The sequence below is a fragment of the Paenibacillus sp. GCM10027630 genome, from assembly GCF_042676305.1.
GTDB lineage: Bacteria > Bacillota > Bacilli > Paenibacillales > NBRC-103111 > Paenibacillus_S.
The window spans coordinates 1-170,409 of record NZ_JBHTGY010000011.1; the positions used below are offsets into that span (position 1 = coordinate 1).

A 170,409-nucleotide genomic window follows, 5' to 3' on the forward strand; every position below is an offset into this window, starting at 1 on the left:
TCAAGTCCTATTTTTCATCTTCAGGCAAAAAAAGAGCGGGCTATCTTTTCGATAACCAGCTCTTTTTTGATATTTAGCCCTATGCCTTAACTTAATGACATTGCCCTCCCGCCCGGCCATTATGACCGTAGCAAGAAGAGCTGCTCTCCCTTATAAAGCTAACCTTTTTCTTTGCAAATCCATATCTCTTTATGGCCTGCTGCTTCTATTATTTAATCACGATCGTATGAACGACATTATTAGTGCCTCTCAATTCAACTGAACGGTTAGGTGTCAGCTGTGAACGATCGCCTTGAATAGTACCATTGGAAGTCGTATACAGGAATGTCACATTCGAAGTTGTGTTGTAGTATACGTTGTTTTGAACCGAACCATCGCTCAATAATTTGTTAATGGAAATGGAGTTAACTTGATCGCTGGAATTTGTTGTATAAGAGTTATACGTTCCGTTTACTGTAAAATTAGTTTGTTGATCATTCGCAAGCGTTGTTACAGCAACAAATACCACTTTGCCGCCGGAAGTACGAACAAGAATTTCATCGCCTACTCTTAACTCGGATGCCGCTACGGATTGACCATTGCGAATAATCGAAACATTCGAAGCAAGCTCGGCGCTATAGGATTGGCCATCTTTGATCACTGTCAAAATGTTGTTGCTTACTGTAAAGCTCACTGAAGCTGTGAAGTTAGTGTTATCCGGAAGTTGGTTGCCACTGCCATTACCCAGCTTCTTTACTTCTACAAAAATGGCTTTGCCTCCGTACGTGCGTACGATTACTTCGTCACCAGCTCTTAGTTCGCTAGCAGCAACTTTAGCTCCATTGCGGAAGATGAACGCGCCGGAATCCAGCTCTACGCTGTAAGGTTGACCTTGTACAGTCAATGTTAGCAAATTATTGCTTACTGCTGTATTAACCGTTCCGCTGACGGATGCATTATCGGGCAATTGGCTGCCTGTGCGATCTAATAAAGCTGCCAATTCTGCACGAGTTACCGGATTGTTCGGACGGAAAGTGTTGTCTTCGTAGCCATCAATAAGCTTTTTGTCAATCGCAAGAGCAATATAACCTACGGAACCGGCTGGAATCTTGTTAGCATCCTTAAAGGTCAGCTTCGTATTCATCTTGGCCTTTGCTTCATCCTGAAGCTTCAATGCTTTGATCAAAAGTGTAGTTGCCCACAAGCGGTCTGCTTCCTTACCAGGGTTGATCATGTCATCGGATTCCTCGAACAAATCGTTTTGCAGCGCAACGCTTACATAACCCGTTGCCCATGAATAGCTGCTTTTCAACTTGTCCGCGTCCTTAAAGTTCAAGTTCGCCGCTTTGGCTTCAGCAGATTCAGCTTGATCGCGAAGTCCCATCAGCCTTACAGCCGCAGTAATCGCTTCAATGCGAGTAATCGTTTTACGTGGTTGGAAGGTTCCATCCTCATAGCCTTCAAAAACTCGTTTGGAAGCCAAGCTTGCAATGTAGCGAGCTGCCCACTCTACATCGGCGCCTTTTACATCGTCAAAGGACAACTTAATGTTTAAATTTTTAACGTTCATGTTGTTAATATAGATACCATTGTTGTTTTTGTCTTTATCGTTATATTTGGTTTCAATCACATTCTTCAAATCGCGTCCGCGATCTTTATCCTTGTCGTTGCCTTTGCCTTTATCATTGCTTGCAAATGCTGCAGTGGAGCCCCCCATAACCATGGCTAGTGTCAATCCTGTTACGACAACCTTCTTGAATGAATTATTCATCATCATTTCTCCTTTTTGGTTAGGTGAAGAGCCAAATACGGTTCAACCGGATGCCAGCGGCGGATTGAGGGCATGACAAAGATGCCCTTGACCTGCCAATGAATCTTTGGCGATCAGGATGTAGTAGTTTCGCCTTCCCTGCTATGAATTTATCGTGGAACATGATTGAGGACCTTCGCGAAGAGTTCCTTGGATTTACTAAAACTTTCGCCATACGAATAACTTTTGTGGGGGTCATTTTGATCGACTTCTGCAAAATATGATAAACTAACAACGAAAGAAACCTATTTATAGTAAATAGCGTAAAAACAGATAGGTTGCTTTAGTGGAGTTAGAGGAGGAAATGTACGTATGAAATGGAGAAACAAAGGTCTTTCTATAGGGATCGCGGTATTAGCATTAGTTGCCTTGGCTGCCGTGTACACGTCTATCCCTTTCTTTAGTAAAAACAGCACAGGGGACAAGCCTTCACCAGTTGCTACAGCAGATCCGTCCAAAGAGGGCAAAACAGAGGGGAATAAACAGCCCGCAACACCGCCAGAACCCCCTATTCCATCAGAAAAAGTCGATATTGCCGTATTCGGCAGCGAATTAGAAGGTCTTTATTTGGCAAGAGCAGCAGCGGACGAAGGCTTGAAGGTTAAGGTGCTTGATCCGCGAGAAGCATTCGGGGGCCAGGTGCTGCAAGGGGAAATGCTGTTCTTGGATGAAACGCGTGACGATAAGCATCAGCTGTTAGTTCAAGGTCGGGCCAAGGAGCTGTTTGACGGGTTCCGTAACGGAAAAATCCGCAAGCTCCCTGAGTTTACACAATATTTTGACAAGCTGAAAAAAGATATTCCTATTGAGTCAGGCATTAAAATTCAAGACATCAAGCAAATACCGGGCCAATTTGGGCCGCATGCGATAGAATCCGTCACTTATTCGGGCAAAGACGGGGCAAAGAAAAATATTAAAGCTGATTACTGGGTGGACAATACAGACTTCGCCGCACTGCTCAGCAAGCTCCAATCAACCCGTATGCCAGGCCTAGAGCAGTTCTACGGCCAAAATAAGATCGAATACATGAGCACCGGAATGATGTTAAAATTCAAAAATGTCGATTGGGGCAAATTTAATTCCAGCTTCAACAGCTTAACCCCGGAGCAGCGCAGTGCCAAATATGGCGGAGGCTCCGTGAGCGAGAGCTTTGCGATTGGATTAAGCGGCATGACAAATAGATATAAGCCAACCAATGATCGAGTATTCCTGAGGGGCTTAAATGCGGTGAGCCAGCGCGACGGCGAAGTAATAATCAATGCATTTCTGATCTATACCGTAGACCCTTCGGATGATAAATCGGTTGCAGAAGCTATGGAGCTTGGAAAGAAGGAAATTCCGCTTATCCTGAATCATTTCCGCAAAAATATTACCGGCTGGGAAAATGCTGAACTGAATGGTTTCCCTAATTATTTGTACATCCGTGAATACAATCATTACGAGACCGATTACGTGCTTAAACCTTCTGATATGCTGGGCGCCCGAATGTTCTGGGATAATGTCAGCATCGCCGGATACCCGCTTGACCTTCAAGGAACAAGTGAGAATAAATGGGGCATCGAGATGGGCCGTCCTGATAAATATGGAATGCCCCTGCGCAGCTTTTTGCTCAAAAATTATGATAACGTCATTGTAGCAGGGAAAAATGTAGGGTCCTCGGCCATCGCTTACGGAAGTGCCCGCATTCAACCGAACACAAGCCTTGCCGCAGAATCAATCGGTATTCTATTAGGCCAGCTGCAGGGCAAGAAAAAGCTCCGTGAGCTCAAAGAGCCTGATATGCCTGCCCTCAACAACTACCTGGAAAGTAAATACAAAATAAAATTGACCGGAGTCACCGGCAATAATAAGATCGCAGGCTGGACGGCCGATGAAATAGCCAAGCTCGACACCGGGGAAATCGTCTACCCTTCTTATGTGAACAAAAGGAAAAAGTAAGCTCAGGCCCCAAGTATTGAAGTATCGGAAAAACCCCTGTTATGCCTCTTGAGGCGCAGGGGTTTTTGTATAGAGATTTTTATAAGCTTCTGCTGACAAACATCCCTGATTCCTTGGTTATGTGGAGCTTGCCTCCGTGTTCATCCATTTTGGCATTAATAAATGCTCGGAACGATTCCGCTTTTAACGGATCCAGCACAGTCTTGCCTCCCGCTAAGCCATTGCATGATAAAACATAATCGACTAAGGCATCGCTCTCGGTAATAAGCAGCGCATCCTCATACTGGACTATGGAAACGTCAGCAAAAAACGACAGCAATTGTTTTTTCCCATTATCCAGAGAAAAGTTAGCTTCGATTGCTCCTAATACTTGCTCATACTCGGAATTCGGATCAAACTCTTTAACCAATTGTTTCATTTCCAGCATATTGTTGCTTCCGACTGTTGTCGCGTAAAAGATTCCGCTCGGTTTCAAGACTCGCCTTATTTCCAATAAAGCTTTCTCCCGGCTGTCTACATGGTACAGCATATGGTTCGCTATTATAATATCGAAGGTATGATCCGGATAGTTAATGTTTTCTGCGTTCATTACTTCAAATTTTAATTCATTGTTCAGAACGCTTAGATTATTGCGCGCATCATTCAACATCCCTTCGGAATAATCAGAGACGGTGATGTCCCAATGAGAAGGAATTTTACTTGCATTGGCCATCCATAATAAGCCGTTGCCTCCCCCCAGTTCGAGGACCTTGGCAGGCTGCGCTTGTTCAATCTGATCCATTACCCAGAAAGGCCAAGGATATGGATTAGTGCTGAATGCAGCATGCAGGCGGATTCGAGCATTGAACTTGTCGGAGTTTGAGTACTGCTGGTCTTTTAAACCCTCGTTATTCATCATAGCGATTTATCACTCCTTGATTTCCGTTTGGTCGGGTTCGAGACGCCATTCCTTCATCGTATCCGCAAAACGCGACAGCATTGCCGCGAATACACTTACATCCTCTTCATTCCATTGCTTTAGTATCAACTCTAAACCGTCGACACTTCTGTTGAGAAAACGGATCAGCACTTCTTCCCCTTCGGTTGTGAGACTGATCAAACTTGATCGAAGATCTGTCGGTGCAGTAGTAACGGCAATCTGTCCGGCTTGCTGTAACGATTGGATACGCCGGGTGATGGAGGAAGGATTAAAATCGAGCTCCCCGGCGATATCGGACGGACGGATCTGCCCCCGCAATTTGATAAGCATAAGAATTTCAAAAGCGACCCGGTCCAGGTCCTTCCTTCGGTTCTGCGCCAATTTGAATTCTTGAATGAATCGCAATGTTCCGTACGCCAGCTTTTCAAGCTCTTCACGGTTCTTTGTCAAATATACCAGCTCCTTTTGAACTGTCGATATCCTCAATATAAACTATTTGTTTGCACAAAGCAAATATATATGGCTCTGAACTAGTCTCCTATGTCCATTGTCTGCCCGCAAAGATTTATCGGTTATAGTGATTTTCTCCCTGTTGAGCTGATGTGAATTTGTATATACTAACTGTTAACTATGAGGAACGGAGTGATGTTATATGAGCTTAATTGTTAAAGATATCCAGATGGAGATAAAACAGCAAGTGTTGAACCAGCAGAGGGAGGACCAACGCGGAGCATAAGCTTCATAGGACCTTCCCCCTGCTCATTAGAGATAATTATTAGGGAGGATCCATGGAAAACAATCATTCATTAGAAACTTACGGCTTTCAGCCGTTTTTCGCTAATCAGGATAAGGAAGGCTGTGCAATTGGGCGTGTTGCATTAGAACATAAGCATTTGTATCGCATATACGCCGAGGATGGTGAATGGCTGGGCGAGCTGTCCGGGAAAACTCGTTACGAAGCAGTCCGACGTGAAGATTATCCGGCTGTTGGAGATTGGGTAAGGATGACCAAGCTGCACGAGGAGCACAAAGCGATTATTCACGGGATTCTTGAACGCAAAAGCAAGTTTTCGCGTAAAACCGCTGGTTCAACTACGGAGGAGCAGATTGTAGCGACCAATGTGGACCGCGTATTTCTTGTAATGGCCTTGAATCGAGACTTTAATGTACGCCGGCTCGAACGATACCTATTGCTGGCCTATGAAAGTGGAGCTGCTCCCGAGATCGTCCTGACCAAAAAGGATTTGTGCGACGATCTGGAGACCCGGCTGCGCGAGGTGGAGTCCATCGCCTTCGGCGTGCCCGTCTATTCCGTCAACAGCTTGGCCGATGACGGAATTGAAGAGATCGCGGCCTCCCTGCGGCCGGGTGAAACCATCGCGCTGCTCGGCTCCTCCGGCGCGGGCAAATCGACGCTGCTGAACAGCCTATACGGCGGGCAGCGTCAGAAAACCGGCGGCGTCCGCGATGGCGACGACCGCGGCAAGCATACGACGACGCATCGCGAGCTCGTCGTCCTGCCAAGCGGCGCGTTGATCATCGACACGCCAGGAATGCGCGAGCTGCAGCTGTGGGAAGGCAGCGAATCGATGGGCGCAGCCTTCCACGATGTCGAGGAGCTGGCTGCAGGCTGCCGGTACTCGGATTGCCGGCATGAGCAGGAGCCTGGCTGCATGATCCGATCCGCTCTGGCGGACGGAACATTGAGCCAGGAGCGGATCTCCAGTTACTACAAGCTGCAAAAAGAGCTTGCTTATAATGAGCGCAAGATTAATGCTGGAGCTGCCCGGGCCGAGAAGGATCGTTGGAAGAAGATTCACAAGAATATGCGAAGTAATACCAATCATTAATCCGGGCACACACAAAAAAGCACCTGTTCCAAAGGGAATCCCCTTCCGATCAGGTGCTTTTTACTGTGATTGATAACATTCAAACTCATCTTCCCTGCCTCACCGCAGCTTTAGGCCTAAGCTGAGCTTCAAGCTGTGCTCAAGAAAGGTAATGCTCTTAATCCCGGCCAACTTCGGCATGTAGTCATCTAGAGACACTTGAATCGGCTTCAGCTGAAACCATTCAGGAGGAAGATGCATATGTCTGATTTGAGTTCCCGTATGCACAACCATTACATAAGGCTCCTGCCAAGATACAGTGAATTGCAGCATAGCGCCAATTCGCCACTGCTTCTTGTAAAGAAGATTCACATCTGCAATTAGCTCGTTTCCATGCAGTGTAAATTGTGCTCCTGTTATCTCAAACTCATTATTATTGGAATTAGAAGAATTTCGAGCAACAAGTGCTTTCTTCAACAGGTTGTTTACCTCCGGCTCCGTCAACTCGACTTCAAGCTTCCGGGAAGCGAGCATCTCAGCCAGCTTGTTGCGTACCGACAAATCTGTATAAACCAGATCCAATGTTGTCTGCGGCTGGACATACCAATATAGACCTCCAGCCAGCAGTGCTATTAACAGAACCCCTACAATAATTACCCGCAGCAGCTTCCCCATGCTCCTGTTTACGGCTCCTCTCCGAATACCTCCCACAAGAATTAAAGCAAGTACCTTACGTCGTTGGCTTATCCGGCTTGTCCTTCAACCAACGCGGCGCTCCCTTGTTCTTGCGCTCCCGCTTAAGCTCACGCTCCGACTTCCGCTTAACAGCAGGCGCTGCCGGTTTTACAGAAGGCTTGGCAGCTGCCGGCCTGGACGACACATCAGCTGAAGTTGCCACTTGAGGCTTGGCCGCTTGTTCTTTTGGCAGCTTCCAAGCGCCAGCTTGCTTTCTGCCTTCGGCAGCCTTTGGTGCTTGCTCTGAAGCGGAACGCCGTTTGGCTGGATCTCCTTGCGAACGGTGCTGAGATGCAGCTGAACTGCGGCTCTTCCCCGGTTCGTAGATTTTGCCGTAAGCCATCTCTTTTTCTTCAATAGTTACATCGAGCGTTTTGGAAAATTTATTGATAATGAATTGCTCTTTAGGCGTAATGATGGAGATCGCAGTCCCCTTCTTCCCCATACGTCCTGTTCGGCCCACACGGTGCACATAATGATCTGCATCAATAGGAGGGTCCAGATTAATTACATGAGTGACATGAGGGATGTCCAATCCGCGTGCTGCAATATCGGTAGCCAACAGCAGTTGGAACTTGCCGGCGCGGAAATCCTGCATGACCTTGGCTCGCTCCTGCTTACCCGCATCTCCATACAGCGCTTCGATCGATAAATTCGCGAACTTCAGCTTGCCTACAACCTCTGCCACAGCATCTATTTCATTAATAAACACAATTGCAGCCGGCGGGTTGTACAAGCGGACAATTCGGCGGAGCATGTCGATCTTCTCCCGCTCCTGGCATACAAAGTACATGTGTTCCAGTGTTTCCGAAGTTCGCTGCTGCGGATTCACCTGTACATATACAGGCTCCTGCATCCAGCGCCCGATCACTACTTTAATGGGCTCGGGCATTGTCGCCGAGAAAAACAGCATTTGACGTTCACGCTGCATCCCTTTGAAAATAGCTTCTGTCTCGTTCATAGAACCGAGCTCGAAAACTTGATCCACCTCATCGACCACAATAGTCCGCACATAATGCATGCTTATTTTACGAAGCTTCAACAGCTCAAGCACTCGTCCCGGTGTACCGACTATGAGATGCGGACGCAGCTTCAAGCGGTCGATTTGCCTGGTGATGGCAGCACCGCCAATTAAAGATTGCACACGAATACCGCTATCGGCTGTAAGAAGCTCTATCGTTTGTATGATCTGTATGCCCAGCTCTCGTGTTGGAACCAGCACAACCGCTTGCAGATCCTTAGAGCTTTTGTCTATTTTATGCAGTAAAGGCAGCGCGTACGCCAACGTTTTTCCTGATCCGGTCTGCGACTGGGCCACCACATCCTTACCCTGCAAAATAACGGGTATCGATTCCGCCTGAATAGCTGAAGGCGAAGTAATATTTAGATCCTGAAGCTTACGAACGTAAACCTCATCAATATGTAATGCTGCAAAACCGCTGTTCATCGAACTCCCCCTTTGTTATTAGCATCATACCAATGCATGCCCCCAACATCAAGGCTTGGACTTGCTCATCTCCCTGAGCTTCTGTGATATCCATGCAAAAACGGCATCCAATGCTTTCTCATCCGCTGCTTTTGGAAAACGGTGCTCCAATCCCTCGTACAGCTCCATAGCATAATCCTTGCCTGCTCGCTCGAGAGCTTCGGCCAGCTTATGCGCGTGGGACACATTGACTTGGGGATCCGCTGTTCCATGTACAATCATAATAGGAACCTGTACCTGCTCCAGCCAATACACGGGCGAGCGGCTTTCATAAGCCTCCGGCTCCTTGCGCGGGTGGCCTACAACCCGCTTAAGCATTCTCCGCAGATCCACCCGCTGCTCATAGGTGTCGAATAAATCGCTGACACCTCCCCAAACGACAACCGGACCGGCTTGATTGCATTGCTTGGCCGCAAGCATGGCCATCATCGCTCCTCGCGAAAAACCGATCATGGGCACAGGACCCGGCTGAACCTCCGGCAGCGATTGTACCAGCGTAATCGCATGGCACACATCGAAGCGATCCTCTCCGCCGAAATCCTCCTTGCCCTCCCCGCCTTCATTGCCGCGGTAAAACGGTGCAAACACAGCATATCCCCGCTTCGCCATGGATATAATGCGACGCTTGCGGACCATACCTACTTTGCGGATTCCCCCGCGGCAGTAGATCAGCCCGGGGCTTGGCTTCCCGGTGTCCGGCACAGTCAGGTAGCCTTTGACCTGCAGCCCTTCACTAACATAGGTTAGCCTATACAACAAAACACCTTTTACAAGACTGCGTAATGGTACCCGCTCTATCATAGCTCCATTGGCGGAGCCATTTCCTGATTGAGACTGCCTTTCCTGCACGGTTTCCAACTCAATCACTCACTCCATTCTCCGGTGCTGTGCAAGGTAGCGACCTTTTTTTGACAGAATTCTTTTCGTGCGCTAGACTTACTTTGAAACATTGAAGTAGCGGTGTTCTAATAATCTGAAATATGTTCTGAAAGGTGGAGTCTTTTATGAATTCTGAATTCCATACCGAGTTCGATGCACTAGTCGAAAAATTTTCCGAGCTATTAACCGGCAATACTTCTCCAGAATTGGTAGAGAAAATTAAAATCTGGTCGGTTTATAATCATATTCACAAAACGATGCCTGCACTCGCAAGCCACTGGAACCAATCTCATCCTGAAAGCAGAGCGGTCATCCGCAGTTTATATGAAGAGGTGCGCAAGCTTAATCTGGAGTTGAAGGAAAAAAATCAGAAGCCTGAGGAAAAATAAGCCTATCTAATTATCCCCTTTTATTGCAAGTCTATGATAAGCAGCGCAAGGACGAGGTAGCTTGCTTCTCACTTCTTATTCATCATTTTTCCAGCTACCTTATCAAATGCGCGCGGAAACAGCTGAAACAGCTTCACTCCAAAGCCTGCTACGAATGGCATATCGATCTCAGGAATTCGCCTCTCTATGGCTCTAAGTACTTTATCTGCTACCTGGTCAGGCTTCAGCATAAACCATTGTATGTTCTTTACGTAGTTGCCGGACGGATCAGCCTTGTCAAAGAAAGGCGTATCAATCGGACCTGGATTAATAGCCGACAGGTATACACCCGAGCCCGACAGCTCCTGGCGCAGGCAATTCGTAAAACCTAACACCGCATGCTTGGTAGCCGAATATCCGGTTGATTTGGCAGAGCCAATTTTACCGGCCATCGAAGCGATGTTCACGATATGGCCGTTCCTCGCCTCCAGCATATGGGGAAGCACTGCTTTCGTACACCGCACCGTGCCCATGTAATTGACATCCATCATACTTTCTATTTCATCCAATGATGCTTCAGTAAACGTCTCAAACACTCCGTATCCGGCATTATTAATTAAAATATCAATACGCCCGAAGCGATCCATTACTTGCTGCATCGTCAGCATCACCTGGTCGGTGGAGGTGACATCCAGCCTGTAAATCCCATGGGGCCTTCCATTCAGAGATGCCGCCACCTGTGACAGCCTATCCTCCGAGCGTGCCATCAGAACAGGTACCGCACCACGTTCAGACAGCTTTTTAGCCATAATCGCCCCGATCCCGCTGGACGCTCCGGTAATAACAGCAATTTTCCCATTGAACATTGGCTCTTCCTCCACAACTTTCTTTTACAAGCAAAATACGCAGCAACCAAAAAAAAGTGGAAAGCTTCCTTCCATAAGGAAACTCCCACTTTGTATTGTAAATGATTTTGATTATACGATCAAAACTTGAATATCCAACTCACCGATTCCTTCCATAATCAGAGGGATCGTCAACGCCTTCTTAGGTAAAAATCCTGCGGATGTAGCGGAATGCAGCAATTTGGGAGGAGTAATATCCACCCTGACGCCTTGATTAAACAGCATCGTGCTTGCATTGCCGCTGATCATATTGCCGAGCTCGGAAATCGCGCTCTTGCTCATCTCATCCATCTCGGTTATAACATAACCGCCCATCATGGCGGATACCACCTTCAAGGCTACATCCTCATGAAGACCGAATACGATATCGCCCTGCATTTGTCCGGTCATTCCAATCTGGATCCAGATGAACTTCTCTACAAATTTTACGTCTTTTATCCCAAGTTGTCCGGTCGAAGGCCTGATGTTAGCCACTTGCTCTATGACAATTCTAGCTGACTCCAAAAATGGATTAATATATTCTGCCTTCATAAATAAATCGGTCCCCTTTGCGACAAAATCCCGTAGATTTATAGGTCTTATTATTGATACATTATACCTAAATATGTCGAATAAGTATACCATTTTTAGAAAACAAGAGCTGACATCAACCACTTATGGTCTAAAGAGCGCCGCCTGCCAGCTTGGCAATTTCGGCTTTTTCCTCCGGGTATTTCAATATAAATGCTTCGTAAATCGGCATATCCGCTTGCCCCAGCTTCTGCAGCGAAGCCAAATACCATCTGACAATCAGCTTCGATACCTCGGGGTTCCTTTGGTCATTCACATTCATATGCAGAGCCTCAACCGCTTCTTTATAATTATGCCGGGAATAGTTCAATTGCCCGATAATTAACGATATATCCGGTTTAATTTCGAACGGTTCACCCTGCATTTGTCCTTTGGGGAGACTTTTTAACGACTCTTGCTTCGATAAAACCAAGCGATACCAATCCAATGCCTGATTCCAATACTTGACATTCGCCTCTGTCTGATTGCCGGCCAGCGCTCTGCTGCCAAGCTCATAATTCAATGCAATAGCACGTGCATACCAATTGGGTCCTCCCCGGTTAACATTGAGCCCCCAAACCGTTTTCATTAAGCTGCGTTCGGTTATCATCAGCGCTTCGTTGAGTTTGCCTGCTGTTGCATTCTGATTGTATTCAATTTCCATAGCTGGCTTATTATAAGGCTCCTTGCGATCAAGCAAGGCCGCTATTTGCCTAGCTTCCTGCTCATACCGGGCATCCTTGGTTTGACCATAAGCCTGATACAGCAGCTGTAATTTCATTACTAAGTAAGCGGGATGCTCCGGTGAAGAACGGATTGCCGCATCCAATGATTCAAATACTTCCTCCATGCTAACATTTGACGGTGAATCCATCTTTACTAATGCTTCATTGTAATAACGGTTTCCTTGCAGCTCTCTTACAGAGACAATAAGAACAACAATCGAGAGCACAGCAATGGCAGCAGGAAATATGTACCTGAATACGCCTTTATTCACATATTGAATCAAGCCTGCCTTACCTGCTGCCAGCGTTTGCTTGATGCTAGCGGACAGTCCTCCCAAGCAAAGAAATACAACGGCAGCCAAATAACCGTAGCTCATCTCAAAATCTAGAATGCTATGGAGCAGGATGGATACTGAAATCAAATAAAAAACTTGGTAATGTCCTCTTTCTTCGCCCTGCTTGAAAAATTGCCTCGCGTACAGCCCATAAACTGAAATAAGTAATGCGACAAGCGCCAAAAATCCAAGCAGCCCGGTTTCCACCATATATTGCAAGAAGAAATTGTGAACTTGCTCTACGAGATAAGGATTGTTTTGATATTGCTGGTATAAAGTAGTCCAGCCTCCTCCCCCTGCTCCAGTAACAGGGTAATCCTTAACGATTTTCAACGAGTCCTTGTACATCGTCAGCCGTTCCAATACACTGTGCTGCTGAAAATTAATGGAGAGCACACGCTTTTGCAGATCAGAGGGAAGCAACTTGACTATCCCATTATTTTCAGAAATAAGGAGTAAGGCCAGAAGCCCAAAAACAATCATAGCACCGGGTATGAACAGATTGGCGAAGCGGTAATTATTCAGCTTCAGCACCTTTTGCTCCAGCCTCGGTATTACATAGCGTTCGCTGCACAATATGATTAGACCGGTAATAATGGAAACAGAGCCCATAATAAGCCAGCCCTTCAACGATTGCGGGTCCAAAATGCTGACGGTATTAGGGTTCATTGGATTCCCGCCGGTAACTTGCTTGAACAAGTCCGTTGTAATCTTCCTGATTGGCTCAGTAATGAGCAATGCACCCGCGGAGCCGATAGCCAAATAACTGAAAAAGCTGATTTGCCGGATGAATGTATAGAAAGGAAGAATCGCCAGCAATATGATCGGCAGCATCACAAGTCCGCCACGGGAAAGCGTCAGGAAAAAAGACAGCAAAAGCGGCACAACCATACTGCCATGCAGTAAAATTATATACCATCTGCGGGATCGCATCAGAAGCCATAGAGCAGATAGCAGCAGAGCCAACAAATAAGCTGCATATGCGTTTGCATATTGAAAGACGGAGGTTAAACGCAGCCCCTCGCTCCCCAGCATAATCGCATCTTTGTAATAAGCGTTGCCAAACATGTTCATTAAGCAGTAGAAAACCGCCGTATAACCCGCAAATACGATCCCATACTGCATCCATTGCGCTCCTCGCTGCTGTTTGGCGACAACAGAGCCTATTGCAAAGAAAGCCGCATACATGATATTCAGCATGACCATGAACATGGCATAATGGCTGGAAGCTGCCTGAAAGGAAGCTATGAAATAAAAGACAGGGATGCTCCACACCCCTAAGGTTAATAAATCTGCAACACTCTCCAGCTTCCATCGGTAAAAGTAATGAATGCTTAACAAAAACAGCATAATACCGGCAGTGATAACCGCAGAATTCAAAGGCTGCTCATACTGCACGGAATAGCCGTAAAAGAGCGCTGTTTGAAAAAGGAAACCAAATAAAAACAACCCGATAAACGAAAGAAATATCCAGTAAATTACAGACTTGTCCAGTGATGCTTGATACATTAGTTCCTTGTTAGCTTTATAAGAATACTTTGTACTTGCTGTCATCTCCAACCTCTTCCCACACATTTTTTACCACATCTGGTAGACGCGTCAGGGTTGGAAAAAGTTTCATAATTAATTTCGAACGCCCATCATATTGCCGGAGCTATAACGCCGCAGCCCGTAATAAAAGAATGCCGTGCCACCCAGGGACAATAATACAGCCACACCAGCCGCCTTAGCCAAAAATAAAGGTTCGACCGCACGCAGCAAGCCGATTGGCATATAGCTGATGAAGCCTGCGGGAATTACCGTAAACAGAAGCAGCTTCCCCCAACCGGTAAAAATACCTGTCGGATAAGTTGAAAATGCAAGCAGTCCATTAAACATCTGCTGGCTCAACCCTTCCGCGTTCCCCAAAAAGAAGGCTAGCGACTGGAAAATAATAACGAAGAACATAAAAATCAACATAGCAATAAGCAGGGCAAGTGCAAATTTGAGCAGCCCTATGGCCGAGCAATCGCCGAATAATCCATACAAAATGACTGCGAATAATATATCGCCAATGGCTGCAACCGACATACGGCTTATTAGAATATGAAGCAGCACCGGTTTGGGCTGTGACAGGAAAATATCCAGCTGCCCTGCTGCAATAAGCGAAGCAAGCCGGTAGGCGTTGCCGAACAATACAGCAGACAAGCCGAAGCCACCCGCGCTTACAGCCCACATCATCATGACATCCTGCAGCGACCAGCCGTTCACGACTTGAAACCGCTCGAAATAAATTCCCCAGAACAAAATCCAGACCGTATTGTTTACTACCATCATCCCCGCAGTCAGCAGAAAGCTCATGCGGAATTCCATCGCTCCTGCTAAATTCAGCTTCCAACAGCTCCATACAAAGGCAATGAGTCCTATACATTTATTGATCATTCGAAATCCCCCCCCCTTTTGGCTATCCTCCATTTACATTCAGTTTCTTCACACCTCTCAAATACATAAACCCGACTACCGCAGCCAGCACAGCTGCCCAGACCGCTTGGGTCAGCAGCATCGAAAGCAGCTGTACATCAGCCCATCTCACCACCGTTTTGGCTGGGAAATAAAGCACTGTTTGAAAGGGCAACCAGCGGCAAATGGCCTGCAGCTGCTGTGGGAACAGCTCCAGCGGCATCAGCATACCGCCTATCGTGAACAGCATTTTATGATATACGAATTCCAGGCCCCTTGTTTCCTCCACCCAAAATGAACATAAAGCCAAAACCATGTTAAGCAAAAAATTAATCGTCACCGCACCAAAGGATATTAGCAGGAAACCTGCCCAGCCCCAACCGAAGGATGGCCAACCGAACATAATAACTCCAAGCAATCCTCCAATACATACATTGACCAGTAAGCGGATACTCACTTCGCTCACATACCCTACATAGTGATAACCGATATAGCTGAGAGGGCGGGTCAGCTTATAGCCGACATCACCGTTCTTTACTTCTTCCTCGATTTTGGTCGAAAGACTTGGAAATGCAGTCGTAAGCGCTTCTGCGAATAAAATATACCAAATGATCTGCTCATAGCTGTAGCCTTCGATAAGTGCCGTGCCTTCACCTTGGTAAGTGACACGCCATAATTGCATAAATATGTACATGATCATAATGAGAAAGATGGAACGAATAATAAAATCGTATACATAGGCAAAATGATTTCTTAAAGTTACCTTGCCTATAGCGCCATATTTGATCAGCTTTCCAAAAATAGAAGTGGATGGCGCACGCGGCTTGTCAAAACCGGCTTGATTTCTTACCAGAAGTCCGCCGGTTGCTTTGCTTTCGTTCCCTGCATCTGCCCGCATGGCTGCTACCTCTCTTCCTCCCGTTGAATTCCTGATTCCTTGGCGTAAATGTGGGTAATGATCTGCTCCATTGGCGGATCTTCAATGGTCACATCGACAACGCGGTAATGGCCTACGATATGCGCCAGCACCTGCTCGATACTAGCCTCCGTAGTTTCGACGGAAAGCTTCATTATGCTTCCGTCCTGCTGGAGCACTTCTACGCCAGGAAAGCTGAACGCGGCTCCAGGCTGCTGCAGCTGCAGGTGAATGGTCTTAGCGGTAAGCAGATCCCGCTTCATCCGCTCCACATCATCATCCAGGATGACCTGGCCATGATTGATTACTACGGCACGCTTGCACAGCTGCTCGATATCGCCCGCATCATGGGAGGTCAAGAAAACCGTGGTCCCCTCTTCACGGTTCATCTCCAAAATCAGCTCGCGGATTTTGTGCTTGACGATAACATCGAGCCCAATGGTCGGCTCGTCGAGGAATACAATCTTCGGCCGGTGAAGCATGGCGGCCGCTATCTCGCACCGCATCCGTTCTCCAAGCGACAGCTTGCGGACCGGTGTGTGCAAATATGGCTCCAGCTCGAAGCGCTGGACCAAATCATCGAGGCGGCTGAAATAATCCGCCCGCTTCAGTTCATAAATCCGACTCATCAGCTCGAACGAGTCGATTGGCGGCAGATGGTACCACAGCTGCGACTTTTGCCCGAATACAGAGCCGATATGATACGCTAAGCGGCTTCGCTCCGTCCATGGGCACAGGCCTAATACCTGCGCGCTGCCACCGGATGGATGCAAAATACCTGTCAGCATTTTGATCGTTGTCGACTTGCCCGCTCCATTCGGTCCGAGAAACGCAAGAGTTTCTCCCTGCTCAACGCTAAGATCAATGCGGTGAACCGCCGCTTTTTCGGTATAACAGGGTCTAAACAGCGATTGCATGCTGCCTATCAGTCCGCTTGCCTTCTGCTTTACCGCGAATGATTTACTCAATCCTTCTACACGTATGGCATTCATAGTATTTAACCCCTTTCCCATGGTAAAGCAAAAAAGACCCCGAGCAAGTTCGCCTTGAAAGGCGGAACTTGCTCGAGGTCTTTTATCCCTACGGTGTAACGCGACACGACGGTTCGCGTTCGGCTTCGCTTGGTTCGAACCGGCCTAACAGCACCGTCGGATCCCTAGAAGCCCTCCCACTTAATTGTTATATACTATCACGCCATGTTAACTATTACAAGAAAAAAATGGTAATTATTTAAAGGAATTTCACGGGCTATCCAGCGTCACATCGCTATGCCGCAGCTTCCGCAAAATTTCGCATCAGGCTCGTTCGTTGTACGACAAACACGACAAATCGTGTGCACAACCGTTTCTGCTTGCTCAGCCTGTTCTCGCAGCTCTTCGAACTGGTGACCGCAAACCGAGCAAAACTTCACTTCTCGGGCGACAACTTTGCCGCACTGGCATACCTTCTCATGCTTGGCTTCCTTGATCTTCAATTCAATTTGCTGAATATCCTGCCGCAGCACTTGAATTTGCTGACAGTAAGCTGCAACATCCGGCTGTGATTTTTTCCAATCCCCCGCCGCATGAGCATTATAAACGGATTCGCCAATCAGAGTAAAAATTTTCTCCAATTCCTTTTCCTTGGAAGAAATTTGTGTACGCAGCCTTGTAATTTCCATGGTTTGCTGAGCTTTTTTTGCAGCATCGGATGCCCCTTGCTTCATTTTCTCAAAAAATGACATTGGTTTGCCCCCCTTTGAACTGATCTGGATCGTTCCTGTTACTACATAGTTATGAGCTTGGGGGCGTCGACATTCCGTAATGAGACATTAACTGAACAATTTACGCAAAATCGATAGCAGCATGATGCCCGTTACAACTGCACATACAATGACGAGCTTTTTTTCCTGACTGTTCAAACGGCTCATGAGACCAACAACCCCTTAAGCAGAATTGCTTGCCTCTTAAGTATACGTTATTTGACGCTTTTCTACATAATCGTGCCAGTCTTGGCAATTGTCATGTTTGTGAACTTGTCTTAAGCCTGACCTATTCCGGAAAAATACTAGATTGCCGGATTACTCGATGCTGCCAACCGCTCAAGCACAACGGCCACGCCATCCTTGTCATTCGTCTCCGTAATATGTGTGGCTATGCTCTTCAGCTCAGCAATAGCATTCCCCATAGCGACAGGGTGCCCGCAAAGCTTGAAAACTTCCAGATCGTTGTAATCATCTCCAAAAACCATCACCTGCTCCGGGTTAACGCCTCTACGTCTCAATACATGCTCCAATGCAGCGGCTTTGGATACGGCAGCGCTCATAATCTGGATGAGCTTGTTCCCGTCCGTTGAGATAAGCTTCACACGATTGGCAAACCTCCGCTCAAGCTCCGCATAAATGTTATTTTCATTAGTTAACAGCAGCTTGGCAGGATGAAGTTGACCAATTTCCTCCCTGGTTAAAACAATGGGCACAGGGCCACCATCAGGAAATCCCAAAATAACTTTCTGTTCCTCACTTAAGCTGCGGTTGCTGAACATCGAATCCTGTGCTTCAAAGCTTACCATGAGTTCAGGGCTTGTATCCATTATCGCCTCATAAATCTCGGAAACTACAGCTTGATCGATTAACACATGATCCTCTATACGGTGAATCGAGTCAACGGTATGCGCACCATTATAGTAAATGATGCAGCCCAATTCCAGCAGCACGTCAGGCAGCAGCATACGTACGGATCTTGCCGGACGCGCAGTAGCTATAATCACATGAATCCCGCGATCATGACAGTCCAATACAGCGCGAAGGCTCCGATCCGTAATATGACGGCTGCTGTCCAAAAGTGTTCCATCCAAATCCAAAACAATCGCTTGAATAGTGTTCATAGCAGCTCCCATTGGAAAATTTTTACCATAGTATCACAGATGACTTGCTTCTGTAAACGATATGATAATATTTGGCACAACGGAGTTGAACGAACAGTTGTATCTGATGTTCTATATCACATAATCCAATACTTCCTCATAAGTACGGAACGCCTTAGTTGCTGCTAGTCTTGGGGAGTAAACATGAAACGACAGCATGCGACCTTCTCCCGAGTTGCTCATTTGATGAATTTGTCCCTTAGGGGCATACAGAAACTGATGCTGCTTCAAATGGCTTTCCCCGACTTCCTGCGCGTAACCAAAGCCGTCAAGCCGATAAATAATATTGGTCATCTGACCCTCCAAAATAAATGCGCACCCAACAGATGCACCATGATCGTGAATGAGGGTTTGACGCCCTTGGGGCAGATGGACCAGGATCACCTCTACCTCTTCCGATTGAAATAACACTTTTCGGCCGTAAGGTAAATAGGAAGGCTCCTCAATGTAAGGGGCTACCTTTTCAGATGTGAGCTCCAAACCAGTAATGATTGCTTTTAATTCATGCGGTGCTGGACTTTCAACACTGCGAAACGCTTGCTCAATGGATTCAAGTAGTTTCATGGCTCCGATACCTCCGAATTGTTTTTTATATTGACATTAAAAAGTCTGGAAAAGTCGCTTTTCTTGCGACGACCTCTATATAAAATAGGTTTTAGTCCGATGTTATAAGCATTAGACGACTTTTGTATAAGATTATCTTATATGTCATTTCGTTATTTGTATTCAAAATGCAGCCTACTGGTGTCTGTTATTCGAAAAATTGGCTCTACACCCGATATCAGAGCTTGCCGAAGTCATTCGATTTCGTCTCCGTGTCCAGCCTAGCCCTAGACAAAACTTAAAAACGGTAATAACAGCGCACACGACTTTATTCGAATTTATTGGATTCGGAGCCATTGCCTTCCCCCAAAAACCTGCATCTTTACAGTCTTTGGTCCGGTATATCCAAAGTCTTATTGAATTCATGCAAATGTGCATTTATTTTTTCATTCTTAGCTGAACCGGAGCGTTTTTCATGTAAATGGATGTACTTTTGCAGGTTTGTTCTCTCTACAGCAATTCCGATTGGAAAATAACTGCGTGTTTGCAGGATTTTGTGAGGACTAGTGGTCGGAAGAGGGTCAAGTACTGATTTTGAGATTGAGCCGAAAAATTTAGGTAGAAACTAGTGTGGAAAAATAGAATGCAGACGAATTCGCGGACTTCTTGTAAGGAATAGCCGCTGAGGCCACATTTTTGTTACAATGAGTTTTGTGAATGCTTGCCATTAAGAGGGGTTATTAGGGGAGGACAAAAAATGCTCGGATTTTTACTCGATTTGGATGGGACTTTGTACCATGGGGACAAGCCCATTCCGTATGCGGCAGAGTTTATTGGTTGGCTGCGGGAACAAGGCTATCCGTATTTATATGTAACAAACAATTCATCGCGAACACCGGAGCAGGTAGCCGAGCATTTAAGAAAGGTCGATATTGATGCTGAGCCAAGTGAAGTGCTTACTTCTTCTCAGGCAGCGGCCCTGTATATTCAGGAAGAACAAACGGGGAAGCGTGTATATGCAGTAGGAGAGAATGGATTACGACAAGCGCTGCATGATGCGGGATTCACTGTAATCTCCGATGAAGATTTGGAAACGCCTGATTATGTTGTGCAGGGGATCGACCGGGATTTCAGCTACACGAAGCTTGCAACGGCTGTTCGGCATATTCGCAATGGAGCCCTGTCCGTGCTTACTAACCCGGATCATTTGCTGCCGTGGAATAACGAGCTGCAGCCGGGAGCCGGATCAATTGGAGCCGCTATCGAGCGATCGAGCCAGACGAAGCCGGTAGTGATCGGCAAGCCTTCGCCGATCATTATGAAGTATGCGATCGCCAAGCTGGGGCTGCCGCTGGAGCAGATCTGGGTGGTCGGCGATAACCTGCTGACCGATATTCAAGGCGGCCTCGCCGCAGGCTGCCGCACAGCTCTTGTGCTTTCCGGCCTCGTGAGCCGGGACACGCTGCAGGAGCAGCAGCAGCTGACCGGCGTCCGGCCGGAGCTTGTGTGCGGCCAGCTGATGGAGCTGGCCGGGATGCTCTCGAAAGCTTGAGCCGGGCATGAAATCCCGGCTCCACTAAGTTCAAGTACATTCAAAGGAGATGACATCATTGAATACTTTATTTCTGCTCGGAGGCTTGAATATGCTGATCTCCGTCGCATTAGGCGCTTTCGGGGCTCATGCTTTGAAAAATCGGCTGACGCCGGATATGCTCAAGGTGTACCAGACAGGCATCCAATATCACATGGCTCATGCGCTTGGACTTATATTGATTGGCATCGTGTCCGGTCTGCCCTCAGTGAACGGACCTCTAATGATTACCGCCGGTTGGCTGATTGTTGCAGGCATCATCCTGTTCTCGGGCAGCCTCTATGCGCTCAGTCTGTCCGGCATCAAAAAGCTCGGCGCCATCACCCCAATCGGTGGCTTGGCTTTTCTCGCCGGTTGGTTAGTATTTATAATCGCAGAGTTTGGCGGTTAAGGCATCCAGTAAATACTAATTATTCTATATGCAGCAAAGAAGCTGACCTGATGTACTCTCGTAACTTCAGGCCCAGCTTCTTTGTTTTTACTATTGGATAGCATCTATTGGATAGCATCTATAGAAATAGAAATACTCCTTATAAATCCAAAGGAACTCCTCTTTCTTTCAAAAGTCCCGCTTCCGCATCCTTAACAAGCCGTTCCAGCCAACGGAGATGAGTTTCAGCATGCTCATATGCCCCCCACATCATATGCAGTACACCTCGCGGTACGATAGGCACATGCTCCTCATACAAATCCTTCATCTGCTGAACCTTGAGCTTCTGCTCCTCCAGCTTCTTGCGTAAAATCCGGCAAATGTCATCCTGATTCCCATAAAGGGAGAAAATGAGAGCCGGTCCCATTGGATGAAACAGCTGCGTTTGATTTTCAAATTGCTCCAGCAGCAGCTTATGAAAGAGCTGTTCGCCCTTCGATGTAATACGGTATATAGTCCGGTCAGGGCGCGCACTGTCCTTTACCTTTTCAACGGTTTCAATAAACCCGTCTTTCTTCAAAGTATCAATGGCATAGTACAAAGAACCGTCCCGCATTTTTACAAAATGGTGCATTTCCCGTTCTATCATCTTTTGCCGTATGACATAAGGATGGCTTTCGCTTTCCATTAAAAGTCCCAATATGACCAGCTTCATTGACATAGTCGTACTCCTCTAGGCTTTTTGCTTCACATGAGCAGGAATCTCCAACTTGGCCTTGCCCATAAGCAGCACGAATAACAAGCCGAGTATCGCTATAAAAATGGTACATTGAAAAACAAAACCGATTGAATCCGCTAAGCCAAGCGTCAGCTTTTCCAATACTTGCGGCGGCATGCCGGCTCTTACTTGAGGCTGCAGGAGCGCCCTTGCATCGATCGGATTCTCCGCCATCCCTGAGCTCGGCAGCAGTTCGCTCATCCGTGTTTTTAACGCAGCGGCCTGAACGCTTCCGAGCACGGTAACACCAATCGCCGAACCTATCGAGCGAAAAAAGGAAACCAATGAAGTAATAATCCCCCGGTATTGGGCACTTACATTATGAAGCGATGACATTGAAGTCACAGGAAAGGACATCCCGATTCCAAGCCCCAGGAAGATCATATACACAACCACGAACCATCGCGGCGTCAAATCAGGAGCAGCAGCGCCGAACATCGAATACAGCTCTCTCATCCATTCCGGAGAATTGTAAGACAATGTGCCGAGGAGCGATGTCGCTATCAGCAGCAGTGCGCTGGAAATTAATAATATGTTGCGGTAGGAGGTGCTGCCTATTAATTTGCCGCCAAACATACTGCTTACCACAACTCCAAGCATCATCGGTGTCAGCACTTGGCCTGCGCTTGTTGCCGAGCCCTCATACACACCTTGAATAAATAAGGGGATATACGAAGCCGCCGACATCATCAACGCTCCGTAGAACAAGCAAACTCCCATACTCGCCGTAAACAGCTTGTTGCGGAATAGTCCCAACGGTACGACTGGACTGACCGCCTTTGTTTCCACCCATAAGAATAAGGCCAGCAGTACCGCAAAACCAGCGAACAGCGAATAGCTTTCAATCGAGTTCCAGGCAAATTCTTTGCCCCCAAGCTCCAGGGCGAACATTAAGCAAAGAATGGATGCGGCAAAAGTAATGGTTCCCATCCAATCGATCTTTTGATTCGGATTTTTTGCGAGCGAAGGACGATAGAATAAAGTAATTAGAAAAAAGGAAATAACACCTAGAGGAAGATTGATATAAAAAATCCATTTCCAGTTAATATTATCTGTAAAATAAGCTCCGGCCAGCGGCCCTAGGACGCTGGAAATACCAAATACCGCACCGAACAATCCTTGCATTTTTCCACGCTTCTCAGGAGGAAACAAGTCAAATACAATCGTGAACGTAATCGGCATCAAAGCCCCGCCGCCAATCCCTTGAATGACGCGGTAGATAATTAATTGAATCATGTTCTCTGAGGTTCCGCACAAAGCTGAGCCTATCATAAACACTGCCAGCCCGAGCAGGAAAAACAGCTTTCTCCCATACATATCCGACAGCTTGCCGAAGATCGGCATAGAGACTACATTAGCAATAAGATAAGCCGAGAAGACCCAAACAAACTTTTCCAAGCCTCCCAATTCACCTACTATAGTTGGCATGGCAGTGGACACAATAGTCTGGTCCAGAGCCGCCAGCAGCAGACCTAACATCAAGCCAACTATCGTCCAACGAACATTCGATTTTTTCTCTGTCATGTTTTACCTCATTTCGATTTGATATCACTCAAATTATTATACTCAAATTTGAGTATGTTTCAATCCTGTATGGATCATGATAAAATATTTTTTTAATATTAAGCCTCTAGGATTGGGTTTGCACCCTGGCGACAAGTGTCATATAATGGATTCATCTGAGAAAATGTATTTATATTGTTTGTAAAGTTGATAAATAATATCTATTTTGATGCTATTTTGAGCACTCATCCATATGGGGATAGGAGGGTTCTATGAATCTAAACCAATTGGAAACATTGCTGACGATTTCTAAAACTATGAGCTTCCGTAAAGCTGGTGAATTGCTTAATTTAACCCAGCCCGCTGTCTCCGCCCAGATTAAAAGTCTGGAGGATGAATTTAAAACGGTTCTTATTGATCGAAATCAGCCTGTCACGCTAACGGATAGCGGACGTGTATTTTTGGAGCATGCGGAATTGGTACTGCAAACGGTTGAGGATCTGAAGCAGCGGCTAGCGGATTTGAATCAAATTCCACAGGGTCACATTCATCTAGGTACCACTACATCGATTGCGATTCAGATTTTGCCGCGTGTACTGTCTTATTTTCAAAACCAGTTTCCGCTGATCAAAACAACAATCCATTCCATGACCTCCTCGCAAATTATGCAAAGTGTGGAAAACGGAACGATTGATATAGGTATTACCTACCTGTTTGAAAAGCATCCGTCCCTTGAAAGCTCTGTGTTGTATTATGATACATTTGAGCTGGTGGTGGCGCCTGAACACCCATTAAGCCGGTATGCCCATGTACCGATTGAGAAGCTTCATGATATTCCATTGATCATGCTGTCGCCGGAAACGGCCGGACGGCGGTTCGTTGATCAAATCTTCAAACAGTTGTACATCTCGCCGCAGATTGTAATGGAGTTGTCGAGCAGTGAGGAAGTGAAGCGAATGGTAGAGCTGAATCTCGGAGCCGCTATTATTTCCAAGCTGTCCATTTCCAATGAGCTGCGAATGGGTACATTAAAGATGATTAAGGTCAATGAGCTTGAGATCAGTCATCCTGTTGGGGTCGTTTACAAATCAGGCCGCTATTTAAGCTCGGCGCTGAATCAGTTTTTATTGGATTTAAAAGGCATGCAGGAAATACAATTTATTGGATCGGAGTGACTATTGCTATGAAATTCGATTTGCACACCCATCATGAACGCTGCGGTCATGCAGTTGGAACGATACGTGATTATGTTGAAGCAGGAATCCGGCACGGCTTATCTGTGATTGGAATATCCGACCATTCTCCCTATTTCGGAAGTGATGTAGAGCATGAGCAGCCGGGAATCGCTATGGCTAAAAGCGAATTTGCACGTTATGTAGAGGAAGTTCTCAAGCTCAAGAAGGAATACAGCGGTAAAATTGATGTACTGCTTGGCGTGGAATCGGATTTTTTCCCAGAGCATGCAAGTCTGTACCACAGTATTTATGAGAAATATCCTTTCGACTATATTATTGGCTCCGTTCATTTGTCAGGCGGCGTAAGCATCTTTAATAGAAACCGATTCAAAAGCTTATCGGACAAAGAAAAGATTGAGCATAAAGAGCAGTATTACGCTCTGATCGAGCAGTCTGCGCGCAGCGGTATGTTCCAAATTCTCGGACACATCGATGCAATGCGTGCTTATTATTCGCCTTTTAGCGATATTCCGACCGATGCGGTCGACCGTACTTTGCAAATTATTGGCGAGCAGGATGTCGCCATTGAAATTAATACATCAGGCAAAACGAAAGATTGCGGCGGATGGTATCCAGTCGATGCTGTGCTTGAGCGTGCTCTGCATTACGGCGTCAGAGTAACCTTCGGCTCCGATGCGCATAAACCTGAAAGAGTCGGTGACGATTGGGAGCTGGTAGCCAAGAGGCTGAAGGAAATCGGCTTCAAGGAATGGGTTTACTTCAAGCAAAAGCAGCGGCAAGTTGTGGCGCTGTAAGCGAGCGGTTATTCTGCGTTAGCCTTCGAATAGATCCTGGAGTCCCCTCGACTCCCCGAACTCTAACTCTATACAAAAACTAAAAGGAGCTTTGCCACTGACGTACGGTGACAGGCTTCTTTTTCATGGAATAGAGGTTTATTTATTTCCAAACCAAGAAACAAAAGGGATATTAATCGCGTTATATATTAGTGTCCCTTAGGGTTCCAAAGTTTACATTTACACTCAGAAAGGAGTACCTGTCATGCTCAGAACTATCACCACATGGACAATTACTGCAGCGTTCGCAGCAGGACTTGCGTTAATATGGCCACTTCCGGCTTCACAAGCGGCATCTTCTGTGTACCCAATTTCGTACCCGACATTCCCTGTTACTATCAATGAAACGATAATAGACCAGGTGCATAGTGTTTACCCTCTCCTGCTCTACCGCGATATAACCTATTTCCCCATGACATGGGACTATACGTCCGCTCTCGGCTTGACTGCTGCGTGGAATGGGCAGAAGGGGCTTTCGATTGCTATGCAGGATAAAAAAGCAGTTTGCTCTCCACTCAAGCAAACTCTTTCTGCCCAAGCCAACAGCAGCACCGGCTCTGCATCCGCAATTCCCGCTCCTTTCCCTGTAACAGTAAATGGTTCATTAATTGATAATACAAAGGAACCTTATCCTGTTTTGTTTTACAACGATATTACTTATTTTCCGATGACATGGAAATTTACGAAAGAAGCGTTCAATTGGCAGGTTAATTGGGATAATGCACGCGGTTACGAGATTCAATCTTGCGTGAGGCCGACTCAGGAAAAGCTCATCCAAACGGATTCATTCAACCTGGCGAACGGGGGACAGCTTGCGGCGAAGGACGATTGGATCTATATGAACCCATCGCGCAGCTCGGGAGGAGCTCACAGTCTGGTCAAGGCAAAAGAGGATGGCTCTAACCGAATGAAGCTTTCAGATGATAATGCGATGTCTATCAACATAGTGGGTGATTGGCTGTACTACATCAACTTTGAGGCAACAAGTCCGAGCGCTATTTATAAAATCAGAACCGATGGAACGGACAGAACGATGGTATCGCAGACAGCCGCAAGCCGATTGTGGGTACGCGACGGATGGATGTACTACTTTCCTTCGGCTGAGCAGCCTAATGAAATGGGAGGCACTTACCAAACCGCCTCCGGGATCTTCAGGATGAAAACGGACGGCACAAGTGAACAAAAGCTTCTTGAGGATATGAAAGTTTCCAGTTTATACCTATATGGCGAACATATCTACTTCCGGATCACCGAGGGTGAGCATACAAGAGTTTACACAATGAATTTAGATGGATCAGGGCAAAAGATGCTTCGAAGTAAGGTAACCGATTTCATAGTCGCAGATGATTGGATCTATTACGTTCTGGACCGAAAACAGATGTACAAAATGAGCCTGGACGGGTCCGTGGATATTCCTTTATTTGAGCTTGAAAAACCTCAACTTTCGAGTATGACCTATTGGAACGGCTGGATTTACTATACAAAGTTCATCTCTGGCAGTATTGCAGGAGCTAACCCTATCGAGCGCATAAGGATAGATGGGACCGATCAGCAAAAAGTAACGGAGGCGCGCCCGCTCTCTCTTTATATAGCTGGGAATGAAATGTATTTTGCCAATTGGTCGATGGGAGACCAAACATTGGAGCATTTCAAGCTCGATAATTAGTAAGTCTCTATTATTGCTGCCGTTAAAAAGGAGCTTGCCACCGAAGTACAGTGGCAGGCTCCTCCTTTTATATATGACACAGAATCAGAATCGATTTTCAGTTGGAAAAGACGGTTCTATTTGAACAAAGCGTTGAAAATGGCTTGAGCGCTCTCAGCTCTCGTTGCTGCAGAAGTCGGATCGAAGCGATCCCCTTCTTTGCCGCTAAGCAATCCTGCGCTGCGCGCCTTGGACACCGCATCAGCAGCCCAATTGGCAATAATCGCTGAGTCTCTAAATTCGCTGCCTTTACTCGGCTCAATCAAAGCTATCTTCCGCTCCCAAGCCCTTACCAGCAGCACTGCCATCTGCTCACGAGTCACCGGCTCATTCGGTGCGAAACGTCCCGGCTCCACGCCTTGGATAAGCCCACTTGCTGCTGCAGCCCCAACAGCTTCATTGTACCAAGCATCAGACGCTACATCGGAGAACCCGGCCACCCCATTGGAGGAGGGGAGCTCGAATGCTCGAACGAGCAGCGCTGTAAATTCAGCTCGGCTTATGGGCTTGTTTGGTGCAAATATATCTGGCGCGATGCCTTCAACCACATGCTTCGCGGCAAGCACTTGCAGTGCTTCGTGTGCCCAATTGCCGGGAGGAACGTCGGAATACGATTTGCTATATTCCAGCACGACATAAGTGCCGAAACCTGTCAGTTGAGCCGTCAAAATGCCGTCTTTTATTTTGCCGCCGATATAGCCAAGAGACCCGTCCACATTGATGCTGTAGAGCCCTAACAGCCGAGAATCCCGCATGGCCTCCACTTTGATTTTTACTTCGGCAGATGAATCCAACTGCTTTAGTGCTGCTTGAATTCCATCAGGATTCACAACGGATAACCCGAACGAAAGAGCTCCACTGGCCGCTTTATACTCCTTGGATTCCAAAGATGCCGATGTTGGCTTGAGAGTCACGATAATCTGTCCTTCTGAGCCCTCGGTTGGTTTAATTGAAGCTGCTGCCGCTTTTAACGCTTCTGCAGCAACGACCAGACTCGCGTTACCTTGCTCAATTTCAAGCGAACTACCGTTCATCTGCTTCAATAGGCTTTCGGAAATCGCCAGCTCGGTTTTTTCAGCAGCCAGCTTCAGTTTGACAGCTCCATTGCCAGCTTTGATCTCATCTGGCGTTACATGTTGCTGTGCAGGGTTGTTCGTCGGGATTGTCGGGTTAGTCGGCAAGACACCCGAATAACCGCTACCGCTGCCACTGCTCGTACTGTGATTCGATTGAACAGAAGCTACTGCAATGGAAGCCTTGAGCACACTCTCACCGGATGTACCGGTAATTGTTGCTGTCCCTGGTCTTATGCCCCGAATGCGGCCATTAGCCGTTACCTCGACAATCGACGGCTCACTGCTCACCCACGTATAGCTTGAGGTTACGTTCTCAGCAGTGTTTTTCCCGCGATTAGCCAGAATGCTTGCCTGTGCCTCAGCTCCAGTTTTTAATTCCTGCGGAACCCCAGTTAAAGTCCGGGTATCATATAAACGCATCTGATCAAGGTTCAGGTCAAGCAACCGATCCATTGAATAAGCCGACATATACCGCGAATGGTTGGCACCGGATTCAAAGTTTATATACAGATGATCTATGCCATTTACATTGCGGATGAACATGTTCTCAGCACCGGTCGGAATGTTAATGGAACCGGTTTTGTTTACGCCATCCAGCAGCCATACCGGCACTGTTACTCCACCGATCATGGTTTGCGCATTTTTAGTAGTCAAGTCAGACACTTGGGGCATCGCATAGCGCAAAATGGAGTTATAGGACCGCCCTTGATTATAGGTTAGTAAAATCTCTCCCTTGTTGAACACTATACCTTGGATTTTGTCACCGATACTTATCACATATTTAGGAATAAATTTATCCATGCTTTCTTCACGGAAGCTCGGTGTACCGGATGGAAGCTGATCCCTGGAATCCAGCTCGTAGCCAGCGATCCACGATAAGTGGGTCTCCCCGTTCCGGTTTTGCAACTGATGCGATGGATCCGTTGTATAGGCAGGAGGATTACTGTATTCTCCAACCCACAGCATGCCGTTGTCATAGGCCGTAAACGAAGAATTAGTCACAACTCCGAAGGAATCCGCAAATTGTGCGAAGCCTTGGTCTACCGAGTCAATCAAGGTCTGAATCGGCATCCGATACATTTTTTTCCCAGATGACAGCCAAACATTTTCACGACTTACTGCAACACCGCCAGCGTGTCCGGTATATATCGTACCGTCCGGATTTTTCAGATTAACATACTTCACCAGAACGCCCGTTTTGGCATCAACTACCGCAAGCGTACTCGGGTCCCCGGAATAGTGGTATGCAGCCATCAGCAGCCATTCACGCTGGTCATCCTTATAATACGACATCCCTTGAGGTACATGTCCTTGTACAAGTCCAGGTATGATTGGGCCTTTCTCTCCAATATCCCAAGCTGCCTGATACCGGGAATGGGTTAGAGCGTTCGCAGGACTCGGATCTCTTTCTACTTGAGTCATGAGCGTATAGGTTGGCTTAATGGTTGCCGATACACGGGTGGATTCATTACTTGATTGGTCTATTGCACTAAGCTCGAACTTCGTTGCAACTTCACCCAGAAGTGCCAGCATCTTGTACGATACAGCTGCTGCAGGTAACGTCAGCTCAAGCTGATCGTTCATGTACAGCTTGTACCCGGCCAAGTCTGATTCCACATTCGGCAGCCAGTTAATTGTTGCAGATCCAGGGCCCGGTTCTACCTGAAACCCTGCAGGTGCGGCAGGTGCGATCTGGTCAGAGAACGATTCACGTGGAATTTGGGTGGAACCCACAACGCCAGGAGTCCCCGTTTGCTGCAAGCCTGAAATCCGCATTACGTTACCGCCAAACATCGGATAAGCATAGGTAATGCCTTTTTTCTCAAGAAATTGGCCTGCTGTATACGTTGCCGAAACGAGTACGGTTCCATTAGGTTCAACGATATCAATGATACCACCGCCGTTAGCTAAACCACCCGCACCATCGCCATATACGAAAGCGGATTCCGGTACATACTTGGCTTCCTGGAAACCGTAATAGAAGAAATTAAAGCCATCCGCCTTCAGGTAGTTCAGTCCATTCGGACGCACCCAGAATTGCAAAGTTTTTTTGGGCTCTATAAGCGTCGGTTTGTTGAATGTCCACGACCAGCTTTTCAAAGCATCATCAGGCTGTGTGAAACGCACAGTTTTGCCATTGAGATCAAGTGGCTGCGAATGAGGATTGTACAGCTCAACGAACTCGTATGCATCATATACATCTCGCGACTCTAGCGGTTCCGTATTCCACGTGTCGGGAACGACCTCCGTAATTAGCAGAGCTGGCATTGCATCAGCAGTGGGCGTTGCAACGATCGTGGGCGTACGCACCGACTCTCTGCCAGCCGTATCGACCGCGCTCACCTGTAAGGAAACGGCCTTTTCATTCTCCAAGCCCTCAATAATGGCCTCGCTTTGCGGCATCAACAGTTTACTTTTCACCACACCGTCCACATATACAAACACATAAGCAACATCAGGCTCGAGCATGTTGCTCCATGCCACCTTCACTCCACCAACACCTGCTGTGACCTGTACGCTCGAAGGCATTGCAGGGGCAGTTGTATCAGCCGGATCGGCTATTTTCTGTACCGGGTACAGGTAGCCCGGATTGGCCTGCGCAGAAAACCTTTCAGTAGAGACTACTCCATTGCTGCGGTTGGGAATGAAGTTAGCGCTGATGCTTTCCCCGACATCCTCTACGTTGTAGGTTGTGTCAGTAAGCACTTTATTATCGGGGTCCAAGAATTTCACCCCTCTTGCCGCTGTATTCGACATCCCTCCGTTTACGACTACGAACAGCTTATCCTCCGTTATCGAGCTGCCGTAGGCGAGATTAAACTCCGTCAAGCCGACCTGTTGTACGTTTGTGTTTTTGAACCAAATAATAAAAGTCCCTTGCGGTTCAACAATCTTGTCTTCCGTCACCGGATAAGGATCCGTTACCGCACTGTATTTTAATTTAAAGCCTTTAATGTTTATTGGTGTAGAGGTCGTATTATGCAGCTCGATAAATTCAAATGCATCGGTTCCTCCTGTTTTGTAGTCAACGTTCTTTGAATTGGGAGTCATTTCCGTAACCAGGAATGAAGGAGCTGCCTGCGGTTTTTGGGTAACTACAGCTGGTTTGGCGGACATTAACCCCGTCTGATTAACGGTGTAGACAGCGAATGTAACGCTTTGTCCATTCGTTAAGCCTGGCACTGCATAGGAGGAGCCAGTCACCAAATTCGGCAGCGGCACTCCGTTTTTATAAATGCGGTAACCGGCAACATCTCCTCCGGGAGATGCATCCCAGCTCAAACGAATCGCTCCATCGCGAGGGAGTGCTTGCAAGCCGGTTGTATTAGCTGGAATAGCTGGAATGCCTGCTCTTCCGGATACAGGAAGGGAAGCTGGGGAAACATGTCCATCATTATAGACTGACGATAATGTGAACATATAGTCTGTTCCATTCGTCATACCTGTAAATGTGTATGTGGCATTGGTCACCGACGCTGACGGCAGCCCGTCCTGAGAATAAATGCGGTAGCCCTTCACATTGGAATCGTTGTTAGGTGTCCACGACAACGACAAGCTGCGGTCTCCACCAACAGCAATCGCATCGCTCGGAGTTGTCCCCGGCACTTCATCGGAAGCAATACGGCCAGGCGTTGCCGTCTTATTTCCACCATTATGCACCATCGCAATGCCCGATGAGGGCTCTTTAAACGAAATGCCTTTGTTTTCGAACGTATCGTCCTGACCATCTATGAAATAGGTGGCGGAAACAATCTCATTGCCAAGGGGATTAACTAGGCTAATGCTCACATTCTGCTGGGTGGGGCTTCCGTTGTACAAGCCTGATACATTTTGGAGCATATGAATACGGTTATCCGGCAGATCAGACGCAGAAACACCATAATTGCTTCTGAACTGATCACGCTTCAACCCCAGTGGGGTGATCGTCGTGTTCTGTGTCCAGATCAATATCGTTTCACGCGGGGGAATACTCACATTACCGCTAAGCATTCCTTCCCATTGAGAGACGCCCGCTATTTTTCCCCGAAGCTTGTACCCGGACAAGTTAACAGCTTGGTCTGTGGCGTTATAGAGCTCGACATATTCGTAAGCATCATTTGCAGATACGTTTATCGAATCCGGTACCAACTCAGTGATTAGCACTGCGGGGGCCGATGGGGCCGCCGCAGCTGGTGCAACTGGTACAGCCGGTATACCGATCAAGGCTGAAGCCGCAAATAGTGACATTGCAGCCGAAGTTACGACTGCTCGTTTGAACTTATGCTTCATAGTTCTCCTCCTCATTTTCACCAAACCGTTTCCGTCCGAAGAGATCGTCCATGTGAGTACACAAAAATGGAGACACAAAAAAAACCAGGCTTCTATCAGCCGGAGCGGATACCTCGCAAAAATCGCGATCCGCCTTAGCAAATAATAGATACCTGGGTTCTCTCAATGTCTCCACCCATGATCTTCAATTGGGAACAACCTTGCACTGAAACCGTTTGCAACTTCACCCTATTATCAGTTCTAGCTTTAATAAATGCAAGAACTTTTTATGGCAAATTGAAAAATCAGCAGGGAAATTGCGAGCAAAAATTGGGGATGCTTCGGCTGACGGCCAGTGGTTGGCCTCACCTGACATCCCTTTTGCCTAATTGATCGTAATAGCAGAAATGCTTCCATTTGTTTTAAAATCCTGCGTGTAGATAACCGTAGCTGTCGCTGTAATGGTACCGTTTGGCCCTGTAATGGTTACTGTCGGATTAGAAGAATACCCCGATCCTGGATTTGTGATGGTTACACCCGTCACGACACCATTTTCAATTGTTGCGGTTGCAGTAGCTTTTGTATTTCTCCATATTTCACCATTTCTTCCGTTATAACGATAATAATTGGAAACCTCGTCTAAACGTTCGTTTGTAATGCCATAGGGCGCAAGAACTTTAAGAAGAGCTCCTTTGTTTCGTTGAGCCAGTTCGGGACTGGGCTGGCTTTCCAAGCCCGCAGGAGTTACTCCGCTAAATGCTTCTCTAAAAACTTCAGTAGGAACCCCAAGGGCTGCGGCAATAAGCACCACCGGTCTGCCTTTGTCCTGCGGGTCTGTGTTAAATCCATTAGATATAACTACAGAGGTTACGGCCTGCTCTGAATTATTGCCGCTGCCTGCAGAGTCAACGGGTGCAGTCGTGCTTGTGGAGCCAGGTCCAACCGCTTCACCCTTATTTGTTTTTAATTCACCTGCTGGTCCCTCTTGGCGGCAAGCATCTCCTTTTCCATCCACCCCACCTTTTCCCCGTTTCCTGCCATCCTCTCTTTTCGGTGCATCTTTATCCGCTTTGTTCTTTGCCATCCCGTCTGTTGCGTGCGAAGCAGTCGGCTCAGCCAACGCTTTGATATGGCTGCCTAACGAAATTTCTCCACCTACTGCTAGAATGGCTATCAATGTACTGGCGATAATGACCTTCTTTTTTGTATTCATCTTAATCTTCCTTTCATCTCTTTGGATTTGATGTTCCTTGAAACCTATATTATCTTGACTTGGTGAAATTACGGTGAAAGCATGAGGACTTTCGATTATACTATTTTAAAAAGGATAAAACAGGAAATGGGGCAAGCCTATGAAAGTCTTATTGGCGGAAGACGATATCCGACTAGGAGAGCTGACCGTTCATATGCTGAAGAAAAAAGCGGGTTGTACCGTTGATTGGGTGACAACAGGCAATGATGCGTTCGACTATGCGATGGCTTCCAGCTATGATGTTGTCGTGCTCGATTGGATGATGCCGGACGGGAATGGCCGCGATACTTGCGCCAAACTCCGCAAAACCGGATATCTCGGTGCGATTCTGATGCTGACGGCGAAAGATGCATTACAGGATCGCGTTGAAGGTCTCGATGCGGGGGCTGACGACTATCTGGTAAAGCCGTTCGAGATGGACGAGCTTCTGGCACGCTTGCGGGCACTGATGCGCAGAAACTTCGTTCCCCTGCAGGAGGATGTAATCCGTATCCGCGATTTGGAGCTGCAGCGGACGAATCAGATTGTCATTCAAGGTGCTCAAGAAATCCAATTATCCCCACGCGAGTTTCAAATTCTTGACCTGCTGCTGCAAAATAAGGGGCGTACTCTGACCCGTGAGGTCATTTTGGACAAAATATGGGGTCTCGATGCGGAAGTGAACTTGAAGTCGATCGATGCTATCGTGAAATTAATCCGCAAGAAGCTCGACAATTCCGACTCAAGGGAGCTCATTCAGAGCGTGAGAGGTGTAGGTTATAAAATTGAAGCTTAATTGGAGCTCGTTAAAAAAGCGGCTATTCGAAGGCGATTTGTTCGACCGGACACGCAATAAGCTCTCTTTGCAATACAGCGGTGTGCTCATTATGTTTCTCAGTTTGTTCGTCATTATTGTGTATGTCTTATTGTATCTGTTCATCTGGAATGATCAACGGGTTCGTCTGAATGAGCTCGCAAACAACGAAATTCGCACCCTGCAAAAGTGGGCTGACCAAGATAACAATCCTAACAGACGGCCTCCGCGCTCTATAGAGGATACCTTTTCAATCAGCACCGATCAATCGTTCTATTACTTAATTGCTGAGAATGGGAACATTGAGCTCGGGGGAGAAATTCAGCCGGAACTGCGCGCTCAGGTGATGGAGTCTATTAGAAAAGGTGATTTCAAGGGGAAAGGCATACAGAATATTACAATGCAGACCTTCGACACCCCGTCCCCCGATGAGCTAGGACGCCCGAAACAGGGAAATGCTGCGAGATTCCTTGTTACACACCGGGATTTATTATGGAATGGGGCGAGGATCGGCACCTTATACACTGGAAAGGAAGTTACGTTTCAACATGATTTGTTTCGTTGGCTGCTTATTCTGCTAATAGGAATGGCGCTGCTTTTCTTCATTCTGGCCTTATGGCTCAGCCATCTTATGTCGCGCAAAGCGATTATACCCATTGCCAGAGCGTACGCAAGACAACGTGAGTTTGTAGCAGACGCCTCCCATGAGCTGCGTACTCCAATGAGCGTCATGCTGACATCGATTGAGTCGCTTCAGCTCGAAGCAAGCATCACTAGCGACCCCTTCTCGAAAAAAGTGCTGGAAGGTATGAAAGATGAGGTTAACTCAATAACGAAGCTGGTTGGAGAGCTGCTGCATTTGGCCCGCTCCGATTCAGGCGAAATCGTACTGGATCGCTCCTTGTTCAATTTGAGGGAAGCTGCTGTAGGTGTGATCCAAAAGCTCCAGCCACTAGCCCAATCGAAGGATATTGCCATAAGGCTGCATGCTCCTGATGACCTGACGGTGATTTGGGACGCGGAGAAAATGACGCAGCTGCTCGTTCTGCTAATCGAAAATGCGGTTAAATACACGCCGGACAATGGCTCCGTAACTATAGTGCTTGCAGATGAGAGTGAAAAAGGCGTCCACATTCTCACTATCGAAGTTAAAGATAGCGGTATCGGTATTGCCGCCGAAGCGCTTCCTCGCATTTTCGATCGTTTCTATAGGCAGGATAAATCGAGAACTCGCCAAAACGGCGGTCACGGACTTGGTCTCGCTATTGCCAAGAACATCGTGGATGCAGGTCGGGGTACTATTCAAGTGGATAGCACAGTAGGCAAGGGAAGTACGTTCAAGGTGCGTATTCCCTTGTAGCTGCGCTTTGTGGCCATCACTCATTCTAGACTAAGCATATTTTTGTCCGTCATGGACAGGAGTATGCTTTGTTTTATAAACATAATCAAAACAAGATTTCATCAATTCCAATAACATAAATGATGAATTTATCTCCCACAGGCAGCTCAGTCACTTTATTATAGTCCCCTGTAAGCTGGGGCAATTTCGGTAAGTCCTTGGATCGGACCGATACATCGATGCCCGTCCCGGTTCGTTAATTCGTAGGATAGAACGGTATGCGCCGGGCACAGATAGCAGCAGTCAAAACGTTCGTTATATACAAATTCGTACTTTCGAAAGAATCTATCGAAATATCCTGAGTGCTCCTCACAGACATCCGATTTGTCCAGATTGCTTATCGTATTTCTCCATGGCGGAATCGTAAAGCCAAGTGCTACGATACAACCAAGCGATAACATAAGAGAGTGATTAAGGTGAGAAAATTGACGATAGAAGAGAAAAACCATTATGATGAGCTCGGCTATGTGGTCGTTTCGGATTTTTTTTCGGCGGACGAATTATGCGAGATTAACGAAGAACTTGATGGATGCGAAGCGCCAGTCCAAACGTCGGGGGAACACGAAAGATTTACATACCAGCTGGCGATGCTGACCGATAAGACGAAACAATCCGCCCACGACGAACGGATCCTGAACTTGATCGAGGACATCGTAAAGCCGGGCATCTCCATCTTTTCCTCAAAGCTGTTGACCAAGCAGCCGTACAGCGCATCGGTCTGTCACTGGCATCGCCTCTTAGATACGTTTCCTTGGACTTTCAGAACCCGAGCATAAGCTAAAGCTATTAGGCCGGAGGGAACGGATCAAGCAGCAACTCTGCATGAAATTGGCGGGACGGAGATTGTATTTACCAAATTGCAGTAATAAATTATTGCATAAAAAAGAGGCTCAAAACCAAAATCAGCGCTTAACGCAGTCATTCGATTTCGTCCACGTGTCCAGCCTAGCCCTAGACAAAAACTTAAAAACGGTAATGACAACATACACGACTTTATTCGAATTTATTCGACTCGAAGCCATTGCCTGCTACCAAAAAACTGCATTTATACAGCCTTTGGCCAGTATAACCGACGTCTCATTGAATTCGTGTAAATGTGCATTTATTTTATCATTCTTAGTTGAATCGGAGCGTTTTCCATGAAAATTGATGTACTTTTGCAGGTTTGTTCTCTCTACAGCAATTCGGGTAGGAAAATAACTGCGTTTTTGCAGGATTTTGTGGTCGGGAGAGGGTCAAGTACTGATTTTGAGGTTGAGCCAAGAAAGACAGCCGAAATTTTTTCGACTGTCTGAAGTCTGTGTTCATTAGACACAAATTCATCTTTTCTATATCACCGTTAAGCTGCTCTAAAACGACGGCAAAATGCCTCCAACTCATGAAACGGAATCTTGTAGCAATCCAAGCTGTTCACGCGGGATTTGGTCGAACCGGGCAAGGCGCCAAATTTGGCTAATAAGCTCTCCATCTCCTGCAAATCCGGAGAAGTCCAGAACTGAACCAGTTCAACCTCCGGATTGCCCTCTTTTATCATAGCAACCAGTGCTTGCAATCCGCGTACAAACACGGATGTGCGCCGGTAAGCCTTCTGAATAAAAGCAATCTCAATTTGACAAATGTGCTTGTCCTCAAAGCTGTTGGCGCCGGTGCCGTAAACGAAACCCGCCGCGCCGGCAATCTCGTAGGGTTCTTCATTCAAGATCAGCATAGCTTTTCCGAAAATCAGCGGGCTACTAATAAAGCTGAGTTTCACGACAAAAGAATAAGACAAGTTCAGTTCAGAGTGATGCTTAAGTAAAAACTTGATATATGCATCAAAGTCCGTTACCAAGTTGCACGGTCTATATTGATAATACATTACTTCGCCGGTTGTGGTTGCGGTTGCGCCCTTAAAGAGTCATTGAGAATGGCAAACCTTCCGAAGCCGCTGCCCTTTTTTATGTCCTTAATATTAGGCGGTGGTATGAACATGTAAAACTCCTCCTTTATGTAAAAGAAATTTATACCATTAATTATACATGGTTGAATTTTTTAAAGATAGTCATTAGCTTGTTAATTTTGACACAAAAGACCTTTTCTTCACCGGCTATTCCTTCACGGGTATAATTCGTTTCGGTCAATTTCGAATACAACTTGCATATATAGTCATTTTCCGCCAATGCGGCTAATCTTAATTCCCGGACTTCCGGATGGTCTTCGACGATCAGGTTCACCAGATACCGGAACCCTTTCATAAAAAGCAACGTACCCCGATAGGCTCTGTCAAAAATGGCCAAATCCACAAATGCAACTTCTTTATCCTTAAAATCCTGCTCTTCGGTCCCGTGGTAGTAAGCTGATACTCCGATGACCCGATTGTTGTCATCCGTCATTTGAAGCAAATAGGCTTGAGGCCTGCTCAAATACAATTGAAGCACGCTGACGACATCTATCGCTGAAAAAGCAGGATGCAGGTCGCGTTTAAAATCAAGAAAAAATATACTGAAGTTGGCCAAATCCTCATCACTGACACAACGTTTGAAATGCGTCGCCATGGTGTGTTGTCCCTTCCCGACATAAGATGTTAGATTCGTTTTTGAAGCGTGCTTTCCAAGGTCAATAGGATTTTCGGGTATTCTGTCGTCAATTTATGGAACGCTTCGCGTCTTACCGACAGCAGCACCGACAGACCTAGTGCCCTTACCGTAGCGTTTCGGGGAGTGTCCTTGAGTAAGGCGATTTCGCCAAAATGATCCCCGTCCTGCAAGACGGCTACCCGCTTCTCACCCTCTCCGGGGACTTCCTTTATAACCTCAAACTTGCCGCGGACAATGATGTAAAATTTGTTGCCTTCCTCTCCTTCACGAACAATATCTTCGTTTTCTTTGCAAGTTTCGGTTGAAAACAGGGCGGAGATGCCTTGAAGCATTGAAGGCTCAATCCCTTCGAAGAAGGGCAGTTTCGCAAGCCGGTCAACCTCAACCGTTGCATAAAGCCCGTCCTGGGACAGGTGAAACCCGTGTTGTTTTTCCCACAGGCTGGAGTAGAGTCCGTTGTGTTTCAAAAGCTCCTGATGGGAACCGGATTCTACGATGCGGCCCTCCCTGAACACATAAATGATATCGGCATTCACTACAGAAGCCAGCCGATGGGTAACCGATATAATCGTCTTGTGCTCGCGGATTTCTTGAATCAATTGATTGATATCCGCCTCTGTAGCAGGGTCCAGCGCCGATGTAACCTCATCAAGCAGCAACAGCTTCGGATTTCTTAGGAGTGCCCTTGCAATCGATAGGCGCTGGCGTTCGCCGCCTGACAAAGATCCCCCTTCATGGTGAATCCGTGTATCATATCCCTCAGGCCAGCTTGTGATAACATGATGTATCTTCGCCTGCTTCGCCGCTTCCATGATATCCTCATCCGTAGCTTCAACGCCGTCAAGAAGCAGATTGTCACGGATCGTGGCGTTAAATAAAAAGGTATCCTGACTAACTAACGTACACAGCTTTCTTAACGAAGCCTCGCTAACGGTACGCAGGTCATACTCATCTATCACAACAGTGCCCTGCTTGGGATCATAAAACCGGGACAGCAGCTGTAACGCGGTGCTTTTGCCGGAGCCGCTTGGTCCGACGAAGGCCGCATAGCTTCCCGCTGCAATTCGCAAACTGACGTCCCGTATTTGATCGGCTTCGGGGGTATAACCAAAGGTGACCCGGTCCATCCGGATCGAGGTTATAGAAGAAGGAAGCTGTGTAGGGATGGCGGCTTCGGGAACAGTCGGCTGCTGATCGAAGATTTCCTTGACGCGTCTGAAGCTAATGCCCGAATCTATGAGGTTCGGGATCAGAAACGATAGATTCGAGCCTGACTGACCTACGTACATAAACAAAGTAAAAAAAGCCATGAAGCCGCCTACCGTCATCTGGTCATGGAAAATCAAATACCCGCCGAAGCCCATCATAATTCCGTTTAGTATTAATAATGCCGTTAGAGGCAACCGTTCCATCAACGAGTTGATGAAATGCAAGTTCAAGCCAAAGGCAAACAGCTCGTGAATTTGCTTCCGGGCCCGCTCCTGGAACCTGATCTGTTGGTGCAAGCCTTTAATGGTTTTGTGCCCCTTGACCATCTCATCGACCGTATTGGAGAAACGTTCCTGAGCTTCCTTATAGCTTACATTGGCGGTTGCCGCCCGGCCTTGAAGCAATCTGGGCCCGAGAAACATCAGCATAGAGCCGGCAAGCATAGCCAGCGTGAGCTTCCATTCAATTGAAAACAGCATAAAGAGCCCGAGCATAATACTTAAAGTCTCTTTCAGAAAGAAGGGAGCCGAAATGCGAATGACTCTCTCCATGGAACCCATATCCGCAGCGAAGCGAGTGACAAGATCCCCGGTCCTGTATCGTTGATAGAATGGCAGCGATTGCTTCTGAAGGTGGATAAACAGCTCGGTTCTCAGCTTCCGGATCACTTCGCTGCTCAGCCTCCCTAGCGAGTAATCCCCGTACACGCTTGCACAAATGTTGAAAAATCCGCCGCCGATCAGAATGAACATAATGATAATGAACACTTGAAAGTTCCTAGGTGTAAAGGCCTCGTCCACCAAATATTTCAGGCTCAAAGGGGCGGCAACCGTATAAGCAACTTCAACGAAAATGCTGAATAAAAATAGGCCGAACAAGAGTTTGTATTGTGTGAAATGGCGCAGCACGGTCTTTATAAAATCCAATTTATTCGCCGCCTCCCAGTATGTACCTATAGATTACCGCAGTTTCTAATGACTGTAAACGGCTCCGGCAGTGAATGACGAAAAATTGAGGATTTGCAACACCACGGCTCGTCTCCATATGTATGTCGAGAGAGTATCTATTGGATGCTCTCTCTTTCTATAATTTACGGGTGCTTTCATACAGCACATGATGGCTCGAAAAGCTGAGTTCGACTGTACAGAAAAAGGACCCAAACGGGTCCTCTCCATTAAATTGCAGGCTTCCAACAGTTCATATTTGGTGGTGCTTAAGCGACGCCAGCTTGCAGCCTAGTGCTTTTTCCAATGTCCACTAAATGGGGTCTTGACCAAAAACCTAGCCTGCAGGGGCTATGTCAATGTTGTATTAGCCTCGAAAGGCCTAGGCCAGATTGCTAAAGAAGTCGGATACCGGGACGATAAGCATTTTGTTAAAAACGTTTAAACGCGAGGAGGTATGACGCCTTCGGAGTACCGCGGGTGTGAAACCGGGTCATTGTGAAAGCAACTATTTCCACGACTCAAAGGATTTCATTCAACCAACAATATCTTTTATTTTGACAGAATTCATTTTGCTCAAATCAATGAATTCATTCTCAAGTGCAATTAATGGACTTGTCGGGTAGTTAGGATTAATCAGCAGGATCTTGCCTTTTCTTTCGTCAGATAAAATTGACGTCACTGCCAACTTGTGAGGACATGAGTCGATTCAAAAACGTCATGCCGATTACGGGATCAAAACGATTTTGTAAAATATTCGTATAGAGTTCATTTATGACTTGATAGAATACAAAAGATGGTCTATGAGGGCGCTCAGAAATCATGGCCAGATACACATCAGCCAAGGCGATTATCTTACTCAGTCGATCCATTTGGTTTCCTTTTAATTTGGCAGGATATCCGCTTCCGTCATCTCTTTCATGATGCTGCAAAGCAACTAACGCAACACGATGATCCATCCCTGATTCTTTTTAAAAGGTCATATCCTAAAGTAGTGTGTGTTTTTACTATTTCAAATTCGTGAGGTTGGTACCATGTTGTTTGATGCAACAAATAATGCGGAAGCTTAACAGAGCCAATATCATAGAGGCTAGCAGCTGTAGTCAGTAAGTTTAATTCGCTTTCGTCATTGCATCCACTTTCCGAGCAACGTGGCAATAACGGCAACGCCGACACTTTGTTTATAGCGAAAGTCCCCCTTTGATTTGAGTTCCGAAAAGAGTTGATATAAATTCCGCTTTTTGGTGACTTCCATTATAAAAGGGAGCACTTTATCTTCAATATCCGAAACTGGAACCTTGCCGTTTTTATGGACGAAGTCGTGGATCTCCTACATCTGCGTTTCCGTCCGTTTAACTAACTCTTGAGTATCTATAGGTATAAATTCTAAGGTCGGTTTCCTTCGGGTGGTGTTGCAACAGCAGATTGTTGTTGTTCTTCTGCTACCAACTCAACATGGATATCAAAGATGTCGATCTTGAATTTCTCTAGTTTCTCAACATGGCTAGGTAAAAGTATAGTCTCGTTAGGAATCAACATCACGCCTCTTGCGTCTAAAATAGTGTGTGACAAGCGTTTTCCAATCAGATCGTCGTAGTTATCAAATTGCATTTTAAGTTAGTACCTCTCGGATGTTTCGATTCTTTCTATTGAACAACCGACAAAGCCATCGCATGCACGAGAAGATCGTTTCTACTTACTGCTTCGGCAACCCAGCCATCTTAGTTTTTTTTAAACCCTTAGATCTGTAGCTTTGCGTCCTTATGTTTCGATAAGTTTGCCTTTATCGTGGTTAGTCTGATTATATTCATTTTTTTCTTATTAGTCGAGAGAATGCTATAATCGTAATCCAAAAAGCAGCTCAACCAATAGGCTAGCTGCTTAATTGCTTATATTTGCGCTCCACTACCGCCCCAACTGGTAAGCTACCGCACGCTGCCAGCCGGAAACCGCCTGCTTGCGGTAAGCCTCGTCCTTAGCCGGGCTAAAGGAGCGGTCGTATCCCTTCAGCTGCTCCAGCTCTGATAAATCGCTCCATAATCCAACCGCCAGCCCAGCAAGAAACGCAGCTCCGAGCGCTGTCGTCTCTATGACCCTAGGCCGAGTTACGGCAACTCCAAGCAGATCTGCTTGGAACTGCATGAGGAACTCGTTCTTCACAGCTCCGCCGTCTACCCTCAGTTCTCGCAGATGTATACCGGACTCTTCCTCCATCACTTGAAGGACTTCGCTGCTTTGGAAGGCTATAGACTCCAATGCAGCTCTAACAATATGCGCTCTGGTTGAAGCGCGAGTCAAGCCCGTAATCATGCCGCGTGCATCAGGCTCCCAATACGGCGTACCCAAGCCGGTAAAAGCCGGCACGAAATAGACGCCCTCCGTATGCTCTACCGATCTCGCGATAGCTTCTGTCTCAGCGGCGCTTTCGATAATGCCGAGCCCATCGCGAAGCCACTGCACAACGGTGCCCGCATTGAATACACTGCCTTCCAGAGCGTAATAAACTTTGCCGTTCAAGCTCCAGGCAATGGTCGTAATAAGCCCTTTCTCCGACATGACCGGCTTCTCCCCGGTTTGTTTAAGTACAAAGCAGCCCGTACCGTACGTATTTTTGGCCATCCCTTCGGTGAAGCAGGCTTGACCGAACAATGCCGCCTGTTGATCTCCGGCAGCCCCAGCAATTGGAATGCGAACAGCTGCTGCTGCACCCAGAAGCTCTGTATGTCCGTACACCTCGCTGGATGATTTAACCTCCGGCAGCATAGCCTTCGGTATATTTAATTGTTGCAATATGTCATCATCCCACTGCACGGAATGGATATTGAGCAGCATGGTCCTTGAAGCATTGCTTACATCGGTCACATGCTGGCGGCCTTCGGTCAGCTTCCAAATCAGCCATGAATCGATAGTGCCGAACAGAGCCTCTCCCCGCTCTGCTTTAGCCCTGATATCAGGATTGTTATCCAGCAGCCATTTCAGCTTCGTTCCCGAGAAGTAGGCGTCAAGCACCAAGCCCGTTTTGTTCCGGATAATCGGCTCCCAGCCCTGCTGCTTAAGCTCCTCACACATTGCGCTTGTTCTGCGGCATTGCCAAACAATAGCCCTATGCAGCGGTTTGCCGGTCAGCTTATCCCACACCACTGTCGTTTCACGCTGGTTGGTAATACCGATTGCTGCGATTTCCTCCAAGTCAATCGACTTTACCGCTTCGCGAAGTACTTCCAGCTGTACCTGCCAAATTTCCTCCGCATCATGCTCTACCCATCCGGATTTCGGAAAAAACTGCGTAAATTCCTTTTGCGCCGTGCTGACAATAGCCCCTTGTGGATCAAAAACTATGGCCCTACAGCTCGTTGTCCCTTGGTCTATCGCCACAACATAACGTTTTTGTTTCATGGCTTCTCCCCCCCTGCCACAATCCTTTAACCATAAAAAACGTTTACACAGATGCAATCTAACACACTATCATTTTCACTGTCAACCGTATTGATTAATCTTCCTGAGCATGATATGATACGCACTAACAAGTTAATAATCAGGTCAGAGAACCAGAGAGACCGAAACATACCCAATGTATAAGCCATGCAATGGGATCATGTTTGCGGTCTTTTTTGTTTGTAATCATATAGAAAAAAAGGATGGGATTGTTAATGGGAGCACATTTTTCAAGCGAGCAGCGTATAGCGAATTTAAAAGAGCTTGGTCAGCAAACATTGGATTTATTGGTTATTGGCGGAGGGATTACAGGGGCAGGCATTGCCCTGGATGCACAGAGCCGCGGTATGAGTACAGGCTTGATCGAAATGCAGGACTTCGGAGCCGGCACTTCCAGTCGTTCAACCAAACTTATTCACGGCGGACTTCGCTATTTGAAGCAGCTGGAATTTAAGCTGGTCGCCGAGGTCGGTAAAGAGCGCGCAATCGTTTATGAAAATGCACCTCATGTAACAAATCCTGAATGGATGCTGCTGCCTATTATCCAAGGTGGAACGTACGGCAAGCTGGCAACTTCAGTAGGGCTGCTGGTTTATGATCTGCTGGCTGGAGTACGAAGACAAGAACGCAGAATTATGCTGAACAAGGACAAAACATTGACGAAGGAGCCCCTGCTTCGTAAGGATATGCTCAAAGGTGGAGGGTACTATGTCGAGTATCGTACAGATGATGCTCGTTTAACGATAGAAACGATGAAGGAAGCAGTGAAGCGCGGGGTGAAAGCCGTCAATTATGCAAAGGCCGAAGAGCTTATATATGACCAAGGGAAACTGGTCGGCGTCAAGGCTGTTGATCAGATAACTGGATTGAGCGTAGAAGTGCGCGCCAAACGGATCGTCAACGCAGCTGGTCCATGGGTTGACACGATCCGTGAAATCGACGGCTCCAAGCAAGGAAAGCGGCTGCATCTGACGAAGGGCGTTCATCTTGTAATCGACGGCAAAAAGTTCCCGTTGAATCAAGCCATCTACTTCGATACGCCTGATGGACGGATGGTGTTCGCAATTCCGCGCGATGGTAAAACTTATATCGGAACAACGGATACGAACTACGTCGGCGATATCGTTAATCCACGAATGACCGTAGAGGATCGGGATTACATATTGCGCGCGGCTAATTTCATGTTCCCGACATTGAAGCTGGGCCCGAATGATGTGGAGTCCAGCTGGTCGGGGCTGCGTCCGTTAATCCACGAGGACGGCAAATCACCTTCCGAGCTATCGCGTAAGGACGAAATCTTTATCGCACCCTCGGGCTTGATCACTATAGCCGGAGGCAAGCTGACCGGCTACCGGAAAATGGCCGAGCGGATCGTCACCCTGGTCGCCTCGCAGCTGCAGCAAGAAGGGCATGCCCCATTCCCTGGCTGCAAGACGGACAGCATTCGTCTCTCCGGCGGAGAGGTCGGTGGATCGAGTGGTTTTGACGCATTCGTCAAAACCAAGATCAGAGCTTGCGTCAGCGCCGGATTGAGCGAGAGCGAAGCAGCCGTTCTCGTACACCGCTACGGCTCCAACGTAGACCGTGTGCTTGAGCTATACATCGCACATCACGATGAAGCCAAGCAGCATGGACTGCCCGCCGCTTGGTTCGCTGCCCTGCTCTATGGAATCGAAGCGGAGATGGTTGTTACGCCGCTGGACTTTTTCATCCGCAGAACAGGCTCGTTATATTTCAATATAGACGCTGTAAAACGTTTGAAGCAGCCGGTAATGGACTACATGGCTGCACGGTTCGGATGGGAAACTTCGGTTTCAGCTGGGCTGATGCAAACTCTTGACGGCCACATCCATGATGCAACGGAGCCATTGAAGCAAGAAAAAGCTTAAGACATAGTAAGCATGTGCTAATAATGGCTCCAAATATCTTTGCGGGAAGTTGTTACGGCAACAGCTCCAGCCTGAAGTGCCATCTCCACCTCTTCAATCGTGCGTATTAATCCTCCGGCAAGAATCGGTATGTTCAGTTTGCCGCACATTTCAGCAATAATGTGCGGCATCACGCCTGGAAGCACTTCAATAAAATCAGGCTGGTTTTTCTCCGTAATTTTATAAGTCATTTCCAAGGCTGTAGTATCCAGCAGGAAATGCCGCTGAATGGCCAACAATTTATTTTTCTTCGCCGTCACAATGGCTGTACTTTTCGTCGAAATAATGCCTGCCGGCTTTATGGTTTGACAAAGGAATTCAACAGCATATTCATCATTTTTTAGCCCGTGTATAAGATCAGCATGGATGAGCAGCTTCTTCTGATGACTTCTTGCCAGCTGCGATACACTCATTAGCTGGGATATATGGCAGTCCAACAGTACCAAGTACTCAAAGTGACTGTTTAATAACAGCTCCAAATCTCTCATTTTGCGTACAGCGGGAAGCACCTTCTGTCCGTAAAAATCCACCTGCCATTCCCTCCTCAACTATTCAATATCCAAATCTGTCACGGCCCCGATTGAAGCAGAAGATACGAGCCGGGCATATTTGGCCAATACGCCAGACGAGAACTTGGGTGAAGGCTTTTTCCAACTCTTCTTTCTTAGTTCCAATTCCTCGGAAGATACCTGAAAATTCATTTCTTGCGTTTCACTATCAATTGTAATGAGATCCCCTTCTTGCAGCAAGGCAATCGGTCCACCCACTTGTGCCTCAGGTGCAACATGTCCGACTACAAATCCATGCGAGCCTCCGGAAAACCTGCCGTCGGTAATAAGCGCAACCTCTCCGCCGAGTCCTTTTCCTACAATCATTGCGGTCACAGAAAGCATTTCCGGCATGCCTGGACCTCCTTTGGGACCTGCATACCGAATGACTAGCACATCGCCTTTACGAATTTCATCGGCCATAATAGCTTGTGTAGCTTCTTCTTCACTGTTATAGACACGAGCGGGACCAGCAAAACGAAGCTTCTTTAAGCCCGACATTTTGGCTACTGCACCTTCCGGCGCAAGATTTCCTTTCAGTACAACCAAGGGTCCGCTTGGCTTTAACGGATTGTCAAATGGGCGGATGATCACTTGGTTTTCTTTTAAAGGCTCCAACCCTGCCAGATTTTCAGCCAAGGTTTTACCTGTAACCGTCATGCAATCCCCATGCAGCAGTCCTTGCTCCAGCAACAGCTTCATAACTCCTGGCACGCCACCGATATCGTTAAGATCCTGCATTACATATTTTCCACTTGGCTTTAAATCGGCCAGATGAGGCACTTTTCTACGAATCCGTTCAAAATCATCCAATGTTAAATCCACTTGAACCGAATGTGCGATAGCCAGCAGATGAAGAAAGGCATTGGTTGAGCCGCCGAGTGCCATAACTACCGTTATTGCATTCTCAAATGCTTTTTTGGTCATAATATCTCGTGGAAATATCTTTTTTTCTAAAAGCTCCAGCACACTCTTGCCTGCTGCCGCGCACTCTTCTGCTTTGCTGCGTGCAATAGCGGAGGTAGAAGAAGATCCAGGCAAAGTCATCCCCATAGCTTCCGCGGCTGAGGCCATAGTGTTGGCCGTATACATGCCTCCGCACGCTCCGGCTCCAGGACATACATGGCATTCGACCTGATGCAATTGTTCATCGGTGATTTTCCCCTCATGGTACTGGCCCACCGCTTCAAACGCTGAGACAATATCAACATCTTTCCCATCCAGCTTCCCTGGTTGAATGGTTCCCCCGTACACATAAACCGCCGGCAGATTCATTCTGCCAATTGCCATCAAACAGGCAGGAGTATTTTTATCGCATCCCCCAATGGCAACCAATCCATCAAAACGTTCCGCATTCACTACAATTTCAATAGAATCGGCAATAATCTCCCGGCTGGGTAAGGAAAAAAGCATACCTTCATGCCCCATCGAAATCCCGTCGGATACGGTAATCGTATTGAAAATCAATGGAGCTCCGCCCTGTTCCTTGATTCCCTTCTTGGCTTCTACGGCAAGCTGGTCAATATGAATGTTACAGGGAGTGACTTCACTCCAAGTGCTTGCTACTCCGATCATCGGCTTTTTAAAATCCTCATCCTGAAATCCTACTGCGCGCAGCATAGCTCGGTTCGGAACCCGATTCACACCCTCACTAATTACTTTACTGCGTATCCGCAAATCTTCTTTGCCCGACATATGATCATCCCTTCCTTATATGGATTATTAGATCAGCGCATGCAGCTCGCGCATAGGTCTTAATAGATTTTGCTTCATCATAGCTGCCGCTCTCTCTTGGTCACGGTTCTCCAAAGCGCTAATTATAGCTGCATGCTCCAAAACGGATTCATGAGTTGATGTGAAGCGTTGTTTCAGAAACACATATTTGAAACGGCGTATATGAATTTGCAGCGATGAACTAAATGACGAAATATACGAATTATCGGATACATCAACAATGAGATTATGAAATTGCTCGTCCAATTCCATCGCTTGATAAGGCTGCCCGTTCTCGATTGCTTCAGTGAACTGAGCGTTAAGCCCTTTTAACTGCTCAATATGCTCAGGCAAGATGAGCGATGCCGCTAATTCAGCAGCGAGAGAATGCAAGGCAGCAAGAGTCGGATACATTTTCAAAATATCATCTTTTTCAATGTTCTTTACCCTTGTATCTTTTCCCGGATGCATTTCTACAAGCCCTTGAACCTCCAGTAATTGCAAGGCTTCCCTAATCGGGGTTCTGCTGACACCCAATACTTCTGCTAAATCGGCATCAATCAACTTTTCTGCTGGTTGTAGAGTTCCATCTATAATCCATCTTTGTATTTGCGACAACGCGCGTTCTTTGGCTGACATTCTAATCGGCGTTGAATAATTGGTAGGTATCGGCATAAGCATCTCCTTTAATATGCAATATATCGCATACATATATCAAATGCAACTATTAATTTTACACTCCAATTATTTGCGTAAACCTCCATTGTTTATCAAGAATGACAAATAGAGCTGCCTCAGCAGCTCCTGCTATTATTACCAATAAGATCTCTGCTAACAAACTATTTCCAATATTTCTCGGTACCCAATAGGAAATGGTTTCGTTATCATAAGAATGTATTTATATGAAATTAGTAAATTACATCTATAGAGGAGCTGATAGATTTGAAGAAAGCTATTACAACTGGAATTGCCGTAATGACAGCAGGTGTGCTGCTATTTGGAGGATCTGCCCAAGCAGCAGTGTATACGGTAAAGTCCGGAGACAGCCTATGGAAAATTTCACAAACGTACAATACGACTACAAATAAATTATCTCAGGTAAATCAGCTTACATCGAGTGAGATTTATCCTGGTCAAACACTTCAAGTTCCCGGACTTGCTACATATTCCGTTAAGGATGGAGAATCGATGTGGAATATTAGCGTTAAGCAAGGCGTAAGCCTGGAGGCATTAATTGCTGCGAATCCCCAAGTCAGCAATCCCAATAATATTTGGAGTGGTTTAAAGCTGAATATTCCCGATAAGTTTGGAACAACTGCACCCGCAACATCTGCTGCACCTTCCGCACCTTCAACTTCAAACCTGGCTAAGCCTGCTTTATTCGCAGACGGAAAATTTCCATTAGCTAAAGGAACCTATACCCAGCCGTTTGAAAATAATTATGCCGACGAACGGTACTGGTCTGCCAACGGTGATGAGATCCGCAAGCATGAAGGCGTTGATATAATTGCCAAGAAGGGTACACCGGTTTACAGTGTATTAGACGGTGAGATCGTTAACTTTGGTTGGAATGAGCTTGGAGGATGGCGTGTCACCATTCGGGTTAATGATACGACCCAGTTCTATTATGCTCATCTGAATGGTTATGCGAGTGGCATTGGAAAAGGCAGCATCGTTAAGAAAGGTCAACTCATTGGTTATGTCGGCAGCACAGGCTATGGTCCGGAAGGTACTCAGGACCTGTTCGATCCGCATCTGCACTTCGGCATCTACAGCACGACTCCATCCTGGCACTCTGTGGACCCATTCTCTTATCTAAAGTGGTGGGAGCAGAACCAATAATCTTTAGTCACCCTGCCGAATACCCTGCAATACCAGGCTCCTGCTCTGCGGGCGTCCTTTTATTTAATTATGAAACTACTTGAACTCCGGACTCCGTCACCTTCCTTTTCTTAGGAAAGGTCAGCAAGAATGCTGTCTCCGAATCATCGCTTGTAAATGAAATTTCTCCATTATTCTTCGCCATAATTTGCTTGCATATGGCAAGCCCAAGCCCTGTGCCATGCTCTTTATTGGTTACAAAAGGAGTGAAGAGCCTTTGGGCCATCTCCGCGGGTATAGAAGGCCCGTTATTACTCACACGTATATAGATGTAACCGCTGTCTTCGGAACAGGAGATACTCATCTTTTTATTCGATTTAAGTGCAGATAAAGCATCGATTCCGTTGTTCAAAAGATTGGACAATACTTGCTGGATAGCTGATTTTTGAACCCTAAGCTTCACTTGCTCCGGTACAGCAAGCAGCAGGTCTACATTTTCATCAATGAGTCGCGGACTAAGCAGTGATATGTTAGTATCGAGTATTTGTCTCGCAGAAACATATACAAGTCCTTCCTCTATCATCGGGCGCTTGGAGAAGCTCAGAAAGCCTGTTACCTGCTTCAGAATGTTATCACACTCATGCTCTATAATATCGAGGTAACTGTCTACTTTTTCAAAAGTCTGTTGATGTATCCCTAAACGAACTAATTTCAAAAATCCTATTATCGATGTGAGCGGATTGCGGATTTCATGCGCCATGCTGGAAGCCATTTTGCCAATCAGATTGATTCTATCCTCATGCAAACGATCAAACTCACAATCCTTCTCCTTCATCCACAAAACCGTTTTTTCCCAACAGGCATGGCACAGCATAATTTCAAAATGATCGATTCTAGCACTAATCTGCTTGAAAAGTCCTAAAGACAATATATCTCCGCCTACTTCCAGCAATGAATTCCGCCATAGATGCGAAAAGCTAATAATCCACTTCACTGTTCCCTCATCCTTTTCAACAGTCCTGGCCCAATCCACAGCTTTGAGCACAACCGGATGTTTCTCGAAAGGAATATGCAGCTCCGTAATATACTGAAAGTATGCCTGCCCTCTATTAAATAATTCCTCTTTATTCGCGTCCCCTGGGGATTCATTACTTAAAGCATTGATCCAATGTGTAATAAACTGATGCTCCATTTGGCGAACTTTGACTAACAACGATTCGTTATCCATGGTGAGATACCTCTCTGTAATCTTTGTTCTTCATTGGTTACACAGTGCACATTTATCACAAAATTAACTCCAAGCCTTCTATCTAAATTGCTATTTATGATTTCACAAATGACACTGCAATAATAAGATTAATTTAAAAGCTGCTTCTTTCCAAGTAGTTATTTAAATCATTGTTGGGGGTATTCGGCTAAAGGGTCCCCTCTATGTAAGAAACGGTTTCCGGATTAAGGTCAATATTGGCAGCGCCTAAACTGTCTATTAAATGCTCTTTATTTTTACAGCCAACTACGGGAAATACAGGAAACGACTGCTTCAAAAGACAAGCTAAAGCAATTTGATTCGAAGTTGCCCCATGCTCGCTAGCAGCTTGCTCTACTCGCTCCAGACGCGCGAAATTCGTCTCGTTTCCATACTTGCGGAATTTGCCAGCCAAAGCAGGATCTGCCTCCATCCCCTTTTGGTATTTGCCACTAAAAAAACCATTCGCTTGCGAGCAGTATGGGATAAGCGGCATGCCCGTACTTTTATGCCAGGCAAGCAGCTCATGATCTGTAAGAACTGCAGTAGGGTCATTAACAGCCTCCCTGTTAACCTCAGCTAAACTCCAAAGATTGCTTACAGCCACAAACCCGTTATAGCCCTTCTCTTCTGCATACCTGCGGGCCTCCTCCATCCGGGACAATTTCCAATTGGAGCAAGCATAATAGCGTATATTCCCTTTGCGGACATGAGATTCCAATGCTTCAATCATCGATTCGACAGGCAATGCCGGATCATCCCGGTGCAAGTAATACAGATCAATATAGTCAGTTTGGAGCCGCTGTAAACTTCCTTCGAGATCGATGCGGATGTCCTCAGCCGATAATCTGGAAACGGACATTTGATCCAGTAGCGGATGCCCTCCCTTCGTAGCTACTATCATCTCGCTTCTATTCCCATGCTCCTTCATCCAACTGCAAAGAAATCGCTCGCTGCTGTTTGGTTCAATCGGCAGCCAGTTGGCATATACCTCTGCCGTATCAAGAAAGTTTCCGCCATTAGCCGTATAAGCTTCCAAAATGTCTTTGGAATCCTCATTGCTGATCGTACTTCCTATATTAGATGTCCCTAAACAAATAACAGCTGCATCAAGAGTAGTTTTCGATATACGTTTACGTTCCAAGCTTATCATCTCCCTAATCGTTATACCCTATAATTTACCACTAACCCTTGCATCTTCCCATTGGAATAACTGACAAAAATCTGTGTTACGCATTTACAGTTTCGTGCCACAGTGATATGATAATACTGTTTTTTATATGAAAAATTGGGGGAATGAAACATGCATATTCCTGATGGTATATTGGATCCGAAAGTGTGGGCGTCCTCTGCAGTTGTTACGGTGGCTGTGCTGGCCAAAAGCGTGCAGTATTCCAGAAGCAAGCTGCAATATCGCGCCGTACCTGTGATGGGCGTTATGTCCGCTTTTATTTTTGCATCGCAGATGATTAATTTCCCTTTGCTCGGAGCAGCAACCTCGGGTCATCTTATCGGAGGAGCTTTAGCCGCTTTGTTGTTTGGCTTCTGGCCGGCTACACTCATAATGACAACCGTAGTCGCCATCCAGGCAATCGTCTTTCAGGACGGAGGAATTACCGCTCTGGGCACTAATTTGTTGAACATGGCTATTCTGGCTCCCGGTGCCGCTGCGCTTGTATACCGCCTTCTGCGATCCGTTTCCTTTATTCCGCGGTCGGTAAAAATATTTATAACCAGCTGGCTCAGCGTCCAGTCCGTTACATTGGTAGTTGCAGTTGAACTGGCCTTATCCGGAGTCGTACCTTTTGGAACAGGGGTAAAAGCATTGTTATTCTGGCACACCTTCATCGGGATCGGAGAAGGCATCATTACAGCAATCGTTCTTCCGTTCGCGCTTCGATCATCGTTTCAACTTAGACAAGAGGAGTCGTTGACTCAATGAAAAAAAATATTATAAGCTGGTTTATTGTATCGTTGGTTATCGGAGGATTTATTTCATTATTTGCTTCCTCAAGCCCGGATGGCTTTGAAAAAGCAGGTGAAGAAACAGGCTACATAGAGCATGCTGCCGCTAGCATTCTACCATCTCCTTTGCCAGATTATGCGATTCCAGGGATGGATTCATGGTTCTCCTCAAGCTTGGCAGGATTATTGGGAGTTGCGCTTACCTTCGGATTCTTCCTTCTGATTGGCAAACTGCTCACAGGGCGCAACCGATGAGCTTTCTTATTCAATACCCGCCTTATAAAATTATAATCGTACTTATCTTAATTATTATGGGCGTCTCCATCAAGCATTTGGATACGCTTATTTTTCTGCTTGCATACGGACAGCTATTGCTCGCGTTGTGCCGAGTTCCTCTCTCCTATTTATGGCGTCGGCTGCGGTTTGCTCTTCCTTTTATCGTATTCTCGCTGCTGTTCTTCTCCTTGTATGAGGATCGCTTCATAGTTCATGTGGGCTTTCTTGACGTTTCCATGTATGGAGTGGAAAAGGCATCCATTTATGCCACGAGACTGCTCTTCACCTTACAGCTGCTGACATTGCTCTTTTACCGGATGACATTGCCGGAATTTTTCCAGGCTTTGGTTCGGCTGCGGGTGCCGGGAATCTTTATTGAGCTCATATTGTTTACACTGCGCTTTACGGATGTAATCCGTGAGGAGGCAGTCCGGATGTTTCAAGCTCTGCGCAGCCGGGGGATGAAGCAGCGCAGCTTCTTTTCATGGTCGAGCTACGCTGTGCTCTCGCAGCTGCTCGGCAATCTGCTGCTTCGTTCGCTTGCGCGGTCTGAGCGAATATATATGGGGATGATGTCTCGGGGCTATAGAGGCATCCCTCCCCAGCTGGAGCTTGCCCCGGCAGCGGCAGCAGATTGGGCTCTCATGCCGGTGTGGTTGATTCCGGTATTGATTGTTTTTGTGTACGATATTATGGGGCGGTGATTAGGGTGGATAAGGTAGATTCGATGCGCAAGCCGGTTGAAACCGTCTTTGAATTTAACAAGGTTAGCTATCGCTACAAGCAGGATAGAGCGGCAGCTCTTAATGAAATCAGCTTCGCTATACCACTAGGCAAAAAAACAGCCATTGTCGGACCAAACGGTGCCGGTAAATCAACGCTGATTTTTCATATGAATGGCTTGTTCAGCTCAGAATCCGGTGAAATCCTATTTAAAGGAGAACGCTTGAATAAGCAAATACAAGCTGAGCTTGTACGGCGGGTTGGAGTTGTATTCCAGGATCCGGATGATCAGATCATCTCAATGACAGTGAAGGATGATGTAGCGTTTGGACCGACACAACTGGGGCTTTCCTCAGGGGAAGCCAAGCAGCGGGCCATGGAAAGTATGGAGCTGGTAGGGGTAGCTCATCTGGCTGACCTGAATCCAAGCGAGCTGAGCTTCGGACAGAAGAAGCAGGTAGCTGTGGCCGGCGTTATAGCCATGGATACGGATGTGGTTATTTTGGATGAGCCTATGGCTTTTCTTGATCCATCCGGACAAAAGCATATCCAGAAAATAATGGAGCTGCTTATAACGAATGGGAAAACCGTCATTATCGCAACTCACAACATGCAGCTTGTTGCCGAATGGGCCGATCATGTAATCGTCGTGAAGGACGGGGCTTGCTTGGGGAATATGAGCCCGAGAGAGCTGTTCTGCGAGCATCCGCAGCTGCTGGAGGAGGCTAACCTGGACCTTCCTCCAGTGGCTCAGCTGTTCCAAGGTTTATGGGATGATCGCGCCTCTATGCCGATTCAAATAGAGGAGGCGCGACGTTGGATTCAAGCTCAGCGTGGCGTGAAGCAGGAAAGTAAAGATTGAAGGATTCGTCCTTGAGGACTGCGCAGCCGATTATGACCTACATTCTTGAAAGTTAAATGGATTCATCGCTCTGAACTGTTTGGAGGAAAATCATGTACTTCTCACTGAAGTCTATGATTTTCGTTTAGCTGCAGTATTCGACCAAGCTCCATGCAGCATCGTAGCATACGCCCATGATTCGCATGCGTCGAGTAATACATGGAAATTCTCCTGCTAATTCTCCATGGATCTCGTTAAAAATCAATTTAACTGGAAAACCTCACGTAAATTGGTCGCTATTGGACAGAATTGATCGATATAGGTGAAATTAGCAGGAGGATTTCCAGTTATATGGATATAAAACAACCAAGCAGGCCTAATAGCTGGATAAATTCCTGCTAAATCCATTGTCGACCGCAATCTGCACTACCTAGAGAAATGCCCATGTAGCCCGTGGTGCCACATCCCAATCTCCACTCCATCCCCATCTCCATCCCCATCTCCCCTCTTCCCTCTTCTGTTATCAAGCACAAACGTAAATTGTACATACAGGACGCCGCATGGCGTTTTTTATCAACTAAAGTTTTATCCAAAAAATGGATATACGCTATTCCGTCATCCACGCCGTTAGCTTCATTAAGCCTTCTCGATCGCTATGAAAAACACAATTTTTGTGCCAAGCTCAATATCACGAAATTCCACGATACGGCTCGATCGACATGAATCTTTTTCGCAATATTTGCACCAACAACCAGAGTACCTTCTGTAATTCGCGTAATACGTTGTTTCTGTTCTGTTTCTGTTTCTGTTTCATTTTATACTTCCTATGTGCGCCCCTTTTCGTATGTGGGTTTGTTCTTACCGGAACGATTCCCAGTACTCTAGAGGTGCATTTTTCATTCAAAGCTCAAATTGTTTCATTACAGGAATGACTCCTAATGCGCCAAGCAGCGAATGAATATAAGCATAAGCATGGACCTGCAGGCACACCTAAGTCTTACCTTGCTAGTCGAAAAAGGCATAAACCTGCGCGTGCCGCGATAATTATTAGAAGAGCTTCATTCGAACTCCTCTCGATGAGGCTGTACTATTGATTATCAGCTTATGCTCAAGGAAAGCAGGTAGATAATATGATCATAAATCGGGGCAACATGATCTTCTGCTGTACGGCTGTGCTTGCTGTCATTGCGTTTTTGGGATGGCTGATGACCGGAGCCGGTATAGGTGCGGCTTCACCTTCTTACAGGCCGACAACAGAGCTTGTGCAGGAACCTTACACGTTTCAAGTGAGTTTGACCAATTCAACAGAGGCCGTCATGCTGAAGCATAATCCGTTCACAGTCACAATTCATAATGCTGATCAACGACCCGCAAGCGGAGCTACGGTGGACATAACGATCTATATGCCTGATATGTTCTGTGGAACCAGTACAGTCAAAGCTAAGGAAATCAAGCCTGGAGTTTATCAGGGGGACGGAATTCCGTTGATGGCTGGGAAATCAGCAGCTGAAGTGAAAGTGCAATTAGATGGGCGGACGTTTACAGTTGAGCATCCTTTTTTGACGGTACGCCGATAATCGATGGGGAACCCCCTGTGGGGTTCGACCGACAGCTATGCAATCCCGCAACGTGCGCCCGGGATTCGCGCGCGCTGGAAATAAAGTCGCGCTCGTGAATCGCATAATCGACTGTCATCAATTAAAGACAGATTTCCTTAACATCTACAAAGAGTACCCTCGCTTCTTCACCACAACCACGGATGTATGCTGGGAATCCAGCTGTTAGCGGCCATCCCGCGCAGCACAGATAGAACGCCAATCCATATAGCCACAGCTTGACCGGCCCAGAGCAGCTTACCGCGCAGAGATTTCTTGAATACTCCGGCGAACAAACCGGCAAAATACAGCGCAGGCAGTGTTGCTAGCCCAAACACTGCCATAATCAAGGCTCCGCTCCATGCTCCGCTGCTGGATGCTGCATTCATCTGCATCGCGTAGGTCATCCCGCAAGGGATAAACCCAAGCAGCACGCCGCTGCCATAGATGGCACTCATTTCTCTGCGGTTTTTCAGCTTCAGTGATAAGCTTCTGAGAAAAGGAATTCGCAGAGGTCCCCAGCTGCCCAAAGGAATTGCGTATTTTCTAAAAACCCAAAGCAAAATAAGTACTCCGCCTGCAATGCTCGCTATCCCCTGCAGCCCGGCAAGCTTCCCTGCCGTTTCCACGAAGGAGCCCACAGTTCCCATAAGGGCCCCCAGCCCCGTATAGGTCGTTATTCTGCCCAGATTATATGCAGAAACCGCACGAAACGCACTCGCCTCGGCATTAAGAGCAAAGCCGCTGACCGTTCCTCCACACATACCTATACAGTGAGGGGCTCCCAGAATACCGGTCAATGCGGCGAGCATAAGACCATCCATATTTACAATAAAGAACACTCCTTCAAGTCAGACTTACTTTCCCCTTCCTCAATTGCCAGCTTCTTTCATCCATATTCGCAAATTACATAATTTATTAAGAACGACGCAGCCTTAATGCATTGCATAATACGGTTACGGAGCTGAATGCCATAGCCGTACAGGCCATCCAGGGAGCAAGATAACCACTGACTGCAAATGGAATCGCCATCGCATTATAAAGCAGCGAAAATCCGAGATTTTGCCGGATAACGCGCATCGTACTGCGGCTGATGTGGATCATTCGGATTAAACCGTTCAAATCGTTTTTTAGCAGTATGACATCTGCCGCCGCCTTGGCAACATCCGTTCCACGAGCCACAGCTATACCTATATCCGCAGCAGACAAGGCCGGAGCATCGTTAATGCCATCGCCCACCATGGTTACTTTGCGGCCTTGCTCCTGCAGCTCCTTAACCAATGCCGCCTTGCCCTCCGGCAGTCGTTCAGCAAAAACATGCCGAATTCCGGCTTGTCTTGCTATTGCCTCGGCGGTAGACCGATGATCACCGGTCACCATCATCACTGTGATTCCAAGCGCATTAAGCTGCTGCACTGCCTTGCGTGACGTCGGCTTAATGATGTCGCTCAAAGCAACAGCGCCGGCCCAGGCTCCGTCTATAGCTGCAAACACAACGTTGCAACCCTGCTGCTCCCATCGCTCAATGCGGTTGAATGCAGGAAGCGGAGGCACCCCCTGCTCCAGCAGCCATTTGCGTGTTCCCACAAGCACTTCCCTTCCTTCAACGTTAGCACGAATCCCATGCCCTGGGATTGCAGCGAAGCTCCCGCATTCCGGCAGAACCAGCCTTTGCAGCTTTGCAGCCTCAACGATTGGGTGGGCCAGCGGATGTTCGGAATGCTGCTCTGCTGCCGCAAGTGTGCGAAGTAACGATGACTCGGATCCGCGCACCGCCATAATTCCGACCAGCTTAGGTAAACCAACCGTTATGGTTCCGGTTTTATCCAGAAGCAGCACATCAGTACGGGGAACTATTTCCAAATGCTTGCCTTCTTTGAATAAAATGCCCGATTGGGCTGCCCTGCCTGAACCAACCAATATCGATGTAGGTGTAGCCAATCCAAGTGCGCATGGGCAAGCAATAAGCAGCACCGATATTCCCTTCTCCAGCGCCCCTCCGGCTTCACCCGGCTCCAGGAGCAAATACCATATGGCATATGTGACTGATGCCAATGCAATAATAACAGGCACAAATACGGCGGAAATACTATCCGCCAATCGTTGAATAGGAGCTTTCGATGTCTGAGCTTCCTCCATTAACCCTATCATTCGCGCCAATGTCGAGCTGGCGCCTACCTCAACCGCCTTCACTTTCAATACACCGTTAGTATTGATCGTTCCACTGATTACACGAGCTCCCGGCTGTTTGTCTACCGGAATACTCTCTCCGCTGACCATCGCCTCATTAACAGCGGAATGGCCCTCAACTACATAACCGTCGGCCGGAATACTTTCACCCGGGCGTACAATAAGAAGGTCCCCGCTGCATATCTCAGCGAATGGAACCCGAAACTCTTGGCCTCCCCTCACGACATGTGCCGTTACAGGGCGCAGTGCATACATTTGCTGCAGACTGCCTAATGTTCTTTTGCGTGCTATCGCTTCCAGCCATTTTCCGAACCAGACAATGGTCATAATCATCACACTGGCATCAAAATACAATGCTGCATGCTGGCTCACCACGCCCGATGCCTCATGAGCAGCATGACCCATAGTAGGATGAAACATCAGATAATGGCTGTATACATAAGCAGCTGAAGTACCCATTACTACCAGTACGTCCATATTGGCGCTGCCATTTTTCAAAGCATGAAAAGCTTTTACATAAAAAGGGAGACCTATGATAAACTGCACCGGTGTTGCAATGGCCAATTGAAACCAGGGGTTGACGATTAAGTCAGGAACCCATAAGGCCGATGAGAAGTCATGATGTTTCGCCATAGCCCAAATAAAAGGCAGCATTAGTATAAATGAGATTATAAACCTCAAGCCGGTGCGTCGAATCTCAAACGAATCGTCAGCATCCCGAAGCTCCTGTTTGGCTGCAAAAGAGCTTCGCTTACGAACAGTGAATCCCAACTGCTCTATTTTGCTTTCAATTTGCTCCATGCTGGCTTTATCCGGAATAATTGCCACAGAAGCCCGGTGCAGCGCTAAGTTGACATTTATTCGTTCAACACCGTCTATTCTTCCTACAACCTTTTCTATTCGTGCTGCGCATGTTGCGCATGTCATTCCGGAAATATCCAAAACTAACTGCTGCACCGCCGGTTGTCCACTCAAGTGACTCACTCCATTTATATATAAAATTGCGATCTACCCACAACTAATATATGGACTGGCTGGAGTATTCATGACCCTCGAAGCAAAATATCAAAGGACAATTGGTCATTATTCACCTAAGAAAACGTTCTCAAATAACCTCTACCGTGGTACAATCGACATGTTGTTCACCCAAGTACAGGTATGAAAATTAGGCTTTCCTTACAGAAACGGAGGAGATTCAACCTTGAAAGTATCAGTTACACTCACCCGAACCGATGTATCGGACAGCCACCTGAGGCTGCTAACACAAATTGGTGTCGACTGCATTGACTTTGGAAATGGATCCTCATTTGCAGGAGTTAAGGAACAGGGCTACCCTGATTTGGACGAGCTTATTAAACTCAAGAAACGAATTCAATCTTGGGGAATGGACATCAATCGAGTAACGTTACCAGATATATCAAGTCGCTTTGTGGAACAATTGGAGGGCTCCGAACAAGAGCTCGAGTATTCAGTAGTGGCTATGAAAGTATTTGGCGAAGCCGGAATTCCTATGGTGCGCCAAAGAATTCAAGGTGATAACCGATTTGATAAAAATGTAATGTACAATGCCAAACAACGTGGGGGCTTGACTGCACGCGGCGAGAATTGGGCCAACATTATGACCGGACTTCCCACCAAAGAAGAGCAGGAACACTGGTGGTCCCGCTTTTGTGATGTTTATTCGCAGTTGGTACCGGCCGCAGAGGAACATAAGCTGCTGCTGGCCATGCACCCTACAGATACCCCGCTTCCGGGAATGCCTTACAGCAGCCTTGGCTTTCACCGGATCATTGATGCTTTTCCAAGTAAAAGGGTCGGTTACGTATACTGTGTAGGAACAAGGGGCGAGGCTGGAGGATCTTCGCTTGTGTTGGACGAGATCCAAAATTACGGACGCAAGGGCCGGATCTTTTCTGTACACTTGCGTAATGTCAGGGGGAGCCTGGCGACTGCCTATGGCTTTGAAGAAGCGCTTCTGGATGACGGCGATATGAATATGTTCAGAATCGTACTGGCATTAAATAAAATAGGGTTTAGCGGTTGTTTGAATGCAGACCATATGCCTCAATTAGAGGGCGATGACAACAACCACCTGTTGGCGTGGACTTATTCCGTAGGTTACATAAAAGCACTGCTTGCTGCATTAGCGGAATTTAACGGTTAGTTGCGGCCGACATTACTCCAAGAATCGTAAGCGTATTCAAGCTTTTCGATGTATCGGCCATCATGCATATAATTTTACAACTTTATTATTGAGGAGAGACAACAAGCTATGAGTAACCCAATCAAACAAATGATGAAAGAAGGCAAATCTGCACTTGGCTGCTTTGTCGGCATTTATTCTCCGGCTCTGGCAGAAATCTTAGGCCATTCCGGCTTCGACTTCGTGCTAATTGATAATGAGCATGGTTCATTCAGCTGGTCGGAGGTTGAGGAAATGATTCGTGCCTGCGAAGTAGCAGGCGTAACTCCAATTGTGCGTGTGGTCAGCTCTGCACCTTCGGAAATACTTAAAGCTCTAGACCGTGGAGCCAAGGGCGTTCATGTCCCGCAGATTAACACAGGAGAGGAAGCTCGCGCTGTGGTCGCAGCTGCCAAATTCCCTCCGCTCGGCAACCGGGGTGCCGCTTACTCCGTACGTGCCGCGCAATACGGTCTAAGGAAAGGCCGCAGCTATTTACAGCAGAGCAACGATGATGTCCTCGTCTGCGTTCATATTGAAACTCCGCAAGCTGTCGAGCACATTGATGATATTATGCAAAGCGGCATCGATCTCGCCTTTGTCGGACCTACCGACTTGTCTGTCAGCGTCGGATATCCGGACCAGCAAAATCATCCCGAGCTCAAAGCAATGCATGATAAAGTCCTTGCCGCCGGGCGTAAATATGGAATTCCCGTAGGTATCCTTGCTCCAGACCGGGCCATGCTGGAGCAGCATAGAGCATGGGGTGCCGATTATATCGGGTTGAACCTGACCTCGATGCTGTACAGCACGTTCACCTCGTTTACCAACCGCTGATACTAAAAACCGCCTTATAGATCGGCTGTTGAATAAGCTGATCGTAAGGCGGTTTTATACGTTCAGTATGTTTTTTGCAGCGCAGCCATCCTTAGATCGGATTCCACTAACTGTTCTGCAGGTATCATCTCTTCGCGCACCAGAACCTTCAAGAAAGCATCGGCCACCTGCGGATCAAACTGCGTACCGCTGTGCCTCCTCAGCTCTTCAGCCGCTGTTTCAATTGAAAGCTTCTGCCGATAGGAACGGTTCGTTGTCATAGCATCGAAGGCGTCGCTCGCCGCCAGAATCCGTGCTCCGAGTGGTATTTCCTCCCCCTTCAAACCTAACGGGTAGCCACGGCCGTCCATACGCTCATGATGATGCCGGATCATTTCAGAAGCTCCAAGCTCCTGCAGTCGCTTGATATCCTTTATAATTTGATAGCCATCCTCCGCATGACGCTTCATAATTTCGAACTCTTCATCCGTAAGTCTGCTCTCCTTTTGCAGAATGCCTTCAGGCGTCCCGATCTTGCCGATATCATGTATCAATCCAGCGAGATGTACAGCTTCTATCTCCCGCTTCGATAACCCCAACTCTGTAGCGATTTTCTGTGCATAGCCGGCTACATTTTTGGAATGAAACGAGGTGTAAGGATCGCGAGCATCAATCGTTTTAGAAAAGGATAATATCGTATTCATAAACAATTCTTCGTATTCAGCTTTTTGCCGGAAGTTACGCCGAGAAACAATGACAACCCGATGCATTAACAAAGCTACTACCAGCATGCCTCCCGCACCTGCCAATGCAATCCAGCCGGTTTCCGTGAAATAGAGCCACAAAGCAACCACTGCAGCAGCAAAAGTCCCTACCAAATATACATTCAATACAAATAATGCAAAAATAATGACCGGCACAGCATAAATCCCTAACAGTGCAGGGTGGTAGTGGGTAGCATTCAACCAAATAGCCGTAACCAGACTGATCCCCATAAGAATCCAGAGCCCGACTATTGTGCGCTTGTTCAATTGTACCGGGCAGAAATGCACGCTGTTCTTAAGCAAACTGCCCATCCTCAAAACATCCGATCCACTTTCCTGAAGCCCAGGACTTCCTTTTGAGGTGACGTGTTCATAATCTGTTTTCAATCCTATCCGCCTCCTGTACCTGAAAATATTCTAGGTAAATCGACCTATTTGTATGTTCAGAGTACACCTGCCCGAATAGCTTGTCAACTTATACCATTTGTACTTTTAGTAAAGAAGCTGTGTTTCGTCCCTTATCTTGATATGACTAATCCCTCAAGCAAACGCCACTGTATTTCCAGGCTGGAAACCGGCCCTCAGTCGAATATGCTCATAGGGCTGCTGAGGATTGGCAATACGCCACAGCATCCGATCAGCCGCCCGATAGCCTGTCTCCCGAATAAGCAGCGACGGCCTGTCCACCAGTGGCAGCATTGCCGAAGGCTCATTTAGAAATCCGATGAACGAGCATTCCCGGGGAATCTCCACAAGAGACTTTAAGCGGTAATAGATTGGGATCACATCTTCATCTATTCCACAAATAACTGCTGTTGGTGCTGCCTTTTTGAATCTTTGCTCCACCAAGTCCAGCCACTGCTCGTCATTGCGGCGCTCTTCAACAACATGCTGCTCCGGTCGAATGTCTCCACCACACTCTTTCATAGCTTCCACAAACGCCTGCCAACGTAAAATAAACCCCCTCTGCGAGCTTACGTCCCCTACGTACATAATGTTGCGATGTCCTTTGCGATGTAAGGTTCGAACGCATACATACATCGCTTCGTACACATCCCATACCACGCTGTCCACCTTCGCTTCCGGCGGCGGGAAATTCAACAATATTCGTGGAGCATCCAGCTGCAAAAGCCGCTCCTCAAACCAATCCGGTGTGACGCGGGGCGCAATAAAGATGCCATCTGCATACAGAATCGATTGGTCCTCTACCCACTCCTCGAACCGTGCAGGCTGCAAGCTTTGCGGTAAAACCAACGGAGTGATACGGTGTCCATATTCTGCAAACCGCTCATGAAGCCCCTGCATCAAGAGCCGGTGAAAGCCAAGCGACTGCTCGCTTTGTACAAGCACAAACCGCCGTTGGAACACCGGATAAGGAGGGATACGATCTTGTTCCAGCTGCCGCAGCTGCTCTTTGGTTCGATAGCCCTTTTCATTGGCTTTTTGCCAAATCAATTGCCTCGTTTCCTCAGACATGCCTGGATGCCCCCGAAGTGCCTTGGATATCGTTTGAATCGTGACGCCAAGCTCGTTGGCAAGATCCTTTAGCGTGACACTCTTTTTTCTCGACAAGGCTTCTTCCCTCACCTTCCAAGATTTTCGTTCCAATTCCCTGTTCCATAGACAACCTCAAGGTCTGTTACCTTTAAAAAATCGTGACTTGCGGATTTGGAAAAATAAAAACAAAACAACAATCGCACCAAATGAATCAATTCCAACATCAGTTATTGCAGGAGTCCGTCCTGGTGTAAAAATTTGATGAAATTCATCTGTCGCGCCATATAGAGTGGTTAAAATCCAGGCTATTGCTAGCGCTCGCTTTCTTTTTTGGTTCGCAAGGAAAAGAAAGAGGGCAAGCAAACCAAACAAGCTAACATGCGCCATTTTTCTAATTATTAAATCAAGAATGTTTACAATTGCTGGTGGAGCACTTGTTAAATTTTTTACTATCCATGACGTATTTTCGCTTGTAGCTGCAGGAGATTCAGTGATACAAAAAATCATTACGCACCAGGCTAGTGCAATTATCCACCACATCGAGCTTTTTGACATTTAAATTCACCCCGAAGTTGAGTGTATCTTAAATATGATGTTTTTGTAAAATCGTACTTCGTTGTTGATTTATTTTACAGATTAGCTTGTAACTATTGTAGCTTTTCCCCAATATCACTCATATTACGACAACTGTTTTCGAGCACCTTCTTACTTGCTATCTGTTAATCTATGGTTAATTTGAAAGAAGAGGAGTGTTCGTATATGAAAAGTTATGAACAATTACATATAGAAATTAATAGGGTCCAAGATGAAATCTCATTCCTGTATAAAAAACATGATGCATTAAAAAAGGAACTTCAAGATGTTTGTCCGCATGAAAACAAGCTCTCAGTTAACTCACTAGATTATTCGTCAGTGCCCCAGCATGTAGATTATTGCATGGATTGCAGGAAATTTTATATTTGATTTGTTTTACTTCATCCACGGAAGTGTGGAGCAATAGTGGAAGCACTTGTTCCTCTAAAAGCTGGAAAGCACAAAAATCAGAGAGATACGGGAACAGCCAGTTCCGTTATCTCTCTGATTTTAGGCAAAATGCTCCTATTCGCCCATCATAACGGAACTCCGGCTTCCGCTATCGCATTAGATTGGAGGCTGATGATGGAATAACGGAAATCTCAGTTCCGTACAATATCCTCCAGGGATCATCGCAGCGCATCGCATCACAGCTTCGCCACTACCCTTTCGATGAAGATACCTTCCTGTCTTAAAGGCAGCTTTTTTTTGCGAGATAAGAAAGATGAACCTCCGCTACAAACGCTACTCTAATCTCTTTAAAAAAGAGCCACTTTCGCCCCTTGATGTCCCCCCTAGCCATGCTTAAGCCGCACAGTCCCGCAATAACTACGAAATACCATTCCTACTAAGGCACTTCCTATACCAGCCATTTCTTTAAACTAAAGTTAAACTAATTTTAATGTTTATTTTCTTTTATACTTAAAACCAATTCATGATGCAGATAACGAGGAGTGAAACGAATGTCCACAGCTAACCAAACTATAAAAGCAGACATTGTCGTAGTAGGAGGCGGTCCCGCCGGCGTATGTGCGGCTATTGCAGCGGGAAGGAGCGGAGCATCGACGGTTCTGATTGAACGATACGGCTTTGTTGGAGGAATGTCCACGGCAGCATTAGTGTATCCCTGGATGACCTTCCATACAACGGATGGCAAGCAGGTGATTCGAGGGTTAGGTCAAGAAATTATTGACCGTCTAGCCGCTCAAGGTGCTTCGCCAGGTCACTTGCGGGATACTGTCGGATTCGTACACACAATTACCCCCTACCATCCGGAGGTTTATAAAATATTAGCGGTCGACATGCTTAAGGAAGCCGGAGTGCGGCTGCTGCTTCACAGCTTCACCGATGCCGTACAAGTGAACGATGGACGTATCCATTCCATTCAAGTGACTGGCAAATCCGGACGGATCCATGTTGAGGGCAGTATCTTCATCGATACAACAGGCGATGCGGATATCGCATATTTATCAGGAGCTCCCTGCTTAAAAGGGCGTGAGGAGGACGGCAAAACACAGCCAATGACGATGAAATTCCGTATGCGAGGAGTCGATCTGGCGAAGGTCAAGCAATATATGCTCGACCATCCGGATGAGTTTTATAGAAAAACTCCGTTCGCGGAGCTGCGGGAGCTGCCTTTGTCCGGTGTAATGGGCTATTTCAAACATTGGAAGGAAGCGAACCTGCCTATTAATCGCGATCAGGTCTTGTTCTTTACAGGTCCTAATGAGGATGAGGTGCTCGTGAACACCACGCGCGTACAGGGTATGGACGGCACTAACATCGAGGACTTGACTGAAGCGGAAACGTTAGGACGCAAGCAGGTTATGCAGGTTGCTGATTTTATGACCAAAAACTTGCCCGGCTTTGAACGGGCATCCATTTCACAGGTCGGTGCGCAAATAGGAGTAAGGGAAACAAGACGAATTGATGGCGCTTATGCGCTTCAGGTTGCAGATGTCGTGGAAGGCCGCCGCTTCGATGATGTAATTGCGCGCAGCGGATATCCAATCGACATCCACGATCCGTCAGGAAAAGGCGTTACAGCCGCATGGGTGGAAGGCGATGGCGCTTATGACATTCCATACCGCTGCCTGCTCCCGCAAGGTATCGACAATTTATTAACTGGCGGAAGATGCATCTCCACCACTCATGAAGCGTTAGCTACGACTCGCCTGACTCCGAGCTGTATGGCTACCGGGCAAGCCGCTGGAACAGCTGCAGGAATCGCTTTCCGGCATGGCTTGAATCCGGGCGATATCAACATCACGGAGCTGCAGCAGGCGTTAAGAGAAGGCGATGCCGTCCTGGATTAACACCTTCATCTATTCATCGCCAAATTAGCTTGCATACAAAAAACCGTCAAGGTTGTGAACAGCGCTGAGCTGCACCCCTGACGGTTTTTCTTATAATATTAGCGAGAAAGTATAAGTTCGAACCGGAGGTTCACCTTTCTAATATTGCAAAAAAAGCCACCGCTAAGACACGGATGTATCTTCCTCGAAAGGGCTTCGATCAGAAGCTTTTCTTATCCAACCTTAAATGCCAGCAGCGTAATATCATCCCGCTGCGGTTCCCCGTTACGATAGGCCTCAAGCATCCCCCGGAAATAAGGCTCCTGTTCGGATAAAGGCATGTTCATCCCCTCCTGCAGCATCTGCACAAAACGTTGGCGCCCAAAGGAATAATTCTGGGGTCCACCATTCTGATCGATGAAGCCGTCTGAAATCATGTAAACCGAAGCTGACTTATTCGCCTCAACTACTATGTTCGTAAACAAGTAGCTGTTATCCGTTTTATTATACCCGATACTTTTCCGGTCACCTTTGAATATTTTCAGCTCTTGCCCATCGGATACATAAAGCGTACTTTTCGCTCCGGCAAATATAAGGTTACCTTCATTGCTCACATAGCATAGGCCAAGGTCCAAGCCATCATCGGTTCTCGAACGCCCCTGCTCCTGCTGAAGCGTTTGCTTGATAAGCTGGTTTAAACGTTGAAGAATCTGCGCCGGATTTTCTTTATTGCTGTCATTCGTAATTTGGTTCAGAATCGACACTGATACCATCGTCATGAATGCTCCCGGCACTCCATGTCCGGTACAGTCGCCTACAGCAACCAGATAGCCGCTATCAAATGACTTGACCCAGTAGAAGTCGCCCCCTACGGTATCCCGCGGATTCCAAATCAAGAAATGTTCATTCCATAATTTGTTTAGTCTTTCCTTAGGCGGCAAGATGGCCTCTTGAATCCGTTTGGCATAATCAATGCTGTCAACGAGCTTTTCTTTTTGCTCCCACAGCTCCCTTGTACGCTCCGTTACTTTGCTTTCGAGCTCCTCGTTTAGCTGCAGCGCTCTTTTAAAAGGATTGGCAAGCCGAGTGGATACATAATAGAAAATAAAAATGATTGCAATAATGCTCATCAATGCGGCTGCCGCTGTATTTACTTTAATTGTGCTTAAAAAGCCCACTGTTTCGCTGCGCGGAATTTGATACACAATTCTCCAATTGGCAGAAGACTCCAGCGGGTAGCTAATCAGATCAATGAGCTCTCCCTTGTCATTCGTGTATTCCAATATTTGCGGTTGAAAGTTAGACTTGCCTTCCTTTTGACCTGCTGTCATTACGATAGTTTTTACCGTACTGGGCAGAAATGCATCGAGCATTTGACCGTCATGCTCCAATTTATCCGATAAATGGATTTTTCCCGTCCCGTCAACCATCCATAAATTACTATTTTTCCCATACTTATAATTGGTAAATTCCTCTGACATACTTTTCAAGCTCATACCCACGCCTGCTACAGCAATAGGATTATTAACATCACCCATCAGAACATTAACAAAAACAAACGTATCCTGCCGCTGCGCGTTAAAATCCAATTGGACATTAACCTGCTGCTTGGACGCCAGTGCTTTAAAAAACCATTGATCGTCCGGATTGGATTCTTGGAGCGTCCCTATAATGCTTCCGTTCTCGCCCCAATAATGCTTTGTAATTGCGCTTACAATAAAAGTATTGTTGTAATCGAACTCTTTTGCCAGCTTCTGAATTCTCTCTACGGCATCCTTACCGGCCTGCTCATCCTTTTCTCCGCTTAGCACCCATCGATTAATTCCCGGATCCTGCGCGAGCAGGCTTGAGGTTTCCTTAGCTCTTTCAATTCGGCCATCCACATTGGAAGCAATAGACCGAACCATGAAGGCAAGATCCTTCTCCTTAAGCTTCTTAACGGCTTCCTTTGCAGTAATAAAATAAACTATGGATCCCACCAGCAGGATAGAAATAATAATAACCAGGCTAGCGAAAATAACGACTTTGAATACCCCTTGATCTTGTCGAATGGATTTTAGCTTAATTTCCATGGGCTACCTCATATTTAATAGTCTGATTGGCAGTGAAAAATAAAAACTGGCTCCTTCACCTGGCTTACTGCTAACCCCCATTTGCCCACGATGCTTTTTAATGATTTCATGGGCAATGGCTAGTCCTAAGCCTGTTCCTCCTGGAGCTTGCTTATGCTTCGTTTTCTCCCCCCGAAAAAAGCGGTTGAACACATTAGGGATAGAAGATTCCTCAATACCTGGACCGGAATCACTTACCTTTAGCGTACAGATAGACAGCTCTGCATCCACCTCACATTGAAAATGAATGGCCCCTCCCTTGGGGGTATACTTAAATGCATTAGAGATCAAATTATTCATTACTTGTTCAATACGGACTGAATCTACAGAAACAACGGCAAGTTTTGACTCCGGCACACCTTGTAGGGGGTCCATAGCAAACAAATACCCGCGATCATTAATTTCCAATTCAAACTTATTTTTAAACATCGCGTATAAGCTCTCTACCAGAATATCCTCAAATTCCATCTTCGTCTGATTCGCTTCCAGCTTGGATATTTCAAAAAGATCCTCAACCAATTGATTAATAAGAACCGTTTTGTTATAGATCATCTGTAAATAGTTCGCGTTCGGCTCAATAATGCTATCGAGCATAGCTCTTAAATAGCCTTGGATAGATGTCATCGGCGTTCCGAGCTCATGTGAAATATCCGTAAGAAGCTGCATTCTCGATTCTTCCATCTGCTTCAAGTGCTCATTGTATTGGCGAATCTCTGATTCTTGGCGTTTCACATTCTCACCTTGAATATCGCTGATTCTGAATATTTTAGTCGTCAGCTTGATCAGGCTTTCGTATTCTTGAATAAGCTGCTCAAAATGCGGCAGCAGCTCATTCTCTCTATATTTTTCTTTATTAGTAAGGAGCCCACGAGCGGATTCCAAATATTTGAGTTCATTATGAAAAATGTTCGATTTTTCATTACTATCCATAAGCTCATTCTATTCCTTTTCCAAAGGCAAAATATGAAACGGCAAGCTCATATCCTCTTTAAATTCTTCAGCGCATTCCAATTCGCTTTCATTGTCCTCGCTGTAATACCAACTTAAATTCAGTGACTTTCCATCGAGATGAGCCTGATCCAATTTCTCCAGCAGCATCATAATGCATTTGGAGCTGCTTGTATTAATGTAAGGCAATGTAAAATGAACCTGAACTTTTTCCGTCGTCAGCTTCTGTAAATATTCATCTATCCAAAGAAAAATAGGTTCATAAAATTTAAATGAATTTTCAGGGTATGACTGGCCTTTAACCGAAAGGATATGGCGGATCCCATCGAAATTCACTTCCGGTGTACTTTTTGTACCTTGAATTTGTAATATATCCATCATAATCTCTCCCAGCCGCCTAAACGACAGCTCTTAATGTAAAAAATGAGAATTGCTTATCAACCGGCGTTATCGTATACTCCAACGGCTGAGCAGCCTTTCTAGCTATGTCCAACAACCCGATTCCTGCTCCCAACGAGTCAGGGGGTAAATCCTGTTTGAGCTTTTCCTTGTAAAGCTTCTTTAAATCCGTCTTCTCAAGTCCGTTCAATTCATCCAAAATTTCTGTAAGATTACTGACGTTCTCATTCTCAATTAAATTGCCTGAGCTTACGTAATTTCCAGAATCCGTCCGTCCGATTGTCACAATACATGAGCTGGAAATTTGGGCGTAGGCCTCTGTTCCCTCTTTGCTCTTGCAATAATTTTTAATATTTTGCGTTTGTTCAATAAAAATGGAAAAAATATTGTAAATATCATTTTTTGGACGGTCTTCCGTTTCCAAATACTTTTTGACCGCCTCACCTAACTCTTCAATAATTTCCTGCGAGAATTTCCCTGAAAAACTGATCAGTAAGCCATAATTTCTTAACATATGCTGCAATTCCAACAAACTGTTGCTCATTCACAATCCTCCCCCGGACCGTCCAAACTATACTCTTAAATATTCATTGCTTCCGAAATAGTCAAGCTGACTATCTAAATCTTAATATTTCGATATTTTTTTCAAAAAACCTTTTTTTACAACAAAATACAGTTAGTACTTTTGGCATATTTCCATAACAATGTTTCCTAATTATTCACTTCTTCTTCATGCAACTATGCTTTTCCTTTATGTTATGACAAAATTTGCATAATTTCATCTTGTGTTAATTATTTATGTGTTATATTATCTTACATATAATAAACATTTCATTGGGTAAATGCGGATTATATATAACAAGGGGTGGTATTATTATGTATGGTTTGAAGATTCTTTTGTGCGATGATTCCTTATTGGTGCGCAAAAAACTGAGGGGCGCTCTAGCTGAACAAGGTTTCACCCAGCTATTCGAAGCTGCAGATGGAGAGGAAGCCGTAGCATTCTGTCAAACAGATACACCCGATTTGGTCTTGCTGGATATCGTAATGCCAAAAAAAGACGGAATCGAAGCTCTTCAGGAAATCAAACAAATCAACCCCTCTATCCATGTTGTTATCGCATCTTCGGTAGGGACTCAGAGCAACCTTATAAAAGCAATTAAGCTCGGAGCAAATAACTTCCTGCAAAAGCCTGTTACCACCCAAGCCATCGTAGACGTCATCCAAAAAATTGTTGACGAACGAGGTGAGCGATAATGTTCGCCCAATACTTCGGTCAATATTTACTAAATCAAGGCCTCTTATCAGCCTCTGAATTAAAGCAAGCCATTTCCATGCAAAAGCTGACACGGGTGAAGCTTGGAGTTCTGGCCATTAATTATGGTTACATGTCGGCCGCACAGGTGGAAACCGTTCATCAAATTCAGATGAAGCTGGATAAAAAATTCGGAGAAATTGCCATTGAGCTCAACTTTCTTAGCGAGGAGATCGTGAGCAGCCTGCTAGACTCCCAGCAAAACGCTCATCTTGCACTCGGTCAAGTACTGATAGATCAAGGGATCATGACTTACGAAGGATTCGCCGACGCCCTGGAGCAATACAAGAAGGAATACAGTCTCACTGATGACCAGTTTGACTCGATTATTAAAGGCAGTATCGAGATATTATTGGATACGGTGCTGTTGAAAGGCGGATTATACAAAAATCCCGCAATTTCCGATTACATTGGTTTGTTTGCCAAAAACCTCATTCGTTTTATTGATAGCGACATTCGTTTGGAGCTAAGTGAACATGGTGATAGTATCACTTTGGATTGGGTAACGGAGCAGCATATTCTTACCCCCAACCGCTATACATCCCGATTTACGGCCATTGGCGGCTCGGAGTCTTCAATCCTGCTGTTTGCTTCCAAATATGCTCAAGAGACGGTAGATGAACCGGGAGAAATGATGGGGGCTTGTATAGGAGAGTTTCTAAACTTGCATAACGGTATATACTTAGTCAATTTATCCAATCAGAATGTGGAGCTGGACTTGGAGCCGCAAATAGTTATTCGTGGAGCCGCATTCCTTCCTGCATCTCCTGTGAAGGTTCGTGTACATGTAATTGGTCTTGACTGGAGTGTAACGCTAATTATCGGGGACTTATCAGAGCTGCTGTAATAGAAAGTGAATGAGCGCCCTCCTTCCACTGAATTTTGTGGGGTGAGGCGCTCATTTTAATCACATATGGCAAACAGGACCGTTTCTTCCGCATAGATGGTGTAATGCCCCAAATAGAAACGATAACCTAAATTTAATTCATTGATGTATCCCGCTATATCCTCAAAATCGCTTATTTGATGATAGATTGTAATTGCAAGCTTGGGTCTGAAGGCTTTTAGCGTCTCCTTTGCCCCTTTTAATGCGCTCCATTCAGCTCCTTCAATATCCATTTTAATAAAATCAATCCGATCCAGGCTCTTTTGCTTAACCAAGCCGTCGATCGATAACGTCAGCGTTGTACCGCAATCCCCGTCTATTTTGGAAAATGCAACAAAGCTTGCAGGTCCCTTATCTATATAGTAAAGCAACTGGTCAGAATCACTCCATACTGGATGCTCCACGATCGAGATGCGTTCTTGAAGCGATGAATTGAGCTGCAAATTTCTTTTCATAATTTCCAAATTGCTCGGAATGAATTCGAATGTATACACATGTCCCGCTTCCCCAACCTCATGGGCAAAATAAAGAGCGGTATCTCCAAAGCACCCTCCTGCATCAATAACAATATCCCTGGGCTCTGCTTTAATTGAAGGAGTCATCCTGCCATACTCATACTGCTTTTCAACAAACGTAGCACTCACCCCAATAGGAAAACAGTAAAAATTAATAGCATAACCAAGAGGACGTAAATCAAAAAGATGCAAATTCCATTGATGAAACCGGGTCTTAATTGCTTCCTCCGAGCTTTTCAGCTGCCTTACAAATTGCCGGCGAGACCAATATTCAGGTACATTTAAAGGAAGCATCACTTTCTTGTTCCCCAGCATCCGGAAGGCAAGCAATTTAATTAATAAATCACGGGAAGACGGATCGGCGAGACTATAATAAAGATTAGCTATTCCTTGCAGATGCTTTACGATCTGGGCTCTTTCATACCTTGGATTTACTACAAGTGTATCCGAAATAGCTCTGCACATTAATTCGAACATTTCGAAATCAATATTATAACGGTAATCATTTCCGAGGTTTTCAAGCAGTTCCTTTATAAGCACATCCAAGAAATCAGAATTAGCCACATTTGCATTCTCTGATTCATACTGTATGGATCGCTCCGTCATGTATAATTCCAATTTCATGATTTCACAAAGGTACGGATCGGCACACACTTCAATTGCTTTGGAATTAATAAATTTAGCTTCCGCTAAACGGCCATGGGCATAGTATAGTTTTGCAAGTCTATTAAGCAGCAAGGAATTGCCGATATCCAGTAGCAAGCTCTCTTTAAGCGCATTTTCGCCTGCTTCCATGATTATCATTCACAACCTTTCGGTATGAGTTATTTAAAATCCTTTCATCAAATTATGACAAGGACTCCTCCACCGGCACGGCCTGCACCTACAGTACTCTACTTAATTCCATTCGCCTAAATAAGGTACGGATTCAAAGGCTCTGGGCTCACCAGGTATTCTCGAATAAAATTCCAATTCGTTTCCATCCGGATCGTCAAAGTAAATGGCTGCCGCCGGGTCACTGGCATGAACAATGGGCTCAGCGCCCTCTCTGCCAAAAACAGGCTTGGATGCAATTCCTCTGTCAGCAAGCCATTCCTTTGCCTTCAATAAATTTTCTAAGGTTACATTAAAAGCGATATGACGTTTATTCACAACTCCACCCTCATTAACTTGCCATAATCCCAGCATAGTTTCGTATTCGAAGTATTTATTAAATACTATAAAAGCAATTTTTCTTCTAATACTCCTTGAATCAATTACTAATCCCAGACTTTCGTAGAACTCTATGGAACGCTCTAAATTACTTACCTGCAGATGAGTTTCATAAATGCCTCTAATCATTCAAAATCACTCCTCCTTGTGCATTGTCTTTTAAATGGAGCTCCCTGCGCCTGTTGAATCGAAACGTCCGCGAACAAGCTGAGTCAGATCAAGGAATGAGCCAAGCACACGGTGTATGCGGTCATCCACTTCCTGTCCGCCTTCATATCCGCTGTCTTGCCCCGTTTCAAACCATTTGCGCTGCATGCCCCCGATCGAAATCCATTCCGGAGCATTGATGCCATGGAGATTTCTCATGATAGACTGCAGCTGCTGCAGCGAACTGACACCGACCGCACCTCCTGCGGAGCTGACGGAAAGCACAGGTTTTCCGCTAAAATGAACTTGGCCGAGGTGGTCCAGTGCGTTTTTCAACACCCCGCTCATCCCGCCATGATATTCAGGTGTTGCTAAAACAACCCCATCGGCCTCAAACAGCCAACGTTTAAGTTTAAGTAAATCTGCATGTTCCTGGAATGATTCATCAGGTGAATAGAAAGGCAATGGCGACTGATATAGATCGAACATGCTAACCTTATGGCCTTTTTGCAGCATCAGACGCTCTATATACTCGGCTAATCGAGTGCTGGTGGATGCTTTACGGTTGCCCCCTGCTATAATTACAATATTCATATTTATCAACCCTTTCAGTAAGTCGTTTAGATAAACCTATCTTAACGTAGCTTAGAGACACATACGTCAGTAGAAAGACTGATTTTAAAGCACAAAAACGCTCAACCTTCGGGCTGAACGCTTCTACGACTTTAGTCTTAGCCTGTATGTTATTTATCCAAACCTCTTTTGACCGCAAAAATCGCAGCCTGTGTACGGTCCGTCATACCAAGCTTGTCGAGCACATGGCTGACGTGGGTTTTGACCGTCTTCTCCGTTATGTGCAGAGCTTCACTAATCTCCTTATTGCTCATGCCGCTTGCGATATGCCGCAGCACCTCCTGCTCTCTAGGGGTCAGCATGAAAGGGGAACGGCTGGAAGCATCCAACAGCTCAGGTGCAGCTACGTGGTTCATCAGCTGTCCTGCAGCCTCAGAGTGCAGCTCGACATGTCCTTCATAAACCCGTCGAATAGCACGCACAAGCTCTTCAGGATCGATATCCTTCAGCAGATAACCCTTGGCGCCTGCACGAATGGCTGGGAGTACATGATCCTGATCGGAGAATGAGGTCAGAACGATTACTTTTACATTCGGATGAGTTATCTTGAGCCGCTTCGTTGCTTCAATACCATTCAATACGGGCATATTCAAATCTATCAATACAATATCCGGAGACAAATCGCCAACTTTGTCAAGCATATCCTGACCATTAACCGCCTCACCGACCAGCTCTAAATCCGGCAGCGTTCCAAGGAACACCTGCAGTCCCTTACGTACAATCGCGTGATCGTCAGCTAGCAGTAATTTGATTGTCATTCGAATTTTCACCTCTTTTAAGATTACAGCTAGCGTAATGGAATGACCGCATGGATAGTCGTTCCTTTACGATAAACGCTCGTAATTGTTAATTGGCCGCCGAGTGCTTCCGCGCGTTCTTTCATGGTCGAAAGCCCTAGCGATGCAGGCTTTGACTGATTGAGACGATTCTTCGATATTCCGCGTCCGTTGTCAGAGATACGCAGCACAGCTTCTTCTGCGGTTAGCTGCAAAGCAATTTCCGCCTGAGATATGCCGGCATGCTTGGACACATTATTGAGTGCTTCCTGGCCGATTCGCCAAAGTGTCTCTTCAACAGGACGAGGTAAATCCACAACCCCAAGCAGCTGCGTGGTTATGTGCAGATTAAGCTTTTCCCCGTAAGCTTTCAATGAGGTAACGAGCCCTGTCTCAAGTCCGGCAGGCCGAAGCTGCATGACAAGACCGCGCATTTCCTTAAGCGCATGCTGCGAAAGTGACTGCATGTCCCTTACAGAAGATAGAACCGCCTCTGAGTCATGGTTAAGCAAGCTTTCCACCCCTTTGGCTGTCATGGAAAGCGAGAACAGGATTTGACAGACAGAGTCGTGCAAATCGCGAGCCAGACGATTCCTCTCCTCCAAGCGGGTCAGCTCCCGCTGCTTTTCCTGTAGATAGGCGCCTTCCATTGCTAAGGCAATATGTTCCAGCACGGCTTCAAGCACTTTTCCGTCAACATGATGCGATTGCGCTCTTTGTTTCTTGCAGCCGATAAGGAGGATGCTGGCCATTGCTGTATCCGCGAACGGTAACGGAGCGGCCAATACATCGGAAAAGGATTGAAGCGCCTCATCCAGCTCCTCACAGCCTGTCAGCATGGCAATCTCAGCACTCCCGACAGCTGTAAAGCTATACTCGCGGGCAACATTCTTGAGCCAGCTTGCAGCAGCCAGAGGAACGCGGCTATTAGGGCTTATGATGCCGCCTCGTATTGACACGCTGCGCCATACAAAGCTGCTCCCATCCAGCTCGATCCATGCGGTAACAGGCCAATCGAAGTGTACATCGATTAGAGCCATCGCGTGCTCCATTATCTGCTTGGGGGACTTGCCTGCACTCTTAACCGCGGCGAGCGCACTGCTGAATTCGCCAAGCCTTGCGAATAAATCAGCCCGGTGCTGCTCAGCGGCATATAAATGCATACGTTCAATCGCACTGCCTATCTGGAAGGCTACTGCTTGCAGCAAAGCCAGCTCCTCATCCATGAAGCGAGTTTTCCCTGGTGCTGCTACATTAAGCACACCAAAACGACGGTCCCCTGAAAATAGCGGCACAGTAGCATGGTGGGTAATACCCAGCGTGTCCCCCCACCGGTACTCCACTGCATTCTCAAGCCTTTTACAATTCAAAATATTCACGGCATTATTCAGCCGTCCATGCCTATAGCGATCCAGACACCAGCATGAACCACAATGCATCGGCTGCTTTTCATTATGCATTAAAGCTGGAGGAAGATGCCGATCTGCCACACATTCATATTCCCGAGAGCCGTCGACAAGAAATATCCAACCCGATGTAAGCCCGGTCAGCTTTAGCAATTTTTCGAGAACCGTATCGAGCATAAGTGTAAGGTCGTTCGATTGATTCAATGTCTCGGCGATTGTTTTGAGAGTAATTAACTCCTGCATGCGAGGATCCATTGCCCTAACCTCACTCCTTCGTTTGCAGTAAAATGGTAGACATTCTTGTCTTATAAATTCGAGAAAAATCCACCAATATCCTTTATGCCTCACTTAAACCTTAAGTGCACCTTGACTTATCTTAGCGCTCAGCAGCTTTTAAAATTTAATGATCTGTGGTAACTTGGTTTAATACAAACACTGGAGGGTAATAAAATGTCTAAACAGCAGCAAAGATGGAATTTAAAGCTCAAAAAAAGCAATTCGTATTTAGGAACCGTCTACTTAGGGGAACCGCTTCCACTAATCGAGGATGTAATTATGATTGGAGATAAAAAATACTCAATCATTGAAATCATTCCGGGAACCACTCACGATTCGAGTGACGTTTTTGTAGAAGAAGCCAAGAAGAAATAGGCTGCCGCTCTCGTATCACTACATAATTATGGAAAACCCAGTCTGCTGCATAGGCAAACTGGGTTTTTATTATGAAATAGTTGATACACAAATGACCCTGTTTGTTACCTTTTAAGCGTATAGATAAAGAGGTGAGAGACCGTATCATGTTCAATTACAAATGGATTGGCAGCAGCAAAGGAACTGCTATAGCTTCTTCACAGCAAGAGGCTGCAGCATCAAGCTATATAGAAGGATTAATCACGGATTATCAAAGTGAACTGCTTCATCTGGCCATGTCGTATTTAAACGATTACCAACTGGCACAGGATTGTATACAAGAAGTTTTTATAACCGCTTATCATAAGGTTGATGCGAATAAGGAAAGAGCCTCGGTCCGCAAATGGTTAAAGGTATGTACAATAAACCGATGTAAAAGCATGCTGCGCTCAACCTTTTGGCGAAGATTAGTATTTTTGGAGCAGGATTTACTTAATGCAGTGTCCCCAGCGAGAAGGGACAACTATTCAAGCTTGGACGAAACAGGTGTATTGGAAGAAGTTATGAAGCTTTCAATTAAATACCGTGAAGTGATTATCCTTCACTATTATCAGGATATGTCCCTGCAAGAGATCTCATCGGTTCTAAAAATCGGTGCTGAAGCAACAAGGACCCGGCTCAGAAGGGCAAAGAAGCAGTTAAAAGGAATGCTTAAAGGAGATGATATTAATGAATAGCCCAATGGATGAATTACTAAGACATAGCGCATCCAAGGTGAATCAGAAGCCACTGGTTCTGCAAATAAGGTCGCCTGAAAAAGAAATCGTGCAGTTGCGAATGAACAAACGTTTCGCAGCTCTTGGCTTATCTTTGGTTGCATGCATCCTTCTAGTCATATTTTCATTCTCCCCTCATGTCCTGGCTTACGTAGTAAATCTTTTAAAGTCGGATCATCTGTATCAACAAATAGCCGAGAAAGGACTTATCACGACTGTAGGGAAAGGAGCTTCCAATCGTGGCATTACAATAAATGTAGAAAATGTATATGTGGATCAAAATGTAATTGTATTGGATATGATTCAAACTTTTACAAAAGAAACGATAAATCAACCCTTATTAAGCAGCAAAGATGTTCAACTATTTATTAATGGTAATAAACTGGGATCTCACTCTGGAGGGCAATTTGATGTACTTCCCGATGGTAGATATGGCGGTATTATTTATTACAATGACCTTAATGATAATCCAGAGGGACCGAAATTACCGGAACAATTTGAGCTTACAGTCAAAGTTGACACTATTGGAACCGTCAAAGGAGGTTGGACAATCAAATTGCCGGTATCCCGCAAACTTTCAGATCAGGCTACAAAAATCTACGAACCTGCCGCTTCATATAAGGTAGCTGATTTCAACATAACGGTTTCAAAAGTAATTATTGGCCCCCTTTATACCTTCATTGATTTTGAAGTAACCATGCCCGAAAACAATTCAATTGGCAATATGTTTAACCCTTCTTCCATCGCCTGGCTTAAAGTTGAAGACGAAAAGGGAGAAACCATGGGGAAAGTCATGCTAAATAAAGAGCAAAAAAGGAAAGGCAACCAGGCAACAATGAGCTTTACCGAAAAATTTGCAACTCTCAAAAAACTTCCTAAGCTGCTGTTGTTTGTACCAGAACATAGTGTACCAGTTGAAATTACAGATAGTACAGATACGATGCTGCACTTCCGTGGAGAGCCTATCGAAGAATTCAAATTTCATATTGACCTGCAATAAGTAAGCTCAGGCGATATACCTCTCAAGGACTCAGTTGTATAAAAAAAGGACAAAATCCGCTCTTTAGCGGGTTTTGTCCTTTTTGTTTAACTGCTAATGCTGCTTCTGCAAACCATTCAAAGAAAGTTATTCCGCGGCAATAGGTATGACCATATTCCATGTGTTCTGTGCGTTCTGAAATCCGCCTGATCCATCCGCAGTCGCTGCAAATAGATGGGTTGGCTTTCCATTCTGGAAAAGCAGAAAAGGTCTCTCGAAATTACCCATTCTTGTTGTCGAGCCGTCATCCCAAACAATTTCCCTCGAATACGCTTTGGGAAGACTGCTAAGCTGCCAATCCAGACCATCCTTGGAGAACGCATGGATTCCGGCATGTTTTTCACCGCAAATGTTACCATCCATATCTTTGGCAATCAGCTCGTAGCCCTGCTCTGTTTTCCAGATGAAAGGGTCCTCCAAATGAAATTGTTCTGGAGGAAATACCGGATCCTCACTCAATACGCGGTACGGACCTGTATAGTGATCAGCCCCGGCTGCTCCAATCATCATTTTGCCATGCGTGTTGCCTTCATATTGTCTTGCCTTGTAAATCAAATGCACCGATCCATCCTCATTCACGCAAGGTGCCGGATTGGAGGTCAGGAAGCTGTCAAACTTACCTGGTCTTGTGCCGAGCACTGGCTCCTCTCTGCGTTCCCATGGACCGAATACACTCTTGGAGGTAGCGATACCGATACGTTTATTGGCTCTCGCAACAATGCAGCGCGGATCATCCAATCCGAAAGACTCCCCGGGCGCCACGTCCGTCAAAGGATGGGTCGAGCCCATATAATACAGGATATAAGTGTCGCCATGCTTCGTAATATGCGGATTATGAGTGCTTCTGCCATCCCAATATTCAGCTCCACGAGCCGGGAACACAATCTCTTGAAATTCATAAGGTCCCTCAGGACTAGGCGAGCTCGCTCTCACCACTTCAGATGCTACAAGCCAACCTGGATGCATAGGGAGATGCTTCGGCCAGCGTGATGCAAACATATGAAATTGGCCGTCCTCCCCTTTAACTACCGAACCGCACCACACCCAGTAGCCTTCCATACGGAAGCCTCCATTTTTGGGTGCAGGCAATAATCTGTCATACAAGCTTCTAGACATTGTTATCCATCCCTTCATTTAGGAATCTATTATTATTTAATAGGCAAACCATATAATCGCCAAGGCTTGCGGCTTCCAAAATATCCGCAGAGACGACTGTCAGCCTCAACGGGTTCAATCTTCCATAGTTTTTCATCAGCTAATGGCTCTCCACCAGGCGCACTGGCATCGCTATCAATTTTAGCATATAAAATGACTTCTTGCCCTTCCTTCAAATCAAGCACACATACACCATCGGCTACCTGGCGAAGCTTTGTTGATTCTACTCCGGATATCCGGATGTTACCGGTCATTCCGGTTTGGATTCGGCAGGGCTGACCGGCCAAGCTTTTGATGCGTATCCATGAAGTTACACCTGCTGACCGTACGGCGCTTACTAGAAAGGCGCCTTCCGTCCGCAAATTATGAAACACCGCTTCTGTCCACTCGGAAGGAATGGCTGGGAATACACGGATTGTATCGCCCCAGCTTTGAAGCAGCATATCCTGAATCCCCTCTGCTGCAGCCAATGGCGATTCCATCACAGGCCCAGCTTCCTTGTACATCGTGTTGGGCTTGATCAGGTGCATAAATGATTTCAAATAGCTCAGCGCTTCCTGTCCTTCGCCCAATGCCGCAGCAATGGACGCCGCGCTTGTAAAGGTAAAGCCTCTTAGGTCGCCTTCCATGGAAAACCAATGGCGGAGCGTTTTCACAATCAGCTCACGTTCATTCTCATCGTCACCGCTAATGAGATGCAGTGGGAATACTGCCATCAAATGGCTGAAATGCCGGTGTCCAAACTCCAACGGCTGATCCTTGCCGATCATAAAGCCGGTCTCGTCAACCGGAAGCGGCACCAGACGTTCAAGCGTTTCTCTCCAGCGTCCCCGAATAGCAGCATCCTCCTCCTGCAAGCCAAGAAGCTCGCTGCTTAGTAGCAAGGTTTCACAGCCCCATTGCAGTAAAGTCAAATCATAATGAGTGTCAGGCACCGTCATTTGCAGAAAAGAACCATACTCCGGCGAAACAGTAGGAGGTAGATGAAGCTTGCCGTCATCGCCCTCCTCCAGCAGATGCAAATAATATTGCACGCTTCGTTTGAGCAGAGGGTACACTAATTCCCCAAGCAGCTTCTCATCCATCGAATATCGGTATTGACGCCATAAATTATGGCAAATCCATGTTAAATTGCCGATTTCCGTACCGACAGGGTTAATCAGATCATAGCTGCAGCTTCGCGGAAGTCCGGACGAATCAGCCCGGTACGGCTCAGGAACATTGTTTGCCAGATGATCAAAGTTATTGCGAAAAGCACGGACCAGCGATTCGCCTAAATGAAGCCGATTGGAAGTATATACCGGTGAATAGCTCATTTGCACGTTCATGTTAAACCATACTCCCGCCCACGGAGTCGGAGCCAGCCAAGGTCCTTGATTATCTATGATCATGCCATCGGCGCGTGTTGCTGAAGCCAGCTTATACATTTGAATCCAATAAAAGCCTTCGAGCATCGTGTCAGGAATGGATACGAAACTTTGCTGATAATAATCATGCCACCAGCTGCGATGCGATTCCACCCATGGCTCCCAGGATTGGGCGGAGGCTTCACGAATAACCGCTGCAACCTGTTGTTGAACCGATTCATCAGCTCCATTAGCAATTGACAAGTACAAATAGCGCCGGTTAAGGTTTTCCGCTGAATAGGATTGTTTCCAGGCTGTTGTACAGCCCCCCTGAGGCGAAAATTGCTGAACACCAAAGCTCGTATCCTCCAACGAATAACGCTTCACCTCTGCCTGAGGAATGTATTGATTCAGGTTAGTTCCATCGGCATTTTTCAATACGGGATCGACCTCGCTAAAAGCATACCATTGCAGCTTGGCATCCGCTTCTTCCGGGCTCGTCTCAAGTTCGACTGCGAGCGCCATATCAACACTGTGAACGAAAGCTCTAACCTTTACCGTGCCAACGGTTGTAGTTATTTCAGCTCGCAGCTCGGCGTTCCATAAATCAACCCGAATGCTTATCGGCTGGTAAATCCAGCCCACTAATTCCAGATGAAGCTCCCCGACAGGAACACGCGGAGGATAACCTCCCTGAGACTTGCGTGCCGTCACGTCCGTTCGGCCCAACACAAATCGCAGAACGTTCCGTTTGTCGCGGTGCTCCTCACTGTAAATCATGGCTCCTATCGTTCCATTGCCGATGTAAGCACCATCATCCCAAGAAATCGGCTTAACCGACCAGGTCATATCATGTCTTCCAAGAAATGACGGCCAATCTATATGGTCCTGTATCACAATAAACACTTCCTTTTCCCAACATTAGTTTTTTTTTGAGAATGTAAATTCAAGGAACAGGGCGGCAATCCCCCTTGGATTAACCTCCCTCTCCTGCTATTTCTTTTCTTGTTGCATAGTAATAGCGGTATGCTTCCGTAAGCATAGATTACACGTTTTTCACGCAGGGGGCATTATGCTAAATTACTTTGGCATGCTTTTTTTTGTCTTTTTTTCGACGGCATCCCTATCGGAATACATATGCCTTCCCCAAGCTTGCTCCAGCCCGTCTGGAAAAAGGTAAGCGGCCAGCTGCTGGCACCATTCTTTAAAATACTTTTCAAGACCTAAACAATCCCTTTTAACTTTATATACTGTACAACAAATAAATAATAAGGTGAAAGCATATTTTCACATGACCTATAATCTGCAAGGCATGTTAAAATGCTTGTACCAAATTTTATCGCAGCTTCATGAACCTGATCGGCTGGTTCTCCATCTAATCCATAGAACGAAAAGCGGGCAACTGCTTAGGAAGCAGTTTTCAACAGAAACTCAGCTTGCAGCGCCAGCTTTTTCTACGAAAAACTTTCAGGGGGCTAATCGATGTGAATGAATTGGAGCATGATATCAAGCTCGCAAGAAAAGGAGACAAGGATGCATTCAGTCGACTCATCCATGCCATGGAATTGAATCTTTACCGTGTCGCCCGGTCCATTGTAAAACGGGAGGAGGATTGTGCGGACGCTATCCAGGAAACGATATTAAAGGCTTATCACGCTATTCACACTTTACGTGAACCGGCCTTTTTCAAGACATGGCTATTTCGCATCCTCATCAACGAATGCAACCAAATATTACGCAAGGAGAGTCGGCTCTTCCCCTCTTCCGAGGCTTTCGTGAACGAGGCTTCTACACAGGATACCTACGAAAATATCGATTTGATAGAGGCGGTCAACCGGTTGGAGGAAGCACTTAAACTGGTGGTCACGCTGCATTATTTCGAGGATATCCCACTCAAGCAAATCTCGCAGCTGCTGGAAACGCCGGAAGGGACGATCAAATCCAGACTCCACCGTGCCAGAATCATCTTGGCTGAATGTTTGCAAGGACCTGATGAAAGGAGGATCGGTTATGAATCCTGTTAATTTAGACGCCGAGCTGCTAAAAGTAATGGAGGAGCATCCCGCGGACCTCCCTGATGCCGTTCGCAAGCGGATTGATGCAACGCTATCCGCTTTGCCGGATAAACTGGATAAACGCAGCAGAAGGTTGCGTCATGTACTGTCTGTTGGATCAGCAGCCGCAGTAGTGATGATAGGGGTCATCATTGGCTCTGCCTTCCTGTCACCCGAGATGGCAGCTGCCCTGAGGCAGGTTCCCGGCATTGAATCGGTGTTCAAACTGGCCGGTGACTTCGGCTTGAAAATCGCGGATGAAAAAGGTATGGTCACAGAAGTTAACCAAGCCGTTACAGATCAAGGAATTACAATTAAAGTATCCGAAGTGATGTATGACGATTCCCGACTTACCATCGGTTATGTGCAGCAAGCTCCCAACGGAATTATGGAGTTGAACAATGTGGCATTTGAGATCAACGGGAAGCCGGTTCATTACCCAAGCAGCGGGTCTGGCAGCCGTATTGATGAGCATACCTATGCTGGAGTTATTAATGTATCCCCGGAGGATGAGCTTCCTGGCAATTTTGAGCTTACCATGACCGTACTTACAATAGGCAATATAGAAGGGAAATGGACATTTCAATTTCCGGTTAAAAAGATGGCAAGCAACAACAAAGCAGTCATGCCGATGGTTACGAAAACGCACGGGGATATTACGCTGACCGTCAAAAAAATTATATTTACACCTAGTTCTACCGAGCTGGATGTTAAGATCAAACAGCCTGTTAAATCGGAGAAATTCATTAATTACGACATAATCGATGATAAAGGAATCGTTCTGGAACGTTTTGGCGGTAGCGGCGGAGGATATACGGAAGGCGAATATATCGTCATGGATTATAAGCAGAGATTCGGTCCAGCCGCCGGAATTCCCGGATACGTTACCGTCCGCCCGGTGGATGAGCAGCAGGTTGCCGCTCCCCTTAAGGAAAATCGCATCCCCTTGGACCGATCACCTGATCCGGAGCTTCCGATAGTGCTGCCCCAAGGAGATATCGGACATTTGCTAGTTACTAAAGTCGAACTGCTAAACGATAAAACAAAGGTTCATTACAGAGCTGTGGGCGTTCAACCTCATCTTCAAGGAACACAATTATGGATTGAGGATGAAGCTGGCCAAAAATATCTTCTTCTAGATAAGCCTACCGAAGTTGTTGATCCTATTCAATATTCGTTTGTCCGCGAATTTCCAGCGTTTCTCCCTAAGCAAAAGCTGACTTTAGTGACAAGAGAGCTCCCCTTGCCGGATTACACGAAAGAGCTTGAAATGACCATTCCAGTCAATCGCTGAAAAAGGTTATCCAACAAGCGATACTTAACAAAACAAGGTGTTCGGTTGAAAGCAGTGGAAGCAAAGCTTGCCTCTGCAGGTGGGGCCGGAATAAGTGTAGCAAATCTTCGCAGCCGTACGAACCCTTGGGTGACTGTGTAACCTCAAACACTTGCCTAATGCAATTTGAGTAAACAAACAAAAAGTCATCCTGCCAGAAGGGCTGTCCTAAACATCTTTGGGACAGCCCTTCCACCACTTTATCCTGAATATAGAATTGCAAAAGAACCCTCAATTCCAATATTAACCGTGGATTTTGAAGGTTCTTTTGCATATTTTATGGGCAGCCTAGCGAACCCCAGGCAAATATCAGGAAAATGTCGGGTTAATTGCTCCGAAAAATAGAGCTTCTGACCCTATAGCTGGAATTTCTCATGCTAATTCAACGTATTTCGGCTGCCATCATCGATATTACATATATTAGCAGTAGTTTTTCCAGCTAGATTGATTTCAAACGATATCCGGGCTGGATTAACGTGAGCATTTCCATCTATTTCCTTTGAATCACAGCCAAGAGGACAGCCCTTATAGCCGAAAGGGCTTTATTCCCATTTTCAAAAATGAGCTTACCGCTCAATCATCTGCTCGCGTTTCGGACCAATCGATACCCAACGTACGGGCTTCCCTATCCATTTCTCAATGTGCAGTACATAGTTTTGTGCATTCACAGGTAAATCGCTAAATTGCCGAACGTTGGAAATATCCGTTTTCCAGCCGGGCAGCATTTCCAAGACGGGTTCACATCGATAGAGCTCGGATGTAACAGGGAACCGATCCGTAATCTCTCCATCAATACGATAGGCTGTACATACCGGGATTTCATCCAAATATCCAAGCACATCCAGATTGGTCAGAGCAATCTCCGTAGTTCCTTGAAGCATGCAGCCGTACCTTGTCGCTACCGCATCAAACCATCCCATCCGCCGAGGACGGCCGGTCGTTGCTCCAAATTCTCCTGCATCGCCGCCACGTATACGAAGCTCATCGGCTGGAGTACCGTTAATTTCGCTTACAAACGGACCTTCCCCTACGCAGCTCGAATAGGCTTTTACCACCGTTACGACCTGCTTGATCGAATGCGGTGGAACGCCTGCGCCGACAGCTGCAAATCCGGCTAATGTTGATGATGAAGTGGAGTAAGGATAGATGCCGTGGTCCGGATCCCGAAGCGCACCTAGCTGACCTTCAACCAAAATTTGTTCTCCTTGCTCCAATGCATTGTGTAAGAGGGTAGTTGTGTCACTCACATACGGCTTCAAACGCTCCGCCTGCTTCAGCAAACCGGAGATAACTTCTTTTGCATCAATAGGTGGCTTCTTATACAAATGCTCCAGCAGCACATTTTTCGACTCCAATGAGGCCTCGATCTGGGCTCTAAGTCTCTCTTCGTTATACAAATCAGCCACCTGAATGCCGCGTTTCACATATTTATCCGCATAAAAAGGTGCGATCCCCTGCTTGGTAGAGCCAAACCTCCGGTCCCCCAGCCGCTCCTCCTCCAGGGAGTCAAACATGATGTGATAGGGAAGCACAATCTGAGCCCGATCAGAAACACGAAGCTTAGGCTCAGGCACACCTCTTGCCAGCAGTTGATCAATTTCACCTAACAGGTTATCTATATTTAGTGCAACACCAGGACCAATGACATTAACCGTTTGCGGATAAAAAACACCCGATGGAAGCAAATGCAAAGCGAATTTCCCGAATTGGTTTATAATCGTGTGCCCCGCGTTGCTGCCTCCTTGATACCTGACCACATACCGCGCTTTGGCCGCTAGCACATCCGTTACTTTACCTTTCCCTTCATCGCCCCAGTTCGCCCCCACAATGGCTGTAACTGTCATATCTTATCCCTCTTTTCGTTTGAAATAGCTTACAGGGATAAGTATAATAAAATTAATCATATAAAAATAATGAATATTATTTATATTAGATATAAGTACATCTAATATCATGAAGGAGCAGCCTATGATCCATAATATGGAGTGGTACCGCGTTTTTTATTTCACTGCAAAAGCAGGCAGCTTATCCAAAGCAGCCGAAGAGCTATTCATCACACAGCCCGCTGTAACGCATTCCATTAAACAGCTGGAGAGCAAGCTGGGCGGACAGCTGTTCATTCGTACTTCCAAGGGAGTCAACTTGACCGCCGAAGGCGAGGTGTTGTTCAAATATATTGAACAGGCTTATCATTTCATTAGTAATGGGGAACGAAAAATTGCCGAAATGCATCAGCTTGTCGAGGGTGAAATTAAAATCGGAGCCGGAGATACATTATGCAGGCACTATCTCTTGCCGCATCTGCAAAGCTATCATGAAGCATACCCGAGCATCAAAATTCAAGTAACGAACCGGACAACGGCAGAAACGGTCACCCTTCTAAAAGAAGGAAAAATCGATTTGGGAATCATTAATCTCCCCTTGGCTCAAACCGATAACAAAATCAATGTTCAAGAGAGCATTCCAATTACAGATTGCTTCGTGGCCGGAGTAAAGCATAAATATTTGTCGGAAACCCTGATTTCGCTGGAAGCATTACTTCAGCAGCCCATCATTTTGCTTGAAAAAGGAAGCAGCATCCGTACCTACATCGATACCTTCGCCGAATCCCAGAGCCTTACGATCAAGCCGGAAATTGAACTCGGAAGCATTGATCTGCTGGTCGACTTTGCTCGGAGCGGATTTGGAATAGCCTGTGTAATCAAAGACTTTGTCTCGCATGAGCTTGCTGAAGGCAGCCTGTACGAAATTCGACTGAAAACCCCGATTCCACCAAGAAAAGTAGGTATTGTTACTTTAAAAGGCACTCCACTATCTGTGGCCGCCAAGCATATTTTGGATATGATGATGCAGCAAAGATCCCCCTCATAGCTGAGGAGGATTTTGCAGTTGCAGATCACAGATCACAGATTCATACGGAAACAGTCGTAGCACGATTATACCAGTGTCAATCGAGAAGCCTTTGCTATCGGCAGCAAACCCACTCCGAGGTTGTGCTGCCGACAGTGAGTGGCCTAAACCTGCTTGAATTATCTTGTTTCCCGGTGCAGCGTATGCCGCTTCAGGCGAGGGCAATATTTATAAAGCTCCATTCGCCCCGTTTGATTCCTTTTATTTTTCGTTGTTGTGTAATTGCGATCTCCGGTTTCTGTGCAAGCCAAAGTAACAATAACTCTCATGCTTTTCACCTCCTCAATTATAAGTAAATTTTACGATTTATTAGCATCTTACAAGCTTCCATCCTTTTTGTCAACGTCCTGCTGTTCGCAAAAAGAATCGAAGCCTTCCGTTTTCATTGCTGCATCTTGGCCCACGCCTTAACTTCCGCTGCATTCATTTGTGCAGGCTCCCTAATCCAGCGGTTAAAGACAAGTGCCGCAGCGCCAATGCTGCCGTTATTTTGATCGTAATGAGTTATGAAGACCGGGGTGCGATCATTCGGAATACTGATCGTTTCCACCATTTCTTCCCGCATAGCGCGCTCGAACCATGGACCCGCTTTCGTTAGTTCCCCTCCGATAATGACACACTCCGGATTGAGTAAATTGATAGCATTTCCAAGTGCAAAGCCCAAATGACGGCCTGCCTCATCCATCAGCTGCCGTACTTCCTCACTCTCCATATGAAGCACCAGCTCATCCATTGTTGAATATCGATGTCCTAACTGCGACAAAATAACCGGAATCGATATATGCGCTTCCAGGCAGCCCTTCTTGCCGCAGCGGCACAGCTTGCCGCCTCGTACGACCTTCGTGTGCCCGAACTTGGCCGCCTGCCAGTCGCTGCCGGTATACAGCTTGCCGTCAACCAGAATAGCTCCGCCCACTGCTTGATCCAGATAGACACATAATACATGCTTCAATTCTCTCCGATTGTGGAACCATACCTCCCCCGCGGCAAAAGCCCGTACCAGATTGTCGACACAAATGGGAAACGGAAACTCTGAGCGGAATATTTCTTCCATAGGATAATCGAACAGCTTTAAATAACGGGAAAACTTCACTATCCCCCCGCTCCCGTCGATAATGCCCTGAAGTCCGATGCCTATGCCTAGAAAGTGGCCTTCTCCAGGCAGCTCCCCAAGCAATCGATGGATCATGCCTCGAATACTGGAAACTACATACGCTCCACAATCATCCCTATCCATGAGCGAGGAATCCAAAGACACTTGAGCTTCGTAAAGGACAAGCGCATCATGATTTAAAATCAGACCGCGGATATGGCTGCGGGTAACTTGAATGCCTGCCGACAGCAGCGTCTCTCCCCGCAGCCGCAGCAGGATGGGCCTACGTCCGGCGCTGTCGGCCTCACGGGTCGAAGCTTCCATGACCAGATCTTGAGTCAGCAGCTCCTGAATAATGTTGGTCACCGTTTGCTTCGTTAAGCCCGTCCTTTCAGCCAATTCAACTCTTGAAAGGAGCGGCTCCTGATGCAGCAGCGTCAGAACCTGAACCCGGTTCTCCTGCTTCATCCGTTGATGGCTGTTGCTGTTGCTGTCTGGTTTGATACGCACTGTCACTGTCCAACCTCCGGTTACACCTGCAATTTGCCGATTATTATACCATATCCCTCAGAGCATCGGACAGCTTATCCGGAAAATTGACCGTCATTCCGTCAACGCCGCAACTTAGGCAGTGCTTCATAAGAGCTTCGCTGCTTACTTTCCAGGCCCGAACCTCAAACCCGTGCTGTTTAATGGCTCGGACATTCTCTTCTGTTACCGTCTCAGCTCGGGGACAAAGCTGCTGCGCCTTCAGCTCCCTCAGGCGCTCCAGCTTCTCCTCATCCCATTGCTGTACTAAGTATCCAATTCGGACTGCTCCATTATACTGCCGAACCGCCTGCAAAATATCATATTGAAAGGATGTAATCGTTACTTTCCCTAATAGCCCTTGTTCTTCCAGAGAATGAATAACCATTTTCTCCAATCCAGGCTCTTTAAGCTCCAAAACAAGCCGGACTGGTTTACGCCCAAAAATATGAAGGAACGTATCCAGGCTGACGAGCCGTTCCCCCACATATACAGGTGAAAACCATGCTCCCGCATCAAGCTCCTGCAATTCCTTCCACGTAAGCCTGGCAGGACTGCCCGTACTGTCAGTCGTGCGGTCTAGCTGATCGTCATGATGCAAAAATACAACTCCATCCTTGGACATCCGCAGATCGGTTTCCAAGCCATGAGCCCCCATCTCCAATCCTTTGTAAAAAGCCGCTAATGTATTTTCAGGAGCATATTCCGATGCTCCTCGATGTGCCAGGTTCATAATTATACCCACGAAAAATTCTCCTTTTGACCACAACGGCATCGGCGTGAATTGCTCCGCCGATGCCGCTCTGAGCTGTTTGTTTTGTGATTGTTACTTATACGTTTTCATGTATTCGACGATCTCCGTCTGCAGCTTATCCATGACCTTTTGCGGATCCGCCTTTGGATCGTTATGGACAGTTTCTATCGCTTTGATCACCCCGGACCAAATTAACGCATCCGCCGGATGAATCCCTTCTCCTCTAAGATATTGCGTTTGATCTATCGCCACTTTGAAATTGGGATCCTTGGTCAAATGCTGCTTGAAATCAGGCAGTTCAAACGCTGCTTTCTTGACTGGGATATAGCCGGTTTCCATCGAATTTTTCGCTGTAATCTCAGCACTCGTTAAGAAGGAAACTAATTTCCATGCCGCTTCTTCATGAGCCTTGTCTGATTTGAAAATACCTAAGCCGTTGCCGCCAATCGGTACCCAACGCTCTTTAACTTTAGGTAAAAAAGCAACACCGATCTCGAATTTATCGCCTATTTGCTTTTTCAATGCAGCTAAGCTCGCTCCAGACCTCATCAGCATGGCAAGCTTGCCTGCCGCGAAATCTTCGCCTGACGTTTTGATTTGATTTTGAGGCATAATATGTGAGACATGGACCGCGTCTTGAATCGACTTCAGAGTTTCGACCGCTTCCTTACCGTTCACATTAGGTGTTCCATCCGGTTTGATCATCTGACCGCCACGGTTCCAAACCATAGGCTGGAAATACCAAGGACTGTCGCTGTTCAAGTTTAAGCCCCACACACCGTTGCCGCTCACCTTTTTGCCGGTCTCAATCAGCTCGTCCCAAGTATCCGGCACCTTCAAGCCCTGTTTATCCAGCATCGTTTTATTATAATACATAACCGGAGTGCTGCTTTGGAATGGAATGACCCACTTTTTATCCTTATACGTGTAACGCTGCCAGAAGCCAGGCAAAATGTCTGCGATCTCTTCCTTGGTCATGAAGCTTTCAATCGGCAGCAGCTTGCCGCTGTCTGCAATTTGTGGAATGGCGTGGCGCTGGCCGAGCTGTACGAGATGCGGCAAGCTGTTCGAAACTATACCTGCCTGAACCTTCTTCGCCATTTCATCATAATCGCCCATAAATTCCGCTTCTACCTTAATATTAGCATTAGCTGCGTGAAAAGCATCCAGGTAGCTTTTCAAAGCATCCTTTTCCGTAGTCCACAGCTTCAACGTAACCGGTCCGGCGGACGGGGCTTTCGCCTCTCCCTTTTGTGCCGACCCTGCCGTTTCCTGACCTCCTGCTCCTGAACCTGATCCTGCTGTGCCTCCTCCTCCACATCCGGATACAACCGCCAATGATGCCGCTACTAGAACTGCCAATGTTTTTTTCATGTTTTTTTCCATCCTCCTAGAAATTTGTATGTCAGCCGGACTACTTAAGCCCGCTGGTGACCATGCCGCGAACAAAATATTTTTGAAGAAACAAGAACAACACGAGAATCGGTAAAATAATAAAGGTAGACGCTGCGAGCAGCTGAGGCCATTGCGTTCCGAGCTCTTTATCAATCATGTAGCGCAAACCAATTTGGACCGTACGCATATTGGTGCTGTTGGTTACGAGAAGCGGCCACAAATAGTTGTTCCATGCATGAATAAAAGCAAATAGGCTTAACGTGGCCGAAATCGTTTGAGACAAAGGCGCCACTATGCGCAAAAGAATGGAGAAATGAGAACAGCCATCGATTTTGGCCGCATCCAGCAAATCTCTGGGAATGGTCAAGAAGAACTGCCGCATCAGGAAAATCCCGAACACACTCGTCAAGCCGGGTAATATCATAGCCAGATGCGTGTCGATCAAACCGAATGATTTTACAACCAAGTAAGAAGGAATCATCGTTGATTCAAAGGGAATCATCGTTGTCGCTATAAATGCCAGAAACAACGCATTTTTGCCTTTAAACTGCACGCAGGCAAATGCATAGGCCGCCATACTGCAGGTGATAAGCTGCCCGATCACCGTACTGACGGAGACGATCAAGCTGTTCATAAAGAAACGATCAAACGGCGCTCTGTGCCATGCCTGCACATAATTGTCCCAGCGAAATGAGCTGGGCAGTGCCAGAATGTCCCCAGAGAAAATTTCATCAGGCATTTTAAGCGAGCCAAGAATCATCCATAGAAACGGAAACCCCATCACCAGAGAAGCGCCAATCAGCAATGTATGCTTCAGCAGGACAACGGCATGCTTGGGCAGCTTTGTTGTCATTTTTACATCGGTTTTCCACTTATGGCGAGCAGTCATGTTTCCAAGTTTTTTTGTTGATACACTCACGAACCGCAGCCTCCTTTGTTATTGATAATGCACCTTGCTCCCGACAAACCTCATCTGGATCCAGGTAAGCAGTAATATGATGCCAAGCAGGACCATCGCAATCGCTGAGGCATAGCCCATCTGGAACCGCTCAAACGCATAATTCCAAAGATGCATAACAATAAGCTCCGTGCTCCCCGCAGGCCCGCCCTTGGTCATAACATCAATCTGGGTGAAGGTTTGCAGCTGCTCGATGGTCAAATAAATAAGCAGGAAAAATATCGTGGGAGTCAACAGCGGAAGTTTGATACAGAGCAGGATCCTCATAAGTCCGGCACCGTCAACCTTGGCCGCCTCCTCCACATCGTTTGGAATACCTTGCAGCCCAGCCAAATAAATAATGACGCAAAATCCGATATGCTTCCAGATAGCCATGATAGCCAGTGAAATCAGCGCCGTGCTAGAATCATTCAGCCAACGCAGCGGTTCAAAGCCCAGCCATTTCATCATTGAATTGGCCAAGCCGTAATCGGGATGGTAGATGAACATCCATACAACGGAGATGGCAACTGTCGATGTGACGATCGGTGCGAAAAAGAGCGAACGGTAAACCGTCAGCAACCAACGCAGCCCTTTATCCAGCAATAGAGCAAAGGCAAGAGCAAGGATCATGGAAGCAGGCACGGTCATGACAGCATAGAGTAGAGTCCGAAAGAGGGTGTTGTAGAAGCTGTCATTCTGAAATAGATTTACGTAATTGTCCAAACCGATAAAAGTCGGCGCCGGACGCATCATGTCCCAAGAAAGTAGACTTAATCCGGCACTATAAAAGATAGGAATGACAACAAAGACAAATAAAATTAGCAGGGCGGGAAGCAGCAATACATAACCAGCGGCATGCTCCCGAAGCTTGGCAGCAGTCATACATTCACCTCGAATTATTTAGTAAAATCATTGGACTAATATAAAATCATCTTATCACCGCTTTGTTATCGCTCTGTAAAATGGATGTGAAGATTTTATATACGGTCAAAGTCGCGGGTAAAAGTGAGCTGGCGGTTCATTGGCGGCGACAAACTGAATCAACGAAAGTGAAGGGCGATGCGGAAGTAATAGTTCCTTTATCAGCCGGAAAGCACAAAAAACAGAGGGATAACGGAAGCGCCAGTTCCGTTATCCCTCTGTTTTTATGCATAAATGTCCAATTCGACCAACATAACGGAATTCCCACTTCCGCTATCTCCTTAAATTAGAGCCGGCTGATGGAATAACGGAACTCTTCGTTCCGTACAAAATCCTCCAGGCTCGTCGCAGCGCAGCTACGCCGTTAAAAATCCCCCTTGATCATGGGGTACGTCATTTCTTGACGTCTTTACATTAATGAACAACTTCTTCCTGTTGGTTAGTCTCCACGGCAGGGAAATCATCAGGAAAGCTGCTCCAGTTCATCTTCATCTCCAGCTCAGTCAGCAAGCATTCATCCAAAGAAGAAACAATCTTGGCACGATCCATATCTATGCCAATAAACACAATTTTATTTAATCGATCACCGTACTCCGGATCCCAATGCTCGAATACTTCACTTTCATCCTGAAGTATTTCTTGCCTTTCCTGTTCAGGAAGCGCGGCCACCCAATAGCCAGATGGACCAAAGCGGATCGAAGGTCCGGCCTGGCTTAAGCTCTGCCCCATATCATTGCGTGTCGCGAGCCATACTGTGCCCTTCGAACGGACAATTTCCTCCGGCCAATTAACCATCCATTCCATGAGTCTGCCGGAGTGAAACGGTTTGGTCCGCTCGTAGACGAACGAAGCAATTCCGTACTCCTCCGTTTCTGGAATATGGACTGGCTTCTCCATTTCTCTAATCCAGCCTGCAGACGCACTGGCTTCTTCAAAATCAAACAAGCCCGTATGCAGGATTTCCGCCGGATCTACTTTACCATGTGAAGCGCGAATCAATCTGGCCCGAGGCTGAAGGGTACGAAGAACACCTTCCAATTCATTCAATTCATCCTCGCTGATCCTATCGCATTTGTTAAGAATCAGCACATCGCAAAACTCAATCTGATCTATTAACAAATCCACGACTTCGCGTTTATCGTCTTCATTCGCAGCTTGTTTACGCTCCAGCAATGTTTCTCCCGAGGAGAAATCGCTCCAGAACCGATAAGCATCAACAACAGTTATCATGCTATCCAGACGGCAAAACTGTGACAAATCAATACCGTGCTCATCATCCATATAGGTAAAGGTTTGCGCAACAGGAACAGGTTCACTGACACCGGTTGATTCTATGAGTATGTAATCAAACCGATTTTGTTTAGCCAGCTTCTCTACTTCACGCAGCAGATCTTCCCTCAACGTACAGCAGATGCATCCATTGGACATCTCGACCAATGCTTCCTCCGTACGTGAAAGCCCGCCACCATCTTTGATTAACTCCGCATCCACATTAACCTCACTTAAATCGTTAACGATTACCGCCACTCTCAATCCATTGCGATTGCTTAAAATGTGATTCAATACGGTTGTTTTCCCCGCCCCCAAATATCCGCTTAATACAGCAACCGGAATTTTTTGTTGGTCCATTGCACAGCACTCCTTTATGTGTAATAATTACTATTATACCGCATTAATAAAACCGAACTCTTCAGCTCAGCTCCCTTGCTCAGTCCAAATGTTAAGTGTAATATTTACTATTAGTAGTTTACAAGCTTTTCCCCTTCCTGTCAAATTCATCACACCAAGCAGCCAGTGAACGGGTCACCGGCTGCTGCTATTAGTTAATCAAGTTGTTTAGATTAGGCCGCTATTGTATACGCTATGGTGTTCTTGAAAAGAATCATCTCTCATCAATCGGAATCTCAGGAAGCGATTCAAACTCAGGAACGTCAACCATATAAAGATTGCCGTAACCCGACATGTCGCTCGTAAAAAGAACGTGTTTACGATCAGGACTTAATCTTGGGTGGACATGCAAGGTTTGTGTATGAAAGCTGCCACGGTGCTTGCACAACACACGAGGACCTTCAAAGCCCGAGCCGTCATTACGCCACAGCTGCAGCGTATCCTGAAGCTGCTGGCCATGATAAGCTCCCGATTGCTGACCGTCACCCACCACAAGCTTTAAATCATTGGAGTGAACGTGCATATTTTGAAACGGAAAGCTATATTCTTCAAGGTCGCTATTATCATAGTGGACAGCTCCAATGATTTTACCGGTATGATCGGATAAAGAATTGGTAAATCCATGGTAACCAATATGAATACCGTCCGCCATCCAATATTCATGGCCTACATATTCATTCTTCAGCGTGTCTCTAACCTTCCAATGGCTGCCGGTTTCCATATCCAATACCCATATCCGGTGATCGATCTGCTCCCAAGGGCCTTCATGGCAAAATGTAAGCAAATGCGGCTGTGTCGGAGAAGTATTGACATGACCGAGCCAAAGCTGATCCTCATGAAGTTGCTTGACCATACCATCCGTTGTCGAAACGGCCATGATCATGCAATGCGGCTTGGCGCTAAAATATTGCTCAAAACCCGTGTAGCCGTTGGACATATCCATGTGAAGACGGCTAGAGTAATCCTCATTCAGACCGAAGCACACCCATTGCCCGTCTGCCGTACAGCTCATACTGCCAAAATTATAGCCGCTTGGAACCGTATATAAAATACGTTCCTTTAATGTCTGAAGGTCAATAGCGACAATAGCACGATCATAATAAAAGTACGCTTCATACCCCTTGGGGTGAAGAAAAGTCCCTTGAATCCTTGATCCACGCCCTCGCTCCAGATCGGTTAACTGCGTCATAACCCCATCCTGTAAATCCATACTATAGAGATTGGTAACATTCCCCCGGTCTGAGCCGAATAGCAGCTTGCCGTTATCTTCCCCATAAAACCCGTTATTCGTAAAATAAATATGAAAGCTGTGCGAGCAATAATCCGTCAATTGAGTTACTGTCACCCCGGTAATCCGGTCTTGAAAACTGCGCCGCTCCGAGGCCCATATGGTTCCTTTACCCTTGCTTGTTACTGCCATCTTTGCACCTTCTCCTTCCCTTTACTTTTACCTAAAAGTAAGTCTGATGATTAGATTTTCGTGAAAATTTATTTATGTGGTTACGGAGGAAAAAGGGAATGGTACGGAAAGTTTACGGCCGCCTTTGAAATTAAGTTGTTACCTTAAGGTACATTAAAGACAACTTAAATTTCAACAGCGGTGGAGTACCATCCCTTTTCTGTAGTAACCACCCGAATTAATAAATATTCACGTATTGCTTTCATCGTCAGACTTACTTTTTAACACCCGCATAAGCCTCGTTCATTTCCTTCGTATAATCGTCGCCGCCACTCTTTCTCCACAAGTCCATATCGGCTTTGAATCCGGCTTCGTCTGTTTTACCTACGATAAATTTAACTCGCGCGTCTTCCACGATTTGATCCAGCTGTGCGCCTTTTTGCGTAAAGGTATTGGAAGTAAACGGTTCGGCCGGATTGGCAACAATAATTTTCTCGTTTTCCTTCATCACTTCATTGGCTTTAATGCGCAGCGGAGTAGACGGCTTGAACAGCTCAGGAATGATATAAGGAATTTGCAGCGAGAGTTGATTCAAATTTTTGTTGTTTATATCAGGCCCCATGTTATCGTTGATGGTCAGAATCGTTACGAGCTTTCCGTTGTCCATTTTATAATGAGTTCCCTCTATCCCATAACCAAGCAAAGCCTGCATTTCTTTATCGTTCGTTTTATCGAAAAATTCCAGTACCTTTCTAAGCTCAGCCTCTGTTTTCACTGTTGATTTGGAAATCAGGAACACCCCTGCATAGCCGGTTGTCGGTTGGTTATGCAGCCCTGTAGGCCCGCTTACAGCTCCGATCAAATCTATCGTTCCTTTGGGATCAACGGTTTTCAATTTTTCATCGATTTGATAGGAACGGTCAGCAACGTCAACGGCAACTCCAGCCTTGCCATTAACAATCGGATCATTCCATTTGGCTGAATCATAGACGGCAAAGTCCTGGTTCACCAGCTTCTCATCGTACAGCTTTTTATAAAACTTCAACGCTTCCATATACTCCGGAGTCAGATGAGCGGGAACGAGCTTGCCATCCTTGACTCCCCATTTATTCGGCGCTCCGAACCACGTCTGCATAATGTCCCACGGACCCGGGTATTTCGTTGCGACCATCCCGTACGTATCGTTTTTGCCATTCTGATCGGGGTCATTGTTAGTAAAGGCTTTTAACATATTGTAAAATTCATCGATCGTCTTCGGTTCCTTCATGCCGAGATTATCCAGCCAATCCTTACGGTATGAAATACCCATACGTCCTATTGGGCGAGTTGTATAAAGTCCGTAATACTTGCCATTAACCGACGTATTGTTAAGAATAGTCTGATTCGCCTTGCTAAGATTCGGATAGTCCTTCAGGTAAGGGCCAATTTCCCAGAAGGCGCCGCCTTTAATAGCATTGGCAACCGCGGGGAGCTTCACATTGACTACAAAAATAGCCGAAGGCATCGAACCGGAAGCGAGCGTAATGTTCATTTTATCCAAATAGCTCGCATCGGGTGTAAATTGAAGATCCAGCTTTGTATTGGTATACTCCTCGACTTGCTTCCATACTTTGCTATCCGGTGAGGCGTTATCATTGGAAAAGCTTTTCAACATAACACTAATCTTGAAGGGAGCTTCCTTCGTCTTGGTCTCAGCGGGCTTCGTGCCCGGACTTTGGCTTGCTGTCCCCGTACTGCCCGTACCAGTTGTCCCTGCGCCTGTATTTGAACTTGTGCCGCTGCAGCCCGCAATTACGCTTACTGCTATAATTGCGCTAGTCGCCGAGATGTAAAAACTTCTCTGATTTTGAACCCGTTTCATAATGATTTCCTCCTCTATGTTTTCATAAGACTGAACTGAGTGTTCCGTAAGTGTATATCCAAACGCTCATCAACCTTTTACCGCACCCAGCAGCACCCCTTTGGCAAAATGCTTCTGAATAAACGGATACACCAGCAGGATCGGCAGCGTACCGACTACCACAACGGCCATTTTGATCGATTGATCGGGAGGCTTGACGTAAGTCAGGTCCATAGTCGACATATCCAGCGCCCCGGACGCCAGCAGAATCATTTGTCGCAGCAGCACCTGCATCGGCCACATCTTGGAATCACTTAAATAGAGCAGCGCATTAAAGAAATCATTCCAATGTAGCACCGCATAAAAGAGTGCGAAGGTGGCGATAACCGGCTTAGATAAAGGAAGCACAATTCTCCACAAAACACCTAGATCATTGCAGCCGTCTATTCGTGCGGATTCGATAAGCTCATTAGGAATCTCTTGAAAAAATGATTTCACCACAATCAGATTAAAGGCATTGATTGCCGTAGGCAGCATGACAGCCCAATAGGAGTTAAGCAAACCCATGCTTTTGACAATTAAATACGTAGGAATCATTCCCCCGCTGAATACCATGGAAAATACAATCAGATTCATCATTATATTTCGGCCAACCATATTTCGGCGAGATAAACCGTAAGCCATCGTGAAGGTGAAAAACAGGTTGACAATCGTACCCGCTACCGTAACAAAAACAGAGACCAACAAGCTGCGGGGCAATGCATTGTCCTTAAACACATATTGGTAAGCATTTAAAGTAAACGACTTGGGGATGAGAAAAAACGACCTGCTGCCGATCTCGATTTCTGAAGCAAACGACCCTGCCACAATATACATAACAGGCAAAATCATCATAAGAGCAACAACAGCAAGGAATAGGTAATTCGCCGTATCGAATATTTTCCCGCCCAGTGAGCTTTGACGCACGAAAATTCCCCCTATTTTAGAATATGCCCGAATGACCTGCCCGCTTGGCCAAGTAGTTGGATGTAAATACGAGAATAATACCTATTATCGCCTTAAATAAACCTACCGCCGTGCTGTAGCTAAATGCTCCCTGTGTAATACCAAGCGTATAGACGTAGGTGTCGAATACTTCGGCCACAGGCCGATTGAGGGCATTGCTCATCAGCAGCACCTGTTCGAACCCCCGGTCCAAAAAATTGCCCATTCGCAAAATCAACAGCACTATTATCGTCCCCCGTATCGCGGGCAATGTAATATGCCATACTTGGCGGAATCTATTCGCCCCGTCCACGATAGCTGCCTCATACTGCTCCTGATCTACGCCAGCTAATGCTGCGAGGAAAATAATCGTGCCCCAACCCATCTCCTTCCACAGACTTTGCGTAATGATAAGCGGCCGGAACCATTGCTCACTCGTTAAAAACTCCATTTTCTGGCCAGTCAGTCCATAGACCATCTCGTTTATAGCGCCGCCCTCCGTTGTTAAAAGAAGGTAAGAAATACTTGCTACAATAACCATCGAAATAAAATGCGGCACATAGATGAGACTTTGAATAAGACGTTTATAAAAGGATTTGCGAATTTCATTAAGCAGCAGTGCCAGGATGATCGGAGCCGGAAAAAAGAACACCATATCATATAAACCGAGCAGCAGCGTATTTCTCACCAAACGAAAAAAAACAGGATCCTGAAAAAATTGCCTGAAATTATCTAACCCAACCCACTCGCTCCCGAAAAATCCGATGAAGGGCTGATAGTTTTTGAAAGCAAGCAGCACTCCCCACATCGGAAGATACTTAAAGATAAGAAAGTAAACCAACCCCGGCAAGCATAACAGAAGCAAATATTTGTCTTTCTTGATTCTTGCGAGCAGTATACTTAATGAGGAATGCTTAACGGTTTGAACTTGGGCTGCTAGCGGCTCCGATTGTGAAGCTTTGAGTTTGAGCATTGTGTCAACTCCTTCCTACTATGGCGATGGCTATGCTTCAACCATAAGCTGCTGTCAATTTTCCAGCAATCGGACTTTTTTGTAAGCGCCAACAATTTGCTTTAGATATTTTTTCAGCTTTAAGACTTTTTTAAAAAATGATACGATAGGCAAACAAAACATCCAGGGAGAGTGCGCCATGAATCGTAGAAAAAGTAACGCAGTCACCTTTTATACACATCTGGGTTTACGCTCCAAAATGTTAATCATTTTTATATTGATATTAGTCATCCCTCTTAGCTTGCAAGGTATTCTTACCTATTATGAATTTTCAGCATCGGTGGAACGACGGTCTGCAGACTATTCAACCCAAATTGTCGGGCAAATTAACCGCAATCTGGATCGGACCTTGCTGGAAATGCAAAGGCTTTCTCTAATGCCACTATATGACACGCAAGTATTAGCCATTGTAAAAAAATACAGCCAACCCCAATTTGCTCTGACTCGCCCCACGCTTGCCGAAATGGAAAAAATGTTTCTTTACATCTCAGGCTCTGCATACAACCGTTCTGAAGTAAAAGGAATTCAAATTATTGCTAACAATGGATTTATTTTTACTAATGTTGATTCCTCGATGATGAATTTTTATGCCGATGTCAGACAGGAGGACTGGTTTAGAAAAGTTCAGGTTGCAGATGGAGCCTGGGTCGTCATCCCCCAGCATCAGCCCAATTACTATAACGAAAGCTCATCACAAGTTTTTTCCGTAGCCCGTATGATTCGTGAGCCTGATAAAAATGACGTGATTGGAATGATTAAAATAGATTTAAAGCTGGATGTGTTCCGCCAGATTTTATCCAATGTAAAATTCGAGGAGAAAGGCAGTATGCTCGTCGTTAATGAACGAAATGAGCTTTTATTTGAGGAAAGCAGCTCTAATCTGGAGCCCCGCTTCGCCAAAACTTTACGCGACACCAAGCAGCCTAATGAGAATGCAGTCCGGGATTTGGTTCTGAATGGGCAGCGTTTCCTTACTATTGTAGATTATTCGGATTACTCAGGACTTAAAGTAATTGACTTCATTCCCGTTGACTCCTTGCTGTCCGAAACTAAGAAGCTACGTAATTTCACTATTGTAATTGCTGTTATTTTCGTTGTGGCCGCCATTATCCTCTCCTTTATTTTCTCTTATCACTTAAGCAGCCCTTTAATCCGGCTTAAGCAAAAAATGCAGCTGCTCGAACGGGGACAGTTTAACCAAAGCGTGCCGGTCATGTCGCAGGATGAAATCGGGCAGCTTAGCAGAGGCTTTAACCGGATGGCCGAGGAAATCAACCATTTAATCAAGGAAGTATATTTGATAGGACTACGGGAAAAAGAAGCCGAGCTCGCGGCGCTGCAAAGCCAGATCAATCCGCATTTTATTTACAACACGCTCGAATCCATTAATATGAAAGCGCTGGAACGTGAAAATTACGAAGTATCCGATATGGTCTCTACCTTAGGACAATTAATGCGGTACACCGTCGATCAATACGACAGACTGGTGCTGCTAAAAGAAGAGCTCGCTTCTGTAGGCTCCTATGCAAAGATCCAGCAGCTGCGCTATGGCGACCGTCTGCGTATTATTTTCGATATCGAGCCTGGTCTCGAACGCTCCCTGGTTCCCAAGCTGCTATTGCAGCCTCTCGTAGAAAATTCCATCTTTCATGGCGTTGGAGACAAGCCTGAGGGCGGCACGATATGGATTTCCGCTGTAAGATTCAGCGATGACCTGCTGTTAACCGTCAGGGACGACGGAATCGGTATGACAGAAAGTGAAGTCGAGCGCCTGAGATTGTCTTTAACATCTCCCCTGCCGGACGGAGAGCGTAAACAAGGCGTTGCCTTGCGCAATATAAACCAAAGGCTCGTATTAATGTTCGGCTCCTCTTATGAGCTTCAATTCGATGGAAGTCCCGACCAAGGAATGGCCTTTACAATCACTATCCCCATAACGGAAAGGATGAGCGGAGATGTACAAAATTCTGCTGGTTGAGGATGAGGAAATTATCCGAACAGGCATCAAGCATTTAATTACCAAAGTATCCAGTGAATTCGAAATTGTTAAAGAAGCAGCCCATGGAAAAGAAGCGTTAGCCTATTTGCAGACGGAAATACCCGATGTAGTCATTACGGACATACGGATGCGCGAGATGGACGGATTATCGCTGATTGCCAAAGTTAGAGAACGTTACCCTAATATGCCGCTGTTGATTATAAGCGGCTACAGCGACTTTGAGTATGCGCAGAAAGCGCTTCGCTTCGGAGTATCGGATTATTTGCTAAAGCCGATTAATCGTATGGCACTGGTATCTGCATTGGAACGCATCCATCAAACGCTTGAGCGGAAAGAAACGGGTGGATCAACGGATAGAACAGAACCTCACATAGAAACAGCCACGAAGGAGCCTATTATGAAAAGCGGCGAAGGCAAACGGCTCATTCGCAAAATCAAAGAATATATTCAAGCCCATCCCGAAGGAGATTTGCGCCTTCAAACCTTGTCTGATTACATCCATTTAAACCCGGCCTATCTCAGCCAGCTATTCAAATCGGAAACCGCTATTAATTTATCTGACTTTATTATGCAAATCCGGATTGAGAGAGCCAAGCATCTTCTTGAACAGACCGATTTGAAAATTTACGATGTAGCGCGGCTATCAGGATATCAGAGTCCCAAGCACTTCATGCTTGTATTCAAGCAGCAGGTCGGAACATCGCCAGGCTCTTATCGTGAGGAGTACGGTTCGTAAAACAACTATAAGTGCGAGTTCAAAAAGTCGACTTTTTCAGCAACATCTATAAATGCGAGTTCCAAAAGTCGACTTTTGGAACAACATCTATAAATAACGAACCAAACCTAAAAGCTGCGTGATTTTTTGAGGCCACCTCTACCCATATAATGAAAGCTGTAGACCAGTTCTTAAGAATCAGGGGGGAATTACATGAAGAAATGGGTAAGCAGTCTTTTAGTCATACCTATGATAGCGTTATCAGCAGGATGCTCCAAGCAGGAAACAACCCAACCAAGTAGTACAACTCCAGCAAGTGCAAGCGATAAACCGGTAACCTTGAAGTTTTTGACCTGGGGGAATCAAGCGCATCAAGATATGTACACCAAGCTGCTTGAGACTTACAAAAAGACGCATCCGAACGTCACGGTAACTATGGAATCCATTCCATTCGCCGACTATCAACAGAAGGTATCCGTGCTTGCAGCGGGAAGGGAGTTGCCAGACCTTGCTTGGGTATCCGAGCGTATGGTGCCGCAGTTCATGGCTAACAACATTTTGGCGGATGTGTCTGACGTGAAAGCAGATGCATCATTTAATTTGGACGATTTCATTCCTTCCACGTTGAACTTGTTTACCAAAGACGGCAAATTGTACGGATTACCGTTCTCTACGCCTCCAAGCGTCATGTTCTATAACCAGGATTTATTTGAAAAAGCAGGGCTTGCTTCTCCTAACGAGCTGGCCAAACAAGGCAAATGGACTTGGGAAGAGTTTGTCAAATCTGCCAAAGCCATTACAAGCGGTAATGGAGCAACCAAAATATACGGCGCTAATTTCTTCCGTGATTGGAAAACCTGGATTCTGCTTTCTTCGTATGCTTGGTCTAACGGCAGTGGGCCGTTCGATAAAGATATGACCAAGTTTACATGGAACGATAAATATGGTGTTGATACTTTGAAAATGGTTCAAAATATGATGTTCGTGGATCAATCTCATCCAAAAGCAGGAGAACAGATCAATTTCGAATCAGGGAAAATAGGCATGTTCTTCGATGTATACAGCTATGTGTCCAAAGCTCGTACCATCAAGGATTTTAAATGGAGTATTGCTCCAATGCCATCCGGATCGAAAGGTTCCGTTCCCATGATGGGGCAAGCTGGTTACGTCGTGTTTAAAGAAAGTAAAAATCAGAAGGAAGTCAAGGAGCTGCTGAAGTTTTTTGCCAGCCAAGAAGGTATTCAGACTTCATCCACCTTCTTCGTGCCTCCACGCAAGTCCGTGCTGAACTCGGATTCCTTTCTCAAACAGCCCGACAGTCCGGACCCGTCTATCATCAAGCAAGCCGTTATCGATGAGATGGCCAAAGCTATCGTACAGCCAGGACATGTTCAATGGCAAAAGATCGATAATGAGATTTTAGCCGGATTTGATCAGCTCTTCGGTCAAACCGCACAGCCTGAGCAAATTATAAAAACGATGGACGAGAAAGTAACTCCGCTTTTAAAAAAATAACAGTTGGATCAAGCAGCGGTTCGTTCCATAACGAGCCGTTGCTTTACTAAGAAGGGAGTTCACATGAACCGATTACGCCAAGCCTTGCATGAACCTAAGCTTCAACTATTCGTCAGCCTGCCTTCGAACGATCTGAATCTGGCCAAAGCAGCCTTACAGGAAGGAGCCGATGGACTGAAGGTACACATTAATGTAGATCATCGTGCCAGCGGTAACAGCTTCGGCCCCTTATCTGAATATGCCGAAACCTTTCGCAGCATTCGTTCACAATTCAACGGGCCGTTAGGTATTGTTCCGGGGGGTTCGCTTGAGTCTATTAACCCACAGGAGATCGAACAGCTGGGTGACTTGGATGTAGACTTCTTCTCGATCTACGCGTGGCATATGCCTGCCTTTTTATTGCATGCTCCCAAACTGGCCGCTACCTTCGCTATTGATAATCAGTTTGACACCAGACTGCTGGAAGCTGCAAAAGCTTTTCCTATAGAAGCTCTGGAAGCTTCCGTTATTCCCTCATCGGAATATGGGACTCCACTAAACTTTGCTGATCTGCTGCGGTATCGTTGGTTGGCCCAAACAGCCAATTTACCTGTAATTGTGCCGTCCCAGCGCAAATTGGTTGCTGCCGATGTTCCTGCCCTAAAGGATAGCGGTGTTAAAGCCTTGCTGCTTGGCGCTGTCGTTGTAGGCAAGAGCGCAGATGAAATCCAACGAGCGGTGCATGACTTCCGCAATGCGATCGATAGTTAGGGGCGAAATGATATGGCGAATTCACCTTTAGCAAAAAGGAAAAAAATAATGAATCCATTAGCACGCGAAGCGAACATTACAGGATGGATTTTTGTCTCGCCTATGGTAATTGGCTTTGCTGCCATACTGCTGGTCCCTCTGCTCCAGGCATTTTATATGAGCTTGACGGATTGGCCCCTACTTGGTGAATCCAAATTCATTGGCTTCGACAATTATGTTAACATTGTGACCGACCGCGACTTTTGGCGCGTACTCGGCAACACCTTTTATTTTGCAGCGGGGCTGGTGCCGTTAAACATTGGGATAGCTCTATTGTTAGCAGTTCTGCTGGCCAAAAGCATGCCTGGCATCAGCATGTTCCGCACAGCCCTCTTCGTTCCCGTTATGACATCACTGATCGTCTGGTCTATCGTCTGGAAATATATGTTCGCCACAGACTCCGGCTTTATTAATCAGATTTTGCAGCTAATCGGCGTCCAAGGGCCGGCATGGCTGTATAATCCTAAGCTGGCAATGCCGGCGGTTATCCTTACGAGCGTGCTGAAAAACGTCGGCTTAAACATGGTACTGTTTATAGCAGCCTTGCAGCAGGTCCCCGCTCATTTATATGAAGCGGCCAAAATAGACGGTGCAGGACGATTTACGCAATTTTTTCGAGTTACGATTCCACTAATAACACCGACTTTATTTCTTACGATAATAATGACGGTCATTGGCTCAATGAAGGTGTTCGGACAAATTTACGTCATGACTCAAGGCGGTCCGGGAAGCAGCACCAAAGTAATGGTGTATTATATTTGGGAAAAAGCATTCAAGCTGTTTGAATTCGGCTATGCTTCAGCTTTGGCTTATATTCTTTTCTTTCTGATCATGGCATTCACATTGATTCAGTGGACGCTTAGGAAAAGGTGGATTTTTCATGAAAACTAAACCTTTGGCAGCAACTGCCTTTAATCGGATAGGTGTTACTCTCCATTATGCGGTATTAACCCTGTTCTCCGTCCTGCTGCTCGTTCCTTTTATTTGGATGATCTCGACTTCGCTTAAGGAACCGGCCAAAATTTTCGTATTCCCGCCGGAGTTTATCCCATCGCCCATCCGTTGGGCAAATTACGCAGAGGTACTACGGATCATCCCATTCCATTTGTTTTACTTCAACAGCTTATATATTGCCATTGTCGTTGTGATCGGAACGATTTTCTTCGCTTCGCTTGCCGGCTATGCCATAGGCCGAATCCCTTTCATAGGGAGAAACCTCATATTTTTACTGCTTTTAAGCACCATGATGGTTCCTACCGAAGTAACGGCTATCCCGATGTTTCTGTTCATGCGCGATATTGGTTTCCTCAATACGCATGTACCTCTGATTGTACTGCCGATATTCGGGGCGGGCGGCGTCTTCGGCGTCTTCGTCATGCGCCAATTTTTCCTTGGAATACCGAAGGATCTGGAAGAAGCGGCTATGATCGATGGCTGTTCAAGATTTCGTATTTATTGGAATATTATGCTGCCTCTGGCCAAGCCTGCGATAGCCACATTGACCATCTTTACTTTTCTGACAAGCTGGAATGACTTTTTTGAACCACTTATTTTTATTAATGACCGTAAACTAATGACGTTACCGCTCGCGCTATCACTTTTTACCGATGAAGCAGGTACATCCTGGCATCATTTGATGAGCGCTTCAGCCATGGCGACGCTGCCGCTGCTTATTGTCTTCTTTTTCGCACAAAAGCAATTTATTGAAGGCGCAGCTATGACAGGGTTAAAAGAATAGGAGAGATGAAAATGACTCGCAAGCTACAGGCGGATGTTGTTGTTGTCGGTGGAGGCCCTGCCGGGATCAATGCGGCTATAGCCGCTGGAAGACAAGGGGCAAGCACGGTACTGATCGAACGGTACGGCTTCCTCGGCGGTATGTCAACCGCAGCCTCCGTCTATCCATGGATGACCTTTCACACAGAACAAGGACTGCAAGTTATAAAAGGAATCGGGCAGGAGATTGTCGAGCGGTTAATGGAACGCGGAGGATCTCCCGGTCATTTGCGTGATACCATTGGCTTTGTCCATACCGTTACGCCATATCATCCTGAAATTTATAAGCTGCTGGCCATCGATATGCTGAAGGAGGCTGGCGTCAAGTTGCTCTTGCACAGCTTCGTGGACGGCGTTCAGGTGGAGGATCAGTATATCCGTTCGGTTCAGCTCACAGGTAAATCGGGCCCTATCCAAGTGTCCGGCAGCATGTTTGTCGATACTTCGGGTGATGCTGACGTCGCTTATTTATCTGGAGTCCCTACACTGATGGGACGCGAAGGAGATAAGCGAACCCAGCCGATGACAATGAAATTTCGTATGCGCGGAGTAGATATTGAAGCCATCCGCCAAAATATGATAGAGAATCCAACTAATTTTTATCACAAAACGCCGTTTAGTGAGCTAAACGTTTTACCGCTTACGGGCATTCAGGGCTTTTATTCCCAGTGGAATGCGGCTCAAGTGCCGATTAACCGGGATCAGGTTTTATTGTTCACCGGGCCGGCTCATGACGAGGTTCTGGTCAACTGCACCCGTGTGCAGGGATTAGACGGCACCAATGTCGAAGACTTGACTCAGGCCGAAGAAGAAGGGCTGCGGCAGGTTCTGCTTATGGCCGAATTTCTGCAATCCTCTGTTCCCGGATTCTCCCAAGCTTCCATTTCATCTGTAGCCACTCAGATCGGTATTCGTGAAACCCGAAGGATTGACGGGTTGTATCAGCTCGGCATCGACGACGTTGTCACAGGTAGACGATTCGATGATGTCATCGCTCGAAGCGGCTATCCGATCGATATCCACGATCCGTCCGGCAAAGGCGTGACCGAAGCCTTGGTCCGAGGGGATGGAGCTTACGACATCCCTTACCGCTGCCTCGTCCCGCAGCAGGTGCACAATCTGCTGGCAGCCGGACGCTGCATATCCACTTCGCACGAGGCTCTGGCTACAACAAGATTGACTCCTAGCTGCATGGCCACAGGACAAGCGGCTGGCACGGCCGCAGCAATTGCCAGCGCTAACAAGACGACAGCTGCAGAGGTTGATATTAAGCAGCTGCAGGCGCTGCTGGTTCAAGGGAACGCCGTGTTAGAGTAATAATTGTACCTCGCTTGACAGATTTAACTCATATCAGAGGAACTACTTGTTCCTCTGTCATCTGAAAAGCTCAAAAAACAGAGAGTTAACGGAACAGCCGGTTCCTTTATCTCTCTGTTTTTGTGTATAGGGCTCTAATTCGGTCGTGATAACGGAATTACGATTTCTCACACTGGAAGGCCATTATATCTTTCGGGCCATTTCACGATATTGGCTCGGTGTAATGCCTTCCTGTTTTTTAAATATACGGTTAAAATAACTGTGCTGATAGCCTACCTGGACGGCGACATCGTTAATTTTCAGCTCCGTATCTACCAGCAGCTCTTTGGCTTTACCCATTCGCAGCTCCGTCAAATAATCGATAAAATTTTTCCCGGTAACCTGTTTGAAGGTTTTACTCAAGGCTACCGGATTCAAGCCTGTATGATCAGCGCAGCTGTCCAGCGAAATATCGTTCATGTACTGATTCTGCAAGTAAATCATCGCTGACTCAATAACCTTCTTGATCTGCACATCGGATCTTGCCTCCAGTTCCATCACAAAGGGCTGTATCACTTTGCCGTTGAACCATTTAATCATTTTCTGCGGTTCCCGGATTTGAGTCAGCTGCTCGTACAGATTGACGGATTTATATACTCGATTCGGATCCATGCCTGAATGACGAATAGCATGAAGAATACTCCCCAACAGCTGCAGCATGCTTTGCTGAATATCAATTTCCTTAGCTCCTCTTTCCCGCAACGCCTCCAGAAATGCAGCAATCGTTGTCTCCGCTTCCTGCTGCCGGCCGGTGCGGATCAATTGAATGATTTCTCTCTCAAGCACAAACGGGTACCGCAGTTCATCGCTTTCCTCAACAACCTCCAGCATTTCCAGATCGATCATTTGATTCTCATTTTCAAAGTTCCGATAGCTTAATGCCTGTTTGGCTTCCTCATAGCACAATGGGATTTGTACAACGGAGTACGCTGCCTTCCCTATGGTTACGGACACCTGAAGCTTTAATATATGGTTGATCGCCTGCATCAATTCGTCGCTAAATGCGTGGAGCTCCATTCGATAGGATTGATCCGCAGGTACCATAATCAACAAGCCAACCGATAAATCATGGAAATTAATGACGTTCGCTTGCTCCCATCGGTTAACAGCCAGCTCTTCGATCATATTTGCAGCCGCAAACGTAATTAAACCCTCATCGCCCTGCGAGAAACGTCCTGTTAAATTTTCGAATCCTGTAAGCTGAATATGCATGACCAGAAACAGCCGTTCATCGACCATCCAGTCTAAATTCCGCATGCGCTCCTTCAGATCTTCCTCCGAATAGGAGTAAAGAAATCCTTGCACAAGCTGCAGCAGGAAGCCTTCCTTGACGTGAGGGAGCTGCTGCTCCAGCCTGTTTTGAAGGGTCGTGCTTTCCCTGCTTAAGTGCAGCCATTCCTTCTCGATCATTTTAAACTCATCATTCTGCTCGTTCATATTTCCTGCGAACAGCTTATTGGCAGCAAGCAGTCGAACAAGACGGTCAATTGGAGAATAGATGCGTCGTGAAGCAAGCCAGGATAAGAGAAACGCCAGAAGCAGAGCCGAACCGCTGACGAACAGGATTAGCCTTGATATAATAACAACCGGCTTCGTGATCGCATTAATAGGAGAGGCGGAGACGTAAATCCAATCCGTACCGATTCTCGAGAAGGCCCCATAGGAGACGGTATAGGTGGTCTTCTTCCATTCATAAAGGAAGGAGCCTGATCTTGAATCCCGATGGAGCACCTCATTTCTTAAAGCCTCATCGAATAAAGCCTCTTTGGAGACTCCTGTGCTCGTTACCAGAACATTTCCGCTTGTCTCCATAATGAATGTTTCCCCGACATTATACGGTGTCAGCGTTTTCAGTAAGCTGGAAACCTTGTCTGCATTTATACGGACCAGCAAAGCACCGAACGGTTCAAAATCAACTCCAGGCAATTTATGCACTAAGGTTAAATCCTTTACTCCGTCCTGGGCGGGATCTGTGTCCAAGCTTATCCAAAAAGCCAACTGCCCGCTAGCCAGCATTTGACTGTAGCTGTTCATAAGTATGGAGCTCTGGATAACATCATATTCAGGAGAAAATCGGATCGGCTTCACCCCGTTAACGAATAGCTCAGCTTGCCTCGCCAAAGGGGTTGATCCCTGCATGACACCTAATGTTTTCGTAACATCTCGCGCCACTTCGAAATCCTTGAAAAAATTCGTTGTCAGCAGGCTCGAATTGAACTTCGGATCAAATGCCCAGTGGGCAAGAGATTGCTCGATATAGGAGAATTGATCGTCGATATTGGCAGCTCTTTGCAATATTTGATTTTTATGCAGCTGCAGCATCTCATTCTCGAGGCGCTCCCCGCCCATCCAATATACGATGAACCCTATAATAAAACCCGGGATACTGGAAATAAGCAGAATCAAGATCAAGCTGTTGCGGAAAAATCTGCCTTTTAACATGGTTGCACCATCCGTTTCGCCCAATTTGTTACTTATATAGATTCGATGTTTCACAATTTTTTCCCTTTAATGCGATTATAGAGGCGAGATAAATTCGCGGCAAAAAGCCCCCAACGATATCCGTCAGCGGCTTATATCACATAACAAGCTTGTTCTTCAGCAGGTCTTTCTTATACACTAGTTCTTCATAAAGTGATACATCGCTGGGATTACTCTTGATAAGACTTACGCCAAACGAATATATTATCACTCGCCGCATCACCTTTGCCAAGGAGCTGCTTAAGTACTCCAGCATACCTGTCGCAGAAATTGCCGCACAATGTGGAACCGATAACGTCAGCCATTTTATATCCCTGTTCAAACATCGCGAAGAAATGACATCTCTAGCCTTCCGTAAAAAATGGCAGCGTCCGCGGGATACCATATAAATAAAACCGCTGCCGCTCGCTATCCAACAATAGTCGAGGGCAGCGGCAGCTGATTAATATACAATAACGCCTTTGGCTACATTTAATTGCCCATACCGGCTCATCGCTTCGGGTATTTCCTCCAGCTTAAATCTGTGACTGACAATAGGCTCTACACGAACTATGCCCTGTTCAATAAGTGCAATCGCTTCCTCATGAGTATGTGGATTAATGAAGGAACCATAAATCCGCAGCTCCTTGGAAAAAATGGCAAAAGGAGATACCGTGATCTGAGTCTCGGGAGAGGCTACGCCAAACAGCAGCACTTGGCCTCCCTTTCCCGCTGCTTCAATGGCCAGCTCCATAGAATCTTTGCGCCCGACACATTCAATAACCACATCGGCCCGATTCTTCAGCCCTTCCAATGCAGCTTCCGTGGGCTGCACTACCTCATCTGCTCCCAGCGCAAGAATTCCGGCATGCTTGTCAATAGCAGGTTCGCTGACAACAATACGGGAGGCTCCTTGCTTCTTGACCAACTGCAAAAACAGCTGTCCAATAAAACCGCCGCCTATCACCAGTACGGTATGAGTCGGACGTATGTCGATTTTTTTAAAGCCGTGCAGCACACAACCAAGAGGTTCAACCATAGCTCCCTCTATATAACTCATCGAGTCTGGCAGCAGATAGCAATTAGCCGCAGGTGCCGTACACCATTCCCCCATGCCTCCATCTCGTGTAACACCAACGGCTTGTAAACGATCGCATAATTGAACACGGCCATCACGGCAATATTTGCAGCTTCCACAATACATATTCGGATCGACGGACACCCGGTCGCCTACTTTAAGAGTCGTAACTTCTGCACCCAGCTCCATCACCTCGCCGGCAAACTCATGACCCAGCACAATCGGTGGCGTTACTGCCGCCGAACCCGGGTGCCCATGATAGATGTGCTGATCCGTACCACAAATGCCGCAGCTTTTTACCCGAATTCTTACTTCATCGGAAGCCAGCTCCTTGTTTTCCCAATCTGTCACTTCGATGTGATGAGTCCCTTTTAGTACGGCCGCTTGCATATTACATCTTCCCTCCATTGGCTTTGCTTGTATTTTGTGTCCAGTTGCCTGTTTACTATTCACCTTTTTTCTACGTCTCCCCATAATTATAGTCTACTCGGTGAATTCCGTATATTTCCCGTTTTTATATCATACCTAACTTGAACTGTACCTATTTCCACAAATCACCCAATCCGTTTTAAGAGAACTTCGGATCGAAGCCCTTTCGATGAGGATACATCCGTGTCTAAGCTGTAGCTTTTCTCGCAATATCAGACTTCTTCAGCTCCGCTGAGAACTTATAAAGTCTGGCTAATATGATAAGAAAGGGCTGTCCCAAAATTCATTTTGGAACAACCCATCCACCATTTTTTTGAATAAAGGGTTGCAAAGGAACCATTCATCTTAAAGGTTCTTTTGCACATTCTATGGGATCGATAGCGCTTCTGTATTCTCAGCGAATAGCAGAGATGAGCTCGCTTTCCAATGCGTGCTAATCGCTGGATTCGGGATTCGTTTACAGCATGGCATGGCAATCGCAGTCGCATTCGCAGTCGGCAGCTCAGCGAGCCCCACGCAATTATCAGGAAATTGTCACGTTATTTTCTCCGAAATATACATTTCAAGCCCAATAACTGGAATTCCTCCTGCTAATTCTAAGGATTGATCTCAGCCATATGCACTAGATTAACAGGAGTTTTTCCAGCTAGATTGCTTTCAAACGATATCCAGGCTGGATTAACGGGAGGATTTCCATCTATCATCTTTCTTTCCGCAGCCGTAAGAGTATTCTGGTCTCCTTTGCAATGAAAGCAACCTTTGAGCATCTGTTCTCGCTCGATGACTTAAGCAACATTAGAAAGGGCATTCTCACTTTAAATTCCTGTAGGGGCTAAGGTGCAGAATCGACCGGTTCCTTGCCTTGGCGTTCTGGCTTCATAGGCGGGACAAGTGGATCATACTAGTTAACCAGCTGAGTTCATTCAGCTATAGGCTCACAACTTCGAATACAGCTCCCTATACCGGCCAGGAGTCAATCCTTCCAGCTTCCTGAACGATCGGATAAAATTTTGCGCGTTATAGAACCCCAGCTGCTTGGCGATTTCATTGATCCTCATATCCGTATCAACCAACCATTTCTTGGCCATATCCATGCGGAACTTATGAAGATAATCACTGAAGGTGACTCCAGTTTGGGACCGGAATACCTTGCTGATGTAATAAGGATGATAATTAAGTGCAGCAGCACACATCTCCAGGGTGACATCCTTATTATAGTTTTCTTCAATAATATGAACAACCTGCTCGATGATTTTCTTATAATGGTCTTCCTTGCTATCCGATAAATGATCGATAATCGGCTCAATAATGATATCATGGAACCACTTTTCAATCTCATGAAGGTTTTTCAGCTCCAGCAGCTGGTTCAATAATGATTTCTCATCCTCAGTCCATATGACTTCGCTATGTCCCGAATCCTGCACGAACCGGACTACGCTAACCAGCAGCCTCACCAATGATAATTCATATTGCTTGATGTTCATCCGCTCTGCGGTTAAGGCTTCCATAAATTGATGCAGCAGCGGTCGAATCCGTTCTTTATCCGTTGCTTTAACTGCGTCCAGAAGCTCTTGTTCGATTTGAACCGGATACGATAATTTATTCGATTCTACGAAATCCATCTCATCATGAGATACAATTAGCGGCTGTCCTTGTTCCACCCTATATTTTAATGCTTCCAAAGCTTCATGGTAAGCCCGCGGAGTTGCATTGAATTCATGGTAAGGCTTGCTGATCCCTATACTAATAGGCAATTCCAAATAATAGCCTACCGATTTTTGGATTTTGCGGGTTAGCTCGTTCACTTCCGTTTTGATCAATTCCACATCTTCCTTCATCGTTCCGTACAAAGTAACCAGCGAATCCCCCATTACGATCGGATTTAAACGATTATGCACCGGAATAAGCTCAGACACAATATTATTCACCGCATACATGAGAATGTCTTTGTCCTTCTCTTCATATCTCGTCGTTTCCAGTGAATCTATCTGAACCGCAATGACATGCAAAGTCTTCCAATGACTCGCCCCGTTCAAGCTTGGTAATTTATCCTTGATCTCCCGGTCCGTCAGCTCCCCCTGGAACAGACGGAGGACGAAAAAATAAGTCAGCTGCGGTATTTGCTCCTGAAGCTGGTTGCTGATCTTCGTTTGGGTCTGCTTCATATGCTGGATGGAATAACTAATCGATTCGATTTCATCTATAGTTTCTCTTTCACTGCCCTCTCCACCATCGGCAACCATCGTATGCAGCTTACGGATCGGATTGTACATTTTTTGTGAGCCTTTATAGGAAATGATGCAAATAACAAAAATGCTGATCAAAGTAGTAATCAACGTCAGCCAGCCTATTTCGCGAGATTCCTTATTCATGGCTGTTATTGAAACCAATGAGATGTATACCCAGCCGTTATAATCCGATTTGCGGAACGAGATACCGGTATGCCCGTCTTCAAAATAGCCCTGCGGACTATTCATTGCGATCAGCTTCCCCATGTAAGGTGCTTGAGATACATCCTCCCCGATCATGCTCGAATCGGAATGGGCAATTATTTGATAATTGCGGTCAAGAATCAGAAACTCCCCAAGATCTGCATTTTGAATCAAATTTTTATTAAGCTCGTAGGTCGGAATCCTGGCAATAGCCAACCCAATAGGATCGGGTGAATTGATTGGAACCTTTTTGACCAGATTGACACTGTAATACTTCTTCGCTTTCGGATCATCAGAGGAGATGTAGGAATCATAGTAATCCTCAGTTTCCCAAGTCGAGAGCAGCGGGGATGACCTGTATTCCGATATCTTAGGAGATACTTGGCCCTTATCGAATCGGGACACCCCGCCCCCTGACAAAACCCATTCCCGGTTAAAATTAATTAGAGATACATTTTGCACCCCAAGCTCGAAGGTTTGAAAATAATATAAGTCCGTCAAAAGCTGGTCCACAGTCTGAAAATCGTCGACTGACAAAGACTTGTTCATGGCTTGGTTAACGAAAGAGGAATTAACGAATTGGGTCACCGAGTTGTCTACATTTTTTAGAACCTGCTCCACTCTGGAATGAATTTGCGTCAAGATTTGCATATTTCCCTGAAGCACCTTTTTCTCTATCGTTTGGGATGCTTTGTAATAAGAAAATACGCCTAGGAAAATAAGCGGTAAGGTGCCTACCAGAAGGCAGAACAAGATCATTTTATATAAAAAACGACGCGGCAGCCTGATTTTCATTTCGTTCCTCCACCGTTTATACGGATTTACTCAATAACCGACCAGTTTTCCAAATGGCGCAGCACCTCCAGCCGGAAAGCCGTAGGCCATGCGACAAGCCACTCGGTTACGTCAAAGGGCTGTTCATGCCGTTCCGTTAAAAATCCCCAACGCGTATGATAATACCCTTCATCCTGGCTTCCCACTGGTCTAAGTTTGTTCATAACCTTCAAGGTCCCATCGGAAATGCCTATAGAGCCATTCACCCAAGCTGCTCTAGCCCGCTGAATCCATGTATCATTGCCTGTAAGCTCCCCTAATTTCAACCATTCCGTAACAAAATCGAGCGCATATGGATCAATATGATGATGCTGAGTTGAAACCGAGGTACCGCCCAGCGTATCGTAATTAAGGGCATGAAGGGCACTTCCCAACGGATAGGCTACGCTTTGATGCCACTGCCATGTCGCTAAATACCAGGAAGCTGCTTCCGCCCATTGTAAATACTGAACGTTTGCGGTTGCTTCATATAGCCCTAATCCCGCCTTCAGCAGTGGAATGGCTGACTCTTTATCTATACAATACGTATCCAGCGCACCGGCCGTTGTAAACCCGTTATCGAGCAATTCTCTAATATAGTACCTGTAGCCCCGCTCCGCTGCATCCAGATACTTCGTTTCATTTGTCATATTATAGGCTTTAATCAATGGAGGCACAAGAGAGCTTCCAATCGTTCCTTCAGGATCGACAGGCGTTCCATCGTTGTTCCATGCTTTGCCGATCTTTCCTTCCTCATTCTGATGCTCCACAGCAAAGCCGCAAATACCCAATGCCGTTTCTTTGTAAGACGGCCTTGCTACTCCGCACTTGGCCGCAAGCTCATAGGCTTCAAAATAATTCAAAGCCGCTGCTCCCATGTGAACCGCATCCTGAATTTCAGGTGCATTCGGCTTGTTCTCAAGCAAATGATCGAAATGACAACGGATTAATCCGTTGTCCAGCCTCGCATAATTCGCCCAGGTGTCCAGGGCGGCAATCCCTTTATCCAGCGAGCTCTGATCGCCCGTTTTCAGATAATCAACCAGCAGCGAGTTGGCTAATGAAATATTTTGACCGGTCCAGCCGATTTTGTATCTCCAAGTCTTTCTTTGCTCCCATGCTTCGCCGTTCCATTTCAAGCCGATCGAAAATCCCTTGAATATCCCCTCCTCGGCCCACAGACTCTCCTTCGCATAGGTAATCCCCAATTGCCATAGCTGCTGCGCCTGGTACGAGGGCTTTGTGGCACGGTAATTCAAGCCCCACGCGGCTTCCAGCATTTTGCTCCAGGAAGCGCCTGCTTCCGCAAGCGGGCGGATAACAAGATAAGCCGTGACCCGATACTCCCGATCCGGTTCGCAGAGCCATTCCTCCTGGTAGGCATCTCCATCCCGATCCCTCCCTACATACGTAACCGGCGTCTCCGCAAGGGGCCAAATAAGACGGTGAACGGTATATTCATCCTTCGGCGTAAGGGAGCAGGAAAATCCGCAATCCTCATATTGTCCAAAAAAACCAACTGACCATCCGCTGCCTTCCGAATAGGTTGCACCTGCAACCGCTGCACGGTGATAGGCAAAGGTCCATGGTTGGCCGTCCTTCTCGAACCCTTTGGGTTCCAAGCCCGAGCCCCAAGTGTTTCCGTTGTAGGTTACAGCAGGAATCATGCCATACGATGTCGGATAAAAGGTTTGAAAACCCAACATAATCGCAACATGCTGGCTCTTCTCAACCGTAAAGCTGCGTGTCCAATGAAACACGCCCGCTTCCGTTTCTATAATCTCATCATGGTACTTGATGCCGCTGCTTGCTTCAGAAACCATACGACCGATTCGATCTGTACCTCTGTACAGCTGTCCGTCTTTCCATCTATATAGCGAGTCTTGCCCGATACCTGCTTCTCTCATCTTCATAGCCTCCAACATGTCATATGAAATATAGGGAGACAAGACCTCGGCTGCATCTTGTCAGCCTTCGGTCTTGCCTATGATTTTATTATTTTTTTAGCTTCGCATATTCGGCTGTTGTTTCTTCGATAACCTTGTCTCCGCCGTTCTTTTTCCACTGCTCGATAGCCTGCTTCCAGCCGTTCTCATCGATATTGCCCAGAATGAATTTTACCTGTGCATCGGAGATGACCTTATCCAGCTCTTTCCCTTTCTCGACCTGTGTCTTAGAAACAACCGGAAGCGCCGGATTCATCACTGCTATAGATTCGTTTTCTTTCCACATCTGTTCGATTGTCTTGCCTAGTTCCGATTGGCTTTGTTCCGTATAAAGCAGGTTATACCCTATAAATACGAGCTGCGTCAGCGGATCTACCTCTTCCACATAAGCGTTTTTATCCGTGAACACATAGGTGCCGTTCTCTTTCTTGAAATGTTTGCCCTCAATTCCCCATGTGAACAATTCGCGCATTTTCGGGTCCATGATTTTATCCATAAAGGTCAGCACATCTTTCAGCTCGGCCTCCGTCTTCACCGATGTTTTTGGAATCATGAAGCCGCCGTTAAATCCGGAGCCGCCCATTACCTTCGGCCCTTTCGGTCCTTCAATACGGCTGATGACAGTCAGCTTGGCCTGCGGATTCAGCTTCCTCAGCTCGGCATAAGAACCGCTTAGTGAGGAGTCCAACGGGTTGAAGGCGATACCGATTTTACCTTTGTTAAAGTCGTCATCTCTGTTTGGATTGATCGCGAAGTCCTGGTTCATGAGCTTCTCATCAACAAGCCTTTTCATAAACTTCATCGTTTCCAAGTATTCGGCAGAAGCAAAGACCGGGCTTAGCGTTCCGCTTTTATCATCCCACGTATTTCCACCGCCCATAACGGCCAGCATATGGCTGAAAATATTCAGATTTTTATCTTCTGTGATGCCTGTCGTATCATTTTTTCCATTCTTGTCGGGATCATTTTGTGCAAACGCTTTAATTACATTGTACAGCTCGTCAACCGTTTTTGGCTCCTTTAAGCCCAAATTATCAAGCCAGTCCTTGCGGATAATAATTCCGTTGCGCGCCAGTACTCTTTCCCGCGGCAGCGAGTACATTTTCCCGTCGATTGCCGTATTCTTCAATGCCGTTGCGTTCAGCTTCGACAAGTTCGGATAATCCTTCAGAAGCGGCCCCAGCTCCCAGAACATTCCTGATTTGACCGAATTCACTACGACCGAGGCTTTCAAATCCGGTATAACCATCACCTTGGGAAGTGATCCGGACGCAATGGTCGCATTCAGCTTTTCTGGGTAGCCATTGTTGGGAACCCATGTAATATTTAATTTGGAATTCGTATATTCCTCGATTTTCTTAATAGCGGCATCACTGCGCGGCGGCTCCTTGGAGAAAAAAGCCATCATTAAAGAAATATCAACAGGTGCCTTCGCCTTAGCAGCTTCGCCTGCTCCAGTCCCTGCCGTTCCAGCAGGTTGCGTGCCTGTACCTTGGCTGCTGCATGCGGATGCGACAGCCGCAACCATTACGCAGGACATGATTGTAGCCATCCATTTTCCAGCCACTTTTCGTTTCATTGTAAATCCTCCCCTTGGTATGTTTTCATCATCTATAACCATCACCAGCAAGCTATAAGCCCGCGGATAAATGTCTATCCTTTTACAGAGCCCATCAATACGCCTTGTGCAAAATGCTTCTGCAAAAACGGATACACCAGCATAATCGGCAGCGTCGAGACCACGATAATTGCCATCTTGATAGTCTGCGACTGAGGTACGGCTTCACCGGCCATAGCGGAGGAATCCCCTACACCGGCTTGAGCCAAAATAACGATTTGTCGCATCCACACCTGGATCGGCCATTTCGTATGATCATTAATATACAGAACTGCGTTAAAAAAAGCATTCCAGTGCCCAACCGCATAAAACAGAGAAAATGTCGCGATAGCAGGCAAGGATAATGGAAGCACAATATTGAACAGGATTCTGATATCGGAGCAGCCATCTATTTTGGCCGCTTCTTCCAGGCCGTCCGGCAGCTGCTGAAAGAAATTTTTTATAATGATCAAAATAAATGCGCTTATAGCAGTCGGAAGTATTAACGACCATACCGAATCGAGCAGCCCCATCGATTTCACTACCAGGAAGGTAGGAATCATGCCGCCGCTGAAAAGCAGGGTAAACGTGACCAGCAGCAGCATCGTTCTTCTGCCCATCAGCTCCTTCCTCGCCAAAGGATAAGCCGTCAAGCAAGTCAGCAACAGATTAAGCAAAGTTCCAACGACTGTTATGAATATAGTTACAAGCATACTGCGAGCTACCGTGCCTGTTGAGAAAATGTAGATGTAGGCGTCCAAAGTGAACGTCTCCGGAAATAAAATGAACTTCTTCGTCAGCACCTCCTGGGAGGTGGCAAAGGAAACCGAAAGAATATAGAGAAACGGAATAATCGTGCATAAAGCAACCAGAAATAATGCCACGTAATTAGCATAATCAAATACTTTTGAACCCCAAGATTTGTAAAGCATCGCCTGTCTCCTCCCATCCTGATTAATAGACCCCTTCTTCTCCCATTTTCTTGGCAAGGAAATTAGCCCCGACTACCAGGATAAGCCCCACAATCGATTTAAAAAGCCCAACCGCCGTGCTGTAGCTGAATTGGCCGTCCTGTATGCCCACCGAATATACATAGGTATCGAACACTTCTCCGACTTCCCGGTTCATCGCGTTTAACATCAGAAATATTTGTTCAAACCCGGTATCCAGAAAATTTCCAAGTCTCAAAATTAACAAAATGACTATCGTGCTGCGGATCGAAGGCAGTGTGATGTTCCAAATCAAGCGCCAACGATTCGCTCCGTCAATCCGAGCCGCCTCATACAGCTGCTGATCAACCCCGGCCAATGCTGCAAGAAAAATAATCGTTCCCCAGCCGCTTTCCTTCCATATTACCTCAGCCGTGATCATCGTTCGGAACCATGACTCGCTCAGCAGGAAATTGACCTCGCTCCCGCCCAGCTTTCGAATTAGCTCATTAACGATCCCTTCGTCGGTAGCAAAAAATATATATACAATCCCGACCACAACGACCCATGAGACAAAATGCGGAATATAAATGAGCGTTTGAACAAAGCTTTTATAAATCATCAATCTTACTTCATGCAGCATTAAAGCGAGAATAATCGGCAGCGGGAAAAAGAATAAAATGTTGTAAGCTGCCAAAACGATAGTGTTCACGAATAGCTTGGTGAATACAGGATCCGTGAAAAATCGTTCAAAATAATGAAGACCGACCCACTTGCTTTCTACAAAGCCGAGAAACGGCTGATAATCCTTAAATGCGATCAATAGACCATACATTGGGATATATCGGAAAATAATAAAGTACAGCGCCCCGGGAAGCAGCATGATGTATAACCAATGATCTCGTATAAATCGCTTCCATACCCTATTGCTGCCCCTGCGTGTTCTGGACCGGGCCTGCAGCTCCTGAGCTACTGATGCAGATTTCACTCCTATCCCTCCTGTTCAGCTTGCGTGTGATGTTGTCATTTATCATAGCAAGACGTTAAAAGTTCAGTCTACGATCTTGGCGGCATTAAATCATGAATGCTCACAAACCCTTGATTCATAAGGGTTTGGTGCAGCGAATAATCATGAGCTAATGCGATGATAATCGCCAATTCGGTTCGGGATACCTTAAATATTCCGAATGAAGTATGCCTTCATTGGCATTAAAGCAACAAAAAAGGCTTTTCCATAAGCAGCAAATCTGCCTGGAAAAGCCTGTTTCGGATAAAGGTTATGCTGCGCCGGAATAACCTGCCGATGAAAGCTGGAATCTGCCGGTTACCTGCTTCTGTGTCTTATACTTCAGCTTGCCATAGTGCTTCAACGAAAGGAAGCTCCAATACGCGTCAGCTGCTTAGCGAATTGTCGCCTTGAACCAGCTGCTCCTTATTCCCTCTGTTTATAGGAAAAAATCTTCCGGCCATATAAAAGCCTATCGTTGAGATAGCTCCCATCACAGCCAATACCATGAAGGAATTTTGAAAGCCGAATTGTGCAGCATATAAACCTCCCAGCATCCCGCCGATAATTTTGCCCGCGCTTAGCTGGATGGCCGAATTCAGCATTTGTCCGGTTGCCTTCAATTCCTTCACTACATGGGTGTTTACGTACTCGGCCAGGCACATATAGAACAGAATAAAGGTTCCCCCATGCAAAACCCAGCTAAATAAATAAGTAAAAGGAGTCAAGGCGAATGCATATAAGCACCATCTTAATGTATGAATAACACCGGAGAATATCAAAATATTGCGTATGCCAAAACGATTATAAAAATTTTGAAATAACAGCATGAATGGAAATTGGCTAACCGATCCGACAGCGAGACCAATACCTATGACCTCCATGCTGATTCCTTGTTCCTTGCTGTAAATGGCTTGAAACGACCACAAAAACCCCATAGCAATAGATAAGGAGAGCGTGTAGATATAAATAACCGTCAATTGCTTATTTCGAAAAATTTCTACCAGCCTTACCTTGCTCTTCCCGCTCTGATGACCGGCCACTTGAGGAATTGCTAACGACAAGAGAAAACAGCCCAGCATAATAAGTGATGTGACCAAAAAAATCGTATTGATATGAGTGGCGAACAGCCACCCCGCCAGAATGGAGATGAACGCATAGCCCACAGAACCGAAGGTTCTTATCGTAGGAAAGCGAACCAATCCTTTTGACGACAACTCCAGCGTTATCGCATCACTCATCGGGTTAATCGCAACCTGGAACAAGCTGAACAGCGCCATCGCAAGCAATAACGGTACAAACATATTCCCCGCAGCCGGCACCAGCCACACCGTTATACAGGAGAGCAGCGTACAAATGATCAATATCCGGTTTTTCGACTTCGAGCGGTCTGCCGCCATCCCCCATAAAGGCTGTGAAAATATCCCTACAACTGCGCCGATTGAGGTAAGAATCCCTATCTGGGTATGCCCCACACCCGCTTCTGCGAAGTAGACTCCGATATACGAGGAAAATGAGCCTGTACTCATATAAATAAATGCGTAAAAAAGCGCAAGGACCACAACGTTCTTATTGTTCATCCTCAATCTTCCCCCCCCCTTTTGCTCTGAATTTTATGTATATTCGGCCTAGTTGAGCACATCCCTATTATTTCATTGGATGTCATAGATGACAAACAAAATTTGTGCTGAACCCCTGATCAGCCTAATCCGAACCCACACTATTCTCATTTGTAAATCATAAACTAGATTGTAACACTTAATAGAATGGGGGGATACTAATGTCAGTCCTATCAAACTATAAGAAATGCAAGATGCACCTAAATAAATATGTATCAATTACAACGAAACGCGGTACTTACCGAGGTCGAATTGTCAAAGTAGATAAGAAAAAAGTGTACCTGAAAGTTACATCATTCAGGGACGGTAAACAAGCGCACACTTCCTTCTTCCCTTTCATCCTTCCTCTTGTACTCTTCGATTTGCTTGTGATTGTACTGCTGGAAGGCAGACGTAGATGGTAACTATAGTATATCAAGCAACATTGTAAAAAGAGCATAGCAAAACCCCGAGCGACTGCTTTGAAGTCGCTCGGGGTTTTTTAAGAAATAAGGAAGTATAAGTTGGAACCGGAGGTTCACGGAAGAGCTTCGAATGGAAGCTTTTTAATAAAAAAGTTATCCGCATTCAGTTTAAATCGTTATTTCACATTAATAAATGGGGTGGCTCCACCTGTTACATTAGGTAACGCTCCATTCCATTTTTCAATGGCCTTTAACTGAGCTTCAATTTCTCTTAGCTTGATCAGCTCCGCGGTAACCTCTTGCTTCTGAAGTCTCAAAGCTTCTGCTTGAGCCTGAGCACGAGTAATTTCCTGCTCCTTCTCAATCTTGATCCGTTCCAGATCAAGCTTCGATTTAAGCGCTTGTTGTTCGGCAATTTGCTTCTGCTCAATAGCGCGATCGAATTCCTCCGAGAACTTAAATTCTGTAATATTAATCTCGTCGAGCACCATATTGTACAGTCCCAGCTTGGATGCCAATGCATCTTTTACCTTTGCGCTAACCTCTGAACGCTTGGCAATGAGATCCTCTGCCGTGTACTGGGCTGTAATTCCCTTTAAAGCCTCGCTGATTGCCGGGTCAACAACACGTGCTTTATACTCCATACCTACCGTCCGGTAAAGATTATTTACAGCAACACCGTCCAAATGGTAGTTCACAGCCAATGTTGTAGTTACGGTTTGCAAGTCGCGGCTGGCGGACACCTGACTCGATTCAGCTTTTTGCACTCGAATTTCTACCGGAATTACTTTTTGAATAAAAGGTATTCTAAAATGCAGTCCTTCTTCTAATACCTGAGGCTGTACCGCTCCCAATTGCAATACAATACCACGATGACCCGCTTCAACAATAGTATAGGATTGAAACCCCAAAAGAACAATAGCAACTACTACAATAAGACCTATAATGGATCTGGAAATGTTCTTTGGATTCGGATTCTGGACAACCGTTTCGCTACTCAACCTAACCACCCTCCCCAACGCTTTAATCATGCTACGTTCTTCTATACGTAACAATAACGATCACGTTTCGTTATATGGGCGGATACCGGAAAATCAAACAGTAGTGCTATTGTTAGAACTAGCCGTTCTAGTCCATGCAGAAAAGATAATAGAACTAGTCACCCTAGATTACATGCATTCATTTGAAATTAATTATCAATAATAATTCCGCTTAATTTGAGATTGACTTGGTTCGCAATTGTATCTCCCACCGGGCAGGTCTGTTCCAAAAACTGCACAAACTCTTCAACTGTATCTCTGGGGGCATCCGTTTTGATATGAAAGGTGTAACGAATATCCGAATAACCAGGACGGACATCCGATTTTTTAAAGAAGCCATCCAAGTCAAGATCGCCCTCTACCTCTACCCAAAAATCATCGAGACGAATATTATACTTTTTGGCATATACTCTTGCTACGATTGATTGGCATGCTCCCAACGCACCAAGCACGGCTTCCACAGGATTCATGCCCGTATCCGTTCCACCCAAGCTTTTTGGTTCATCAATCGTAAATTCGAAATTTCTGGAACGTACTTTCACAACTACACCGTCTTGTAAATGAGCTGTCGCTTTAAACGTTGTATTAGCCATATTAATACCTCCTTGGTTTATGTACATATCATGAGAAATTATACCATATAATTCCTATGAAGTTACTTTTATTTGTGTGAATTTATACTTTCATTATCTCTTAAAAAAATCACCATGCGGTGTTATATGTTCATACTTTCAATTAAAAAAGAGAGACTTTTTATAGTCTCCCTAGCTTTAATGAATAAGTCTACTTCTGTGCTTGCCGTAAGTCGTTTAACTTTCGATCGAGAATTTCACTCAATTGTATCAAAATCGGATCTCGTAAACTTCCGCTTTTCTCATACTCGTCTATCATGCATTTTTTCAAGGCATTAATCTCCGCCATAAGTAAAAATAAACGAACCCGTCGACGTTTCTGGTGTTTAGTTAATAGCATAACACATTCCTCCCTTGGATTTTCACGCAATCAAAATGGAGTTTCTTCTTTCGGTAACTGGCTGGCATCGTCTTTGTGACATTAGCCCCTGATAGTTTTGCGTCGCCATTTTTCAATGACTTTGCCTTTTCGTAAATTATGTGTTTGTACTGTAATTATATAACTTTTAGCACAACTTTTAATAGGCATAAATTACCAACTATTGAATATTTCGAAAAAATCTAATAGATTTCGTGTGAACAGGAAAACAACTATACTCGAAAATTATTATTCAACGTCGATTATTACCGAAGCACCGATCTCCCAGCGGAACATAGAAACATATTACATGAAGCGGTAGAGCAGCATATCTCCATGCTTCAGCAAATCGTCCCGAATCGAGAAGACGCTTCTTTTCTCCTTGTTATCATTCACGGCTTGCTGCTTCTGAGATATTTTGAGGGGGGAGAAATGTTGTTTGTATCGCACGCAAAACGTCGCCTTGTTACCTGATACCATCAACTGCTTGCTTTCGTTCGCCTGAATATAAGCCACCGCACTATTAGTTGAAGCATTCCAAATCGATATGTATGTTGTATTCGATGGCGCGACAATAGTTTTGTCAAACGTCATCGTCAGATCCGTGTCCACCTGTGGGTTATTTGTTATTGTTCTATGTCCACGAGAAAAAGCACTTGCCGATACAGCAAATAAGCTGACTCAGGTTATATCCCAACGCCAGCTTACCACCTCTTTTTTCAATGATGATGAGTTCGGAGCTTAATAGAAATACTTATTCTTCTTATTTGGACTTCATCTCTCCGCCTTCGGCGCGCCGTTCAAAGCGATGATCCCCAGATGCTTCTTCAATGTTGCCAAAAGCCCAGTGGATTGCCGTAACGTCGGACCATGAAGGAACCGTTACACCGTAGAGCGGCCCGCGCTGCAATAAACGGTTGATGATCGTGACTGCTTCCGCTCTCGTCAGCAAGCCTTCTAGCTTGAATGAGCCGTCCGGGTAGCCTTCCATCAACCCTGCCGCCATCACCCGGGCAATCGTTTGTTCACCCCAATGTCCTTGGGTGTCGGATGCCCGCGTCGCCGCGGTTTCGCGCAAATCTTTCCAGACGGAAACGATCGAAGCCATCTCTGCTCTTTTGATCGGCCGCTCTGGCTGGAATGTGCCATCCGGCATTCCTTTCATCAAACCTGTACGCTGAGCGTTGCTAATTTCTTTGTATCCCCAGTGTTCGGCCGAGACATCCGGATAGGACGACGATTCGCCTTGCGCGCCTTCATACACTCGGGAAAGGAGTGCCGCCATTTCCGCACGGCTAATCGATTGATCCGGCTTGAATGTCTCATCCGGGTAACCTAACACATATGCTTGATGCTGACCTGTGTTCTCAAGCTTCCGACTAAAGAGATTCATGCGCTGATCGCTCTCTTTCGTCTCATCACCCAGGTAGGCAACCGCCACAGCATCTCCTTTGCGGATCGGCTGCTCCAGGACGAGAATGATTTTCCCGTTTTCAATGATGACCTCGGCAATCGGAACTTTTTTGCCGTTGATCGTAACTTCAAAACGTCCCTTGTCGATCCCTTCATTGGAGCCGCCATGCTCTATGATGATCCGGTTTCCATCCCCTGTTGCCGTCGTCTCTTGGTTAGGCGACGAAGGCTGGCCGCCGCCCGGGGAGGTCGTGCCCGAACTGGACGATCCAGAGCCGGACCTTTGATTGAGTTGCACGAGCGTAAACGTACTGAACTTGTCGATTTCTATTACAATGCCGTACGGCAACCCGTTCAGGTACACGATCTTCCCCTCGACCAGCTTCTTTTCCCCGTCGCTGTGCTCGATAAAGACACGCAGCGTGTTCAGGAAAGAAGCCTGGTTAGCTAATGGAACGATACCATTGAATGGAATGAGCAGCTTGGTTCGGTAATTGAAATAATTCGTTTCGATCTTTTGTGGCGTGCCGACGATTGCGATGCGCCCGCTCCCGGCAGCTTGCTGAACCATCGTCTCCTGCGTGATTTGATTGGCGATGTCCTGGCGTTTTTGATCGTTGCGAACCGGTACTATTCGGAAATACAAGTCCATCGATTGCTGCTTCATCTGCTGCAGGATGGCATTCTCCAGCGTTAACACCGCCGTTTCGCTTTCCAACTGAATATCCATTCCATGATTAGCAAGGCTGGACACGCTGCCCCACGCAATTTGTACCGCAATTTCTTCAGGTATATCATTTGGGAGATGATCCATGACAATCCTCGAAACCTGTTCTCCGGTCATTCTGCTTTTATCAATGACCTGATCTGCCGTCGCTTCATCCATAATTGTCTTATCAATGCGCGTCTGATCGGACAGTACAATGCGGATGATGTTGAGCGGATTCGAAAATCCGCCATGCTCCCCGATCACATTTACAGTGCGCACATTTTCTGTTACTGACAATTTGCTGGTTGACTTGCTTTTTACAATTAATAAGAAGGGCCTTTTTGCAGATTTGTTATTTTTGGAAACGGTCGCCGTTACGACCACGCTGCGCTCCTCTTCTTGCCGCTTGACTTGCCCTTCCAGCTCATTGCCCTGGGGCTCTCCGATTGCAATGACATCCGGACGTGAGGACGTCCAAGAAACGCTTGTATCATGTTTACCTACAGACAGCAGGTAGAAATCGGAGGTAACGCTTTCCCACGTATCCCCGTTGCGGAAACCAATTTTTAAATTGTTCAAGGCATCTTCCAACTCGTATTCGACATTTTCGTTCCCGCCGGGTTTCAATACGAGAAACGAAGTGCGAAGCACCTCTTTCTCGTAACCGACGATCACGGTATATCGACCGAGCTGAGCATCGCTAGCCAATGTGAATCCCGTCTCATACTGCTGTGATTGAACCGGAACGGACCGGAAGAAATAAATACGGTCCGACGGATCGAAAACTTTAACGATCACTTCTGAAGTGATGGACGAGCCGCCAATTTTGACCTGTTCCCCTTGAAATTTATCTTTTATTGCAGATACGGTTACGATCGTCTGGCTGGCCTGAGCAGGCCATACCAGCGAGAGGAAAAGCAGAACCACGAGTCCCAGTTGAACGGCAATCCGCCTCATTTGTATTGGTTTCAATCTGATCTTGCCTCCACTTTATGCGGCTTATTTGCCGCCTGATGTAACGATTTCAATTTTCTCTTCCGATAAGCTGAGTCCGACGTCGCTGCGGACATATTCTGGCTGATTAACTATGACGATATAGACCCGATCGCCGGTTTGCGCACGTTGATCAAGTTTCATCTCAAACGGCTGTGGATTTTTTCCATCGATAGCGAACCCGGTTGTAAATACCGGCGTGTCCGCTCTCATTCCCTGGAACACCACATAGGCACGATTAATGGACGGAATGATCCCCGGTTTCGGTTTCACTGTGACGATCATCGTTTTATCTCTCCATACGGTTTCAACATCGTACAAAGTTTTATTCGGAATAATGACCTTCGTCGGCTCACTTTCCTTTTTGCCTGGCTCAGTGCCCGTTAATTTAATAACGTCGCCTTCCTTCAATCCAGCTACGGTGATCACAACTGGTCCTTTTCCAGGACCTGGATTTGTGCCGGTGCCGATGACGGTGCCGTCCTTGTCGTAAATTTTGACGATCGTTCCCGGCTCCACATCTTTCACTGTCACTTTTCCAGTGTCCGGATCGGCGGTAACGTTGTTCGGATCGATCGGTTTGCTTGTTTCCTGACCCTTGGTCACCGTCTTGCCCGTCATCGTACTTTCTTTCTTGCCCGGCTCGGTGTTCGTTAATTGGATCACGTCGCCTTCCTTCAATCCAGGTACAGTGATCACAACCGGTCCTTTGCCTGGTCCCGGGTTCGTGCCGGTGCCGATGACGGTGCCGTCCTTGTCGTAAATCTTGACGGTCGCTCCTGGCTCCACGTCTTTCACTGTCACTTCATCCTTGTCCGGATCGGCGGTGACGTTGACCGGATCGATCGGTTTGCTTGTTTCCTGGCCCTTGGTCACCGTCTTGCCCGTCTTCGTACTTTCTTTCTTGCCCGGCTCGGTGTTCGTTAATTGGATCACGTCGCCTTCCTTCAATCCAGGTACAGTGATCACAACCGGTCCTTTGCCTGGTCCCAGGTTCGTTCCGGTACCGATCACGTTGCCGTCCTTGTCGTAAATCTTGACGGTCGCTCCTGGCTCCACGTCTTTCACTGTCACTTCATCCTTATCCGGATCGGCGGTAACGTTGTTTGGATCGATCGGTTTGCTGGTTTCCTGGCCCTTGGTCACCGTCTTGCCCGTCTTCGTACTTTCTTTCTTGCCCGGCTCGGTGTTCGTTAATTGGATCACATCGCCTTCCTTCAATCCAGGTACAGTGATCACAACCGGTCCTTTGCCTGGTCCCGGGTTCGTTCCGGTACCGATCACGTTGCCGTCCTTGTCGTAAATCTTGACGGTCGCTCCTGGCTCCACGTCTTTCACTGTCTCTTCATCCTTGTCCGGATCGGCGGTGACGTTGACCTCTGGAGCCTACGAATTCCCAGCTATCGTTCGTCTTGTTGAATTTCGCGAGAGTGAATTTATGATCTTTCTCCATATCGTTAAACAATAAGTACGGGACTCCTTGGTCTACATAAAGGGAAATCCAAGTTTGTCCATCTACTTTCAAAGAATCTGTGTTTCCGATTTTAACCCAGTCGTTTTTTCATACTTCATCACCACGACCTTGTAGGTATACTTGTTGTTCCCTACAAATCTAATGTCCATAAAAGCCATGTAGGGAATGCCCTGGTCGATTTGAAAGTTTAACAGTTCTTCCGAACCGGGGAGCGGCGAAGACTGGCGAACGCCTACCTCTTCCCAATCCGTTTGTGGTGCTGCCCTACCGACTCCGGTTCCCGCCGGAAATAAGCCGGATAAAAACAGAACTGCCGCAAGGAAAAGCGAAATGATCTGCTTCATTCGTAATTTCATTGTCTTTTGTTTCCTCCTCAACCACACAGTTAGATGAGCACGACCGAACACCCTTGAATTCCAGCCTTTTGTGCCATTGATTTTCATACTATCAAACCGGCCTTACAAAATTCTCACAAAACTCCCTCAAAACCGACAATCTTCGATATTATTGAAAGAAAAACTAAAACAACCCTCCAATCCCGGCTTTCACCGCCGGTTTGAAGGGTTGTTGTTTAATTAAGATACGGCAACGGAAATATCATCATTTTTCTATAGGTCCATATGCTGTTGGCAGGAGAGATGCACCATGCTGCTTGCAAATGATCGGTGGAATTGCGCTAGCTGTGCTGTTTTGGAGTTTGCTTCGGGTGACGACAAATACGGTGCTTGGGTGATCGGGTTTACTATCATCTTGCATTTATTTTTCTCGGATTGCTCTAAATTCTTGCGTGTAATATAATCCTTTAAAAAGGGAAATCCCCAGCTTTTAGTTCAAGCTTATTAATATATTACGCTTATATATAAAGACTGCTCCTCAGTCGTTAGACTTTGGAACAGCCTCTTTACCGGCTACCTGAGTGAGGTAACCGGCTTCATGCTGCCTGCTATGTTATTATTTCAAGAAATCATCCAGTACGTTAGAAGGGAACATCGTTCTTTCATTTTCGATTTCCACTTTACCGGAAAGCTCTACCTTCTTACCGTTAATGATGGCCGAGGAATCGCCTATTTTAATAACAAGGGTTTTGCCGTTCTTTGAAATGGTTACGCTGCGGTCCACGTTGTTCCATTCTACTTTAGCGCCTTTAGCTTCAGCAACATCACGCAAAATCGATTTGCCTTTTTTGCCTTCGTCTGCTTGATTGTTGTCACTGGACTTCGTCAAGCTTGCTAAGGAAGGAAGACCGCTGATATAACCTACGGAACCTGCACGCTTGTTATCCCATTCTTTTTTGATCATCTCTTCTACTTGAGCTTTCAAAGGTTCCGGAAGAAGCATTTCATCACCCGGGTGCTGCAGATTACTCATGATGTAGCTGAATCCGTTCAAATCATCTACTGCTTGTAAGCCTGTAGCTTCAGCGCCGGCCGGCAACGAAAGGATCCGGGACAATTTTTTAGTGTCGACATTGTAAGCCCACAGGTAGTTGTTAGTGTGCATACCGCTGTCTTCACCGATGAACAATGTTCTCAAAGCTTCGGAATAGGAAAGATTGTCAGGGTTCGCTACTTTATCAACAACCGCTGTATTACCTTTGTCATCTGCTTTAGCCAGGTCTTCACCGACAACCAGTCCCTTCATGTTAGCCGGAACGTATTCACTTCCGATTGCTTTGTTAGCGGAGTCCATTTGGCTTCCTTTTAGGTCCATTTCATAGGTTACTCCGGCTTTAATTTTCTTAACTGAGATATGATCAGCCGGATCTTCGTTTTTTGCATCCTTTTCCATCGCTTTTTCCACATAGGACATAGCTACATACACTTTTTTGTCCTTTTGGTTGATCGATACACCTTCCATTTTGTTAAATTCAGCAGTTGCACCGACAATTGCGCCATAACGGCGGGACTCCAGGAACGCTGCAGCCTTTTCCATACCCGGCTTGACTTTCAGCCACTCGATTTTGCCGCTTGGATAAGCTTTAATTTTTGTGAATCCGTCTGAATCTTTATCCGCAGTTTCAAAAATATCGCTGAATTTCACATTCTGGTCAACATAAGCCTTGATTTCGCTGTCCGATGCGTGTCCAAGACTGATCCATTGCAGATTAGCGGAACCGCCGTTGGCATCGCTTGTTTGAACCCATTTTGCGGCGTACAGAGTACCTGTGGAAAGATCTTCCGCTTTGTCCGCTACATACATGAAGAGCATCGTATTACCACCGTCGTCTCCGAAGATTACAGTTTTGCGGTCTGGAGCTACCCGGCCCAGCTCATGGGAAAATCTGCCCATGCTGTAATGCTTCACAACGGATGTGCTGTTGTCTGCATTTACCGTTACTTCAGGAATGTAACCGTAAGCGTAAGGATTGCCTACTTTTTTGTCATCTTGGTAGTAGCTCTTAGTAAACGCGCCTGTAAAGGTTTGAGTAGGATCTTTTTCATAAGCGCGGGCATCAGGCTCATACTCTTCACTGCTTAGGAATGTATTCCAAGGAGTTAGCGATCCATTACATGGAATCCACAAACCGCCTACTTGGGAGAAGTCAACCTTTTTCAGATCGGTTACCTTCAGGTCTCCGGTATTCTTATCTTGGTCGATGGTGCTTAAGCTGATGGAAGCAGGAACAAGACCGTAAGCGGATTTACCCGCGTTATTATTCGTAATGTATTCATAGTGTGTTAAAAGAGAAAGAGGATTTCCGCCAAGTGAAGTCGGTTTCGCACCCTTTACACTCATTAACGCGTTGGAATCCGGTGAATCGGATACAAACGGGACCGGCTTATCCGGAACGCTGGTGTCCATGATCGGCTTTCCGTTAATATCTATAACTTGGCCAGTTTGCATCCCGCCAACAACATCGGTAGACTTGAATAAAGTTTTATAAGTCAAAGGATAAGATTTTACGGATCCGTCTTCAAATGTTACTTTCAAGGAGGCGGTAGTATAGAGTTTTGCCATATCCTCCGGACTGCTGGGAGCAGCCATTCCTTCGAATTCAACGGATTTAACCTTTGTAGATTCCGCTGCATGAGCGGCACCTGGGAACATTGAAGGCGCCAATAAAGCCAAGCCCAATACGGGAGCTAACCATTTTGAAGCTTTTTTCCTTTTCATAAGACCAATACCCTCCAAAATTTCGTTTTTTTATGATATATCTCTTAAACTATATATCTCATTTGTTAAATGATTTTAAAATCTAATCGCATAGTTTGTTTATTTTTTGAAAATATTATATTAATGTTTCGTAAATGAAGGAGAAATTTTCTATAAACAGACAGCGTGTTTACATTATAAACCGCCAACAACCGGTGCCGCACATCAGCTCGTAATCGTGGATAAGCAAAGCCATCTGGATTTTAGCGAGGTTCAGTGTTGTTAATTGCTAATTAAATAACAAGAGCCATATTCACTGAAAATTCAATTCCATTCGATAGAATAACTTTCCAATCGTAATCAAGAATTCTTTTGGGGTCCGGTAAAATCTTTGATAAGGTCAAGGTAAATGAATGTACCCTTCTTTGAATTGCATTCCAGATGAATACCGGTCTTCCATTTCATCAAACTTTGGGTCTCTATATAATGCCAATTTGATCTTATGCAAGTTTATATAACTGACAAAGATGCCGGCGTAAATTAACCAATTATTTGTCTCTACACGCCCTATAATCTACCGTTGCGCAGAATGATAACTGCAAAGAATACCATTTTTCCTAAGTACCTTTGAACAAAAAAAAATTTTTCGGGCTTGAGTATGACGAGCCTTAAAAAAATGGAGGCTTGTCTTGAGTTATGGTTACTCTGCCTTCACCATTGGGTACTAAACCTCTATAGACAGCAACATGCTGCCCACAAAAATAGAGAGTACTAGACACTTTGTCTAGACTCCCTAACCGATCCGAGTATTTCTACTTATTTCACAGTAAGCTGATCAATCAAACTATTGATTTCAGGATTCAATTCCATTGCTCTCAACAAGACTACTAAAGCTTCCTAACGAGTTGACTTGGCGTTTGGATCGAATGTCACGTCATCTTTACAACTTGCAAAGGAAATATATCGTTCCAATTTTGATAGAATTTCATATGATATGATGTGGATCATTCTCCAAGTAATTCCACATCCCATAGTTCTCCTTCTGAATAGACGGTTGCATTTATTGCGCCGTCTATTGTTATTAGGGCTAAGGAAAATTTTCCTGATCATAACAACAAAAAAGCCCTCAATCCCAAGGAAAGAGGGCTTATAATATTCCCAATGATTGGGATTTTGTAGGATAATTTTCCTGATCTATACTTCAATCTTTCTATCAATCCTGCCATCCAGCACAGTATTTAAAAAAGCCAACTCTGCAGCCGTCAATGTCTTGTCTACGATCTTCTGCATCCTTTATAACCTAGACAACAAGGCCGCTCCGGAGGTAAAAAGGAGTAGTTGATGGTAAAGACTTGCCGGTCGATTTAGGGTAAGAAATAACGAGAAAGGCCCTGATGCGGTTCCTTCGCAAACAGGACCTTTTTCGGAGTCAATGGGTACAAAATCAGACAATTCTACCAATGGCGCCATTGACAAGAGACGGTTCGTTTGTATCCGTACTTTCGTTCGTATGAAATGTTGGGCTAAAGAAGGTATCTCCCGGCGAAAATGAGGCCGAACCCGCATTTACCTTGGCACTGCTGGATAAGATGATAAAAGCAGTATCTCCATTATTGACATTGGAACTGGGACCAACGCTATTGATTTTAAAACTCCCGATAAATGAAGGCAATCGGTGCAACTCCTTCCAAATAGCATTAGTCATTTATATGTAGATTATTGCCCAAGTGTGACCCAATAAAATGACTTGCTTCCTTGGCAGACAGGAGGCGTCCCTAAAAGTGTCTGCTAACCATTTGTTAAAGTTTTTTAGCCAATCCGTTTGCAGTAAAACTCTTGACAGCCGGAGACAACGGCCCCGGTAATAAGCGAATCAACCGTCACAAACCTATTAAGATCGAAGAAAAATTCACACCAAAGAAGCTTAAGGAATATTTAGAAGAGGAACTCATTAAATTTAAAATTGAAGTCGAATCGGGCGAGTACATGACACCGGGGAAATGACCTTTCAAGCATTTGTTGACGAATGGAGGAAACGCTACGCTGAAGACGAACTAAGCCAACAACTTTAAAGGGTTATACTCAAGAGTTAAACAGACGTATCATTCCTCTTTTTGGACACAAACAGCTAACAGAGATTAAAACTAAACACCTTGTGGACCTGTTCAGTGATCTCAAGAAACCAGGCAGCCGCAAAGATGGTAAGGGGGATACACTTTCTTCAAGTTCAACTGGTGCTGCTCTTTCTGATTCGGCTCACGCTTCTCGAATTTAATGATTTTGGAATAAGGCCGAAGTCCGAGCTCCGCCATATCTTCAAAAAAGCCGTTTAGCTTATTCAGGTTACGCTCGAGCTTTGCCCACGACACAAAGGCGCCCCTACCGTGAATTCGGTATATGAGCCCATCGTTAACGAGCTACGTCACCGCTCTCCTCGCCGTCATCCGGGAAACCCCGTATGCCTTCAGAATTTCATCCTCCGAGGGAATCTTGTCGTTGACCGTATATTCTCCGCTTCTAATTCGTTCGCATATGATTTGGGCAATTTGCAGATAGATCGGAATCGGATTGTTTTTGTTATCAAATGCATTCACTCTCCTAGTGAGCTGTCCAGACTGATATTAAATTGCGTGATACGATACTCACTAAAATACGGGTCGTCTATACATCATATTATAGAATATTTGGTAATTAATGTAATTTTATATCAAGGTGGCAATAATTTTACGCGCAAAAAATTTCTCTTGTGAAACGGATCCATTCCCTCGCAGCAAATGAAAGATAGCCCTCTTTCCTCCAGATCATGGCGATCCGCCACGGAATAATAGGGACAGTTTGCGGAATCACGCACACCAACCCAGGGGACAACGCATTGCAAATGCGCTGCGGCAACAAGGAAATGCCAAGCCTTTCAGTGACCATGCCGCTGACGAAATCCCACTGGGAGCTCTCATAGATAATGTTCGGACGAAAGCCGCAGCGTATGCACTCCGACATCACCCGCTCATGTAAGGCAAAGTCCTTACGGAACAATATAAACGGCTCCTGAGCGCACTCAGTAAGCGCCACGGTCTCCCTCCCGGCTAGTCGATGCCCAGGATGTACGATTAATTGCAGCTTCTCGTCCACAAATGCGTAGCAATCGAACAATTCTTCGTTTGTCGGCAACAGTACGGCCGCTACGTCGAGATTGCCGCACTCCACCTCAGACTCCAGCTTCTTGGATCCTTCTTCCACGATGTGAACCGACAATCCCGGGTATAGTTCATGAAATTTTCTTATCACGGACGGGAAGAAGCTCGATCCGATCATGGGAGGCAGTCCGATTCGAACGTGGCCTTTCTTGTAATTCTTAATTCCGCTCAATTCTAACGACAAGTTCTGGAATGACAATGCGATGCCTTGGGCTTGCTCATAAATAACGCGGCCGGCATCCGTAAGCTCAATTATCTTCCCTTTTCGGACAAAAAGCTCGACGCCAAGCTTTTCTTCCAAATTCTTGATCGTCTTGCTTATCGTCGGCTGAGTAATGTGCAGAGTCGCAGCAGCCTTCGTGAAGCTGCCGCAGCGGACAATTTCGATAACGCACTGCAATTGATGAATGTCCATATCGGAGCTCCTTACATAGCAAAATGGAATGAATTGCATTCAATATATTCATTTTACCTATGGATGAGAGTATTGTATATTTTTTTCATAACATTCTTTTGGAGGTGATTTCCAATGCAAGGGTTTAATGAATTTCGACTGCCACCCGTTATTCTGTATGGTCGCGACTCTCTAACGAAACTCGGCGAACAAGCATCGTCGCTCGGCAGCAAGACGCTCCTTGTCAGTGATCGCATTATGGAGAAGATCGGGAACGTCGCCAAATGTCAAGAGCAATTAGAACAGTGCGGCGTATCCGTCGTTTGCTACCTCGACGTCAACACAGAGCCAACTGATGTTTATGTCGCAGAGGCGACTCAACTCCTACTGGAGCATAATTGCGATTCCATCGTTGCGATCGGTGGCGGCAGTTGCATTGATGCAGCTAAAGCCGTGTCTGTCGTTGCAAGTAATGGCGGTTACATAGGAGATTATTCGGGTGGCCAAAAGTCCATTATGATAGCGCCGATCCCACTGATCGCAATTCCTACGACTGCGGGTACCGGATCAGAGATGACCAGCGTGACTGTCATCACGAACCCGGAAACGAATATCAAATTGATGATTAAGCATCCTACCTTCATACCAGCCGTCGCGATTGTGGACCCGCTCATGACGCTGTCCACGCCTCCCCCGGTAACAGCAGCCACAGGGGTCGACGCGCTCTGTCACGCGATCGAAGCCTACATTTCCAAGAAGGCACAGCCATTAACGGATAAGCTCGCTCTAAGCGCAATAGAACGGATCGCTGGTAATATCCGCACAGCCTTTACGAACGGAAGCGATATCGACGCTAGGGAGCAAATGGCACTGGCATCGATGGAGGCGGGAGCGGCATTCACCAATGCGTCGGTCACCCTCGTTCACGCCATGTCGCGTCCAATCGGGGCCATGTTCCACGTCCCGCATGGGATATCCAACGCGATGCTGCTTCCGGCTGTGCTTGAATTCACCTGTAAAAGCGCAATCACCCGCATGGCGACGATCGGACGCCTCCTTCGTCCGGATCTATCAACGTCTACGGACGAGTTGTTGGCAACCACGTGTATTAAAGAAATCAAGCAATTATGCAAGCAGCTGGAAATTCCGAATATGAAAACGTACGGTATCGGGCAAGCCCAACTCGATCAAGTCGTCGACAAGATGGCGACGGATGCGATCACAAGCGGCAGCCCGGGCAATAACCCGAAGGTTCCGACGCATGAAGAAATCGTTGCGCTTTACTACCGCTGCTATGAATATGATTTCAGTAAATAGAAGGGAGCTTTAAAACATGTCAGTTAAGAACGAAGTGTCAGTGTTACGCAATTTTATTGGGGGGCAATGGGTCGCCTCCGCCTCAGCACGCACAGAGATGGTGCCGAATCCGGCTACCGGCGAACCGCTGGCCTACGTCCCGATCTCCAGCCGGGCCGAGTTGAACGACGCGGTTGCCTCAGCCAGCCGTGCATTCGCGAGCTGGAGCAAAACGCCCGTGCCAAGAAGGGCGAGAATCATGTTCCGCTATCAACAGTTGCTAGTAGAGCACCAAGAGGATTTGGCCCGCATCATCACCTTGGAGAACGGCAAAAATTACGATGAAGCTTACGGCGAAGCGCAACGCGGTATCGAATGTGTTGAGTTCGCAGCAGGCGCGCCAACCCTGATGATGGGGACGCATCTGCCGGATATCGCGACAGGCATCGAATCGGGCATGTACCGCTATCCGATCGGTGTGGTCGGAGGCATTACGCCATTCAACTTTCCAATGATGGTTCCTTGCTGGATGTTTCCGTTAGCCATCGCGTGTGGCAATACGTTTGTGCTCAAACCGTCTGAGCGCACCCCGCTGCTGGCGAACCGGCTGGCTGAGCTGCTCGCCGAGGCTGGTCTGCCGAACGGAGTCTTCAACATCGTGCACGGCGCGCACGACGTTGTCAACGGCATCCTGGAACATGAAGACGTGAAAGCCGTATCCTTCGTCGGTTCCCAGCCTGTAGCGGATTATGTATACAAAACTGCTGCGGCAAACGGAAAACGCGTGCAAGCACTGGCCGGCGCCAAAAATCATACGATCGTCATGCCGGACGCCAATCTCGACCTGGCGGTCCAGAACATTATCGGCGCCGCATTCGGGTCTGCCGGGGAACGCTGTATGGCATGTTCCGTCGTCGTCGCCGTCGGAGATGTCGCCGATCGACTGACGGAACGGCTCGTTGAGGCGGCCAACCAAATCACTATTGGAAACGGTCTTGTGGAAGGCAATTTCCTTGGGCCTGTCATCCGGGATTCCCACAAGGAGCGCACGTTTGGTTATATCGACCTAGGCGAACAGGAAGGCGCGAAGCTCCTTCGTGACGGGCGAACAGATGCGGCTGCTTGCGGGCCAGGTTACTTCATCGGGCCTACGATTTTCGATCATGTAAAGCCGGGGATGCGTATTTGGCAAGAGGAAATCTTTGCCCCTATTCTTTCCATTGTACGTGCTCGTGACTTGAGCGAAGCAATCGGGATCGCCAACCGATCCGAATTCGCCAACGGAGCGTGCCTGTTTACCGATAGCGCAAGTTCCATCCGTCAATACCGTGAGGAGATCGATGCCGGCATGCTTGGGGTCAACATGGGGGTTCCCGCCCCAATGGCTTTTTTCCCCTTCTCGGGCTACAAGAAATCGTTCTACGGCGACTTGCATGCAAACGGGCGCGATGGGGTCGAGTTCTACACCCGTAAAAAAATGCTCACCGCTCGTTACTAATCAACTGGAGAAGGCTGCCGAACCATTTCGGTCGGCAGCCTTAATCCCATAAATTCTCCTGTAAAGCATAAAAGAAAGTTGCAGTTGTTTCATGCTGCAACTTTTGCAATATTTCGATAGGCAGTTGGTTTACATCTTGGGATATTCGTTCGAAGTAAAAAAACAGCATTGTTTCATCAACATCCAGTTGCTTCGCGATAACGGGAGCCAAAATCGCCTCCATGCATTGATCGGCATAGTACGGCGCGTGACCGTTCTTCGCAAGGTGGGCGTACAGCGAGGTGCCTATTAAATCCAACTGATCGATATCGGGCAGCAGAGATGCTGAAACAACGGCCATCTGAATCCCAACAGGCAGGGACTGAATCAATTTGATCCAGTCCCTTTTGCAATATGATTTAGGTACGATGTATGCCATAAATGGGCTTACTTTTTTAATTACTCACATATTATGAAACGTTCACCCAACTACCGTTTTGTGCTGACTTCTCCACAGACTCCAATACAATTTGATTATTCACACCATCTTCAAAGTTCGGTGATGGACTGTAACCTTTGGAGATTCCGTCCATAAGTTCTTTCGCCAAGTTAATAAAAGTGTGCTCGTATCCGATGATATGTCCTGAAGGCCAATATCCTGCAGCGTAGGGGTGGCAGCTTTCCGTGCAATTTATTGTTCGAAAACCTTGCATCCCTAATGGATCATCTGTTAAATAAAGTTGAAGTTGATTCATGTTTTCGAAGTCCCACCGGATAGACCCTTTATCACCGTTGATTTCAAAACGGTTTGCGTTGCGATTACCGCCGGCTACTCGTGTGGCCTCAAAGGTCCCGATGGCTCCATTTCGGAAACGGGCTAAGAAAACGGAGGCATCATCCACATCTACTTCTTTCATCATTCCATCATTGGAACAGCGCATTTTGGTGAAAGTCTCCATCATTCCCACAACAGACTGGAATTCTCCGACAAGAAAACGGGCGAGATCGATAATATGAGCAGCAAGATCACCATGTGTTCCGGATCCTGATAATTGTTTATTTAATCTCCACACATAAGGAGAATACGGATCAACCAACCAATCCTGCAAGTATACTGCCCGTATATGATTAATTTTACCGATTCGTCCTTGATCAATAAGTTGTTTAGCCCACTGCACGGCAGGTGCAAAGCGATAGTTATGGCAGATCATGTGAACGACTCCCGCTTTTTTCACTGCTTGGAGCATACTTTTAGCTTCTTTCACACTCATCGCCAACGGTTTTTCACATATGAGATGCTTTCCCGCCTCTGCTGCCGCAATGGCAATCTCTGCATGGGAGATGTTTGGAGTGCATATATCAATGATATCAATATCGTCTCTTTCCAAAAGTTGGCGCCAATCAGTCTCATAAGATTGCCAACCCATTTTTTCAGCTGCCTTTTTTAAGCCATCCTCATCCCTTCCGGCAATCGCTCGAAGTTCTGGTACAACACCCGTTTCGAAAAAAAACGGCAAATCCCGATAAGCATGGCTGTGTGCTTTTCCCATAAATTTGTAACCAATTAAGCCGATTCCCACTTTTGTTTTATTCCTCATTGCTATCCCCCCACGGGTTATCTAATACGTATTCGATTCCTCAATTCCATCCTTCGGATCGGTCAAGGGGAAATATTCCAGTCCTATATAACCGTTGAAGCCCACTTTTCTAATGGCGTTAAATATAGCTTTATAATTAATTTCACCGTTGCCCAATTCATGTCTGCCCGGATGACCCGCCGCATGAAAATGCCCGATCTTGTCAATGTTTCGAATAATCGTATTAATGAGGTTTCCTTCGGTAATTTGCTGATGATATATATCAAATAGGACTTTAACATGGTTACTTCCGACTTCATCGACAATTTCAAACGCCTCATCGGAACGGTACAAAAAGTACCCTTTATGATCCACATTAATATTCAAGGGTTCCACCAGTAAAGTCATGCCCGATTGTTCAAGAAAAGGTACGCATGCCTTTAACCCGTCTATAAGATTTTCACGTTGCTGATTCCTGGGTAAATCCGTCAACTCATTGCCTACTTGTGTTATCAACCGTTTGCAATCCAGTCTTTTGGCTACCACAATAGACTCCTGTAAACCGGATAGGTACTCTTCCTTTTTGCTGGAATCCACCAAGCTGATGAATTTAGTACAAAAAGTAACGACTTCTAAATGAAGATCTTGTTTCAATTGTACTAACCGATCGATATCCTTGTTCCACCAAGCCCAAAATTCAAAAGAGTCAATTCCAAGGCTTTTAACCGTTTGCAAACTTTTATCCAAATCATATCCTCTCAATACTGCGTCAATACAAACAGATATTTTCATTGGGCCCTCCCCATACTCTCATCCTAATATATTTGTATGAAAATCAATTTTATTAATAACCCTAGTTGCTTTAATAAGTTAAGGCAACCTGAATGACTGCTTTTGGATTCTCATCCACCATTTGAAAAGCATGAGAGATATTATCATAGGAAACTTTATGAGTTAATAGGTTGTCCAACCTCAACCGACTAAGTAACTCTAAACAACTTTCCAGTCGTCGGTCTCTGTTCCACATATGAGATATTGCAGGGTCCATTGCTCCTGTTTGTGAGCTTCGTATATTCACCCGGTTATGGTGAAATTCCTCGGATAAATCCAAGTTTGTGCTTGCTCCTTGATACCAACCCAGCGCTGTGACAGTCGTATCTGGAGCGGCAATACGAATAGCTTCATTTAAGGCTTTCTGATTTCCGGTTACTTCAATAACCAGATCTGCCCCTTTGTTTTTCGTTAATTTGCGTACCTCATAAGCTATGTCTTTGCAGGTCATAGGATTAAAGACATAATCCGCTCCATTTTCTAAAGCAGTTTGCAAACGAAGATCAAACATATCGATACCTATGACTTGGAAAGCCCCCGACATTTTGGCCATTTGTACGATTGTCTGCCCTAATACACCTAATCCGGATACAACTACCGTATCTCCTAATTTAATCGGTGAATCGAGAATGCCGTTATATGCTGTCATAAGATTAGTTAAGAAGATACCATGCTCGGGGTGGATGGAATCAGGTAGCTTTATAACATCACTTGCCGGTTTAACTACAATGGACTGGTGCGGCCCGGTCGAATAAACAATGTCTCCAAGTTTGATATCGTTCACTTCTTTACCTGCTTCTACTACTTTTCCTACATTGGAGTATCCCATATACCAAACTCCCGGGTCACAGCTGCGAACCGGATATTTCCATGTATCATTTTGAGCTGATTGAATAAATAGACGGGTCTGGCGGTCAAGTTTTTTATGAAAAAACGGTGCCACTCCCCGATAAACATTCATTTCTGTGCCGTGACTTATCCCGGATATGATACTTTTGATTTTCACTTCATTAGATTGAATAGATGGATCTTCTACCTCCTCTATGACCAATGTTTTCGGAGACAAATATTTAGCAATTTTCATTAGTAGGTACCTCCAGGTTTATATTTTATAATTAAGCCCCGAATACTATGGAACTACTACTCGGGGCAGCAATCCATACGTTTATTTGGTTAAAATTTTGTTGATTTCCACCACGGCATTTTCGATTTCGTCTTTAACAGATTTCCCCGCCATTATAGCGGTTGCCATCTTTGGAAGAGGACCATTTGGAAATGCGTCAATTTGACTCCATTGCGCAACCGGTTTATCACCCGGAACTACCCTCTCGGTCTGTTTAACGAAAACGCTCAACCATGGGTCGTTCTTAAAGTATGGATCGTTCATAACTTCCTTGTTGGAATTTAGTAAAGAGAACCGTTTTGATGCTTCAAGCTGGATCTCATTGGACATGAAGAATTTAACCCACTCTTTTGCCGCCTCAACATCTTTTGTTGTTTTCATTATAGATATTGGGGCAGCGAAACTTATGCTTGATGGGCCTTCTCCCGTTTTACTCGGCATTACCGCAGCCTTATATTTATCTTTCATTTGTGGTGCAAGTTTTTCTTGGGTAGCTCTAAAATCTGCAGCTGCTCCGATCATCATGGAAGATTTGCCTGACAAGAATTCATTGTTCGGGTCAAAGCTTGGGTCTATAATCCCTTTTGGCGCAATATTATGCTTATGCACAATGTCTTGCATAAACTGTAGCGATTCCGCGCCTTCGGGAGTATTAAATGCAGTTTTGGTCAAATCATCACTTAAAACCTTTCCGCCGGCTTGCGTTAAAATTGCGAACCAAGTCTGATCAAAACGTGCTTGGGAATTTCTGAATATCAAGCCTGAACGAGTAATGTTCCCGTTAGCATCTGTTTTTGTCAATTTTTTCCCATATTCAATTAATTCATTCCAATTTTTCGGTGGCTCGGTTAATCCTGCTTCTTTGAAATGCTCCGTATTGTAAAGCAAAACTCGAGTATCCATACGCCAAGGGATGCCGTAAAAATCATTGCCGACTTTCGCTTCGGATAAAGTGGAAGTAATATATTTGTCCACACCGATTTCTTTGACCAAATCATTAATTTGCATCGGCCCCATCTTATCGCCGCCGATTTTCTGGAAAGACTGAAGAAAGAATAGGTCTGCAACATCCGGCGCATCACCACCGGTACTGGCTAAAGTATATTTGCTCAGCGCTTGAGACCAGTCTAGAGTTTCATACTTAACATTAATACCCGTTTTTTCTTTAAATTTTGCAGTAACATCCTTCATAAAATCATTCGAAATACTGGGGGTGCTTCCATACCGCTGAAGCCAAACCGTAATTTCTCTGTTTTTGTTTTCTTTTTTCTCAACAGTTTGGGTCTCCTTGTTTTGGCCGGAATTTTTCGCAGTGTCCCCCCCGGTATTGGTTACGTTGGTTCCGCTACAAGCAACAAGGGATACCTGCATCATCAGTGCCAGCATAAACAAGCTGATTGCTTTCAAGTTCATTTTCATTTTAGAACCCTCTCCATTCATTGAATTTGAAAACAGACTTTAAAATTCCTTACAATATTGTCTGCAACCACCACCTTTAAGCAATATGAAATGAGCTTCATTTCATGCGTAACATGCTGATTGTATCGGATCGAGATCGATTAACCTTTTATTGCGCCATCAGACATTCCACTGATCAAATATTTTTGTAAAAAACCGAAAATAAGTAAAATCGGTAAAGTGGTAATCACAGAAGCGGCCATAAAAAGGGAAACCGATGGAGTAACGCCGAATTGCCCGATGAAGTCATGAATTCCCACTGATAACGGTTTGTATTTGGTATCCGACAGAACAATGCTTGCCCACATATATTCATTCCAAGCCAATATAAAGGAAAAGATAGCGGTTGCAACGATCCCGGGAATTGAAATCGGCAATGCGATCACGAAAAGTATCTTCATTCTCGAGCAGCCGTCAATCATGGCACTTTCTTCAATTTCAACGGGTAAAGTTGACGTGAAATAATTTTTTAACATCAGTGTACAAAACGGTATTGCCCAAATACTATAGGCTAGCGTAATGCCTATGGTCGTATTATTCAATTTCAAGCTTTGCATGATGAAATAAAACGGAATGATACTCATAACCCACGGAATTAATTGTGATGATAAGATTAACACAATGCTTGCATTTCTGATTTTGAAACGAAACCTGCTCAAGCTGTAACCCGCAAAGCAAGCAAGCAGAACGCAAACGATAGTGGTTGATAGGGAATAAATGATTGAATTTTTCAAATATTCGAATAGTGGCATGATCTGAAATACTTCAGTATAGTTCTTAAATTCAAAGTAGCTTGGCCACCAAGCAGGCGGAATTTGTAAAATCTGTTCAGCCGGTTTCACGGAAGTCACAAACATCCAATAAAAAGGAAAAAGAGCAAATATTGCAATGCTGTTCAAAATAACATAATGTACGACATATTCCCATTTCGATGTTTTATTCAAAACAACTCCTCCTCCCCGTTATTATTCTTTGAACTCATTCTGTACTCTCTTTTTGATATAAAAAATTGAAGGGACAAGCACTACCAAGAACATCAGCACACTAATTGTTGAGGCTATGCTGTATTTAAAATTGATAAACGCTTCTTGAAACACTTTCACCGCCAATACGTTCGTCATATCCAGCGGACCTCCTTGAGTCAATAAATAACTGGAATTAAAATTATTAAATTGCCAAATGAATTCTAACAATAGTGTGATTTCTAAGACCGGTAAAATAAGTGGAAGCGTTATCTTGTAGAATTGCCCAATTTTACCCAAACCTTCTACAGTAGCAGCTTCATAGTAATCCTTCGATACGCTCTGCATTGCCGCTAAGAACATAACCATCATAAAAGGAAACATATGCCAAACATTGACGACAACCAGGAATAGCATAGGAATGTTGAACGGCCCAAATCCCCATTCTGTGTTCCCTAAGAAGGAGAATGGCGTATCCCGGAGTCCTAGACCCATAAGTAAACCGTTTAGTGGACTAAAATTTTCGCTGTATAAAACCTTCCACACAGCCCCCATTACAACAGGAGGGGTGACCCATGGAATCAAAAGTAAAGTCCGGTATAAACCTCTTCCCCAGTAGGGTTTGTTTAATAACTGCGCCGAATAAAGAGCCACAATAGTTGCTAAGATTAGAGAAGCCACACTAAAAAAAATGGTATTGTATATGATTTTCAATAAGCCAGGGTCTTTTATAATATTAATATAATTATCCAATCCGATGAACGGCTGTTCCGGCTTCAGTAGTTCTACACGATAGAAAGACATCAGTATCGTTCTGATACTCGGATACAAGATCACAACTGTGATAAGTAATAAAACCGGAAGAACTAAAATATAGCTTATGTTACGATCAACGAAGGATGAAAACGTTCTACTCTGATGCTTACGCTTTAGTGGTTGCGACTGTTTTTTAACAAATTCATGTTCCATCTGACTCCACCTCTTGGTTTGTATTATGTTTCACAGATTCCCTCTCCACGTAGGAAGCATGCAAAGTCAACGTTTTTACACTTGTAGTTTTACTTTTCATTCTTTCTAAGATTAAATTGATTGCAGCTTCACCCATTTCTTTAAGGGGCAAACCGACAGAAGAAATCGGGGGAGATAAAATATCCGCATAACTGTTATCGTAACCGATGATCGAAATGTCATCAGGAACTCGGATTCGATGTTTATATAACGCTTGAAGAACGCCAATGGCCAGAACATCACTCGCTACAAAAATGCCGGAAGGCAGGAAGTCACTCAAGATCATCTCTTCCATTAAATGAAAACCATATTGGGGACTATAACTCTCACAAAATTTAATAAATTTATTATCCGTGGTAATCTTCTCTTCCATAAGAGCTCTCTGAAAGCCATTGTATCTCTCACTCTCTACGACATTCACAGAAGTATCCACACCAATATATCCAATATTTTTATGATTCAATCGAAGCAGGTGTTTCGTCGCGACATAGGATGCTTCGACGTAGTCGATTAGGACCTTATCAACACCCATCACATCTAAAGGCCTTTCCACCATTACGGTTGGTATACCCATATCAACAACTCTTTGTATATTCTCCTTACTACTTGCACTGGTAAAAATAATTCCATCCACTTTCCTTGCAACCATTTCTTCAATTTGCTTTAATTCTCGTTTTGGATCATTGTAAGTAAATAATCGTAGTATTTGATAATCACATTCATCCGCATATTCGTCTATCGATTGGCACAATCCGGCCCAGAATGGATTTGGATAAGCTCTCGGCAATATGTGTCCAATCATTCCTGTCTTTTGGCTTTTTAGACCCTGCGCTACTTTATTGGGCACATAATTCAATTCGGACAGAGTTTTTTCGATTAATTCTCTTTTTTCCTTTGACACATAACCGCTGTTATGGATTACCCTAGACACCATTGCAGGGGAAACATTAATGTACTTCGCAATATCTGTAATCGTTGTTGCCAATTTCTATTCACTCCTATCTGTTATTTGGAACTTTTTTCATCAAGTAAATGTGGTGACGTTTTCACAAAAAAATCAAAGCACTTTCTCTACGAAAAATTACTTTTTTATCAGATTTTTTGCTATACACAAAATCGTAGCGTTTTCATTTCAGAAAAACAATAAATTAAATACTTTGGGATGGTAAATCAGATGAGGGAGAACCTCTCATTGTAATTCATAACTCGAAAATGTGGTGACGTTTTCACATTTTTCAAAAAAATATTCCTTTGTTATTTCTTCTTACTTTTTCATACACAGATTATAATAATTATTTTATGATCTTGTCAATACTTTTTATAATGAACATGGTAAGAAAGTAGAACAGTTAAAATTACGTTAGTTGGTCTAACAATTCATTCACCCCAGTCCCCTCTATACAATCCCAATCTCCAGATTTTGATCTTTCGCTGAAGCCCGACCGTAACCCATGTCCATATATGTCCCACCCCAATGTTGTCAGGTTAGGGACGTTTCATGGAAGGAGTGTAGTCTGCAAACGATGGAGTGACCGGTCAATGTATCCTTTTGAGTTCAAAAGCACATCGCTTCGATTGTTAAGAAAATAATGGAGAGGTACTTCATACAAAGTCAACGGGGACAGACCACAGCCATAGCAGCACAAAGAACCTGCTTATTTTACAGGAGGGGAACGTGCATTTAGATGAGTGGTTGGGAGGTTTCGCTACAAGCAGCGGCGTTTCGACTTGCTGTATTTGTTCGCTTTGTTCTTTTTCTCGCGGTTAAAACTGCGCCCTTGAATAACCGGAACGATATTTCGCTCCAATTCTGCGATCAGTCGTTGGAACATCGCATCTTTTTTCTCGTTATCACCTTCTAGAAGAATTTCGATTAAACGGTTTTTCATTTTGCCAACATTCTGCTAACCTGACAACATTGGGAGGGACGGGGGAGCCTTACTCTGCTGATCGACAGGACCGAACATCAGCGGTATCCGGAACAGGGCCGATGCTGATTTTATCCATTCGGAGCAGGAACTGGGACGGCTAAAGGTGATCGACGCAACCAATGCGGCGGCTTCTCCTTCGGCCTTTGTCCCTTAATCATCGATGCTTCGTCATGAAGATACTTCTGCCGGGCTTCGTACGTCGACGAGCCACCTTCTGCCAATTTATTGGAGCGGCCTCGGACTCTTTATTTCTTGTCCTCAAGTAGCTTACTGAACAACCCGTGGTTGTCCAGAAGCTACTTCAATATCTGGAACGAAACGATTGTTCCTTCGTTCAAACTGCTCTCAATACGCAGCCCTTGTCCGTAAAGCTGCTTCAGACGCTGGTCGGTATTGATCAGCCCGATCCCCTTCTGCTCCTTCGCGGAACCGCGAACCAGGATGTGCCGGATGGTCGTTTCGTCCATTCCCACGCCATCATCCTCGATATAAACCTCCGCTCTATCCTCATATTCGGCAATCCGGATTTGGATGGTGCCTCCGCGCGTTCGTTTCAAAATCCCGTGCCGGGCCGCGTTCTCAACCAGTGGCTGAATGGATAGAGGTGGTACAAGTATCTCCAAGGATGCCTTTACGTCCCACTGCACCTGAAGACGTTCCTCAAACCGTTCCTTCTCAATCGACAAATAGGCTTGGACCAGCTCCAACTCGCTACTCAATAATACGAGCTTGTCCGAATTCTTGAAATCGAAGCTGGCGTGCAAATATAAGCTGAATGCATCAGCAAGCTTGTGCATACGGTGCGTATCGATTTCGCTGAGCGCGACGATGGAGTTGAGTGTGTTGAAGAAAAAATGCGGCTTGATTTGCGCTTGCAGCCACGCTGCCTCCATGTACATTCGATCGCGAACAGCTAGCGTCAGATCGGTAAGTGCTCGAATTCTCGATTTTAGCTCCAGCGTGTTCGTTGGCTTAATAATGTAGTCGTTGGCTCCCGCGAGGAAGCCGGAATAAATATCCTCCGGCTGACTGCGCGCTGTAAGCAGCAGCACGGGGAGCTCAGCTAGCGAATAGCGCTGCCGGACTCGCTGGGTCAGCTCGTAGCCGGACATGCCGGGCATCATGACGTCGATGATCATAATGTCCCACTTGACCGTATCCAACAGCGCAATAGCTTCGTTTCCGCTTATTGCTGTGCCGATAATATATGGCTCGGAAGCCAGCGCATGAGTCAACACCCGCAAGTTGACCGGATCGTCGTCCACAGCCAATATACGAATTTTTTCTATGGCCGGAGACGGTAGCTCGCTGACTGCCGGCAATTCGGTAATATCGGCCGCCTCGGAGGCCGCGGCAGCTGTTTCTACTGCGTGCGCGGGCAATGGTACAGCATCCGGCGAAGGGTCATCCCTCTTCGTCGTGTCTGCCGTCATCGCAAGCGGCAGCGTAAAGATGAAGGTCGATCCGTGATTGAGAACGGATTCGGCATAAATGGTACCTCCCTGCAGTTCGACAAGCTGCTTGCAGACGCTCAGTCCAAGCCCGATGCCGCCGCCTAACGAAGTTTCGCTCGAATCGGCTTGCTCGTAGGGGAGAAAGATTCTTTGCAGCGTCGCTTTATCAATCCCGACACCCGTATCAGAGACGGTTATATGCGCATAACCATTCTGTACAGTGGCGTGGAGTTCGATGCGGCCTCGCGTCGTAAATTTGACTGCGTTATGCAGAAGGTTGAATAAAATTTGTGTCAGCCGATTCTCGTCCGCCTGCACCAGGGGGAACGACTCCGGGATTTCGTTGACGATTCGGATCGGCTTGCCCTCCGACATGAAGCCCAGCATGTCGATGACGCCGGAAGCTACCGCCTGTACGCGGATGGGAGCAGGCTGAATGTGAATGGCATTCTCCTTGAGCCGGTTGATGTCGAGCAGATCGTTAAGCAGAAACGACATACCGCGGCCGACTGAAATAAGCAAACGCAAGCTTTCCTGATGTCTGCCCACTTTCCGAGCGGCTTCATCGTCGAGCACCGCTTGGGCAATGTTAAGCATGCCGTGAAGCGGGTTGCGAAGCTCATGGGACGTATGGGCAAGAAAATCATCCTTACGCTTGTCAGCCTTCTGCAGCTTCTCGGTGAGGAGCCTCAATGCTGTCATGGAGTTGAAATGGCGTTTGAACCAATATGAGACTATAGCCAGCACGGCGAATATGAGGTCAAACGGATAATAGCCGATTTCGGGAAAGTAAAATGTGTTAACGATGCCCCATATCGCGTTGATGGTAATCGTTATTCCTCCGATCAGCAGGAACATCGCATCTCGGTTGCCTTGTTTGGCTGAGCGAAACGTCAAGGTTGGAACGGCCACAATCGTGAACAGGTATAAAGGAATGTTGAAATAACCCAATTTCAACAGCGGTTGCAAAGGCAGAAACAAGACAATGCCGGCATAAAGTGAGCAGATATAATTGAACCAGCGGTAACGGCTGGATGATGTGCGTTCCACCGTAAGCAGCATTGCATTTTTGAACAAAAAATAGATGATGCCAAGATAGGATAGATGGAACAGACGGCTTATCCAATCATAGTTTATCGGCAGCCAGATTTGCAGCAGCCGCTCATCATCGATAAGAATCGAGATAATGGTGCTGACGATCAGCAGAAAGAAGCTTAATAGTCCAGGAATCCGACCGCCAATGAACAGGAGCAGGCAAGCATAGAAGGCGTGTATCAAAAGGACGGCGCAAACGAGTAGCTGCATGCTTCGAGAGTACCATATGTTCTTTTCAATCGCATGTTGAGTGCCGATCAGGACGGGAGAAGTGAGGCCTCCTTTGAAATAGTCGTAATAATTGGCAACTTGGATGACAACTTCTATGGTTTCTCCCTCGGGATAGAAATTGGCATAATAAGGCACTTTGCGCGCTGTGAAAGAATCGATGTCCTTCCCCGGAGTTCCGGAATAGGCCAGCAATTGTCCATTGATATACAGCTCGGAAGCGGTGGGAATGGACGGCATCCGAATGCCGAGCAGTTGCTTCTCGTTTGCGTGAATGTGAATGAGAAGCCGGTAAGAGCCGTAGCCGATCGGCGAATGCCCTGCCGGATTTAACGTCTGTCCCCAGTTGCTTGGCACGTGAATATAATCGGGCTTTGGCGGCATTGGAAGCTTTCTATAATCATTCATATAGAATGCATGCGTGTAAAACTCCCACTCCCCATTCAAAGGAAGCGCCTGGTTCGACGAATCGTCCCATGCGGTGAGATCGATGGTACCTTGAAGGGCATTGGGATGGAATGGTGGAAATATCCAGGCGACCCAGATGAGACGGATACTAGTTATAATCAGCAGATATATGCCGAGAATGAGTAAGATTCGCTTTGTTTTCATAAAGGTTACGTTCGACAATTGCGGCGCTTTCTCCTCCTTTCCAATTCGCAATCGGCGCACTGCCGAACTTGGCGCGCGCGTCGCGGTTACTTTATACTCCTTTGTCGTACTCGGCCGATACGAGCGGCCGGCGCTCCCCAAAAGGAGTGAATCAAAAAAGCAGCTCTCGTGCAGAAATCTGCGCAATACATAGTGGCATGAGAATGGGGGAAATATTGGGACTTCGATTTTGTGACGTTGATTTAACCAATAAGAAGATTAATATGCGAAATATTTTAAATTTTAAAAACCAATTACAAGCTGGCACCAAAACAAACGCTGGAAATCGTTCGATATCCATTTCTGATTTTGTAGTGAAGCAACTTGAGATTAGAAGGCAAAACATGCTAAAGGAAAAAGCCGCGACAGGTGATGATTACGATGATAAAGATTTTGTTGTACTCACACCTTACACCCAATATGAACAAGGATGCAGCCAATGCAATGGAAAAGCTACTCGACCTCGATGATGATCAAACAGAACCCGAATCCGAATATTAAATAATTCCACTTACTCAGAATTGTCGTTTACACAAGTTTCCTTCCAATATCCTTCCAATGTCCCCAAAACGTCCCCTAATTATAGCACCTAAGCCCCGTAAACCCTTGCTCATAAGGGTTATTTACCGTCCAAACAAAAAAAGAGACCCGCCAACGGGGCGGGTCTTCAAGAGTTTATATTAAAAAGGGGGTCTTGGTTATTATAATACTCCCTAAACATGTTAAAACGATAACAGTAATATTTCAGTTGTGTAACAAATTTGAAAGCGCTATCCTCAACACGTACAGATCCCGTGCGCCCTTTTGGGAGGCATGACGGTCTGTTCTCTAACTTGCTCATTTCATTGATAATAGTTCTCTTTTTATTGATAACAATTATCGAATAATTGAGAAAACCTATCATATTCTTGATAAACCTTATCAAACCACTGATAAATCGTCTCAAATGGCTGAAAATCGCTATCAATTAAAGTATTTGCCAAAATTAAGACCTTGACGTATAATAATCCGAAGCAAAGACAATTTCATATGGAGGTGATTTATATGTACGATTATCATCATTTACATCATGCCAAAGAACAAACCAAATCCAAAAAAACTTTATGGATTACTTTATTTTTAACCTTATTTTTCACGATTGTTGAAATTATCGGAGGCTTAATCTCTAATTCCTTAGCCCTTCTATCCGACTCCGCTCATATGATATCCGATGTCCTAGCTCTTGGACTTAGCATGGTAGCTATTTATTTAGCGACAAGGCAGCCTAATGCCCGTTTTACGTTCGGTTACTTACGATTTGAGATCGTAGCGTCCTTCTTGAATGGATTGGCCCTTGCCATCATATCCATCGGAATCTTCGTCGAAGGTATTCGCCGATTTTTCAATCCTGAACCTATTGACTTCCAGCTAATGCTGATCATTGCTTCTATCGGGTTTATTGTTAATCTGGTACTCACGCTTGTGCTCAGCCGCAGCATGAAGGAAGAAGAAAACTTGAATGTGCAGAGCGCTTTATGGCATTTCATTGGTGACTTACTAAGCTCCGCTGGTGTTATACTATCCGCTATTCTTATCTACTTTACTGGCCTGCTGTGGTTCGATCCGTTGATCAGTATGATTATCGGCGGCATTATCTTTGTCGGAGGCTGGAAGATCACTAAAGAGTCCTACCTCATATTAATGGAGTCTGTCCCCTCCCGTTATGATCTCGATGAAGTCCGTCATGCAATAGCTGAGGTGGAGGGGGTCGAGGATGTTCACGAGATGCATCTCTGGGCCATTTCCTCGAACCATTTCTCACTAACCGCTCACGTGTTCATCAATGAAAATATTCAACCGTTCTGCATCATACTCGCTATTAATGAAACCTTGAAGGAGAAGTACGGGATCGAACATTCCACTATCCAGATGGAGCACGCTACGATTCATCCTCACGGTGAATACGGCAAAGAATTTCTTCGCCATAAAGAAGAAGAGCTTTCTAATCATCACTAACATGAGTATGCTAAAAACCTCCAAAGCCCTATATCAGAAGGGGTTGGAGGTTTTCCTTTAGGGGCTGGAGGTTTTTCCTTTAGAGCTTAAGCCCATTATTTTCTCTCGTACCAATAGCCTTGAATTCCTTTTTCCAATCGGACTAAAGCTTCCAAATAGTAATAATCGCCCCAAATTACGTAGTCATCAGGGGATACGCCGCCGCGGACTGAATAAGATCCACGGTCTAACAGCCCTTCTGCATCAGGTTGTCCAACTGTCGAATAGCCTTTTACGAGGCCCTGCAAAGAACGCTGCAAACCATCATGCAACAACTCACGGTCTGGATCACCTGCTTCCAGATGAGTCAACAGCTCGATAATCCCTGCTGCTGTAATGGCTGAAGCTGAGCTATCCCGTTTGGTCTCGGAATTGATAGCAACATTGAAATCCCAATACACAACATCATCATCAGGCAAACGTTCCAGAAAATACTTAGCCAATCTTTTGGACGTTTCCAGGTACAAAGGATTTTTCGTATAACGATAGGATAACGCAAAACCGTAAATCCCCCATGCTTGCCCACGAGTCCATGTGGAACCATCGGAGTAGCCTTGATGCGTGCCGCCGCGAATAGCCTCACCCGTCTCTTGATCAAAGTAGAAGGTGTGATAGGAAGAATCATCTCCCCGCACCAAGAAGCGCCGAGACTTGTCTGCATGAGCAACAGCAACCTCTTTATACTCTTCCTTGCCTGTTTGCTCATAAGCCCAGTACAGCAGCGGCAGATTCATTAAGCAGTCTATAATAATGCGGCCCCCGTTTTCTGGATCGCCTTCAGGGCCCCATGCTTGAATATATCCACCCTTAGCTCTCCAACGCGACATCAGTACATCGGCTGCTTGCAAGGTCAGCTGTCTGGCTTCTTCGTCGCCCTCAATAATCCATAGTGCTTTAGAAGATAAAGAATATAAGAAGCCAATATCATGATGATCCAGCTTTGTATTCGTTTCTAAGCGATTGCGGAAGCTTTCCACTGTTTTGCTGGCGGCTGCTTTGAATGCTTCGTCTCCGCTGTACTCATAGCACAGCCACAGGATACCCGACCAAAAACCGTCAGTCCACTCATTATTGTCGTTAAGCAGGTACTTTCCATTCTCACTTACATGAGGGAATTGATCACCGAACCGCTCGATGTTTTCCCTTGTTTTTTGTAAAGCATGCTCAATAGCCTGTTTCCACATGTACATATTCGCTCCTTCAATGTTAGATATATAATTAAAATGAACCGGAATACAGCCCATTTCAAGACGAATCAAATAACTCACTTATTGAGACGTGGACATCCTTGCGATTAGAGTGAGCGGGATTTTTAACTCATGCTCATCGGGCTTTGGCTGCAAACTTCCGGATTCAACATCAATATCGCCAGCATCGATTGGTTCACCTAACTGACGCAGCATTAAATCGATCATTAACCGGGCTTGCTGATTGTAGGGAATGTTCAAAGTGGTCAGCTGCGGATAACAACTACTGGACACGCTATCATTGTTAATGCCTGCAATTTTGTAATCCTTCGGGACGTAGTATCCTTGTTCCATCACAGCTGACATAAATCGCAATGCAACCAAGTCGTCAAAAGCCAAAATGCCAATGGGGCCCAATCCCCCACTTATTTCTTGAGTCATGCTAACAATGCTTTGAACATCATGCAGCCCTAATTCGATGACTTCGGAAATAACTGGAGCAGCTAACTCTATCAAGCCTTTTTTAAAGCCGATTACTCTCTGCTCATTGACAGCATGAGCTCTCCCCGAGCTAAGGTAGAACAAGCTGCGGCAGCCCTGATCATACAAATGTTTAACCATCTCCACACAGCCACCGGCAAAATCAAGATTAACGGCACCAACCGCAATATCCTGAGGCCAATTCCAGCCGTTAAACAAAACTAACGGCGTCCCCTCACCGACAATCTTTCGAGTAGTATCAGGAGACATAGCCAACCCATGGCAAAACAACCCGTCAACCCTGCGCTGCAGCAAAGCATCCAGATGCCTTTTCTCCACCTCGGAATCAAAGCCTCCCGCAGAAAATACGGATAAGTGATACCCCTGCTGATGCGCTGTACGTTCCATTTCCTCCGCAAGCCGTCCATAATACCCGATAAAACCAGGGACAATTAACCCAAGCTCATTCGACTTCCGGCGGCTTAAATTAGCAGCCACTGCATTGCGGCGGTAACCAAGCTCTTCTGCAGCTTTCTCCACTTTACGGATCGTTTCATCTGCCATCGGAACGTTACGCCGGTTCAGCACATTCGAAACAGTAGCGATTGAGACAGCCGCTGCTTCTGCAATATCAACGATAGTAACCGTGCGTTTTTTATTCATGGATCGTATCCTTTTATCATAGTTTAAACGTTTCAATTGAAACGTTTAAACTAATTATATGCTTCCTGGATTACGCGGTCAATACAGATTTTCACAGCCCTAATTTTTTATCGTTACAGCATACAAAAAAAGCCCCAAATGGACTTCTAAAGTCCATTCGAGGCTCAAGGCTGCAATTACATACCTAACCACGTTTTGAATAAATGCTTCGTAGTATCTCTGTTCATTGCTGCAATCGAAGTCGTTAACGGAATGCCTTTTGGACAAGAGCGTACACAGTTCTGCGAGTTACCGCAGCCCTCAATACCGCCGTCCTCCATCAATGCTTCCAGACGTTCTTCTGCGTTCATTTCACCTGTTGGATGAGCGTTGAACAAGCGAACCTGGGAAATAGCAGCTGGTCCGATAAACGAAGTTTTATCATTTACGTTCGGACAAGACTCCAGACATACGCCGCAAGTCATGCACTTGGACAGCTCATAAGCCCATTGACGTTTGGATTCTGCCATACGAGGACCCGGACCTAGATCGTAAGTTCCATCGATAGGAATCCATGCTTTAACCCGTTTCAATGCGTTGAACATCCGCTCACGATCTATTACAAGGTCACGAACAACAGGGAACGTACTCATTGGCGCAATGCGGACAGGCTGCTCCAGCTTATCGATAAGCGCCGAACAGGCTTGACGCGGTTTGCCGTTGATAACCATCGAGCATGCTCCGCATACTTCCTCAAGACAGTTCGATTCCCAGCACACAGGTGTAGTTTTGCCTCCCTGTACATTCACTGGATTCCGCTGCACTTCCATTAATGCGCTGATTACATTCATGTTCGGACGATACGGAACTTCAAATTCCTCTGTATAAGGCTTGCTTTCAGGCGATTCTTGGCGGGTAACGATAAACTTGACCTTTTTGCCTGCAGTAGTCGTTTCGGCCATGATTAGCTTCCTCCCTTCTTCTTGTCTGTCGAATAGTCGCGTTTACGCGGTTTAATCAACGATACATCGACTTCTTCCCACTCGATAGTCGGGCCTTCAGCGCCCCACTTGGCTTTGGTTGTTTTCAGGAAGTTGTCATCATCACGCTCAGGGAATTCAGGCTTGTAATGCGCGCCGCGGCTTTCGTTACGCTGTAGAGCTCCTAATGTCATCGCATGGGAAAGCTCCAGCATGTTCCATAGCTGACGAGTGAACGCCACGCCCTGGTTATTCCAACGAGCCGTATCGGTCATGCTGATGTTCCGGTAGCGCTGCTTCAGCTCATTGATTTTATCCAATGTATCCTGCAGCTTGTTGTTGTAGCGAACCACCGTCATATTGTTGGTCATCCACTCGCCAAGCTCTTTGTGAAGCACATAAGCGTTCTCGGTGCCATCCATTTTCAAGAGGCCCTCATATTTGTCCGTTTGCTTCTTCTTCTCACGGTCATATACGGAAGAAGAGATATCTTCAGTATGCTTGCTCAAGCCTTTGATATATTCAATGGCTTTAGGACCTGTCACCATACCGCCGTAAATAGCCGACAACAATGAGTTCGCACCCAAACGGTTAGCTCCGTGGTATTGATATTCACACTCTCCACAGGCGAACAGACCCGGGATATTCGTCATTTGATTAAAGTCTACCCACATACCGCCCATCGAATAGTGAACCGCAGGGAAGATTTTCATTGGAATTTTACGCGGATCATCACCCATGAACTTCTCATAGATTTCGATGATACCACCCAGCTTAACATCCAATTCCTTCGGATCCTTATGGGAAAGGTCAAGGTATACCATGTTCTCGCCATTGATACCCAGCTTCTCGTCAACACAGACTGCAAAAATTTCACGAGTCGCGATATCACGAGGCACAAGGTTTCCGTAAGCCGGATATTTCTCTTCAAGGAAGTACCAAGGCTTACCGTCTTTATAAGTCCAGATACGACCGCCTTCACCACGAGCTGATTCCGACATCAGGCGAAGCTTGTCATCCCCGGGAATAGCTGTCGGGTGAATCTGGATAAACTCACCATTAGCGTAGTAAACTCCCTGCTGATAAACAGCACTTGCTGCCGTACCTGTGTTGATTACCGAGTTCGTTGTTTTACCGAAGATAATACCAGGGCCGCCTGTCGCCAGAATAACAGCGTCCGCTGCGAACGTGTGCACTTCCATCGTACGCAGATCCTGAGCAGACACACCGCGGCATACGCCGTCGTCATCCAGCACAGCACCCATAAATTCATAATGCTCATACTTCGTTACAAGACCAGCGGTCTCCCAACGACGTACTTGCTCATCCAATGCATATAGCAGCTGCTGACCTGTAGTAGCGCCGGCAAAAGCAGTACGGTGATATTGAGTTCCACCAAAACGGCGGAAATCGAGCAAGCCTTCCGGTGTACGGTTGAACATAACGCCCATCCGGTCCATCAAGTGGATAATACCCGGCGCCGCATCGCACATTGCTTTTACCAACGGCTGGTTAGCGAGAAAATCGCCGCCATACACGGTATCGTCAAAATGCTCCCATGTGGAGTCACCTTCACCTTTTGTATTAACAGCTCCGTTAATTCCACCTTGGGCACAAACGGAGTGGGATCGTTTTACAGGAACCAAGGAAAACAGGTTGACGTGAACCCCGGCTTCTGCGGCTTTGATGACTGCCATTAAACCTGCCAGGCCTCCACCAACCACGATTACTTTTGAATTAGCCATTGTTGTTCACTCCTCCTTATCCTTGAGCCATCTTAGGCACGGTTTGGAACTGCGGATCTACGAAAGCAGACAAAGACATAATAAACATAACTGACATCAATATAAACACACCAATCCATACAAATGTGGACACGCGCTGCGCTCTCGGGCCGACAGTGATCCCCCAGCTAACCAGGAAAGACCACATTCCATTGCTAAAATGGAACACAGCCGACACGATGCCTATACAGTATAGAACAAAATTAACCGGATTCGATGCAATTGCATGCATTTGTGTACCAATTGCGTCCTGAGCTACGTTGCCCAATGTAATCTGAAAACGTGTTTCAAAGAAATGCCAGGCCACGAACAAGAACGTGATAACACCTGTCACACGCTGCAGAAAAAACATTTGGTTACGGAAATACCCATAATTCGACACATTGTTACGCGCTGTGTAAGCAACGTATAGGCCATAAACAGCATGATAAAGAAGCGGCAGCCAGATTCCGAAGATCTCAAGCGCCAGCATCAGAGGCAGATCGTGAAGCCAGTGCACATTTTCCAAAAATGCAACATGTCCGCCTTTGTAAGCCTTGTAGTTAGTAAGCAGGTGCTCGATCAAAAAGAAGCCGACCGGGATCACACCAAGCAATGAATGCAGCTTACGAGAAAAATACGAGTTACGAAACATTGGATTCCTTTCCCTCCTTAAATAATAAATACTTCGTTTAATAAAGCCGGGTCACACGTTAATAAACCATGTTTCATTGTACTCCCACAGGAAACAAGCGTCAATAAAATCGCTATGCCTATTTTCCATGGATCGACATTTTTTTATGCAGAGTCATGTGAAAAATGTGAACGATGCGTGACATATACATACTACTCTTTTATCGCTTATAATGGAAGTGCTGATTGTTTATAATCCGTTATTCATTTTGGACATAAGCAATGATAAATATCACAGTATCATCATCACCTTTTTGAAAGAAGGTTAACCATTGACAGAAAATATGGATATCTTCGCCATCGTAGTTGAAATGGAAAGCTTGAATAAAGCCTCGCAATCGTTGAACATATCTCAACCGGCGCTTTCCCGCAAAATCATGCGCTTGGAGGAGGAGCTCGGAGTAGAGCTGTTCCGTCGTAAAGGCAAGCGGCTGGAACTTACACGGGCAGGAAGAGTCTGCTATGAGCATGCACTGGAGCAGCGGCATCTGGAGCGTAAGCTCCAGCGTTCATTAGAAGAGTTCAAATCAGCGGTCAAACCGTCCAGCATTATCATCGGGGCGAGCCTAACGACTCTGCAATCTACGCTTCCCGATCTTATCACCATCTATACGAAGGATTACCCGAATACCGACATCAAAGCTATTACAGGAAAAACACACGAAATTGTTCCCATGGTAAAGGACCGGAAAGTCGATATTGGCTTGGTTGCCTCCAAGATAGAGCATCCCGGCCTACAGTGCATTCCACTGTTTGACGACCATCTCTGTCTCGTTCTGCCCATCGGCCATCCGTTCGTAAGCAAAGCATCCATAGAAATCAGCGATCTCCATGAGCTGCCGATGATCCTCTTCTCCAGAGGCACCTGGTACCGCGTTCTTATGGATGAGCTGTTTCACCGCTACGCGGTGCACCCCGATGTCAAGATGGAGATTGATTCGTTCGAAGCTATCATTCGCCTTGTATCGACCTGCAAAACGGCTACGCTTTTGCCGGAGTCGTATTTGCGACGCCATTTAATAGAAGAAAACGAGCTGATCATCCGATTTATACCAGCGCTTGAGCAAACAACAAGAACGACCTCTCTGTTATTTACAGAAGAGGCCGCCCATCATCCGTCAGCGCAGCAATTTATTGAAAAGGCCAAGGATTATTTCAATAAACACGGTTAAGTCTTCTTAATCAAAACACTACTATTAATGGTTCATACTTTCGCCTGTTTCCTCGATACCCAGCTTTCTCGCCACATACGCTGTAGTCCCCGCCTGAAGGAGAATCGTCAGCAGCACAGCCAGAAAGGTCACGGAAGCGATCACATCGGCATATTTAATGCCGAGTCCAGCGATCATACCCGACAGCGCAGCCGGAATGACTCCCGTCTCACGGACCCAGAACATGAACACAATCTCATTCCGGGTCCATCCGGCCTTGCGGTCAGGAAGCGTACAGGCCAATACGGTTAACGGGCGTGCCACCAGCATAAATACGGCGATTACTGCAAGGCTTGGCCACAAATTAGCCACAATGAGCTGGAAGTTCACTTGACTGCCCAGCAATATAAATATAAGCATCCGCATAATCACCGTTATATTCTCTGTAAAATGGCCCATTTCATGACGCTTATCATTTAAATCCAGCTTGAATAAGTCCACATTGCCCCAGATTAAGCCTGCGGTAAATGTAGCCATGAAACCACTGACATGAAGCAAGTCGCCCAGCCAATAAGCTCCAATCGCTGTTACCACCAAAGCTATAGTTGCATAATCACGCAGCAAGCCGAGCTTGAGATGCCCCGTAATATAGGCAAATACGAAGCCAACTGCTGCACCCACCACGATCCCGCCTACGGCTGTTTTCAAGAAGTCAAACACGCCCGATGCTAGCGATACCGCCTGGCCGCCCATAATTACCGCAATAACCGTGAAAGTCAGGATGGAGGCAGTTGCATCATTGAACGCAGATTCGCTTTCAACGGTTTCCCTCACCTTGGTACGGATTTTCACCTGCTTGAATACTGGAATTAATGTTGCAGGATCTGTTGAAGCAATTATAGCCCCCAGCAAAACGGCATACATCATAGGTAATCCGAGGAACCAATGAGCCGCAAAAGCTACCACAGCACAAGTAATAAGCACACCAGGAACTGAGAGCAGCGAGACGGTTAACCACACCTTCTTTAACCCCGACAATCGAATGTTCCGTCCCCCGTCAAACAGGATCAATGCTGATCCTAACGTCAATATGAATTGATTGGTAAACGAGCTGCTAGTTTCAGTTACCAAGTGAAGCCCTTGACCTACAATCATGCCGGCTACTAGAAAAAGAGCAACATCCGGAAGCTTAAGCCAACCTGACAGTCTGCCAAACAACATGCCCATCCCAAGAATAAAAATTAATAAGAACAATACATGGTGAATCATCTCATTAACGTCAGTCTGCATCGGTCCACTCCATCCGCTTCCTTACAAAAGTTACAAGTTTCCTTTTATAATAGCTAATTAGCGTCTAACTTCGTTCTCAAACAATTCGATCTGTTGATTGGTTCCGATGATAACCATAATATCCTGATCGTCCAAGGTGTCTGAGGCCGTTGGGGCTATAATAACGCTATTCTTCTTATTAATAGCTACAACACTGCAGCCGTATTTGGCTCTCGTATCCAGTTCTCTTAGCGAATGTCCGCATAATCGTTTGGGCACTGTCAGCTCAGCGATTGTATAATCCTTCGAAAGCTCAATATAATCGAGCAAGTTCGGAGATACCAGCTGATGAGCAACGCGTATACCCATATCCCTCTCCGGATAGATTACTCTGTCCACGCCTATCTTTTGCAATACTTTGCCGTGAAGCTCAGACAGCGCCTTGGCAACTACCTGCTTCACACCGATATCCTTAAGAAGGATAGCCGTTAGTATACTCGATTGGATATCATCACCGATTGCAACGATGGCACAGTCGATATTGCGAATCCCCAGAGACCTAAGTACCTCTTCGTCCGTCGAATCAGCCACCACAACATGTGTCAGCTTCTCGCTCATTTCGTCGACCGCTTCCTCATCTTTATCGATGCCTAATACCTCATAGCCTAATTCAATTAATTCCTTAGCGAGGCTCGAACCGAATCTCCCTAAACCAATTACAGCGTACTGACTGCGTTTCATAAGTATGTTCCCCTATCCGATTGTAATTTTCCCTTCCGGGTATCTGTATAATTCTTTTTCCGTTTTCGGTCCGAGCGCATATGCCAACGTCAATGGTCCTAAACGGCCTACAAACATCATTAGTGCTATCATAACTTTACCGATATCCGACAAATCTGGAGTTAATCCCATAGTTAAGCCCACTGTGCCGAATGCCGAAGTTACCTCAAACAAGATCATTAAGAATGGGTGATCCTCCGTGGTTGACAGTACCATCGAGACGAATATAACTAGAAATAAGGCAATCATGGTCAACGTAATGGCCTTAAGGATACGATCCTTGCCCAAGCGGTAATGAAACAGCACGATATCTTCTTTACCGCGAATCATCGCGATTGTGGCGCCAACCAGCGTAGTAAACGTTGTTGTCTTAATACCGCCGCCCGTAGAACCAGGTGAAGCTCCTATAAACATCAGGATAATCGTGAAAAATTGGCTGGCCTGCCGCATGCCTCCGATATCGATTGTATTCGCTCCGGCCGTCCGTGGAGAAACCGATTGAAAGAATGCCGCTAATACTTTACCTGACCAATCGAGAGTTCCAAATGTCTTCTGATTCGTAAATTCAAAAATAAAAATAACAATGGCGCCAAAAAAGATCAGGAATCCGGTTGTGCTGAGCACTACCTTGGAATGGAGCGATAATCTTTTGTTCACCCTGAAGTCAAGCAAATCCGATATTACTATAAATCCAATCCCGCCTAATATGATGAGCCCCATCGAAACGATATTAATTATCGGATCGGAAGCGTAAGAGGTCAGACTGCTGAACGGTCCTGTCACACTTCCGAATAAATCGAAGCCGGCGTTGTTAAAAAAGGAAATTGCATGCCATATCCCATAATAGATCCCTTTGGCAGGACCCAGATCTAATGACCAACGAATAGAGAAAATGACAGCAGCGATCAATTCTATCGTTAAGGAATATCGAATTACCTTACGAATGAGGCGTACGATTCCTTCCATGCTCCCTTGATTCATCGCTTCCTGAAGAATTAAACGTTCTTTAAGCGAAATCCGTTTCTTCAGCATGAAGGCAAACAGGGTCGCCATCGTCATAAAGCCAAGTCCGCCCACCTGAATCAGCGTGATGATAACGATTTGCCCAAACATGGTGTACGATGATCCTGTATCCACAACCACGAGCCCGGTTACACAGGTCGCAGAAGTAGCGGTAAACAATGCGTTAAGAAAAGTATGCGGTGTCCCTGTTGCAGACGCTATAGGCAGGGTTAGCAGTATCGTACCAACTAGAATAATCGCAGCAAAACCCAATACCAAAATTTGCGGCGGCGTTAGTTCGATTTTTTTAAAAGTAAGCTTCATTTTTCACCCCGACCTCTAATTATCCCCACAACAATAACCCCCAAAATTATGTTTAAGCACAACAAAAAAGACACTGGAAGCCCACTGCCGTATTTATGGGTCCTGTTATTAAGCCTACGAGGTTAGCTGACGGATTCGGGCTTACAGGTACCCTATCATCCCAACATAATGCGCGTTGGAATTAAATTCACCCCTATTACAATGGTTCCCCCGTTTTCGAAAAGAAATTCGGCTTTTTATTCAATTGATATGAATTATAAGGCTCTTTATCAGGAAGTACAAAGTCGCTTTTGATCGAAAACGGGTGATATTCTTATTTTTACTAGTACTGACATGAGTAGGAGTGCGTGTTCGCTTTGCTTTTCACCGATTTTCCTCCTTTTGCTCTTGAATTCATTGGATTTTGCTTAGTCATTTGTGCTAAGTTAAAAGAATACACTGTTAAAATACTCAAGCTTACTAATCCATTATTTCAAAAGGAGACAATCATTAGTGAAACGACAATCGGAATCTCCTCTGCTGCTGTTAGCTGTTATAGGCATCATTCTTTATTTGACTGTTGTAGGCTCGTCCTATTTGCAAGATCCAGGCAAGTCAGTTGAGCCAGAACCGCGTTATCCGAGCATAACTAAGCAGGAAGCAGCCGATGCCGCAGCCCAATTTGTCAAAGAAAGGTTTGGACTCTCTGCAGGTAGTTACACTACGAATACCTTGTTTCAATCCAATTCCAAACGAAGCGGCTATTTGCAAAAGGAGAAGCTAAGCGAAGAATATACAAAACGCTTCAGCAGCTTGCCGATCGATTACTATGAGGTCGAAATCAACGATAATACCAACAAGATGACTTATTATATCGATGTGAATTATTCCAATCAGAGGTTACTTGGCTGGGAAGCCTACAGCGCGCCTTCAGCCAGACAGCAAACGATCGCATCACCCAAACCTGGAAATCAAGAGCTTGCAGAGCTTGCCATTAAAGATCAGGGATATTCGCTGGCAGATTTCGTAAAAGCAACACATGATCAAGGCAAAAAAGCTGCTGAAAGACGCGAGCGACCTTCAAGCGCCGCTGGTACGGAATTTGTGTTTGAGAGCAAAGACAAGCAAATTGGGACGGCCAAGCTTCTCTTGACTCTATCTGTTGCTAACGGTAAGGTCGTGTCCTTCCATCCCGTATTCGACATTCCTCAATCTTTCCTGGAGTGGCAAAAGCATCAGGACGACCGTGCAACTCTTATGACCCGCATCAGCTTGGCTGTTTCCTTAATCATGGCATTTGCCTCCCTGTACACCATTATCCGTTATCGAAAAGAAATTACGTTTCGACGGGGCTTATTGCTCAGCTTTCTTTTCCTTGCCGTCTACGTTGCCAATAATTTTAACATGCTGCCTGCATTCCGCACCTCTCATTCGGATGCGCCTTCGCAGCTGCAAGGCATCATCTACTTATGGATAAGCAATGTAATTATTTTTTTGATGGCTATCAGCGTTTATTTCGCATTGCTTGCAGGTAAAAACATGTGGCTGCGCCGAGGCTGGAATCCAATCGTCGAATGGAGTGACCCGACGTTCGGCAATCGCGTTGTGACGGCAATGGGCCGAGGGTACTTACTCTGTTTATTCGTCCTCGGAGTCCAACAAGGGCTTTTCTTCATAGCCGGAGAGTATTTCGATGTCTGGTCGGTCAATGACCCTTCGGACTCTGTGCTTAACATGTCAATTCCCGCTATATTTCCGTTGTTAGCCTGGTCCGCATCGATATCGGAGGAAGCCATTTACCGGCTGTTCGGCATCGCCTTCTTTTTGAAGCTGGTACGCAATCGGTTTTTGGCCGTGCTGCTTCCAAGTATGATTTGGGCGCTCAGTCATACCCAGTATCCTATATATCCGGTGTATACACGTTTAATTGAAGTTACCATTATTGGACTTATCTTCGGTTTCGCCTTCCTGAAATACGGGTTTATGACAGTCTTGTTTGCCCATGCCACAATGGATAGCATTCTGATGGGACTATCTCTCATTGATATGGGGGATTGGGCCCAAAGCATTATAGGCACCTTCTATCTGATATTTCCGGCAATAATAGGTTGGTTCCTTGCATGGGTGCATGGCAAAAGAAAAAGACGGGAGCAGATTGTCCCGTCATAAATAAGGATTACATATAAAGCTATCACTCTTCGAATACATCGGTAAGCTGAGCTTCCTGCTCTGGTTCATGAACAGGAGCCTCCGCACTGCCCAGCGACTGCATAATTTGGGCAGCCAGCTTCTCCCCGATTCCAAGGGGCCGGAAATCTTCAATTCCGGCTTCTTTTATTTTCTTCAGCGAGCCAAAATGCTTAAGCAGCGCTTTGCGGCGCTTCTCTCCGATTCCCGGGATCGCATCAAGCTGCGAAACAATCATGGACTTCGCACGGGTTTCACGGTGAAAGGTGATGGCGAAGCGGTGAACCTCCTCCTGAATACGCTGAAGCAGGTAAAATTCTTGACTATCACGCGGCAAAGGTACTACCTCAGCAGGATCGCCAATGATCAGCTGAGCTGTTTTATGCTTCTCATCCTTCACAAGCCCGCATACCGGGATAAACAGGCCAAGCTCGTTCTCCAGAATGTCAATTGCAGCGGATATTTGCCCCTTGCCGCCATCGATGACAACGAGGTCAGGCAGCGGCAGGTTTTCCTTCAGAACGCGCTCATAACGGCGTCTAACGACCTCACGCATCGTCCCATAATCATCCGGTCCCTGCACGGTACGGATTTTATATTTCCGGTATTCCTTGCGGTCAGGCTTGCCGTCTATGAAGACAACCATCGCGGATACAGGATCGGAGCCTTGAATATTAGAGTTATCAAACGCTTCAATGCGCCTGATAATCCCTCCTGTTCCAAGCCAATCCCCCAAATTTTCCACAGCTTTGACCGTACGCCGCTCATCTCGTTCAATTAGCTTGAATTTCTCTTCAAGACTGACCCGCGCATTGTCCCCAGCCATTTCGACTATACTTTTCTTAGTACCCCGCCGCGGAATATGCACCTTCACCTTCAGCCAGCTTTCCAGAGCTTCCTTCACATCGGTCTTGATAACCTCTGCTTCGGCCTCCAGCTTATCAGCCGGCTTGGCAGGTTCAGCGTCCTCACCAGCAGCCTCTACCGGAAGGAATATCTCCTTGGGCAATGCCGGATTGTCGCTGTAATACTGCGTAACGAACGTTATAAAATCCTCGTATTGTTCACCGTAATAAGGGAACATAGAAGCATGACGTTCAATAAGTTTGCCTGAGCGCATGTACAAAATCTGCACACACATCCAGCCTTTATCCACAGCAAAACCAAATACATCCCGATCCACAGCATCGGTTGTTGTAATACTCTGCTTCTGCATCACCGCGTCGATATGCAAAATATGGTCACGCAGCTCCTTGGCTCGCTCAAATTTAAGCTCCTCTGAAGCTTCATGCATTTTACGCGTCAAATCCTGCTTGATTTCATCATGCCCGCCGTTTAAGAAGCGCGATATTTCCTGTACCATCTGCTCATAAGTTTCCGGCGCCACCTCGTACTCACAGGGAGCCACACACTGTCCCATATGGTAGTACAAGCATACCCGGTCCGGCAGCGTCTTGCATTTGCGCATAGGATACAAACGGTCGAGCAGCTTCTTCGTCTGCTGTGCCGCAAAAGCATTGGGGTATGGACCGAAATATTTGGCTTTATCCTTAAACACCCGACGAGTTACTTCCAGCCGCGGATGTGTTTCGTTCGTGATTTTAATATAAGGAAATGATTTGTCATCTTTCAACAGCACATTATAACGAGGATGATATTTTTTTATTAAATTGCACTCGAGAATAAGGGCTTCAACATTGCTTCCCGTTACAATATATTCAAAATCGGCAATTTCACTGACCAGTGCCTGCGTTTTGGCATTATGGCTCCCCGTAAAATAAGAGCGAACCCGATTGCGCAGCACCTTCGCTTTGCCGACGTATATGATAGTGTTTTCCTTATTTTTCATCAAATAACAGCCTGGCTGCTCTGGCAGTAATGCGAGCTTATGACGAATCGCTTCGTCTCTTTCCTTACGTTCCAGTTCATTATCATACAGTGACATTCGCGTCATCTCCTTTCCATCAACAAACCGTACAAACAGTCCCCGGAAATTGAAGAACAAGCTCTAAAGCTTAATCCCTTCCATTTCGACAGACACCAAATACAACAAAAAAAGCTCTTTCTCAGCATAGCAGAAAAAGAGCTTTTTCTCATCTAAAATCGAATTATTGATGACGGCTTACTACGTTTTTCAAAGCATCCTTGGATTGGAAACCAACTACTTTATCAACCGGCTGGCCGTCTTTGAACACGATAAGTGTAGGAATACTCATAACTCCAAAACGGGACGCCGCTTCCGGATTATCATCCACGTTTACTTTTGCAATTTTCAAGGTGTCACCGATCTCATTATCCAGCTCTTCCAAAATCGGAGCGATCATTTTACAAGGCCCACACCATGGTGCCCAAAAATCAACAAGAACCGTACCCGATCCTTCAACTTCATTCTGGAAAGATTGGTCCGTTACATTTACGATAGCCATTTAACGTTCTCCTTTCAACCTATAAAAGTGTTGTCAACATGTAAAGTATACCACAATGCACCCTATTTTCAACCGCACCCTGGTGTATCAAAGTGTTTCCAGAACCGTTTTTACCGCTTACAATTCACATCAAACAAAACCGTCGCACAATTGTCACTTTCGCAGCCTTTAAATTGTTCGCAAAGTTGGGTATACTAATCGTAACTAGTGCCGTAATACCGAATTACGGAAATATAATGAACAAAAGCGAATGCTTACAAATAACGTTTTCTAACACGAAAACTCCGAGGAGGACCCATTCATGAACGACCCGAAACATCCTGAACTGCACGTCAACGAAGAACCAAGCAATGATTTTATCGATACAGCCCTCGGCTTCGGCGTGTTTTTTGGAGTTTTGCTCCTTATTGCAGTTGCTGCCACTGTTATTTCATTAATGATCAAATAAGCTGTGCCTGTGCCAAAAGCCTGCTTCGCGAATACGCGGAGCGGGCTTTTTTATACTATAAGATAGGTCATGTGTTTTACAGCACTCCCCCTGATCACAAATCTTTTTCTCACGTATGCTCACGCATTCGCAGGATCTCTAGCTCCTGTGAATTTGAAGTGAAAAATACCCTTTTTTATGTTGCTTTACGGTGGAGCGAGCGAGAGCAGATGTTCAAGGTTTTCATTGTAAAGGAGACCAGGATACACTTACGCTGCCGAGAGAAAAGAAGATAGATGGAATTCCTCCCGTTAATTCAGCCTCGATATCGTTTGAAAGCAATCTAACTGGAAAAACTCCTGCTAATATAGGGAATAGGGCTGATATCAGCCAAAATCCTGAGAATTAGCAGGAGAAATTCCAGTTATTGGGCCTGAAATGGGATTTTAGGAGAAAATAACGTGACATTTTCAGGCTGTCGAATTAAGCGCTTTCAATATCTCTCAAATTTTAATCCATACACCCTATTTCTCAATAGTGTTCTCGCAAAGCTCAATCTAGGTGTTA

General features: G+C 45.9%; 143 protein-coding genes, 1 pseudogene and 3 riboswitches. Of the genes and pseudogenes, 47 read left to right on the top strand and 97 right to left on the bottom strand.

The genetic code is table 11. The features are described from left to right. Positions 1 to 208: 208 nt before the first annotated feature. Positions 209 to 1,750 carry an S-layer homology domain-containing protein gene (locus tag ACFQ0C_RS06220; RefSeq protein WP_379365000.1) on the bottom strand — a complete coding sequence of 514 codons (1,542 nt, stop codon included), beginning with the start codon at positions 1,748 to 1,750 and terminating at the stop codon, positions 209 to 211. Between the two features lie 351 nt (positions 1,751 to 2,101). On the opposite strand from ACFQ0C_RS06220, the gene ACFQ0C_RS06225 reads away from it, so the two are divergent. After that, complete coding sequence (locus tag ACFQ0C_RS06225; RefSeq protein ID WP_379365002.1) at positions 2,102 to 3,727, top strand: FAD-dependent oxidoreductase; 1,626 nt, start codon at positions 2,102 to 2,104, stop codon at positions 3,725 to 3,727. Between the two features lie 79 nt (positions 3,728 to 3,806). Here ACFQ0C_RS06225 and ACFQ0C_RS06230 read toward each other — a convergent pair whose 3' ends face one another. Continuing rightward, entirely contained in the window at positions 3,807 to 4,625 is an 819-nt protein-coding gene (locus ACFQ0C_RS06230; RefSeq protein ID WP_379365004.1) for a class I SAM-dependent methyltransferase, read from the bottom strand. A gap of 9 nt (positions 4,626 to 4,634) precedes the next feature. Then, positions 4,635 to 5,096 (bottom strand): MarR family winged helix-turn-helix transcriptional regulator, encoded by a 462-nt coding sequence (locus ACFQ0C_RS06235; protein WP_379365006.1) that lies wholly within the window; start codon positions 5,094 to 5,096, stop codon positions 4,635 to 4,637. Positions 5,097 to 5,434: 338 nt separating this feature from the next. Here ACFQ0C_RS06235 and rsgA point away from each other — a divergent pair, with 338 nt between their 5' ends. Continuing rightward, positions 5,435 to 6,496, top strand: a complete 1,062-nt coding sequence (gene rsgA / locus ACFQ0C_RS06240) for a ribosome small subunit-dependent GTPase A (protein WP_379365008.1) — start codon at positions 5,435 to 5,437, stop codon at positions 6,494 to 6,496. 99 nt (positions 6,497 to 6,595) lie between these two features. Here rsgA and ACFQ0C_RS06245 read toward each other — a convergent pair whose 3' ends face one another. The 3 genes from ACFQ0C_RS06245 to ACFQ0C_RS06255 are packed head-to-tail and all read right to left on the bottom strand — an operon-like array spanning position 6,596 to position 9,497. Further along, positions 6,596 to 7,150, bottom strand: a complete 555-nt coding sequence (locus ACFQ0C_RS06245) for a hypothetical protein (protein WP_379365010.1) — start codon at positions 7,148 to 7,150, stop codon at positions 6,596 to 6,598. A 55-nt stretch (positions 7,151 to 7,205) separates the two neighbouring features. Further along, positions 7,206 to 8,657, bottom strand: a complete 1,452-nt coding sequence (locus ACFQ0C_RS06250; protein WP_379365012.1) for a DEAD/DEAH box helicase — start codon at positions 8,655 to 8,657, stop codon at positions 7,206 to 7,208. 48 nt (positions 8,658 to 8,705) lie between these two features. After that, positions 8,706 to 9,497 (bottom strand): alpha/beta hydrolase family protein, encoded by a 792-nt coding sequence (locus ACFQ0C_RS06255; RefSeq protein WP_379365256.1) that lies wholly within the window; start codon positions 9,495 to 9,497, stop codon positions 8,706 to 8,708. 203 nt (positions 9,498 to 9,700) lie between these two features. Between ACFQ0C_RS06255 and ACFQ0C_RS06260 the strand changes: the two genes are divergently transcribed. After that, entirely contained in the window at positions 9,701 to 9,964 is a 264-nt protein-coding gene (locus ACFQ0C_RS06260; RefSeq protein ID WP_379365014.1) for a DUF2573 family protein, read from the top strand. A gap of 68 nt (positions 9,965 to 10,032) precedes the next feature. On the opposite strand, the gene ACFQ0C_RS06265 is transcribed toward ACFQ0C_RS06260, so the two are convergent. From ACFQ0C_RS06265 to ACFQ0C_RS06305, 9 genes are all read right to left on the bottom strand, one after another. After that, on the bottom strand, positions 10,033 to 10,809 hold the full coding sequence (locus ACFQ0C_RS06265) for an SDR family NAD(P)-dependent oxidoreductase (protein ID WP_379365016.1): 777 nt from the start codon (positions 10,807 to 10,809) through the stop codon (positions 10,033 to 10,035). 111 nt (positions 10,810 to 10,920) lie between these two features. Continuing rightward, positions 10,921 to 11,379 carry a chemotaxis protein CheX gene (locus ACFQ0C_RS06270; protein ID WP_171654498.1) on the bottom strand — a complete coding sequence of 153 codons (459 nt, stop codon included), beginning with the start codon at positions 11,377 to 11,379 and terminating at the stop codon, positions 10,921 to 10,923. A 130-nt stretch (positions 11,380 to 11,509) separates the two neighbouring features. Then, a complete protein-coding gene (locus ACFQ0C_RS06275; protein ID WP_379365019.1) occupies positions 11,510 to 14,011 on the bottom strand; it encodes an O-antigen ligase family protein in 2,502 nt (833 codons plus the stop codon). Between the two features lie 69 nt (positions 14,012 to 14,080). Next, a complete protein-coding gene (locus tag ACFQ0C_RS06280; RefSeq protein WP_379365021.1) occupies positions 14,081 to 14,878 on the bottom strand; it encodes an ABC transporter permease in 798 nt (265 codons plus the stop codon). A gap of 22 nt (positions 14,879 to 14,900) precedes the next feature. After that, the gene (locus tag ACFQ0C_RS06285) at positions 14,901 to 15,794 is read right to left on the bottom strand and encodes an ABC transporter permease (protein WP_379365023.1); all 894 of its coding nucleotides are present in this window, start codon (positions 15,792 to 15,794) and stop codon (positions 14,901 to 14,903) included. A 5-nt stretch (positions 15,795 to 15,799) separates the two neighbouring features. After that, a complete protein-coding gene (locus tag ACFQ0C_RS06290; RefSeq protein WP_379365025.1) occupies positions 15,800 to 16,804 on the bottom strand; it encodes an ABC transporter ATP-binding protein in 1,005 nt (334 codons plus the stop codon). Between the two features lie 266 nt (positions 16,805 to 17,070). Continuing rightward, positions 17,071 to 17,535, bottom strand: coding sequence for a double zinc ribbon domain-containing protein (locus ACFQ0C_RS06295; protein ID WP_379365027.1), 465 nt, complete (start codon positions 17,533 to 17,535; stop codon positions 17,071 to 17,073). A 323-nt stretch (positions 17,536 to 17,858) separates the two neighbouring features. Continuing rightward, a complete protein-coding gene (locus ACFQ0C_RS06300) occupies positions 17,859 to 18,677 on the bottom strand; it encodes an HAD family hydrolase (protein ID WP_379365029.1) in 819 nt (272 codons plus the stop codon). A 111-nt stretch (positions 18,678 to 18,788) separates the two neighbouring features. Next, entirely contained in the window at positions 18,789 to 19,280 is a 492-nt protein-coding gene (locus ACFQ0C_RS06305; protein ID WP_379365031.1) for a cysteine dioxygenase, read from the bottom strand. A 736-nt stretch (positions 19,281 to 20,016) separates the two neighbouring features. Here ACFQ0C_RS06305 and ACFQ0C_RS06310 point away from each other — a divergent pair. Continuing rightward, entirely contained in the window at positions 20,017 to 20,811 is a 795-nt protein-coding gene (locus ACFQ0C_RS06310; protein WP_379365033.1) for a TIGR01457 family HAD-type hydrolase, read from the top strand. A gap of 58 nt (positions 20,812 to 20,869) precedes the next feature. Continuing rightward, positions 20,870 to 21,241 (top strand): DUF423 domain-containing protein, encoded by a 372-nt coding sequence (locus tag ACFQ0C_RS06315; protein ID WP_379365035.1) that lies wholly within the window; start codon positions 20,870 to 20,872, stop codon positions 21,239 to 21,241. Between the two features lie 139 nt (positions 21,242 to 21,380). Here ACFQ0C_RS06315 and ACFQ0C_RS06320 read toward each other — a convergent pair whose 3' ends face one another. Both ACFQ0C_RS06320 and ACFQ0C_RS06325 read right to left on the bottom strand, forming a co-directional pair. Beyond that, a complete protein-coding gene (locus ACFQ0C_RS06320; protein ID WP_379365037.1) occupies positions 21,381 to 21,941 on the bottom strand; it encodes a PadR family transcriptional regulator in 561 nt (186 codons plus the stop codon). A gap of 12 nt (positions 21,942 to 21,953) precedes the next feature. Further along, complete coding sequence (locus ACFQ0C_RS06325) at positions 21,954 to 23,522, bottom strand: MDR family MFS transporter (protein ID WP_379365039.1); 1,569 nt, start codon at positions 23,520 to 23,522, stop codon at positions 21,954 to 21,956. A gap of 251 nt (positions 23,523 to 23,773) precedes the next feature. Here ACFQ0C_RS06325 and ACFQ0C_RS06330 point away from each other — a divergent pair, with 251 nt between their 5' ends. The 3 genes from ACFQ0C_RS06330 (at position 23,774) to ACFQ0C_RS06340 (ending at position 27,196) form a co-directional block, all read left to right on the top strand. After that, positions 23,774 to 24,676 (top strand): LysR family transcriptional regulator, encoded by a 903-nt coding sequence (locus ACFQ0C_RS06330; protein WP_258211388.1) that lies wholly within the window; start codon positions 23,774 to 23,776, stop codon positions 24,674 to 24,676. Between the two features lie 8 nt (positions 24,677 to 24,684). Next, positions 24,685 to 25,491, top strand: a complete 807-nt coding sequence (locus ACFQ0C_RS06335; protein WP_379365041.1) for a histidinol-phosphatase — start codon at positions 24,685 to 24,687, stop codon at positions 25,489 to 25,491. Between the two features lie 244 nt (positions 25,492 to 25,735). Beyond that, positions 25,736 to 27,196, top strand: coding sequence for a DUF5050 domain-containing protein (locus tag ACFQ0C_RS06340; protein ID WP_379365043.1), 1,461 nt, complete (start codon positions 25,736 to 25,738; stop codon positions 27,194 to 27,196). A gap of 116 nt (positions 27,197 to 27,312) precedes the next feature. Here the strand turns inward: ACFQ0C_RS06340 and ACFQ0C_RS06345 are convergent, their stop codons facing one another. Together ACFQ0C_RS06345 and ACFQ0C_RS06350 are read right to left on the bottom strand one after the other, a co-directional pair. After that, positions 27,313 to 32,580 (bottom strand): lamin tail domain-containing protein, encoded by a 5,268-nt coding sequence (locus tag ACFQ0C_RS06345; protein WP_379365045.1) that lies wholly within the window; start codon positions 32,578 to 32,580, stop codon positions 27,313 to 27,315. 364 nt (positions 32,581 to 32,944) lie between these two features. Beyond that, a complete protein-coding gene (locus ACFQ0C_RS06350) occupies positions 32,945 to 33,772 on the bottom strand; it encodes a hypothetical protein (RefSeq protein WP_379365047.1) in 828 nt (275 codons plus the stop codon). Between the two features lie 139 nt (positions 33,773 to 33,911). Between ACFQ0C_RS06350 and ACFQ0C_RS06355 the strand changes: the two genes are divergently transcribed. The 3 genes from ACFQ0C_RS06355 (at position 33,912) to ACFQ0C_RS06365 (ending at position 36,779) form a co-directional block, all read left to right on the top strand. Next, the gene (locus ACFQ0C_RS06355) at positions 33,912 to 34,586 is read left to right on the top strand and encodes a response regulator transcription factor (RefSeq protein WP_379365049.1); all 675 of its coding nucleotides are present in this window, start codon (positions 33,912 to 33,914) and stop codon (positions 34,584 to 34,586) included. Next, entirely contained in the window at positions 34,576 to 35,964 is a 1,389-nt protein-coding gene (locus ACFQ0C_RS06360; protein WP_379365051.1) for a sensor histidine kinase, read from the top strand. Before ACFQ0C_RS06355 ends, ACFQ0C_RS06360 begins: the two co-directional genes overlap by 11 nt. A 455-nt stretch (positions 35,965 to 36,419) precedes the next feature. After that, entirely contained in the window at positions 36,420 to 36,779 is a 360-nt protein-coding gene (locus tag ACFQ0C_RS06365) for a phytanoyl-CoA dioxygenase family protein (RefSeq protein ID WP_379365053.1), read from the top strand. A 563-nt stretch (positions 36,780 to 37,342) separates the two neighbouring features. On the opposite strand, the gene ACFQ0C_RS06370 is transcribed toward ACFQ0C_RS06365, so the two are convergent. The 6 genes from ACFQ0C_RS06370 to glpK form a co-directional block, all read right to left on the bottom strand. Further along, on the bottom strand, positions 37,343 to 37,702 hold the full coding sequence (locus ACFQ0C_RS06370; protein WP_379365055.1) for a hypothetical protein: 360 nt from the start codon (positions 37,700 to 37,702) through the stop codon (positions 37,343 to 37,345). A 313-nt stretch (positions 37,703 to 38,015) separates the two neighbouring features. Continuing rightward, entirely contained in the window at positions 38,016 to 38,537 is a 522-nt protein-coding gene (locus ACFQ0C_RS06375) for a hypothetical protein (protein WP_379365057.1), read from the bottom strand. Positions 38,538 to 38,566: 29 nt separating this feature from the next. Next, positions 38,567 to 40,714 (bottom strand): ABC transporter transmembrane domain-containing protein, encoded by a 2,148-nt coding sequence (locus ACFQ0C_RS06380; RefSeq protein WP_379365059.1) that lies wholly within the window; start codon positions 40,712 to 40,714, stop codon positions 38,567 to 38,569. A gap of 680 nt (positions 40,715 to 41,394) precedes the next feature. Further along, positions 41,395 to 41,691 carry an HD-GYP domain-containing protein gene (locus ACFQ0C_RS06385; RefSeq protein WP_379365061.1) on the bottom strand — a complete coding sequence of 99 codons (297 nt, stop codon included), beginning with the start codon at positions 41,689 to 41,691 and terminating at the stop codon, positions 41,395 to 41,397. 427 nt (positions 41,692 to 42,118) lie between these two features. Next, complete coding sequence (locus ACFQ0C_RS06390; protein WP_379365063.1) at positions 42,119 to 42,343, bottom strand: hypothetical protein; 225 nt, start codon at positions 42,341 to 42,343, stop codon at positions 42,119 to 42,121. Between the two features lie 92 nt (positions 42,344 to 42,435). Next, positions 42,436 to 42,524: riboswitch (cyclic di-GMP riboswitch) on the bottom strand. Between the two features lie 113 nt (positions 42,525 to 42,637). Further along, on the bottom strand, positions 42,638 to 44,128 hold the full coding sequence (glpK, locus tag ACFQ0C_RS06395; RefSeq protein ID WP_379365065.1) for a glycerol kinase GlpK: 1,491 nt from the start codon (positions 44,126 to 44,128) through the stop codon (positions 42,638 to 42,640). Positions 44,129 to 44,382: 254 nt separating this feature from the next. Between glpK and ACFQ0C_RS06400 the strand changes: the two genes are divergently transcribed. Beyond that, positions 44,383 to 46,056: a glycerol-3-phosphate dehydrogenase/oxidase gene (locus tag ACFQ0C_RS06400; protein ID WP_379365067.1), complete on the top strand. Its 1,674-nt coding sequence runs from the start codon at positions 44,383 to 44,385 to the stop codon at positions 46,054 to 46,056. Positions 46,057 to 46,073: 17 nt separating this feature from the next. On the opposite strand, the gene ACFQ0C_RS06405 is transcribed toward ACFQ0C_RS06400, so the two are convergent. Genes ACFQ0C_RS06405 through ACFQ0C_RS06415 form a run of 3 tightly spaced genes read right to left on the bottom strand, consistent with a single transcriptional unit; the run spans position 46,074 to position 49,031 of the window. Continuing rightward, positions 46,074 to 46,625, bottom strand: coding sequence for a glycerol-3-phosphate responsive antiterminator (locus ACFQ0C_RS06405; RefSeq protein WP_258211397.1), 552 nt, complete (start codon positions 46,623 to 46,625; stop codon positions 46,074 to 46,076). 18 nt (positions 46,626 to 46,643) lie between these two features. Next, positions 46,644 to 48,338 carry a dihydroxy-acid dehydratase gene (ilvD, locus tag ACFQ0C_RS06410; RefSeq protein ID WP_379365069.1) on the bottom strand — a complete coding sequence of 565 codons (1,695 nt, stop codon included), beginning with the start codon at positions 48,336 to 48,338 and terminating at the stop codon, positions 46,644 to 46,646. Between the two features lie 27 nt (positions 48,339 to 48,365). Then, positions 48,366 to 49,031: a GntR family transcriptional regulator gene (locus ACFQ0C_RS06415; protein WP_379365071.1), complete on the bottom strand. Its 666-nt coding sequence runs from the start codon at positions 49,029 to 49,031 to the stop codon at positions 48,366 to 48,368. 267 nt (positions 49,032 to 49,298) lie between these two features. On the opposite strand from ACFQ0C_RS06415, the gene ACFQ0C_RS06420 reads away from it, so the two are divergent. Then, the gene (locus tag ACFQ0C_RS06420; protein ID WP_379365073.1) at positions 49,299 to 50,198 is read left to right on the top strand and encodes a LysM peptidoglycan-binding domain-containing protein; all 900 of its coding nucleotides are present in this window, start codon (positions 49,299 to 49,301) and stop codon (positions 50,196 to 50,198) included. Between the two features lie 67 nt (positions 50,199 to 50,265). Here the strand turns inward: ACFQ0C_RS06420 and ACFQ0C_RS06425 are convergent, their stop codons facing one another. Beyond that, complete coding sequence (locus ACFQ0C_RS06425; protein ID WP_379365075.1) at positions 50,266 to 51,405, bottom strand: sensor histidine kinase; 1,140 nt, start codon at positions 51,403 to 51,405, stop codon at positions 50,266 to 50,268. Positions 51,406 to 51,592: 187 nt separating this feature from the next. Beyond that, entirely contained in the window at positions 51,593 to 52,567 is a 975-nt protein-coding gene (locus ACFQ0C_RS06430) for an aldo/keto reductase (protein WP_379365077.1), read from the bottom strand. Positions 52,568 to 52,726: 159 nt separating this feature from the next. Between ACFQ0C_RS06430 and ACFQ0C_RS06435 the strand changes: the two genes are divergently transcribed. The 5 genes from ACFQ0C_RS06435 (at position 52,727) to ACFQ0C_RS06455 (ending at position 56,805) form a co-directional block, all read left to right on the top strand. Next, entirely contained in the window at positions 52,727 to 53,365 is a 639-nt protein-coding gene (locus tag ACFQ0C_RS06435) for an energy-coupling factor ABC transporter permease (RefSeq protein ID WP_258211403.1), read from the top strand. Next, a complete protein-coding gene (locus tag ACFQ0C_RS06440) occupies positions 53,362 to 53,643 on the top strand; it encodes a PDGLE domain-containing protein (protein ID WP_258211404.1) in 282 nt (93 codons plus the stop codon). The genes ACFQ0C_RS06435 and ACFQ0C_RS06440 overlap by 4 nt, the downstream gene beginning before the upstream one ends. Beyond that, positions 53,640 to 54,368: a cobalt ECF transporter T component CbiQ gene (gene cbiQ, locus ACFQ0C_RS06445; RefSeq protein WP_379365080.1), complete on the top strand. Its 729-nt coding sequence runs from the start codon at positions 53,640 to 53,642 to the stop codon at positions 54,366 to 54,368. The genes ACFQ0C_RS06440 and cbiQ overlap by 4 nt, the downstream gene beginning before the upstream one ends. A 5-nt stretch (positions 54,369 to 54,373) precedes the next feature. Further along, positions 54,374 to 55,249, top strand: a complete 876-nt coding sequence (locus tag ACFQ0C_RS06450; protein WP_379365082.1) for an energy-coupling factor ABC transporter ATP-binding protein — start codon at positions 54,374 to 54,376, stop codon at positions 55,247 to 55,249. A gap of 1,109 nt (positions 55,250 to 56,358) precedes the next feature. Next, positions 56,359 to 56,805: a FixH family protein gene (locus ACFQ0C_RS06455; RefSeq protein WP_379365084.1), complete on the top strand. Its 447-nt coding sequence runs from the start codon at positions 56,359 to 56,361 to the stop codon at positions 56,803 to 56,805. A 167-nt stretch (positions 56,806 to 56,972) separates the two neighbouring features. On the opposite strand, the gene ACFQ0C_RS06460 is transcribed toward ACFQ0C_RS06455, so the two are convergent. Both ACFQ0C_RS06460 and ACFQ0C_RS06465 read right to left on the bottom strand, forming a co-directional pair. Beyond that, positions 56,973 to 57,665 carry a sulfite exporter TauE/SafE family protein gene (locus tag ACFQ0C_RS06460; RefSeq protein ID WP_379365086.1) on the bottom strand — a complete coding sequence of 231 codons (693 nt, stop codon included), beginning with the start codon at positions 57,663 to 57,665 and terminating at the stop codon, positions 56,973 to 56,975. A 76-nt stretch (positions 57,666 to 57,741) separates the two neighbouring features. Then, positions 57,742 to 59,997 (bottom strand): heavy metal translocating P-type ATPase, encoded by a 2,256-nt coding sequence (locus tag ACFQ0C_RS06465; protein ID WP_379365088.1) that lies wholly within the window; start codon positions 59,995 to 59,997, stop codon positions 57,742 to 57,744. Positions 59,998 to 60,214: 217 nt separating this feature from the next. Here ACFQ0C_RS06465 and ACFQ0C_RS06470 point away from each other — a divergent pair, with 217 nt between their 5' ends. Together ACFQ0C_RS06470 and ACFQ0C_RS06475 are read left to right on the top strand one after the other, a co-directional pair. After that, the gene (locus ACFQ0C_RS06470; RefSeq protein ID WP_379365090.1) at positions 60,215 to 61,177 is read left to right on the top strand and encodes a mannonate dehydratase; all 963 of its coding nucleotides are present in this window, start codon (positions 60,215 to 60,217) and stop codon (positions 61,175 to 61,177) included. A gap of 108 nt (positions 61,178 to 61,285) precedes the next feature. Beyond that, a complete protein-coding gene (locus ACFQ0C_RS06475; protein WP_379365092.1) occupies positions 61,286 to 62,032 on the top strand; it encodes an HpcH/HpaI aldolase family protein in 747 nt (248 codons plus the stop codon). A 62-nt stretch (positions 62,033 to 62,094) separates the two neighbouring features. Here ACFQ0C_RS06475 and ACFQ0C_RS06480 read toward each other — a convergent pair whose 3' ends face one another. The 3 genes from ACFQ0C_RS06480 to ACFQ0C_RS06490 form a co-directional block, all read right to left on the bottom strand. Then, the gene (locus ACFQ0C_RS06480) at positions 62,095 to 63,162 is read right to left on the bottom strand and encodes an HD-GYP domain-containing protein (RefSeq protein ID WP_379365094.1); all 1,068 of its coding nucleotides are present in this window, start codon (positions 63,160 to 63,162) and stop codon (positions 62,095 to 62,097) included. Positions 63,163 to 63,315: 153 nt separating this feature from the next. After that, positions 63,316 to 64,347: a LacI family DNA-binding transcriptional regulator gene (locus ACFQ0C_RS06485; protein WP_379365096.1), complete on the bottom strand. Its 1,032-nt coding sequence runs from the start codon at positions 64,345 to 64,347 to the stop codon at positions 63,316 to 63,318. Positions 64,348 to 64,404: 57 nt separating this feature from the next. Further along, positions 64,405 to 64,827: a VanZ family protein gene (locus tag ACFQ0C_RS06490; protein ID WP_379365098.1), complete on the bottom strand. Its 423-nt coding sequence runs from the start codon at positions 64,825 to 64,827 to the stop codon at positions 64,405 to 64,407. 980 nt (positions 64,828 to 65,807) lie between these two features. On the opposite strand from ACFQ0C_RS06490, the gene ACFQ0C_RS06495 reads away from it, so the two are divergent. Further along, complete coding sequence (locus tag ACFQ0C_RS06495; protein WP_379365100.1) at positions 65,808 to 67,160, top strand: FAD-dependent oxidoreductase; 1,353 nt, start codon at positions 65,808 to 65,810, stop codon at positions 67,158 to 67,160. A gap of 212 nt (positions 67,161 to 67,372) precedes the next feature. On the opposite strand, the gene ACFQ0C_RS06500 is transcribed toward ACFQ0C_RS06495, so the two are convergent. Genes ACFQ0C_RS06500 through ACFQ0C_RS06515 form a run of 4 tightly spaced genes read right to left on the bottom strand, consistent with a single transcriptional unit; the run spans position 67,373 to position 71,141 of the window. Then, positions 67,373 to 69,211 carry a SpoIIE family protein phosphatase gene (locus ACFQ0C_RS06500; RefSeq protein WP_379365102.1) on the bottom strand — a complete coding sequence of 613 codons (1,839 nt, stop codon included), beginning with the start codon at positions 69,209 to 69,211 and terminating at the stop codon, positions 67,373 to 67,375. 3 nt (positions 69,212 to 69,214) lie between these two features. Continuing rightward, positions 69,215 to 70,180 (bottom strand): sensor histidine kinase, encoded by a 966-nt coding sequence (locus ACFQ0C_RS06505; protein ID WP_379365104.1) that lies wholly within the window; start codon positions 70,178 to 70,180, stop codon positions 69,215 to 69,217. Positions 70,181 to 70,189: 9 nt separating this feature from the next. Then, the gene (locus ACFQ0C_RS06510; protein ID WP_379365106.1) at positions 70,190 to 70,576 is read right to left on the bottom strand and encodes a DUF1987 domain-containing protein; all 387 of its coding nucleotides are present in this window, start codon (positions 70,574 to 70,576) and stop codon (positions 70,190 to 70,192) included. A 19-nt stretch (positions 70,577 to 70,595) separates the two neighbouring features. Then, positions 70,596 to 71,141, bottom strand: a complete 546-nt coding sequence (locus ACFQ0C_RS06515) for a SiaB family protein kinase (RefSeq protein ID WP_258211419.1) — start codon at positions 71,139 to 71,141, stop codon at positions 70,596 to 70,598. A 332-nt stretch (positions 71,142 to 71,473) separates the two neighbouring features. On the opposite strand from ACFQ0C_RS06515, the gene ACFQ0C_RS06520 reads away from it, so the two are divergent. Beyond that, positions 71,474 to 71,854 (top strand): response regulator, encoded by a 381-nt coding sequence (locus ACFQ0C_RS06520; RefSeq protein ID WP_379365109.1) that lies wholly within the window; start codon positions 71,474 to 71,476, stop codon positions 71,852 to 71,854. After that, a complete protein-coding gene (locus ACFQ0C_RS06525; protein ID WP_379365111.1) occupies positions 71,854 to 72,759 on the top strand; it encodes a hypothetical protein in 906 nt (301 codons plus the stop codon). Before ACFQ0C_RS06520 ends, ACFQ0C_RS06525 begins: the two co-directional genes overlap by 1 nt. A 56-nt stretch (positions 72,760 to 72,815) precedes the next feature. Here ACFQ0C_RS06525 and ACFQ0C_RS06530 read toward each other — a convergent pair whose 3' ends face one another. The 5 genes from ACFQ0C_RS06530 to ACFQ0C_RS06550 all read right to left on the bottom strand — a co-directional run bounded on the left by ACFQ0C_RS06530 (position 72,816) and on the right by ACFQ0C_RS06550 (position 77,742). Beyond that, positions 72,816 to 74,117 carry an FkbM family methyltransferase gene (locus ACFQ0C_RS06530; RefSeq protein ID WP_379365113.1) on the bottom strand — a complete coding sequence of 434 codons (1,302 nt, stop codon included), beginning with the start codon at positions 74,115 to 74,117 and terminating at the stop codon, positions 72,816 to 72,818. Positions 74,118 to 74,210: 93 nt separating this feature from the next. Beyond that, positions 74,211 to 74,654 carry a VOC family protein gene (locus tag ACFQ0C_RS06535; protein WP_379365115.1) on the bottom strand — a complete coding sequence of 148 codons (444 nt, stop codon included), beginning with the start codon at positions 74,652 to 74,654 and terminating at the stop codon, positions 74,211 to 74,213. Between the two features lie 30 nt (positions 74,655 to 74,684). Then, positions 74,685 to 75,266, bottom strand: a complete 582-nt coding sequence (locus ACFQ0C_RS06540; RefSeq protein ID WP_379365117.1) for an NADPH-dependent FMN reductase — start codon at positions 75,264 to 75,266, stop codon at positions 74,685 to 74,687. Positions 75,267 to 75,415: 149 nt separating this feature from the next. Next, complete coding sequence (locus ACFQ0C_RS06545; protein WP_379365119.1) at positions 75,416 to 76,063, bottom strand: response regulator; 648 nt, start codon at positions 76,061 to 76,063, stop codon at positions 75,416 to 75,418. 29 nt (positions 76,064 to 76,092) lie between these two features. Further along, on the bottom strand, positions 76,093 to 77,742 hold the full coding sequence (locus ACFQ0C_RS06550) for a GAF domain-containing sensor histidine kinase (protein ID WP_379365121.1): 1,650 nt from the start codon (positions 77,740 to 77,742) through the stop codon (positions 76,093 to 76,095). A 195-nt stretch (positions 77,743 to 77,937) separates the two neighbouring features. Between ACFQ0C_RS06550 and ACFQ0C_RS06555 the strand changes: the two genes are divergently transcribed. From ACFQ0C_RS06555 to ACFQ0C_RS06565, 3 genes are all read left to right on the top strand, one after another. Then, a complete protein-coding gene (locus ACFQ0C_RS06555; protein WP_258211427.1) occupies positions 77,938 to 78,138 on the top strand; it encodes a hypothetical protein in 201 nt (66 codons plus the stop codon). A gap of 146 nt (positions 78,139 to 78,284) precedes the next feature. Further along, the gene (locus ACFQ0C_RS06560; protein WP_379365123.1) at positions 78,285 to 78,854 is read left to right on the top strand and encodes a sigma-70 family RNA polymerase sigma factor; all 570 of its coding nucleotides are present in this window, start codon (positions 78,285 to 78,287) and stop codon (positions 78,852 to 78,854) included. Further along, a complete protein-coding gene (locus ACFQ0C_RS06565; RefSeq protein ID WP_379365125.1) occupies positions 78,847 to 79,893 on the top strand; it encodes a DUF4179 domain-containing protein in 1,047 nt (348 codons plus the stop codon). The genes ACFQ0C_RS06560 and ACFQ0C_RS06565 overlap by 8 nt, the downstream gene beginning before the upstream one ends. A gap of 126 nt (positions 79,894 to 80,019) precedes the next feature. Here ACFQ0C_RS06565 and ACFQ0C_RS06570 read toward each other — a convergent pair whose 3' ends face one another. After that, positions 80,020 to 81,048, bottom strand: a complete 1,029-nt coding sequence (locus ACFQ0C_RS06570) for a glycoside hydrolase family protein (protein ID WP_379365127.1) — start codon at positions 81,046 to 81,048, stop codon at positions 80,020 to 80,022. Positions 81,049 to 81,080: 32 nt separating this feature from the next. Then, the gene (locus ACFQ0C_RS06575; RefSeq protein WP_379365129.1) at positions 81,081 to 83,330 is read right to left on the bottom strand and encodes a glycosyl hydrolase family 95 catalytic domain-containing protein; all 2,250 of its coding nucleotides are present in this window, start codon (positions 83,328 to 83,330) and stop codon (positions 81,081 to 81,083) included. Positions 83,331 to 83,917: 587 nt separating this feature from the next. On the opposite strand from ACFQ0C_RS06575, the gene ACFQ0C_RS06580 reads away from it, so the two are divergent. Together ACFQ0C_RS06580 and ACFQ0C_RS06585 are read left to right on the top strand one after the other, a co-directional pair. Further along, on the top strand, positions 83,918 to 84,457 hold the full coding sequence (locus tag ACFQ0C_RS06580; protein WP_379365131.1) for a sigma-70 family RNA polymerase sigma factor: 540 nt from the start codon (positions 83,918 to 83,920) through the stop codon (positions 84,455 to 84,457). Continuing rightward, positions 84,444 to 85,781 (top strand): DUF4179 domain-containing protein, encoded by a 1,338-nt coding sequence (locus tag ACFQ0C_RS06585; protein WP_379365133.1) that lies wholly within the window; start codon positions 84,444 to 84,446, stop codon positions 85,779 to 85,781. The genes ACFQ0C_RS06580 and ACFQ0C_RS06585 overlap by 14 nt, the downstream gene beginning before the upstream one ends. A gap of 605 nt (positions 85,782 to 86,386) precedes the next feature. On the opposite strand, the gene ACFQ0C_RS06590 is transcribed toward ACFQ0C_RS06585, so the two are convergent. Next, positions 86,387 to 87,664 carry an adenylosuccinate synthase gene (locus ACFQ0C_RS06590; protein WP_379365135.1) on the bottom strand — a complete coding sequence of 426 codons (1,278 nt, stop codon included), beginning with the start codon at positions 87,662 to 87,664 and terminating at the stop codon, positions 86,387 to 86,389. A 124-nt stretch (positions 87,665 to 87,788) separates the two neighbouring features. On the opposite strand from ACFQ0C_RS06590, the gene ACFQ0C_RS06595 reads away from it, so the two are divergent. Next, entirely contained in the window at positions 87,789 to 88,691 is a 903-nt protein-coding gene (locus tag ACFQ0C_RS06595; protein ID WP_379365137.1) for a LysR family transcriptional regulator, read from the top strand. Positions 88,692 to 88,849: 158 nt separating this feature from the next. On the opposite strand, the gene rpmG is transcribed toward ACFQ0C_RS06595, so the two are convergent. From rpmG to ACFQ0C_RS06650, 11 genes are all read right to left on the bottom strand, one after another. Beyond that, entirely contained in the window at positions 88,850 to 88,999 is a 150-nt protein-coding gene (gene rpmG / locus ACFQ0C_RS06600) for a 50S ribosomal protein L33 (protein WP_171650943.1), read from the bottom strand. A gap of 113 nt (positions 89,000 to 89,112) precedes the next feature. Then, entirely contained in the window at positions 89,113 to 90,339 is a 1,227-nt protein-coding gene (locus ACFQ0C_RS06605) for an ROK family transcriptional regulator (protein WP_379365140.1), read from the bottom strand. Between the two features lie 37 nt (positions 90,340 to 90,376). Beyond that, positions 90,377 to 91,096 (bottom strand): glycerophosphodiester phosphodiesterase, encoded by a 720-nt coding sequence (locus ACFQ0C_RS06610; RefSeq protein WP_379365142.1) that lies wholly within the window; start codon positions 91,094 to 91,096, stop codon positions 90,377 to 90,379. Between the two features lie 81 nt (positions 91,097 to 91,177). Continuing rightward, positions 91,178 to 92,479, bottom strand: coding sequence for an ABC transporter substrate-binding protein (locus tag ACFQ0C_RS06615; RefSeq protein ID WP_379365144.1), 1,302 nt, complete (start codon positions 92,477 to 92,479; stop codon positions 91,178 to 91,180). A gap of 40 nt (positions 92,480 to 92,519) precedes the next feature. Beyond that, positions 92,520 to 93,419, bottom strand: coding sequence for a carbohydrate ABC transporter permease (locus ACFQ0C_RS06620; protein ID WP_379365146.1), 900 nt, complete (start codon positions 93,417 to 93,419; stop codon positions 92,520 to 92,522). A gap of 18 nt (positions 93,420 to 93,437) precedes the next feature. Continuing rightward, complete coding sequence (locus tag ACFQ0C_RS06625) at positions 93,438 to 94,322, bottom strand: carbohydrate ABC transporter permease (protein WP_379365148.1); 885 nt, start codon at positions 94,320 to 94,322, stop codon at positions 93,438 to 93,440. Between the two features lie 453 nt (positions 94,323 to 94,775). Beyond that, positions 94,776 to 95,990, bottom strand: a complete 1,215-nt coding sequence (locus ACFQ0C_RS06630) for a GTP-binding protein (RefSeq protein ID WP_379365150.1) — start codon at positions 95,988 to 95,990, stop codon at positions 94,776 to 94,778. 253 nt (positions 95,991 to 96,243) lie between these two features. Next, positions 96,244 to 97,449 carry an oligogalacturonate lyase family protein gene (locus ACFQ0C_RS06635; RefSeq protein WP_379365152.1) on the bottom strand — a complete coding sequence of 402 codons (1,206 nt, stop codon included), beginning with the start codon at positions 97,447 to 97,449 and terminating at the stop codon, positions 96,244 to 96,246. Positions 97,450 to 97,702: 253 nt separating this feature from the next. Then, the gene (locus ACFQ0C_RS06640; RefSeq protein ID WP_379365154.1) at positions 97,703 to 99,289 is read right to left on the bottom strand and encodes an extracellular solute-binding protein; all 1,587 of its coding nucleotides are present in this window, start codon (positions 99,287 to 99,289) and stop codon (positions 97,703 to 97,705) included. A gap of 69 nt (positions 99,290 to 99,358) precedes the next feature. Next, entirely contained in the window at positions 99,359 to 100,249 is an 891-nt protein-coding gene (locus tag ACFQ0C_RS06645) for a carbohydrate ABC transporter permease (protein ID WP_379365258.1), read from the bottom strand. A gap of 1 nt (position 100,250) precedes the next feature. Next, positions 100,251 to 101,225 (bottom strand): ABC transporter permease, encoded by a 975-nt coding sequence (locus tag ACFQ0C_RS06650; protein WP_379365157.1) that lies wholly within the window; start codon positions 101,223 to 101,225, stop codon positions 100,251 to 100,253. Positions 101,226 to 101,403: 178 nt separating this feature from the next. On the opposite strand from ACFQ0C_RS06650, the gene ACFQ0C_RS06655 reads away from it, so the two are divergent. From ACFQ0C_RS06655 to ACFQ0C_RS06685, 7 genes are all read left to right on the top strand, one after another. Continuing rightward, entirely contained in the window at positions 101,404 to 103,242 is a 1,839-nt protein-coding gene (locus tag ACFQ0C_RS06655) for a cache domain-containing sensor histidine kinase (protein ID WP_379365159.1), read from the top strand. Beyond that, the gene (locus ACFQ0C_RS06660; RefSeq protein ID WP_379365161.1) at positions 103,220 to 103,999 is read left to right on the top strand and encodes a response regulator; all 780 of its coding nucleotides are present in this window, start codon (positions 103,220 to 103,222) and stop codon (positions 103,997 to 103,999) included. Before ACFQ0C_RS06655 ends, ACFQ0C_RS06660 begins: the two co-directional genes overlap by 23 nt. 192 nt (positions 104,000 to 104,191) lie before the next feature. After that, positions 104,192 to 105,493 (top strand): ABC transporter substrate-binding protein, encoded by a 1,302-nt coding sequence (locus ACFQ0C_RS06665; RefSeq protein ID WP_379365163.1) that lies wholly within the window; start codon positions 104,192 to 104,194, stop codon positions 105,491 to 105,493. A gap of 63 nt (positions 105,494 to 105,556) precedes the next feature. Beyond that, complete coding sequence (locus tag ACFQ0C_RS06670) at positions 105,557 to 106,243, top strand: hypothetical protein (RefSeq protein WP_379365165.1); 687 nt, start codon at positions 105,557 to 105,559, stop codon at positions 106,241 to 106,243. 48 nt (positions 106,244 to 106,291) lie between these two features. After that, positions 106,292 to 107,173: a carbohydrate ABC transporter permease gene (locus ACFQ0C_RS06675; protein ID WP_379365167.1), complete on the top strand. Its 882-nt coding sequence runs from the start codon at positions 106,292 to 106,294 to the stop codon at positions 107,171 to 107,173. Further along, positions 107,163 to 108,020 carry a carbohydrate ABC transporter permease gene (locus ACFQ0C_RS06680; RefSeq protein WP_379365169.1) on the top strand — a complete coding sequence of 286 codons (858 nt, stop codon included), beginning with the start codon at positions 107,163 to 107,165 and terminating at the stop codon, positions 108,018 to 108,020. The genes ACFQ0C_RS06675 and ACFQ0C_RS06680 overlap by 11 nt, the downstream gene beginning before the upstream one ends. 11 nt (positions 108,021 to 108,031) lie before the next feature. Then, a complete protein-coding gene (locus tag ACFQ0C_RS06685; protein WP_379365171.1) occupies positions 108,032 to 109,375 on the top strand; it encodes an FAD-dependent oxidoreductase in 1,344 nt (447 codons plus the stop codon). A 183-nt stretch (positions 109,376 to 109,558) separates the two neighbouring features. Here the strand turns inward: ACFQ0C_RS06685 and ACFQ0C_RS06690 are convergent, their stop codons facing one another. Further along, positions 109,559 to 111,910, bottom strand: coding sequence for a helix-turn-helix domain-containing protein (locus ACFQ0C_RS06690; RefSeq protein WP_379365173.1), 2,352 nt, complete (start codon positions 111,908 to 111,910; stop codon positions 109,559 to 109,561). Between the two features lie 161 nt (positions 111,911 to 112,071). Between ACFQ0C_RS06690 and ACFQ0C_RS06695 the strand changes: the two genes are divergently transcribed. Further along, positions 112,072 to 112,284: a helix-turn-helix domain-containing protein gene (locus tag ACFQ0C_RS06695; protein WP_379365175.1), complete on the top strand. Its 213-nt coding sequence runs from the start codon at positions 112,072 to 112,074 to the stop codon at positions 112,282 to 112,284. 53 nt (positions 112,285 to 112,337) lie between these two features. Here the strand turns inward: ACFQ0C_RS06695 and ACFQ0C_RS06700 are convergent, their stop codons facing one another. From ACFQ0C_RS06700 to ACFQ0C_RS06730, 7 genes are all read right to left on the bottom strand, one after another. Beyond that, on the bottom strand, positions 112,338 to 113,342 hold the full coding sequence (locus tag ACFQ0C_RS06700) for a zinc-dependent alcohol dehydrogenase family protein (RefSeq protein WP_379365177.1): 1,005 nt from the start codon (positions 113,340 to 113,342) through the stop codon (positions 112,338 to 112,340). Positions 113,343 to 114,316: 974 nt separating this feature from the next. Continuing rightward, on the bottom strand, positions 114,317 to 116,608 hold the full coding sequence (locus ACFQ0C_RS06705) for a helix-turn-helix domain-containing protein (RefSeq protein WP_379365179.1): 2,292 nt from the start codon (positions 116,606 to 116,608) through the stop codon (positions 114,317 to 114,319). A gap of 26 nt (positions 116,609 to 116,634) precedes the next feature. Continuing rightward, positions 116,635 to 118,533: a hypothetical protein gene (locus ACFQ0C_RS06710; RefSeq protein WP_379365181.1), complete on the bottom strand. Its 1,899-nt coding sequence runs from the start codon at positions 118,531 to 118,533 to the stop codon at positions 116,635 to 116,637. A gap of 88 nt (positions 118,534 to 118,621) precedes the next feature. Continuing rightward, positions 118,622 to 120,151 carry an extracellular solute-binding protein gene (locus tag ACFQ0C_RS06715; protein ID WP_379365183.1) on the bottom strand — a complete coding sequence of 510 codons (1,530 nt, stop codon included), beginning with the start codon at positions 120,149 to 120,151 and terminating at the stop codon, positions 118,622 to 118,624. A 74-nt stretch (positions 120,152 to 120,225) separates the two neighbouring features. Continuing rightward, positions 120,226 to 121,101, bottom strand: a complete 876-nt coding sequence (locus tag ACFQ0C_RS06720; protein ID WP_379365185.1) for a carbohydrate ABC transporter permease — start codon at positions 121,099 to 121,101, stop codon at positions 120,226 to 120,228. A gap of 22 nt (positions 121,102 to 121,123) precedes the next feature. Next, positions 121,124 to 121,981 (bottom strand): ABC transporter permease, encoded by an 858-nt coding sequence (locus ACFQ0C_RS06725; protein WP_379365260.1) that lies wholly within the window; start codon positions 121,979 to 121,981, stop codon positions 121,124 to 121,126. Positions 121,982 to 122,490: 509 nt separating this feature from the next. Further along, the gene (locus tag ACFQ0C_RS06730) at positions 122,491 to 123,684 is read right to left on the bottom strand and encodes an MFS transporter (protein WP_379365187.1); all 1,194 of its coding nucleotides are present in this window, start codon (positions 123,682 to 123,684) and stop codon (positions 122,491 to 122,493) included. A 200-nt stretch (positions 123,685 to 123,884) separates the two neighbouring features. Here ACFQ0C_RS06730 and ACFQ0C_RS06735 point away from each other — a divergent pair, with 200 nt between their 5' ends. After that, on the top strand, positions 123,885 to 124,127 hold the full coding sequence (locus tag ACFQ0C_RS06735) for a hypothetical protein (protein ID WP_379365189.1): 243 nt from the start codon (positions 123,885 to 123,887) through the stop codon (positions 124,125 to 124,127). 176 nt (positions 124,128 to 124,303) lie between these two features. Here the strand turns inward: ACFQ0C_RS06735 and ACFQ0C_RS06740 are convergent, their stop codons facing one another. The 6 genes from ACFQ0C_RS06740 to ACFQ0C_RS06765 all read right to left on the bottom strand — a co-directional run bounded on the left by ACFQ0C_RS06740 (position 124,304) and on the right by ACFQ0C_RS06765 (position 131,102). Further along, positions 124,304 to 125,086, bottom strand: a complete 783-nt coding sequence (locus tag ACFQ0C_RS06740; RefSeq protein WP_258211702.1) for a prohibitin family protein — start codon at positions 125,084 to 125,086, stop codon at positions 124,304 to 124,306. Positions 125,087 to 125,316: 230 nt separating this feature from the next. After that, positions 125,317 to 125,760 carry an OsmC family protein gene (locus ACFQ0C_RS06745; RefSeq protein WP_379365191.1) on the bottom strand — a complete coding sequence of 148 codons (444 nt, stop codon included), beginning with the start codon at positions 125,758 to 125,760 and terminating at the stop codon, positions 125,317 to 125,319. 428 nt (positions 125,761 to 126,188) lie between these two features. Continuing rightward, positions 126,189 to 126,275, bottom strand: a riboswitch (cyclic di-GMP riboswitch). 188 nt (positions 126,276 to 126,463) lie between these two features. Beyond that, a complete protein-coding gene (locus tag ACFQ0C_RS06750) occupies positions 126,464 to 126,751 on the bottom strand; it encodes a hypothetical protein (protein WP_379365193.1) in 288 nt (95 codons plus the stop codon). 169 nt (positions 126,752 to 126,920) lie between these two features. Beyond that, positions 126,921 to 129,251 carry an S-layer homology domain-containing protein gene (locus ACFQ0C_RS06755; protein ID WP_379365195.1) on the bottom strand — a complete coding sequence of 777 codons (2,331 nt, stop codon included), beginning with the start codon at positions 129,249 to 129,251 and terminating at the stop codon, positions 126,921 to 126,923. Between the two features lie 27 nt (positions 129,252 to 129,278). After that, the gene (locus tag ACFQ0C_RS06760; protein WP_379365197.1) at positions 129,279 to 130,610 is read right to left on the bottom strand and encodes a hypothetical protein; all 1,332 of its coding nucleotides are present in this window, start codon (positions 130,608 to 130,610) and stop codon (positions 129,279 to 129,281) included. 183 nt (positions 130,611 to 130,793) lie between these two features. Continuing rightward, positions 130,794 to 131,102 carry a hypothetical protein gene (locus tag ACFQ0C_RS06765; protein ID WP_379365199.1) on the bottom strand — a complete coding sequence of 103 codons (309 nt, stop codon included), beginning with the start codon at positions 131,100 to 131,102 and terminating at the stop codon, positions 130,794 to 130,796. Positions 131,103 to 131,391: 289 nt separating this feature from the next. Between ACFQ0C_RS06765 and ACFQ0C_RS06770 the strand changes: the two genes are divergently transcribed. Beyond that, positions 131,392 to 131,544: a hypothetical protein gene (locus ACFQ0C_RS06770; protein WP_379365201.1), complete on the top strand. Its 153-nt coding sequence runs from the start codon at positions 131,392 to 131,394 to the stop codon at positions 131,542 to 131,544. A 153-nt stretch (positions 131,545 to 131,697) separates the two neighbouring features. Here ACFQ0C_RS06770 and ACFQ0C_RS06775 read toward each other — a convergent pair whose 3' ends face one another. Together ACFQ0C_RS06775 and ACFQ0C_RS06780 are read right to left on the bottom strand one after the other, a co-directional pair. After that, the gene (locus tag ACFQ0C_RS06775) at positions 131,698 to 133,860 is read right to left on the bottom strand and encodes an alkaline phosphatase PhoX (protein WP_379365203.1); all 2,163 of its coding nucleotides are present in this window, start codon (positions 133,858 to 133,860) and stop codon (positions 131,698 to 131,700) included. A 1,423-nt stretch (positions 133,861 to 135,283) separates the two neighbouring features. Next, positions 135,284 to 135,511, bottom strand: coding sequence for a spore germination protein (locus ACFQ0C_RS06780; RefSeq protein ID WP_258216163.1), 228 nt, complete (start codon positions 135,509 to 135,511; stop codon positions 135,284 to 135,286). 390 nt (positions 135,512 to 135,901) lie between these two features. Here ACFQ0C_RS06780 and ACFQ0C_RS06785 point away from each other — a divergent pair. Then, positions 135,902 to 135,997: pseudogene (locus tag ACFQ0C_RS06785) on the top strand (tyrosine-type recombinase/integrase); the annotation flags it as partial. A gap of 16 nt (positions 135,998 to 136,013) precedes the next feature. Here ACFQ0C_RS06785 and ACFQ0C_RS06790 read toward each other — a convergent pair. From ACFQ0C_RS06790 to ACFQ0C_RS06800, 3 genes are all read right to left on the bottom strand, one after another. Further along, entirely contained in the window at positions 136,014 to 136,208 is a 195-nt protein-coding gene (locus ACFQ0C_RS06790; protein ID WP_379365206.1) for a hypothetical protein, read from the bottom strand. Positions 136,209 to 136,256: 48 nt separating this feature from the next. Next, positions 136,257 to 136,433, bottom strand: coding sequence for a GntR family transcriptional regulator (locus tag ACFQ0C_RS06795; RefSeq protein WP_379365208.1), 177 nt, complete (start codon positions 136,431 to 136,433; stop codon positions 136,257 to 136,259). A gap of 130 nt (positions 136,434 to 136,563) precedes the next feature. After that, complete coding sequence (locus ACFQ0C_RS06800) at positions 136,564 to 137,448, bottom strand: LysR family transcriptional regulator (protein WP_379365210.1); 885 nt, start codon at positions 137,446 to 137,448, stop codon at positions 136,564 to 136,566. A gap of 114 nt (positions 137,449 to 137,562) precedes the next feature. On the opposite strand from ACFQ0C_RS06800, the gene ACFQ0C_RS06805 reads away from it, so the two are divergent. Both ACFQ0C_RS06805 and ACFQ0C_RS06810 read left to right on the top strand, forming a co-directional pair. Continuing rightward, positions 137,563 to 138,744, top strand: coding sequence for an iron-containing alcohol dehydrogenase (locus ACFQ0C_RS06805; RefSeq protein WP_379365212.1), 1,182 nt, complete (start codon positions 137,563 to 137,565; stop codon positions 138,742 to 138,744). 16 nt (positions 138,745 to 138,760) lie between these two features. Beyond that, the gene (locus ACFQ0C_RS06810; RefSeq protein ID WP_379365214.1) at positions 138,761 to 140,221 is read left to right on the top strand and encodes a CoA-acylating methylmalonate-semialdehyde dehydrogenase; all 1,461 of its coding nucleotides are present in this window, start codon (positions 138,761 to 138,763) and stop codon (positions 140,219 to 140,221) included. A 40-nt stretch (positions 140,222 to 140,261) separates the two neighbouring features. Here the strand turns inward: ACFQ0C_RS06810 and ACFQ0C_RS06815 are convergent, their stop codons facing one another. The 10 genes from ACFQ0C_RS06815 to ACFQ0C_RS06860 all read right to left on the bottom strand — a co-directional run bounded on the left by ACFQ0C_RS06815 (position 140,262) and on the right by ACFQ0C_RS06860 (position 152,497). After that, positions 140,262 to 140,591, bottom strand: coding sequence for a UTRA domain-containing protein (locus ACFQ0C_RS06815; protein ID WP_379365216.1), 330 nt, complete (start codon positions 140,589 to 140,591; stop codon positions 140,262 to 140,264). A 79-nt stretch (positions 140,592 to 140,670) separates the two neighbouring features. Continuing rightward, positions 140,671 to 141,798 (bottom strand): Gfo/Idh/MocA family protein, encoded by a 1,128-nt coding sequence (locus tag ACFQ0C_RS06820; RefSeq protein ID WP_171652320.1) that lies wholly within the window; start codon positions 141,796 to 141,798, stop codon positions 140,671 to 140,673. A gap of 21 nt (positions 141,799 to 141,819) precedes the next feature. After that, positions 141,820 to 142,569 (bottom strand): hydroxypyruvate isomerase family protein, encoded by a 750-nt coding sequence (locus ACFQ0C_RS06825; RefSeq protein ID WP_379365219.1) that lies wholly within the window; start codon positions 142,567 to 142,569, stop codon positions 141,820 to 141,822. A gap of 70 nt (positions 142,570 to 142,639) precedes the next feature. Continuing rightward, positions 142,640 to 143,692, bottom strand: coding sequence for a zinc-dependent alcohol dehydrogenase (locus ACFQ0C_RS06830; protein WP_379365221.1), 1,053 nt, complete (start codon positions 143,690 to 143,692; stop codon positions 142,640 to 142,642). A gap of 81 nt (positions 143,693 to 143,773) precedes the next feature. After that, positions 143,774 to 145,150 carry an ABC transporter substrate-binding protein gene (locus ACFQ0C_RS06835; protein ID WP_379365223.1) on the bottom strand — a complete coding sequence of 459 codons (1,377 nt, stop codon included), beginning with the start codon at positions 145,148 to 145,150 and terminating at the stop codon, positions 143,774 to 143,776. Between the two features lie 140 nt (positions 145,151 to 145,290). After that, the gene (locus ACFQ0C_RS06840) at positions 145,291 to 146,133 is read right to left on the bottom strand and encodes a carbohydrate ABC transporter permease (RefSeq protein WP_216624619.1); all 843 of its coding nucleotides are present in this window, start codon (positions 146,131 to 146,133) and stop codon (positions 145,291 to 145,293) included. Between the two features lie 21 nt (positions 146,134 to 146,154). Continuing rightward, entirely contained in the window at positions 146,155 to 147,120 is a 966-nt protein-coding gene (locus ACFQ0C_RS06845; RefSeq protein ID WP_379365226.1) for a carbohydrate ABC transporter permease, read from the bottom strand. Continuing rightward, complete coding sequence (locus ACFQ0C_RS06850; RefSeq protein ID WP_379365228.1) at positions 147,110 to 148,144, bottom strand: LacI family DNA-binding transcriptional regulator; 1,035 nt, start codon at positions 148,142 to 148,144, stop codon at positions 147,110 to 147,112. Before ACFQ0C_RS06850 ends, ACFQ0C_RS06845 begins: the two co-directional genes overlap by 11 nt. Before the next feature lie 721 nt (positions 148,145 to 148,865). After that, the gene (locus tag ACFQ0C_RS06855; RefSeq protein ID WP_379365230.1) at positions 148,866 to 149,048 is read right to left on the bottom strand and encodes a hypothetical protein; all 183 of its coding nucleotides are present in this window, start codon (positions 149,046 to 149,048) and stop codon (positions 148,866 to 148,868) included. A 338-nt stretch (positions 149,049 to 149,386) separates the two neighbouring features. After that, positions 149,387 to 152,497, bottom strand: coding sequence for an ATP-binding protein (locus ACFQ0C_RS06860; RefSeq protein ID WP_379365232.1), 3,111 nt, complete (start codon positions 152,495 to 152,497; stop codon positions 149,387 to 149,389). A 185-nt stretch (positions 152,498 to 152,682) separates the two neighbouring features. Here ACFQ0C_RS06860 and ACFQ0C_RS06865 point away from each other — a divergent pair, with 185 nt between their 5' ends. Both ACFQ0C_RS06865 and ACFQ0C_RS06870 read left to right on the top strand, forming a co-directional pair. Beyond that, on the top strand, positions 152,683 to 152,988 hold the full coding sequence (locus tag ACFQ0C_RS06865) for a site-specific integrase (protein WP_379365234.1): 306 nt from the start codon (positions 152,683 to 152,685) through the stop codon (positions 152,986 to 152,988). 574 nt (positions 152,989 to 153,562) lie between these two features. Further along, positions 153,563 to 154,513, top strand: coding sequence for a cation diffusion facilitator family transporter (locus tag ACFQ0C_RS06870; protein WP_379365236.1), 951 nt, complete (start codon positions 153,563 to 153,565; stop codon positions 154,511 to 154,513). A gap of 95 nt (positions 154,514 to 154,608) precedes the next feature. Here ACFQ0C_RS06870 and ACFQ0C_RS06875 read toward each other — a convergent pair whose 3' ends face one another. The 5 genes from ACFQ0C_RS06875 to ACFQ0C_RS06895 all read right to left on the bottom strand — a co-directional run bounded on the left by ACFQ0C_RS06875 (position 154,609) and on the right by ACFQ0C_RS06895 (position 160,259). Next, entirely contained in the window at positions 154,609 to 155,742 is a 1,134-nt protein-coding gene (locus ACFQ0C_RS06875) for a glycoside hydrolase family 88 protein (RefSeq protein ID WP_379365238.1), read from the bottom strand. Between the two features lie 78 nt (positions 155,743 to 155,820). Continuing rightward, entirely contained in the window at positions 155,821 to 156,882 is a 1,062-nt protein-coding gene (locus ACFQ0C_RS06880) for a LacI family DNA-binding transcriptional regulator (protein ID WP_379365240.1), read from the bottom strand. A 176-nt stretch (positions 156,883 to 157,058) separates the two neighbouring features. Continuing rightward, on the bottom strand, positions 157,059 to 157,823 hold the full coding sequence (gene sdhB, locus ACFQ0C_RS06885; RefSeq protein WP_379365242.1) for a succinate dehydrogenase iron-sulfur subunit: 765 nt from the start codon (positions 157,821 to 157,823) through the stop codon (positions 157,059 to 157,061). 2 nt (positions 157,824 to 157,825) lie between these two features. Further along, positions 157,826 to 159,586 carry a succinate dehydrogenase flavoprotein subunit gene (gene sdhA, locus ACFQ0C_RS06890; RefSeq protein ID WP_258211471.1) on the bottom strand — a complete coding sequence of 587 codons (1,761 nt, stop codon included), beginning with the start codon at positions 159,584 to 159,586 and terminating at the stop codon, positions 157,826 to 157,828. A 16-nt stretch (positions 159,587 to 159,602) separates the two neighbouring features. Further along, the gene (locus ACFQ0C_RS06895; RefSeq protein ID WP_258211472.1) at positions 159,603 to 160,259 is read right to left on the bottom strand and encodes a succinate dehydrogenase cytochrome b558 subunit; all 657 of its coding nucleotides are present in this window, start codon (positions 160,257 to 160,259) and stop codon (positions 159,603 to 159,605) included. Positions 160,260 to 160,581: 322 nt separating this feature from the next. Here ACFQ0C_RS06895 and ACFQ0C_RS06900 point away from each other — a divergent pair, with 322 nt between their 5' ends. Continuing rightward, entirely contained in the window at positions 160,582 to 161,469 is an 888-nt protein-coding gene (locus ACFQ0C_RS06900) for a LysR family transcriptional regulator (RefSeq protein ID WP_379365263.1), read from the top strand. Positions 161,470 to 161,493: 24 nt separating this feature from the next. On the opposite strand, the gene ACFQ0C_RS06905 is transcribed toward ACFQ0C_RS06900, so the two are convergent. From ACFQ0C_RS06905 to ACFQ0C_RS06915, 3 genes are read right to left on the bottom strand one after another with little or no spacing between them, the layout of a single operon-like run. Then, entirely contained in the window at positions 161,494 to 162,738 is a 1,245-nt protein-coding gene (locus tag ACFQ0C_RS06905; protein ID WP_379365245.1) for a cation:proton antiporter, read from the bottom strand. A gap of 57 nt (positions 162,739 to 162,795) precedes the next feature. Next, the gene (locus tag ACFQ0C_RS06910) at positions 162,796 to 163,458 is read right to left on the bottom strand and encodes a potassium channel family protein (protein ID WP_379365247.1); all 663 of its coding nucleotides are present in this window, start codon (positions 163,456 to 163,458) and stop codon (positions 162,796 to 162,798) included. A gap of 12 nt (positions 163,459 to 163,470) precedes the next feature. Continuing rightward, positions 163,471 to 164,823 (bottom strand): TrkH family potassium uptake protein, encoded by a 1,353-nt coding sequence (locus ACFQ0C_RS06915; RefSeq protein WP_379365249.1) that lies wholly within the window; start codon positions 164,821 to 164,823, stop codon positions 163,471 to 163,473. Positions 164,824 to 164,920: 97 nt separating this feature from the next. Continuing rightward, positions 164,921 to 165,067: riboswitch (cyclic di-AMP (ydaO/yuaA leader) on the bottom strand. 248 nt (positions 165,068 to 165,315) lie between these two features. On the opposite strand from ACFQ0C_RS06915, the gene ACFQ0C_RS06920 reads away from it, so the two are divergent. Then, entirely contained in the window at positions 165,316 to 166,971 is a 1,656-nt protein-coding gene (locus ACFQ0C_RS06920) for a CPBP family intramembrane glutamic endopeptidase (RefSeq protein WP_379365251.1), read from the top strand. A gap of 22 nt (positions 166,972 to 166,993) precedes the next feature. On the opposite strand, the gene uvrC is transcribed toward ACFQ0C_RS06920, so the two are convergent. Both uvrC and trxA read right to left on the bottom strand, forming a co-directional pair. Next, positions 166,994 to 168,934 carry an excinuclease ABC subunit UvrC gene (gene uvrC / locus ACFQ0C_RS06925; RefSeq protein ID WP_379365253.1) on the bottom strand — a complete coding sequence of 647 codons (1,941 nt, stop codon included), beginning with the start codon at positions 168,932 to 168,934 and terminating at the stop codon, positions 166,994 to 166,996. 163 nt (positions 168,935 to 169,097) lie between these two features. After that, on the bottom strand, positions 169,098 to 169,415 hold the full coding sequence (trxA, locus tag ACFQ0C_RS06930; RefSeq protein WP_258211477.1) for a thioredoxin: 318 nt from the start codon (positions 169,413 to 169,415) through the stop codon (positions 169,098 to 169,100). Positions 169,416 to 169,716: 301 nt separating this feature from the next. On the opposite strand from trxA, the gene ACFQ0C_RS06935 reads away from it, so the two are divergent. Beyond that, positions 169,717 to 169,863, top strand: coding sequence for a YqzM family protein (locus ACFQ0C_RS06935; protein ID WP_171650987.1), 147 nt, complete (start codon positions 169,717 to 169,719; stop codon positions 169,861 to 169,863). Positions 169,864 to 170,409 lie beyond the last annotated feature (546 nt).

What these genes read in the sequence shown, in the direction of transcription:
- ACFQ0C_RS06275 (WP_379365019.1), bottom strand. Translation starts at nt 14,011, where the DNA reads ATGACAGCAAGTACAAAGTATTCTTATAAAGCTAACAAGGAACTAATG.
- ACFQ0C_RS06435 (WP_258211403.1), top strand. Translation starts at nt 52,727, where the DNA reads ATGCATATTCCTGATGGTATATTGGATCCGAAAGTGTGGGCGTCCTCT.
- ACFQ0C_RS06880 (WP_379365240.1), bottom strand. Translation starts at nt 156,882, where the DNA reads ATGAATAAAAAACGCACGGTTACTATCGTTGATATTGCAGAAGCAGCG.
- ACFQ0C_RS06735 (WP_379365189.1), top strand. Translation starts at nt 123,885, where the DNA reads ATGTCAGTCCTATCAAACTATAAGAAATGCAAGATGCACCTAAATAAA.
- ACFQ0C_RS06935 (WP_171650987.1), top strand. Translation starts at nt 169,717, where the DNA reads ATGAACGACCCGAAACATCCTGAACTGCACGTCAACGAAGAACCAAGC.
- ACFQ0C_RS06280 (WP_379365021.1), bottom strand. Translation starts at nt 14,878, where the DNA reads ATGATCAATAAATGTATAGGACTCATTGCCTTTGTATGGAGCTGTTGG.
- trxA (WP_258211477.1), bottom strand. Translation starts at nt 169,415, where the DNA reads ATGGCTATCGTAAATGTAACGGACCAATCTTTCCAGAATGAAGTTGAA.
- ACFQ0C_RS06260 (WP_379365014.1), top strand. Translation starts at nt 9,701, where the DNA reads ATGAATTCTGAATTCCATACCGAGTTCGATGCACTAGTCGAAAAATTT.
- ACFQ0C_RS06700 (WP_379365177.1), bottom strand. Translation starts at nt 113,342, where the DNA reads ATGCAAGCGGCCGTACTAAAAGGGACTCATCACATCGAAGTGACAGAT.
- ACFQ0C_RS06290 (WP_379365025.1), bottom strand. Translation starts at nt 16,804, where the DNA reads ATGAATGCCATACGTGTAGAAGGATTGAGTAAATCATTCGCGGTAAAG.
- ACFQ0C_RS06225 (WP_379365002.1), top strand. Translation starts at nt 2,102, where the DNA reads ATGAAATGGAGAAACAAAGGTCTTTCTATAGGGATCGCGGTATTAGCA.
- ACFQ0C_RS06805 (WP_379365212.1), top strand. Translation starts at nt 137,563, where the DNA reads ATGCAAGGGTTTAATGAATTTCGACTGCCACCCGTTATTCTGTATGGT.
- ACFQ0C_RS06330 (WP_258211388.1), top strand. Translation starts at nt 23,774, where the DNA reads ATGAATCTAAACCAATTGGAAACATTGCTGACGATTTCTAAAACTATG.
- ACFQ0C_RS06490 (WP_379365098.1), bottom strand. Translation starts at nt 64,827, where the DNA reads ATGTCAAAAAGCTCGATGTGGTGGATAATTGCACTAGCCTGGTGCGTA.
- ACFQ0C_RS06335 (WP_379365041.1), top strand. Translation starts at nt 24,685, where the DNA reads ATGAAATTCGATTTGCACACCCATCATGAACGCTGCGGTCATGCAGTT.
- ACFQ0C_RS06565 (WP_379365125.1), top strand. Translation starts at nt 78,847, where the DNA reads ATGAATAGCCCAATGGATGAATTACTAAGACATAGCGCATCCAAGGTG.
- ACFQ0C_RS06555 (WP_258211427.1), top strand. Translation starts at nt 77,938, where the DNA reads ATGTCTAAACAGCAGCAAAGATGGAATTTAAAGCTCAAAAAAAGCAAT.
- ACFQ0C_RS06710 (WP_379365181.1), bottom strand. Translation starts at nt 118,533, where the DNA reads ATGAGAGAAGCAGGTATCGGGCAAGACTCGCTATATAGATGGAAAGAC.
- ACFQ0C_RS06400 (WP_379365067.1), top strand. Translation starts at nt 44,383, where the DNA reads ATGGGAGCACATTTTTCAAGCGAGCAGCGTATAGCGAATTTAAAAGAG.
- ACFQ0C_RS06915 (WP_379365249.1), bottom strand. Translation starts at nt 164,823, where the DNA reads ATGAAGCTTACTTTTAAAAAAATCGAACTAACGCCGCCGCAAATTTTG.
- ACFQ0C_RS06775 (WP_379365203.1), bottom strand. Translation starts at nt 133,860, where the DNA reads ATGAAAAGGAAAAAAGCTTCAAAATGGTTAGCTCCCGTATTGGGCTTG.
- ACFQ0C_RS06285 (WP_379365023.1), bottom strand. Translation starts at nt 15,794, where the DNA reads ATGCGGGCAGATGCAGGGAACGAAAGCAAAGCAACCGGCGGACTTCTG.
- ACFQ0C_RS06425 (WP_379365075.1), bottom strand. Translation starts at nt 51,405, where the DNA reads ATGGATAACGAATCGTTGTTAGTCAAAGTTCGCCAAATGGAGCATCAG.
- ACFQ0C_RS06750 (WP_379365193.1), bottom strand. Translation starts at nt 126,751, where the DNA reads ATGACGTTTGACAAAACTATTGTCGCGCCATCGAATACAACATACATA.
- ACFQ0C_RS06705 (WP_379365179.1), bottom strand. Translation starts at nt 116,608, where the DNA reads ATGAAAATCAGGCTGCCGCGTCGTTTTTTATATAAAATGATCTTGTTC.
- ACFQ0C_RS06820 (WP_171652320.1), bottom strand. Translation starts at nt 141,798, where the DNA reads ATGAGGAATAAAACAAAAGTGGGAATCGGCTTAATTGGTTACAAATTT.
- ACFQ0C_RS06520 (WP_379365109.1), top strand. Translation starts at nt 71,474, where the DNA reads ATGTATGGTTTGAAGATTCTTTTGTGCGATGATTCCTTATTGGTGCGC.
- ACFQ0C_RS06440 (WP_258211404.1), top strand. Translation starts at nt 53,362, where the DNA reads ATGAAAAAAAATATTATAAGCTGGTTTATTGTATCGTTGGTTATCGGA.
- ACFQ0C_RS06340 (WP_379365043.1), top strand. Translation starts at nt 25,736, where the DNA reads ATGCTCAGAACTATCACCACATGGACAATTACTGCAGCGTTCGCAGCA.
- ACFQ0C_RS06530 (WP_379365113.1), bottom strand. Translation starts at nt 74,117, where the DNA reads ATGATAATCATGGAAGCAGGCGAAAATGCGCTTAAAGAGAGCTTGCTA.
- ACFQ0C_RS06495 (WP_379365100.1), top strand. Translation starts at nt 65,808, where the DNA reads ATGTCCACAGCTAACCAAACTATAAAAGCAGACATTGTCGTAGTAGGA.
- ACFQ0C_RS06300 (WP_379365029.1), bottom strand. Translation starts at nt 18,677, where the DNA reads ATGAACACTATTCAAGCGATTGTTTTGGATTTGGATGGAACACTTTTG.
- ACFQ0C_RS06810 (WP_379365214.1), top strand. Translation starts at nt 138,761, where the DNA reads ATGTCAGTTAAGAACGAAGTGTCAGTGTTACGCAATTTTATTGGGGGG.
- ACFQ0C_RS06265 (WP_379365016.1), bottom strand. Translation starts at nt 10,809, where the DNA reads ATGTTCAATGGGAAAATTGCTGTTATTACCGGAGCGTCCAGCGGGATC.
- ACFQ0C_RS06320 (WP_379365037.1), bottom strand. Translation starts at nt 21,941, where the DNA reads ATGTCAATGAAGCTGGTCATATTGGGACTTTTAATGGAAAGCGAAAGC.
- ACFQ0C_RS06545 (WP_379365119.1), bottom strand. Translation starts at nt 76,063, where the DNA reads ATGACAATCAAATTACTGCTAGCTGACGATCACGCGATTGTACGTAAG.
- ACFQ0C_RS06770 (WP_379365201.1), top strand. Translation starts at nt 131,392, where the DNA reads ATGCTGCTTGCAAATGATCGGTGGAATTGCGCTAGCTGTGCTGTTTTG.
- ACFQ0C_RS06455 (WP_379365084.1), top strand. Translation starts at nt 56,359, where the DNA reads ATGATCATAAATCGGGGCAACATGATCTTCTGCTGTACGGCTGTGCTT.
- ACFQ0C_RS06905 (WP_379365245.1), bottom strand. Translation starts at nt 162,738, where the DNA reads ATGCAGACTGACGTTAATGAGATGATTCACCATGTATTGTTCTTATTA.
- ACFQ0C_RS06685 (WP_379365171.1), top strand. Translation starts at nt 108,032, where the DNA reads ATGACTCGCAAGCTACAGGCGGATGTTGTTGTTGTCGGTGGAGGCCCT.
- sdhB (WP_379365242.1), bottom strand. Translation starts at nt 157,823, where the DNA reads ATGGCCGAAACGACTACTGCAGGCAAAAAGGTCAAGTTTATCGTTACC.
- ACFQ0C_RS06355 (WP_379365049.1), top strand. Translation starts at nt 33,912, where the DNA reads ATGAAAGTCTTATTGGCGGAAGACGATATCCGACTAGGAGAGCTGACC.
- ACFQ0C_RS06560 (WP_379365123.1), top strand. Translation starts at nt 78,285, where the DNA reads ATGTTCAATTACAAATGGATTGGCAGCAGCAAAGGAACTGCTATAGCT.
- ACFQ0C_RS06650 (WP_379365157.1), bottom strand. Translation starts at nt 101,225, where the DNA reads ATGCTCAAACTCAAAGCTTCACAATCGGAGCCGCTAGCAGCCCAAGTT.
- ACFQ0C_RS06800 (WP_379365210.1), bottom strand. Translation starts at nt 137,448, where the DNA reads ATGGACATTCATCAATTGCAGTGCGTTATCGAAATTGTCCGCTGCGGC.
- ACFQ0C_RS06725 (WP_379365260.1), bottom strand. Translation starts at nt 121,981, where the DNA reads ATGCTGCTTCCCGGGGCGCTGTACTTTATTATTTTCCGATATATCCCA.
- rpmG (WP_171650943.1), bottom strand. Translation starts at nt 88,999, where the DNA reads ATGAGAGTTATTGTTACTTTGGCTTGCACAGAAACCGGAGATCGCAAT.
- glpK (WP_379365065.1), bottom strand. Translation starts at nt 44,128, where the DNA reads ATGAAACAAAAACGTTATGTTGTGGCGATAGACCAAGGGACAACGAGC.
- ACFQ0C_RS06540 (WP_379365117.1), bottom strand. Translation starts at nt 75,266, where the DNA reads ATGAATATTGTAATTATAGCAGGGGGCAACCGTAAAGCATCCACCAGC.
- ACFQ0C_RS06655 (WP_379365159.1), top strand. Translation starts at nt 101,404, where the DNA reads ATGAATCGTAGAAAAAGTAACGCAGTCACCTTTTATACACATCTGGGT.
- ACFQ0C_RS06325 (WP_379365039.1), bottom strand. Translation starts at nt 23,522, where the DNA reads ATGACAGAGAAAAAATCGAATGTTCGTTGGACGATAGTTGGCTTGATG.
- ACFQ0C_RS06250 (WP_379365012.1), bottom strand. Translation starts at nt 8,657, where the DNA reads ATGAACAGCGGTTTTGCAGCATTACATATTGATGAGGTTTACGTTCGT.
- ACFQ0C_RS06870 (WP_379365236.1), top strand. Translation starts at nt 153,563, where the DNA reads ATGTACGATTATCATCATTTACATCATGCCAAAGAACAAACCAAATCC.
- ACFQ0C_RS06855 (WP_379365230.1), bottom strand. Translation starts at nt 149,048, where the DNA reads ATGAAAAACCGTTTAATCGAAATTCTTCTAGAAGGTGATAACGAGAAA.
- ACFQ0C_RS06830 (WP_379365221.1), bottom strand. Translation starts at nt 143,692, where the DNA reads ATGAAAATTGCTAAATATTTGTCTCCGAAAACATTGGTCATAGAGGAG.
- ACFQ0C_RS06910 (WP_379365247.1), bottom strand. Translation starts at nt 163,458, where the DNA reads ATGAAACGCAGTCAGTACGCTGTAATTGGTTTAGGGAGATTCGGTTCG.
- ACFQ0C_RS06625 (WP_379365148.1), bottom strand. Translation starts at nt 94,322, where the DNA reads ATGACTGCTGCCAAGCTTCGGGAGCATGCCGCTGGTTATGTATTGCTG.
- ACFQ0C_RS06220 (WP_379365000.1), bottom strand. Translation starts at nt 1,750, where the DNA reads ATGAATAATTCATTCAAGAAGGTTGTCGTAACAGGATTGACACTAGCC.
- ACFQ0C_RS06570 (WP_379365127.1), bottom strand. Translation starts at nt 81,048, where the DNA reads ATGTCTAGAAGCTTGTATGACAGATTATTGCCTGCACCCAAAAATGGA.
- ACFQ0C_RS06295 (WP_379365027.1), bottom strand. Translation starts at nt 17,535, where the DNA reads ATGTCATTTTTTGAGAAAATGAAGCAAGGGGCATCCGATGCTGCAAAA.
- ACFQ0C_RS06345 (WP_379365045.1), bottom strand. Translation starts at nt 32,580, where the DNA reads ATGAAGCATAAGTTCAAACGAGCAGTCGTAACTTCGGCTGCAATGTCA.
- ACFQ0C_RS06230 (WP_379365004.1), bottom strand. Translation starts at nt 4,625, where the DNA reads ATGATGAATAACGAGGGTTTAAAAGACCAGCAGTACTCAAACTCCGAC.
- ACFQ0C_RS06630 (WP_379365150.1), bottom strand. Translation starts at nt 95,990, where the DNA reads ATGGACCAACAAAAAATTCCGGTTGCTGTATTAAGCGGATATTTGGGG.
- ACFQ0C_RS06585 (WP_379365133.1), top strand. Translation starts at nt 84,444, where the DNA reads ATGAATCCTGTTAATTTAGACGCCGAGCTGCTAAAAGTAATGGAGGAG.
- ACFQ0C_RS06350 (WP_379365047.1), bottom strand. Translation starts at nt 33,772, where the DNA reads ATGAATACAAAAAAGAAGGTCATTATCGCCAGTACATTGATAGCCATT.
- ACFQ0C_RS06730 (WP_379365187.1), bottom strand. Translation starts at nt 123,684, where the DNA reads ATGAACAATAAGAACGTTGTGGTCCTTGCGCTTTTTTACGCATTTATT.
- ACFQ0C_RS06525 (WP_379365111.1), top strand. Translation starts at nt 71,854, where the DNA reads ATGTTCGCCCAATACTTCGGTCAATATTTACTAAATCAAGGCCTCTTA.
- ACFQ0C_RS06900 (WP_379365263.1), top strand. Translation starts at nt 160,582, where the DNA reads ATGGATATCTTCGCCATCGTAGTTGAAATGGAAAGCTTGAATAAAGCC.
- uvrC (WP_379365253.1), bottom strand. Translation starts at nt 168,934, where the DNA reads ATGTCACTGTATGATAATGAACTGGAACGTAAGGAAAGAGACGAAGCG.
- ACFQ0C_RS06310 (WP_379365033.1), top strand. Translation starts at nt 20,017, where the DNA reads ATGCTCGGATTTTTACTCGATTTGGATGGGACTTTGTACCATGGGGAC.
- ACFQ0C_RS06305 (WP_379365031.1), bottom strand. Translation starts at nt 19,280, where the DNA reads ATGAAACTACTTGAATCCATTGAGCAAGCGTTTCGCAGTGTTGAAAGT.
- ACFQ0C_RS06550 (WP_379365121.1), bottom strand. Translation starts at nt 77,742, where the DNA reads ATGGATCCTCGCATGCAGGAGTTAATTACTCTCAAAACAATCGCCGAG.
- ACFQ0C_RS06505 (WP_379365104.1), bottom strand. Translation starts at nt 70,180, where the DNA reads ATGGATAGTAATGAAAAATCGAACATTTTTCATAATGAACTCAAATAT.
- cbiQ (WP_379365080.1), top strand. Translation starts at nt 53,640, where the DNA reads ATGAGCTTTCTTATTCAATACCCGCCTTATAAAATTATAATCGTACTT.
- ACFQ0C_RS06500 (WP_379365102.1), bottom strand. Translation starts at nt 69,211, where the DNA reads ATGGAAATTAAGCTAAAATCCATTCGACAAGATCAAGGGGTATTCAAA.
- ACFQ0C_RS06715 (WP_379365183.1), bottom strand. Translation starts at nt 120,151, where the DNA reads ATGAAACGAAAAGTGGCTGGAAAATGGATGGCTACAATCATGTCCTGC.
- ACFQ0C_RS06270 (WP_171654498.1), bottom strand. Translation starts at nt 11,379, where the DNA reads ATGAAGGCAGAATATATTAATCCATTTTTGGAGTCAGCTAGAATTGTC.
- ACFQ0C_RS06670 (WP_379365165.1), top strand. Translation starts at nt 105,557, where the DNA reads ATGAACCGATTACGCCAAGCCTTGCATGAACCTAAGCTTCAACTATTC.
- ACFQ0C_RS06635 (WP_379365152.1), bottom strand. Translation starts at nt 97,449, where the DNA reads ATGGCAGTAACAAGCAAGGGTAAAGGAACCATATGGGCCTCGGAGCGG.
- ACFQ0C_RS06510 (WP_379365106.1), bottom strand. Translation starts at nt 70,576, where the DNA reads ATGGATATATTACAAATTCAAGGTACAAAAAGTACACCGGAAGTGAAT.
- ACFQ0C_RS06845 (WP_379365226.1), bottom strand. Translation starts at nt 147,120, where the DNA reads ATGGAACATGAATTTGTTAAAAAACAGTCGCAACCACTAAAGCGTAAG.
- ACFQ0C_RS06375 (WP_379365057.1), bottom strand. Translation starts at nt 38,537, where the DNA reads ATGGCGACGCATTTCAAACGTTGTGTCAGTGATGAGGATTTGGCCAAC.
- ACFQ0C_RS06255 (WP_379365256.1), bottom strand. Translation starts at nt 9,497, where the DNA reads ATGATAGAGCGGGTACCATTACGCAGTCTTGTAAAAGGTGTTTTGTTG.
- ACFQ0C_RS06595 (WP_379365137.1), top strand. Translation starts at nt 87,789, where the DNA reads ATGATCCATAATATGGAGTGGTACCGCGTTTTTTATTTCACTGCAAAA.
- ACFQ0C_RS06590 (WP_379365135.1), bottom strand. Translation starts at nt 87,664, where the DNA reads ATGACAGTTACAGCCATTGTGGGGGCGAACTGGGGCGATGAAGGGAAA.
- ACFQ0C_RS06475 (WP_379365092.1), top strand. Translation starts at nt 61,286, where the DNA reads ATGAGTAACCCAATCAAACAAATGATGAAAGAAGGCAAATCTGCACTT.
- ACFQ0C_RS06675 (WP_379365167.1), top strand. Translation starts at nt 106,292, where the DNA reads ATGAATCCATTAGCACGCGAAGCGAACATTACAGGATGGATTTTTGTC.
- ACFQ0C_RS06720 (WP_379365185.1), bottom strand. Translation starts at nt 121,101, where the DNA reads ATGCTTTACAAATCTTGGGGTTCAAAAGTATTTGATTATGCTAATTAC.
- ACFQ0C_RS06765 (WP_379365199.1), bottom strand. Translation starts at nt 131,102, where the DNA reads ATGAAATTACGAATGAAGCAGATCATTTCGCTTTTCCTTGCGGCAGTT.
- ACFQ0C_RS06415 (WP_379365071.1), bottom strand. Translation starts at nt 49,031, where the DNA reads ATGCCGATACCTACCAATTATTCAACGCCGATTAGAATGTCAGCCAAA.
- ACFQ0C_RS06390 (WP_379365063.1), bottom strand. Translation starts at nt 42,343, where the DNA reads ATGCAATTTGATAACTACGACGATCTGATTGGAAAACGCTTGTCACAC.
- ACFQ0C_RS06895 (WP_258211472.1), bottom strand. Translation starts at nt 160,259, where the DNA reads ATGTTTCGTAACTCGTATTTTTCTCGTAAGCTGCATTCATTGCTTGGT.
- ACFQ0C_RS06640 (WP_379365154.1), bottom strand. Translation starts at nt 99,289, where the DNA reads ATGAAACGGGTTCAAAATCAGAGAAGTTTTTACATCTCGGCGACTAGC.
- sdhA (WP_258211471.1), bottom strand. Translation starts at nt 159,586, where the DNA reads ATGGCTAATTCAAAAGTAATCGTGGTTGGTGGAGGCCTGGCAGGTTTA.
- ACFQ0C_RS06535 (WP_379365115.1), bottom strand. Translation starts at nt 74,654, where the DNA reads ATGATTAGAGGCATTTATGAAACTCATCTGCAGGTAAGTAATTTAGAG.
- ilvD (WP_379365069.1), bottom strand. Translation starts at nt 48,338, where the DNA reads ATGTCGGGCAAAGAAGATTTGCGGATACGCAGTAAAGTAATTAGTGAG.
- ACFQ0C_RS06660 (WP_379365161.1), top strand. Translation starts at nt 103,220, where the DNA reads ATGTACAAAATTCTGCTGGTTGAGGATGAGGAAATTATCCGAACAGGC.
- ACFQ0C_RS06865 (WP_379365234.1), top strand. Translation starts at nt 152,683, where the DNA reads ATGGGGGAAATATTGGGACTTCGATTTTGTGACGTTGATTTAACCAAT.
- ACFQ0C_RS06680 (WP_379365169.1), top strand. Translation starts at nt 107,163, where the DNA reads ATGAAAACTAAACCTTTGGCAGCAACTGCCTTTAATCGGATAGGTGTT.
- ACFQ0C_RS06745 (WP_379365191.1), bottom strand. Translation starts at nt 125,760, where the DNA reads ATGGCTAATACAACGTTTAAAGCGACAGCTCATTTACAAGACGGTGTA.
- ACFQ0C_RS06615 (WP_379365144.1), bottom strand. Translation starts at nt 92,479, where the DNA reads ATGAAAAAAACATTGGCAGTTCTAGTAGCGGCATCATTGGCGGTTGTA.
- ACFQ0C_RS06385 (WP_379365061.1), bottom strand. Translation starts at nt 41,691, where the DNA reads ATGGATCATCGTGTTGCGTTAGTTGCTTTGCAGCATCATGAAAGAGAT.
- ACFQ0C_RS06875 (WP_379365238.1), bottom strand. Translation starts at nt 155,742, where the DNA reads ATGTACATGTGGAAACAGGCTATTGAGCATGCTTTACAAAAAACAAGG.
- ACFQ0C_RS06515 (WP_258211419.1), bottom strand. Translation starts at nt 71,141, where the DNA reads ATGAGCAACAGTTTGTTGGAATTGCAGCATATGTTAAGAAATTATGGC.
- ACFQ0C_RS06835 (WP_379365223.1), bottom strand. Translation starts at nt 145,150, where the DNA reads ATGAAAATGAACTTGAAAGCAATCAGCTTGTTTATGCTGGCACTGATG.
- rsgA (WP_379365008.1), top strand. Translation starts at nt 5,435, where the DNA reads ATGGAAAACAATCATTCATTAGAAACTTACGGCTTTCAGCCGTTTTTC.
- ACFQ0C_RS06245 (WP_379365010.1), bottom strand. Translation starts at nt 7,150, where the DNA reads ATGGGGAAGCTGCTGCGGGTAATTATTGTAGGGGTTCTGTTAATAGCA.
- ACFQ0C_RS06665 (WP_379365163.1), top strand. Translation starts at nt 104,192, where the DNA reads ATGAAGAAATGGGTAAGCAGTCTTTTAGTCATACCTATGATAGCGTTA.
- ACFQ0C_RS06825 (WP_379365219.1), bottom strand. Translation starts at nt 142,569, where the DNA reads ATGAAAATATCTGTTTGTATTGACGCAGTATTGAGAGGATATGATTTG.